Genomic DNA, 229,898 nt, shown 5'->3' with positions numbered 1-229,898 from the left:
ACAAGGACAACAGGGCGAGGGAACGCAACGACATGAAGGGACACTCCTGGGAAATAGACACAGGCGAGTGGCCTGCAGTGACCTTCGACGTGAAAATCCCTCCCTGGTTCCCTGACAACACCGCTTTCGTCGTACACCGTTGGTCGGCTGGCCCTGCGCAAACGATTAATGTTTCAGCTCACCGCGACGACACAGCGAGCACGCTGTGGCGCATTGCCACAGTCCCCTCCTACGCCTTGCCTTGTGCAGACCAGAAAAATGACCAAGAACCTCAAGTTCAGCCACAAGATCCTGCTGGCCGCCGCCCTCGTGGTGGCCGTTGCCTTCACCTGTTTCGTACTGTTCAACGACTACCGACAACGCCAGTCCCTGCGCAGCGACACGCAGACCACGCTGCAGGACCTGGGTAGCCTCACCGCCGGCAACATCCGCAACTGGCTCGACAGCCGGATCCAGTTGCTCGACTCGCTGGCCCAGCAAGTTGCGGTCGATGGGCCGGGCAAAGCCAGCCTGGACCGCAGCCTGGCCTTGCCGGTCTACGGCAAGAATTTCCAGCTCACCTATTTCGGCGGCCAGGACGGCAGCATGCAGTCGGTACCGGTGGGTAACCGCGCCGCCGACTACGACCCGCGGGTGCGGGGCTGGTACAAGGCGGCCACTGCCAGCGGCCAGACCATCGTCACCGAGCCGTACATCTCAGTGTCGGCCGGCAAGCTGGTGATCACCCTGGCCACCCCGGTGCAGCAAGCCGGCAGGCTGATCGGCGTCAGCGGCGCCGACACCGACCTGCAGACCATCAGCAACCTGATCAATGCCCTGAACTTCGACGGCCAGGGCCATGCTTTCATCGTCAATGGCGATGGCAAGATCCTCATCCACCCGAAAGCCGACCTGGCCCTGAAGACCCTGGCCGATGTCTACCCGCAGGACACGCCGCGAATCGGCAGCGGGCTCAAGGAAGTCGAAGTCGACGGCCACAAGCAGTTCATCAGCTTCACCCACGTCGATGGCGTGCCGTCGGCAGACTGGTACGTGGCCCTGGTACTCGATCAGGATGCAGCGTTCGCCATGCTGGGTGAGCTGCGCACCTCCGCCATCATCGCCACCTTGATCGCGGTTGTGGCGATCATCGCCCTGCTCGGCCTGCTGATCCGCGTGCTTATGGCGCCATTGCACCTGATGGGCCGCGCCATGCATGACATCGCCGAAGGAGAAGGCGACCTGACCCGGCGCCTGACCATCCACGCCCAGGACGAATTCGGCAGCCTTGGCCAATCGTTCAACCGCTTCGTCGAGCGTATTCACGAATCGATCCGCGAAGTGGCCTCGGCCACCGGCCAGGTCAACGCCGTGGCTGCCCAGGTGGTGAGCGCTTCGAATGCCTCGATCAACAACGCCGACCAGCAGTCCAGCCGCACCAACAGCGTGGCGGCAGCCATCAATCAGCTAGGCGCCGCCGCCCAGGAAATCGCCCAGAACGCCGCGCTGGCCTCGCAACACTCCAGCGAAGCCCGTGGCCTGGCCGAGGATGGCCAGCAGGTGGTCGGGCGCACCATCGACGTGATGAACCAATTGTCGGCACGGATCAGCGACTCGTGTGGCAACATCGAGACGCTCAACGCCCACACCGCCAACATCGGTCAGATCCTCGATGTGATCAGCGGTATTTCCCAGCAGACCAACCTGCTGGCGCTCAATGCCGCGATCGAAGCGGCCCGTGCCGGCGAGGCCGGGCGTGGCTTTGCCGTGGTTGCCGATGAAGTTCGCAACCTCGCGCACCGTACCCAGGAGTCGGCACAGCAGGTACAGCGCCTGATCGAAGAACTGCAGGCCGGCGCGCAAGTGGCGGTCAGCACCATGAACCAGAGCCGCGCGCACAGCGATCACAGCGTGGGCATTGCCAACCAGGCTGGCGAGCGGCTGGGCAGCGTGACCCAGCGCATTGGCGAAATCGATGGCATGAACCAGTCGGTGGCCACCGCCACCGAAGAGCAGACGGCCGTGGTCGAGTCGATCAATGTCGACATCAACGAGATCAATGCGTTGAACCAGGAAGGGGTGCAGAACCTGCAGAGCACCTTGCGTGCCTGCACCGACCTTGAGCATCAGGTCGAGCGGTTGAAGCATCTGGTAGGCAGCTTCCGGATCTGAAACCGCTGGGGCCGCTGTGCGGCCCCAAGGGCCTAGAACCTGGACCCAGGCTCCAGCAAAAAGTCCATCTCTTCGCTGGTACTCGGCCGCCCCAGCACCAGATTGCGGTGCGGGAAGCGGCCGAAGCGGGCAATCACCCGCTGATGCTGCTCGGCATAATCGAGGAAGCCTTCGAACAAGCGCCGGTGATCCTCGGGCTGCTCTTCCAGCAGCACCTGGTAACGCTCGACGCACAGGTTCTGCCAGTCCAGCACTTCGGCATGCTCCAGCACCAGCAGCACGAACACACGCTGGATCGGCAGCAACTGGTAATCCCAGTTTTTCTGCAGGCCCTGCATGGCCACTACCTGCGCTCGCCGGTCGCCTTCGAAGGCGCGCGGCGTGTCGCGGTAGAGCATGCGTGGCAGCTGATCCAGCAGGATCAGCAGGCCGAGCCAGCCCTGTGGGCTCTGCTGCCACTCGTCGAGCCCACCCGCCAGGGCCTGCTCGACCAGGTGACCAAACAGCGCCTGGGCTTCGGCATCGTGATGCTTGCCGAACCACAGCGTGCTCTTCTCGTCAGCCACGGCCTGGGGACTGGTGCCCCAACCGAACCACCACTCCAGCAACGGCTGCCAAGGTGCGAGCATGACTTACTCCTTGTGGTAGGCGGTGACGCGCTCGACCTCTTCCTTCGAGCCGAGGATCACCGACACGCGCTGGTGCAGGCTCTCCGGCTTGATGTCGAGGATGCGATCGTAACCGTTGGTGGAGGCGCCGCCGGCCTGCTCGATGATGAACGACATCGGGTTGGCTTCGTACATCAGGCGCAGCTTGCCCGGCTTGCTCGGCTCACGGGCATCGCGCGGGTACATGAACAGACCGCCACGGGTCAGGATACGGTGCACGTCGGCCACCATCGAGGCGATCCAGCGCATGTTGTAATTCTTCTTCAGCGGGCCGGTCTCGCCAGCCAGCAGTTCACCTACGTAGCGCTGCACCGGAGCTTCCCAGTGACGCTGGTTGGACATGTTGATGGCGAACTCGGCGGTGCTTTCCGGCACGCGGATGTTCTCGTGGGTCAGGACGAAGCTGCCCAGCTCGCGGTCCAGGGTGAAGCCCTTGACGCCATTGCCCAGGGTCAGGATCAGCATGGTCTGCGGGCCATAGATGGCGTAACCGGCGGCGACCTGCTGGGTGCCTGGCTGCAGGAAGGCGTTCTCGTTCAGGGTTTCGTTCTGGCTCAGGTACTCGTTAGGGCAACGCAGTACCGAGAAGATGGTGCCGACCGACACGTTGACATCGATGTTGGACGAACCGTCCAGCGGGTCGAAGACCAGCAGGTAGGCGCCTTTCGGGTACTTGCCAGGGATCTGGTAGGCGTTGTCCATTTCCTCGGACGCCATGCCGGCCAGGTGGCCGCCCCACTCGTTGGCTTCGAGCAGGATGTCGTTGGAGATCACGTCCAGTTTCTTCTGGACTTCGCCCTGCACGTTTTCCGTGCCCATGCTGCCCAGCACGCCGCCGAGGGCGCCCTTGGACACGTGATGGCTGATTTCCTTGCACGCACGCGCCACCACTTCGATCAGGAAGCGCAGATCGGCAGGGGTATTGTTGCTGCGGGTCTGCTCAATCAGATAGCGACTCAGGGTAACGCGGGACATGTATGGCTCCGAAAGGATAGGGGGTGAAAAACCCCCGCAGTTTACAGGGAGAGTTGCGGCCTAGCGAGCAAAGAGACTCGCCTTCCGGCGTTGAGTTCAGCAAGTGCCTGGCCAATGGTCGGCTGCCCGGCGTATTGCGCGGGCTTTGCAGGAGCGGTCTTGTGTCGCGAAAGGGGTGCGAAGCACCCCCAGGATTTCAGCTTCGCAACGAATATTGCCGGGGCCGCTTCGCGGCCCTTTCGCGACACAAGGCCGCTCCTACACAGACCGCACTCGCCTTCAATCCAGCGCCTTCCAGATCTCGGTGGCGTATTCACGAATGGTCCGGTCCGAGGAGAACCACCCCATCCGCGCCGTGTTCAGCACCGCCATGCGCCACCATTCCTGCGGTGCGTGCCACAACTCCTCGACCCGCCGCTGGGCATCCCAGTAGGCATCGAAGTCGGCGCACACGAGGAAGCGGTCATAGGCCACCAACCCGTCGATCAGCCCGGCATAGCGCGAGGGATCATCCGGCGAGAACACCCCGCTGCGAATCGCCTGCAGCACATCGTTAAGGCGACTGGACGCGGCAATCGCCGCATTCGCACCGAAGTCCCCCGCCTTGCGCCGCGCCTCCACCTGCTGCGCGGTCAGGCCGAAGATGAACATGTTGTCCGCCCCCACCTGCTCGCACATCTCGACGTTGGCACCGTCGAGCGTACCGATGGTCAATGCGCCGTTGAGGCCGAACTTCATGTTGCTGGTGCCGGACGCTTCGTAACCGGCGGTGGATATCTGCTCCGAGAGGTCTGCCGCCGGGATGATGCTTTCAGCCAGGCTGACGTTGTAGTTGGGCAGGAACACCACCTTGAGCAGGCCGCGCACGGTCGGGTCGTTGTTGACCACCCGGGCGATGTCGTTGGCCAGCTTGATGATCAGCTTGGCCTGGTGGTAACTGGCCGCCGCCTTGCCGGCGAAAATCTTCACCCGCGGTACCCAGTGGGTAGCGGGGTCGTTGCGCATGGCCTGGTACAGCGCCACGGTGTGCAGCAGGTTGAGCAACTGGCGCTTGTACTCGTGGATGCGCTTGACCTGAACATCGAACAGCGCCTCTGGGTTGACCGTGACGCCGACCCGGTCCTGGATGATGCTGGCCAGGGCACGCTTGCTGTGCAGTCGCTGGGCGGCGAACTGTTTGCGGAAGCCCGCCTTGTCGGCGAATGGCACCAGCCCGGCCAGGCGGCCCTCGGGGTCGTCCTTGAGCTCCGGCCCGAGCGCCTCGACCAGCATCTCGGTCAATTGCGGGTTGGACTGGTACAGCCAGCGGCGGAAGGTGATGCCGTTGGTCTTGTTGTTGATCCGCTGCGGGTAGAGCTTGTGCAGATCGGCGAACACCGTGCTTTTCATCAGTTTGCTGTGCAACGCCGATACGCCGTTGACGCTGTGCGAACCGAGAAATGCCAGGTTGCCCATGCGCACCCGACGGCCGTTGTCCTCTTCGATCAGCGAGACGGCGCGCAGCACGTCGAAATCGTGCAGGCCTTTGGCGCGCAGGCTATCGATATGGTAGGCATTGATCAGGTAGATGATCTGCATATGCCGGGGCAACATGCGCTCCACCAACGCCACGGGCCAGGTTTCCAAGGCTTCGGGCAACAGCGTGTGGTTAGTGTAGGCAAGGGTGCCGACCGTCAGTTCCCACGCGGTATCCCAGGGAATTTCGTGCTGGTCGACCAGCAGGCGCATCAGCTCGGCCACGGCGATCGACGGGTGAGTGTCATTGAGCTGGATGGCCGCCGCATCGGGCAGGTTGAGCAGGTTGTCATGCATGTTGAGGTGGCGACGCAGCAGGTCCTGCAGCGAGGCCGACACGAAGAAGTACTCCTGGCGCAGGCGCAGTTCCTGGCCGGCCTCGGTGCTATCGGCCGGGTACAACACCCGCGATATGCTCTCGGCCCGCGCGACTTCAGCGACCGCGCCGAGGTGGTCACCGGCATTGAAGCGCTCCAGGTGCAGCTCTTCCAGGGCCCGCGCCCGCCACAGGCGCAGGGTGTTGACACTGGCTCCGCGCCAGCCGACCACGGGCGTATCGTAGGCGACTGCCCGCACCGTCTCGCCCGGCCACCACACCTGGCGTTGCTGGCCGTGGGTGTCGTGCACGGTTTCGACACTACCGCCGAAACTGATCGGGTAAATCACCTCGGCGCGCTCGAACTCCCAGGGGTTACCGAAGTCCAGCCAGTTCTCGGTCTGCTCCTGCTGCCAGCCATCGACCAGCGCCTGGCGGAACAGCCCATGTTCGTAGCGAATGCCGTAACCATGGGCGGCGATGCCCAGGGTCGACATGCTCTCCATGAAGCAGGCCGCAAGGCGGCCGAGGCCGCCATTGCCCAGCGCGGCATCCGGCTCGAGCAGGCGAATGCGCTCCAGGTCAACGTTCAGGCCTTCGAGCGCATCGCGGGCGATGTCCAGCAGGCCGAGGTTGCTCAGGCTGTCGTAGAGCAGGCGGCCGATGAGAAATTCCAGGGAAAGGTAGTAGACCCGCTTCTGGCTGCGTCGGTAGGCGCGGCGGGTGTGGTCCATCCAGTGGTCGACCATGTGATCGCGCGCGGCCAGGGCAATGGCTTCGAACCAGTCATGGTCGAAGGCATGCTCCGGGTCCTTGCCGACCGCGTAGGTCAGCTTATCCAGTACAGCAGCGCGAAATTCCGCGACTTCGGCGTCACGAGCTTCAGGTTCCTGGGACATGGGGCATCCTCGGGCAAGTTGACGAAAGCGGAGGCAGATTGATCAGCCTAGACGCTTCGACCAAGAGCGACAGCCAGTGTTCGTGGTTTTCATGAAGCTTTGCGCTTTCGTTCGAAAGGTTGTTCAAAAATTGAGCAATTCCGGTATGATCGCGCCCCCGAGACCGTGATACACCCCCATAACGATGAAAACGACCCTGATCGCCGCAGCCGAAGTCGACCGCCTGGAGACCTGGCAGCGCTACACCAGCAACATGTGCCATGGCTGCCATTCGACCTGTTGCACCCTGCCCGTGGAGGTGAAGATCAAGGATCTGATCCGCATTGGCGTGGTGGATGAGTTCGAGAAAGACGAACCGCCGAAGAACGTGGCCAAGCGTTTGCAGAAAGAAGGCATTATCGAGCGCTTCAACCAGAAGTCGGGGATCTTCACCCTGACCCGGATGAGCAACGATGACTGCATGTACCTGGATCGCAAGAGCCGGCTGTGCACCATTTATGACAAGCGGCCGGATACTTGCCGTAATCACCCGAAGGTCGGGCCGCGGCCGGGGTATTGTGCTTACAAGCCGAAGGTGGTTGGACGTTGACGGTCTCGCCAGGACTCAATAGACTTTCACCTGTCTCGATGTACACGGAGCTTCCGTCAGGAAGTGTCTAGACGCCGCCACCTGGTTCCGGCCGTGCCGGTTGATGGGTTTGGTCCCTAAGGGCATCCGCGATACGACCCCCTTCATTGGGGGTTTCGTATTTTTACAGACTGCTATCGCCTTACAGGCCGTCGAATCGGTTCATTTCTCAGTTTCTTCAGTATCAGCAACCAGCCTTTGATCTTTTCGTGCCGCTTCAGCGCAGTAGGCCTATTGGAAGGATGGCCAGGGTCACGCACATAAGCACTTTCCACATGGAGCTTCAGGCTACGGGGCGAGTCTCGACGCAAGTTGAAATACACCTCATATCGGCTGCCCTCCGGATACCCGAACTGATTACCCTCGATAGTCAACCAGTTGCTATGTCCAGTAAACAGGCATTGCCGGTCAAGCAAAGAAGCAATAATGGAAGGCAACTGAACTGACAGCTTGTGACGGTTAGGGCAGAAGGCACGGCGAATTCCCCGATGATCGATCAGCAAGTGATCGTGCCCCATATGATCGAAATCCAGTTCGGTACCTTGCTTTGGGCCATAGCTGACGCAATGACTTGAATATTCGACCGCCAGCGCTACTTCCTCCATCCCTTGGCCCGGGATCTTCAATTGATGTGAGAGTGGGCGCAAATGGAGCAGACTCCACGTACTGCCTGCGACCTCAATGTGGCCACGAGCCAAGTGCTCCTTCCACCCCTTGCCCTTCATTTTCTGCCTCAACCAATTGCCAGCAGGCAGCGTACTGAGGCAATCGGCTATTGCCAAAGACAGCTTGGTAAGTAATTGAGTACAAAGAAATATGTTGTAACCGACACTGGAAATATCAGTCTTCTAGACTGCCCAAAATCTAAGCTATACACCGCCCCAGCCAAGGCAACTAAAAACTTTTCCTCTATGCATCAAGAAACTTTCCCGCTCTAGATGCAGATAATTCCTACAGGTAGTAGCTGGCGACTTCAGTCCTAGCGAAATACCCTACTAACCCTGTCGACTCGCGTCTGATTGTTACTGGAAACCTGTCCCCCTAGGCTGTCCAGATCGCTGAATGGTTCAGCGATCGGGTGTGGAAACCCGGCAATTCATGAGAACTGCGACTGTCGTTATGGCGGTTGTACGCGGAAGGCCGCAAGGCCTGCCGGGGTTCTCATGCCTGGTTTTCCACTCCGTGTACAACCGCCACCCTTTCGTGTGGAAACGAGCGGGTGGGTAAATGACATGAGAACCAGCCATGAAAAAAATCTTCCCCGACCCACCCCACCACTTCGACCTCCCGGACGGCACGACCCTCACCCACGCCATCGGCGAAAGCCTCGTCCCCCTCGACCACGTCGTGGTCAACATCACCCACTACCTGATGATCGCCTACAACCACAGCCACCGCGCCCTCGATGGCATTGAGGATGAGCGCACGCGGGAGACGCTGGTGAATGGCTTGCGGGCCATGCAGCTGGCCTGGGGGCAGGCGGATGCCTTGTCGCTCGCCTTGGAGCGTGCCGGCAGCACGCATTGATATCCGCCTTTTCGCGGGCATGCCCGCTCCCACAGGAACTGTGCAATGCCCGAGACCTGCGCCGCACCTGTGGGAGCGGGCGTGCCCGCGAAACCGGCGAAGCCGGTGCCATCCACAACAACACTCCGGGTGAAAAACCAATGACCGAAAACAACCCGAGCCCCCCCGGCAAAACCTGCTTCTACCAGGGCGAAGAGCACAAACAACCCCTGTTCCAGATCTGCCCAGGCATCCCCTGCCAGGACGCCCGCGATCAAGCCTCCGAACTGCTGGGCTGCGTGCGCGACCTGACCCTGACCGCCGTGATGGACAACGACCCGCAACTGATCTGGGCCGCACATTACCTCAGTGCATTAGCCAAGGCCCTGCTGGACGACGCCGAACTGGGCATGCGGCACTGAACCAGCTTCACGCGCCTGCCGCCGGGAAGCTGCGGCAAGCACCACCGTGATCGGTCGGCGGATGCTCCGGATACGTCTGCGGCAGCACACTGATCGGACTGGTGGCGATGAAGCCATCAGCGAACTTCGCTTCGACGAACTGCGCCTGCCACCCCTTGGCTGGCGCAGTACGTTGCAGGGTGAGGTGTCGCTTGGGCGCCAGCGTCTCGGACTGGTAGCGCACCCCGCAGGCATAGCGGAAGTCGCGATCCTGGCTGTTGCTTGCCGTCCAAACCTTCACTTCCAAGGGCGGCTCGGAAAAGTCGACCGCCGTCAACCCGGGCTGTTCGCCCTCTGACACCTGCACCCTCGGCAGCGGTTTGCCATCGCGCAGGCGCGTTACCACCGGCACCAAGGTGCTGACCACCTGCTGACGCACCCCGCCGTGGTCCGAGTTCGGCAACACTCTCAGGCTGGTCTGGCCCGGCAGGCGCTGCTGATAATCGGTAACCGGGTCAGGCGCGAAGAAGTCATCACCGCTGGCAGACACCAGGTACTTGGGAATCGCCAGGCGCTGCCCCTCCTCATCCAGATACTGCATCGGGTCCATCATCGCCATCAGCCGCTCGAATGCAGGGGTACCCTGTTCGTACAGCACCCCAGCCTCCTGGTAAGGCCAAAGCGCGATAGGCAAGTGACCGCCATAGCGCTTGCGCAACCCGACCAGCATGGCCGAGGTGTCGGCCACGTCGATCACGCTGGGCACGATGGCCATCACCCGCTCATCGGCCAAGGCCGTGAGCCAAACACTCCAGCCGCGCTTCGAGGCACCGGTGATGATGAAATGGTCCACCTTGAGCCCTTGCGCACCCAGCTCCCGCTCGGCCAGATCCATCGCCCGGCTTGCCGCCGCAGCCATCGGTACATGCAGTGGCAGTTCCGGCGCAGCCCCACGCAGCGAATGCGCCCAGGTATGGGCCACGGCGTCATCTTCGCGCAGGGGGTTGGCGACATCGCTGAAGGTCACATACTGGTTGGGCACATCGCTGATCATGACCACGGCCATCTGTGCCTTGAGGGCAACCTCACGCAACGCTTCACGGGCATGATCCGGCGATTGCGCCGGCCCGTGCCGCACGCCGTTGTTCACCACCAGCAGGGCTTTACCAGGCACGGCATTGCGCGGCATGTGCAGCTCGACATCGTGCTCCCAGCGACGCGGCTCAACCACCGGTTCTGGCTCCCACACCTGCGAAACCATCTGCAGGCGACGGAATTCGTAACCAGGTTCGGAGGCTTGTTCGAGCAGTCGAGCCTCCAGAGGTGCCTGGCGGACATTTTCGATATGGCAACGGGCAACTTCCTGCGGACGTAGCTCGCTACAGTCCTGCAGAGCGCTGGCATGGATACTCGCCATCAGGCAGGGGATGGCCAGTGCGTATCGGTATTTCATGGGCTTGCTTCCTATTACAGAAAGCATTCCACGCTAGGTAGCCCCGCAACCGTATACAAGGCTTGAAGGTTGCCTAAAGAAGCGCCCTACACCAGCTTGCGACGCAGACTACAACTTGCATCCCCAGACAAACAAAAACGCCCCCGGCCTTTCGACCGGGGGCGTTTTCATTCAGCCTGAGCTAACTCAGTTCTTGGCTTTCTTGGCAGCGCGGGTACGCTCGCCTTCGTCCAGGATCTTCTTGCGCAGACGGATCGACTTAGGCGTGACTTCGCACAGCTCGTCGTCCTGGATGAATTCCAGAGCCTGTTCCAGGGTGTGGCGAACCGGCGGAACCAGGGCGATCACTTCGTCTTTGCCCGAAGCACGCATGTTGTCGAGCTTTTTGCCTTTGGTCGGGTTCACGCCCAGGTCGTTGTCACGGCTGTTCAGGCCGATGATCTGACCGTTGTAAATCTCCTGGCCATGTTCAACGAACAGCTTGCCGCGAGCCTGCAGGGTTTCCAGCGAGTAGGTCAGTGCCTTGCCGGTCTCGACCGAAACCAGAACACCGTTCAGACGGCCGGACATCTGGCCCGACTTCATGGTGTCGTAGCGATCGAAGATCGAGGTCAGGATGCCTGCACCGTTGGTCAGGGTCAGGAACTGGTTACGGAAACCGATCAGACCACGGGCTGGAATGTTGTACTCCAGGCGAACACGGCCCTTGCCATCCGGCACCATGTTGGTCAGGTCGCCCTTACGCAGACCCATCTCTTCCATGACCTTGCCCTGGGATTCTTCAGGGATGTCGATGGTGACGTTCTCGAACGGCTCCTGCTTGACGCCGTCGACTTCGCGGATGATCACTTCAGGACGGCCCACGGCCATCTCGAAGCCTTCACGGCGCATGGTTTCGATCAGCACGGACAGGTGCAGCTCACCACGGCCCGACACCTTGAACTTGTCAGGGGAATCGGTTTCCTGAACGCGCAGAGCAACGTTGTACAGCAGCTCCTTGTCCAGACGGTCCTTGATGTTACGGCTGGTGACGAATTTGCCTTCCTTGCCGCAGAACGGCGAGTCGTTGACCTGGAAGGTCATCGAAACGGTTGGCTCGTCAACGGTCAGCGGCTTCATCGCTTCTACCGCATCCGGGGCGCACAGGGTGTCGGAGATGAACAGCTCGTCGAAACCGCTGATGCAGACGATGTCGCCAGCCTGAGCTTCTTCGACATCGACGCGGTGCAGGCCGTGGTGGCCCATCAGCTTGAGGATACGGCCGTTACGCTTCTTGCCGTTGGTGTCGATGGCGACAACCGGGGTGTTCGGCTTGATGCGGCCACGGGCGATTCGGCCAACACCGATAACGCCGAGGAAGCTGTTGTAGTCCAGTGCCGAGATCTGCATCTGGAAGGGGCCGTCACGGTCAACGGAAGGCGCCGGTACGTTGTCGACGATCGACTGGTACAGGGCGGTCATGTCTTCGCCCATGGCGGTGTGGTCCAGGCCGGCGATACCGTTCAGGGCCGAGGCGTAGACGACTTTGAAGTCCAGCTGTTCGTCGGTGGCACCGAGGTTGTCGAACAGGTCGAAGATCTGGTCCAGAACCCAGTCAGGACGCGCGCCTGGACGGTCGACCTTGTTGATCACGACGATCGGCTTCAGGCCGGCTTCGAAGGCCTTTTTGGTCACGAAGCGGGTTTGCGGCATCGGGCCGTCCTGGGCGTCGACCAGCAGCAGCACGGAGTCGACCATCGACATCACACGCTCGACCTCGCCACCGAAGTCGGCGTGGCCGGGGGTGTCGACGATGTTGATGTGGTAGCCGTTCCAGTTGATGGCGGTGTTTTTCGCCAGAATGGTAATACCGCGCTCTTTCTCCTGGTCGTTGGAGTCCATGACGCGCTCGTCGTTGAGCTCGTTACGCTCCAGAGTGCCGGACTGACGCAGGAGTTTGTCGACCAGGGTGGTTTTACCATGGTCAACGTGGGCGATGATGGCGATGTTACGCAGATTTTCGATCACAACTGTATCTCGATCAGAGGATTCGGTTGCCGCCAGTGTAGGCGGCGAATATGTACGGTTTGAGGCTCAGCGGGCCCGATGGTCGGGAGGGCGATGGCGGATACTGCCGCCATACAGCCCTGGCGTCTTATGTCGGACGATAAACACGCACATTGGCATGTCCCTCACTGAGCAGGTGGTGTGCGTGCAAACGGCTCATCACACCTTTGTCGCAATACAGCAGGTACTGGCGCGTAGGGTCTAGGTGCTTGAACTTGCTGTTGATCGCGTAGAACGGCATGGCCTGGATTTCGATACCTTCCAGTGCCAGAGGTTCGTCTTCCTGGGCATCGGGGTGGCGAATGTCGATGACGATCTGGCCAGGCAGCGCCTCGGCCACTTCCTCGACCTCGATGTCCTTGCCCAGCTCGTCGATCACGTGATCGATGGAGATGAACTTGGCACGCTCCAGGGCACGCTCCAGCACGGCCATGTCGAACTGCTTTTCTTCATGCTCCATGCGGTGACGCTTGGCATGGGTGGTCGGGTTCACCGAGATCACGCCGCAGTATTCCGGCATGTGCTTGGCGAAGTCGGCGGTGCCGATTTCGGTGGCCTGGTCGATGATGTCCTGCTTGTGGCTGGCCAGCAATGGACGCAGCACCAGCTTGTCGGTGGCCGAGTCGATGATCGACAGGTTCGGCAGGGTCTGGCTGGAGACCTGGGAAATCGCCTCGCCGGTGACCAGGGCATCGATCTGCAGACGGTCGGCCATGTGCGCGGCACCACGCAGCATCATGCGCTTGAGCGTCACGCCCATGTAGCTGTTGTCGACCTTGTTGAGGATCTCGCCGACCACTTCTTCGAATGGCACGCTGATGAACAGCACGCGCTGGCTGCTGCCGTACTTCTTCCACAGGTAGTGGGCAACTTCCATCACGCCCAGCTCGTGGGCACGGCCGCCGAGGTTGAAGAAGCAGAAGTGGGTCATCAGGCCACGGCGCATCATCTGGTAGGCCGCCACGGTGGAGTCGAAACCACCGGACATCAGCACCAGGGTCTGCTCCAGCGCGCCCAGCGGATAGCCGCCGATGCCGTTGTGCTGGTTGTGGATCACATACAGGCGCTGATCGCGAATCTCGATGCGCACCACGACTTCAGGCGTCTTCAGGTCGATGCCGGCAGCGCCGCACTGCTGGCGCAGCTGGCTGCCGACGTAGCGGTCGACGTCCATCGAAGTGAAGTCGTGATGACCGCCGCGCTTGCAGCGCACCGAGAAGCGCTTGCCGGCCAGCAGGTGGCCGAAGTGGTGCTTGCACTTGGCGACGATGTCGTCGAAGTCACCCAGCGGGTACTCCTCGACCTGCAGGAAGTGGGTGATGCCTGGCGTGCAGGTGAGGCGCTCGATCATCTCGCGCTGGACCTTCTCGTCCTCGACGCGGGTGACCACTTCGAGATTGTCCCAGACACCATCGACCGCGAGCTCTGGATCAAGATCCTTGAGCACGTTGCGGATGTTCTTGCCGAGCTGGCGGATGAAACGCTTGCGCACCGGCCGGCTCTTGATGGTGATTTCTGGGAAGACTTTGACGATAAGTTTCATTGGGTTAACAGCGCGCGCAAGGCCTGCCGAAAATGAGGGGCGCGAATTATAGCGGAAATTGCTCAGGATTTGACCAACTTTTGATCAGAAGCTTCGAGATAAATGCAGAGGCCGGTTTTTGTGCCGCCTGTTCCGGCCCTTTCGCGGGTCAACCCACTCCCACAGGCACCACAATCCCTGAGGGAGCGGGTTGACCCGCGAAGAGGCCCTCGGAGAAGGCACACCTTTCAAGGCGCGCACCAACTTGGTGCTATACACTGAATTCCTGCCTCCTAAGGGTGCACTTTTATCCGCTGCCAGCCCGGCAAATGCCCGCAGACGCCCCTTTTTATCCAGCCCTCGCCATTTTCGGGCACTGGCATGCAATTTGCTCCCTTGTGAGGCAGGTAAGCTTGGCCGACTATCCGCGCCCGGCAACACCCTTTTTCCAGAGCAGCGGCCCACCGCGCTCTAGACCCTCCGGAGGACAACATGTCGAAGTCGGTTCAACTCATCAAAGATCATGACGTCAAGTGGATTGATCTGCGTTTCACGGACACCAAAGGCACTCAGCATCACGTGACCATGCCGGCGCGTGATGGCCTGGACGAAGACTTCTTCGAAGTCGGCAAGATGTTCGACGGTTCCTCCATTGCTGGCTGGAAAGGCATCGAAGCTTCCGACATGATCCTAATGCCGGTCGACGAGACCGCTGTTCTGGACCCGTTCACCGAAGAGCCGACCCTGATCATCACCTGTGACATCGTCGACCCGTCGAGCATGCAGGGCTACGATCGCGACCCACGTGCGATCGCCAAGCGCGCCGAAGAGTACCTGAAGAGCACCGGCATCGGTGACACCGTATTCGCTGGCCCAGAGCCAGAATTCTTCATCTTCGACGAAGTGAAGTTCCAGTCGGACATCTCCGGCTCGATGTTCAAGATCTTCTCCGAGCAAGGCTCGTGGATGACTGGCGCTGACGTGGAAGGCGGCAACAAAGGCCACCGTCCAGGCGTGAAAGGCGGCTACTTCCCGGTTCCGCCGTTCGACCACGACCACGAAATCCGTACCGCCATGTGCAACGCTCTGGAAGAAATGGGCCAGACCGTTGAAGTTCACCACCACGAAGTGGCGACTGCCGGTCAGAACGAAATCGGCGTCAAGTTCAACACCCTGGTGAAGAAGGCCGACGAAGTTCAGGCCCTGAAATACGTCGTGCACAACGTTGCCGACGCTTACGGCCGTACCGCCACCTTCATGCCGAAGCCACTGTACGGCGACAACGGCTCGGGCATGCACGTGCACATGTCGATCTGGAAAGACGGCAAGAACACCTTCGCCGGCGAAGGCTATGCCGGCCTGTCCGACACCGCCCTGTACTTCATCGGCGGTATCATCAAGCATGGTAAGGCCCTGAACGGCTTCACCAACCCGTCGACCAACTCGTACAAGCGTCTGGTCCCAGGCTTCGAAGCCCCGGTAATGCTGGCCTACTCGGCTCGCAACCGTTCCGCCTCGATCCGTATTCCTTACGTCGGCAGCCCGAAAGCCCGTCGTATCGAAGCCCGCTTCCCGGACCCATCGGCCAACCCGTACCTGGCCTTCGCGGCCCTGCTGATGGCTGGCCTGGACGGTATCCAGAACAAGATCCACCCTGGCGACGCTGCCGACAAGAACCTGTACGACCTGCCGCCAGAAGAAGCCAAGGACATTCCGCAGGTTTGCGGCAGCCTGAAAGAAGCTCTGGAAGAGCTGGATAAAGGCCGTGCGTTCCTGACCAAGGGCGGCGTGTTCTCCGACGACTTCATCGATGCCTTCATCGAGCTGAAGAGCGAAGAAGAGATCAAGGTCCGCACCTTCGTGCACCCGCTGGAATACGAGCTGTACTACAGCTGCTGATCTGATTGGCGCCTGGCGCCGATCTGAATCACCGAAAACGGCCTTCTTCTGAAGGCCGTTTTTTGTTTAATGCCCATCTGTTTCAGATGCTTCCTACAAGCAGGGCACGCCTGACAGCGCACAATCACATCCCCGACAATAAGGAGATTGCCATGCGCGCCCTACCCTTCGTGCTTAGCTTCGCCATCACGCTAGCCGGCTGCAGCGCCCCCCCACAATCTGAATTCAACCCTTTGCTTTCGGCAATCGGGCAGCGCCTGGACTTGGCATACGCCGTGGCCGTGCACAAATGGGACAATGGCGTGCCAGTCGAGGCCCCCATGCGAGAACAAGAGGTTCTGCAGCAGGCTCAAGCTACAGCGCATGACTACGGCTTGCCTCCCGAAAGGGCAGCGGCCTTTTTCAGCGACCAGATCGAAGCCAACAAGATGATCCAGTACGGCCTGATCGACCGCTGGACTGCGCTGGGGAAGCGGCCCCCTCAGCAAGCCAGAGACCTTGCCGATGAACTGCGCCCGCGCCTGGACATGCTCCAGGCGACATTGCTGTTCGAGCTGGGCAACCTGGACCGCAAGCCGATGAACGACTGCCCTCGTCAATTGACCGAAGCATTGAACAGACACGCCGGCGACCCACTCCGGCACATGGCCCTGGTCCGCGCAACCGCACAATTGTGCGTAGGACGTTGACCCCAGCAATGCTCTATATTGGTGCATAAACGTACCGAGCGCTTCTATCTGCAGCCCAAAACAGGTCACTTGAAACGATAAATCAGGGCAATCTGATCCGAATAAGCGCAATTCCAGGTCTTTATCAGGCAATTCCGCTTCTTTTCGGAGCCTTGGTTTGTTTCTTGCATTTTCCTGTGCAGAGACTGGCATCCGCGGATCCGCCGCCTGCCCGGCCATGGCCGTGCCTTGCCTGACAAGCGCCAAAAGAGGTCAACGACGCCTTATGACCATCAGCGATGCACAGCACCGTCTGCTTCTGGACAACCTGACCACCGCCACACTCCTGCTCAACAGCGAGCTGCGGCTGGAGTACATGAACCCGGCAGCAGAAATGCTCCTGGCCGTGAGTGGCCAGCGCAGCCACGGGCAGTTCATCAGCGAACTGTTCACCGAATCGACCGAGGCGCTCAACTCGCTGCGCCAGGCGGTGGAACAGGCGCACCCGTTCACCAAGCGTGAAGCGCAACTGACCTCGCTGACCGGGCAGGCCATCACCGTCGACTATGCGGTGACACCGATCCTGCACCAGGGCAATACCCTGCTGCTGTTGGAAGTCCACCCGCGTGATCGCCTGCTGCGCATCACCAAGGAAGAAGCCCAGCTGAGCAAGCAGGAAACCACCAAGATGCTGGTGCGCGGCCTGGCCCACGAGATCAAGAACCCGCTCGGCGGTATCCGTGGAGCAGCACAGCTGCTGGCCCGCGAGCTGCCTGAAGAGGGACTGCGCGACTACACCAACGTGATCATCGAAGAGGCCGACCGCTTGCGCAACCTGGTCGACCGCATGCTCGGTTCGAACAAGTTGCCGTCGCTGGCCATGACCAACATCCACGAAGTACTGGAGCGGGTCTGCAGCCTGGTCGAGGCCGAAAGCCAGGGCTGCATCACGCTGGTGCGCGACTACGACCCGAGCCTGCCAGACGTGCTGATCGACCGCGAGCAGATGATCCAGGCCGTACTGAACATCGTGCGCAATGCGATGCAGGCGATCAGCTCGCAGAACGAGCTGCGCCTGGGCCGCATCACCCTACGCAGCCGCGCCGTGCGCCAGTTCACCATCGGTCATGTGCGCCATCGCCTGGCGGCACGTATCGAAATCATCGACAACGGCCCGGGCATCCCCACTGAACTGCAAGACACCCTTTTTTATCCCATGGTCAGCGGGCGCCCGGACGGTACCGGGCTCGGCCTGGCCATCACCCAGAACATCATCAGCCAGCACCAGGGCCTGATCGAGTGTGAAAGCCACGCAGGGCACACCGCCTTCTCGATCTTCCTGCCCCTGGAACAAGGAGCCACCGCCTCATGAGCCGAAGTGAAACCGTATGGATCGTCGATGATGATCGCTCCATCCGCTGGGTCCTGGAAAAAGCCCTGCAACAGGAAGGCATGACCACCCAGAGCTTCGACAGCGCCGATGGCGTCATGGGCCGCCTGGCCCGCCAGCAGCCGGATGTGATCATTTCCGATATTCGCATGCCTGGCGCCAGCGGCCTCGACCTGCTGGCGCAGATTCGCGAACAGCATCCGCGCCTGCCGGTCATCATCATGACCGCGCATTCCGACCTGGACAGCGCCGTGGCGTCCTACCAGGGCGGTGCTTTCGAATACCTGCCCAAGCCGTTCGACGTCGATGAGGCGGTGTCGCTGGTCAAGCGCGCCAACCAGCACGCCCAGGAACAACAGGGCCTCGATGTTCCCCAGGCCTTGGCCCGCACTCCGGAAATCATCGGCGAAGCGCCGGCGATGCAGGAAGTGTTCCGCGCCATCGGCCGCCTGAGCCACTCCAACATCACCGTATTGATCAACGGCGAATCCGGCACCGGTAAAGAGCTGGTGGCGCATGCCCTGCACCGTCACAGCCCGCGCGCTGCATCGCCGTTCATCGCCCTGAACATGGCCGCCATTCCCAAGGACCTGATGGAATCGGAGCTGTTCGGCCACGAGAAAGGCGCCTTTACCGGCGCCGCCAACCTGCGCCGCGGTCGCTTCGAACAGGCCGACGGCGGTACGTTGTTCCTCGATGAGATCGGTGACATGCCCGCCGATACCCAGACCCGCCTGCTACGGGTTCTGGCCGATGGCGAGTTCTATCGAGTTGGCGGCCACGTGCCGGTGAAGGTCGATGTGCGCATCATTGCAGCGACCCACCAGAACCTGGAGTCGCTGGTAACGGCCGGCAAGTTCCGTGAGGACTTGTTCCACCGCCTGAACGTGATCCGCATTCATATTCCACGCCTGGCCGACCGCCGCGAGGACATCCCGGCGCTGGCCCGTCACTTCCTCGGCCGTGCCGCCCAGGAGCTGGCCGTCGAGCCGAAGCTGCTCAAGCCGGAAACCGAGGAGTTCATCCGCAACCTGCCGTGGCCAGGCAACGTGCGCCAGCTGGAGAACACCTGCCGCTGGATCACGGTGATGGCCTCCAGCCGCGAGGTGCTGATCGGCGACCTGCCGCCGGAGCTGCTGAACCTGCCACAGGACGCAGCACCGGTGACCAACTGGGAGCAGGCCCTGCGCCAGTGGGCTGACCAGGCCCTGGCGCGCGGGCAGTCGAACCTGCTCGACAGCGCCGTGCCGAGCTTCGAACGGATCATGATCGAGACGGCGCTCAAGCACACCGCCGGGCGCCGGCGTGATGCGGCGGTGCTGCTGGGCTGGGGGCGCAATACCCTGACCCGCAAGATCAAGGAGCTGGGGATGAATGTGGATGGCGGGGATGATGATGAGGGTGAGGACCACTGATCTAGCGGTACACCTGTAACATCCCTGGGGCCGCTTTGCGGCCCCAGCCATTTCAGCCCCGATGCACCGATCCTGTGCCCGATGCACCTCACGAAGGCACAAATCCCCTCAAAACCCGGCCAAATCACCCTGAAAGCCCAGTATTGACGGGCTTTGCAAAACTGGCACGCCCCCTGCAACAGCTAATACATATCCAGTTTCGGGGGCCCTGGTACAGGCAGGCCGGGTGACCCCTCTTTTATTCGCAGTAACGCCGCTTTCGGGGACCTCGGTACAGGCAGGCCGGGCCATCCCCTCTTTAAATCGCTGTAAGCCCTTTTGGGGACCTTGGTACAGGCAGGCCGAGATATCCCCTCTTTTATTCGTGCAGTTTCACCTGCACCCGCCAGCGCCCAGCGTCCTCTGCACCGGCCCATTCGCCGTGCAGGGGACGCGCGGCGATCACCGTCAGCAACAACCCCTTGTCGCTCTTCTGCAACCGCCAGCCGACCGGTTTGCCTTGCAGGTCCAGCTGACCACGCTGTGCCTTGCCCTCGGCCTCGAACAGCAGTGCCACAGTGCCTTCGACGTTTTCACCATGCAGCTTGGGCGCTTCGTTGAACCACAGGTTCAGGCCATCCTGCACCACCTCGACCTGCTCCAGAACCCGTTCTTCAGGGGCAGTCAGACGGCCAATCATCAGCCCCAGCAAAACCCCGAACAGCGCCAGGGAAAGCAGCATGCGCGGCCAGGCCTTCGAACGCAGGTCGGGTTCAGGGGTAGAATGCTCGTCATCTTCACGTTTGGAGCCGTGCATGTTTCACGTCATCCTTTTTCAACCAGAAATTCCGCCGAATACCGGCAACATCATCCGCCTCTGCGCCAACAGCGGTTGCGCCCTGCACCTGATCGAGCCGATCAGCTTCGAACTGGACGACAAGCGCCTGCGCCGCGCCGGGCTGGATTACCACGAGTATGCCACGCTCAAGCGCCACGAAAGCCTGGCCGGATGCCTGGAAAGCCTGGGCAATCCACGGCTGTTCGCCTTTACCACCAAGGGCTCGCACCCGTTCCATGAAGTGGCTTATCAGCCCGGTGATGCGTTCCTGTTCGGGCCAGAGAGCCGCGGCCTGCCGGCCGAAGTGCTGGACAGCCTGCCGGCCGAGCAACGCCTGCGCCTGCCGATGCGGCCAGGGTGCCGCAGCCTGAACCTGTCCAATACCGTGGCAGTGACCGTTTATGAAGCCTGGCGGCAGAACGGCTTTGCCGGGAGCTGATCTTTAGCCTGTACCGGCGCTTTCGCGGGCGCCCGCTCCCACAGGGACCTCACAAAGCTTGATGACTCTGCAATTCCTGTGGGAGCGGGCGTGCCCGCGAAGAGGGCAGCACAGGCAACAAAAAAGCGCCCCGAGAGGCGCTTTTTCGATACCGGCAGAATTACTGCACGGTCGGCGTTTCGCCAGCTTCCTGCATGCGCTGCAGCTCTTGCGCGTACAGGGCGTCGAAGTTGACCGGCGACAGCATCAGGGCCGGGAACGAACCGCGGGTCACCAGGCTGTCCAGGGTCTCACGGGCATACGGGAACAAAATATTCGGGCAGAAAGCGCCGAGCGTGTGGCTCATCGACGAAGCGTCGAGGTTCTTGATCAGGAAGATGCCAGCCTGCTGAACTTCAGCGATGAAGGCCACTTCGTCGCCGTTCTTGACGGTCACCGACAGGGTAAGCACCACTTCGTGGAAGTCGCCTTCCAGGGCTTTCTGCTTGGTATTCAGGTCCAGCGCAACGCTCGGCTCCCACTGCTGACGGAAGATCTGCGGGCTTTTCGGAGCTTCGAACGACAGGTCGCGCACGTAGATGCGCTGCATGGAGAACTGAGGGCTGTTGTCTTCTGCAGCAGCGCCGTTGGTCTGTTGGTCAGTCATGGCAGATCCTTAATCCTAATGTTTTTGAATGCAGTGCAAATCAGACTGCCAGCAGCGCGTCGAGCTTGCCGGCGCGCTCCAGGGCGTAGAGGTCATCGCATCCACCGACGTGGGTGCTGCCGATCCAGATCTGCGGCACCGACGTACGGCCAGCCTTCTGGCTCATCTCGGCGCGCACCTGGGGCTTGCCATCGACCTTGATCTCTTCGAAGGCAACGCCTTTGCTCTGGAGCAGGTGCTTGGCGCGCATGCAGTAGGGGCAGTAGTCGCTGGAATAGACGATGACGGGCTTCATATCACTTCACCAAAGGCAGGTTATCGGCTTTCCAGCTGGAAACGCCACCGCTCAGCTTGGCGGCAGTGTAACCAGCCTTGAGCAGCTCGCCGCAGACCGCGCCGGACTGCTGGCCCATCGCGTCGACGACGATCAGGGTCTTCTCTTTGTGCTTTTCGAGCTCGGTCATGCGGTTGGCGAGCTTGTCCTGCGGGATGTTCAACGCACCGACGATGTGGCCGGCGGAATATTCCTTGGACGGGCGGATGTCGATGACCAGTGCCTTGTCGGCATTGACCAGCGCGGTCAGCTGGCCGTTGCTCAGGCTCTGGCCGCCACGGCGCAGTTCATTGACGAGCAGTGCAACCAGCAGAACCACGAAGATCGCCACCAGGATGTAGTGATCTGTCGCGAATTGAATCAGGTGAGCAACCATCAGCGGTGTTCCAGGCGATTGAAAATGCCGGCCAGTATACACACCCCCCCAGTGCCACCAAAGCCCGATGGGCCGGAGGTAAAGGTACCTTCATGTTACCGGGCTGCCCGCGCCGGTCGGGTGACAGGACGATTATTCGCCGTTGATGGCGCATTTGCCCTAAAATGCGTGTCTTTATCATCTTTGAACAACCGTGAGTTTGATTGATGACGAGCACGCCCAAACCTCTGGTCCTGATCATCCTGGATGGATTCGGCCACAGCGAAAGCCCCGAATACAACGCCATCTATGCCGCCAACACACCGGTCTATGACCGCCTGCGCGCCACCCAGCCGCATGGCCTGATTTCCGGGTCGGGGATGGATGTCGGCCTGCCGGACGGGCAGATGGGCAACTCTGAGGTCGGGCACATGAACCTTGGCGCCGGCCGCGTCGTCTACCAGGACTTCACTCGGGTCACCAAGGCCATCCGCGATGGCGAGTTCTTCGAGAACCCGGTGCTCACCGGGGCGGTGGACAAGGCTGCTGGCGCCGGCAAGGCCGTGCACATCCTCGGCCTGCTGTCCGACGGTGGCGTGCACAGCCACCAGGACCACCTCGTCGCCATGGCCGAACTGGCCGCGCAGCGTGGCGCCGAGAAAATCTACCTGCACGCCTTCCTCGATGGCCGCGACACCCCGCCACGCAGCGCCCAGTCGTCGATCGAACTGCTCGACGCGACCTTCGCCAAGCTCGGCAAGGGCCGTATCGCGAGCCTGATCGGTCGCTACTTCGCGATGGACCGCGACAACCGCTGGGACCGCGTGAGCGCCGCTTACAACCTGATCGTCGACAGCGTTGCCGAATACACCGCCGATACCGCGCTGGCGGGCCTGGAAGCAGCCTATGCCCGCGACGAGAACGACGAGTTCGTCAAGGCCACGCGCATTGGCGAGGCGGTGAAGGTTGAAGACGGCGATGCGGTAATCTTCATGAACTTCCGCGCCGACCGCGCCCGCGAGCTGTCGCGTGCCTTCGTCGAGCCGGACTTCAACGAGTTCCCGCGTGCACGCCTGCCGAAAATGGCGGCCTACATCGGCCTGACCCAGTATTCGGCAAAAATCGCCGCGCCAGCCGCCTATGCGCCGTCCAGCCTGGACAACGTGCTGGGCGAGTACCTGGCAAAGAACGGCAAGACCCAGCTGCGCATCGCTGAAACCGAGAAGTATGCACACGTTACCTTCTTCTTCTCCGGTGGTCGCGAAGAGCCGTTCGAAGGCGAAGAGCGCATCCTGATCCCGTCGCCGAAGGTCGCCACCTACGACCTGCAGCCCGAGATGAACGCACCTGAAGTGACCGACCGCATCGTCGAAGCCATCGAGCAGCAGCGCTTTGACGTGATCGTGGCCAACTACGCCAACGGCGACATGGTCGGCCACACCGGCGTGTTCGAGGCTGCGGTGAAAGCCGTCGAGGCCCTGGATACCTGTGTCGGGCGCATCGTCGAGGCGCTGGACAAGGTCGGAGGCGAGGCCCTGATCACCGCCGACCACGGCAACGTCGAGCAGATGGAGGACGCGTGCACCGGCCAGGCGCACACAGCCCACACCAGCGAGCCGGTGCCGTTCATCTACGTCGGCAAGCGCAAGGTGCGGGTCCGCGAAGGCGGCGTACTGGCCGACGTGGCGCCGACCATGCTGAAACTGCTGGGCCTGGAAAAACCGGCAGAAATGACCGGCACTTCAATCCTGGTCGACGCCTGATTCACTGTCCAGGGGCCGCCTGGCGGCCCCTTTGCACATGAATTCCGGACAAACGCCCCGCTGCCCCGGCAGCGAGGCGTTTTTTTTGCCTGCCCGCACGGGCATACTAGGCCAGTCTCCATCCCCGGTACGCCAAACCCCATGCTACGCGCCCTGATCCTATTAGCCCTGTCCTGCCTGCTCAGCCCGGCATTCGCCGATGAGCGCGCGCAGACCCAGCAGCAACTGGACGCCACCCGCCAGGACATTGCCGAGCTCAAGAAGACGCTGAGCAAGCTCCAGGAAGAAAAAGCCGGTGTGCAAAAAGACCTCAAGGCCACCGAGACCGACATCGGCAACCTGGAGAAGCAGGTGGAGGCCCTGCAACAAGAACTAAAAAAGACCGAGGGCGAGCTGGAGCGCCTTGATACCGAGAAAAAAAAACTCCAGAGCGCCCGCGTTGAGCAACAGCGGCTGATTGCCATTCAGGCCCGTTCGGCCTACCAGAACAACGGCCGCGAGGAATACCTCAAGCTGCTGCTCAATCAGCAGAACCCTGAGAAGTTCGCCCGCACCCTCACCTATTACGACTACCTGAGCAAGGCGCGCCTCGACCAGCTCAAGGCCTTCAATGAAACGTTGCGCCAACTGGCCAACGTCGAGCAGGACATTTCCCGTCAGCAGGAACAACTGCTGGCGCAGCGCGCCGACCTCGACACGCGCCGCCAGGCGCTGGATGCCGAACGCAGCAAACGCCAGCAGGTACTGGCCAAGCTCAACAGCGACGTGAAAGATGGCGACCAGAAGCTGCAGGCGCGCCAACAGGACCAGGCGGACCTGGCCAAGGTGCTCAAGACCATCGAGGAAACCTTGGCACGCCAGGCCCGCGAAGCCGAAGAAGCGCGCAAGAAAGCCCTGCTCGCCCAGCAGGAAGCCGAGAAACGCCGCCAACAGGAGGCCCTGGCCGCCCGTGCGGACAGGGAAGATAGCGAGCCGCCGAAAAAGGCCCGCACCACCCTCGGCCCACTGGTTTCCAGTGACGGCGCCAGCTACGGCGGTGCATTTTCTGCAGCCCGGGGAAAACTTCCCTGGCCGGTCAATGGTCGATTGCTGGCACGCTTCGGTGATGCGCGCGGCAGCGATGCCCGGGCCAAGTGGGACGGCGTGATGATCAGCGCCAGCCCAGGTACCCAGGTACACGCAGTGCACGGCGGGCGCGTGGTGTTTGCCGACTGGTTGCGTGGCGCTGGACTTCTGGTCATTCTCGACCATGGTAATGGTTACCTGAGCCTGTATGGCCACAACCAGAGCCTGCTCAAGAGCGCCGGCGACATCGTCAAGGCCGGCGAAGCCATTTCCACCGTTGGCGACAGCGGTGGCCAGGACAGCGCAGGCTTGTACTTCGCCATTCGCCAGCAGGGCCGGCCAACCGACCCTTCGCAGTGGTGCCGCGGCTGACACATTACATACGGCATGGCGCCATGCGCTGCGCCGATGCTCCGCAGGGAGCGCTTACAGGATCAGGAGTTCGTTCGACATGCTGCACTCGCCTCGCCTCACCCAGCTGGCCCTGACCATCGCCCTGGCGATCGGTGCGCCCCTGGCCAGCGCCGCGGAGCCGGTGAAGGCCTCACCAGCCAAGACTGCCGCAGTGCCCGCCACCGAGGTGACCGCCAAGGCACCGCTGCCGCTGGAAGAGCTGCGCACCTTTGCCGAGGTCATGGACCGTATCAAGGCGGCCTATGTCGAACCTGTGGACGACAAGACCCTGCTGGAGAACGCCATCAAGGGCATGCTCAGCAACCTTGACCCCCACTCGGCCTACCTCGGGCCTGAGGACTTCCAGGAGCTGCAGGAAAGCACCAGTGGCGAATTCGGTGGCCTCGGCATCGAAGTGGGCCAGGAGGACGGCAATATCAAGGTAGTATCGCCTATCGATGACACCCCGGCATCGCGAGCCGGCGTGCAGGCCGGAGACCTGATCGTCAAGATCAACGGCGCCCCGACCCGCGGCCAGACCATGACCGAAGCGGTCGACAAGATGCGTGGCAAGGTTGGCGAGAAGATCACCCTGACCCTGGTGCGCGACGGGGGCAGCCCGTTCGACGTAACCCTTGCCCGCGCGGTAATCCAGGTCAAGAGCGTGAAGAGCCAGCTTCTGGAAAGCGGCTATGGCTACATCCGCATCACCCAGTTCCAGGTCAAGACCGGTGACGAGGTCGGCAAGGCCCTGGCCAAGCTGCGCAAGGACAACGGCAAGAAACTGCGTGGGGTGATCCTTGACCTGCGCAACAACCCCGGCGGCGTGCTGCAATCGGCAGTGGAAGTGGCCGACCACTTCCTGACCAAGGGCCTGATCGTCTACACCAAGGGCCGCATCGCCAATTCCGAACTGCGCTTCTCCGCCGACCCGGCCGACGCCAGCGAAGGGGTGCCACTGGTGGTATTGATCAACGGCGGCAGCGCTTCGGCCTCGGAAATCGTCGCCGGCGCCCTGCAGGACCAGAAACGCGCCGTGCTGATGGGTACCGACAGCTTTGGCAAGGGCTCGGTACAGACCGTGCTGCCGCTGGCCAATGACCGCGCCCTGAAGCTCACCACTGCGTTGTACTACACGCCCAACGGCCGCTCGATCCAGGCCCAGGGCATCGTCCCCGACATTGAAGTGCGCCCAGCCAAGTTGACTGCCGACGCCAACGACAACGACACCTTCAAGGAAGCCGACCTGCAGGGCCACCTGGGCAACGGCAACGGTGGCGCCGACCGACCGACCGGCAGCACCAAGCGCCAGGAACGCCCGCAGGACAGCGACTACCAGCTGAGCCAGGCGCTGAGCCTGCTCAAGGGCCTGAACATCACCAAGGGCGACTGACCCCGCCCATGCGTTATCTGCTGTGTCTGTTGGTCTGCCTGATGGCCGGAGTCGCACAAGCGGCACCGGCCGGCAAGGCCTATATGAGCATCATAATCGACGACCTGGGCCAAAGCGCCGAGCGTGACAGCCGCACACTCGCCCTGCCTGGGCCAGTGACCATGGCGATCATGCCCGACACCCCACACGCCACCGATTTCGCCCGCCAGGCCCACAAGGCCGGCAAGACGGTGATCCTGCACATGCCCATGGACCCGGCCACCGGCCCCTATGCCTGGCACCCCGGCATCCCCCAGGACGAACTGGCCCGACGCCTCGATGCAGCCCTGGCCAAGGTGCCGTATGCCGCCGGTATCAACAACCACATGGGCAGCCGCATGACCGCCCAGCGTGAGCCGATGGCCTGGCTGATGGGCGAATTACAGCGTCGTCACCTGTTCTTCGTCGACAGCCGCACCAGCGCCGCCACCGTGGCGGCTGCCGAAGCCCAGGCACAGGGGCTGGCGCATGTTTCGCGGGATGTATTCCTCGACGATGTGCGCACCACCGAGGCAATTACCGGTCAGCTTCAGCAAGGCATCGCCCTGGCCCGCAAGCAAGGCTCGGCAGTGCTGATCGGCCACCCTTACCCACAAACACTCGAAGTGCTGGCACGCGAACTACCACGGCTCAAAGGCCAAGGTGTCATCCTGATCAAGCTACCGCAGATGATCGCCGAGCGGAGCAACCAGGCCATGCCGGCACATGGCAAGCATGGCCGCTACAGCAACCGCTGAGCAGGCCCTTCATCTATGTACCGCCAAGCACATCGGTAGCACCTTCACCCTTCGTCCTCCATTCCATGGAGGTACGACATGCATATCCCCTCACTCCTGGCTACGCTAGGCCTGACACTCTCCAGCCACCTGGCCAATGCCAACGACATCACGCCTCCTCCCTCGGCACCACTTACCCTGTACAACAGCGCTGGCCAGAACTCGCAGTGGACAGGCGTTGGCCGGCTGATCTGGAAAAACCGACATTGCATCGGCACCTTGCTGGACAGCCGTGATGACACCCACGGTACAAGTGGGCCGGCCTACATACTGACAGCCGGGCACTGCGCTGGCGGGGTCAATGGCAAGGTCATTGTTGACCAGCCGATTACCGGCAGCATTGCCTTCAACTATTTTGTCGATACACAAGACCAGCGCCACACCGTGCCCTTGAAACGCACGGTATGGAGCAGCCTGCAAGGTGCCGACCTGGCGCTTCTGGAGGTGGATGCCACCCTTGAGGAGCTGCTGGCACAAGGCATCAAGCCGCTCAAGCTGGGCCGCTCCGCCGCATCGGGCAGCGCGGTTCAGGTAATCGGCGAACCCAGCTCAATCGGCAAAGGCCTGCGCTTGTCCACCTGCACGGAGCGCTTCCACGGAACATCCAGTGTCGGCAACTGGGTGTGGCGCAATGCCAGGCGTAATGATTGCCAAGGCCTGGATGAGGGAGCGTCCGGGAGCCCGGTCGTGGACACCGGGAGCAACCGCCTGGTCAGCCTCGCCAACAGCATGCATGACAATGAAGTCGGTGCAATCCCGGTCCATCGCCTTGTTGGCTGCTTCAGTGCAGGTCGTGCAGACCTTGATCTGGAAGATTGCCAATTGCTGCCGGGCTTTCAACTCGAGCCGCAGGGCGGCAGCTTCAAAAAGCTGACCAATGCGCGAAGCCTGGCTGACGCTCCTTCTGAACCTGCGCGTTGGGGCTTTCAATTCCTGATCGATACGCCGCGCTACCGCTACAAAACCAGCACCGACGCGCTTGCTTGCGAAGACCCGGCTGGCTACAGCGGCACCATTGCTTCAAGCGAAAATCTGATCAACGACCCGATCGGTCCTGAGCCCGGTACCCACTACCTGTGCCTGATCGGCATACAGTCGCCAGACCAGCTGCCTTCCCGCGCACTCATGGCCAACAGCCTGAGCATCAAAGTTGACCTGCTGCCACCTGGCAAGCCTCAGGCCCGCGTGGCGATAGAACACTTGCCCGACGGCAGCATTCGCATCAATTGGCTGCGAGATCCGGATGTTGTCTTCTACCGGGTAAAGCGTGGTGCACCGGCAACAACAGACTGCGACGATCCATCCGGCTATCGCCTGCTGCGCGCACAAAGTCGCAATATCCCGGTCTCGGCCTTGCCCTTGAAGTTATGCAGCGTTGCCATCGATCTGATTGGGCAGCGTTCTGAATTTCACACTGATCTGCTGCAATCCGCTGCACCGTGACAGGCCGCCCGAGCCTGCTGTACCCGCACGTGACTGCCAGGTACAGCAGGCTAGCGCCCGCCGTGTTGCCGGGTGGATCAATGGAACGGGATGATTCCCCTGGCTTGCTCCAGCGTCAGCTTGCCGCGGTGGAGCCGCTGTCCTGCAACTGCAGCGAGGCGGTTACTCATACGACGCTGACTCCAGGTCTTCAGGTGACCGGCGACAAAGTCTTCGGCGAAATCGTCAGGTGACTGGAAATGGAAATGCGCAGCCCAAAGGTTGCGTTTGCCTGGCAGACGCAGTACCCGGTATTCGTCAAAAGCAGTACCGTCCTGCATGGTCCGCCGCTCGTTGTATTCAACCGTGATCAGGCCCTCTGCATGGAGGAAGCGCAGGGCCTCGGCGGAAGGGTAGTTGGTGTCCGTGTAAAGGGTGGTGAGTTGCAGCTTTTTCTCTGCACGCAAAGCGTCCGCCTCTCGCTCCAAGGCCCTGAGCAGCGTGTCGTTGCCACCCGCCTCACGCACCATGCTCGCCGCCTGAGCCAGTTTGTCCAATTGCTGGTCGAATAACCGGGCCAGCAAGGCACCCTTGATATCGTGCAGCACATAGGACTCGGCTTTTTCCCGCAGCGCGTTGTTCTCGTCCCGCAGGGACTGTATCCACATGGCAAGATCGCTTGGGGGAGCTTCGTCAGACAACGAGGGCCGCTTGCCTTCACGCTGGCGCCATTCGCCATCCACCTGCTCGAAGGTGGCCAGCACTGCTTCGCTGACCGCCTCCCGCACCTCAAGCAAGCGCTGGCCCTGCACTTCGATCTCGGTCCCGATCAATAGCTGGCCCTGAGCATTACGCACCAGCCGCTGCGGTTCGCCGGAAACCGGATACGGCGAACGCTTGGCAGGTACACTGGCATCATCCTGCTCGCGAATTGCCCCGACCAGACGGCTACCCGCATCCAGTTTGAGCTTGCCGACATGTTCCTGGTATCGATCGATCATCGCCGGCTCGATCAATGCCCCGCCTTCCTTGCGAATACGGTCGCTGTTGAGCAGCGCAGCACTGTATTCATCCCAGGCTTCCTGCAGGATGACTATCCTGTCCGCTGCCGACAGATTGGAAAAGTCCAGCTCGCCGTGAGCTTCAGCGGCATTGCGCAGACTCAGCCCGGTCAGCTCCTCCCGGTAGCCGGCAAGTGCGCTCTGCCCGCCGTCATTGTCGAGGTGCAACGCCAGGTCAGCCAGGTTCAATACCTGGTGGAAACGCAGCTGGACCGTGTTGAATCTGCGCAGGGCAATCAGTTGCGCAACAGTACGCACCGGTTCACCCGGCGAACCGGTAATCGCGAATTCGTCTGCAGTGTCAGCCAGCAACTGGTCAAGATTTTCGTACCCTGCGAGGATGCGATCCTGCAGGCCGACAACGTATTCCAGCTTGCTACGCAACTGCTGATACAACCCAGCGACTTCAGCAATGGGGCGCCCATCCAGCGCTTTTTGCATCGCGACCAGTTCGGGATAGTCGGCAAGGCCCCAAAGCTCATTTACGATGAAGTCGCTATTACGGATAAACCCCTCCCGCACAGTTACTTCGTGCTGGGTGAGCACCGCATCCCAACCGCCTTTCAGCCGTTCACTGGTAAATTTCGGTTCTCTGATGGTCGCCAGCAGCGCCAGTATTGCCTTTTCGGCGCTGACTGCGGTTTCCAGCTGCTGTATGGATTGGTCTCTCTGCCTGAAGTCATCCCGCTCCAACTCGGTTATGCGTTGATCGTAGCGCTGAAGCAGGGCTTGCAACTTCGTAGCTTCTTCTCCCTCAGGCAATGCGGACTGTTGTTCCGCTGCCTTGGCCCTGAGGTCCTTGAGGCCTTGCAGCTTCTTCTTCGCCTCCAGTGAACTCATGGCCATCCTGCCAAATTGCGCTCTTGCGAGATTGACCTGTTGGTCCAGTTGGTTGATCTGTTGATGCAATTCGCGAAAACGGGTTGCCAGCCGAACGCGCGCGGAGTTTTGCTTCATACCGCCGCTCAGGCGCAGTGCCGTGTCCACCCGCCAGACGCCATCGACAAAATCCAGCCAAGGCCCTGGGTTACCGTTGGAATCGACCACCCGCACGCCATCTGGCAGTCGTTCCACCCGATAGGCATCCCCGGCCAAGGCGACGTAATAGTCGTCATCGATGCGGTACAATCCCGCCGTGGCAGCATTGCTCGACGGTTTCAAGCCGTTGAGCAGCACACTTGAACGCATGGCCTGGAGTGCTTCCCGCTGCGCGCGCGGTAACCAGTTGAAGCCGCTCTGGCCCCGCCAGGAAAAATCGAGCCAGCGAACAGGCAGCGTTTCACCAGCAACCACCGCCTCCTGCGCAGGAGCGACAGCGATTTCGGCAAAAGCTCCGCGCTGCGCCTCAGGCCCTTCGACTGCTGCCGCACCGGGCAACTCATGCTCGGGAGTGTTCTGGGCAGGTTGCCTGGCATGCAGCAATACCATGCTCAGGTTCAATATCAGGTCGGCCGTTGCAGCTGCACGGTCAAACTCATCGCCACGCTCCAGCGCTTCCAGGTCGTGCTGCAAGGACACCAGCAATTGCACCAGCCAGCCCACTGATGCCACCGGCCCACGGATCACCAACGTCACGACATCGAACAACAGCCATGCGCCCTCGCACAGGGTTTGCCAGCGGTTTTCGGCATTGGATACCGTCTGTTGATCGGCGAGGCTGACCAGCAGATCTCGATTCGCCGCGTAAACTTTCTCGTCAATGCCGCCATGCCAGTAGGTGATGGCCAGCTGTGCGGGCTCTGGTCGAACAGGCTGAACGAAGGGATCTACGCCAATGCTACTGATGTGAGGTTCGCTGAAACCACCATGGTCGTATATGGCCCTGACGCTCGGCTCCATCCAGTCGAGAATACTGTCCTGCAGCAGCTTCGACTCGCGCACATGTTCGAGCAGGTCCGACAAACTCGCATATTCACGAAGCGTGTCGCGTGCGAACAAGGGGCGGTAAAGCAGCGCCAGTGAAGGTTCTGCACAATACAGAATGTACATGCAGCGGACTGGGTCCGTTTTCAAAGACGTTGCGCTGCGCTTGAAGGCCAACGGAATCAACATCATTCGCGGCGTGAGCGGGTCAACATGACCGGCACAGAAATCCACAACACATTGCAGCCCAGGCTCACGAATCTTGCCATCAAGCTTTGCATTCATCGCAGCGGCGAGCAGAGCTGCACGCCATTCACCACCCAACCGTCTGACCCGGTCTGCGCGTTTGGCCGGGTCGTCCAGTTGCGCGGCGACATAGGCGGGATAATGCCTTCCGATATCTACCTTGGTAACGAGTGCTCTGGCCGTATCGGCATCAAACCATGATGGCGTGTCACCCCCGCTGCGCAGGTAGATTCGCTCGATGCTTGCCCCCTTGAGGGAAGCGAGGTTACCGATGGCAAATTCAGTAAGCGTCTTGCTGCCAGCGAAGACCAGTGGTTCGCCGCCACCAGTACCTGTTGCCGATCCTCCCGGCATGCCACGGGCCAGGTAAAGGTCAAGCATCAGGTCATCCGGAGAGCTGTCAGCCCCATGGTCCTGGCAAATTTGCGTGATTAGCCGTTGGCGAGCGTAATCGGTCAACGACTGAATGCCGTCCAGTGCTGCGATGCCGCCCGAGTCGAGCTGATGAAGCGCAATCTGCAGCAATGCGGCGCTACAGGCAAAGCTGTCCTGGGCAGCGCTTGCCAGGCAGCCCGGAGGTGCCTTCACGGCAGGGGTTTCATCCTGATAAACCTCGAACCAGGACGAAGGGTCGCTTAGCTGGGCAAAACGCTGCTCAAGGGCCGGTACATCCTTGATGTCGCCATAGCGGGCGTGCTCAACCCTTTGCAGCAGCGTCTCGAGCAAAAGTGAAACCTGCTGGGAAAATATGTTTCCCTTGACCGGATAGCGTTGCCAGGTCATCTGTTCGAAGGCGTAGCCTTGCGCCAGTTCGTCACGCAATCCGAGGCCAAACGCGCCCAACGAGTCGAAGCTGCGCACTGCGCCCGAAGGGGCGCACCACAGTACGACTTCGCGCTCATCCCATTCGCCACATACCAGCATCTGGCACTGCATCTGATGATGCTGCTGCGACGCACTGATCAGATGTGTCTGGACGAAGTACACCGGAGGTTGATCATCACCGCCATGAAGCAGGCCACGGATACACGCTTGCTCCTGTGGAGCCAGACCTTGCCAGGGCAGGCCGCGTAGCAGAGCGATCCTGAGCAGCAACTGCAACCAACTGTCGCGACTGACTCCGGCGCTGCCCTTGGCCCGCCAATAGGCGACCTGGGCCTCGCAGAAGTGCTGTGGAAGCTGCTCCAGCAACTGATTGAGTGCGGGAGACAAGCCTGACAGCTGGCGAGTATCGAATTCTGTCGTCGAACCGGCGAAACGATAAGTGCCGGTAAGCCCGAGATTGTAATAGCGGCCATCAGCCAGTGGCTCGATGCTCAGCAGCTGCGGATCGAGCAAGGCTTCCAGTACCCGATCCACCAAGGGAGCGGTGGTCCAATAGGTGCTCGAAGGGTCCGGGCTGTCCAGCATCAGCGGGTCAGCCGTTGTCAGAGCGGGGGTGACATCGGCCAACCACGGCAGCTCTGCCAACAACAAGCGCAGCAGTTGTTCACTGGCAACCTGGCGCAGGGTCGGTCTGTCGCCAAACTGGCTGGCAACGGCCTGCCTGAAATCGAAGACTGGAAGCTGGGATCGGATCATGCTGGGTACCTCCGCTCTGAAAAGCGCTAGGCTGCGGCAATCACGCCCGGGTCCCGCACTACATATTGCTTCAAAAAAAAGGCCTTGCTCCGTTGGGCAAGGCCTTCTTTTCAACGTCCTGCCATCAGCTGTAGACACGCCCCAGCAGTTGGCGGTGGCTTTCGAACTGGTCCAGCACATCGCGCACGATCTGCTCCGGCGTAAAGCCCATAAGGTCGTACTCCTGGCTGCCATCGTGCAGGTACACCTCGGCACGGTAGAAGCGCTGGCGCACTTCCGGCTCGCCTTGCACCGGCGCCTCGCTCGGCGCTGCCATGTAGCCGTCCAGGCTCACTTCGTAAACGAACGGGTTGCCCTCGTCCATCATCACCCGCAAGCCCATCGTGTTGCGTGACTGACCAACCCGGGTTTCCACCTCGAAGCCCAAGGTCTGCAACTGCGCGGCGGCATCTTTCAGCGCCGGGCTGACGTGCTTGTCCATGAAGCGCTGGACCACGGCCTGGGTGGGCTGCAGTTCCAGCTGGGTCAGGCGCTCGGAGAAGCCGCGGCGGCCACGGGCGGCCAGCTCGGCACGCTCCTGCTCGACGGCCACGTCCTGCTTCATGGCCTTGTACAGGCCGAACATGAACAGCACCAGCACTACCGAGAACGGCAGGCCGGCCAGCACCACCATGGTCTGCATGGCTTCGAAGTTACCGGCGAACAGCAAGCCGATGGTGACCAGGGTGATGACCACCGACCAGAACACCACCATCCAGTGCGGGGCGTCTTCGTCGACCTTGCCGCCTTTGCACGACAGGTTGGCCATCATCACCGCGCCGGAGTCGGCCGGGGTGAGGAACAGCACGAAGCCAACGAATACCGCCACACCGATCACGATCTTGGCCGCCGGGAAGTATTCCAGCAGCTGGTAGATCGACATAGACGGCTGTTCAAGCGCGGTCTTGCCCAGCTCGACCGCGCCCTGGTTGATTACCAGATCCAGCGCGGTGTTGCCGAAGATCGACAGCCAGGCCAGGGTGAAGCCCAGCGGGATCAACAGCACGCCGCTGACCAGCTGGCGCACGGTACGGCCCTTGGAGATACGGGCAATGAACATGCCGACGAACGGGCCCCAGGAGATCCACCAGGCCCAGTAGAACACGGTCCACAGGCCCAGCCAGCGCTCCGACTTGCCGGCTTCGCCTTCGTACACGTAGAGGTCGAAGGTCTTGAGCACGATACCGTTGAGGTAGTCGCCGATGTTCTGCACGAAGCCATTGAGCAGGTGCAGGGTTTCGCCGCCCAGCAGCACGAAGATCAGCAGACCACTGAACAGCATGATGTTCAGGTTGGACAGGCGACGAATGCCGTTCTCCACACCCGATACAGCCGCCACGGTGGCCACGCCGGCCATCACCAGAATCACCACCAGCAGGTTGGTCTTGCTGTGGTCCATGCCGAACAGGTATTCCAGGCCGGAGGACACCTGCATCGAACCGATGCCTAAGTTGGTCACCAGGCCCAGCAGGGTGACGAACATGCCGAAGATGTCCACGGCATTGCCCGCAGCGCCTTTGACCCAGCGCTCACCCACCAGCGGGTAAAGCGCCGAGCGCAGGGCCAACGGTTGATTGTGGCGGTAGGCGAAGTAACCCACGGCCAGGCCGACCAGGGCGTAGATCGCCCAGCCATGCAGGCCCCAGTGCAGGAAGGTCAGTTGCAGGCCCTGGCGCGCGGCCTCGAGGCTGGCAGAGGTGCCTTCTGGCGGGTTGAAATAGTGGTCCAGCGGCTCGGACGCGCCGAAGTACAGCAGCGAAATGCCGATACCAGAGGAGAACAGCATGCCGGCCCAGGCACCGTAGCTGAAGTCAGGCTGGTCGTCCTTGCCGCCAAGCTTGAGCTTGCCGTAGTCGGAGAAGGCCAGGTAGACGACGAACAGCAGATAACCGCCGATCACCAGCATGTAATACCAGCCGAAGGTGCGCGTCAGCCATTTCTGGGCTACGCCCAGCACCTGGCCGGCAGTTTCAGGTACAGCGATCAACAAGGCAGTCAGAACGAGGATCATCAGCGCGGAGGTGAAGAACACCACGCGGTTGACCCGGACCCTCTCGGCGGGGGGCTTGGTAAGTGAGGCAGAACTCATTGCACGAATGCTCCGGGCAGTACGGCTTTGGAGGCTAATCAGTCTTTCCCGAGCAATTGGTGGAATTCCGCCACTGCATCAGGTGTTATAAAAGCACCCTGGAAACCGCGATCCCGAATCGATACGTTGCAAAAAAACAGACAGGTGGCCTGCTGAAAATGCCACGCCCTGCACTTGGGTGCGCGCATTCGTCACAGATCACCCCGCCCGCTCCAAGGGCCTGTCGCAGGCCAGTGACCGTACGGCAGAATCTGCATTTCGCCTCGCTCATGCCCGTCAACGCCTTGTATTCCGGGGGTTACGCGATTTCCTGGGGTGTCAATCCGTGCCTTCTCGACCGCCTGAAAGACTGTCAATGGCACAAATTGTCGCAGAGCTTATTCTTTATTGATTGAACGTTCAATCAAAACAAAATAGACTGGCCTTCGCCGAGTCAGCCGCCTGTCGTCTGCTCGCAGGCCTGAGGAGATAGCAAGATGCCCAAGGTCGGTATGCAACCCATCCGCCGCCAGCAGTTGATCGAAGCCACATTGCAGGCGGTCGATCAGGTCGGACTGGGTGACGCCAGCATTGCGCTGATTGCCCGTTTGGCCGGTGTGTCGAACGGCATCATCAGTCACTACTTTCGGGACAAGAACGGCCTGATCGCAGCGACGATGGGTTACATCATGAACATGCTCAACGAAGGCGTTAGAGCACGTCGCCAGGCCCTGACGGACGACAGCCCGCGCGCCCACCTGAAAGTGATCATCGAGGGCAACTTCGATGCCAGCCAGGTGAACGGCCCGGCAATGAAAACCTGGTTGGCCTTCTGGGCTTCCAGCATGCACCAGCCCGATTTGCACAGGTTGCAGCGGATCAACGATCACCGCCTGTATTCCAACCTGTGCTGCCAGTTCCGCCGCGCCCTGCCGCTCTACCATGCGCGCAAGGCAGCCCGCGGCCTGGCAGCCCTGATCGACGGCCTGTGGCTGCGTGGTGCCCTGTCGGGAGATGCATTCGACACCCACCAGGCGATACGGATTGCATACGAATACATGGATCTACAACTGGCTAAACAGCACACCCTGGACACAGACGACCAGGCCGCTGATCAAGCGCGCACCCTTGCCCACCCGGCAGGAGCGTGACGCGCAGCCAACCACACACTGCACTTGCGAGGACACTATGGCCCGTTTCGGAACGCAAAAACTCTACATTGATGGTGCTTACGTCGACGCTGGCAGCGATGCCACCTTCGAAGCCATCAACCCGGCTACCGGCGAAGTCCTCGCCCACGTGCAACGTGCCACCGAGGCCGACGTCGAGAAGGCTGTGGAAAGCGCCGAGCGCGGCCAGAAGGTCTGGGCCGCGATGACCGCCATGCAGCGTTCGCGCATCCTGCGCCGTGCCGTCGACATCCTGCGCGAGCGCAACGATGAACTGGCCATGCTGGAAACCCTGGACACCGGCAAGTCGTACTCGGAAACCCGCTACGTCGACATCGTCACCGGCGCCGACGTGCTGGAGTACTACGCGGGCCTGGTACCGGCCATCGAAGGCGAGCAGATCCCCCTGCGCGAATCGTCCTTCGTCTACACCCGCCGCGAGCCGCTGGGCGTAACCGTCGGCATCGGCGCGTGGAACTACCCGATCCAGATCGCCCTGTGGAAATCCGCCCCGGCCCTGGCCGCTGGTAACGCGATGATCTTCAAGCCGTCGGAAGTCACTTCGCTGACCACCCTGAAACTGGCCGAGATCTACACCGAAGCCGGCCTGCCGAATGGCGTGTTCAACGTCCTGACCGGCAGCGGCCGCGAAGTCGGCACCTGGCTGACCGAGCACCCACGCATCGAAAAAGTCTCCTTCACCGGCGGCACCACCACCGGCAAGAAGGTCATGGCCAGCGCCTCGAGCTCGTCGCTCAAGGAAGTCACCATGGAACTGGGCGGCAAGTCGCCACTGATCATCTGCGCCGACGCCGACCTGGACAAGGCCGCCGACATCGCCATGATGGCCAACTTCTACAGCTCCGGTCAGGTCTGCACCAACGGCACCCGCGTGTTCATCCCGGCGGCAATGAAAGCGGCCTTCGAAGCCAAGATCGCCGAGCGCGTTGCCCGCATCCGCGTTGGCAACCCGGAAGACGAGAACACCAACTTCGGCCCGCTGGTCAGCTTCCAGCACATGGAAAGCGTGCTTGGCTACATCGCCAAAGGTAAAGAAGAAGGTGCCCGCGTGCTGTGCGGCGGCGAGCGTCTGACTGCCGGTGATTTCGCCAAAGGCGCCTTCGTGGCCCCGACCGTGTTCACCGATTGCACCGACGACATGACTATCGTCAAGGAAGAGATCTTCGGCCCGGTGATGAGTATCCTCACCTACGAAACCGAAGAAGAAGTCATCCGCCGCGCCAACGACACCGACTACGGCCTGGCCGCCGGTGTCTGCACCAACGACATCTCCCGCGCCCACCGCATCATCCACCAGCTGGAAGCCGGTATCTGCTGGATCAATGCCTGGGGCGAATCGCCAGCCGAAATGCCGGTTGGCGGCTACAAGCAGTCGGGCGTCGGCCGTGAGAACGGCGTCAGCTCGCTGGCTCAATACACGCGCATCAAGTCGGTCCAGGTCGAGCTGGGCGGCTACAACTCGGTCTTCTAAGGCCCTGTCCCGCCACGCCCGTTGCCACCGCACGGGCGTTTCCGCTCCCTGATCACCGCCAACACGAGGGTACTTTCATGTCCCAAGAATTCGATTACATCATCGTCGGAGCAGGCTCCGCCGGTAACACCCTGGCGACTCGCCTGACCGAGGACGCCGGCGTCACCGTACTGCTGCTGGAAGCCGGTGGCCCCGACTACCGCTTCGACTTCCGCACCCAGATGCCCGCCGCCCTGGCCTTCCCGCTGCAGGGCCGCCGCTACAACTGGGCATACGAGACCGACCCGGAGCCGCACATGAACGGCCGCCGCATGGAATGTGGCCGTGGCAAGGGCCTGGGTGGCTCGTCGCTGATCAACGGCATGTGCTACATCCGTGGCAACGCCATGGACTTCGACGGCTGGGCGAAACTGCCAGGCCTGGAAGACTGGACCTACCTCGACTGCCTCCCGTACTTCCGCAAAGCCGAAACCCGCGACATCGGCCCGAACGACTATCACGGCGGCGAAGGCCCGGTCAGCGTGACCACGCCAAAGGCCGGTAACAACCCGCTGTTCCACGCCATGGTCGAAGCCGGCGTGCAAGCCGGCTACCCGCGCACCGAAGACCTCAACGGCTACCAGCAGGAAGGCTTCGGTCCGATGGACCGCACCGTAACCAAGCAGGGCCGCCGTTCGAGCACCGCCCGTGGCTACCTGGACCAGGCCAAGAAGCGCCCGAACCTGACCATCGTCACTCACGCCCTGACTGACCGCGTACTGTTCGACGGCAAGCGCGCCATTGGCGTGACTTACCTGGTCGGCGACAGCGAAGAGCGCGTCGAAGCCCGCGCCCGCAAGGAAGTGATCGTAAGCTCCGGCGCCATTGCTTCGCCGCAGTTGCTGCAGCGTTCCGGCGTTGGCCCGCGCGCCCTGCTGGAAAGCCTCGACATCCCGGTGGTACACGACCTGCCGGGCGTCGGCGAAAACCTGCAGGACCACCTTGAGCTGTACCTGCAGTACGCTTGCACCCAGCCGGTGTCGCTGTACCCGTCGCTGCTGTGGTGGAACCAGCCGGCCATCGGCGCCGAGTGGATGTTCAACGGTACCGGTATCGGCGCCAGCAACCAGTTCGAGGCGGGTGGTTTCATCCGCACCCGTCCGGAGTTCGAATGGCCGAACATCCAGTACCACTTCCTGCCGGTCGCCATTAACTACAACGGCTCCAATGGCGTGAAAGAGCACGGGTTCCAGGCACACATGGGCTCGATGCGCTCGCCAAGCCGTGGCCGCATCCAGGTCAAGTCGAAGGACCCGCGCCAGCACCCGAGCATCCTGTTCAACTATATGGCCACCGAGCAGGACTGGCAGGAGTTCCGTGACGGCATCCGCCTGACCCGCGAAATCATGGCCCAGCCGGCGCTGGACCCGTACCGCGGTCGCGAGATCAGCCCGGGCGAGCACGTGCAGACGGATGAAGAGCTGGACAAGTTCATCCGCGAACACGCCGAAACCGCCTTCCACCCGTCCTGCTCGTGCAAGATGGGCACCGACGAGATGGCCGTGGTCGACGGCGAAGGCCGCGTGCACGGCATGAAGGGCCTGCGTGTGGTCGATGCGTCGATCATGCCGATCATCATCACCGGCAACCTCAATGCCACCACGATCATGATCGCCGAGAAGATCTCGGACAAGATTCGCAACCGCAAGCCGCTGCCGCGCAGCACCGCCAAGTACTACGTGGCCAACGGTGCACCGGTCAAAGGCAAGCCAATGCGTGAAGTGAAGCAGGCGTGAGCCTGCACCGACCCCTTCGCGGCTAAAGCCGCTCCCACACGGATTGTGCAGTACCTGTGGGAGCGGCTTTAGCCGCGAAAGGGCCCGCATAGGCAACTCCACAAAAGGCACCCTTCGAGGTGCCTTTTGCACATCTGCAGAAACGCTTTACAGCCTGCCAATTCATCAGGTTAGAATCAGTTGGCACGCGACTTGCCAAGTCAAGGAGCCAAGCCCCCTTCCCGCGATATCCCGGAGTACCTGCCTTTGGATGCCAGCACCATCAACAGCCTGTTCTTGATCGGCGCATTGCTGGTGGGCGCAAGCATCCTGGTCAGCTCGCTGTCTTCGCGCCTGGGCATCCCCATTCTGGTCATCATTCTCGCCGTCGGCATGGTCGCCGGTGTCGATGGTGGCGGCATCATCTTCAACAACTACCCGACCGCCTACCTGGTGGGCAACCTGGCATTGGCCGTGATCCTCCTTGACGGTGGCCTGCGCACGCGGGTGGTGAGCTTTCGCGTGGCCTTGTGGCCGGCACTGTCCCTGGCCACCGTCGGCGTGATGATCACCACCGCGCTAACCGGCATGGTAGCTGCCTGGCTGTTCAACCTGAGCCTGATCCAGGGCCTGCTGATCGGCGCCATCGTCGGCTCCACCGACGCCGCCGCGGTGTTTTCGCTGCTCGGCGGCAAAGGCCTGAACGAGCGGGTTACCGCCACGCTGGAAATCGAATCGGGCAGCAACGACCCGATGGCGGTGTTCCTCACCGTCACCCTGATCGACATGATCGCCAGCGGCCAGACTGGCTTGCACTGGAGCCTTCTGGGCCACTTGCTGCGTGAGTTTGGTATTGGCGGCCTGCTTGGCCTGGGTGGCGGCTGGGTGATGCTGCAGCTGGTCAACCGCATCAACCTGGCCGGCGGCCTGTATCCGATTCTGGTGGTCGCCGGCGGCCTGGTGGTGTTCTCGCTGACCAATGCCCTGCACGGCAGCGGCTTCCTTGCCGTATACCTGTGCGGCCTGGTGCTGGGCAACAAGCCGATCCGCAGCCGCCACGGCATCCTGCACATGCTCGACGGCATGGCCTGGCTGGCCCAGATCGGCATGTTCCTGGTGCTGGGGCTGCTGGTCACGCCCCACGACCTGCTACCGATCGCCCTGCCCGCGCTGGGCCTGGCGCTGTGGATGATCCTGGTGGCGCGCCCTCTGTCGGTAGTCGCCAGCCTGCTGCCGTTCAAAGCCTTCCATGGTCGTGAGAAAGGCTTCATTTCCTGGGTTGGCCTGCGCGGCGCGGTGCCGATCATTCTGGCGGTGTTCCCGCTGATGGCCGGCCTGCCTGACGCCCAGCTGTTCTTCAACCTGGCGTTCTTCATCGTGCTGGTGTCGCTGCTGGTGCAAGGCACCAGCCTGCCGTGGATGGCCAAGCTGCTGAAGGTCACCGTACCGCCAGACCCGTCGCCGATTTCCCGCTCTGCGCTGGAAGTGCACATCACCAGCGAGTGGGAGCTGTTCGTCTACCGCCTGGGTGCGGAAAAATGGTGCATCGGCGCCGCCCTGCGCGAGCTCAAGATGCCCGAAGGCACGCGTATCGCCGCGCTGTTCCGGGGCGAACAACTGCTGCACCCGTCCGGCAGTACGGTACTGGAGGTAGGCGACATGCTCTGCGTGATCGGCCACGAACATAACCTTCCGGCGCTGGGCAAGCTGTTCAGCCAGGCACCGCAGCGCGGTCTGGACCTGCGTTTCTTTGGCGACTTCGTGCTCGAAGGCGATGCCGAACTGGGCGCGGTGGCCGCACTTTATGGCCTCAAACTGGATGGCCTGGACGCGAAAATGCCGCTGGCGCAGTTCATCCGACAGAAGGTCGGAGGCGCTCCAGTAGTAGGCGACCAGGTCGAATGGCACGGCACGATCTGGACCGTGGCGACCATGGACGGGAACAAGATCCAGAAAGTCGGCGTCAGATTCCCCGAAGGAACGCGACCCGGACCAGGATTGTTCCTCTAAACTCCGTTTCTGCCTGATCCACAAGTAGTCTGCCTATGTCCCTGCGCGTGTACCTTCGCACAGCCCTGCTGGGGTTGTGCCTGTCCATTTCTTTCGCGGTCAACGCGGCAGAAGCCCCGACCACCGCCAGCATCCAGAACAGCCTCGACAAGATCGCCGAGCGCAAGCTGCCCGAGGCCGACCAGAAGGCCCTGCAGCAGGTGCTCGAGCAGACCTTGAACCTGCTCAACAGCAAGGAAGACAGCGAGAAGAAGCTTGCCGCGCTCAAGCAGCAGTTGGCCAGCGCCCCCAAGGAAACCAGCGACAGCCAGAAGGAACTGGCCAAGCTCAAGCAAAGCAAGCCCCAGCCGGTCGCCCAGCGCTATGCCAGCCTGAGCGTGCCACAGCTCGAGCAGATGCTCAGCGAACGCAACACCCAGCAGGGTGATTTGCAGAAGGCGCTGTCCGAAGCCAACAGCCTGATCATCAACTCGCAGACCCGCCCCGAACGGGCCCAGGCCGAGATCAGCAACAACCAGACCCGCACCCAGCAGATCAACAGCAGCCTCAAGAGCGGCAAGGACGGCGGCAAGCCGATCAACGCCGACCAGCGCAACCAGCTCAATGCCGAACTGGCCTCGCTCAACGCGCTGACCCTGCTACGCCGCCAGGAGCTGGCCGGTAACGGCCTGCTGCAAGACCTCGGCAACGCCCGCCATGACCTGCTGATCGAACGCGCCGCGCGTCTGGAGCAGGAAATCCAGGACCTGCAGACGCTGATCAACGAAAAACGCCTGGCCCAGTCCCAGGAAGCCGTTACCCAGCAGTCGATCGAAGCGCAAAAGGCCGGCGGCAGCAGCCTGCTGGCCACCGAGAGCGCGGCCAACCTGAAGCTCTCCGACTATCTGCTGAAAAGCACCGACCGCCTCAACGAGCTGACCCAGCAGAACCTGCGCACCAAGCAGCAGCTCGACAGCCTGACCCAGGCCGACCAGGCACTGGATGAGCAGATCAACGTGCTCAAGGGCAGCCTGCTGCTGTCGAAGATCCTCTACAAGCAGAAGCAAGCACTGCCGCACCTGAAGCTCGACCGCGACCTGGCCGACCAGATCGCCGATATCCGCCTCTACCAGTTCGAGATCAACCAGCAGCGCGAGCAGATGAGCAACCCGGTGGCCTACGTCGACAAGCTGCTGGCCAGCCAGCCGCAGGAAGACGTCACGCCGCAACTGCGCAAGGCCCTGCTGGAAGTGGCGATCACCCGCAGCGACCTGCTCGAACGCCTGAACCGCGAGCTGTCGGCGCTGCTCAACGAATCGATCACCCTGCAGCTCAACCAGAAGCAGCTGCTGGGCACCGCTCAGGGCCTGCGAAACACCCTCGACGAACAGATGTTCTGGATCCCCAGCAACAAGCCGCTGGACTGGGACTGGCTGCGCCTGGTGCCGGAACGCTTCCCCGAACAGGTTGCCAGCCTGCCCTGGGGCTCGGGCATAAAGGAACTGGCCGACGGCCTGAGCCAGCGGCCGCTGCTGTTCCTGCCGCTGCTGCTGGCGATCGGCGCCCTGCTGTGGCGGCGCAAGTACCTCTACCAACGGCTGGGCAAGGTGCACCAGGACATCGGCCACTTCCGCCGTGACAGCCAGTGGCACACCCCCCAGGCCATTCTGATCAACATCCTCCTGGCGATGCCGGTCAGCCTGGGCCTGGCGCTGTGCAGCTATGCCCTGCAGATTGACGCCCGCGGGCAGAACGCCAACCTCGGCGCGGCGCTGTGGCAACTGGCCCAGGCCTGGTTGGTGTTCTACACCGCCTACCGCATCCTCGCGCCTGGCGGCGTGGCGGAAGTCCACTTCCGCTGGCACAAACCGCAGGTCGAATTCCTGCGCGGCTGGGTACGCCGGTTGGGCACCGTGGTGCTGGCGCTGGTTGGCGTGGTGGCAGTCGCCGAGCACCAGCCTTCGGCCCTGGCCGACGACGTGCTCGGCATCGGCGTGGTACTGACCTGCTACGCACTGATGGCCTGGCTGCTCAGCCGTTTGCTGCTGAGCAGCCCGGCGCACCGCGACACGTCGCTGTTCCGCAGGGCCGTCGGGGTGGCCTTCACCGCGCTGCCGATCGCGCTGTTCGTGGCCGTCTGCTTCGGCTACTACTACACCGCACTGAAACTGACCGACCGGCTGATCTATACCCTCTACCTGCTGCTGTTCTGGCTGGTCATCGAGGCCGCCTTTGTCCGCGGCCTGTCGGTCGCTGCACGGCGCCTGGCCTACCAGCGCGCGCTGAGCAAGCGCCAGGCTGCCAAGGAAGGGCTGGATGGCGAAGTCATCACAGAAGAGCCGACCCTGGACATCGAACAGGTCAACCAGCAGTCGCTGCGCCTGATCCGCCTGGCCCTGCTCGGTGGTTTCATCGCGGGCCTGTACTGGGTCTGGTCGGACCTGATCTCGGTCTTTGCCTACCTCAACAATTTCGTCCTGTACGAGTACACCAGCGGTACCGGGGCCGCCGCCAGCATGGTGCCGATCAGCCTCGGCGACCTGCTCGGTGCGCTGGTGATCGTCGGCATCACCTTCGCCCTGGCGGGCAACTTGCCGGGCCTGCTGGAAGTGCTGGTGCTGTCGCGCCTGAACCTGGCCCAGGGCAGCGCCTATGCCACCACCACGCTGCTGTCATACACCATCGTCGGTGTCGGCATCGTCAGCACCCTGTCGACCCTCGGGGTGAGCTGGGACAAGCTGCAGTGGCTGGTAGCGGCGCTGTCGGTGGGCCTGGGCTTCGGCATGCAGGAGATCTTTGCCAACTTCATCTCCGGCATCATGATCCTGTTCGAGCGCCCCGTGCGGATCGGCGACACCATCACCATCGGCAACCTGTCCGGCACCGTGAGCAAGATACGCATCCGCGCCACCACCATCACCGACTTCGACCGCAAGGACATCATCGTCCCCAACAAAACCTTCATCACCGGCCAGCTGATCAACTGGTCGCTGACCGACACGGTCACGCGGGTGACGCTGAAGCTGGGCATCGACTACGGTTCTGACCTCGACCTGGTGCGCGACCTGCTGCTCAAGGGTGCCCACGAGAACCCACGCGTGCTCAAGGACCCGGAACCGATCGTGTACTTCCTGAACTTCGGTGAGAGCTCGCTGGACCACGAACTGCGCATGCACGTACGTGACCTTGGTGACCGCAACCCGACGCTGGACGAGATCAACCGCTACATCAACCGCGAGTTCAAGGCCCACAACATCAAGATCTCGGTACGCCAGGTCGAAGTGTTCCTGATGGACCCCAAAGGCGGCAAGCAGCAGCTGATCCCGACGGAGCAACCTAAACCGGATGGCACTGCACCGGCCTGAGTGGGCTCGAATGCTTTATTCTGTGCTGAATCCTTGCGAGGGCTACGCCCTCGTTCGCGGGTAAACCCGCTCCCACAGGGACCGCGCATTACCTGTGTGAGCGGGCTTGCCCGCGAAGGGCCGCAAAGCGGCCCCTTGGCACCGATCTCCAGGAGCAGCCCGTGAAAGCCCTCGACCAACTCACCTTCGACAACCGCTTCGCCCGCCTGGGCGATGCGTTCTCCACCCAGGTCCTGCCCGAGCCGATCGCCGAGCCGCGCCTGGTGGTGGCGAGCGAGGCGGCCATGAGCCTGCTCGACCTTGCCCCGGACCAGGCCGATCTGCCGTTGTTCGCCGAGCTGTTCAGCGGTCACAAGCTGTGGCAAGAGGCCGACCCGCGGGCGATGGTCTATTCCGGCCACCAGTTCGGTTCCTACAACCCGCGCCTGGGTGACGGCCGCGGCCTGCTGCTGGCCGAAGTGCTGAATGACCAGGGCGAGCACTGGGACCTGCACCTCAAGGGCGCCGGCCAGACGCCTTACTCGCGCATGGGCGACGGCCGCGCCGTGCTGCGCTCGTCAATCCGCGAGTTCCTCGCTTCGGAAGCCTTGCACGCGTTGGGCATCCCCAGCAGCCGGGCCCTGTGCGTGATCGGCTCGAGCACCCCGGTGTGGCGCGAAACCCGCGAAAGCGCGGCAATGCTCACCCGCCTGGCGCAGAGCCATGTGCGTTTCGGGCATTTCGAGTACTTCTACTACACCAAGCAGCCGGAACAGCAACGCGTGCTGATCGACCACGTGCTGGAGCAGCACTACCCCGAATGCCGCGATGCCGAGCAGCCTTACCTGGCTATGTTCCGCACCATCGTCGAGCGCAACGCCGAGCTGATCGCCCGCTGGCAGGCCTATGGCTTCTGCCACGGGGTGATGAACACCGACAACATGTCGATCCTCGGTATCACCTTCGATTTCGGCCCTTACGCCTTCCTCGACGATTTCGACGCCAACTTCATCTGCAACCACTCCGACGACCGTGGCCGCTACAGCTACGCCAACCAGGTGCCGATCGCGCACTGGAACCTCAGCGCCCTGGCCCAGGCCCTGACCACGGTGATCGAGGTGGAACCGCTGAAGGAAGCGCTGGGCCTGTTCCTGCCGCTGTATCAGGCGCACTACCTCGACCTCATGCGTCGGCGCCTGGGCATGACCACTGCAGAAGACGACGACATGGCGCTGGTCGAGCGCCTGCTGCAGCGCATGCAGAGCGGTGGCGTGGACTACAACCTATTCTTCCGCAAGCTGGGCGACCAGCCCGTCGCCGAGGCGCTGAAAGCAGTGCGCGACGACTTCATCGACCTCGCCGGCTTCGATGCCTGGGCCGCGGATTACCTGGCCCGCTGCGAGCGCGAGATGGGCAATGCCGAAGGCCGTCGCGAGCGCATGCATGCGGTGAACCCGCTGTACGTGCTGCGCAACTACCTGGCGCAGAAGGCCATCGAAGCGGCCGAAGCGGGGGATTACAGTGAGGTGCGACGCCTGCACCAGGTGCTGAGCAAGCCGTTCGAGGAGCAAGCTGGCATGCAGGCCTATGCCGAGCGCCCACCGGAGTGGGGCAAACATTTGGAAATCAGCTGTTCTTCATAAATCCTGGGGCCGCTGCGCGCCCCTTTCGCGACACAAGGCCGCTCCTACAGAACGGCGCGAATCCTTGTAGGAGCGGCCTTGTGTCGCGAAAGGGCTGCGCAGCAGACCCAAAAATCTCAAGGAGAAGAAATGTCCGACCCACTGGTAATCCCCTGCCCCCACTGCAACGGCCTCAACCGCCTGCCGGCGGCGCGCCTGGGTGACGCCCCGAAATGCGGCCGCTGCAAACAGGACGTGCTGCTGAGCCAGCCTTTCGAACTCAGCGAAGCCAACTACGCCAGCCAGATCAAGGGCGACCTGCCGCTGCTGATCGACGTCTGGGCTGACTGGTGCGGCCCCTGCAAATCCTTCGCCCCGACCTTCGAACAGGCTGCCCGCCAACTCAGCGGCCGCTGCCGCCTGGCCAAGCTCGACAGCGAAGCCCACCGCAACCTGGCCGGGCAGCTGGGTATCCGCTCGATCCCAAGCCTGATCCTGTTCAAGAACGGCCGCGAAATCAGCCGCCAGGCCGGGGCGTTCCCACTCCAGTCGTTGCTGGAGTGGGTGCGTAGCCAAGGGGTCTAAGCGTTTTCTTCAAGCAGTGAATGCAGTTCTACAAACTGCTGCGTCAGCTTGTGCCGCGGCTCCAGGTGAATCAGCGGCAGGCTGGCATGGTGCGATTCACGCATTTTCACCGAGCTGCCCAGGTACACCGGTAGCACCGGCAGCCCTTCTCCCAGCAGCTCTTCGAGCATCTGCTGAGGCAGGCTGGCGCGGGACTGGTACTGGTTGACCACGATGCCTTCAACCTGAAGGTCTTCATTGTGGTCCTCCTTGAGCTCTTCGATCTCAGCCAGCAGGCCGTACAGTGCCTGGCGCGAGAAACTGTCGCAGTCGAAGGGAATCAGCACGCGATCAGCGGCGATCAATGCGGAAACCGCGTAGAAGTTGAGCGCTGGCGGCGTGTCGATGTAGATCCGGTCGTAGTCCTCGTCCAGCTCGTCGAGCAACTTACGCAGCTTGTTGATCTTGTGCTTGGCTTCCAGCTTGGGTTGCAGGTCGGCCAGCTCCGCCGTGGCGGTGACCACATGCAGGTTGTCGAACGGGGTTTCGTAGATATCGACCTTGTTCTTCTTGCTGAACGGCCCGCTGGACAGGCTCTGCTTGAAGAAGTCGGCAATACCCATGGGGATATCGTCGCCGGTGAGGCCGGTGAGGTACTGGGTCGAGTTGGCCTGGGCATCCAGGTCGATCAGCAAGGTCCGATAACCTTCGCTGGCACTCACAGCCGCCAGGTTGCAAGCGATGCTCGACTTGCCCACGCCACCTTTCTGATTGAACACCACGCGCCGCATGATTGACCTCCGTGTATCAACGAATGCCCGAGTATGTGGCGGCGCAGCGGCAATGGCCAGTGCCATTTGCCCGTTCGCCGGCTCAGGCCGCCATCAGTCCCGTCAGCAACTCGGCAAACGCCCGGGCCATCGCCGAACCGCCACGTTCACGCTGCACCAGCCACACTGCCGACATCGCCCCTTCATCCAGCAGTGTGCGGTACACCACGCCTTCGATGCGCATGCGCTGGAACGATGCCGGCAGCACCGAGACCCCAAGCCCCGCCGACACCAGGCCGATGATGGTCATCGCTTCCCCCGCTTCCTGGGCGAAATGGGGGTTGAACCCGGCCTGGCGCGCCAGGCTCAACAACTGGGCATGCAGCCCGCTGCCATAGCTGCGCGGGAAGAACACGAACGGTTCATGGGCCAGGGCGGCCATGTGCACGCCATGTTCCGTGCCTTGCGCCAATGGATGCGAGGCATTGATCACTGCCACCAGCGGCTCGCGGAACAGCTCCGTGGCCACCAGGCCCTCCGGCAGCGGCATCGGCCGCATCAGACCGACTTCGATGGATTCGTCGAACACCCCTTCTGCAACATCCCGGCTGCTCATTTCCTTGAGGTTCAGGTGCACTGCAGGGAAGCGCTGGCGAAAGGCATGAATGGCCTTGGGAATTTTCGACGTGAACGGCGCCGACGAGGTGAAGCCGATTTTCATCTCACCCAGTTCACCCAGCTGCGCACGGCGCGCCACATCGGCCGCCTTCTCCACCTGCGCCAGCACCTGGCGCGCCTCTTCAAGGAATAGGCGACCCGCCTCGCTCAGCTCGACCCGACGATTGGTCCGCTCGAACAGGCGGGCGCCCAGTTCCTGTTCCAGTGCCTGGATCTGCTGGCTCAACGGCGGCTGGGAGATCCCCAGTTGCTGGGCCGCACGGCCGAAGTGCAGCTCTTCGGCAACGGCGATGAAGTAACGCAAATGGCGCAGTTCCATGATCGGCTCCAATCAGGTCGCTAAACGTCTCAAATAGGTCGAATAATATATTGGATCTAATCATTAGCCAGCTATATGCTTTTTTCATTGCGCCAGAGGTACCGCCCGTGAAAACTGCTGTAGCCCCCCTTCCTGCCGGCCCAGAACCTGCCCCCCTGAACGACATGTGGATCGAAAAAGGCACCCCCGCCTTCATGAAGACTGTGCTGGCCCTGTTCAGCGGCGGCTTCGCCACGTTCGCCCTGCTGTACTGCGTACAGCCGATGATGCCGCTGCTGTCGAAGGAGTTTTCCATCAACGCGGCGCAGAGCAGCCTGGTGCTGTCGGTGTCCACTGCAATGTTGGCGTTCGGCCTGCTGATCACCGGTCCGATCTCCGACCGCATCGGCCGCAAGCCGGTAATGGTCTTTGCCCTGGTCTGTGCCGCCCTGTCGACCCTGGCCAGCGCGGTGATGCCGAGCTGGGAGCTGGTGCTGGCCACCCGCGCCCTGGTGGGCCTTTCGCTGAGTGGCCTGGCGGCGGTGGCGATGACTTACCTGAGTGAAGAAATCCACCCGCAGCACATCGGCTTGGCCATGGGCCTGTACATCGGCGGCAACGCCATCGGTGGGATGAGCGGGCGGCTGATTACCGGGGTACTGATCGATTTCGTCAGCTGGCACACGGCGATGCTGACCATCGGCGGGCTGGCCCTGGTGGCGGCGCTGGTGTTCTGGAGGGTACTGCCGGAGTCGCGCAACTTCCGCCCTCAGCTGATGAGCCCGCGTAGCCTGCTAGACGGTTTCGTCATGCACTTCAGGGATGCCGGGCTGCCTTGGCTGTTCCTCGAAGCCTTCTTGCTGATGGGTGCCTTCGTCACCCTGTTCAACTACATCGGTTACCGCCTGCTGGCCGAGCCGTATCACATGAATCAGGCGCTGGTCGGCTTGCTGTCGGTGGTGTACCTGTCGGGGATCTACAGCTCGGCGCAGGTCGGCGCACTGGCTGACAAGCTGGGCCGGCGCAAGGTGTTCTGGGCCAGTATCGTGGTAATGGCGGGAGGCCTGCTGATGACCCTGGCGACCCCGCTGGCGCTGGTTATCGTTGGCATGCTGGTGTTCACCTTCGGCTTCTTCGGTGCGCACTCGGTGGCCAGCAGCTGGATCGGCCGCCGCGCGCTGAAGGCCAAGGGGCAGGCTTCGTCGCTGTACCTGTTCAGCTATTACGCAGGGTCCAGCGTGGCCGGTACGGCCGGTGGGGTTTTCTGGCACCAGTGGGGCTGGAACGGCATCGGCCTGTTCATTGGCAGCCTGCTGGCGGTGGCGTTGCTGGTGGCACTGCACCTGAGCAAGCTTCAGCCGAAAACGGCTTGAAGCCCATTCGCGGGTGAACCCGCTGCCACAGGGACCGCGCCTAACTGGAGCTCAGCGCTGTACCTGTGGGAGCGGGTTCACCCGAAGTCAGAGTAGAAAAAGCCCGGCACATTGGCCGGGCTTTTCGTTTCAGAGCGCTTACTGGTGATACTGCGCCGACAGCTCGTGCACGGCGTTGATGAACACGCCGGCATGTTCCGGGTCGACTTCCGGGGTGATGCCATGGCCCAGGTTGAACACGTGGCCAGTGCCCTTGCCATAGCTGGCCAGGATACGCGCCACTTCCTGGCGGATGGCTTCGGGCTTGGCGTACAGCACGGTCGGGTCCATGTTGCCTTGCAGCGCAACTTTGTCGCCGACGCGGCGGCGAGCGTCGCCGATCTCACAGGTCCAGTCCAGGCCCAGCGCGTCGGCACCGGCATCGGCGATGCTTTCCAGCCACAGGCCACCATTCTTGGTGAACAGGATCACCGGCACTTTGCGCCCTTCGTGCTCGCGGATCAGGCCGCTGACGATCTTGCGCATATAGGCCAGGGAGAACTCCTGGTAGGCCGCCGCCGACAGGTTGCCGCCCCAAGTGTCGAAGATCTGCACCGCCTGGGCACCCGCGAGGATCTGGCCATTGAGGTAGCTGGTAACCGACTGCGCCAGCTTGTCCAGCAGCAAGTGCAGGGCTTGCGGGTTGTCGTAGGCCATGGCCTTGGTCTTGCGGAAGTCCTTGGACGAGCCGCCTTCGACCATGTAGGTGGCCAAGGTCCACGGGCTACCGGAGAAACCAATCAGCGGCACACGGCCGTTGAGCTCGCGACGGATGGTGCTGACCGCGTCCATCACGTAGCCGAGGTCTTTCTGTGGGTCAGGGATCGGCAGCGCTTCGATGTCGCCCGGGGTGGTGATGGTCTTCTTGAAGCGCGGGCCTTCGCCGGTTTCAAAGTACAGGCCAAGGCCCATGGCGTCGGGGATGGTGAGGATGTCCGAGAACAGGATCGCCGCGTCCAGCGGGTAGCGGTCCAGCGGCTGCAGGGTCACCTCGCAGGCAAACTGCGGGTTCATGCACAGGCTCATGAAATCACCGGCCTTGGCGCGGCTGGCGCGGTACTCCGGCAGGTAGCGGCCGGCCTGGCGCATCATCCAGACAGGGGTGACGTCAACGGGTTGCTTGAGCAGCGCACGCAGGAAACGATCGTTCTTCAGGGCAGTCATGTCGGCATCCGGAAAAATAGTGCGGGCATTTTCTCAGACGCCAGCGCAAAAGGCACGGTCAAGGCCATGCGTTTTGTCTATTGGGTGCCACAGATCAAGCGTTTTTGTATACAAAAGCTTCGCGGGCACGCCCGCTCCCACAGGTTCTGCGCTGAACCCTGTGGGAGCGGGCGTGCCCGCGAAGAGGTCGAAAGTCAGACTTCCAGGTAATCCAGGATCCCTTCGGCGGCGTTGCGGCCTTCGAAGATCGCCGTCACCACCAGGTCCGAACCGCGCACCATGTCGCCACCGGCGAACACTTTCGGGTTGCTGGTCTGGTGTTTGAACTTGGCTTTCTCCGGCGCCACCACGCGACCCTGGCTATCCAGCTGGATGCCATGCTGCTCGAACCACGGTGCCGGGCTCGGGCGGAAGCCGAAGGCGATCACCACGGCGTCGGCCGGCAGGATCTCTTCGGAGCCTGGGATCGGCTCGGGGCTACGACGGCCACGGGCATCCGGCTCACCCAGGCGGGTCTCGACAACCTTCACGCCTTCGACCTTGTCCTCGCCGACGATGGCGATGGGCTGGCGGTTGTAGAGGAACTTCACGCCTTCTTCCTTGGCGTTCTTCACCTCTTTGCGCGAACCCGGCATGTTGGCTTCGTCACGGCGATAGGCGCAGGTCACCGACTTGGCGCCCTGGCGGATCGACGTGCGGTTGCAGTCCATCGCGGTGTCGCCACCGCCGAGCACCACCACCTTCTTGCCTTGCATATCGACGAAGTCTTCCGGCGACTTCTCGAAGCCGAGGTTACGGTTGACGTTGGCGATCAGGAAGTCCAGCGCATCGTGGACGCCTGGCAGATCTTCACCCGGGAAACCACCCTTCATGTAGGTGTAGGTGCCCATGCCCATGAACACGGCGTCGTATTCGGCGAGCAACTGTTCCATGGTGATGTCCTTGCCCACCTCGGTGTTCAGGCGGAACTCGATGCCCATGCCGGTAAAGACTTCGCGGCGATTGCTCAACACGGACTTTTCCAGCTTGAACTCCGGGATGCCGAAGGTCAGCAGGCCACCGATCTCCGGGTTCTTGTCGAACACCACCGGGGTCACGCCACCGCGCACCAGCACGTCGGCGCAGCCCAGACCAGCCGGGCCGGCACCAATGATGGCGACGCGCTTGCCGGTTGGCTTGACCTTGGACATGTCCGGGCGCCAGCCCATGGCAAATGCCGTGTCGGTGATGTATTTCTCCACCGAGCCGATGGTCACAGCGCCGAACCCATCATTCAGGGTGCAGGCCCCCTCGCACAGACGGTCCTGCGGGCACACACGGCCGCACACTTCCGGCAGGGTGTTGGTCTGGTGCGACAGTTCGGCCGCGGCCAGGATGTTGCCTTCGGAGACCAGCTTCAGCCAGTTGGGGATGAAGTTGTGTACCGGACACTTCCACTCGCAATACGGGTTGCCGCAGCCCAGGCAACGGTGCGCCTGCTCCACGGACTGCTGCGGCTTGAACGGTTCGTAGATTTCCACGAACTCCTTCTTGCGCTGGCGCAGCAGCTTCTTCTTGGGGTCCTTGCGGCCCACTTCGATGAACTGGAAGTCGTTGTTCAGACGTTCAGCCATTTTTCAAAACCTCTTTACCGCAGTTGCCAGCCTCAGGCTGCAAGCTGCAAGACGATCACTTGAGCACGACAGGCCCCGCGCACGGGGCCGTCACTTGCAGCTGTTCTTACTGCGGGTTGGCACGGGTGCTGGACAGCAGTTGCTTGAGGTTGGCCGCCTTCGGCTTGACCAGCCAGAAGCGTCGCACGTAGTCGTCCAGGTTCTCGAAGAGCTCACGCCCCCACTCGCTGCCGGTCTCTTCCACGTATTCGCCAAGGACCCGCGCCAGGTGGCTGCGGTAGGCTTCCATCGCCTCACCACTGATCCGCTGGATTTCCACCAGCTCGTGGTTGAGCTTGTCGACGAAGCTGTTGTCCATGTCGAGCACGTAGGCGAAGCCGCCAGTCATGCCAGAACCGAAGTTGTAACCGGTCTTGCCCAGAACGCAGACAAAGCCACCGGTCATGTATTCACAGCAGTGATCGCCGGTACCCTCGACAACAGCGTGGGCGCCGGAGTTACGCACAGCGAAGCGCTCGCCCGCGGTACCTGCGGCAAACAGCTTGCCGCCGGTGGCGCCGTACAGGCAGGTGTTGCCGACGATGGCGCTGTGCTGGGTGGCGAACGGGCTGCCGGCGGGTGGCACGATGGTCACCTTGCCACCGGTCATGCCTTTGCCGACGTAGTCGTTGGCGTCGCCTTCCAGGTGCAGGTTCAGGCCACCGGCGTTCCACACGCCGAAGCTCTGGCCAGCGGTACCCTTGAAGCGGAAGGTCACCGGCTTGTCTGCCATGCCCTGGTTGCCGTACAGCTTGGCGATTTCGCCAGAGATACGGGCACCAATGGAACGGTCGCAGTTGCAGATGTCGAGGCTGAACTCGCCACCGGCCTGGTCGCGGATTGCCGGCAGGGCCATCTCGACCATCTTCTCGGCCAGCTCGCCCTTGTCGAACGGCGGGTTGTTGTCGACTTCGCAGAACTGCGGCTTGTCGGCCGGAATGTGCGAGCTGCCCAGCAGCGGGGTCAGGTCCAGGTACTGCTGGCGCTCGGTGTCGCCTGGCAGCACGTCGAGCAGGTCGGTACGGCCGATCAGCTCGCCGAGGCTGCGTACGCCCAGCTTGGCCAGCCACTCACGGGTTTCTTCGGCGACGAAGGTGAAGAAGTTGATCACCATGTCGACGGTGCCGATGTAGTGGTCCTTGCGCAGCTTCTCGTTCTGGGTGGCAACGCCGGTGGCGCAGTTGTTCAGGTGGCAGATACGCAGGTATTTGCAACCCAGGGCGATCATTGGCGCGGTGCCGAAGCCGAAGCTCTCGGCGCCGAGGATCGCTGCCTTGATCACGTCCAGGCCGGTCTTCAAGCCGCCGTCGGTCTGCACCCGCACCTTGCCGCGCAGGTCGTTGCCGCGCAGGGTCTGGTGGGTTTCGGCCAGGCCCAGCTCCCACGGGGCGCCAGCGTACTTGATCGAGGTCAGCGGCGAAGCACCGGTACCACCGTCGTAACCGGAGATGGTGATCAGGTCGGCATAGGCCTTGGCCACGCCGGCGGCAATGGTGCCAACGCCGGCCTCAGCCACCAGCTTGACCGAAACCAGGGCCTGCGGGTTGACCTGCTTGAGGTCGTAGATCAGCTGGGCCAGGTCTTCGATCGAATAGATGTCGTGGTGCGGCGGCGGCGAGATCAGGGTCACGCCCGGTACCGCATAGCGCAGCTTGGCGATCAGGCCGTTGACCTTGCCGCCTGGCAGCTGGCCGCCCTCACCAGGCTTGGCGCCCTGGGCAACCTTGATCTGCAGCACTTCGGCGTTGACCAGGTATTCCGGGGTCACGCCAAAGCGGCCGGTAGCCACCTGCTTGATCTTCGAGCTCTTGATGGTGCCGTAGCGCGACGGGTCTTCACCGCCCTCACCGGAGTTGGAGCGTGCGCCCAGGCGGTTCATCGCCTCGGCCAGAGCTTCGTGAGCTTCCGGCGACAGAGCCCCCAACGAGATACCGGCGGAGTCGAAGCGCTTGAGGATGGCCTCCAGCGGTTCGATCTGGTCCAGCGGCAGGGCCTCGTCGGCGACCTTGACCTTCAGCAGGTCGCGGATCATCGACACCGGGCGCTGGTCGACCAGCGTGGTGTATTCCTTGAACTTGGCATAGTCGCCCTGCTGCACGGCGGCCTGCAAGGTGTTGACTACATCCGGGTTGTAGGCGTGGTATTCGCCACCATGGACGAACTTAAGCAGGCCACCTTGCTGGATTGGCTTGCGCGCACTCCAGGCTTCGGCTGCCAGCAGTTTCTGGTCGCTTTCGAGGTCTACGAAACGCGCACCCTTGATACGGCTGGATACGCCCTTGAAGCTCAGACCAACCACTTCTTCGGCCAGGCCCACGGCTTCGAACAGCTGGGCGCCACGGTACGAGGCGATGGTGGAGATGCCCATCTTCGACAGGATCTTCAGCAGGCCCTTGGAGATGCCCTTGCGGTAGTACTTGAAGACTTCGTCGAGATCGCCGAGCACTTCGCCGGTACGGATCAGGTCGGCCAGCACTTCGTAGGCCAGGTACGGGTAAACGGCCGAGGCACCGAAGCCCAGCAGCACGGCGAAGTGGTGCGGGTCGCGGGCAGTGGCGGTTTCGACCAGGATGTTGCTGTCGCAACGCAGGCCCTGCTCGGTCAGGCGGTGGTGTACGGCACCCACGGCCAGCGAAGCATGTACCGGCAGCTTGCCCGGGGCGATGTAGCGGTCGCTCAGTACCAGCTGGGTCTTGCCGCTGCGCACGGCTTCTTCAGCCTGGTCGGCGATGTTGCGGATGGCCGCTTCCAGGCCGACGCTCTCGTCATAGTTGAGGTCGATCAGTTGGCGGTCGAAGCCTTCGCGCTCCAGGTTCATCAGCGAACGCCACTTGGCGGGCGAGATGACCGGCGAGCTGAGGATGACCCGCGAAGCGTGCTCCGGGGACTCCTGGAAGATGTTGCGCTCGGCGCCCAGGCAGATTTCCAGGGACATGACGATCGCTTCGCGCAGCGGGTCGATCGGCGGGTTGGTCACCTGGGCGAACTGTTGGCGGAAGAAGTCGTATGGCGAACGCACGCGCTGCGAAAGCACCGCCATCGGCGTGTCGTCCCCCATCGAGCCGACCGCTTCCTGGCCCTGCTCGCCGAGTGGGCGCAGCACCTGGTCACGCTCTTCGAAGGTGACCTGGAACATCTTCATGTACTGCTTGAGCTGGTCAGCGTCGTAGCTGGCCACGCCCTGGTCGTCGGTCAGGGTCGCCTGGATGCGCAGGGCGTGCTGACGCAGCCAGCGCTTGTACGGGTGGCGCGACTTCAGACGGTTGTCGATGGCGTCGGTGTCGAGGATCTGGCCGGTCTCGGTGTCCACGGCAAGGATCTGACCCGGGCCGACACGGCCCTTGGCCAGGACTTCCTCAGGCTGGTAGCCCCACACGCCGATTTCCGAGGCGATGGTGATGTAGCCGTTGGTGGTCGTCACCCAGCGCGCCGGACGCAAGCCGTTACGGTCGAGCAGGCACACCGCGTGGCGGCCTTCGGTCATTACGATACCGGCCGGGCCATCCCACGGCTCCATGTGCATGGAGTTGTATTCGTAGAAGGCGCGCAGGTCGGCGTCCATGGTCTCGACGTTTTGCCAGGCTGGCGGCACCAGCATGCGCACGCCGCGGAACAGGTCGATGCCGCCGGTGACCATCAGCTCCAGCATATTGTCCATGCTCGACGAGTCGGAACCGACGCGGTTGACCAGTGGACCGAGCTCTTCGAGGTCGGGGATCAGGTCGTTGGCGAACTTGGTGCGACGGGCCATGGCCCAGTTGCGGTTGCCGGTAATGGTGTTGATCTCGCCGTTGTGGGCGAGGAAGCGGAACGGCTGCGCCAGCGGCCATTTCGGCAGGGTGTTGGTGGAGAAGCGCTGGTGGAACACGCAGATCGCGGTTTGCAGGCGCTCGTCACCCAGGTCCGGATAGAACGCCGCGAGATCGCGCGGCATCATCAGGCCTTTGTAGATGATGGTCTTGTGCGAGAAGCTGCAGATGTAGTGGTCGGCGTCGTGGGCGTTGGCCACGGACGAGCGGCGACGGGCACTGAACAGCTTGATGGCGAATTCCTGATCGCTCAGGCCTTCACCGCCAATGAATACCTGCTCGATCTGCGGCAGGCGCTCCAGGGCCAGGCGGCCGAGCACGCTGGTGTCGATCGGGACCTTGCGCCAGCCGACCAGCTTGAGGCCGGCCGCGACGATTTCGCGGTCCATGTTGGCGCGGGCGGCTTCGGCTTTGACCGGGTCCTGGTTGAAGAACACCATGCCGACGGCGTACTGCCTGGGCAGCTCGACGGCGAAGTGTTGCTGGGCCACGGCCCGCAGGAATTGATCAGGCTTCTGCATGAGCAGACCGCAGCCGTCACCGGTCTTGCCATCGGCGTTGATACCGCCGCGGTGGGTCATGCAGGTCAGTGCCTGCATGGCGGTTTGCAGAAGGTGGTGACTCGGCTCGCCCGTCATATGGGCGATCAGGCCAAAACCACAGTTGTCCTTGAATTCTTCGGGATGGTACAGACCTGTTTTCATAGACACTTTCTCACCAGGTTCACCTCTCAACCGGAGGTAAATCTCTTTTATGTACAACCACTTACCATCCACGCCGATCAAACGCCAGCTTTTTTGCGATGGCCATGGAAAACCATTGTTGCACAGCGACAGTCATACCCACAAATTTTCATGTCTCACCATTGAAAATTTATGTCGCAATTTTGAATGTTTTTGCGCCATGCGCCGTGATAGCGGCTTGGCTCGAGTCTGAAGAGTTTCAGCCAGGTCTGCAACAGAGGCTTGTGGCCGGCAGTCTGGGACAGAAAAGCCTGCCGCGCGCAGGCGCAGCAGGCTAGTCGGATGTCGTTAATCGCTCAGCAACTGGGCGACGGGGTGATGCCGCCCGGAAGGTATCAGCGGGCCGAGGCCAGCTCTTGTTGGACGCTGGCGACGGTACGTGGCCAAGGTTTACCAGCCTGGACCTTCGCTGGCAAGTTCTTGATTGCCGCAACCGCTGCGTCGCGGCTGGCAAAATTGCCGTAGGTGACCACGTAGAGCGGTTTGCCCTGGAGGTTTTTCTTGAAGTAGCGATACTCGCCACCCTGCTCCTTGACGAAGGCCTGGGCCGATGCTTCGGAGCTGGTGCCGAGGATTTGCACCACGTAGTTGCCGGGTTTCTGGCCCGAATACCAACCGCCGCTGGCGCTGCCACTGGCGACCGGCTTTTCCACCGGTTTGGCGGCTGGCTTGGCAACAGCGACCTGAGTGGGTGCCGGGGCCGGCTTGGCAGGCGCAACCGGCTTCACTGGCTGGGTAGCGACAGGCTTCGGCGCAGGTACAACCGGCTGCACAGGCGTGGCAGCCTGGGCCATGCTCGGCGCCGGGCCGGCAGGCACGCCCTGTGGCGGTGCGATGGTGGTCACAGTCGGCGGATTGCCAGGCTGCAGGGCGGTGTTGCCCGCTGGGCCACCTTCTTCGCCATCACCCATGCCGGCAGCTTGCGCCAGCGGCTCGCGCATCACGGGCTGGGACTGCCCGACCAGCGGCAGCGGCATCGGCTGCGACTGGCCAGAGAATTCGATGGCCGGGCTGCCGTTGTTGGACTGGGCGGCGCCTGGCTGGCCCTCGCCCAGCGGCAGCTGGGCCTGGGCTACAGGCGCTTCGGCTGGCGCCTTGTCGCCTTTCTTCGGCATCAGAACTGCAGCACCTACGGCGACCACGACGACAGCGGACAGCGCGAGTACGTGTTTCTTAGGCATTTTGAACCCCATGGATGGTCGCTTGACCGTGGTACGGCTGGCGATCATGGCTTCGATCAAAGTATCGCGGGCGACCTGGTTGATGTTGCCAGGCCATCCGTCGGAGTTTTCATGAATATCGACCAGCTGTTCACGGGTGAACACCTCGATGCCCCGGCCAGCGCCTTCCAGGCGTTGCTCCAGGTACTCGCGGGTTTCTTCCTCGTTGTAGGGGGCGAGTTCAATGATATGGAAGCGCTCTTCCTCGACCTGAATCTCATCCAGCCCGGCAATCAGCGAAGGCTCGCCGAACAGGAACACGTGCGGGCGCCCTTCCGGTAGCCCGGCCGCCAGTTCCAGCAACGCTTGGAGTGCCGACTCGTCGAGTTGTTCCGCATCGTCCACCAGCAAATAGACTTCCTGACCGGTCAGCGCCAGCTGCACCACCTTGTTCAGGATCGCCTGCACTTCAGGCTGGGCCACTTCAAGTGTTTGCGCCACCTGACCGAGCACGCTGGCAGCGTCGCTGGCACCACGGGCCGACACCACCACGCTCAGCACCGTCTGCTTGTTGGTGCTGGCCACCAGGGCCTGGCGCAGCAGGGTCTTGCCGCTGCCAACCGGGCCGGTAACCACCAACATCAGCTGGCTGTAGCGGGCCAAGTGATGAAGTTGGCCCAGCACCGGCTTGCGCTGGGCGGGGAAGAACTTGAAGCCGGGCACACGCGGTGCGAACGGATCGTGGCTCAACTGGTAATGTTCGAGGAACGCCTCATCGGCATGCAAACTGGTCATTACGCTGTCACAACCTCAAAGCTGGGCCACGATCGCGCGGTAATCCGCCGACAGCGTGGCCTGAAGAATCTCTTTCGGATAGTCGTCGGTAATCACGGCCTCGCCCAGCTGGCGCAGCAGCACCAGCCGCAGGCGGCCATCGAGTACCTTCTTGTCGACTGCCATATGCTCCATGAAATGCGCCGGGGTCATTTCCTGTGGTGGCACCACCGGCAAACCTGCGTCCTGCAGCAGGTGGATTGCACGATCACGCTCGGCCTGGTCGATCCAACCCAGGCGCATGGACATTTCCAGGGCCATGACCGTCCCTGCGGCCACGGCTTCACCATGCAGCCACACGCCGTAGCCCATGTGCGTTTCGATGGCATGGCCAAAGGTATGCCCCAGGTTCAGCGTGGCGCGCACGCCCGACTCGCGCTCGTCGGCGCCGACAACGGCTGCCTTGGCAGCGCAGGAGCGACGGATCGCTTCAGTCAGGGCAGCGGGTTCGAGGGCGCGCAGGGCCTGGATATTGTCTTCGAGCCAGCCCAGGAATGGCTTGTCGCAGATCAGGCCGTACTTGATCACTTCAGCCAGGCCCGCCGACAGCTCGCGCGCAGGCAGGGTCTTGAGGCTGGTGGTATCGATCAGTACCGCGTTGGGCTGATAGAAAGCACCGACCATGTTCTTGCCCAACGGGTGGTTGATGCCGGTCTTGCCCCCCACCGAGGAGTCAACCTGAGACAGCAGGGTGGTCGGCACCTGGATGAAATCGACGCCACGCTGGTAGCAGGCTGCGGCGAAGCCGGCCATGTCACCGATCACGCCGCCGCCGAGGGCGACCACGGTAGTACGGCGGTCATGTCGCGCCGTCAGCAAACCGTCAAAGATCAGTTGCAGGGTCTCCCAGTTTTTATGGGCTTCGCCGTCCGGCAGGATCACCGGCAGCACCGAGTAGGCGCCAAGGGTGTTGCTCAGGCGTTGGAGATACAGAGGCGCGACGGTTTCGTTGGAAACGATGGCGACCTGCCGCCCGCGGATATGCGGCGCCAGCAGTTCGGCCTGGTCCAGAAGGCCTTCGCCAATGTAGATCGGGTAGCTACGCTCGCCCAGGTCGACCTTAAGTGTCTGCATGTATCCCCACAATGTACTTGGGCGCGGCGCCGGCTGTTCGACCCGCGCGGTAACGTTGAACCTCGCCTCGGCGCTGGCCGAGAATAGTCCCGGCTTAGCGGGGCGGCAACTGCTGCAGGCGCTCCAGAATATCGAGCACCACCATGCGCGGTGGCCGTTCGTCGGTTTCCACCACCAGGTCGGCAATTTCGCGATAAAGCGGGTCGCGCGCCTCCAGCAAGGCGCGCAGGGTCGCCTCCGGGTTGGCCGTGCGCAGCAACGGGCGATTGCGATCGCGCGCAGTGCGCCCGACCTGTTGTTCCACCGAGGCGTGCAGATAAATGACCCGGCCGCCCCTGTGCAGGGCTTGGCGGTTCTCCGCACGCATGACTGCGCCGCCACCGGTCGCCACCACCACGCCATCGAGCGCGCAGAGCTCGGCGATCATCGCCTGCTCACGGTCACGGAAGCCCGGTTCGCCTTCTTTGTCGAAGATCCACGGGATATTGGCACCGGTCCGCAGTTCGATTTCCTTGTCGGAATCTTTGAACAGCAGGCGCAGCTCTTTGGCCAACAGGCGCCCTATGGTGCTTTTACCAGCGCCCATGGGTCCTACAAGTATCAAATTTCGCACAGAATCAACGACTCACAGCAATCGCCTGGTCACTCATGATACGCGGAGTCAGGAAGACCAGCAGCTCGGATTTTTTCTCTTGTAATGCATCGCGTCGAAACAGCCGCCCAACATACGGCAGATCGCCGAAAAATGGCACCTTGTCGACCACTTTGTTTTGCGTGGTCGAGTAGACGCCACCGATGACGATGGTTTCACCGTCCGCCACACGGACCTTGGCATTGACCTCGTTCTTGCGAATCGGCGGCACGTCGTTCAGGGCATTGACGAAATCAGGCTCGTCCTTGGTCACCTTGACGGTCATGATGACCTTGCCATCCGGGGTGATTTGCGGAGTGACCTCCAGCGAGAGCGAGGCCTCACGAAAGGCGATCGAGGTAGCGCCACTTTTGCTGGTTTCCTGATAAGGCACCTCGGTGCCCTTGAGAATCCTCGCGGTTTCCTTGTCAGCCGTCACTACCTTGGGCTGGGAGATGATTTCACCGTTGCCGCTCTTTTCCATGGCGCTGAGTTCCAGGTCCAGCAACAGGCCACTGCGCAACAGGCCGACGCCGATGCCGGCACTGCCTCGCTCCATGCCCAGGTCGACGAACAGGTCCTTGCCCAATCGTGGCGCTTCCCCATATAGCTGCCGCCCCCAACGCACGCCCAGGCCTTTCTCATAGTCGACGTTGGCCTCCACGATGCGCGCCTCGATCTCCACCTGCCGCACCGGCACGTCCAGCTGAGCGACCAACTGCCGCAAATCGGCGAGGCGATCCGCAGGCTGGTGGGCGACCAAGGTGTTGGTGCGAGTGTCGACGCTCAGGCTGCCACGACCGGTCAGAATGCCGTCGTCCGTCAGGGTTGCCAGCAACAGCTCCGCGAGCTCGGCAGCCTGTGCGTGATGGATCGGCAGCAGCTCACGCTGCAGGGGTTGCAGCTGCGCATCCAGCTCCTGCCCGATGCGGGCACCGCGGGATTGTTCGGCCAACTCGGCGGCTGGCGCCACCAGCAGCACATTCCCCTCTTCGCGCCGAGCCAGCCCTTTGCTACCAAGGACCAGCTCCAACGCCTGGTCCCATGGGACTTCGTGCAACCGCAGGGTTACATTGCCCTGCACCGTATCGCTGGCCACCAGGTTGATCCCGGCGTAGTCCGCCAGCACCTGAAGTACCGAGCGCACCTCGACATCCTGAAAATTCAGCGAGATGGGCTCACCCCGATAGGGCGCTGCCATGCACAACTGACTGGTGAGTAGCGCCACCGTCATCCATTTCAATAGCCATTTCATCACCGTCGCTGGCCTCCATTGTCACGCTCTTCCTGAGCGTCAGCATTACCGTGCGCTCACGCCACACGCCCCCGAGGAACAGCCGCTCACGCACGTTCAGCTGGCGCTCGCCGACTTCCACCACAACACCTCCATCGCGCCCCAGCCGATCACCGGGGCGCACGCGATACAAGCGACCTGCCGCCGACAGCAACGCTTCGCGCTGCGGCCCCCGCTGCAGGCTGCCGACCATCTGCAGCTGAGCCAGCGGCACGCTGGCAAGCCCCGCCTGGGCAATTCGCGTAGCCCATTCGGAAAACGGATCGAGCACCACCGGCAACATCTCACCGCGAGCAGGTCTATCGGCCAAGGTTGAGGGCTCAGGCACTTCACCATCGGCTTGATAAGCATGCACGCGCATGCCCAGGCGCAACAGCCCGGGCCTGTCCTCGGCAGGTGCCAGCCACAAGGCTTCGGCGCGCAACAGACGAACCTGGCCGAGCCAGTCGTCCAACCACATCCGCAGCCCCGAATAGCGCCCAACGACCTGCACGTCCAGTGATGTCTGGCAATAGCCAGGCTGGTGGTTTACCTCATCAAGTACATCGAGGCGTTCGAAGTGCAGGCCATGCGCATGCCCCGAGGCTGCCAGCTGGTCCAGCAAATCGCTCATGTCGGCCCCGGCGGCAAGGCGCCAGCGAGCATCCTGCAGATGCTGTCGTGCAGCATCGAGGCCCTCGCGCATCCGTGACAACGCCAGCACTTCGGCAGCCCTGGTTTCATGCACCTGGAGCAGGCGAACTTGCCTGGCGTGCTCTTCCTCCTGAAGCTGCAACCAGTACGGTAAACGAAACAGGCAACCGCCCCCCACCACGATAAGGCCTACGGCGAACGGCAGCGCGCGGCGAACGAGCTGCGAACGCTCGATGAGGGCCAGCCATTCGCCTTTCTGCAACAGATTCACGACCAGAGCGCCGACATGCGGGCCAACAATATGAACGCGTCGCCGCCCGGCTCACTCTTCAGGCTTTTGAGCTCCAGTTCACGCAGCGCACCGGAACGTTCCAGTTCACGCATCAGCTGGGCTACGACTGCGCCGGAGGCAGCCACGCCGACCATGCGCACCTGGGAGCCCTGCAGTTCGAGCCTGAGCAGCTGGACGCCCTCCGGCAGCGCCCGCTCCAGATCCGCAAACACGGCTGTCACCCGCCCCTGTCCAGCACGCAAGTCAGCCAAGGCCGCCGTCTGCGCTCGCACTTGCTCGTAGGATTGCCGGATACGATCATGCTCACCCCTGTGCACTTCAAGTACATTGATAGCGGTTTGCTGACTATTGTTGGCAGCGGCTTGCTGACGAGCTCGCTGACGAGCCAACTGGTCTATAAGCAGCACCGCAGACAACGCCACGACAGCCGCCCCCACCACCATCAGGCGCAAACGCCTGAGCGCTGCCAGGCGCTGCCGCTCTCGCCACGGCATCAGATTCAGGCGCAACATCAATGCACGCTCCCCATTGCCAGCGAAAACGCCAAGGCCATCCGGCCGTCGCGGCAATCCACCCCAGCCACGGTCGGCAAAGGCCGGCACGGCAAGCCGAGACGCTCGCTCAGTCGGCCAAGCGGGTATTGCCCAGCCTCCGGCGCGCCGACCACAAGCACTTCTTCCGGCCCTGCCTCTGCAGCGAAAACCTCCCCAGGCAAGTCAGGTAACGCCTCCGGGAGCAACTCCCGCCTCAAAGGCAGCGCGTCGCCAAGCCAGCCATGCAGCGTCGAACCGCCCGGCTCGATGCGCAGCAGCGCTGCCTGGCCTTTGCTTTGGCAGGGCATCAGGCGACGCAAGGCAATGCTGTCTACCTCGGCGACTTCAAGCTCAAGCCCGGCTGCTTCGAATGCAGCTTGCACGGGCTGCAGTGCACTCTGCCGACTGGCTGCGACCAAGACATCCAGGCTACCGGGATGCTGCGACGAGGCACCCAGCACCTGAAAATCCAGTACCAGGTCTTCAAGGGGGAAGGGGAACAGCCGGTCTGCTTCTGCCAGCAGTCGCGCCTCCATTTGACTTGGAGCCTGGCCGCCTGGAAGTTGGCATAGCTTGCAAATCACTTGTGAGGCAGGCAGCGCTACGGCTGCCCGGCGTTCGCGGCTGCCGGATTGTCGATGAGCGCTGCGCAGGGCAGCGACAATACGCTCAGGGTCCTGCCAGCCGTTGCCAGGCGCAAACGGCTCGACCGCCCAGACCAACTGCTGGTAACGCCCCCTGTGGCGCCGCAGCTGTGCAATACGTATGGAGTCGGAAGCGATTTCCACCCCCAACAGTGAACTGGCATCCTTGCCAAAACGTCCAAGCATGGCGACTTCCTTGCTACAACCATGAACCGCCGCATTGCCGGGCCTGACCGGCCAGACGGTGCAGCGGGCCGCCTGGCCGGTCACCCGGCGAGACGAAAAATGCTTATAATGCCCAGCGTTTTTTCGTCCGCCGGCCCCGTGCGCAATTCACCCCTCAATCTGGACACCGAAAAGCCTTGATACGCCTGCTGAAGTTCTTCTGGTGGTCTTTTGTCGCAGTCATCTGCGCGCTCGTACTCGGTGTGAGCGGTGCGTTTCTGTATCTTAGCCCCAACCTGCCGTCGGTCGATTCGCTCAGAAGCGTTCAGTTGCAGATTCCCCTCAGGGTGTACAGCAGCGACGGCAAGCTGATCGCCGAATTCGGCGAAATGCGCCGCTCGCCGATCCGTTTCGCGGAAATTCCGCCACAGTTCATTCAGGCGCTTCTGTCAGCCGAGGACGACAATTTCCTCAATCACTACGGGGTCGACCCGAGCAGCCTGATGCGCGCCGCGACCCAGCTGGTGAAAACCGGTCATATCCAGACGGGTGGCAGCACCATCACCATGCAGGTGGCGAAGAACTTCTTCCTCAGCAGCGAGCGCAGTTTCTCGCGCAAGACCAACGAGATTCTCCTGGCCTTGCAGATCGAACGTGAGCTGACCAAGGACGAGATCCTCGAGCTGTACGTCAACAAGATCTACCTGGGCAACCGCGCCTACGGTATCGATGCGGCTGCGCAGGTGTATTACGGCAAGTCGATCCGTGACGTAAGCCTGGCGCAAATGGCGATGATCGCCGGCCTGCCCAAGGCACCGTCGCGCTTCAACCCGTTGGCCAACCCGGTGCGCGCCAAAGAGCGTCGCGACTGGATCCTCGGTCGCATGTACAAACTCGGCAAGATCGACGAGGCGAGCTATCAGGCCGCCCTGGCCGAGCCGCTGAATGCCAGCTACCACGTGCCCGCCCCCGAAGTTAACGCGCCGTACGTCGCCGAAATGGCCCGTGCCGAAATGGTTGGCCGCTATGGCAGCGACGCCTATACCGAAGGCTTCCGTGTCACCACCACGGTGCCGAGCGACATGCAGGAGATGGCCAACAAGGCCATCCTCAACGGCCTGTCCGAGTATGACGAGCGCCACGGCTACCGCGGCCCTGAAGCTCGCTTCCCGGGCAAGACCCTGGCCGCCTGGCAACAGGAGCTGAGCAAGCAACGCACGTTGGGCGGCCTGGAACCTGCCATCGTCACGCGCGTGGAAAAGAGCGGTGTAAAAGTGCTGACCCGCGCAGGCAGCGAAGAAGAGGTTAGCTGGGACACCATGAAGTGGGCCCGCCCCTTCATCAACAGCAATTCGCAGGGCCGCGCACCGCAATCGCCTGCCGACGTTGCCCAAGTGGGTGATCTGGTACGCCTGCAGCGCCTGAATGACGGCAAGCTAAAGTTCAGCCAGGTACCAGGAGCACAGAGTGCGCTGGTCTCCCTCGACCCGCAGAACGGCGCCATCCGCGCCCTGGTCGGCGGCTTCTCGTTCGAGCAGAGCAACTACAACCGTGCCATGCAGGCCAAGCGCCAGCCAGGCTCGAGCTTCAAGCCGTTCATCTATAGTGCTGCACTGGACAGCGGCTACACTGCCTCCAGCCTGGTCAACGATGCGCCAATCGTGTTCTTCGACCAGTACCAGAACAATGAATGGCGACCCAAGAACGACACCAACACCTTCCTCGGCCCGATCCGCCTGCGTGAAGCGCTGTACAAGTCGCGCAACCTGGTGTCGATCCGCCTGCTGCAGGCCATGGGCGTGGACCGTACCATCGACTACATCGCCAAGTTCGGCTTCAACAAGCAGGACCTGCCGCGCAACCTTTCGCTGGCGCTGGGCACTGCAACCCTGACGCCGATGGAGATCGCCACGGGCTGGAGCACCTTTGCCAACGGCGGCTACAAGATCAATCCATACCTGATCGATCGCATCGAGAGCCGCAGCGGCGAGACCCTGTTCATCGCCAACCCCGCGCGCGTGCCGCAAGGCGCCGAAGACCATGCCGGCCTCGCAGCACCAGAGCAGCCGATCAGCACCGCTGCCCTGCCTGGCGAGGCGCCGTCCGCCCTGGGCCAGATCGCCCCGCCACCGCAGACGCCAGCTGTTGCCGAACAGATCGTCGATGGCCGCACCACTTACATCCTCACCAGCATGCTGCAGGATGTGATCAAGCGCGGCACAGGCCGCCGGGCATTGGCCCTGGGCCGTACCGACCTGGCCGGCAAGACAGGTACCACCAACGAATCCAAGGACGCCTGGTTCTCCGGCTACAACGCCGATTACGTCACCACCGTGTGGGTCGGTTTCGACCAGCCTGAAACCCTCGGTCGCCGTGAGTACGGCGGTACGGCAGCCCTGCCGATCTGGATGAGCTTCATGGGTGCGGCACTGAAGGACAAGCCAAGCCATGCACCGGCGGAACCGGAAGGCATCCTCAGCCTGCGGGTGGACCCGGTCAGCGGCCGTGCCGCTTCGCCAAGCACGCCAGATGCCTACTTCGAGCTGTTCAAGGCCGAGGACTCTCCACCGTCGGTGGATGAACTGGGCAACGGCACTGCGCCGGGCAGCCCACTGCCAGCGGACGAAGCAGCGCCGATGGATCTGTTCTGATTGGCAGACTAACCCCGCCCCTGTAGGAGCGGCCTTGTGTCGCGAAAGGGGTGCGTAGCGCCCCCAGGATTCATGCTCCGAGCAAAGAGTGCCGGGGCCGCTCTTCGACCCTCTCGCGACACAAGGCCGCTCCTACAGCGGGCCACGTCAGCCGGGACACCGGCAAACAAAAAGCCCCGGCTCTTGCGAGCCGGGGCTTTTTTGTGTCGCTACAGCTGCAATCAGCCGTTGAACACTTCATCCACGCTGGTCAGCGGGTAGTGCTTCGGATACGGCAGGGTAGCTACGCCGGACTCGATGGCAGCCTTGGCCACAGCGTCGGAAACGACGGTAATCAGACGAGCGTCCAGTGGCTTCGGAATGATGTACTCACGGCCGAACTCCAGGCCTTCGACACCGTAGGCTTCGCAGACTTCTTTCGGCACTGGCAGCTTGGCCAGGTCTTTCAGCGCGATGGCGGCAGCGATCTTCATTTCTTCGTTGATGCGCTTGGCGCGAACGTCCAGGGCACCACGGAAGATGAACGGGAAGCCCAGTACGTTGTTGACCTGGTTCGGGTAGTCGGAACGACCGGTAGCCATGATCACGTCGCTGCGAGTGGCGTGAGCCAGCTCTGGGGAGATTTCCGGGTCCGGGTTCGAGCAGGCGAACACGATCGGGTTGGCAGCCATCGACTTCAGGCCTTCCGGGCTCAGCAGGTTCGGGCCGGACAGGCCTACGAACACGTCAGCACCGTCCAGGGCATCGGCCAGGGTGCGCTTGTCGGTCGCGTGGGCGAACTGGGCCTTGTACTGGTTCAGGTCGTCGCGGCCAGCGTGGATCACGCCGCTGCGGTCGATCATGAAGATGTTCTCGACCTTGGCACCCATGCTGACCAGCAGCTTCATGCAGGAGATGGCGGCAGCGCCGGCACCGAGGCAGACGATCTTGGCGTCTTCCAGCTTCTTGCCGGCGATTTCCAGGGCGTTGATCATGCCGGCCGCGGTGACGATTGCGGTGCCGTGCTGGTCATCATGGAACACCGGAATGTCGCACTGCTCGATCAGCGTGCGTTCGATTTCGAAACACTCTGGGGCCTTGATGTCTTCGAGGTTGATGCCACCGAAGGTGATGGAGATGCGGCGAACGGTGTCGATGAAAGCTTGCGGGCTTTCCGATTCGACTTCGATGTCGAACACGTCGATACCGGCGAAACGCTTGAACAGAACGCCCTTGCCTTCCATCACTGGCTTGGAGGCCAGTGGGCCGAGGTCACCCAGACCGAGGATGGCGGTGCCATCGGAAATTACAGCGACCAGGTTGCCCTTGCCAGTGTATTTGTAGGCCAGCTCAGGATCACGGCCGATTTCGCGCACGGGTTCTGCAACGCCTGGGCTGTAGGCCAGGGCGAGATCGCGGGCGGTGGCGGTGGGCTTGGAGAGCTCGACGCTCAGTTTCCCCGGACGAGGTTGAGCGTGGTATTCGAGAGCGGCGGTTTTCAGGTCTGACATGGTGGGCATTCCGCTATTTACTGTTCTGACGGACCGCCGAGGATACGCAAAGAGCCGGGGAGCCACAAGACTGGTCAGTCACTTGTGTCAAGGCCTTTGGCCTACGACTTTAAGCTATCACGCACGGGGGCATTCGGCTCACAGTGTGTACAATCTGATAACGAAATGTCTACATCTTTTCAGCCTGAAGTGCGCTCCAGCATCCCGGGATCGGTCAACGGCAATACCCAGCGTCGCTGCCCCGGCTTGAGCCCTCCCTTGCGGGAACGATCCAGCACCCAGCCGCGCGCCTCGACCTGGCGTCCTTTGAGATTAGTGAAGAAGCTGGCGGGGAAGGTGCGTTGCAGACGAGCGGGGATCTGCAGCACAACAGCATCGTCCAGTTCGAGCCAGATCCCGCCACGATTGCGCTCAATGCTACGGATGGTGCCGCTGACAACGGCAAACCCGGATTGCCGCACATCGGCAGCGCTGCGCACTGGCGAGCTGCGCCACAGCCCGACCCGCGCCTGGCGTGCCACCCGCTCGGCTGCTTGCTGGCAACCTGCCAGGCGCACATTTGGCGCAACCGCTACGTGGTAGCCAAGGCCCTCGCTGAGCAGCCGTGCCTCCATATTGTCGCCATTACGGCCATAGATGTGCGCCAGGGTGCGTCCGTACTTGTCCTTGCCCTCGACACCGGGCACCAACCCGACGCGACCGTCACTGGCTTTGACCAACGCTTGCAGTCGCTGCCTGGCAGCCTCGGCATAAGGTTCACTGGTGCGCCCCCTGCGCCCGATTTCCGGGGCATTGATGCCGATCATGCGAACACTGCGACCGTCGGTCAGGCGCAACGTGTCGCCATCCACTACCCGGCGCACCGCCACCTGCTGTGGTTTGTCTGGCACGGGGCAGAACGCCAGGGCCGGTAGCTGCCAGATTGCGCCCACAAAAAAGGCGCCCACGAGGGGCGCCTTTTTCAGCAACAACGCGAAGCCCGAAGGATTCGCCATGCGCATGATTACTTCTTGGTACCGAACATACCGAAGCGATCGGCGAACTTCTGTACGCGACCACCGGTGTCCAGGACTTTCTGCTTACCGGTGTAGAACGGGTGGCACAGGTTGCAAACGTCGATCGCCAGGGTGTCGCCCAGGGTCGAACGAGTTTCGAACTTGTTACCGCAGCTGCAGGTGACTGCAACTACTTCGTAGTTCGGGTGGATACCTTCTTTCATGGTCACTTCCTCGAGCTGCGTGCCGCCACCCAACACCTATTGTTGAATACCGCACGTAATTAGGCGGCGAATAATACCAGAGCATCACGCCAACGCAAGTTGTCGCTTGCACCGACCGTCGTCTGCTAGGCTCGCCAGTCTTTGAAACACCCTCTGAGACCTTCCGCGTGTCCGACGTCATCCTGCGCCTTGCCCTGCCCTCCCCGTTGCGCCGCCTGTTCGATTACCGGGCGCCAGCGAGCATGGCGCGCCAGGTGCTGACCCCGGGCATGCGCATCCGCGTGCCCTTCGGGCGCCGCGAAATGATTGGCGTACTGGTGGAAGTGTGCGAGCACAGCGAGGTGCCCGCCGAGAAGCTCAAGCCTGCCAGTGCCTTGCTCGACCCGGTCTCGCCGATCCCGGCATCGCTGTTCAGGTTGTGCCTGTGGACTGCCCAGTACTACCAGCACAGCCTGGGCGACACCTTGAGCTGGGCCCTGCCCACGCTGCTGCGCCAGGGCGAACCTGCCGAGATGCGCCAGGAGCGCTTCTGGCACGTGGCACCCGGCGCACGCCTGGAGGACCCTCGCATCGCCCGTGCCCCGCGCCAGCGCGACGCCCTCAAGACCCTGGCCCAGCACCCCCACGGCGTAGCGCACAGCCTGCTGGGCAAGCTCAACCTGAACAAGGACAGCCTTGACCTGCTGCTGGCCAAGGAGCTGGTTCAGGTCGAGGTACGCCGCCACCTGCCGGCGCACCGCCACGAGCACTGGCTGGCGCAGCCGGAACTGCCCCTCAATGAAGAACAGCGCCAAGCCTTCGACGCGGTGCGCGAGGGTTTTGGCGGCTTCGGCGCCTTCCTGCTGGCCGGCGTCACCGGCAGCGGCAAGACCGAGGTGTACCTGCAACTGATTCGTGAAACCCTCGAAGCCGGCAAGCAGGCGCTGGTGCTGATCCCCGAAATCAATCTCGGCCCGCAGACCCTGGCGCGCTTCGAGCAGCGTTTCAACGCCCGCATCGCCCTGCTGCATTCGGCCGTGAGCGACCGCGAGCGCCTCGATGCCTGGCTGGCTGCCCGCGACGGCGAGGCCGACATCATCATCGGCACACGTTCGGCGCTGTTCACGCCAATGAAGACCCCCGGCCTGATCATCATCGACGAAGAGCACGATGGGTCCTACAAGCAACAGGAAGGCCTGCGCTACCACGCCCGCGACCTCGCGCTGGTGCGCGCCCATCAGGAAAACATTCCGATCCTGCTCGGCTCCGCCACGCCGTCGCTGGAGACACTGCACAACGCGCTCACCGGCCGCTATCGCCTGCTGCGCATGAACCAGCGCGCGGGCGGCGCACGTCCACCGCGCATGCTGCGCCTGGATGTGAAAAGCCTGCCGCTGGACAGCGGTATCAGTGGCCCATTGCAGCAGGCCATCCGCCAGACTCTGGAAGCCGGCCAGCAAGTCCTGGTGTTCCTCAACCGTCGTGGCTTCGCTCCGACCTTGCTGTGTCATGACTGCGGCTGGCTGTCAGAATGCCCACGCTGCGATGCCCGCATGACCGTGCACCAGCGCTCTGGCGTGCTGCGCTGCCACCACTGCGGCTACGACGAGCGTCTGCCGCAGCAGTGCCCGCAGTGCAACCACGTCGACCTGCGGCCGGTGGGCGCCGGTACCGAACGCGCCGAAGAGCGACTGAAGGTGTTGTTCCCGGATTACCCGATCCTGCGCGTTGATCGCGACAGCACGGCGCGCAAGGACGCCATGCACCATTTGTTCAGCACCATTCAGCGAGGCCAGCCAAGCATCCTGGTCGGCACCCAGATGCTGGCCAAGGGTCACCACTTCCCGCGGGTGACACTGGTCGCCATTCTCGACGCCGATGGCGGGCTGTTCTCGGGGGACTTCCGCGCCAGCGAGCGCATGGCCCAGCTGATCGTCCAGGTTGCTGGGCGAGCAGGGCGCGCTGAAGATCCTGGCAAGGTGATCATCCAGACCCACCTGGCCGACCACCCGCTGCTGGTGCAACTGACCGAGCAAGGCTACTTCGCCTTCGCCGAGCAAGCCCTGGACGAACGCCGCAACGCCGGGCTGCCGCCATTCTCCCACCTTGCCCTGCTGCGGGCCGAAGCGCACAAGCCCGGCCAGGCCGAAGGCTTCCTCGACGAAGCCTGCGCCGCTGCCGAGCGCCTGGTCGCCGAACAGTGCCTGCCCGGTATCGAACTGCTGGGGCCGGTGCCTGCCCCCATGGAGCGGCGCGCCGGGCGCTTCAGGGCGCAATTGTTGATTCAGGCCAACACCCGAGCCCCCTTGCATCGACTGATCAGTGCCTGGTTGCTAGTGTTGGAGCAACTGCCAAGCGGGCGCCAGGTACGCTGGTCTCTGGATGTCGACCCGGTTGACCTTTATTAAGCTTCGGCCCCAAAGGTTGGCAACCCGCCCCTGGCAACGGATAATGCCCAGTTTTTCCACCTGCGCATCCAGGCGCTCCACCGCGCTTGCGGTCGAAAAGAGATCCCCATGAAAGACACCATTCGCCAGCTGATCCAGCAAGCCCTCACCCAACTCGTCACCGACGGTGTGCTGCCTGAAGGGCTGTCGCCGGCGATTCAGGTGGAAAACGCCCGGGACAAGACCCACGGCGATTTCGCCAGCAACATCGCCATGATGCTGGCCAAGCCGGCCGGCATGAAACCGCGCGACCTGGCCGAGAAGCTGATCAGTGCCCTGCCGGCCAGCGCCGACATCAGCAAGGTCGAAATCGCCGGCCCAGGCTTCCTGAACTTCTTCCAGAACACCGATGCCCTGGCCAACCGCCTGGATGCCGCCCTCGCCGACGCCCACCTGGGCGCGCGCAAGGCCGGGCCCAAGCAGAAGGTGGTGATCGACATGTCGGCACCGAACCTGGCCAAGGAGATGCACGTCGGCCACCTGCGTTCGACCATCATCGGTGACAGCGTCGCGCGCGTGCTGGAGTTCCTTGGCGACGAAGTGATCCGCCAGAACCACGTGGGCGACTGGGGCACCCAGTTCGGCATGCTGCTGGCGTATCTGGAAGAAAACCCGATCACCAGCGACGAGCTGTCGGACCTGGAAAACTTCTACCGCGCCGCCAAGAAGCGTTTTGACGAATCCGAAGCGTTCGCCACCCGCGCCCGTGGCCTGGTGGTCAAGCTGCAGGCAGGCGACCCTGAGTGCATGGCCTTGTGGACGCGCTTCAAGGACATCTCGCTGTCGCACTGCCAGAAGACCTACGAGCTGCTCAACGTCAAGCTGACCATGGCCGACGTGATGGGCGAAAGCGCCTACAACGCCGACCTGGCCAATGTGGTTTGCGACCTCAAGGCCAAAGGCTTGCTGGTCGAGGACCAAGGCGCGCAGTGCGTATTCCTCGAGGAATTCAAGAACAGCGAAGGCGAGCCTCTGCCGGTGATCGTGCAGAAGGCTGATGGCGGCTACCTCTACGCCACCACCGACCTGGCTGCCGTGCGCTACCGGAGCAACGTGCTCAAGGCCGACCGCGCCCTGTATTTCGTCGATCAGCGCCAGGCCCTGCACTTCAACCAGGTGTTCGAAGTTGCCCGCCGCGCCGGCTTCGTCGGCCACCCGATGCAGATGGAGCACATGGGCTTCGGCACCATGAACGGCGCCGACGGCCGCCCGTTCAAGACCCGCGACGGCGGCACCGTGAAGCTGATTGATCTGCTCACCGAGGCCAAGGAGCGCGCCTACGCGCTGGTCAAGGAAAAGAACCCGAGCCTGGCCGAAGACGAACTGCGGCACATCGGTGAAGTGGTAGGTATCGGCGCGGTGAAATACGCCGACCTGTCCAAGCACCGCACCAGCGACTACAGCTTCAACTTCGAACTGATGCTCAATTTCGAAGGCAACACTGCGCCATACCTGCTGTATGCCTACACCCGTGTGGCCGGCGTATTCCGCAAGCTGGGCAAGGGCTTCGACGAGGTCGACGGCAACATCGTGCTGCAGGCCGCTCATGAGCAAGACCTGGCTGCGCGCCTGGCCCAGTTCGGCGAGATCCTCAACAGCGTCGCCGAAAAGGGCACCCCGCACGTGCTGTGCAGCTACCTGTACGACCTCGCCGGCCTGTTCTCGAGCTTCTACGAGAACTGCCCGATCCTCGCCGCCGAGACGCCGGAACAGCAGCAAAGCCGCCTGCGCCTGGCTGCGTTGACCGGCCGCACCCTCAAGCAAGGTCTGGAACTGCTCGGCCTGGAAACCCTGGAGCGCATGTAAGTTGGCTGCCAAGAAAAAACCTGCCCCCAAACGCGGCGCCAGCCGTCAGACGGCCCCTGCCAAGCAGCCGATCCCCGGCTGGGTATGGCTGGCGGTCGGCCTGACGGTCGGTGCATTCATCGTTTTCTTGATGAAACTCGAGCCCGGTGGCGGTGACATCAAGCGCACCAAGCCCGAGCAGCAGAAGCCGGAGAAGGTGGCCGAAGCCAGCAAGTCGGCCACCCCTGCAACGCCACAACCGCCGGTGAAGCCGAAATACGACTTCTACACCCTGCTGCCGGAGTCCGAGGTAATCGTGCCGCCTGAGGCCGTGCCGGAAAAGACCCCGCCGGTGCCCGCGCAGCCGGTGACCCCGGTCACGCCGGCTGAAGCGGCAAAAATCGACACCGCCCGTGCCCAGGCCGCGCTGTTGGGCCAGACTCCGCCCCCAGCCCCACCGGTGATCAAGCCTGCGGCGACCACGCAGTACTTCCTGCAGGCCGGTTCGTTCCGCAAGCAGGCCGATGCCGACAAGGTCCGCGCGCAGATCATCCTGCTCGGCCAGGTGGTCAAGGTCGAATCGGGTACCGTCAAGGAAGAAACTTGGTACCGCGTGCTGGTCGGCCCATTCAGCAACCGCGAACAGCTGACCGTGGCGCAGAAGCAGTTGGCGGGGGCGGGGTTCAGCAACCTGCTCCTGCAGCAGCGACAGACCCGCCAGTAACGAAAAAGGCCTTGCCGCACACCGCGACAAGGCCTTTTTTTTGTGGATGTCCGTGGCCTTAGCGACTGCGAGCGTTGGCTTCGGAAATCTGGCTGTTCAAGGTCCAGAAGTCATACAGCACACCCACCAGGAACAGGCCGCCGGTGAAGAAGTAGATGATCGCCGAGATCCACTTGCCCTGGTACAGACGGTGCGCGCCAAAGATGCCCAGGAAGGTCAGCAGGATCCAGGCGATGTTGTAGTCGACGCGCCCGGACTGGAAGCGCATGTCCGCCTCACGGTCCATCGACGGGATCAGGAACAGGTCGATCAGCCAGCCAATGCCGAGCAGCCCCAGCGTGAGGAACCAGATCGTCCCGGTGATCGGCTTGCCGTAGTAGAAGCGGTGCGAGCCGGTGAAGCCGAAGATCCACAGCAGGTAGCCGATGACCTTGCTGTGGGTGTCGTGATACGGCGCCCCCTGTTGATAACTGTTCATTCATAGCCCTCGTGGGTTATCCGAAAATTTTCTAAATGAAAATGTGACTTTTCCGTCGCAGGCCGACGTACGGCAGCATGACAATCGACCAACGGCCCTGAAAGGGAGCAAAAAGCTGTTATAAAGTTGCGCGCCAAACACATAACATTCACAAGAGCTTCATCTATGCCGCCTTTATTCAAGACATGGCTGACCCTCTGCCTATTATTGCCCCTGGCCGCCCACGCCACCAATCGTGAGCAACGTCTTCCCAACGGTTTCACCGGCTATACCAGCAATGCCTCGGTGAGACACACCCCCGCCAAGCAGAGCACGCTGCATGCACGCTCGAACTATTCGGGCAAGGGCCACAACCTGCCTGCCGTTGCGGCGATGTCGCCGAAGCAGAGCAGCGATGTGCTCAGCCGTGCGGTCAACGTGCTCGGCACCCCTTATGTTTGGGGCGGCAGCAACCCGAAAAAAGGCTTCGACTGCAGCGGGCTGGTCAAGTACGCCTTCAACGACGTGGCAGACGTCGACCTGCCGCGTACATCCAATGCCATGGCCCAGGGCCACGGAGTGAAAGTCGCCAAGAGCGAGCTCAAGCCAGGCGACCTGATCTTCTTCAACATCAAGAGCCGTCGGGTCAATCACGTTGCCATCTACCTCGGCAACGACCGCTTCATCCATGCGCCGCGCACGGGCAAGCGGGTGAGCATCGACAGCCTGAGCAAGCCGTACTGGCAACAGCATTATGTGGTTGCCAAGCGGGTACTGCCCAAAGAGCAGCAACAGCTGAGCCTGGCCAAGCGCTGATCCTATCGGCGCCTGCCTGGGCTGGCCGTTTCGCGGGTAAACCCGCTCCCAAAGGGACTGCACAGCTCTCGAAACCTGCGCTGCCCCTGTTAGAGCGGGTTTACCCACGCAGAAGCCTGAACAGGCGCTAAAGATCGCTGATCAGGCCCCTATCCCTGAGCCCTCGCATCGCCCCCTCCATCGTCCGCATTCCTTCTGCCGCTCCGGTCTGCATCACCGAACACAACTGCGCCATTCTCCCCTCTCGCACCAGATTGCGCACCGCAGGTGTCGCCACCAGCACTTCGCGCGCGGCCACTCGGCCGCCGCCCCTACGTTTGACCAGCACCTGCGCCACCACCAATCTCAGCGACTCCGCCAGCATCGCCCGCACCAAGGGCTTCTCTTCTGCCGCGAACACCTCCACCAGCCGGTCGATGCTGCTTGCCGCCGTCCGCGTATGCACCGTTGCCAGCACCAGATGCCCCGTCTGCGCTGCGCGCAACGCCAGGCGGACGGTTTCCAGATCGCGCAGTTCGCCGATCATGATCACATCCGGGTCCTGACGCAGGGCGCTGCGCAGCCCCTGAGCGAAGTCACGACAATGCCGGCCGATCTCGCGCTGATTGACCAGGCTGCGTTGGCTGCTGTGGACAACCTCGACAGGGTCTTCGAGAGTGATGATGTGCAGTGCCTGCTCACGATTAAGCCGGTCGATCAGAGCCGCCAGGGTACTCGACTTGCCACTACCGGTCGGGCCGCCCACCAGCACCAGGCCATCCGTGTGCTGCGCAACGGCTTGAAACACTTCTTCAAGTTCAAGCTCATCGATACTGGCAATACGTTGCGGAATCAGACGAAACGCTGCAGCCAGGCCGTTTATCTGTCGAAACAGGCTGAGACGAAAACGCCCCAGAGATGCCAACTCCAGGGCCAGATCCAGTTCATCGCCCTGCAACCATTGCCGGCACTGGCCCTCGTCGAGCAGCGCTGACAGCGCGTCGTTCATTGCTGCTGAGGTCAGGCTCGGCAGCGCCATGCGCCGCAGCTCGCCATCCACGCGCAGCATCGGTATCTCGCCCGCCGCCAGATGCAGGTCGCTCGCCCCTGCCTCCACGGCCCGGGCCAACAGGTCGGTCGCGTCCATGAGACTCCCCAATAGCCATCAAGCAGGTAGAATGCCGAAGATCTCCAGAGCCGACGGCATCGATCCATGTCCACCATAGCAGACAACCTTACCGCCCTTGCCGCCCGCATCCACAGCGCCGCCCAGGCTGCCGGACGTGACCCGGCGAGCGTCCGGCTGCTGGCCGTAAGCAAGACCAAACCGGCCAGCGCCATACGCGAAATCTACGCTGCCGGTGTGCGTGACGTGGGTGAAAACTATCTGCAGGAAGCCCTGGCCAAGCAGCAAGAACTGCGTGACCTGCCCTTGATCTGGCACTTCATCGGCCCCATTCAGTCGAACAAGACCAAAGCCATTGCCGAACATTTCGACTGGGTACACTCCGTGGACCGCCTGAAGATCGCCCAACGCCTGTCCGAACAGCGCCCTGCGGGCCTGCCACCACTGAACATCTGCCTGCAGGTGAACGTCAGCGGCGAAGACAGCAAATCCGGTTGCGCCCCGGTCGACCTGCCCGCACTGGCCAGGGACGTGGCGGCACTGCCAAACCTGCGCCTGCGGGGGCTGATGGCGATCCCTGAGCCGACCGAAGACCGTACCGCCCAGGAGGCCGCCTTCGCCAGCCTGAACCAGCTACAGGCAAACCTGGGCCTTGGCCTCGACACCCTGTCGATGGGCATGAGCCACGACCTGGAAGCGGCCATTGCCCAAGGAGCGACCTGGGTACGTATCGGCACCGCCCTGTTCGGCGCACGCCATTACGGCCCCGTCTGATTCCATGCTTTACTCACTCTTTCCTTCAAGGACCTGACATGAGCAAGACACGTATTGCCTTTATCGGCGCCGGCAACATGGCCGCCAGCCTGATCGGCGGCCTGCGTGCCCAGGGCATGGACGCGGCGCAGATCCGTGCCAGCGACCCCGGCGCCGAAACCCGCACCCGCATCCAGGCCGAGCACGGCATCGAAGCTTTCGCAGACAACGCCCAGGCGATTGCCGGTGCCGACGTGGTCGTGCTGGCGGTTAAACCGCAAGTCATGAAGGCCGTGTGCGAGTCACTGAAGCCTAACCTGGCTGCTGGCCAGCTGATCGTCTCGATCGCCGCCGGCATCACCTGCGACAGCTTGCAGACCTGGCTCGGCGCCCGTCAGGTGGTGCGCTGCATGCCCAACACGCCAGCGCTGCTGCGCCAGGGTGTCAGCGGCCTGTACGCCACCGCTGAAGTGTCCGCCGAACAACGCCAGCAGGCCGAACAGCTGCTGTCGGCAGTCGGTACCGCCCTGTGGCTTGAGCAAGAGCAACAACTGGACGCCGTCACTGCGGTCTCCGGCAGCGGCCCGGCCTATTTCTTCCTGTTGATCGAAGCGATGACCGCTGCTGGCGAAAAACTCGGCCTGCCACGCGAAACCGCCTCGCAACTGACCCTGCAAACTGCCCTGGGCGCCGCGCGCATGGCGGTGGCCAGCGATGTCGACGCCGCAGAGCTGCGCCGCCGCGTCACCTCGCCAGCCGGCACCACCGAGGCGGCGATCAAGTCGTTCCAGGGCAATGGTTTCGAAGCCATCGTCGAGCAGGCGCTGGAGGCGGCGTCGAAGCGTTCTGCCGAGCTGGCCGAACAACTGGGCAAATAAGGAGCCGTTGATGAATGCATTGTCCGGCGCCGCGATCTTCGTGGTGCAAACCCTGGTCAGCCTGTACCTGGTGATCGTCCTGCTGCGCTTCGTGCTGCAACTGGTCAAAGCCAATTTCTACAACCCACTGAGCCAGTTCGCCGTGCGCGCAACCCAGCCACTGCTCAAGCCGATCCGCCGGGTGATTCCGAGCATCGGCGGCCTCGACACCTCGTCGCTGCTGCTGGCGATCGTCATCCAGGCGCTGCTGATGGGCTTCGTGCTGATGGTCACCTACGGCACCTTCGGCGACGTGCTGCACCTGCTGATGTGGGCCATCATCGGTATCACCTCGCTGTTCCTGAAAATCTTCTGGGTGGCGATGATCGTCATGGTGATCGTGTCCTGGGTCGCACCGAACAGCCACAACCCGGCTGCCGAGCTGGCCTGGCAGATCAGCGAACCGGTGCTGGCACCGTTCCGCCGTATCGTGCCCAACCTGGGCGGCATGGACATCTCGCCGATCTTCGCCTTCCTGGCGATCCAGGTGATCCAGTCATTCGTCATGCCGCCGCTGGCCGCCTATGCCGGCATGCCACAGGAACTGTGGCGGATGATCTGAGCCCAAGGACTGCTGCTTACCTCCAGTGGCAAGCCTTCGCTTGCCGCTGGGGGGAGTGCTCTTTAGACTTACGCCTCCGTCAAGCGTGAGCAGGGTCGATGTCCACTGTCCTTCCCGAAGATTCCGTCGGTCTGGTTACACCGCAAATTGCCAGCTTCGATGAACCGCTGGCCTTGGCCTGCGGCCGTTCGCTGAACAGCTACGAGCTGGTCTACGAGACCTATGGCACCCTGAATGCCAGCGCGAGCAATGCCGTGCTGATCTGCCATGCCCTGTCCGGCCATCACCATGCCGCGGGCTACCATGCCGCCACCGACCGCAAGCCGGGCTGGTGGGACAGCTGCATCGGTCCCGGTAAACCGATCGACACCAACCGCTTCTTCGTGGTCAGCCTGAACAACCTCGGCGGCTGCAATGGCAGCACCGGCCCGAGCAGCGTCAATCCGGCCACCGGCAAGCCTTATGGCGCCGAGTTCCCGGTACTGACCGTTGAAGACTGGGTGCATAGCCAGGCGCGCCTGGCCGATCGCCTGGGCATCCAGCAGTGGGCTGCCATCGTGGGTGGCAGCCTGGGGGGCATGCAGGCCCTGCAATGGACCATCACCTACCCTGATCGCGTGCGCCACTGTGTGGATATCGCCTCGGCCCCCAAACTGTCGGCGCAGAACATCGCCTTCAACGAAGTGGCACGCCAGGCCATCCTTACCGACCCTGAGTTCCACGGCGGTTCGTTCCAGGACCAGGGCGTGATCCCCAAGCGCGGCCTGATGCTGGCACGCATGGTCGGCCACATCACGTACCTGTCCGACGACTCGATGGGTGAGAAATTCGGCCGCGAGCTGAAGAGCGACAAGCTCAACTACGACTTCCACAGTGTCGAGTTCCAGGTCGAAAGCTACCTGCGCTATCAGGGCGAGGAGTTTTCCGGCCGCTTCGACGCCAACACCTACCTGCTGATGACCAAGGCCCTGGACTACTTCGACCCGGCCGCTGCCAATGGCGGCGACCTGGCTGCAACCCTGGCCCACGTCAAGGCGGATTACTGCATCATGTCGTTCACCACCGACTGGCGCTTCTCGCCGGCCCGCTCGCGGGAGATCGTCGACGCCCTGATGGCGGCCCGCAAGAACGTCTGTTATCTGGAGATCGATTCGCCTTACGGCCACGATGCCTTCCTGATACCCACGCCTCGCTACATGCAGGGTTTCGCGAACTACATGAACCGCATCGTCATCTGAGGACAGCATGAGAGCCGATCTGGAAATCATCCACGACTGGATTCCCGCCGGCAGCCGGGTACTCGACCTGGGCTGCGGCAGCGGCGAGCTGCTGGCCTCGCTGCGCGACCGCAAACAGGTCACCGGCTATGGCCTGGAGATCGACCCCGACAACATCGCTGCCTGCGTGGCGAGGGGCGTCAACGTCATCGAGCAGGACCTCGACAAGGGCCTGGGCAACTTTGCCAGCAACAGCTTCGACGTGGTAATCATGACCCAGGCCCTGCAGGCCGTGGAGTACCCAGACCGCATCCTCGATGAGATGCTGCGGGTGGGCCGCCAGTGCATCATCACGTTCCCCAACTTCGGCCACTGGCGCTGCCGCTGGTACCTGGCCACCAAGGGGCGCATGCCGGTCTCGGACTTCATGCCGTACACCTGGTACAACACGCCGAACATCCACTTCTGCACCTTCGCCGACTTCGAAGAGCTGTGCCATGAGCGCCGCGCCAAGGTTCTTGACCGCCTGGCCGTCGACCACTTGCACCGTAACGGGTGGGGCGGGCGGCTTTGGCCTAATCTTCTAGGTGAAATCGGCATCTATCGCGTCAGCAGCCCGGGCCTGCAGGAGCATCAACTGGCGGTCTGACGCCCACCGGAGGACTCGCACCATGCGTCGCCTAGCCCTGTTCCTGATCAGCCTGTGCCTGGCCCTGCCAGCGATGGCAGCCGATGCCGCCCGACCTGAGCGCAAGGAAGTGTTTGGCGACGTGACGGTGCACTACAGCGCCTTCACCTCAAGCCTGTTGCAACCGGACATCGCCGCTGCCACCGGGCTCAACCGGAGCAAGAACCAAGGCGTGCTCAACATCGCTGTGCTCAAGGCCGACAAGCCGGCCATGGCGGTGGTCAGCGGCACGGTGAAGGACCTGACCGGGCGCACAAGCCCGCTGTCGTTCAAGCAGATAACCGACCAGGGCGCGGTGTATTACATCGCCCAGTTCAAGATCGAGCAGGCCGAAACCTTGACCTTCGACCTGAATGTCGAAACCGGCGGGGTCAGCCATCAACTCAGTTTCAACCAGGAAGTGTTCCCAGGCGAATGATGAATTTCCAGCAACTCGTATTGGCCAGCCATAACGCCGGCAAACTCAAGGAACTCCAGGCCATGCTCGGCCAGTCGGTCCAGCTGCGCTCGATCGGTGAGTTCAGCCAGGTTGAACCCGAAGAGACCGGCCTTTCGTTCGTCGAGAATGCCATCCTCAAGGCCCGCAACGCTGCGCGCATCTCCGGCCTCCCGGCCTTGGCCGACGATTCCGGCCTGGCCGTGGACTTCCTCGGCGGTGCGCCGGGCATCTACTCGGCGCGCTATGCCGATGGCAAGGGTGACGCGGCGAACAACGCCAAGCTGCTCGAGGCGCTGAAGGACGTGCCGCCAGAACAGCGTGGCGCCCAGTTCGTCTGCGTGCTGGCCCTGGTGCGCCACGCCGATGACCCGCTGCCAATCCTTTGCGAAGGCCTGTGGCACGGCAGCATCCTGTTCGAGGCCAGCGGCGAGCATGGCTTCGGTTATGACCCGCTGTTCTGGGTGCCGGAGCGCAAGTGCTCCAGCGCCGACCTCGCGCCTGAGGATAAGAACCAGCTCAGCCACCGCGCCCGCGCCATGGCCCTGCTGCGTCAACGTCTGGGCCTGGCATGATCGCAACGCTGTCCGCAGTCGACGCGGTGGCGCTCACCCGCCTGCCGCCGTTGGCCCTTTACATCCACATCCCGTGGTGCGTGCGCAAATGCCCGTACTGTGACTTCAACTCCCACGCCGCCGGGCCCGAGCTGCCGGAAGAGGCTTACGTCGACGCGCTGTTGACTGACCTAGACCTGGAGCAAGCCGCCGTGCAGGGCCGGCCCCTGTCGTCGATTTTCTTCGGCGGCGGGACCCCGAGCCTGTTCAGTGCCAAGGCCCTGGGGCGTCTGCTGCGCGGCGTGGAGCAACGCATCCCGTTCGCGGCAGACATCGAGATCACGCTTGAGGCCAACCCCGGTACCTTCGAGCAAGAGAAGTTCAAGGCCTACCGGCAGACCGGTATCAATCGCCTGTCCATCGGTGTACAGAGCTTCCAGCCGGCCAAACTCCAAGCGCTGGGCCGCATTCATAATGGCGACGAAGCGATCCGCGCCGCTGGCATGGCGCGCGCGGCCGGCTTCGACAACTTCAACATGGACCTGATGCACGGCCTGCCTGACCAGTCGCTGGATGACGCGTTGGGCGATCTGCGTCAGGCCATCGACCTCGGGCCGACGCACTTGTCGTGGTACCAGCTGACGGTCGAGCCGAACACGGTGTTCTGGAACCAGCCGCCAGAGCTGCCTGAAGATGACATCCTCTGGGACATCCAGGAAGCCGGCCAGGCGCTGATGGCGGCCAACGGCTTCAGGCAGTACGAAGTTTCGGCCTATGCCCAGGCCGACCGTGCCGCCCGGCACAACCTCAACTACTGGCGCTTCGGCGACTTCATCGGCATCGGTGCCGGCGCCCACGGCAAGCTGACCTTCGCCGATGGCCGCATCCTGCGCACCTGGAAGACCCGTCTGCCCAAGGACTACCTGAACCTGGCCAAGCCGTTCAAGGCCGGCGAGAAGCTGTTGCCGGTGGATGAGCTGCCGTTCGAGTTCCTGATGAACGCCCTGCGCCTCACCGATGGTGTGGAAGCCGAGCTGTTCACCCAGCGCACCGGGCTGCCCCTGGCACAGCTGGCCGAAGCCCGCCGCGCCGCCGAACAAAAGGGCCTTTTGCAGGTCGAACCGGATCGACTGGTGGCCACGCCACGCGGCCAGCTGTTCCTCAATGACCTGCTGCAGTATTTCTTGACCTAAGGATGATCCATGGATCTGGTACTTGATCTGCTCGCCACGGTTTCGCGCTGGAGCCGCAGCAATCTGTCTGAGATTTCCCTGGCCCTGGTAGGCTGCCTGCTGGTGCTGTTCGGCACCGACATCAAAGGCTGGGTGGACCAGCGCCTGGGTGCCCTGGCGGGCGCGCTGCGGGTACCGGTGATGGCTGCCCTGGTGATGATCGGCAGTGGTGCAGCGTTGATCTATGCCACGCCCTGGGTGGTGAAGGGATTGGGGCAGTTCAACAACTATGCGCTGGCGCCGGTGTTGCTGGTGGTGCTGGTACTTATCGGCGTGGTGGCCGATCGGCGCGGCTGAACCTCGCTGCGAAACACTGCCCAGAGAGGTACACCTAGCATTTTTGCCAGTTTCGAAGATCCCGCGATCAACTTCTAATGCAGGCTCGCGCTGCCGCGATTATCAGCGCCAGACCACATTAATCAGTCTTTCGCGAGGTTTTCGAACATGGCTACTGCACCCTATGTCGATTTTTCGCCGTTCGGCGAAGGCGACTTCAACGGTTGGAACAAACAAAGCAACGGATGGGAGTTGATAACCGACCGAGAGGATGATGGTAATTACTTTGTGCGCTTCCCGGAAGGTTGGGAAGGCAACGTGCTGGGGCCCCTGCTCGACAAGACCGTCACCGGGTTCAAGCCGGGTAGCCGCTACCGGTTTAGTGTAGATTTCCGTACGATCCCCGGCGATGATTTGTTTCGCACCGACGTTACGCTTGATGTCATCGGCGTCGCGCAACTGGCCGATCGGACCTTGACGCGTTTCGATTGGGATACCCTTTCGCTGGACTTCACTGCCACCGCCACCGAGCACCGCTTGATGATCACCGCGCGCGATCGGCTTGCCGAAAACAGCGAAGATGTGAATGAGGCTGGAACATTGGGACGAGCCCGAGACATGTCCCTGGACTTCATCCGCGTCTACGAGCTGAGCGAACACACAGAGCGCTTCGACCAGTACCAGGACATCCACCTCTTGCCGCGCGAAGTGTTCAACGCCGACCACATGTCGATTGGCCTTCCCGACAGAGCCCCCGGCAGCATCGCTATCCACCCGGTGCTACCCGAAGAGGGTAAGGCCAATCTGAAAAAAGTGCTTTGCCTGGCCCATAACGGCGGCAACATTTTCCCCGCTCAAACCACCCACCTGGAACTGGTCGGCACTTATCATGCGGTGGCATTCAATTGGGCAGGTATTGGTCAGCAGGCTTCAGCCAAAGCGTTCAATGAAGCCGGTGAAGAAGTTGCCACGCAGTCTATCAGCCCACAGCCGGGCGAAACGACCAACGCCCATGTCGAACTGGTCGCCCGTCGAGAAACGTTGATCAAGCGGGTTGAACTCACCTGCGGCAACCGCACCTTCATCGACAGTATTCGCTTGCTCACCGAAACGCCTGCTGCCACTGCATCGCACCTGCGTCAGGCAGCTGACCAGTTCGGCTGCGATGACTGGAATGGCTGGAGCAAGACCGCTGCGGCCATCGACCTGCAACTGGAGAGCGCCGATGGCCTGTACCGTATTGCGCCAAGACACGGTGTCGAGCAGACCGACACCGGCATCCTGCTGGAAAAAACAGTATCAGGGCTGACCGCAGGCAACAATTACCGCTTCAGCGTCAAGGCCCGCAGCCAGGCCGGCAGCCAGGCTTCGGTGCAGCTGGGCATCAGCGATGTCTTTTCCGAGGCGCCTACCTTGCTCGGTGAAGAATGGCAGGATGTCGAACGCATTTTCACTGCCAGGCAAGCTAGCCACACCTTCAGCATTGAGGCCCCGGGCGGGGCGAATGCCAAGGCCCAGGCATTCTTGGTCGAAAACGCCTGGCTTTCGACCACCAACAGCATTGTCGAAGACTTCAACGATATCACTCCGACACCGATCATCCGGCCAGGCAACAGCCAACAGACCGCACACGTGACCATCAGCCTGGGCAATGATCAGCAAGGCCAGGTCCACATACATGCGGTAGGGCCTATCGATGGCATGACCGAAGGCAAGAACGTCTGCATCAATGACGGCTCGATTGCCGAGCAGCAAACCGTTCGCTTCGATCTTGCTTATGAATGCGTCGGGGTGAAGTTCTCACTAACCAGTATGCTTGCCAACCAGCCGGGCCAGTTGGTGACATTCTTCACGGCTGACGGCGAAACGATCGGGTCCCACCCGGTAACGGAGCGCAACAGCTGGGTGAATTTCAGCGCTGCGGGCAAGCGAATCAAGGCGTTTGAAGTGACTGTCGTGGCGAAGAGACGGGCCAGCCTGGATTTCCTTACCCTGATACTCAATTAAGGAACCTGAAAAAACCGCCTCTCTAGAGGCGGTTTTCGGTTTGCATACGGGGTACGTTGCAGGTTCAGTCCACTTTCTCGAACTTCAAATCCCAAACCCCATGCCCCAGCCGCTCGCCGCGGCGCTCGAACTTGGTGATCGGGCGCTCTTCGGGGCGCGGCACATAGGTGCCATCTTCAGCACGGTTGCGATAGCCCGGGGCGGCGCTCATCACTTCCAGCATGTACTCGGCATACGGCTCCCAGTCGGTGGCCATGTGGAACACTCCACCAGGCTTGAGCTTGCGCCGCACCAGTTCGGCGAACTCCAGCTGAACGATGCGGCGCTTGTGGTGACGTGCCTTGTGCCATGGGTCAGGGAAGAACAGCATCAGGCGGTCGAGGCTATTGTCGGCCACGCAGCGGTTGAGCACTTCAATCGCATCGCAGTCATACACCCGCAGGTTCTTCAGGCCTTGGGTCAGCACGCCGTTGAGCAGCGCGCCGACACCTGGACGGTGTACCTCGACCCCGATGAAGTCCTGTTCAGGCGCGGCAGCGGCCATTTCCAGCAGGGAATGGCCCATGCCGAAGCCAATCTCCAGGGTACGCGGCGCCGAACGGCCGAATACCTGGTCGTAGTCCACCGGGCTGTCGGCCAGCGGCAGGATGAACTGCGGGCCGCCCTGGTCGAGGCCACGTTGCTGGCCTTCGGTCATGCGCCCGGCGCGCATCACGAAGCTCTTGATGCGGCGGTGTGGGCGCTGGTCGCCGTCGGTGGAGATCGGCGTATCTTGCGAGTCAGTCATCGGGGGCTCTTACTTGATCAGACCATCCAGCGGCGAAGAGGCGCTGGCGTACAGTTTTTTCGGCATGCGGCCGGCCAGGTAGGCCATGCGGCCAGCGAGGATGGCGTGCTTCATGGCCTCGGCCATCAGCACCGGCTGCTGAGCGTGGGCGATGGCGGAGTTCATCAGCACGGCTTCACAGCCCATTTCCATGGCGATGGTGGCGTCGGAAGCCGTACCAACACCCGCGTCAACCAGCACCGGCACCTTCGATTCTTCAAGGATGATCTGCAGGTTGTAGGGGTTGCAGATACCCAGGCCAGTGCCGATCAGACCGGCCAGCGGCATTACCGCGATGCAGCCGGCCTCGGCCAGCTGGCGGGCGATGATCGGATCGTCGCTGGTGTAGACCATCACGTCGAAGCCATCCTTGACCAGAACCTCGGCGGCCTTGAGGGTTTCGATCACGTTGGGGAACAGGGTTTTCTGGTCGGCCAGCACTTCCAGCTTCACCAGGGTGCGCGACTCGTGGGACTTGTGGCCATCGAGCAACTCGCGGGCCAGACGGCAGGTACGCACCGCCTCGACAGCATCGAAGCAACCTGCAGTGTTTGGCAGGATGGTGTACTTGTCGGGCGACAGCACGTCGAGCAGGTTCGGCTCACCCGCATTCTGGCCAAGGTTGGTCCGGCGCACGGCCACGGTGACGATCTCGGCACCCGAAGCCTCGGTGGCCAAGCGGGTTTCTTCCATGTCACGGTACTTGCCGGTGCCGACCAGCAGGCGCGACTGGAAAGTGCGCCCGGCCAGGATGAAGGGCTTGTCGCTACGAACGTTGCTCATCGTTGTTCCTCGGGAAAAGATTGCGGGGCTTGCAGGTAAACGCCGGCCCGGTTTCAGCCGCCACCAATCGCATGGACCACTTCGACCTGGTCGCCTTCGCTCAGCTGCGTGCTGTCGTGCTGGCTACGCGGCACGATATCCAGGTTGAGTTCCACCGCCACCCGGCGCCCGGTCAGTTCCAGGCGGGCCAGCAGGGCCGCGACGCTTTCGCCAGCGGGCAATTCGTAAGGTTCACCGTTCAGTTGAATGCGCATGCGCACGGCCACCATTGTTCTTTGGGGGCCCGCATTCTAGCGCCGATCCACGCGTGAACCCAAGGGCGCTGCACGCCATTAGTCGCGATTATGGACCGCTTGGTCAGCCCAGGCGCCAGGCAGCCATGCCCAGGCACAGCCAACCGGCAAGGAAGCACAGGCCGCCGAAGGGGGTGATGATGCCCAGTTTGCCCAGGCCGCTGAGCGTCAGCAGGTACAAGCTACCGGAGAACAGCACGATCCCCAGGGCGAACAGACCGCCAGCCCAGCCGACCAGGCGCCCCGGCAGGTGCGCCGAAAGCACGGCGACACCAAAGATCGCCAAGGCATGCACCAGCTGATAGGTGACCCCGGTATGGAAAATGGCCAGGTAATCAGCCGTCAGACGGTCCTTCAGGCCATGTGCGGCGAACGCGCCCAGGGCGACGCCGGTAAAGCCGAAGAAGGCAGCGAGCATGAGGAAGCTGCGAAGCATGGGACGACTCCTTGTATCGGGTCTGTATAATGGCCCGTTCCACCGGTCCGGCCAAGCCATCGCCATGCTGTCATCCATTCTCCGCCGCCTCGCCCGCGCCCTGCTCTGGTTCGCTGCCGGCAGCATCGTGCTGGTGCTGGTGTTTCGCTGGGTACCACCGCCTGGCACGGCCTTGATGCTCGAACGCAAGGTGCAATCATGGGTGAGTGGCGAGCCGATTGAACTGCAACGCGACTGGGAGCCATGGGAGAACATCTCCGACGAACTCAAGGTGGCAGTCATCGCCGGTGAGGACCAGAAGTTTGCCAGCCATTGGGGCTTCGACATTCCGGCCATCCAGGCGGCGCTGGCGTACAACGAGCGTGGCGGCAGCATTCGTGGTGCCAGCACCCTGACCCAGCAGGTAGCCAAGAACCTGTTCCTGTGGTCGGGACGCAGCTGGTTCCGCAAGGGGCTGGAGGCCTGGTTCACGGGGCTGATCGAACTGTTCTGGTCGAAGGAGCGGATTCTTGAGGTTTACCTGAACAGCGCCGAGTGGGGCAAAGGCGTGTTCGGCGCCCAGGCCGCGGCGCGTTATCACTTTGGTGTCGATGCCAGCCGGCTGACCCGCCAGCAGGCCGCACAACTGGCCGCCGTGCTGCCGAGCCCGATCAAGTGGAGTGCCAGCCGGCCCAGCGCCTATGTGGCAAGCCGGGCGGGCTGGATTCGCCGGCAGATGAGCCAGCTGGGCGGGCCCAGCTACCTGATGCAACTGGACAGCTCGCGCAGGCCGTAACCCCGACAAAAAAGCCGCTCACCCTTTCGGGTCAGCGGCTTTTCAATGCAGCCAGGTCAGGTCAGACGGTGATCAGCGCCTTGACCTTGTTCATTGCATTCTTCTCCAGCTGGCGAATACGCTCAGCAGAAACGCTGTACTTGTCAGCCAGCTCATGCAGCGTGGCCTTTTCTTCCGCCAGCCAGCGCTGGTAGAGGATATCGCGGCTACGGTCATCCAGGCCTTGCAGTGCTTCGTGCAGGTTGCTGGTGGAGTTGTCGCTCCAGTCGGCATCCTCCAGCTGCACAGCCGGATCGTAGCGGTGGTCTTCCAGATAATGCGCTGGCGACTGGAAGGCGCTGTCGTCATCCGCTTCGGCTGCCGGGTCGAAGGCCATGTCCTGGCCACTCAGGCGGCTTTCCATCTCGCGCACTTCACGCGGCTCGACGCCGAGGCTTTCCGCCACGCGATGCACTTCGTCGTTGTTCAGCCAGGCCAGACGCTTCTTCTGGCTACGCAGGTTGAAGAACAGCTTGCGCTGGGCCTTGGTGGTGGCCACCTTGACGATGCGCCAGTTACGCAGGATGAACTCGTGGATCTCTGCCTTGATCCAGTGCACGGCGAAGGACACCAGGCGCACACCCATTTCCGGGTTGAAACGCTTGACCGCCTTCATCAGGCCGACGTTGCCTTCCTGGATCAGGTCAGCCTGCGCCAGACCGTACCCTGCATAGCTACGTGCGATATGCACAACGAAACGCAGGTGGGCCATCACCATTTGCCGAGCGGCCTCGAGATCCTGCTCATAGTAGAGACGCTCGGCCAGATCACGCTCCTGCTCGACAGACAGCAGCGGGATGCTGTTGACCGTGTGCACGTAGGCTTCCAGGTTTGCACCGGGCACCAGGGCATAGGCAGGTTGCAACGATGTGGTCATTCAAGAACCTCCGACTTACAAAACTCGCGCCTTGTGAGCGCTGCCAACATTGACCCGGAACGACCGTACAAGTTCCATCGTGAAGGAAATGTCAATGCTGGCACGTAAAAACTATCGCGGCGCCAGCTCGTTCAAATGGCGGGCGACTGCGATCCATGCACCGATATACCCCAACAGCACCGCTCCGATCAAGAGCGACAGACCATCGGACGCCGGCACCCCGCCCAGGGCGAAGTCACTGCCATACAGCCCGGAAAGCCCTACCACGGCCTCGTTAAGCCAGTTCAGGCCAAAGGCCAGGATGGCCCAGGCCAGCACCCCCGCACCCAGGCCGTACAAGGCGCCCATGTACAGGAAAGGCCTGCGAACGTAGCTGTCTGTACCGCCCACCAGCTTGATCACTTCGATCTCGATGCGGCGGTTTTCGATATGTAGACGAATTGTGTTACCGATTACTAACAGCAGCGCGGAAATCAGCATTACCGCCAGGCCGAAGACAAAACGGTCGCCCAGCTTGAGGATCGCCGCCAGCCGCTCGACCCATACCAGGTCCAGTTGTGCATTCTCAACCCTCGGCAGCTCCGAAAGACGTTGACGGAGGGCTTCCAGGGCCGGTTTATCGACTTCGGTCGGGGTCACCACCACCACACCGGGCAACGGGTTGTCAGGCAGCTCGCGAAGGGCCTCGCCTAGCCCGGACTGCTGCTGGAACTCTTGCAGGGCCTGCCCGGGGCTGACGTATTGGGCGTCGGCCACCCCCGGCATGCGCTTGATGTCGTCACGCAGGGCTTCACCCTGCTGGCTACCAGCATCGAGCTTCAGGTACAGCGAAATCTGTGCGGCGCGTTGCCATGAGCCACCCAGCACCTCGATATTCTTCAGCAGCAGCGACAGCCCCATGGGCATGCTCAGGGCCACGGCCATCACCAGGCAGGTGAAAAAGCTGCCGATCGGCTGCTTGCCCAGCCGTCGAAGGCTGTCGGCCAAGCTGGCGCGATGGCTTTCCAGCCAGGCCTGCAGCAGGGTGCGGAAGTCCGGGCCGTCGTCATCGTGATCGCCGCCATTCTTCCTGGCCGGCTGCGGGTCGGCAGCCTTGGGCGCAACGCGCTCGGAAACCTTTGGTGTACGTGTAGTGCTCATTGCCCGGCCTCCCCATCGCCGATCAGACGACCGCGCTGCAGGGTCAGCATGCGGTGGCGCATGCGCGCAATCAGTGCCAGGTCGTGACTGGCGATCAGAACCGTGGTGCCCAGGCGGTTGATATCCTCGAACACACCCATGATCTCCGCGGCCAGCCGCGGGTCGAGGTTACCGGTGGGCTCATCCGCCAGCAGCAAGGCCGGCTGGTGAACTATCGCGCGGGCAATACCGACCCGCTGCTGCTGGCCGGTTGACAGGTCGGCCGGGAACAGCTCGCCCTTGTCGGCCAGCGACACCCGCTCCAGCGCCGAATCAACGCGTTTGGCGATCTCGGCCTTGGACAAGCCGAGAATCTGTAGCGGCAGGGCGATGTTGTTGAACACGGTGCGGTCGAACAGCAGCTGGTGGTTCTGGAACACCACGCCAATCTGCCGACGCAGGAACGGGATCTGCGCATTGCTGATCTGGCCCAGGTCCTGCCCTGCCAGCATCAGCTTGCCGCTGGTCGGGCGTTCCATGGCCAGCAACAGGCGCAGCAAGGTGCTCTTGCCAGCACCCGAGTGCCCGGTGACGAACAGGAACTCGCCCCGGCGCGCGCGGAAACTCAGCTCGTGCAAGCCGACATGGCCGTTGGGGTAGCGCTTGGCAACCTGTTCGAATCGGATCATGGTCAGTCTCGCTCGGCGAACAGAGCCTTGACGAACGGCTCGGCTTCGAATGTGCGCAGGTCGTCGATGCCTTCACCGACCCCGATGAAGCGGATCGGCAGCTTGAACTGCTTGGCCAGGGCGAAGATCACCCCACCTTTGGCAGTGCCATCCAGCTTGGTCAGCGCCAGGCCGGTCAGCTCGACGCTCTGGTGGAAGTACTTGGCCTGGCTGATGGCGTTCTGCCCGGTACCGGCGTCGAGCACCAGCAGCACCTCGTGGGGTGCCTCGGCATCGAGCTTGCCGATGACCCGGCGGACCTTCTTGAGCTCCTCCATCAGGTTGTCTTTGGTGTGAAGCCGGCCAGCGGTGTCGGCGATCAGCACGTCGATACCACGGGCTTTGGCAGCCTGTACCGCGTCGAAGATCACCGAGGCGGAATCGGCGCCAGTGTGCTGGGCAATCACCGGGATCTGGTTACGCTCGCCCCAGACCTGCAATTGCTCCACGGCAGCGGCACGGAAGGTATCACCGGCAGCCAGCATGACCTTCTTGCCTTCCAGTTGCAGCTTCTTGGCCAGCTTGCCGATGGTGGTGGTCTTGCCGGCACCGTTCACGCCGACGACCAGAATCACATAGGGCTTGTTCTGCGCCTGGACCTTGAGCGGCTGCTCGACAGGGCGCAGCAGTGCTGCCAGCTCCTCCTGCAGCGACTTGTACAGCGCGTCGGCGTCGGCCAGCTGCTTGCGGGCGACCTTCTGGGTCAGGTTCTGAACGATGGCCGAGGTGGCTTCGACGCCGACGTCGGCCGTCAGCAGACGGGTTTCGATCTCGTCGAGCAGGTCGTCATCAATGACCTTCTTGCCCAGGAACAGGCTGGCCATGCCCTCGCCGATGCTGGCGCTGGTCTTCGACAGGCCCTGCTTGAGGCGGGCGAAGAAACCGGGTTTGGACTGCTCGGTGGCGACCGGGGCAGCGACCTCGGGAGCGGGTTGCGGCTCCACAGGTGCAGGGGCCACGACTGGCGCCACGACCACCGGTTCTGGTGCGGGACGCTCCGGAATCACGGGCGGCGCCTTCGGCTGCAGGTCCGGCACCAGCGCCACAGGCTCTTCGGCTACCGGCAGCACCAGGTTGCTGACAGGGGCTGCGTGCTCGACCACCGGGGCAGTCTCGACCGGCGCTGCTTGTACAGGCATGGAAGCGATTGGCTCGGGCAGCGGAGCGACCAGCGGCTCGGAAGCGACCGGTTCAGGCTCGGGCGCCACTACTGGCGTGGAAGCGACTGGCTCTGGCACAGGCGCTTCGACCACCGGAGGCATAGGCTCGACCGGCGCAGGCGGCTGTACTTCGACACGTGGCTGCTCGGCGGCGGGCTGCGGCGTTACCGGCTCGGCTGGCTGCACCTCGGGCGCTGGTGGCTCAGGCGTTTGAGGCTGTTCGGCGACAGGTTGCTGCGGCTTCTTGCGAAACCAGCTGAACAGGCCTTTTTTCTCGCCAGCCTCGGCCGGCGCTTTTTTGTCGTCGTTGGAACCAAACATGGAAGACGGCTATCTCAGGGTAGCGATGGGCCAGCAACTGGCACATCAGGAATTCTCTAAACGCAGAACAGACTATTTTGAATCCGACTGGTTCATGCGCAATGTTTTGTCTTAATGGGCCTGCGGGCCAGAACGGCGACAGGCATGGTCGCCAGGCAACCGGATCAGTATCCTAGCACCTCCTGGCCCGCCGACGCTAAGCCAGCGGGCCGCCGAACAGGTTAATCTCCGTATGAATGCTCTAGCCCGCCGCGCCGCTGGCCTGTTGCTCGGCACGCTCTGCCTGCCGCTCGCGGCGTTCGCCGCCGACGTGCAACCGACCCACGAATTCATCCTCGACAACGGCCTGAAAGTGGTCGTGCGCGAAGACCACCGTGCCCCTGTGGTCGTCTCGCAGATCTGGTACAAGGTCGGCTCGAGCTACGAGACCCCAGGCCAGACCGGCTTGTCTCATGCCCTGGAGCACATGATGTTCAAGGGCAGCGCCAAGATCGGCCCTGGCGAGGCCTCGCGCATCCTGCGTGACCTCGGCGCGGAAGAAAACGCCTTCACCAGCGACGACTACACCGCCTACTACCAGGTGCTGGCCCGCGACCGCCTGCCAGTGGCCCTTGAGCTCGAAGCCGACCGCCTGGCCAGCCTGCGCCTGCCTGCCGACGAGTTCGCCCGTGAAATCGAGGTGATCAAGGAAGAGCGCCGCCTGCGTACCGATGACCAGCCAAGCTCCAAGGCCTTCGAGCTGTTCCGCGCCATGGCCTTCCCGGCCAGCGGCTACCACACCCCGACCATCGGCTGGATGGCCGACCTCGAACGCATGAAGGTCGAGGAACTGCGTCACTGGTACGAATCCTGGTACGCACCGAACAACGCCACCCTGGTGGTGGTCGGCGATGTCACCGCCGATGAGGTCAAAGGCCTGGCACAAAAATACTTCGGCAGCATCCCCAAGCGCGCCGTGCCACCCGCCAAACTGCCGCTGGAACTGGCCGAACCGGGCCAGCGCCAGCTGACCTTGCACGTACGCACCCAGTTGCCGAGCCTGATCTACGGTTTCAACGTACCGGGCCTGGCCACTGCCAAGGAGCCACGCACCGTGCATGCCCTGCGGCTGATCTCGGCCCTGCTCGACGGCGGCTACAGCGCGCGCATGCCGGCACGCCTGGAGCGTGGCCAGGAACTGGTGGCCGGTGCCTCGTCCAGCTACAACGCCTTTACCCGAGGCGACAGCCTGTTCCTGATCTCGGCCACGCCGAACGTGCAAAAACAGAAAACCTTGGCTGACGTCGAAAAAGGCCTCTGGCAGCTGCTCGACGAACTCAAGACCACTCCGCCAAGCGCCGAAGAGCTGGAGCGCGTGCGCGCGCAGGTCATCGCCGGGCTGGTCTACGACCGCGACTCCATCAGCAGCCAGGCCACCACTATCGGCCAGCTGGAAACCGTCGGCCTGTCCTGGAAGCTGATCGACAGCGAGCTGGACGAACTCAAGCGCGTCACCCCGGAAGACGTGCAAAACGCCGCACGCACCTATTTCACCCGCGAACGCCTGAGCGTTGCCCATGTACTGCCTGAGGAGTCCGCTCATGAGTGATCGCAGCGCACCACGCTACACCCTGATCGGCACGGGCATCATCGCGCTGGTAGTGGCCGTGGCCGCCGTGCTCGCCCGGCCGGCACATTCCGAGGCCGAAAGCAGCCCCGCCCGCCCGGCCAACACCCTGCAATCGCTGGCCGAGCTTGATGACAAGGCACCCAGCAGGCGCCAGCTGAACATCCAGAACTGGACCACCGCCGAAGGCGCCCGGGTCTTGTTCGTCGAGGCCCGCGAGTTGCCGATGTTCGACTTGCGCGTGACTTTTGCCGCCGGCAGCAGCCAGGACGGCCACACCCCTGGCCTGGCCAGCCTGACCAACGCCATGCTCAACGAGGGCGTGGCCGGCAAGGACGTGACCGCCATCGCCGAGGGCTTCGAGGGCCTGGGTGCAGACTTTGGCAACGGTTCCTATCGCGACATGGCCGTGGCCTCGCTGCGCAGCCTGAGCGCCCGGGACAAACGCGAGCCCGCCCTCCAGCTGTTCGCCGAAGTGACCGGCAAGCCAACCTTCCCGGAAGACGCCCTGAAACGCATCAAGAACCAGCTGCTGGCCGGTTTCGAGTATGAGAAACAAAACCCTGGCAAGATCGCCGGCAAGGCGCTGTTCAGTAAGCTCTACGGCGATCACCCGTACGCTCAGCCAAGCGATGGCAGCGCCGAGAGCGTACCAGGCATCACTCTTGAGCAGCTGCGCGCCTTCCACGCCAAGGCCTATGCCGCTGGCAACGCGGTGATCGCCCTGGTCGGTGACCTTAGCCGCGAGGAAGCCGAGGCCGTCGCCGCCCAGGTCTCCGCTGCCCTGCCCAAAGGCCCGGCACTGGCCAAACCGGCCCAGCCGGTCGAGCCCAGGGCTGGCGTCACCCATATCGACTTCCCGAGCAAGCAGACGCACCTGATGCTCGCCGAGCTTGGCATCGACCGCCAGGACCCGGACTGGCCGGCCCTTTCACTGGGCAACCAGATCCTTGGCGGCGGTGCCTTCGGCACCCGCCTGATGAGCGAAGTCCGCGAAAAACGCGGCCTGACCTACGGCGTGTACTCGGTATTCAGCCCGATGCAGGTGCGTGGCCCGTTCATGATCAACCTGCAGACCCGCGCCGAACTCAGTGAAGGCACGCTCAAGCTGGTACAGGACATCCTTGCCGACTACCTCAAGAGCGGCCCGACCCAGCAGGAGCTGGACGACGCCAAACGCGAGCTGGCCGGCAGCTTCCCGTTGTCCAATGCCAGCAATGCCAGCATCGTCGGCCAACTCGGCGCCATCGGTTTCTACAACCTGCCCCTGACCTGGCTGGAGGACTTCATGCAGCAGTCCCAGGCGCTGACCGTCGAACAGGTCAAGGCAGCGATGAACAAGCACCTGGCAGCCGATAAGCTGGTGATTGTCACCGTTGGCCCGAAAGTGCCACAGAAGCCACTGCCTGCCCCCACTGACAAACCGTCCGAGCAGCCGCTCGGCGTACCGGAGCACTAATGCCTAGATCCACCCCACCCGCCCGCCCGCAGCAGGGCCAAAGCAAGGGCCAGGGTTACCTGCGCATCATCGCCGGCGAGTGGCGCAGCCGCCGCCTGGCGGTACCGGAAGGCGAAGGCCTGCGGCCCACACCCGACCGCGTGCGCGAAACCGTGTTCAACTGGCTGGCGCCCTACATCGAAGGCGCCCAGGTGCTGGATGCTTTCACCGGCAGCGGCGCCCTGGTGCTGGAGGCGCTGTCCCGAGGCGCTGCGAATGCCGTGGCGCTGGACAGCAACCCCGCAGCCATCAGCAACCTGAAGAACAACCTGGAAATCCTGCGCTGCCCACGCGGGCAGATCCTGCAGACCGATGCCCTGCGCTACCTGCAGAACCCGGCCAAGCAGCAGTTCGACGTGGTGTTCCTCGACCCGCCGTTCCACCAGGACTTGCTGGCCAATACCTGCAACCTGCTGGAGCAGAACCAGTGGCTGCGCGAACAGGCGTGGGTCTACACCGAGAGCGAGGCTGCACCGTCGACGCTGCCGATGCCCGGCAACTGGCGCCTGCACCGCGAGAAGAAAACCGGCCAGGTGCATTACGCGCTGTGGCAACGGGGCTGATCAGGTAAACCCTTAATAGTTACCACAAGCCCGCTGCCAGCATGATTGAAGCTGCTCCCTCGTTCTTGCAGGAGCACTTCAACCATGATCGAACACCGTTCTGCGCCCTCCCAGGGCAGCACCGTACAATCGTTCACCCTTGCCAATGGCCTGCGTACCTGCCTGCGCGAAGACCATCGCGCACCGTTGGTCAGTGCACAGCTGTGGTATCACGTTGGTTCGAGCTACGAGCCTGCAGGCCACACCGGTCTTTCCCATGCCTTGGAGCATCTACTGTTCGAAGGCAGCAGCAAACTGGCCAATGGCCAATATTCGGCAGTCATGACACGTCTTGGCGGCGATCCGAACGCATTCACTTCAACCGACGCCACGTACTTTCCGCTGACATTGCCGAGCAGCCGGCTTGAGGTCGCCCTGGAAGCCATGGCTGATGTCATGGCCAGCGCCACACTCAGCGATACCGCTTTCGCTCGCGAACTGAAAGTGGTCATGGCAGAGCGCCGGGAGCAAGTCGACAACAACCCCTTGGCACTGGCAATCGAACATCACCAGTCACTGGCTTACGGCACCGGTGGCTATGGCAACCCCGTGATTGGCCACAAAACAGATCTCGAGTACCTGACGCCTGCTGCAGCGCGAACCTGGTACCAGACCTGGTACCTGCCCAACAACGCCACACTGGCAGTATCAGGCGACATTACCCTGGCACAGCTGCACAACCTGGTAAGTCGGCACTTCGCAGCGATCCCAGCCAAGCGCCTGCCAGCGCGAGAAGCCCCCAGCGCGCCACCGTTGCAGGATCGACGCCACCAGACGCTACGACTACCGGGCCAGTACACAGGCACTATCCTCAGTTTCAACCTCCCCAGCCAATGTACTGCGCAGTCCGGCGAGCAGGCTTATGCCTTGCGGCTGCTGCCCGATCTGCTTGCCGACGGACACAGCAGCACCCTGCAGCAACGACTGGTTCTGGACGACCCGATACTGCAGGCCCTACGCCCCGAATACGAACCCTGGCAGCGCGGGGACAGCTTGCTCGCGCTCTACGCCTTCTGCAGTCCACAAATAACGCCGGAGACTGCAGCCGAGAGGCTGATGCTGGAAATCGAAGCCTTTCGCCAGTCGGCTCCTTCCAGGCAGGACCTGCAGCGCGCCAAGGCCCGCCTGCTGGCCAGGCAGTTGTTCGAGAGGGACGACATCGACAATCAGGCACAGGCCATCGGCAAACAGGCCGCCTGCGGCCTGGACCCGATTGCGCTGGAAAATGAGCGTCACGCCATCGAAGCCGTGACAGCCGAACAGGTAGGCCAGGCTGCCCTCGAGTTCCTGACTGAATCCCGTGCCGCCATCACTTTCATGCACCACAAGGAAAGCGCTCATGAATGACTCGACTGCGCCGCAGAAGCCTGCCGAAGCCCCCAGCCTTTACGGTGGGCTGATCTCTGCCCAAGGGCTTGACCTGGATCGGTTCGCGTCCATCCAGACGCAAGTACAAGCCTGGACGACAGAAACGGGCACAACCGTAAAATTCGTCGAAGCCCGCGGGTTGCCTATCGTCGACCTGATACTGAGGTTCCGGGCCGGCTCCGTACAGGACACTGCGCAACCCGGCCTGGCAGCCTTGACGTTGTACATGCTCGACGAAGGCAGCCATCAGTACACGGCCACTCAACAGGCCGAGCATATCGAGCGCCTGGGTGCGATCATCGCAAAGCAGATGCGTCTGGAGCATGCAACGCTGAGCCTGCGCAGCCTCACTACACCGGCCGTGCTAGAGCCCGCCTTGGCGCTTTTCACCGACCTCGTGGCTAATCCTGCGTTCACCTCCTCTGCTCTGGAGAAGATCAAAAAGCAGTTGCTGCATAGCAGCGCTGCACGCGAGCGACGCCCTGAATTGAGAGCGCGTAGCGAAGCCTTCCGCCACCTGTTCCGCGGCCATCCTTATGGCCGCCCTCTGGGCGTCACCGAAGAGGGTGTAGCGGCGGTTACCCCAGACGACCTGCGGGTGTTTCATCAACGCGCCTATTGCGCCAGCAACCTGGAGATGGTCGTGGTCGGCGACCTGTCCCTGGCAGAGGCTCAAGCTCTCTCGCGTCAGGTCAGTCAGGCTCTGCCACAAGGCTGGACGGCGATAGATCTGCCCGCTGTCCCAGCCGCCACTCCCGCGACCATCAGCATTGAACAGCCCGGCACGAGTAGCGCTGTCCTGCTGGCACTTCCCTTGAACCTGCCCGCCAACGATCCGCAGTTCCCGGCCCTGGTGCTGGCCAGCGATGTGCTGGGAGAAGGACTCGAATCGCGCTTGATGGTCGAACTGCGCGAACGCCGCGGCCTCACTTACGGCGTGTACAGCCATTTATCGCCATTACGGGCAGGCGGTTTGTTCACCGTTGAATGGGAGATCGCACCCGCCCATGTCGAAGGCACTGAGGAACTGGTAACGACCGTGCTGCGAGATTTCATCGAACAAGGGCCGACCGAAGCTGAATTGCAATTGGCACGCAAACAGCTGGAAGGGCAATTGCTGCGCGGTGTCGCTCAGAACAGGCGCCTGGCAGCACTGCTCGCGGAGCTGAGCCATCAACGTCAACCTGACAACCATCTCAACACCTACATCGAGCGCATCAACAGCTTGTCTCCGGCAGATGTGCGCGCCGCCATGCAACGGCATCTCGACCTAAGCTACAGGGTAAAGGTCAATGTCGGCCCAAGTGTCGAGCAGCAACCTCTGCCAGCCCCCGACCAATAGGGCAGGTACAGCGGCAAGGTTTCATGGCACTCTACGCAGGCACATCACGAGTCGCCCAGCATGCCCAGTCTCACCGCCACGTTCCGCCCGGCCATCGGCCTGTCCAACCCCCACCTGCAAACCCTGTGGGGGCCGCTGTGGCGCAAGCTGCCGGAGCTGGAGCGAAGCCGCGAACGCCTGTGGCTGGCCGATGGTGATTTTCTCGACCTCGACTGGCATGGCCCGCATAGCCCGGATGTGCCGCTGGTGCTGGTGTTGCATGGGCTGACTGGCTCCTCCCACTCACCGTATGTCAAAGGCTTGCAGCAGTCGCTGCAAGCCCGGGGCTGGGCCAGTGTGGCGGTGAACTGGCGCGGTTGTTCGGGCGAACCCAACCTGTTGCCGCGAAGCTACCACTCCGGGGCCAGCGAAGACCTCGCCGAGGTGATCGCGCACCTGCATGCCCAACGCCCTCTGGCGCCACTGTATGCGGTCGGTTACTCGCTGGGCGGCAATGTACTGCTCAAATACCTGGGGGAAAGCGGCGCTGCCAGCCAGTTGCAAGCGGCGGTGGCGGTTTCGGTGCCGTTTCGTCTGGACCAGTGCGCCGACCGTATCGCCCAGGGCTTTTCCAAGGTGTACCAAGCGCATTTCATGCGCGAGATGATGGCCTACCTGCAGGTAAAGCAACGGCACTTTCGTGATCGCGGCCATCACGAAGGCCTGGCCGCGCTCGACCGGCTGGGGCCGCTGGGCAGGCTGAAGACCTTCTGGGATTTCGATGGCAAGGTCACTGCGCCGCTCAATGGCTTCAGCGATGCCCACGATTACTATCGCCGTTCATCAAGCCGGTTTTATCTGGGGGAAAACCGCACACCAACGCTGATCATCCACGCCGCCGATGACCCGTTCGTGTTCGGCCACAGCCTGCCCACAGCCAGTGAACTGGCAGCACAGACGCAGTTCGAGCTGCATGAACGGGGTGGGCATGTCGGGTTTGTCGACGGCAGCCTGCGGAATCCAGGCTATTACCTCGAGCGGCGGATTCCGCAGTGGCTCATCGACGGTCAGTGATTATTCGCCAGTCGCCACGCCATGCTTGGGATCATTGATCCACTCACTCCACGAGCCAGCGTACAGCTTGCCCAAGGGATACCCCGCCAGGGCCATGGCAAACAGGTTATGGCAGGCCGTCACCCCTGATCCGCAATAGGCCACCAGTTGTTCAGGAGCACGCCCGGCCAGCTTCTCGGCAAAGCGCTGCTTGAGCTGTTGCGGCGCCAGGAAACGGCCATCGGCACCGAGGTTCTCGTTGAAGGTGGCGCACTGGGCGCCCGGAATATGCCCTGCTACGGGATCGATCGGCTCGACTTCGCCCCGGAAGCGCGGCAACGCACGGGCATCGATCAGGGTAAGGTCAGGGCTGCCCAGGCGCTTGGCCAGGTGCTCGGCGTCGATCAGCAGCCTCGCGTCCGCCTCGCCGCTGAACGTCCCCTCGCGCTTGGCCGGCGGATCCAGGCTCAGCGGCAGGTGCGCTGCATGCCAGGCCTTGAGGCCGCCATCGAGGATGGCCACGTCGCTGCGCTTGCCCAGCCAGACCAGCAACCACCAGGCCCGGGCAGCGAAGGCGCCCGGGCCATCGTCGTACAGCACCACGGCGCTGTCATCGTCCAGCCCCCACTCACGCAGGCGCTCGCCCAGCCGATGCGGGTCCGGCAGCGGGTGGCGGCCGGTGCGGCCCTTGATGACCGGCCCGCTCAAGTCACGCTCCAGATCAGCAAAATGTGCCCCGGCGATATGCCCCTCGGCATAGCTGCGTTGGCCGTAATCCACATCCTCCAAGGCAAAACGACAGTCGAGGATCACCAGCTTGGGCGAGTCCAGACGCTCTGCCAGCTGTTGCGGGGTGATCAATTGCGCAAGGGGCATGACAATCTCCTGATCGATGGCACGAAGGCCCTGGCTACTGTTCCAGGGCCTGGTTGAACGGAACGTGGAATTCCTGGCACAAGGCGTCCACCGCGCCGCGGGCATTGCTGGTGACAAAACCCAGCTCCAGCACCAGCACCTGATAGACGCCACGTTTGAAGGCTTCTTCACCCAGATGCGCCGAATGCTCGCGCGTGGTGCTGAGAAAACGTACCCATGAAGTCAGCACGATCCAGGCATTGATGGTCAGCGACTCGATCTGCGCAGGCTCCATGGCCAGGATCCCGGCATCGACGAAGCCACGGTAGATTGCCTGGCCCTGGCGCAGACAACGCTCGGAAAAGCGCCGGTAGCGGGCGGCCAGTTCAGGGTCGCTTTCCAGCAGGTGCTCCAGGTCACGGTGCAGGAAACGGTAGTTCCACATCGCCGCGAGCAAGGCCTTGAGGTAGAAGCGTTTGTCTTCGACCGTGGCTGCCCGCCCCTGCGGCGGGCGCAGGAAGCTGTCCACCAACTCTTCGTACTGACTGAACAGCAGGGCGATGATCGCCTGCTTGTTGGGGAAGTGGTAATACAGGTTGCCAGGCGAGATTTCCATATGCGCGGCAATGTGATTGGTACTGACGCTGCGTTCGCCCTGCTGGTTGAACAGCTCCAGGCTGTTCTGCACGATGCGCTCTCGGGTCTTCATGCGCGGGGCCATGCTCAGCTCCCAGTCTGCGGGCTTTCGAAAGGGTCATCTTACGGTGAATCACAGCGCTGGTGCACGGGTCTGGCCTGTGAAAAAAGTCGCACCATGGTACGAATTAGAGTATAGGCTCTAGGAACTCCAAGCCCTGACGGGAGACCACCGTGACCTCGCCCATCGCCTTGCCTCCTGTGCAATCCGACACCGACCTTGCAGCGACGTTCGCCACTCAGCGCCAGGCCTTTGCCGGCAACCCCATGCCCCCTGCGGCACAGCGACGGCAGTGGCTGAAGAGCCTGCGCGAGGCATTGCTGGCGGACCAGCAAGCGCTGATCGAAGCGATCGATGCCGACTTCACCGGCCGCAGTGCCGACGAAACGCTGTTGGCCGAGCTGCTCCCGTCGGTGCAAGGCATTCGCCATGCCGAGCGCCACCTGCAACGCTGGATGCTTCCGGCCCGGCGCGCGGTGGGCCTGGCTTTCCAGCCGGCCAGCGCACGGGTGCTGTACCAGCCATTGGGCGTGGTTGGCATCATCGTGCCGTGGAACTACCCGCTGTTCCTCGCCATCGGCCCGCTGACCTGCGCCCTGGCTGCCGGCAACAGGGTCATGCTCAAGCTGAGCGAAGCCACACCGGCCAGTGGCGCAGCACTCAAAGCACTCATTGCCAGGGTTTTTCCCGAAGACCTGGTCAGCGTGGTGCTCGGCGAAGTCGAGGTCGGCCAGGCATTCGCCCGCCTGCCGTTCGACCACCTGCTGTTTACCGGTGCCACCAGTATCGGCCGCCAGGTCATGCTGGCTGCCGCGCAAAACCTGACCCCGGTGACCCTGGAACTGGGCGGCAAGTCCCCGGCCATCGTGTCTGCCAGCGTGCCGCTGGACACCGCCGCCGAGCGCATCGCCTTCGGCAAGACCCTCAATGCTGGCCAGACCTGCGTCGCTCCCGACTATGTGCTGGTGCCCCGTGAGCGCCTGAACGACTTTGCCACGGCCTATCGCAACGCGGTGAAGCGCATGTACCCACACATCGCAGACAACTCCGACTACAGCGCCATCATCAACCCCCGCCAGTTGCAGCGCCTGCAGCACCTGCTGGATGACGCCCGCAGCAAGGGCGCCCAGGTGCTCGACCTGTACCCCGACGAGTCGCGCCAGGGCCGACGCCTGCAGCCACACCTGCTGACCCGGGTGAACGACAGCATGCAGGTGATGCAGGACGAGATCTTCGGCCCGCTGCTGCCGCTGGTGCCTTACGACCACCTCGACGAGGCCCTGGCCTATATCAATCAACGCCCGCGTCCCTTGGCGCTGTACTACTTCGGCTACGACCGCAGCGAACAGCAGCACGTGCTGCAGCACAGCCATTCCGGCGGCGTGTGCCTGAACGACACCCTGCTCCACGTGGCTCAGGACGACTTGCCGTTCGGTGGTATCGGCCCCTCCGGCATGGGCCACTACCATGGCCACGAAGGCTTCCTGACCTTCAGCAAGGCCAAGGCAGTGCTCGCCAAGCAGCGTTTGAATGTCGCGCGGCTGATCTACCCGCCCTATGGCAAGGCCTTGCAGCGCTTGGTCTACAAGCTGTTCATCCGCTGATGCAGCGCCGTGACCTGCTGCGTTTCAGCTTGGGCGCCAGCCTGTTCCTGAGCACCGCCAGCCTGGTCGGCTGCAGCGCGCAAACGCCCGCAGCCGGCTATCAGGTGCTGCGCGACGATGACTTGCCAGCGCTGCTTGCGCTGATTCCGGTGGTGCTCGCCGGCACCTCGGCGGACGACGAACTGGTGCTGCACAGCCTCGACCACAAGTTGGCTGCGCTGTCGCCGGAGATGCTCAAACTCACCCGGCAATTGTTCGACGTACTCAACCTGCCGCTGACCCGCGGCCCTTTGACCGGCGTCTGGGGGGCCTGGGAGCAGGCCAGCGGCACGCAGGTAACCGCCTTCCTGCAGCGCTGGCAGGACAGCTCGCTGAACCTGCTGCGCATGGGCCATGCCTCACTGCTGCAACTGCTGCAAATGGCCTGGTACGAGCGCCCGGAAGCCTGGGCCGCGTGCGGCTACCCCGGCCCTCCGAAGATCTGACAATAAGAGCATCCTCAATGCCAGTAACCGACCCGTTTCGCCAAGGCCTCGAACGCGGCTGGATCACCCATGACGGCTCACGCCTGGAACACGACCTGACACTGGAGGCCGATATCGCCGTGATTGGCAGTGGTGCCGGCGGCGCTACCAGTGCGCAGATGCTCAGCGCCGCTGGCTACAAGGTCCTGCTGATCGAGGAAGGCCCGCTGAGGACCAGTTCTGACTTCCATCTATTGGAAGACGAGGCCTACGCCAGCCTCTATCAAGAAGGCCTGGGGCGAATGAGCAAGGATGGCGCCATCACCATCCTGCAAGGCCGCGCGGTGGGCGGGACCACGCTGATAAACTGGACGTCGAGCTTTCGCACGCCACCGCAGACGCTGATGCACTGGGCTGCAGCGCATGGCGTCACGGGCTTGGGCGAACAGGAGATGCGGCCTTGGTTCGAGCGTATCGAGCGCGACCTGGGTATCACGCCCTGGGCAATGCCGGCCAATGCCAACAACGACGTACTGCGGCGCGGCTGTGAACGACTCGGCTACCGGTGGGCAGTGATCCCGCGCAATGTGCGTGGCTGCTGGAATCTTGGCTACTGCGGCATGGGCTGCCCGGTTAATGCCAAGCAGTCGATGCTGGTCACGCGCATCCCGGCAACCCTCGACAAGGGCGGTGAACTGCTCTACCTGGCCCGCGCCGATCGCTTCGAACACAATGGCGGGCGTATCGCCGGGCTGCAGTGCCAGGCGCTGGATGCTCACGGCGTGCACCCTACCGGCCGGCAGGTCAGCGTGCGCGCCCGTCATTACATCGTCGCCGGTGGCGGCATCAACAGCCCGGCCCTGCTGCTGCGTTCCAAGGCCCCCGACCCGCATGGCCGCCTGGGCAAACGGACTTTCCTGCACCTGGTCAACTTCAGCGCTGCACGTTTCGACGCGCGTATCGACCCTTACTACGGCGCTCCGCAATCGATCTACAGCGACCACTTCCAGTGGCAGGGCGGCGTCGACGGGCCGGTGGGCTACAAGCTTGAAGTGCCGCCCCTGCACCCGGCCCTGGCCAGCACCCTGCTCGGCGGATACGGCATCGACAATGCCCGGCGCATGGCCGAGCTGCCGCACACTCACGTCATGCTGGCCTTGCTGCGCGACGGCTTTCACCCCGACAGCACGGGTGGGGCGGTGGAGCTGCGCGGTGACGGCTCACCCGTGCTGGATTACCCGCTCAGCGATTATCTGCGCGACGGCCTGCGCCGCGCCTATCACAGCATGGCGCAAATCCAGTTCGCGGCAGGCGCCACGCAGGTCACGCCGGTGCACAGCGACGCACGCGCCAGTGCCAGCCTGGTCGAGGCCCAGCGTGTGATCGACGCCTTGCGCCTGGAACCGTTCCGCACCCGGCTTGGCAGTGCCCATGTCATGGGCGGCTGTGCAATGGGCGACGATCCGCGCCAGGCGGTCTGCGACAGCCTGGGCCGCCATCATCAGCTGGAAAACCTCTCTGTCCACGATGGTTCGCTGTTCCCGACCAGCATCGGCGCCAACCCGCAGTTGTCGGTGTACGCCATCAGCGCCCGGCTGACCGAGGCCTTGGCTGCCCGCCTGGCACAGAGTGCATGACAACAAATGCACGCCCTGTCTATAGTGCCATCAGCCGGCCGCATGACTTGGCCGGGCGCAAGCGCTGCGCTACCATCCGACTCCCCAACGCACTCCAGCCAGGATGACGCGATGAACCGAGTGTTGTACCCGGGTACTTTCGACCCCATTACCAAAGGCCATGGCGACCTGGTCGAGCGCGCTTCGCGCCTGTTCGACCACGTGATCATCGCAGTGGCGGCCAGCCCGAAGAAAAACCCCCTGTTCCCGCTGGAGCAACGGGTCGAGCTTGCCCGTGAGGTCACCAAGCACCTGCCCAATGTCGAAGTCATCGGCTTCTCGTCGCTGTTGGCGCACTTCGCCAAGGAACAAGGCGCGAACGTGTTCCTGCGCGGCCTGCGCGCAGTATCGGACTTCGAGTACGAGTTCCAGCTGGCGAACATGAACCGGCAATTGGCGCCCGACGTCGAAAGCCTGTTCCTCACGCCTTCGGAGCGCTATTCGTTCATTTCCTCGACGCTGGTGCGGGAAATAGCTGCGCTGGGCGGCGATATCAGCAAATTCGTCCACCCTGTGGTGGCCGAGGCGCTGACCGAACGCTTCAAGAAGTAACCTCGAACGCCTGATCATCGCGCCCGCGTGCACTGCGGGCGCGAATGCGGCACAATTGTGCCCAAAGCGTTGAACATGCCCGGGCGATGCGCCCCGGCCGGAGTCCCCATGTCCCTGATCATCACCGACGATTGCATCAACTGCGACGTCTGCGAACCCGAGTGCCCGAACGAGGCCATCTCCCAAGGCGAAGAGATCTACGTGATCGACCCGAACCTGTGCACCCAGTGCGTGGGTCACTATGACGAGCCGCAGTGCCAGCAGGTCTGCCCGGTCGATTGCATCCCGCTGGATGAAGCGCACCCGGAAACCCAGGAAGAGCTGATGGCCAAGTACCGCCGCATCACCGGCAAGGCCTGATCACAGGCGGCTAGCGCTGGCAGCGCGGGCAGAACACGCTCGCCCGCTGCCCCAGCTTCACCTCGCGCAAGGTCGTGCCGCACAGCTTGCATGGCATTGCGCCCCGCCCGTAGACGAACAATTCCTGCTGGAAGTAGCCCGGCTGCCCGTCGCCACCGATAAAATCGCGCAAAGTCGTACCGCCTTGCTCGATGGCCGCGGCCAACACCCGTTTGATCTCGATCGCCAGCTTCAGGTACCGCGCGCGGGAAATCGCGCCCGCCTCGCGGCGCGGGTCGATTCCCGCGGCAAACAGCGCCTCGGTCGCGTAGATGTTGCCCACCCCGACCACCACCGCGTTATCCATGATGAACGGCTTCACCGCCATCGAACGCCCGCGCGACAGCTGGAACAGCCGCTCGCCGTCAAACAGCTCGGTCAACGGCTCTGGCCCCAGCCGCAGCAAAAGCTCATGCTTGAGCGGGTCGAGGCTCCAGAGCATGGCACCGAACCGGCGTGGGTCGGTGTAGCGCAGCATCATCCCCGATTCCAGTTCGATATCGACATGTTCGTGCTTGGCCGCTGGCAAGCCCAGCTCCACCAGGCGCAGGTTGCCCGACATGCCCAGGTGGCTGATCAAGGTGCCGACCTCGGCGTTGATCAACAGGTACTTGGCCCGCCGCTCGACGCTGACGATGCGCTGCCCGGACAGGCGTACGTCGAGGTCCTCGGGTATCGGCCAGCGCAGGCGAGGGTCTCGCACCACCACGCGGCTGACACGCTGGCCTATCAGATGGGGCGCAATCCCGCGCCGGGTAGTTTCGACTTCTGGTAATTCCGGCATGGATCAGTGCCCGCCCAGCTCACGAATGTTCTGTTTCAGGGTCTCGAAGTCGTACTCCGACAAACCGATATAGTCCAGCACCAGCGGGCCGACCACGTTCCACTCATGATCGACGCTCTGATTGCCCAGCACACGGTACGAAGCGCAGATGTTCTCGGCCATCTTCAGCACGGCCAGCAGGTTCTTCAACTGGCTCTGGGTATTGCGCGACGAGTCTTCGCGGAAGACCGCCAGGGCGTTGTGGTGGTTGGCGATGGCCCCGCTGATGTGCTCCGGCAGGCGCCAGGACTTGGCCGTGAAATAGCCGACCACGGCATGGTTGGTGTTGAAGGCGCGGTTCTCGGTGTCGACCACGCGAGTTTCCTCTCCAGCCTTGGCGTAGGCTTCTTCCAGCACTTGCATGTACTCGGGGAAGCGCTTGAGCATCAGCGGTACGCCGCAGTCATGGAACAGCCCGAGGGTATAGGCCTCGTCGGCGGCCTGGATGCCGGTGCGCTTGGCCAGCGTCAGGCAGGTCATGGCCACATCCTGGGCGGTGTCCCAGAAGCGGTTGAGGGTGACGATGGTCTCGTCGCTCATCTCGCCCTTGATCGACTGTGCATTGATCAGGTTGATGATCGAACGGCTGCCCAGCAGATTCACCGCTCGCTGGATCGAACCGATCTTGTTCGACAGGCCGAAGTGCGGCGAGTTGACCAGCTTGAGCAAGGCACCGGCGAGGCCTGGGTCCTGGGAAATCAGCTTGGCGATGGTTTCCAGGTCCGGGTCAGGCATGTACTGCTCGAACTGCAGGTCTACCAGGATCTGCGGTTGCGGCGGAATGGTGATGCCTTGCAAGGCTTGCTGGATCTGTTCGGCGCTGAGTTCTTGGGACATACGTGCATACTCGTGAAGGACGACGGGATTCTACCCCCCTAGCGCGCATCGAGACCAATCCGTAAATCCCTGTAGGAGCGGCCTTGTGTCGCGAAAGGGGTGCGAAGCGCCCCCAGGTTTTCAGCTGCGCAGCGGAAATTGCCGGGGCCGCTGCGCGGCCCTTTCGCGACACAAGGCCGCTCCTACAAAGGACGCGCAAGCAGCCAACAGGCTATAATCCCGCTCTTTTTTCCCGGAGCGACGTCATGTCCCTGCCCAGCCTTCGCCTCAAAGCCAATGCCGACCGCCGCCTGCGCGCCGGCCACCTGTGGGTCTACAGCAACGAAGTCGACGTCTCCGCGACCCCGCTGCAAGGCTTCCAGGCCGGCCAGCAGGCGGTGCTCGAAGCTGCCAACGGCAAGCCGCTGGGCATTGTCGCGCTGAGCCCGAACAACCTGATCTGCGCTCGCCTGCTATCGCGTGACATCAAGCTGCCACTGGACAAGTCGCTGCTGGTGCATCGCCTGAACGTCGCCCTGTCCCTGCGCGAGCGCCTTTTCGACCAGCCGTGCTACCGCCTGGTGTACGGCGATTCCGACCTGCTGCCGGGCCTGGTGGTTGATCGCTTCTACGACATCCTCGTGGTGCAGTTGGCCTCGGCCACCATGGAAACGCACAAGGACGACGTGATCGCGGCCTTGATCCAGGTGCTCAAGCCTAGCGGCATCCTGTTCAAGAACGACTCCGCCGCCCGCGACGCCGAAGGCCTGCAGCGCTATGTCGAAACCGTCTACGGCGAAGTGCCGGACTGGGTCCCGCTGGAAGAGAACGGCGTCAAGTTCGAAGCTCCGGTACGTGAAGGCCAGAAGACCGGCTGGTTCTACGACCACCGCATGAACCGCGCGCGCCTGGCACCGTATGTCAAAGGCAAGCGGGTGCTCGACCTGTTCAGCTACATCGGTGGCTGGGGCGTGCAGGCTGGCGCGTTCGGCGCCAGCGAAGTGTTCTGCGTCGATGCCTCGGGCTTCGCCCTGGACGGTGTCGAACGCAACGCCGCGCTGAACGGCATCAGCGAGAAACTGACCTGCATCGAAGGCGATGTGTTCGAGGCGCTGCGCGAGCTGAAGGCCGCCGAAGAACGCTTCGACGTGATCATTGCCGACCCACCCGCCTTCATCAAGCGCAAGAAGGACCTGAAAAACGGCGAAGCGGCCTACCGCCGCCTCAACGAACAGGCCATGCGCATGCTGAGCAAGGACGGCATCCTGGTCAGCGCATCGTGCTCGATGCACCTGCCCGAGGACGACCTGCACAACATCCTGCTGACCAGCGCTCGCCACCTGGACCGCAACCTGCAGCTGCTCGAGCGCGGCGGCCAGGGCCCGGACCACCCGGTGCACCCGGCCATCGCCGAAACCCGCTATATCAAGAGCATCACCTGCCGATTGCTGCCCAACAGCTGATCCGCACGGCCCGGGGCGCGATGCGCCCCCGGGCCGGTTTTAGAATTCCAGCACCTGCGACGCGATCCCGAAGTACACCAGCACCCCCGCCGCATCGGCGATCGAGGTCACCAGCGGACCACTGGCGGTAGCCGGGTCGAGCTTCAGGCGAGTGAACAGAAACGGCAAGCTCATGCCGATCAGGCTGCCGACCAACACGATCACCAGCATGCTGCTGGCCACGATCAACGCGATGTCAGCGCCACCTCGCAGTGCCCCCAGCGATGCCACCGCCAAGGCCATGGTGCCGCCGAGCGCCAACGCCACGCCACATTCGCGGCCCAGCATGCGCATCCAGTCGCGCATGACCACCTCCCCCGTCGCCAGCGCCCGTACCATCAAGGTGGCCGACTGCGCCCCGGCGTTCCCCCCGCTGTCCACCAACAGAGGCAGGAAGAACACCAGCACGATATGCGCGGCAATGGTTTCTTCAAAAGCGGCGATACCGGCGCCGGAAAACAGGTTGCCGAACACCAGCAATACCAGCCACAACACTCGCTTGCGGTACAGCAGGCCGACGGTGGCATCGCGCAGGTTACCGACGTGATGGGTGATCGATGCACCTTTGTGGAAGTCTTCGGTTGCCTCCTGGCGAAGCTTTTCCAGCGCTTCGCTGGTCTGGCGATGCGAGAGTGGTTCTTTGCAGCGGATGCAGTTACTGCAGACAGAGTACATGCGAGTCTCCAGGCGCCGACGCAGGCACCCGCGAGCCTCGAACGCAGGGGTTCAAGCCTTCGCAAGCCCTGGCGACAGCGCGCTCAGTGCCAATTTGCAAGTTCGCGGAGAACTGAAACTGGGAAGGTCCATTGAGGTGATTTCTCGTGAAGCCGCACATGCGGCGCGGCGGATGATAGCCAGCCCAGCTGGCGAGGTCTGCCCCGCAGGTGGCATCTCAGAAGCGTCCTACAAGAAGCCGGGAATCCCTCCCAAACCACCGTCCAGACACATCTTCATTCCCTCGCCGCGCCAGCGGTGTAGAATCGGCCTATTCATCGCCAGTCATCCCCGGCGGGTTTATGAGCTCTGGCCAAGCACGCGGCGATCCCGCGCGGTCTTGGGCCCCATCCGTGCCAGTGGCAACCGGCCTGCGGTACAAAGGACAAGAGAAGCTCACTCCCCTTTTTGTGACCTGATTAAGCCGCCAGGAGTGTTTCATGCCTGATTATCGTTCCAAGACTTCCACCCAAGGCCGCAACATGGCCGGCGCCCGCGCCCTGTGGCGCGCCACCGGGATGAAGGACGAAGACTTCAAGAAACCGATCATCGCCATCGCCAACTCGTTCACCCAGTTCGTCCCGGGCCACGTGCACCTGAAGGACCTGGGCCAGCTGGTCGCCCGCGAGATCGAACGCGCCGGTGGCGTGGCCAAGGAATTCAACACCATCGCGGTCGATGACGGCATCGCCATGGGCCACGACGGCATGCTCTACTCGCTGCCGAGCCGCGAGATCATCGCCGACGCCGTCGAGTACATGGTCAACGCCCACTGCGCCGACGCCATCGTCTGCATCTCCAACTGCGACAAGATTACCCCCGGCATGCTGATGGCCGCCCTGCGCCTGAACATCCCGGTGATCTTCGTCTCCGGCGGCCCGATGGAAGCCGGCAAGACCAAGCTGGCCAGCCACGGCCTGGACCTGGTCGATGCCATGGTCATCGCCGCCGACTCCACTGCCAGTGACGAGAAAGTCGCCGAGTACGAGCGCAGCGCCTGCCCGACCTGCGGTTCGTGCTCCGGCATGTTCACCGCCAACTCGATGAACTGCCTGACCGAAGCCCTGGGCCTGGCCCTGCCGGGCAACGGTTCGACCCTGGCCACTCACGCCGACCGCGAGCAGCTGTTCCTTACTGCAGGCCGCACCATCGTCGAGTTGTGCAAGCGCTACTACCAGGAAAACGACGAGTCGGTGCTGCCGCGCAGCATCGCCAACTTCAAGGCGTTCGAGAACGCGATGATGCTGGACATCGCCATGGGCGGTTCGACCAACACCATCCTGCACCTGCTGGCCGCAGCCCAGGAAGGTGAAGTCGAGTTCGACCTGCGCGACATCGATCGCCTGTCGCGCAAGGTACCGCAGCTGTGCAAGGTGGCGCCGAACATCCAGAAGTACCACATGGAAGACGTGCACCGCGCTGGCGGCATCTTCAGCATCCTCGGTTCGCTGGCCCGTGGCGGCCTGCTGCACACCGACCTGCCGACCGTGCACAGCCGCAGCATGGAAGAAGCCATCGCCAAGTGGGACATCACCCAGACCGATGACGAAGCCGTGCACACCTTCTTCAAGGCAGGCCCGGCCGGCATCCCGACCCAGACCGCGTTCAGCCAGTCGACCCGTTGGGAAACCCTCGACGACGACCGTGAAAACGGCTGTATCCGCAGCTTCGAGCACGCCTACTCGCAAGAAGGCGGGCTGGCCGTGCTGTACGGCAATATCGCCCTGGATGGCTGCGTGGTGAAAACCGCCGGCGTCGACGAGTCGATCCACGTCTTCGAAGGCACCGCGAAGATCTTCGAAAGCCAGGACAGCGCCGTGCGTGGCATCCTCGCCGACGAAGTGAAGGCCGGCGACATCGTGATCATCCGTTACGAAGGCCCGAAAGGCGGCCCGGGCATGCAAGAGATGCTCTACCCGACCTCGTACCTGAAGTCCAAGGGACTGGGCAAGGCCTGCGCCCTGCTCACCGACGGCCGCTTCTCCGGCGGCACCTCGGGGCTGTCGATCGGCCACGCCTCGCCGGAAGCCGCTGCTGGCGGCGCCATCGGCCTGGTGCGCGACGGCGACAAGGTGCTGATCGACATCCCCAACCGTTCGATCAACCTGCTGGTCAGCGACGAAGAACTGGCCCACCGGCGCATCGAGCAGGACAAGAAGGGCTGGAAACCGGCTGAAGTGCGCCCACGCAAGGTGACCACCGCGCTGAAGGCCTACGCCCTGCTGGCAACCAGTGCCGACAAGGGTGCTGTACGTAACAAGGCGATGCTCGAAGGGCTGTGAGGCTCTGACAGTGTGAAACAAGAACCGGCGCCTTGAGCGCCGGTTTTTTTTACCTGTACCGGCCTCTTCGCGGGCGCGCCCGCTCCCACAGGTATGGCACAGATTTCAGATACCATGCGGTCCCTGTGGGAGCGGGCGTGCCCGCGAAGAGGCCGGTACAGGCACCACAGAACCTACTGAATCTGCTCCGGCGTCACGATCACCCAGTTCTTGTCCGCCGTCACCGGCAACCCTTCCTTGGCCTGCGCCGCCGCGTTCTTCGCGATCATGCCGTTCAACTGGTCCATGTACTTGGCCTTGCGATTTATCCACAGGTGGATGCCGCCCTTGTTCACATCCACGCCATGGAACTGCATGTAACCATCACTGGTTGGCGTATCGCCTCCCACCAACACTGGCTTTTTCCATTCGTCGATGTAAGTCAGGATCGCCGCCTGCTTGCCTGCCATCCAGGTGGCCGGGGTCCACAGGTAAGGCGTCAGCTCCAGCCCTTCGTTGGCCTTGGCGTCATACTGCCCGGCGCTGATCTGCTTGCGCGCCGTGGTCAGCTGGCCGTTGGCGCGGTCCTTGAGCAACAGGCTGACACCAATCACGTTCTGCGGTTTGACGTTGTAGCCGTACTTGGGGTCGGAAGCGACCATGCGCACCAGCTCTTCGGACGCCGCAGAGATCACGTAGACCTCGATGCCGTTCTCCATCAGCTTGTTGTACAGCTCGGCCTGGCCGGTGAAGACTTTCGGCGGCTGTACTTCAATGGTCTTTACCTGGTCGCCTTCGAAGTAGGTGCTGGGGATTGGCTTGTTCAAGGCCATCATCTCATCGACCTGAGCCTTGAGTTCCTTGAGGGTGAAGCCTGCAAAGACCTGCGCGACCCATGGGTAGCAGACCATGTCGTCGATCTCGCACAGCCGGTAGTAGTAACTGAACAGGCTCTCCTTGTGCTCGGCCGTGTCCTTGAACGGGATCAGCTTGAGTGACGGGTCGAGTTTGTCGCGGGTCAACAGGCCCTTGTTTTCCATGAACGGCAACAGCGCTTCTTCGAGGTCGTAGCGGTAGCTGGTGTTGTCCATGTCGAAGACGGCGTAGTTACCTTTGTTGGCATTGGCGGCAATCATCGCGTCGAGCTGTTTGGCGGCATTAGCAGGCCAATGCTTGAGCTCGGTGGCGAAGCTTTCGACACTGAACAGCAGGGACAAACCCAGGGCGAGGGCTTTCGGAGCGAACTTCATGTGCGAATCTCCTGAAATGACCCGGAAAAACTAGTGCAACACGCGCCGATTCCGGCCTCTCACAACGACCCTGACAGAACCATAAACGTCGTGTTCATTGCCATCCGCGACAGCCTGTTATTCCATATACGACTAAGCAAATTACTTATGGATATAAATTCGTTTCTTTTCAGGCTGTTAGCATTTCCGTTCGCAATCGCTCACCAGAGGCGATGCCTCTTCTGCTTTTTCCTGGAGCTTCAATGAATCTGCCGCTGTCCCTCAACCTGCTGGCGTTCCTGGCCCTGCTGCTAGGCCTGGCGCAAACCGGCCGCACCGATTGGAGCCTGGCCAAGAAAGTCTTGCTGGGCCTGGCGCTGGGCGTCGCGTTCGGCTTGGCCCTGCACAGCATCTACGGCGCCGGCCACCCAGTACTCAAGGCCACTATCAGCTGGCTGGACCTGGTCGGCAACGGCTACGTCGGCCTGCTGCAGATGATCGTCATGCCGCTGATCTTCGCCTCGATCCTCAGCGCCGTGGCCCGTTTGCACAATGCGTCGTCGCTCGGCCGCATCAGCGTGCTGAGCATTGGTACCCTGCTGGTGACCACGGCCATCGCCGCCTTGATCGGTATCGTCCTGACCAACCTGTTCGGCCTGAGTGCCGATGGCCTGGTGGCCGGCGCCCAGGAAAGCGCGCGCATGCAGGTTATCCACAGCGACTATGCAGGCAAGGTTGCCGACCTGAATATCCCGCAGCTGCTGCTGTCGTTCATCCCGAGCAACCCGGTTGGTGACCTGGCACGGGCCAAGCCGACTTCGATCATCAGCGTGGTGATCTTCGCCGTGTTCGTCGGCCTGGCCGCGCTGCAACTGATCAAGGACGACGCCGAGAAAGGCGCGCGCGCCCTGTCGGCCATCGATACCCTGCAGGCTTGGGTAATGCGCCTGGTACGCGTGGTGATGAAGCTCACCCCCTATGGCGTACTGGCGCTGATGACCAAGGTAGTGGCCAGTTCGAACCTGGACGACATCCTCAAGCTGGGCAGCTTCGTGGTGGTGTCCTACCTGGGCCTGGCGCTGATGTTCGTGGTCCACGGCATCATCCTTGCCGCCACCGGCGTGAGCCCGTTGCGCTTCTTCCGCAAGGTCTGGCCAGTGCTGACCTTTGCCTTCACCAGCCGCTCCAGTGCCGCCAGCATCCCGCTGAACATCGAGGCGCAAACCCGCCGCCTGGGCGTGCCGCAGTCGATTGCCAGCTTCAGTGCATCGTTCGGCACCACCATTGGCCAGAACGGCTGCGCGGGCCTCTATCCGGCCATGTTGGCGGTGATGGTAGCGCCAGCGGTGGGCATCGATACCTTCGATCCGCTGTGGATCGCGACCTTGGTGGCGATCGTGACGCTGAGTTCGGCGGGTGTGGCTGGCGTCGGTGGCGGAGCGACGTTTGCCGCGCTGATCGTGCTGCCGGCCATGGGCTTGCCGGTCGAGCTGGTGGCGCTGCTGATTTCGGTGGAACCGCTGATCGACATGGGCCGCACGGCGCTGAACGTGAATGGGTCGATGACGGCGGGCGTGGTGACCAGCCAGCTGCTGAAAGAAACCGACAAGGACGTGCTGGCTGGCGATGAGCATGCCGAGCTGAGCCACTCCTGAGGATAATTGGGGCCGCTGTGCGCCCCTTCGCGGGCACGCCCGCTCCCACATCGGTCCAGTGGAAGCGGGCGTGCCCGCGAAGGGCTGCAAAGCAGCCCCAGCTATCTCAAACCTTGTCCCAGACCTCGAAGTGATAGGCAGGCTTGCCTTCTTCGGCCTGGGCCTCGCTCGACACGCGCTTCCACTGGCTTTGATCAAACTCGGGAAACAAGGCATCCCCCTCCGGCGACAGTTCGACCCGCGTCAGGTACATCCGGCTCACCAGCCCCTTCTCCAGCGCCTGTCCATAGAGCTGCGCCCCGCCAATCAGCATCAGCTCGCCGACGCCCTGCTCACGTGCCCACTGCTCTGCCCGGGCCACCGCCGCCTCCAGCGAGGCGTACACCTCGGCCCCGGCCAGTTCCAGGCCCGCCTGCCGGCTGACCACGATGTTCAACCGCCCCGGCAACGGCCGGCCCAGCGAATCCCAGGTCTTGCGCCCCATGATGATAGGCTTGCCCAGGGTGGTGGCCTTGAAGTACTTGAAGTCCCCCGGCAGGTGCCAGGGCATGGAGTTGTCGATGCCGATCACGCGGTTCTCGGCGTGAGCCGCGATCAGGCTGAGGGGGAGTGATGTATTCATGCCAGCGAGGATAGCACCGGGCGTGTGGGTTATGCTTCTCCCCTGAACCACGCAATGGAAGACCTTGTGACTGCACCGACTCCACTGGACAAGCGCTGGCTCACCGAAGCGGTACGCCTGCGCGAGGAACACGCAGGCCTGCTGGACGACCAGGAGGCCAACCGCCACGCCCGCCAGCAAGGCGGCGACCTGGCCGCGCGCATCGAAACCCGTGCACTGTGGCTGGCCGAGCGCGATGGCATGACCTCGGCCTTGCGCCACTGGAAGCAAGGCGCACGCCTGGCGCTGCTGGCCCTGATGCTGCTGGCGGTTTTCAGCGGCGCGGGCTTGGCCTTCGCCGCCCTCGGTGACGGCCAGCGCCCGGTCAACGTGTTCTGGGCCCTGGGCAGCCTGCTTGGTTTGAACCTGCTGATGCTGCTGGGCTGGGCCGTGGGCTTTGCCTTGAGCGGCGAGCACGGTGCCAGCCTCGGCCGCCTGTGGCTATGGTTGAGTGAACGCTTCGCCCGCGATGCCAAGGCCGCGCACCTGGCGCCGGCGCTGCTGGTGCTGCTACAACGCCAGCGCCTGAACCGCTGGCTGCTTGGCGCCCTTGTGCACGGCCTGTGGCTGCTGGCGATGGTTGCGGCCGTGGTCCTGCTGCTGACCTTGCTGGCCACTCGTCGATACGGCTTTGTCTGGGAAACCACCCTGCTGGCCGCCGACCCGTTCATTCACCTGACTCAAGCCCTCGGCGCATTGCCCTCGCTGCTCGGCTTCGCCGTACCGGACGAGGCCATGATCCGCGCCAGCGGCGATACCCTCCCCGCTTTGGACATCACCCGCCAAGCCTGGGCCAGCTGGCTGCTCGGCGTGGTGCTGGTGTACGGCCTGCTGCCACGCCTGCTGCTGGCCGGGTTGTGCCTGTGGCGCTGGCGGCAGGGCCGTGCCCGGCTGACGCTCGATCTCAGCCTGCCGGGGTATGCGCAGTTGCGCGACGCCCTGATGCCGCGCAGCGAACGCATCGGCGTGCAGGATGCCGCCCCCGAAGCGCTGCCGCAGTTTCAGGCCGGCCAGCTGGAAAGCGGCAGCAGCGGCGCCTTGCTGGTAGGCCTGGAACTCGACGACCAACGCCCTTGGCCGCCCGCCTTGCCCAAGGCGGTAACCGACGCCGGCGTGCTCGACAGCCGCGAGTCGCGCAACAAGCTGCTCGAACAGCTCAGCCGCTTCCCGCCGGCGCGCCTGGCCATCGCTTGCGACCCATGCCGCTCACCCGACCGCGGCAGCCTGGCGCTGCTCGCGGAGCTGGCACGCAATGCCGGCGCCACCCGCATCTGGCTGCTTCAGGCGGCCCCCGGCCAGGCCCTGGACGCCGAACGCCTGGGCGACTGGCACGACGCCCTTGACCGCCTCGGCCTGCCCCATGCCGACACTTCGCCCCTGACCTGGCTGGAGCATGGCCATGACTGAGCCGCTGAAACTGGCCGTGGTCGGCCACACCAATGTCGGCAAGACTTCGCTGCTGCGCACGCTCACCCGCGACGTCGGCTTCGGCGAAGTCTCGCACCGCCCCAGCACCACCCGCCACGTCGAGGGTGCGCGGCTGTCGGTGGACGGTGAACCGCTGCTGGAGCTCTACGACACCCCCGGCCTGGAAGACGCCATCGCCCTGCTCGACTACCTCGAGCGCCTGGAGCGCCCCGGCGAACGCCTGGACGGCCCGGCCCGCCTTGAACGCTTCCTGCAAGGCAGCGAGGCACGCCAGCGCTTCGAGCAGGAAGCCAAGGTGCTGCGCCAGTTGCTGGCGAGCAATGCCGGCCTGTATGTGATCGACGCCCGGGAGCCCGTGCTGGCCAAGTACCGCGACGAACTGGAAGTGCTGGCCAGCTGCGGCAAGCCGCTGTTGCCGGTGCTCAACTTCGTCGCCAGCAGCCGGCACCGCGAGCCGGAATGGCGTGAAGCCCTTGCCCGGCTTGGGCTTCACGCATTGGTGCGGTTCGACAGTGTGGCCCCGCCAGAGGATGGCGAACGCCGTCTGTACGAGAGCCTGGCCCTGCTGCTGGAAGAAGCCCGACCAGCCCTGCAACGGCTGATCGACGACCAGCAAGCCCAGCGCCTGGCACGCCAGCACAGCGGCAAGCGGCTGATCGCCGAACTGCTGCTCGACTGCGCCGCCTGCCGGCGCAGCGTCGAGGCCGAGCCGGCAGCTGAAGCCAGGGCCATCGAGGCCTTGCGCCAGGATGTGCGCCAACGCGAGCAGCGATGCGTAGAGGCGCTGCTCAAGCTGTATGCCTTCCGCCGTGAAGATGCCAACGCCGGTGATTTGCCGTTGCTGGACGGGCGCTGGGGCGATGACCTGTTCAATCCCGAGACCCTGAAACTGCTGGGTGTACGTTTGGGTAGCGGCGTGGCGGCCGGGGCTGCAGCCGGGGCCGGCGTTGACCTGCTGGTTGGCGGCCTGACCCTCGGCGCTGCCGCGCTGGCGGGGGCAATTGCCGGTGGCGCGCTGCAGACGGCACGCAACTATGGGTCGCGGCTCATGGGCAAGCTGAAGGGCCAGCGCGAGCTGACGGTGGATGACACGGTGCTGCGGCTGCTGGCGTTGCGTCAGCAGCAGTTGATGGTGGCACTGGATGGCCGCGGACATGCGGCCCAGGACAGCATCCGGCTGGGCGAACTGGATGAGAAGGCCTGGCGTGAGGGGAAGCTGCCGGAGGCATTGAGCAAGGCGCGTGCGCATCCGCAATGGTCGACGCTCAACCCTGGGGCGAAGCTCAATCAGGCTGAGCGGCAGGAACAGCTGGAGGCATTGGTTTCACAGATCTGATTCAGCAGGTCTGGCCCCTTCGCGGGCACGCCCGCTCCCACAGGTATTGTGTGGTCCCTGTGGGAGCGGGCGTGCCCGCGAAGGGGCCGGTACAGGCAACCTTCAGAGCGAGGCCAGTGCCTTCTCTTTGAGCAGCCCCAGGTCCATCACCGGCACCCCGACCTCCTTGGCCATCTCGTCCCACTCGCGCATCCGCAAACTGACCTCGAACAGCGGATCGCGCTCGAAGGCATCTGCCTCGTCAGCGCTCATGACCCCACCTTGATATTCCAGCGTCCGCCGGCTCGCCTCGCTCAACCGTTGGTAATACCCCGGCTGGCGCAAAGTCAGATAACGCTTGGCCTCCACGTGATACTGCACCAGCCGCGCCATGCGCTCGCCAAAGCCACAACGGCGCAGGTACTCGGCACCGATGCGCTCGTGGCTGACTACGCCATAGCCCCCCATGCTGGCGTCGCCGCCGCACAGGTGGCCAATGTCGTGGAAGAACGCCGCCAGCACCACTTCATCGTCGTAACCCTCGGCCATGGCCAGCTGTGCAGCCTGGGACATGTGTTCGAGCTGATTGATGGCTTCACCGATGTAGTCGTCGCTGCCATGCTGCTCATACAAGTTGAACAGCTTGTCGATGGTCTGGGCTGACGTAAGCATTGGCTTCACTCCTGGGCTTATTGTTGCGCCACTTTCTCCGATTTGCCGTCATAGCGCTTGCGCCATTCACTGAGGATCTCGTCGCGGTTCTTCGAGGCCCAGGCAAAGTCGTTCTTGATCAGGCGCTGTTCATAGTCGGCTGGCAGCTCGGTCTGCGGCTTGGCAATGCCTGGCGCGGCCAGTACGGCAAAGTTGTCCTTGTACAGCTCCATGGCCGCCGGGCTTGCCGAGAAATCGGCCAGGCGCTTGGCTGCGTCAGCCTTCGGTGAGCCCTTGATCACGGCGGTCGCCTCGATCTCCCAGCCCAGGCCTTCCTTCGGCAGCACGATGTCCAGCGGCGCGCCCTGGCGCTTGAGCTGCACGGCCGGGTACTCGAACGAGATGCCGATCGGGAACTCGCCCGCCGCCGCCAGCTTGCACGGCTTGGAACCGGAGTGCACGTACTGGCCGATGTTCTGGTGCAAGGCGTCCATATACGCCCAGCCTTGCGGCTCGCCGAAGGTCTGCAGCCAAGCGCTGACGTCGAGGAAGCCGGTACCGGAGGAAGCCGGGTTAGGCATGACGATCTTGCCTTTGTACTCAGGCTTGGTCAGGTCCTGCCAGCTCACTGGCTTGGTCAGGCCTTGCTTCTCGGCTTCGACGGTGTTGAAGCAGATGGTCGCGGCCCACACGTCCATGCCGACCCAGGCTGGCGGGTTGGCCGCATCGCGGTAGTTCGCGGAGATCTTGCCCAAATCTTTCGGCGCGTAGGCTTCGAGCATGCCGTTCTGGTCGAGGATGGCCAGGCTGGAGGCGGCCAGGCCCCAGACCGCGTCGGCTTGCGGGCGGTCTTTCTCGGCCAGCAGCTTGGCAGTGATGATGCCGGTGGAATCACGCACCCACCTGATCTCGATGTCCGGGTTGGCCTTTTCGAAGGCCTGCTTGTAGCTCTTGAGCTGCTCGGCTTCCAGGGCGGTATAGACGGTCAGCTGGGTGGCTGCGGCCGAAGCCTGCAGGCTGAAAACGGCGGATACGGCAGCGGCAAGGGCGAGGGGCTTGAACATGATGCGTTTCCTGTGGGAGTGGGCAGTCGGTCAATGGCCTGGGGCGCGCTGGCGCCAGGCCTGGGAGCGGCGCAGCAGGCCGCGTGAAGCACCGGCCAACAGCAGAGAAGCAGCGGCGCTGGTCAGCAGGATCAGGGTCGACATGGCGGCCGCGCCGCCAACGTTGCCGGCATCGTCCATGTTCAGCACGGCGACGGCGGCGAGGATGGTGTCGGGGCTGTAGAGGAAGATCGCTGCCGACACGGTGGTCATCGCCGAGACGAACAGGTAGCGGATGATGTCCAGCAGCGCCGGCAGGCAGATCGGCACGGTAACCCGCACGAAGTGCTTGTACAGCGGCGCCTTGAGCGACAGCGCGGCGGCCTCGAACTCGCCGTCGAGCTGGCGCAGCGCGGTGGCGGCAGTCATCTGCGCGGTGGTCAGGTAGTGGGCGATGGTGCACAGCACCAGCAGCGCCATGCCGCCATAGAACACATGCAACGGGTTGCTGCTGAGGTTGAAGAAGAACACGTAGCCCAGGCCCAGCACCAACCCAGGCACCGCCATGGGGATGAAACTGAGCAGGCGCAGGGCCTGGTTGAGCAGGCGCTGCCCTTGGGTTTTCTCCATCAGGTAGGCGCCGGTGAAGATCACGATGCTACCGATCAGCGCGGTGCACAGGGCCATGGTCACGCTGTTGCGGTAGGCCAGCCAGCCGCCACCGGCGGTGTCGTCGAACATGTAGTGCTTGAACGACAGGGTCAGGTTATATGGCCAGAAGGTCACCAGCGACGCGTACACCGCCATGCCGATCACCACCAGCAGGGCCGCGCAAATCAGCAGCACGATGGCCAGGAAGCAGGTATCTCGGCAGCGCGATGGCTTGGGCTCGAAAACCTGGGCGCGGCCGCTCATTGCTTCTGCCTGGCGCCGACGGAGCCAGGCATCGACGCCGAAGCTGAGCAGCGCTGGCAGCAGCAACACCATGCCGATCAACGCACCGCGGCCGAACTGCTGCTGGCCGACCACCGCCTTGTAGGCTTCCAGCGCCAGCACCTGGTAGTCGCCACCGACCACGACCGGCACGCCGAAGTCGGTGATGGTCAGGGTGAACACCAGGCAGAACGCGGCGAACAGCGCCTGACGCGTGGCGGGCCAGGTGATGCTGCAGAACGCCCGCCAAGGCCCAGCGCCCATGCTCGATGCCGCGTCGAACAGTCGTGCGTCGGCCAGCGCCAGGGCCGAGAGCAGGATCATCAGCGCATGGGGGAAGGTGTAGATGGCCTCGCCGAGCACTATGCCCCAGAAACCGTAGATGTTGTCGCTGAGCAGGCTACGCAGCACGCCCTGGTTGCCGAACAGGTAGACCAGCGCAATCGCCGGGAGCATCGACGGCGCCAGCAGCGGCAGCAGCGAGATGCCGCGCCACAGGCCCTTGGCCGGGATCAGCGTACGCTGCAAGGCGTAAGCGAACAGGTACGCCAGCGGCACCACGATGGCCGCCACCGTGCACGCCACCGACAGACTGTTGCCGATCAGCCAGTGGAAGTTTTCGCTGGCGAACAGTTCGCGGGCGGCCAACCAGCCTCCACCTTGGCCGGCTTCGCCGCTGAAGCCTTTCCAGAATATGGCCAGCAGCGGCAGCAACACGGCCAGCAGCAACAGGATCAACAGCAGGCTCTTGCCACCGATGACGAACAGGCGGTCACCCAGGGCGACGTCGCGGCATCGCGCATCCTTGGGCTGGGTCAACGGCAGGGACATTGGCGCGGCCATTTCAGGCAAACACCTGGAGGCTCTGCGGCGGCAAGGCCACCCAGATATCCTGCGAACCCAGGCGTGGCATGGCTTCCGGCGCCAGTTCGGCGAGCAACGCATGACCCGGCAGGGCCTTGAGCTCGAAGCTCATGCGGCAGCGGTTGCCCAGGAACGTGATTTCGCGAACCTTGGCCGGGAACAGGTTTTCCTCGTGCATCACCGGGTTCACTGTGATTGCCTCCGGGCGGCAGAACAGCCGGCCACTGCGGGCGGTACCCGCGTTGGTCGCCAGGCGCATGCTCATGGCGCCGACCTGGGCGTGGCTGTCGCTACTGCGCTGGAACGGCAGCCAGTTGCCCTGGCCGACGAACTCGGCGACGAACGGCGTGGCCGGCTGGTCGTAGATTTCCTGCGGGGTCGCGTATTGCTCGACCTGGCCGTTATTCATCACCGCAATGCGGTCGGCCATGAGCATGGCTTCGTCCTGGTTGTGGGTAACCATCAATGTGGTGATACCCAGTTGGCGCTGCAACTGGCGCAGCTCGGTGCACAGGTGCTCACGTACCCGGGCATCCAGCGCCGACATCGGTTCGTCGAGCAGCAGCAGCGAGGGTGATGGCGCCAGCGCACGGGCCAGGGCCACACGTTGCTGCTGGCCGCCGGACAGTTGACCGGGGTATTTCTTTTCGCTACCGGACAGGCCAATCAGTTCGAGCATTTCTGCCACACGCTGACGGCTTTCGTCGCGGCTGGTGCCGGTCAGGCCGTAGGCGATATTGGCTTCGACGGTCAGGTTGGGGAACAGCGCGTAGGACTGGAACAGGATGCCGTAGTCCCGGGCCTGGGGAGGCAGCTCGGAAATATCGCGTTCACCGATGTACAGCGCGCCGCAGTCCTGGCGTTCAAGGCCGGCAATGCAGCGCAGCAGGGTGGTCTTGCCGCAACCGGACGGGCCGAGCAGGCAGACCAGTTCACCGGCGGCGATGTCCAGGGACACATTGTTCAACGCCGTAAAGGCACCGAAACGCTTGTGGATACCGCGCACTTTCATCTGTGCGCCCGGAGTGGCGTGGTTCATGGCAAGGCCTCATCGAACAAGTGAGGGCCATGCTAGGAAGGCTGTGCGAAGGTTCTGTGGCTTTAGGGCAAAAGCCGGTGATAGTGGTATAGGCAGATTTTGTATGGCTTTCGGACCTCTTCGCGGGCACGCCCGCTCCCACAGGGACTGCGCAGAACTCAAAAGCTGTGCGGTCCTTGTGGGAGCGGGCGTGCCCGCGAAGCAAGCAACACCGATCTAGAACTGTGAACCCACCACTTCCTGCGCCACGCCAAGGAACGCCGCAGGCAGCCGGGCCTGACGCCGCTCCTTCAGGCAATACAGGTACTCATGCATCACCGGCGCATTCTCCAGTGCCAGCACCCGCAGCTCGGTGTTGTGCGGCACCTCATGCCGGGCAATCACGCTGATGCCGATATTGCGCAGTACCGCCTCGCGGATGGACTCGCGGCTGCCAATCTCCAGCAATGCCCCGGCCTTGACCCCGGCCTCCAGCATCATCTGCTCGGTCAGCTTGCGCGTGGTCGAGCCCTTCTCGCGCATCAGCAGGCAATGCCCTGCCAGCACCTCGATGGATACCGCCTGCCGATGCGCCAACGGATGATTGCGATGCACCGCCACCACCAGCGGGTCGGTGCCCAACACCCGTCGCACCAGCCGGGCATCTTCCACCAGTTGCGACGAGGCGGCGATATCCACCCGGTAGTCTTCGAGCATCTCCAGCACTTGCTGCGAGTTGCCGATCTCCACCGTCAATTCGACGTGGGGCAGGCGCTCGCGAAAGATCTTCACCAGGTCGAGGATGTAGTAGGGCGCGGTGGCAGCGATGCGCAAACTGCCCTGGGCCTGGCCGCTGTTACGCAGCTCGAACTCGATATCGGCCTCTTGCTGCAGCAGCGCCTTGACCATTGGCAACAGCCGCACGCCCTCCTCGCTCAACACCAGGCGCCGACCGCCGCGGTAGAACAGCTCCACCGCATAGTGGCTTTCCAGGCTGCGGATCTGTGTTGTCACCGTCGGCTGGCTGAGCCCGAGCTTCTTCGCCGCCAGGGTGATGCTGCCCAGGCGGGCCACCATGTAGAAGGCTTTGAGCTCGGCACTCAGCATTGCAGGACCTCATTTGCGCAGCAGGCGCAAACCGTTGAACACCACCAGCAGGCTCACGCCCATGTCGGCAAACACCGCCATCCACATGGTCGCCATGCCGGCAAAGGTGATCGCCAGGAATATCGCCTTGATGCCCAGCGCCAGAACGATGTTCTGCGTCAGGATCGCCGCACTTTGGCGCGACAGCCTGACGAACGCCGGGATTTTACGCAAGTCGTCATCCATCAGCGCCACGTCGGCAGTCTCGATCGCCGTGTCGGTACCCGCCGCCGCCATGGCGAAGCCGATTTCGGCGCGGGCCAAGGCTGGCGCGTCGTTGATGCCATCGCCAACCATGCCCACCCGGTGCCCTTCGGCGTACAGCTGCTCGATGCTTTGCAGCTTGTCGGCCGGCAACAGGTTGCCCTCGGCACGGTCGATACCCACCTGGGCGGCGATGGCCTGGGCGGTGTGCGGATTATCACCGGTCAGCATGACGGTCTTGATGCCCAGTGCATGCAGTTCGGCGATGGCCTGGCGGCTGCTGTCCTTGACCGTGTCGGCCACGGCAAACAGGGCCAACGGCCCGGAACGGTCGAGCAGCAGGACTACGGTCTTGCCCTGACGCTCCAGTGTATCCAGTTGGGCTTCCAGCTCCGGCGAGCACAGGCCCAACTCCTCGACCAACCGGTGGTTGCCCAGGTGGTAGGTTTCGCCGTCGATATCACCGCGCACGCCACGGCCGGCCAGGGCGGCGAATTCGCTGACCTCGCTCAGCGGCAGGTTCTGCGCCTTGGCGAACTGGGCGATGGCGCCCGACACCGGGTGATCGGAACGGTCGGCCAGGCTCGCCGCCAACGCCTGGGCGCGGCCCTCGAACAGCGGGTCAAGCACCTTGGCATCGGTTTGCACCGGTTTGCCGTGGGTGATGGTGCCGGTCTTGTCCAGGGCGAGGAAATCCAGCTTGCGGCCACCTTCCAGATAAACCCCGCCCTTGATCAGGATGCCTTTGCGCGCCGCAGCGGCCAGGCCACTGACGATGGTCACAGGCGTGGAGATGACCAGCGCACACGGGCAAGCCACCACCAGCAGTACCAACGCGCGGTACACCCAATCGAACCAGGCACCGGCCATGAACAGCGGCGGAATCACTGCCAACGCCAAGGCGACGATGAACACCACCGGGGTGTAGAGGCGCGAGAACTGGTCGACGAAACGCTGGGTGGGCGCACGCGCACCTTGGGCTTCTTCGACGGCCTTGATGATGCGTGCCAGGGTCGATTGCCCTGCAGCGGCCGTTACGCGGTATTCCAGCGCACCCGCCTGGTTGATGGTGCCGGCGAACAGTTTGTCGCCCGCCGCCTTTTCCACAGGCAGGCTCTCGCCGGTGATCGGCGCCTGATCGACACTCGATTGCCCGCTGACCACTTCACCATCCAGGCCGATGCGTTCGCCTGGGCGCACCCGCACCAAGGCACCTATCGCCACCTCACGCACCTCCACCTCATGCCACTGGCCATCGGCCTGCTGTACCGTGGCCATGTCCGGAGTCAGCTGCATCAGCCCGCCGATGGCATTGCGCGCACGGTCCAGCGAACGCGCCTCGATCAGCTCGGCAACGCTAAACAGCACCATGACCATGGCTGCTTCCGGCCACTGGCCAATCAGCACGGCGCCGGTCACGGCAATGCTCATCAGCGCATTGATGTTGAGATTGCGGTTCTTCAGGGCGATCCAGCCCTTCTTGTAGGTGCCCAGGCCGCAGCCGAGGATTGCCGCCAGCGCGAGCGCGGCCACCAGCCATTGCGGCGCTAGGCTGGCGAAGTGCACGATTTCCGCGGCGATCGCGGCAATACCCGACAGGGCCAGCGGCCACCAACGGGCCTTGTGCGGCTGCGCTGCGGCGCCGCTGCCGTCGTCTTCAGCAGTCAACGGCTCGGCCTTCATGCCCAGGCTGTCGATGGCGCGCTCAATCTCGCCGGTGCCGTTCAAGGTATGGCGCACACCGAGCACGCGGTTGATCAGGTTGAATTCGAGCTGCTCGATGCCCGCCAGCTTGCCCAGCTTGTCCTGGATCAGGGTCTGCTCGGTGGGGCAGTCCATGGCGTCGATGCGAAAGCGGCTGAGCTGGGCGTGGCTGCTGGCCTTCTCGCTCAGTTGCACCAACGCGGGCGCAGCGCTTGAGCCACAGCAACTGTGACCGTGAGCGACGTGGCCATGGTCTCGTTCACCATGGGCATGATCGTGTGGATGGTTGTGTTCATGGCTGACAGGCTGGTTCATGGGGTCATCCTTAAATTGAGCCTGTTGCCAAGTGAACACCCTGTAGCCACTATAGGGTCAAGCCACTTGCTGGAGATTTCGTCATGAAAATCGGAGAACTGGCCAAAGCCACCGACTGCGCCGTGGAAACCATCCGCTATTACGAGCGCGAACAATTGCTACCGGAGCCGGCACGCACCGAAGGTAATTACCGGCAGTACACCCAGGCCCATGTCGAGCGGCTGACCTTTATCCGCAACTGCCGAACGCTGGACATGACCCTGGATGAAATCCGCAGCCTTTTACGCCTGCGCGATAGCCCTGACGACTCGTGCGGCAGTGTCAATGCGCTGATCGATGAGCATATCGAGCATGTGCAGGCGCGGATCGATGGCCTGGTGGCGTTGCAGGAGCAGCTGGTGGAGCTGCGGCGGCGCTGCAATGCGCAAGGGGCGGAATGCGCGATCTTGCAGCAACTGGAGACGAACGGCGCGGTATCGGTACCGGACACCGAGCATTCGCATGTGGGGCGAAGCCACGGGCATTGAGATGGCTGGGGCTGCTTTGCAGCCCTTTCGCGACACAAGGCCGCTCCCACAAAAGCACTGCGTACGCCGGTCGATGTAGGAGCGGCCTTGCGTCGCGAAAGGGGCGCAAAGCGCCCCCAGCATTCTGGAGAATTACACCGCCATCGGCGCCGTCATCGGCGCATGGTGCTCATACCCTTCCAGGCTGAAGTCGCTCGGTTCGATCTTCTCCAACCACTCCGGCTCGTACTTGCCGGTCTTGGCGAACTCCGGCACACGGTCGCTGATCACCAACTTCGGCGCTTCCAGCGGCTCGCGCTTGAGCTGCTCGTTAAGCATGTCCAAGTGGTTTTCATACACGTGGGCATCGCCTATGAAGTAGGTGAACCAGCGCGGGGTGTAGCCGGTGAGGCGGCCGAACAGCGAGAGCAGCGCCGCGCCTTCGGTGAGGTTGAATGGCGTGCCCAGGCCCAGGTCATTGGAGCGGATGTAAAGCGTCAGGGATATTTCCCTGGTCTCGACGTTCGGGTGGAACTGGTACAACAGATGGCACGGGGGCAGGGCCATTTCGTCGAGCTGGGCACAGTTCCAGCCGTGGAACAGGATGCGCCGGCTGCCTGGGTCGTTGGCGATGGTATCCAGGCACTGGCGCACCTGGTCGATGGCCTTGTACAGGATGACGAAGGCCACGCCATCCTCTTCGTCCTGGGCGATGCGGCGGAAACCGGCCTGCTCGGCCATTTCGATGGCTGCCGGGTTGCTCAACGGGATGCGCTTGTAGCCCGGCCACTGGCGCCATTGCACGCCGTAGATCTCGCCGAGGTCGTCATGGCCCTGGCGGAACGGGTTGGCCAGCCACTGCGCGTTCTCGTTGGCGTTCTGGTCCCAGACCTTGCAGCCCAGTTCGCGGAACTCACCGGCGTTCTTCACGCCACGCAGGAAGCCGACCATCTCGCCGATCGCCGACTTGAACGCCAGCTTGCGCGTAGTGATGGCCGGGAAGCCTTTTTGCAGGTCGAAACGCAGCATGGCGCCCGGCAGGCTGATGGTGCGGATGCCGGTGCGATTGCCCTGCAGGGTGCCGTTTTCGATAACGTCGCGGACCAGGTCCAGATACTGTTTCATGGCTTACCTGTAACGAAAACGGCAGGGGGATCACCCCTGCCGTGGGAATAATCAGGCGGGTTTCGCCGTGGGCTTGCGATTATAAGCCCACCAGATCAGGCCGAGGCCAGCCAGGATCATCGGCACGCAGAGAATCTGACCCATGGTCAGCCAGCCCCAGGCGATGTAACCGAGCTGGGCGTCTGGCACCCGGACGAATTCGACGATGAAGCGGAAGATGCCGTAGAACAGCGCGAACATCCCGGATACCGCCATGGTTGGCCGCGGCTTGCGCGAGAACAGCCAGAGGATGAGGAACAGCGCCACGCCTTCCAGGGCGAACTGGTACAGCTGGGACGGGTGGCGCGGCAGCTGGGCCGGGTCGCTGAACGGTGGGAAGATCATCGCCCATGGCACGTCGGTAGGCTTGCCCCACAGCTCGGCGTTGATGAAGTTGCCGATGCGCCCGGCGCCCAGGCCGATCGGCACCAGCGGCGCGACGAAGTCCATCAGTTCGAAGAACGACTTGTTGTTGCGCTTGCCGAACCACAGCGCGGCCAGCATCACACCGATGAAGCCACCGTGGAACGACATGCCGCCTTTCCAGACCTCGAAGATCAGCGTCGGGTTGGCCAGGTAGGCATGCAGGTCGTAGAACAGCACGTAACCCAGGCGCCCGCCCACGATCACCCCCATCGACAACCAGAACACCAGGTCGGAAAGTTTCTCGCGGGTCCAGGTCGGGTCGAAGCGGTTGAGCCGGCGCGAGGCGAGCAGCCAGGCGCCGCCGATGCCGACCAGGTACATCAGGCCGTACCAGTGGATTTTCAGTGGCCCGAGGGCTACGGCCACGGGGTCTATCTGCGGGTAAGGCAGCATGGAACTTCCTCTCGATTCAAATCAGAAAGCTGAGGCCGACGCAGAACAGCAAGGCTGCGAACAGGCGTTTCAACAGGCGTGGCGACAGCTTGTGCGCCAGGCGTGCGCCGAAGCGTGCGAAAAACATGCTGGTCACGGCAATGCCGATCAGCGCCGGCAGGTAGACGAAACCCAGGCTGTGGGGCGGCAGGTGTTCCTCGTGCCAGCCCAGCAGCATGAAACTCAGGGCGCTGGCCAAGGCAATCGGCAGGCCGCAGGCTGACGAGGTCGCCACGGCCTTTTGCATCGGCAGGCCGCGCCAGGTCAGGAACGGCACGGTCAGCGAGCCGCCGCCGATGCCGAAGATCGCCGAAGCCCAACCGATCACGCCGCCGGCGCCAATCAAGGCCGGCTTGCCAGGGATGCCATGGCTGGCCTTGGGCTTGAGGTCCAAGGCCATCTGCGCAGCGATGATCAGGGCGAATACACCGATGATCTTCTGCAACTGCGGGCCCTGGATCAACGAAGCGGTCTTGGCGCCGATACCGGCGCCGATGAGGATACCGAGGGTCATCCAGGCGAAGATCGGCCATTGCACCGCGCCCTTGCGATGATGCTCGAGCACGGCGTTGATCGAGGTGAAGACGATGGTCGCCAGCGAGGTACCCACTGCCAGGTGGGTCAGCACCGACGCGTCGAAGCCCTGCAAGGTAAAGCTGAACACCAGCACCGGCACGATGATGATGCCGCCACCCACGCCGAACAGCCCGGCCAGCACGCCGGCGCAGGCACCCAACAGCAGATAGAGCACGAATTCCATTCGTCTTCCCCGAGAAAACAATCCGGCATGGTAACGGAAGCCGGGCTCGGGGCTCTAGTGAACTCTGTGACAGGATGGATCGACACCCGTGCAGTGGGTACAGTGGGCAAAAACACAGAGGCCCAACCTATGTGCCTGATCGTATTCGCCTGGCGGCCCAGGCATGCCCTGCCGCTGATCGTCGCGGCCAACCGTGACGAGTTCTACGCCCGCCCGACCCAGGCCCTGGCTGCCTGGGACGATGCGCCCGGGGTACATGCCGGGCGCGACCTTGAAGCGGGCGGTACCTGGCTGGGCGTTGGCCCGCAGGGGCGCTTTGCGGCGCTGACCAATATCCGCGACCCTGGCCAGGTGCTGGGGCCGCGCTCGCGCGGCGAGCTGGTGGCGGCATATCTTCAGGGTGAACTGGGAGTAGAGGCCTACCTCGACCAGGTCGCCAGCCGCAGCGGGCAGTATTCAGGGTTCAACTTGCTGGTGGGTGATGGTCATCAGCTGGGCTACCTGCATGCCCGGGATGTGGCGCCACGCTTGCTGGAGGCCGGGGTGTACGGGCTGTCCAATGCCGGGCTGGATACGCCGTGGCCGAAGCTGGTGAAAGCGCGCACCGGGTTGCAGGAGATGCTGGACACGGCAGATCCACAGCGGTTGTTGGCGTTGCTGGCAGACAACGAGCCGGCAGCCGACGGTGAGTTACCGGAGACAGGCGTAGGGGTGGCGACCGAGAAGTTGCTGTCGAGTGTGTTTATTGCCAGCCAGAACTATGGCACTCGGGCGAGTACCGTGCTGATTGTCGATGATCAGGGGAGAAGGCGGCTGGTTGAGCGCAGCTTCGGGCCATTTGGCGGGCATCTTGGGGAAGTCAGCCTGGAAGTGTGATGTTGAATTCACCGGCCTCTTCGCGGGCACGCCCGCTCCCACAGGGATCGCGCTGTGCCTGTGGGAGCGGGCGTGCCCGCGAAGAGGCCGGTACAGGCAACCTCAAATTCAGAGGGACTTGTTGGCCCCGGGCCCGATCATCCGCGCCAGGCCTAGGTTCTTCAGGGCCAGCTGCAGCGAGCTGTGGATAACTTGCGGGTTGTCATGGCTCAAGGCTTCAACGAGCAACTCCTTGGCCTTGCTCATGTTCACCTGGCGCAGCATCCACTTCACTTTCGGCAAGTTGGTGGCGTTCATCGACAGGCTGTCGAAGCCCATGGCCATCAACAGGATCGCTGCCGCCGGGTCACCGGCCATCTCGCCGCAGATGCTCACCGGCTTGCCTTCGCCATGGGCATCACGCACCACGGTATTGAGCGCCTGCAGCACCGCCGGGTGCAGGTAGTCGTAAAGGTCGGCGACCCGCGGGTTGTTGCGGTCCACCGCCAACAGGTACTGGGTGAGGTCGTTGGAACCGACCGAGAGGAAGTCCACCTGCCGCGCCAGCTCCCTGGTCTGGTACACCGCCGCAGGGATTTCCACCATCACGCCCACTGGCGGCATCGGCACGTCGGTGCCTTCGTCGCGTACCTCCCCCCAGGCACGGTGGATCAGATGCAGCGCCTCTTCCAGCTCGTGAATGCCGGAAATCATCGGCAGCAGGATGCGCAGGTTGTTCAGGCCCTCGCTGGCCTTGAGCATGGCGCGGGTCTGCACCAGGAAGATTTCCGGGTGATCGAGGGTGACGCGGATGCCGCGCCAGCCGAGGAACGGGTTTTCTTCCTTGATCGGGAAGTACGAAAGCGCCTTGTCGCCACCGATGTCGAGGGTACGCATGGTCACCGGCAGCGGGTGGAAGGCCGCCAGTTGCTCGCGGTAGATCGCCAGCTGCTCCTTCTCGCTGGGAAAGCGCTGGTTGATCATGAACGGCACTTCGGTGCGGTACAGGCCAACCCCTTCGGCCCCGCGCTGCTGGGCGCGGGCCACATCGGCGAGCAGGCCGGTGTTGACCCACAACGGCATGCGGTGGCCGTCGGGGGTGACGCACGGCAGTTCACGCAGGGCGTCGAGGCCTTGGGCCAGCTGGCGCTCTTCCTCGACCACATCGCTGTACTGCTTGCGCAGCACCTCACTGGGGTTGGTGAACACCTCGCCCTTGTAGCCGTCGACGATCATCTCGATGCCGTCGACCTTGGAATACGGTAGGTCGACCAGGCCCATCACCGTCGGGATGCCCATGGCACGGGCGAGGATGGCGACGTGGGAGTTGCCCGAACCCAGTACCGAAACCAGGCCTGCCAGCTTGCCCTCCGGCACTTCGCCGAGCATCGCCGGGGTCAGCTCTTCGCTGACCAGGATGGTGTTGTCGGCATACACCAGCGACTGCGAGCGGGCTTCCTGCAGGTAGGCCAGCAAGCGCCGGCCAAGGTCCTTAACATCCGAGGCGCGCTCGCGCAGGTAGTCGTCGTCCATCAGCTCGAAACGGTTGACGTGCTCGCCAACCACCTGGCGCAAGGCACCTTGAGCCCACTGGCCGGTCTTGATGACTTCGATCACTTCGCCGCCGAGGGCGGCGTCTTCGAGCATCATCAGGTACACATCGAACAGTGCGCGCTCTTCCGGGCGCAGCTGGGTCGCCAGCTTGGCCGACAGCTTGCGCATGTCTTCACGCACGCCTTCAAGGGCGTTCTGGAACAGTTTCAGCTCGGCGTCGATGTCATCGACGGTCTTGTCCGGCACCACTTCCAGGTCGGCCGGTGGCAGCATGACCACGGCACGCCCGACAGCAGCGCCTGGCGAGCCAGGTACACCGACGAAGCGCGCTTCCTGAATGCCCTTGCCCTGGCGACCCAGGCCGCGGATCGAGCCCGTGGCTTCGGCATGGGCGATAACCCCGGCGAGCTGGGCGCTCATGGTGACGAGGAAGGCTTCTTCACCTTCATCGAACTGGCGACGCTCCTTCTGCTGGATGACCAGTACCCCGACCACGCGGCGGTGGTGGATGATCGGCGCACCGAGGAAGGAGGCAAATTTCTCTTCGCCGGTTTCGGCGAAGTAGCGATAACGCGGGTGATCGGCGGCGTTTTCCAGGTTCAGCGGCTCTTCCCGGGTACCGACCAGGCCGACCAGGCCCTCGTTGGGGGCCATGCTGACCTTGCCGATGGAACGCTTGTTCAGGCCTTCGGTGGCCATCAGTACGAAGCGGTTGGTTTCCGGGTCGAGCAGGTACACCGAGCAGACCTGGCTGCCCATGGCCTCCTTGACGCGCAAGACAATGATCCCCAACGCCGTCTTGAGATCTTTGGCGGAGTTCACTTCCTGGACGATCTTGCGCAGCGTATTGAGCATGGCTCGGGGTCGAACTCCGTGGTCAGTCGCGCGTCAGCAGACGCGGTGCAAGCTCTTTCAGGGCGCGGCGGTAGACTTCACGTTTGAATGTCACCACCTGGCCCAGCGGATACCAATAGCTGACCCAGCGCCAGCCGTCGAACTCCGGCTTGCCGGTCAGGTCCATCCGCACCCGTTGTTCATTGCTCACCAGGCGCAGCAGAAACCACTTTTGCTTCTGGCCGATGCACAGCGGTTGGCTGTGGGTGCGGACCAGCCGCTGGGGTAAACGATAACGCAACCAGCCGCGGGTGCAGGCAAGAATTTCCACATCGTCGCGTTCAAGGCCAACTTCTTCGTTCAGCTCGCGGTACAGGGCATCTTCTGGCGTCTCGTCAGGGTTGATACCACCCTGGGGGAATTGCCAGGCATCCTGGTTGATCCGTCGAGCCCATAGCACCTGCCCGGCATCATTCGTAAGAATGATCCCAACATTGGGGCGAAAACCATCGGGGTCGATCACGGCAGCAACCTCGCAAACGCATGTCACCGCATTGTTCCACAAAGCCTGCGAGCGCAGCAACGCGCCCGCCACGCTTATGTGCAGTGCGGTGAAAACTCCTCGTATCGCAATGGCGCGCGAAGCCCTGCCCAAGCTTCAGACCGGCTTGGCGCCCATCAAGCCGGCGATGGACAGCAAACACACCCCGCTGAACACCGCCAGGGCCAGGGTGAAGCGCAACCCCACCACTTCAGCCTTGCGCAGCCGGTTCAGCCGCACCAGCAGCCACCATCCGGCAAACGCGCCCAAGGTATAGAGGACGCTGGAGGCCAGCACCCAGGTCTGCCCCAGCGGCCACCCCACCAGATGCACCAGCCACCAGCCAGTGAACGGCATGCTCAACAGGCACAGCCCCATCCCCCCCCAGACGAACACCAGCGGGCGGCGCAGCAGCTTGGCGTAGGCCTGGGCATCGCCGTGGCGACGGGCGCGCACGGTCCAGGCCGTCAGCCCGAGGGCGCCCAGCAGCAACAGCACGGTGGCGGTGATGTGCAGGGCCTTGAGGGTGGTGAGGTGTTCCATGTCTTCACATCCTTGAGCAATAAGCCAAGCTTAGCCGCTCAACCCAGGAACAGCTTGTACGCCGGGTTGTCTGTCTCGTCCCAGTACGGGTAACCGATCTTGGCCAGCGCCGCCGGTACCAGGTGGCGTTCGTCCTCCGGCACCTGCAAGCCTGCCACCACGCGCCCGTCAGCCGCACCGTGGTTGCGGTAGTGGAACATCGAGATGTTCCAGCGCCCACCCAGCTTGGTGAGGAAGTTGAACAACGCCCCCGGCCGCTCGGGGAACTCGAAGCGCAGCACGATCTCGTCGCTGGCACCGGCCGAATGCCCACCGACCATGTGCCGGATGTGCAGCTTGGCCAGTTCGTTGTCGGTCAGGTCGGTCACCGGGAAGCCCTGCTCGATCAGGTGCTGCACCAGCGCGGCGCGGGGGTCGTTTTCCGGGTGGGTCTGCACGCCGACGAAGATGTGCGCCTCATCGGAGGTGTGCTTGCGGTAGTTGAATTCGGTGATCTGACGCTTGCCGACGGCCTCACAGAATGCCTTGAAACTGCCCGGGCGCTCGGGGATGGTCACGGCGATGATGGCTTCGCGCCTCTCGCCCAGCTCGGCACGTTCAGCCACATGGCGCAGGCGGTCGAAGTTGACGTTGGCGCCCGAGTCGATGGCAACCAAGGTCTGCCCGGTCACGCCACTGAGCTCGACATACTTCTTGATACCCGCCACGCCCAACGCGCCGGCAGGTTCGGTGATCGATCGGGTATCGTCGTAGATATCCTTGATTGCCGCGCAGATTTCATCGGTACTGACAGTCACCACCTCATCCACATGGTGGCGGCAGATGTCGAAGGTGTGCTGGCCAATCTGCGCCACCGCCACGCCATCGGCGAACAGCCCGACCTGTGGCAGCACCACGCGCTCGCCAGCCGCCATCGCTGCCTGCAGGCAGTTGGAATCGTCCGGCTCGACGCCGATCACCTTGATTTCCGGGCGCAGGTACTTCACATAGGCGGCAATGCCGGCAATCAGGCCCCCGCCGCCCACCGGGACGAAGATCGCGTCCAGTTGCCCCGGATGTTGACGAAGGATTTCCATCGCCACGGTGCCTTGGCCGGCAATGGTGTGCGGGTCGTCATAGGGGTGGATATAGACGAAGCCTTTCTCGTCGACCAGCTTCAGCGAGTAGGCCAGCGCTTCCGGGAACGAATCGCCATGCAGCACTACCTTGCCGCCGCGCGAGCGCACACCTTCAACCTTGATCTCCGGCGTGGTCTTGGGCATCACGATGGTGGCCTTGATGCCCAGCTCCCGGGCCGCCAGGGCCACGCCCTGGGCGTGGTTGCCAGCCGAAGCAGTCACCACGCCGCGGGCCAGCTCTTCCTGGGTCAGCTGCGCCAGCTTGTTGTACGCCCCGCGGATCTTGAACGAGAACACCGGCTGCAGGTCTTCGCGCTTGAGCAGAATCTGGTTGCCCAGGCGCTTGCTCAGCTGCCCGGCGCTCTGCAACGGGGTTTCGACAGCGACGTCGTAGACGCGCGAGGTGAGGATCTTCTTGACGTACTGTTCGAGCATCGGGAAAGCATCACTGGCCGCGGGACAAGGGCTGCGAGTCTACCCCAGCGCTACGTCGGGCGACCACAGCAAAGCCGCCCGAGCCGTTATACTAGGCTCCTTTGACTACCGCCCTGCCCCTTTCCGGAGCCCGCATGACCCAGGACCAACTCAAACAGGCCGTCGCCCAGGCCGCTGTCGACTTCATTCTGCCAAAGCTGGATGAAAAGAGCGTCGTCGGCGTCGGCACCGGTTCGACCGCCAATTTCTTCATCGACGCCCTGGCCCAGCACAAGGCCGCCTTCGATGGCGCGGTCGCCAGCTCCGAGGCCACCGCCCAGCGTCTGAAGGGCCATGGCATCCCGGTCTATGAGCTGAACAGCGTCAGCGAGCTGGAGTTCTATGTCGATGGCGCCGACGAAAGCGACGCGCACCTGAACCTGATCAAGGGCGGCGGCGCGGCCCTGACTCGCGAGAAGATCGTCGCGGCCGTGGCCAAGACCTTCATCTGCATCGCCGACGGCAGCAAGCTGGTGCCGGTGCTGGGCGCCTTCCCGCTGCCGGTCGAGGTCATCCCGATGGCCCGCAGCCACGTTGCGCGTCAGCTGGTCAAGCTGGGCGGTGACCCGGTGTACCGCGAGGGCGTGGTAACCGACAACGGTAACGTGATCCTCGATGTGTACAACTTGCACATCACCAATCCGGTTGAGCTGGAAGCACAGATCAACGCCATTGTCGGCGTGGTGACCAACGGCCTGTTCGCGGCGCGCCCGGCGGACCTGCTGTTGCTGGGTACCGCCGAAGGCGTGAAGACCCTCAAGGCCGAGTAACGGCGAGCCCGAGCGAGCCGAGGTACCCGGTCAGTCGTTCTTCTTGAAGCGATAGAACAGGTTCGGCTCGCTGACCATGTACAGGTTGCCCTGATCGTCCATGGCAACGCCTTCGGCACGCGGGATGGTGTGCTGCAGGCCGTTGAAACCTCCCAACAAGGTCATGAAGCTGACCTGCTGACCCTGCTCATCAAGCTCCAGCAGCATGTTGGAGTCGGCCGACAACACCAACAGATGCCCCGTGCGCGGGTCGACACCCAGGGCCGACAGGTTACGCAAGTCGAGTTCGTCGTTGGCCAAGACCTGTTTGTCACCCTTGAGCGGGCTGCGCCCGTCGCTGCTCCAGGTGTACAGCTTCGGCGGCCGCTCCTCACCGATCACCAGGCGCTGGCGCATCGGGTCCCAGGCGACGCCTTCGAAGCCCTTGTTGCGCTTCATCGACTCGCCCAGGTCGTAACTCTGGAAATCCGCGTGGTTCAGCGAAACGGTCTGGGCATCCACCTTGACCACGGTCAGGTCGTGCAGGCGTTCATCGGTGATCGCCAAATGGCCATCTTCCATCACGGCGACGCCTTCCGGGTTGTTCCAGCCCACCAGCGGTATCTTGCGCAGCACGTCGCCGTCGAGACTGAGCTCGACCAGGTACGGGTTCTTGCCCATCACCGCGAACAACGTGCGAGTGTGCGGGCTGTAGGCGATGTCCGAAGCTTCGTCATCCTCCATGCCCGGCAACACTTTGCCGTCGATGTCGACCTGATAGTCCGGCAGCCACACGCTTTCGCTACGCTCGGCGCTGGTTTCGAAGCCTTCCTTGACCCACAGCATGCCGCGGTCATCCCAGTGCATGGCCACGGCCACGCCGTAACCGATCACCGCCGCAACGGCCAGGCCGAAGGTCCAGCGCAGGTAGAAGCGGCGCTTGGGGGATGCGGATGCGCTGGAGGATGCTGGCATGCGAAATTCCTGGGGACATGGGCGAAGATCCGCGCATTATCCGGATGGGGTGTGAAAAAATCGGTAAACCGCGCCAGCCTCTTCGCGGGCACGCCCGCACACAGGGATCGCATAGAGCCTGAGGCTTGTGCATCACCTGTGGGAGCGGGCGAGCCCGCGAAGAAGGCCGCCGCGGTATGGGCTCAGAGCACCCGGCTCTCGAAGCGGCAGACGCCCGGCAGCTCCAGCACCAGCTCGTCACCGACATTGAACGGCCCGACACCGGCCGGCGTGCCGGTCAGGATCACATCCCCTGCCTGCAGCGAGAAATGCGCCGCCATGTACTGGATGATCGGCACGATAGGGTTGAGCATCATCGCGCTGTTGCCGTCCTGGCGCACTTCACCATTGATGGTCAGGCGCACCGGAATATCGGTCACATCTTCAAAGGACGCTGCGGAAACGAACGGTGGCAGCACGCAAGCACCATCAAAGCTCTTGCACAGCTCCCACGGCAGGCCCTTTTCCTTGAGCTTGGCCTGCACGTCGCGCAGGGTCAGGTCCAGCGCCGGGGCGTAGCCGGAAATGGCATCCAGCACTTCTTCCTCGGACGCACTGGACGACAGCGGCTTGCCCAGCAACACGGCAATTTCCGCCTCGTAGTGCACCGAGCCACGGTCGGTCGGGATCTTGAACCCGCCTTCCAATGGCACCACGCAGCTGCCCGGCTTGATGAACAGCAGCGGTTCGGCAGGAATGGGGTTGTCCAGTTCCTTGGCGTGTTCGGCGTAGTTGCGGCCGATGCACACTACCTTGCCCAGCGGGAAATGAATGCGCGTGCCGTCTACGTACTGGTGCTGGTAACTCATTGCCGACTCCTTTGCTTACTGCTTTTGTTCAGGAGCGAAGATCTTACCCGGATTCATGATGCCGTTAGGGTCGAAGACGGCCTTTATTGCCTTCATGCAGGCAATTTCTTCGGGCGAGCGGCTGTAGCCCAGGTAGTCGCGCTTGGTCATGCCCACGCCGTGCTCGGCAGAGATCGAGCCGTTGTAGCGCTGGACGATCTCGAACACCCACTTGTTGACCTTGGTGCATGAGGCGAAGAAGTCATCCTTGCTCATGTGCTCGGGCTTGAGGATGTTCAGGTGCAGGTTGCCGTCACCGATGTGGCCGTACCAGACCACCTCATAGTCCGGATAATGCTCGCTGACGATGGCATCGATATCGCGCAGGAACGCCGGTACCTTGGAAACGGTGACGGAAATGTCGTTCTTGTAGGGCGTCCAGTGGGAAATGGTCTCGGAAAGGTACTCGCGCAGTTTCCACAGGTTCTTCAGCTGGGTTTCGCTCTGGCTCATCACCCCATCCAGCACCCAGCCCTGCTCGACACAATGCTCGAAGGTGGCCAGCGCTTCGTTGGCAACTTCATCGGTGCTGGCTTCGAACTCCAGCAAGGCGTAGAACGGGCAGTCGGTGGCGAACGGGGCAGGCACATCGCCACGGGCCATGATCCTGGCCAGGCCCTTGTCGGAAAAAAACTCGAAGGCGGTCAGGTCGAGCTTGCCCTGGAAGGCATGCAGCACCGGCATGATCGAGTCGAAATCCGGCGTGCCCAGCACCATCGCCGTGAGGTTGCGCGGGGCACGATCCAGGCGCATGGTCGCTTCCACCACGAAGCCCAGGGTGCCTTCGGCGCCGATGAACAGCTGACGCAGATCGTAGCCCGTGGCGTTCTTGATCAGGTCTTTGTTCAGTTCCAGCAGTTCGCCCTTGCCGGTGACCACTTTCAGACCAGCCACCCAGTTGCGGGTCATGCCGTAACGGATGACCTTGATGCCGCCGGCATTGGTGCCGATATTGCCGCCAATCTGGCTGGAGCCGCTGGAGGCGAAGTCCACCGGGTAATAAAGGCCGTGTTCTTCGGCAAAGGCCTGCAACTGCCGGGTGATCACCCCGGGCTGGCACACTACGGTGCGGTCGAAGGCATTGAAACCGACAATCTGGTTCATGTAGTCGAAGGCGACCACGACTTCGCCATTGGCCGCCACAGCCCCGGCGGAAAGCCCGGTACGCCCGCCGGACGGTACCAGTGCAACGTGGTGCTGGTTGGCCCAGCGGACGATGGCCTGCACCTGTTCTACGGTCTTGGGGAACACGATGGCCGTGGGCGCGGGTGGGTAGTGCTTGGTCCAGTCCTTGCCGTAGGCGTCCAGGGAAACGGGGTCGGTCAGGACCTTGCCAGGGTCGACAAGGGTCATCAGTTCATCAATTACAGCGGGGTGGGTCATCGCTGGAACTCTCGACTTATTCATAGTCACCCTGAGCACACTTCACCTGTCGGGATAAGCTCAGATTGTGTCGCGTATGCTAGCATAGCCCCCCCGCTGTTCATGCTAAGGCTGCCGTAGCGCCTGGCATCAGTCCTCGCCATTTTTTCTCCGGGATACAGGTTTACGCAGATGAGCAAGACTTCTCTCGACAAGAGCAAGATCCGGTTCCTTCTTCTTGAAGGTGTGCACCAGAACGCAGTCGATACCCTCAAGGCTGCCGGCTACACCAACATCGAATACCTCACCGGTTCATTGCCGGATGCCGAGCTGAAGGAAAAGATCGCCGATGCCCACTTCATCGGCATCCGCTCGCGCACCCAACTGACCGAGGAAATCTTCGACTGCGCCAAGAAACTGGTCGCCGTCGGCTGCTTCTGCATCGGCACCAACCAGGTCGACCTGGCAGCAGCCCGCGAGCGTGGCATCGCCGTCTTCAACGCACCTTACTCCAACACCCGTTCGGTGGCCGAACTGGTGCTGGCCGAGGCCATCCTGCTGCTGCGCGGCATCCCTGAGAAGAACGCTTCCTGCCACCGTGGCGGCTGGATCAAGAGCGCAGCCAACTCGTTCGAGATCCGCGGCAAGAAGCTGGGCATCGTCGGCTACGGCTCGATCGGTACCCAACTGTCGGTCCTGGCAGAAAACCTGGGCATGCAAGTGTACTTCTACGACCCGCTGACCAAGCTGCCGCTGGGCAACGCTGTACAGGTCACCAGCCTCAACGAGCTGCTGGGCCTGGCCGACATCGTTTCGCTGCACGTGCCTGAACTGCCGTCCACCCAGTGGATGATCGGCGAGAAAGAAATCCGTGCGATGAAGAAGGGCTCGATCCTGATCAACGCCGCCCGTGGCACCGTGGTCGAACTGGACCACCTGGCTGCCGCAATCAAGGACAAGCACCTGATCGGCGCTGCCATCGACGTGTTCCCGGTCGAGCCGCGCTCCAACGACGAAGAGTTCGAAAGCCCGCTGCGTGGCCTGGACAACGTGATCCTGACCCCGCACATCGGTGGTTCCACCGCCGAAGCCCAGGCCAACATCGGCCTGGAAGTCGCCGAGAAGCTGGTCAAGTACAGCGACAACGGTACTTCCGTTTCCTCGGTCAACTTCCCGGAAGTTGCCTTGCCAGCACACCCAGGCAAGCACCGCCTGCTGCACATCCACGAAAACATCCCGGGCGTGCTCAGCGAGATCAACAAGGTCTTCGCCGAGAACGGCATCAACATCTCCGGTCAGTTCCTGCAGACCAACGAGAAAGTGGGTTACGTGGTGATCGACGTTGACGCCGAGTACTCCGACCTGGCGCAAGAAAAACTGCAACAGGTCAAGGGCACCATCCGTTCGCGCGTCCTGTTCTAAGGTCGCTGGCGGCAAGAAAAAGGGAGGCCCTGGCGGCCTCCCTTTTTTATTTCACTTCAACAGTGATCTTCTTCGATTCGACACTTGGCTTGAATGGCACGTGATATTGGTCACCCAGCACCAGTTGCAGGGTGTGCTTGCCCGGCGTCAAGGTGATGGTCGTTTCGGTTTGCGCCTTGCCGAAGTGCAGCACTTGCGGGCCGGCCGGCAACGCGGTACCAGCTGCCGGCATCAGGCTGGTCGGCAGCGGCATGTCGGCTACAGGTTCCTTGTCCACATCCACCAGCAGGTGATGGTGGCCGGTATGCGGGGTCTGGTCTCCCGCAGGCTTGAGTTGCATGCCCTCGATGCCGAACTTGACGGTGAATGTCGCGGCGACCTGCTCGCCATCTTTGGGGGAAAGGATGGAAACCTTGGCACCCGCGGGCGGCTCCTGGCTCTTCAGGGCATCAGCGGCGCTGGCGAACACCGAGACGCCCACCAGCAAACCCGCTACGGCAGCACGCGAAAATAGGCTGTTCATTCACTTCTCCTTGATTCACTTATTGACCGCTGCCAGTTAAACGAATGGCGGCGGTAGTTCACGATAGCCCACAAAGACAAATATTTCAGTTAGGGTTAAACCTCGCCAAGGCTTCAAGGTCATAGGCTGCGCTCGACTGCGACGGGGAAGAAAGTCGCGGCGAAAGTTACTCATCTGCTGAAGAAAAAGGGGCATTACATGCGTTCGACCATAGGCGTACTGCTGGCAGTACTGATCACTCCATTGGCTCAGGCCGAGCTGATAGACGACATCAACGACCGGGGCGAACTGCGCATTGCCGTGCAGCCCGACAACGCACCCTATTCATTCAAGGATCAGCAGAGCGAACGCCTGACCGGCTTTGAAATCGAGTTTGGCCAGGATCTGGCCAGTGAACTGGGCCTGCGTGCCGATTTTGTCGAGGCGACGGCAGCGGAAGTCCTGCCAGGTGTGGAAAAGGGCACGTACGACATCGCCCTGACCCCGGCGAGCGAATCGCTGAAGTCGGATGGCTCGTTCGATGTGAGCCAAGCATTTGGCGACAAGAAGCTGGTGATCCCTTTCCAGAAGGACAACCCGGCGTTCGAGACCGCGTTGAACAAAGCGCTCGACCGCCTTAAGGAAAAAGGCCGCACGGAGGAGCTGGAGAATAAGTGGTTCAAGGCCATGCAGGCAGGCGAGCCAACGCCTGCTGCGCTTGTTCCAGCTCCAGCTCACTGAAGACCTGCACGCCCTCACGCCGCAGCAATGCCGTGGTCACCCCCTCGCCCGGCACCTTCACCCCGCTGAAGGTGCCATCGTAGGTCAAGCGGTTGCCACACGAAGGGCTGCCCGCCTTCAGCACCGCCACCCCAATGCCATGCCGCCGCACCAGCGCCAGCGCCTGCTGTGCCCCGGCGAGAAATTCGCCAGTGACATCCTCGCCGGTCACCGTCAGCACCTGCACTTCACCCGCGAGCACCTGCGAGCCCTGACCTCCGGGGATCTCCGCCGGTGGCCGCGGTGTCGGCAAACCGCCCGCCACCTCCGGGCACAAGGGCACCACACGCCCTTCAGCCTGCCACTGCCGCAACACATCGGGATGCCCACTGGCCCGACCGTCATAGCGCACCGGCTGGCCCAGCAGGCAGGCGCTCACCAGCACCTTGGGCAGATCAGAACGGGTCATTGCCACGGCGCCGGAACCAGCCGGTCAACGACAGGCGCTCGCGCCTGGCCGGCAGCACTTCGTGCGGCACCTCACCGGAAAGGAATATCGCCAGGCAACCTGCCACCGGCTGCACATCGTGCTCGACATCGTCCGCCAGGAACATGCGCAGCTGCCCGCCGTCCTCCGGCAGCCAGTCTTCGTTCAGATAGAGCACCGCCGACACCATGCGCCGGTCATCGTCGCGGAAGCGGTCCAGATGCCGGCGATAGAACGCCCCCGGTGGATACAGGGCGAAGTGGCATTCGAAATCTTCCAGGCCCAGGAACAGGCCCTGGTTGATGGCCTGACGCAACTGGTCCATCGCCGCCAGGTACTGGTCGCAGGCCTCGGCCTGGCCGGGGTCGATCCACTGGATCTGGTCACCGCGAATGCTCTCGCGCACCTCCTGGGCATCACCGCGCCCGACGCCGGCCGGGTTGAGTTCGCCTTCGGCATCACGGCGCCGGCATTCAGCCGCCAGCGCGCGCACCAGGTCGGCAGGCAGGAAGAGCGCCTGCTGCGACCAGCCACGGGTGGCCAGATCGTCGACGACGGCCGCAAGCATCGGGTTTTCAGGGGAGATGTGCATGGCGCGCATCATATCCATTCGCCCTGTCGGCGCACAGCGCCACTTGGCTGAGAAGCGCTCGGATTGCTCGACAAAACGGCGCCGGGCCTAGGACAATAGCCGCCTGCCGACAGGAGTCCTGAATGCGCCGTCTGTTTTCCCTGCTTCTGCTGATGATCTGCACCATGCCTGTCTGGGCAGACACCCTTGATCAACTGTACAAGGCCGCCGGCTGGCCCGACCAGCGCGCCCACTTTTCCGATGCCGTGAGCGCGGCCCAGCAGCGCTACCGCAACAGCCTGCCACCTGCGGTTTACCAGGCGCTGGTCAACAACAGCAACCAGCGCTTCCAGGCCCAGGCAATGGACAATCGTGCCTTGGCCATGCTGCGCAGCACGTTGCCCAACCCGGCGCCGGCGCTGGCCTTCTTCCAGTCGCCGCTGGGGCGCAAGATTGTCGCCGCCGAGCTGCTGGCCACGCGCAAGGACCAGCTGGCCAAGAACGCCAAGGGCCTGCCGAAGATGCAGGCCAGCGACAATCGCTTGCTGGTCATAGGCCACCTGGCCCGGGCCCTTCCAGCCCGCGAGGCCGGCGCCGAAGTCAGCCTGGCGATCGCCGGCGTAGCCGCCGACAGCCTGAGCTCGATGATCCCCGGCCTGTTCGGCGCCACCCAGGCCCAAAGCCTGCTCGACGGCCAGCGCCAGCGTCTGATGGGGCAGATCGGCGAAGACCTGAACAATACCTTGCTGTACGTCTACCGCGACCTGTCCGACGACGAGCTGGAAGAATTCGCCACCTTCGCCGAGTCGCCAGACGGCAAGGCTTATTACCAGGCCGCCGTGGCTGCGGTGCGTGCCGGCCTGGCGGTGGGCCAGAACAGCGCCGACCTCAAATGATCAGCCCAGGCGCTGCTCGATGAAATCGAAGTAACGCCGGCGAATGTCCGGCAGCTCATTGGCCAGGTGATGGCGAGCTTCGGGCAACATCAGGATCTGTGGCTCGCTGAACTTGGCCTTGAGCACTTCGAGGTTGTAGGGCCAATCCACCGTACCGTCCGCTTCGCCCTGCACGATCAATGGCCGTCGCGCGCAGTGCGGCGCCGCCTCGATACGCTTGACCCAGGCAATCAAAGCGCCGACCCAGGCCGTGGGCAGCCGCCGCGGTTGCAGCGGGTCGGCTTCGAGGAAGGGCAGGAAGGTCGGGTCGTTGGTGTTCTCGCTGAAGCGCCGCTCGATGCCGTTGACGAAGTGGCGCAATACCCGATAACTGAATTTCGACCAGCGCCAGGACCGGGGCCGCACCAGCGGCGCCAGCAGGATCACCTCGCCATCGATGGGGCTGCGCTCGCCTTCGTTCAGCAAGTGATCGACAGCGATGGCGCCACCGGTGCTCTGCCCGCACAGGTGCCAGGGCCGTGGCAGCTCCAGGCCACGCGCCTGTTCGAACAAGGCCTCCAGCACCTGCTGGTACAACGCGAAATCGCTGATGCTGGCGCGCTCGCCACTGGACAGGCCGTGACCTGGCAGGTCACAGCTGATCACCGCGTAACCGCGCTTCAGCGCCCAGTTGATCACATGGCGATAGAGGCCCATGTGGTCGTAGTAGCCGTGCAGCAAGAATAACGTCGCGACCGGCTGTTCAGGCAACCAGACCTGCCCGACCAGTTCGAACCCCGCGGCCTGGAAACCGCCAAGCCAGCTCTGCGCCGGCAGGTTCAGGCCATAGAAGCGCTGGTAGTCCTGCGCCTGCGCGGCCAACGGCTGGCGTCTGGCCAACGGCGCGAGGCTGGCACGCAGGAGATCGGGATGAAAGGCAGCGGGCATCAAGTACATCCAAGGCGGAACGAGTATTGATCTGGGATATTCAGCTCTGGCCGGCGTCGTGGCAAGCTTGCTCACCTCGAACAGGCCGCTCCCACAGGAAGGCCGCGGACACTTCATGAAGATTCGAACCATCAGACAGATATCGGCGGGCCTCGCACTGGTGCTCTGCGCACTTGTGCTCTGGCAGGCCTACGCCACTTTCCAGTCCCGCTACCTGCGCCCGTTCGACAACCAGACCACCTTTTTCGACGGCAGCCAGCTGCAACTGCCCGCCGACCTCGCCGGCCCCGGCCCGGTCCGCGTGGTGCACTTCTGGGACCCGGCCTGTCCGTGCAACGTTGGCAACCAGCAGCACCTTGGCGAGCTGATCACCCAGTTCGCAGGCCAGGGCGTGACCTTCCACGTCCTGCAGAAAGCTGGCAGCCACGGCCAGCTACCCGCCAACCTGAGCAGCCTGCAACCCATCGCCCACTTGCCCGGCAGCGAACATTTGCCCGCCTCTCCCGCCGTGGCCATCTGGGACCGCCAAGGTAACCTGGCCTACTTCGGCCCCTACAGCGAAGGCGCCGTGTGCAACGCCAGCAACAGCTTCATCGAACCGATCATAAAGACGCTGCTGGCCGGCCGCAAAGTCAGCGCCGCCAATACCGTGGGCCTGGGCTGCTACTGCCCATGGGCCGGCTGACGCACTCGCGCCGGGTTGCCCACCGCCGTCGCCCCGGCGGGTATATCACGGGTCACCACGCTGCCAGCTCCAATCACGGCATTGTCACCAATGGTCACCCCCGGCAGGATGATCGCCGCCCCGCCGATCCACACGTTGTCGCCAATGGTCACCGGTCTCCCGCTTTCCAGCCCGCTCCGGCGGACCTCGGGGTCGAGCGGGTGGTCAGCCGTGTAGATCTGCACGTTGGGGCCGATCTGGCAGTCGTCGCCGATGCGCACCGGCACCACATCGAGGATCACGCAGTTGAAGTTCATGAACGTGTTGCGCCCGACGCTGATGTTGTAGCCGTAGTCGCAGTAGAACGGCGGGCGGATCACCGTACCTTCGCCGACATGGCCGAAGTGCTCGGCCAGCAGACCGTTGCGCGCGTCATTGAGCAGCTCGACGCTGTTGTTGTAGCGGTGCATCCAGTGCTTGTTGGCAATCTGCTCGGCCTGCAGCTCGGGGCAGCCGGCGTGGTAGAGCTGGCCACTGAGCATTTTCTGTTTTTCGCTGAGGGACATGGAAACTCCTTTGAGAGGGCTATGCTCTGTTCGCGAATCCGTTGATGATCGGACCACAGTTTCCCTTCGAATGCACAAGGAGTTTCGATGAAGCGCAGCCTGACCCTGTTGGCCGTGGTCGTTGCCTTAGCCGCTGGTGCCGGTTACTGGTACGTGCACGGCAAGCTGCCGCAGCGTGAGGGCGAAGTGGCCATGGCCGGGCTGCAAGGCCCGGTCAGCGTGCGCTACGACGCCCGCGGCGTGCCTCATCTGCAAGCACAGAGCGAAGCGGACCTGTACCGCGCCCTGGGCTACGTGCATGCCCAGGACCGTTTGTTCCAGATGGAGATCATGCGCCGCCTGGCCCGTGGCGAGCTGGCCGAAGTGTTGGGCGACAAGCTGCTGCCCACCGACACCCTGTTTCGCAGCCTGCGCATCCGCGAGCAGGCTGCGCTGATGGCTCAGCGCCAGGACCACCAATCGCCCGCCTGGCAAGCCTTGCAGGCCTACCTCGAGGGCGTCAACGCCTGGCAGGCCAGCCACCCCAAACCGATGGAGTTCGACCTGATCGGCATCACGCCACGGCCGTTCACTGCCGAAGACACGCTAAGCATCGCCGGTTACCTGGCCTACAGTTTCGCCGCAGCGTTTCGCACCGAACCCGCACTGACCTACATCCGCGACCAGCTCGGCCCGCAATACTTGAAGATTTTTGACCTCGATTGGCAACCGCAGGGCGCCCTGGGCACGCCACTGGCGGCGGCGGACTGGCAAAGCCTCGAAGCCGTGGCCCGCGCCAGCCACGAGGCGCTGGTAGAAGCCGGCATCCCGCAGTTCGAGGGCAGCAATGCCTGGGCCGTTTCCGGCAGCCGCACCCGCAGCGGCAAACCCTTGCTGGCGGGCGATCCGCACATCAGTTTTGCCGTGCCCGCCGTCTGGTGGGAGGCAGAGCTTTCGGCGCCCGGCTTCAACCTGTACGGCTACTTCCAGGCGCTGAACCCGTTCGCGATGCTGGGGCACAACCGTGATTTCGGCTGGAGCCTGACCATGTTCCAGAACGATGACGTCGACCTGATCGCGGAAAAGACCAACCCTGCCAATGCTGACCAGGTGATGATCGACGGCCAGTGGCAAACGCTGGAAAAGACCGCGCAGCAGATTGCAGTCAAAGGCGAGCAACCCGTCACCATCAACCTGCGCCGCTCACCCCACGGGCCGATCGTCAACGAGGTCCTCGGCGCGACGGCCGGGACCACGCCGATTGCCATGTGGTGGGCGTTCCTCGAAACCGAGAACCCGATCCTCGAGGGCTTCTACCAGCTCAATCGCGCTGACACCCTGGGCAAGATGCGCGAAGCGGCGGCCAAGGTGCAGGCGCCGGGGCTGAACTTCGTCTGGGCCAATGCCCGTGGCGATATCGGCTGGTGGGCGGCGGCGAAGTTGCCGATCCGCCCCGACGGGGTGAACCCGGCGTTCATCCTCGACGGCGCCAGCAGGCAGGCAGACAAACCCGGTTTCTACCCGTTCAGCGTCAACCCGCAACAGGAAAACCCGGCAAGCGGTTATATCGTCTCGGCCAACTACCAGCCACCGGCCGTGGTACCGATACCCGGCTACTACAACCTCCCCGACCGCGGCCGCCAGCTCGACCGCCAGCTGGCCAACCCGCAGGTGAAATGGGACATGCAGAACAGCCAGGCGCTGCAGCTCGATACGGCCAGCGACTACGGCCCACGTACCTTGGCGCCCTTGTTGGCGACCCTGCGCCAGATCGCCCAGGGTGACGAGGAAAAGGAACTGGTCGAACAGCTGGCTGCCTGGCGCGGCGACTATCCACTGGACTCCACCAGCGCCACGTTGTTCAACCAGTTCCTCTACGAGCTGGCCCAGGCCGCGCTGCATGACGAACTGGGTGACACCTGGTTCCCGGTGCTGATCAGCACCCGCGCCATCGATGCCGCACTGCCGCGCTTGGCTGCAGACGCCGATTCGCCCTGGTGGAACACCCGCGGCGCCAGCCAGCGCACTGACCGCACTGCCATCGTGCGCGTGGCCTGGCAGAACAGCCTTGGCCACTTGCGCGACACGCTTGGCAAGGACCCGGCCAGCTGGCAATGGGGCAAGGCCCATACCCTGACCCACAACCATCCACTGGGCGCGAAAAAGCCGCTGAACCTGCTGTTCAATGTCGGCCCATTTGCCGCCCCCGGCACCCATGAGGTACCAAACAACCTGTCGGCGAAGATCGGCCCGGCGCCGTGGCCAGTGACCTATGGCCCGTCGACGCGGCGCCTGATCGACTTCGCCGATGCCGGGCAGGCGCTGACCAGCAACCCGGTCGGGCAGAGTGGCGTGCCATTCGACCGGCATTTCGCGGACCAGGCCGAAGGGTATGTCGAAGGGAAATACCAGCGGGCGCAGATGGGCGTGATTCCAGCGCAGAGCACCCTCAGGCTTGTCCCCGGCACCCGTGAGTAATCTTGAAAACCCTTGAAAACTGCTGAAGAGACTGTTCCATGCAAAAACACTTCATCGAAATCGATGGCGCTCGCATGAGCTATGTCGACCAAGGCCAGGGCTTCCCGGTGCTGCTCGGCCACAGTTACCTGTGGTCGGCCGAAATGTGGCAGCCACAGGTCGAGGCCCTGTCACAGCACTTCCGGGTCATCGTCCCCGAACTCTGGGTCACGGTGACTCCGATGCTCCGCCCGCCACCACCACCGACATGAGCGCACTGGCCCGTCAGCATCTGGCATTGCTGGACGCGCTGGACATACCCCAGTGCCACCTGGTCGGCTTGTCGGTTGGCGGCATGTGGGGCGCGCAACTGGCCATCGAACACCCCGAGCGGGTCGACCGCCTGGTGCTGATGGACACCTACCTCGGCGCCGAGCCGGAGGCGACCCGACTGAAGTACTTCGGTTTGCTGGATGCGGCGAGTGCGGCGGGGTTGTTCCCTGAACCACTGCTGGACATCGTCGTGCCGATCTTCTTCCATGCCGGTGGGCAGACGGTGCCCGAGGTGCGCGATGGCTTCCGGTCGGCGTTGAAGGCGAGCAGTGCCGAGGTGATTCGCAACAGCCTGGACCCAATGGGGCGGGTGATCTTCGGGCGGCCGGACCTGCTGGGGCGGCTGGGTGAGCTGAAGGGTGACAGGACCATCGTGATCTGTGGAGACCAGGACATTCCGCGGCCGCCTGAAGAGTCCAACGAGATGGCGCGGATCATTGGCTGCCTGGCGGCGCAGATACCGTTTGCGGGGCATATCTCCAGCCTGGAGAACCCGCAGGTGGTCAACGCGTTTCTGCTGAACTGGCTACCGCGAAAACCCTGAGATAGACGAGGCAACTGAAACTTTCCTGCAACAAACGCCTCAAAACGCTTCAGACTGCTACATGCAAGGCCATCACCGACAAGGACGATAATGATGAACAGCCCCTGCTCGCCTGATTCCAACGATCAACTGCTGTGGCTGCTGGCACTGCGCCGGGCTTTGGGTGGACTACCTTCGGCATAAGCCTGTCCTGGCCTCTTCGCGGGCAAGCCCGCACAGGCTTCGCACAGCTTCTTGTGGGAGCGGGCTTGCCCGCGAAGAGGCCAGTGAGGCCAGCCACACACACAAAAACGCCGACGCAAATGCGTCGGCGTTTTCATACAGCCATCAAACCATCAGAACGCAGGCAGTACCGCACCCTGGTATTTCTTGGCGATGAATTCCTTAACCTCAGGGCTGGTCAGCGCCTTGGCCAGCTTCTGGATAGCCTCACTGTTCTTGTTGTCCGGGCGGGCTACCAGGAAGTTCACGTACGGCGAGTCGCTGCCTTCGATCACCAGCGCGTCCTTGGCCGGGTTCAGGCCGGCTTCCAGGGCGTAGTTGGTGTTGATCATGTCCAGGTCGACCTGGTCCAGCACGCGCGGCAGCATGGCCGATTCAAGCTCGCGGAACTTCAGCTTCTTCGGGTTCTCGGCGATGTCTTTCGGAGTTGCCAGGGCATTCTTCGGGTCTTTCAGGGTGATCAGCCCGGCCTTCTGCAGCAGCAGCAGGGCGCGGCCGCTGTTGCTGCCCTCGTTCGGGATGGCAACGCTGGCGCCTTCTTTCAGCTCGCTCAGGCTCTTGACCTTTTTCGAGTAGCCACCGAACGGCTCGACGTGCACGCCGATCACGGTTTCCAGGTGGGTGCCCTTGCCTTCGTTGAAGTTCTGCAGGTACGGCAGGGTCTGGAAGTAGTTGGCGTCCAGGCGCTTCTGGTCAACCTGTACGTTCGGCTGCACGTAGTCGGTGAAGACCTTGATCTGCAGGTCCACACCTTCCTTGGCCAGGGTCGGCTTGATCAGCTCGAGGATCTCGGCGTGCGGTACCGGGGTCGCGGCCACGACCAGTTTCTCGGCGGCAGATGCCAGGCCAGCGAACGACAGAGCGGCGGCCAGGGCAGTGGTCAGCAGGGTCTTTTTCATGGTGTTCCTTGTTCTGGATCTGGGCCATCGCGGATGGCGAAGTCGGATGCCCAACCGTTTCACTGGAGGGCGTGAGGCGGACGATACCGAGATTTTTTATTCCCTAACAATATCTTTTAATTAGCTGCTTATTCCAAAAACAAAATGCCACCATCCAGTTTGCTTATAGCTCGTCTAGCTCACGGGGTTGGGCAAATCGAGATCCTGCGGCAGCAGCTCGTCGTCCTCGCTCACCAACAGCGCGAAGTGGATCACATTCTCCAGCTCGCGGGTGTTGCCTGGCCAGGCATGGGCTTCAAGCAGCTGTTGCGCGGCCTCGCTGATCAGCGCCAGTGGGCGCTGCAGGCGCACGCTGTAGATACCCACGAAATACTCGGCCAATGGCAGGATATCGCCCGGGCGCTCACGCAGTGGCGGCAGCTCCAGCGCGCCCTCGCGCAGGTACTGGTACAGGCGCTCATTGAAGCGCCCGGCCTTCACCACCCGCGCCAGGTCTATGCTGGTCGCGGCTACCAGGCGGACGTCCACCGGCTGTGGTTGCTGCGCGCCGACACGGGTGACCTCGCGGTTCTCCAACGCCGCCAGCAGCTTGCCCTGGATCGCCAGCGGCAAGTCGGCAATCTCGTCCAGGTACAAGGTGCCACCATTGGCCGAACCGAACCAACCGGCGCGGCTGCTGGCCGTACCGCCCTGGCTGCCGGCGCTGTAGCCGAACAGTTCGGCGTCGGCATAGGTCGGGCTGATGGCCGCGCAGTTGACCGAGACGAAAAGTCCGGGGCGGTCACTGGCCCGGTGGATCTGCCTTGCCAGCAATTCCTTGCCGGTACCCGTCTCGCCGCGTATCAGCACCGGTACTGGCTGCGGCGCCAGCTGTTCCAGGGCCTGACGCAGCTGCTGCGAGCGCGGGTCGATGAACACCAGCGCCTTGGCACGGATGCTCAGGGGGCTCTTGTCCAGTTCAGGGAAGGTCAGCAATGGCTGGCCGAACGGGTTTTGAAAAGTCATGACGAACTCCCGCCCCAGACCTTCGTGGCCGGGCGTCAGGCAAACGTTGAACGGTCGGGGCCGATCAGGCGCGACGCAATGCGCGCTGCTCGACCCGGCTCTGCAGGCGATACAGGTAGGCGAAGCCTTGTTCCCAGCGCTCATGGCCGGACTTCACGTTGATATGCCCGGCATTGCTCAGCAGGCCCGTCTCGGCGCCCCACGCCTGGGCCAGGTACAACGCACGTGGCACGCTGACCGCCGGATCGTTGTCCGAGCTGACCACCTGGCTTGGGAACGGTAGCGCCTGCAGGGGGATCGGCGCGAAGTTGCGCAAGGCCGGCGCACAGGCGGGTCGCTCGACATCCGCCGGCGCCACCAGCAACGCGCCGCGCACCCGGCGCAGCAGGGTTGGGCTTGCGTGTGCGGCCCAGTGGGCGACGGTGATGCAGCCGAGGCTATGAGCGATGAGAATCACCGGTGAGCGTTCGGCGGCAATCGCCTGCTCCAGCGCCTGCACCCAATCGCGGCGCTGTGGGGTGAGCCAGTCCTGCTGCTCGACCCGGGCGCTGTTGGGCAACGTGCGCTGCCAGTGACTCTGCCAATGGTTGTCTGGCGATCCTTGCCAGCCCGGCACAATCAGATAACGGATTGACTCATTGCGCATGGGGACGCCTCCAGTAAGTTTGCGTGCTTGGGAATCAGTATAGGGAGGCATTTATATTCGTAAAGGAATAAGAAGCTATTTATTAATAACTAAAATTGCACTTAGATAACAGGCAAAAAAAAGGGCCAACCCCTGCCAAGAGATGTGGCCCCTAAGCACTTGCCTGAAGAAGGTGAAGATTACCGTGCAGTTATTACCGCCAGCTTGCTGATCCCGGCGCGCTCGATCGCAGCCATGGCCCGCGCCACTTCGCCATAGTTCACGCCATCATCGGCCTGCAGCTGCACACGCACGTCGGCGTCCTTGTCTTTGGCCGCCTTGAGGTTGCTTTCCAGCAGGTCTGGCTGGATCTCGTCCTTGTTGATGAACAGCTTGCCACCCCCATCGATGCTCACCACCAACGGGTCCTTCTGCTCCACTGGCGCCACGGCCTCGGTCTTGGGCAGGTTGATCGGAATGGCGTTGGTCAGCAGCGGCGCGGTGACGATGAACACCACCAGCAGTACCAGCATGACGTCCACCAGCGGCGTGACGTTGATTTCACTGAGGACTTCGTCGCTATCCTGGGTCGAAAAGGCCATGTCAGGACGCCTCCTTCACCGGCTGGGTGAAACCACCCTGGGCCTTGTGCACAGCCGGGTGCACCAGCACGCGGAAGGCACTCTTCTGCGCCAGGCTGTAGAAGTCGTGAGCGAAGTCATCGAGGTCGGCCGCCGTCAGCTTGAGGCGGCGCAGGAAGTAGTTGTAGACCAGCACCGCCGGCACCGCGACGGCGATACCCACACCGGTGGCGACCAGCGCCGCGCCGATCGGCCCGGCCACGGTTTCGAGGCTGGCGGAGCCTGCCGCGCTGATACCTTTGAGCGCTTCCATGATGCCCCACACGGTGCCAAACAGGCCGATGAAGGGCGAGGTGCTGCCGATACTGGCAACCACCGCCAGGCCGGTTTCCAGCGAGCGACGCTCACGCACGATCTGCTGGCGCAAGGCGCGTTCGAGGCGGTCCTGGTGGTTGATGGCGTGGCTCAGGTCATTGGCGTGCGCTTCACCGACCGCAATCGCCGCATAACCGGACTGGGCGACACGGGCGGCCGGGCCTGGCAGTTCGTGGCTTATTTCCGCCGCCGAGTCGAGGCTCGATGCGGCCCAGAATTGCTGGTGGAAGCGCTTGTCCTGATTCTTCAGCCGTACGAACTGAACGATCTTGACCAGGGCCAGGCCCCAGGTGACGACGGAAAAACCGACCAGCAGCCAGATGACTGCACTTTCAACGGATTCGAGGGGAGATGCCAGCAGGCTCATGATGATGTCTTCCTGTGTTCTGCGAAAAAGTTAGCGAAGCTTGAAATCGATCGGCACGCTGACCCAGCCGGCCTGGGCCACGTCACCCTGCTTGGCGGGGACGAAGCTCCAGCGCTTGACCGCAGCCAGCGCGGCGGCGTCGAGGGCATCGCGGCCGCTGCTCTGCTGGATCTGGATTTGCCCCGGCTTGCCGCTGGGCAGCACCTCGACGCGCAACAGCACGGTGCCTTCCCAGCCACGGCGCAGGGCCATTTGCGGGTACTCCGGTGCCGGGTTCTTCAGGTACGCGGCGTTGGCCGAAGGCGGCGTGACCGGTGCCGGCGCGGGTGGCGCAGGCGGCGCCGGGGCCGCGACCGGAGCAGGCGGCGGCGCCTCGACCGGTTTGGGTTGGGGCTTGGGTGGTTGCTTGGCGACCGGCTTGGCCACGGGTTTAGGCTTTGGCTTGGGCTTGGCGGCCAGCTCGTCGATCACCGGGGGCGGTGGCTCGACCACCGGCGGTGCCGGGGCTGGCGGTGGCGGTTGCACCACCGGCGGCGCGGGCGCGGCAAACTCGATGGTCATGGGCGGAATCTGTGGCGGCACCACGGGCAGCGCGGGCGTGGGGGCCTGGCTGACCCAATAGGCAGCGGCACCGTGCAGGGCCAGCACCAGCAGGCCCAGCGCCAGCTTGTCACGGCGCTTGAGGCCGCTGACCGGGGTGCGTTGCAGGCGCAGCTGGCCCAACGGCAGGCGAAGCGTCCGTCCAAGGTCGACCAGGTCACCCGGGCTCGGGCGCCATGGCTGGTCGTAGGCCCTGACGGCCGACTGGACATTACCCATTGATCAAACTCCTGGGGGTTCTTGATTCAGGTGTGTGGCTGAATCATCGCGGGCAGGGGCTTATCTCTTAAAGTAATGTTTGAAATTAAAGTTAGATTCTTTGGGAATATCAATTTTATGGGGATGGCTCTAGGCCGCGGGATTCGCGGGGTGTGGCGATAGGTTGTGTTGCTGATGCTTCGTGGGCATATGAAATATTCTCGTAAGGCATCAGATTGCCGCGAGGGCTGCGCCCTCGTTTCGCGACACAAGGCCGCTCCCACAAGAGACCGCGCAAGGCCCGAACTCATGCGGTCCAATGTGGGAGCGGCCTTGTGTCGCGAAAGGGCTGCAAAGCAGCCCCGGCAATCAGTCAGGCATAAAAAAGCCCAGAACCAAGCCTGGGCTTCTCAATATCAAAGGCGAATCAGATATCCGCCACCTTCTGCCAGACCTTCGGCCGGAAGAACAGTGTCTCTCCGCGCGCCAGCCCGGTCAGGCTGTCGTGGTCCTTGACCACCTCGGCCTCGATCAGCTCGCTCTGCCCTTCCACCTTCAAGGTCACCCGCGTCGTGGCGCCCAGCGGCCGGATATCACGCACCTCGGCCGCATGGTGACCCTCGGTCTCATGCCGCGACAGCGACACTTCGTGCGGGCGGAACAACACATGCTGGCCCTCGCTCAAGGCCAGGCGGTTGGAGTCGCCGAGGAAGTGGTAGACGAAATCGTTGGCTGGCTGCTCGTACACCTCGCCCGGCGAGCCGATCTGCTCGATCACGCCCTTGTTCATCACCACGATGCGGTCAGCCACTTCCATGGCCTCTTCCTGGTCGTGGGTGACGAACACCGAGGTCAGGTTGATGTCCTCGTGCAGCCGCGCCAGCCAGCGGCGCAGCTCCTTGCGCACCTTGGCGTCGAGCGCACCGAACGGCTCGTCGAGCAGCAGCACCTTGGGCTCCACCGCCAGGGCGCGGGCCAGGGCGATACGCTGGCGCTGGCCACCGGATAGCTGCTCGGGGTAGCGGTCGGACAGCCAGTCCAGTTGCACCATGTTCAGCAATTCGTGGACCTTCTCGGCAATCTTGCTTTCGCTCGGGCGCTCGCCCTTGGGCTTCATGCGCAGGCCGAAGGCGACGTTGTCGAACACACTCATGTGGCGGAACAGCGCGTAGTGCTGGAACACGAAGCCGACGTTGCGATCACGCACGTCGTGGCCAGACACGTCCTCGCCATGGAACACGATGTTGCCCTGGTCCGGGGTTTCCAGGCCGGCGATGATGCGCAGCAGGGTGGTCTTGCCGCAGCCGGAGGGGCCAAGCAGGGCCACCAGCTCGCCGCTGTTGATGTCCAGGTTGATAGCGTTCAGTGCCTGGAAGCTGTTGAAGCGCTTGCTGACGTTACGAACTTCGATCGACATGAATCATTCCTCCGCGGCGCTGTGGCGCAGGCGGTTAATACGGTTCTCGCTCCACTGCTTGAGCAGCAGGATGAAGAGCGCCAGGATCAGCAACAGGCTGGCCACGCTGAAGGCCGCGACGTGGTTGTACTCGTTGTAGAGGATCTCCACGTGCAGCGGCAAGGTGTTGGTCACGCCACGGATATGGCCCGAAACCACCGACACTGCACCAAACTCACCCATGGCCCGCGCGGTGCACAGCACCACGGCGTAGATCAGGCCCCATTTGATGTTCGGCAAGGTCACATGCCAGAACATCTGCCAGCCGTTGGCGCCGAGCAGGCGCGCGGCCTCCTCCTCCTGCGTGCCCTGTTCCTGCATCAGCGGGATGAGCTCGCGGGCCACGAACGGCACGGTGACGAAAATGGTCGCCAGGACGATGCCCGGCAGGGCGAACACGATCTGGATGTCGTGGTCCTGCAGCCAGGGGCCGAACAGGCCTTGCGCGCCGAACATCAGCACGTAGACCAGGCCTGCGATCACCGGTGACACCGAGAACGGCAGGTCGATCAACGTCACCAGGATGCTCTTGCCGCGGAAGCTGTACTTGCTCACGCACCAGGCGGCGCTGACACCGAACACCAGGTTCAGCGGCACCGAAATGACCACGGCGAGCAAGGTGAGCTTGAGCGCCGACAGGGCATCCGGCTCGAAGATCGCTTCGAAGAAGGTGCCGAAGCCGTTCTTCAGCGCCTGCGACACCACGATCACCAGTGGCAGCAGCAGGAACAGCGCGAACACCAGCCAGCCAAGGCCGATCAGGACGCGCCGCGAGGTGGCGCTGCCACGCCGGGCGGCGTTGGCGGCGGCGCTTGCACTCAGGGTTGAACTGGACATGCGGCCTCCTTCAAGGGGTTTCGATGCGGCGCTGCAGCAGGTTGATCAGCAGCAGCAGGATGAAGGAAACCACCAGCATCAACACGCCGATGGCAGTGGCACCGGTGTAGTCGTACTGGTCGAGCTTGACCATGATCAGCAACGGCAGGATCTCGGTCTTCATCGGCATGTTGCCGGCGATGAAGATCACCGAACCATACTCGCCAACGCCACGGGCGAAGGCCAGGGCGAAACCGGTGAGCCAGGCAGGCAGCAGTGCTGGCGCGAGAATATGGCGGAACACCTGCAACGGTTTCGCGCCCAGGCATGCCGCGGCCTCTTCGACTTCACGCGGAATGTCTGCAAGCACTGGCTGCACCGTGCGCACCACGAACGGCAGGGTGACGAAGGTCAGCGCCAGGGTGATGCCCAACGGCGTGTAGGCGATCTTGAAACCGAGGTCGGTGGCGAACTGGCCAACCCAGCCTGCAGGCGCGTACAGGGCAGTCAGGGCAATACCGGCAACCGCGGTGGGCAAGGCGAATGGCAGGTCGATCATCGCATCGATGACCTTGCGCCCGGGGAAGGTGTAGCGCACCAGCACCCAGGCCAGCAGAGTGCCGATCACACCGTTGATGATGGCGGCGAACAGGGCAGTGCCGAAACTCAGCTTGAGCGCGGCGATCACCCGCGGCGCACTGACGACATTCCAGAACTGCTCGAAGGTCAGCTGCGCGGCATGGACGAACATGGCAGCCAACGGTATCAGCACGATCAGACTGAGGTACACCAAGGTGTAGCCCAGCGTCAGCCCGAAGCCGGGTATGACGGGGGAAATGCGACGTGACATATATATCCCTGGGTAGAAGCACTTGGCCCAGTATCGATCCGGGGCCGGTGCAGGCTTTTGAATCCTGGGGCTGCTCTGCAGCCCTTTCGCGACGCAAGGCCGCTCCTACAGAGATCGCGTATCCCCTGTAGGAGCGGCCTTGTGTCGCGAAAGGGCCGCAACGCGGCCCCCGCTTTTCCTTGGCCCTTACTGTGCCTGATAGATCTGGTCGAACACACCGCCATCATTGAAGAACTTCGGTTGTGCAGTCTTCCAGCCACCGAAGTCCTTGTCGATGGTCACCAGGTCCAGTTTCGGGAACTGCTTGCCAAATTCGGCAGCCACTTTCTCGTCACGCGGGCGATAGAAGTTCTCGGCGGCGATCTTCTGCCCGGCCGGGCTGTACAGGTGCTTGAGGTATTCGCTAGCGATCTCGGTATTACCTTTCTTCTCGGCGTTCTTGTCGACCACTGCCACGGGCGGTTCGGCAAGGATCGACAGCGACGGCACGACGATGTCGAACTTGTCGGCGCCACCGTCTTCCTTCAGCGCCAGGAAGGCTTCGTTTTCCCAGGCCAGCAACACGTCGCCCTGGCCGTTGTTGACGAAGGTGATGGTCGAGCCGCGAGCGCCGGTATCCAGCACTGGCACATGCTTGAACAGCTCCTGCACATAGGCCTTGGCCTTGTCTTCACTGCCGCCGGTCTTCAGGCCGTAGGCCCAGGCGGCGAGGAAGTTCCAGCGGGCGCCACCGGAAGTTTTCGGGTTGGGGGTGATGACCGAGACGTCCTTCTTGATCAGGTCGCCCCAGTCCTTGATGCCTTTCGGGTTGCCCTTGCGCACCAGGAACACAATGGTCGAGGTGTACGGGGTGCTGGCGTTCGGCAGGCGGGTCTGCCAGTCGTCCGGCAGAGTCTTGCCGAGCTTGGCGATTTCGTCGATGTCACCGGCCAGGGCCAGGGTCACCACGTCGGCGCGCAGGCCGTCGATCACCGCACGGCCCTGCTTGCCCGAGCCACCGTGGGATTGCTGGATCTTAACCTTGTCGCCCGGATGGGCCTGTTGCCAGTGCTTGATGAACTCGGCGTTGTACTGCTGGTACAGCTCACGGGTCGGGTCGTAGGACACGTTCAGCAGTTCGTAATCCTTGGCGATGGCGGAACCGGCAAAAACAGCACTGGCCAGGGCGGCAAGCGCATAACGGCGGATGGACATGGTGAAGCTCCCGATTGGCATTTTTCTAGTTCTGGATGTTGTGGTGCGAATCAGCCGGCCTTGTTGCCTGGCTGTTGCAGGCGGAACTTCTCCTTGCGTTCGATCTGCACGACCTGAGCGTTGTGCACGGTGATTTCCACAGCACCGAAACGCAGGTCGCGCAAGGCGCTCTGGATCTCACGCAGAATGGTGGCTTCGTCCTGACCGTCGATGCTACGCAGCGATGCACTCATGCTCGTTCTCCTTGGAATGAGGGTGCCGGGCATGGATGTGAAGGGGTTCATTGCCTGGCTTGAAGGCAATAGTAGTGAGGCACAGTTATTCTTAAAAATACTGTTTAAGAATTTTTATATAACCAAATTCATACGCCCATTCTGAACAAACAAAATAACCCTGTGGGAGCGGGCGTGCCCGCGAATACGGTAGTGAATCCACCATCGCATTCGCGGGCACGCCCGCTCCCACAGGGTTCAGTGTTGGGGCTTGGTTGTGTGCTCAGGCTCGCGGATCTTGTACCAGGCCACATAGAGCGCCGGCAGGAACAGCAGCGTCAACAGCGTTGCGCTGATGATGCCGCCAATCATGGCATAGGCCATCGGCCCCCAGAACACTTCGCGGGCTATCGGGATCATGCCGAGGCTAGCCGCCGCCGCCGTCAGCAAGATGGGACGGCGCCGATGGTTGGTGGCCTCCATGACCGCATCCCAGGGGGAGTAGCCCTGCGCTTCGAACTCGTCGATCTGGGTCACCAGGATCACCGAGTTACGGATGATGATGCCCGCCAGCGCGAGGATACCGAGAATCGCCACAAAGCCCATCGGCGTGCCCGTCGGCACCAGCGCCAGCACTACGCCAATCAGCCCCAGCGGTGCCACGCTGACCACCAGGAACAGCTTCTGCACGCTGTGCAGCTGGATCATCAGGAAGGTAGCCATGAGGAACAGCATCAACGGAATGACCTTGCGGATCGGCCCCTGGGCCTTGCCGCTCTCCTCCACCGTACCGCCAGTGGCAACTTCGTAACCGACCGGCAGCTTGCTGGCGAACTCGTCGATGTTCGGTTTCAGCTGGGCCACCAGGTCGGTGGGTTGGATATCGCCGTTGACCGAGGCCTTGATGGTGATGGTCGGCTTGCGGTCACGACGCCACACCAGCGGCTGCTCCAGCTCGTAACGCACGGTGGCGAACGACAGCAGCGGTATCGAGGTACCGCTGGGGGTGAGGATCTGCAGGTTCTGCAGGGTATCGGGCGAACCGCGCTCGCTGTCCTGGGCGCGGGCGACAACGTTGACCAGGTAGATGTTGTCGTTGACCTGGGTGATATTCACGCCACTGACAATGCTGTTCATCACATTGGCCACGTCTTCCGACGACAGCCCCAGCTGGCGCGCCTTGTCCTGGGCGATTTCCACGCGCAGCACCTTACCGGGCTCGTTCCAGTCGTAGATCATCTCGCCGATATGCTCGTTCTGGTTGAGCAAGGTAGCCAGGTCGATGGCATGCTTGCGCACCTCGTCGATACTGGCACCGCTGACCCGATACTGGATCGGCCGGCCCACCGGCGGGCCCATTTCCAACGATTGCACGTTGGTGCCGATGCCAACGAACTCTTCATGCAAAATCTTCTGCAAGCGCTCCATCATGCCCTGGCGCTCTTCGAAGCCCTTGCTGACGATCACCAGCTGCGCGTAATACGGGTTCTGCAGCTGCTGGTCGAGCGGCAGGTAGAAACGGATGGCGCCCTGGCCAATGTAGGTGCTCCAGTGCACCAGGTCGGGGTCGTCCTTGATGCGCGCCTCGAAGCGGTCGACCACCTTGCGCGTCTCTTCGATCGAGGCGTTTTGCGGCAGGTTGAGGTCGACCAGAATCTCCGGGCGGTCCGACGAGGGGAAAAACTGGTTCTGCACGAAGCGCATGCTGAACAGCGACAAGGCAAACAGCAGGATGGTGCCGATGATCGTCAGCCAGCGATGGCGCATGCACCACACCAGCCCCCCTTCGAACGCCCTGCCGACCCGCCCGGGCTCGGCCTCGTGGGCCTTGAGCTTGCTGCTGCTGAGAATGTGCACACCCAGCACCGGGGCGAAGAACACGGCCACGATCCACGACACCAACAAGGCCACGGCGATGACCGCGAACAAGGTGTAAGTGTACTCGCCGGCAGAACTGGCGTTGAGGCCGATCGGCACGAAGCCGGCCACCGTTACCAGGGTGCCGGTCAGCATGGGGAATGCCGTCGAGGTATAGGCGAACGTGGCCGCCTGCTCCTTGCTCTCGCCCATTTCCAGGCGGGTGACCATCACCTCGACCGTGATCATCGCGTCATCCACCAGCAGGCCGAGGGCGATGATCAGCGCACCCAGCGAAATCCGCTGCATGGTGATGCCGCTGTATTCCATAAAAACGAACACCATCGCCAGCACCAGCGGAATCGAGCAGGCCACCACCAGGCCGGCGCGCATGCCGAGGCTGACAAAGCTCACCGCCAGCACGATCACCACCGCTTCAAACAGCGCGCTGGTGAAGCCGCCGACTGCCTGCTTGACCACCACGGCCTGGTCCGACACGGTGTGGACGCCAACGCCGACCGGCAGGTCCTCAACCACCCGGTCCATGCGTTTTTTCAGCGCCGCGCCAAATACCTGCATGTTGCCGCCGGCCTTCATGCCGATGGCCAGGCCGATGGCGGTCTGGCCGTTGTAGCGGAACATCGGTGACGGTGGGTCGACGTAGCCGCGCTGGATGTCGGCGATGTCGGCCAGGCGGAAGAAGCGGTCGTTGATCTTCAGGTTGACGGTCTGCAGATCCTTTTCCGAGGCGAACTGCCCGGTGGTGCGAACCGAAATGCGCTCGGGGCCAGCTTCGATCACCCCGGCCGGGGTCACCGCGTTCTGCTGTTGCAGTGCCTGCATGACCTGGCGCTGGTCGATGCCCAGGGCCGCCAGCTTGCGGGTCGAGAAATTCAGGTACAGCACTTCGTCCTGGGTACCCACAAACTCGATCTTGCCGATGTTGGGCACATCGCGCACTTCGGCCCGCGCCTGTTCCACGTAGTCCCGGAGCTGACGCAGGGTCAGGCCGTCGGCGGTGAAGGCGTAGATCGTACCGAACACGTCGCCGAATTCGTCGTTGAACCCGGGCCCCTGGATACCCTGCGGGAACTGGCCGCGGATGTCCTGGATCTTCTTGCGCACCTGGTACCAGATTTCCGGGATGTCCTTGGCCTTGGTGGTGTCGCGCAGGTACACGTACACCGTGGATTCGCCCGGGCGGGTGTAGCTCTTGGTGTAGTCGAGGGAGTCCAGCTCTTCGAGCTTCTTCTCGATACGGTCGGTGATCTGGTAGAGGGTTTCGTCCTGGGTCGCGCCCGGCCAGCGGGTCTGGATCACCATGGTCTTGATGGTGAACGACGGGTCCTCCTCACGGCCGAGGTTGAAGTACGAGAAAATGCCCATCAGCAGGGCAACGAACATCAGGTACCAGACGAACGATTGATGCTTGAGCGCCCATTCGGACAGGTTGAAGCTTCCTTTCATTGCGCATCCTCGTCGAAGGTGACCTTCTGGCCAGGCTTGAGGCTGTTCACACCCGCCGTTACCACACGCTCGCCCGGCTGCACGCCCGAAGCCAGGACGATGCTGTCGGCGGTACGGTCGATCAGGGTGACGTCCCGGGTACCCACGGTTTTCTGCTCGGTGTCGATCACCCAGACCTGAGTCTTGCCATCACGCTCGAGCAAGGCACTGAGCGGCAGCTCGCTGCGCGGGCTCACTTCAGAGCTCAGGGTCACGCTGATCGCGGTACCCAGGTGGAAGGCCGGCGGGGTGCTGGCCAAGGTCAGGCGCGCGCGGCGGGTCCGTGTCGTCGCGTCCGCCTGCGGCTCCAGCTCGCGCAGGGTGGCGGTGGTGTTGATGGTTGGGTCGAGCTGCGACGCAACGGTGAAGGTCAGGCCTTTGTTCAGTTGCTCGGCCAGGCCGATTGGCAGGTCGATCACCGCTTCCTTCACATCCGGCCGCGCCAGGGTCACCACGGCCTGGCCGGCAGTGACGGTCTGCCCGGCTTCGGCCTGCCAGGCGGTGATGACTGCCGCGTGGTCGCTGCGCAGGGTGCTGTAGTCGAGCTGGTCGCGGGCCTGGCTGAGCGCCGAGCGCGCCTGCTCAAGCGCGGCGCTGGTGGTTTTCAGGTTGGTCTGGGCAATATCCAGCTGGGCCTGGGCCCCGACGCCGCGGTCAAACAGCTGCTGCTGGCGGCGGGCATCGGCCTGGGCGTTGATCCACTGCGCCTGCACTTTGGCCAGGTCGCCTTCGGCGGCACGCAGCTGGTTCTGCTGGTCGGTGGGGTCGAGCGTGGCCAGGGTATCGCCCGGTTTGACCTGGGCGCCCACATCCAGCCAACGCCGGGCGATGCGCCCGCCAACCCGGAAGCCCAAGGTGCTTTCGAAGCGCGCCTCGATAAGGCCAGCGAAGCGGCCCAGCTGCGATTGCATCTGTGGTTCCACCTTGACCGACAGCACCGGCCGGATCGGCTCGGGCGCTTCCTCCTCGCTACCGCAGGCGGCCAGCAGCATGCCGGCCGACATTATCAGCAGCAGGCGCTTCATAGCTCACCTCCCTGGGCCTTGGCATCGACCTTCTGCACCTGCATGCCGGGGTGCAGCAGCTGGCCACCGACCACCACCACGGTTTCACCGGCCTTCAGGCCGCTGGCAACCACGATCTTGCCGGTCAGATAACGGCTGACCTCGACCTTGCGCAGTTCGACCTTGTCGCCCTCGCCCACCACCCAGACTGCTGGCTCATGCAGCGCCTTGGTCAATGCCGACCATGGCAGCTCGACGCTGGGCCGCCCCACCGCATTGGTGCTGGCAGTGACCGGCGCGCCCAACTGCATGTCTGGCGGCACATCCTTCAGTGCCACCTTGACCTGCACGGTGCCGCTTTGCGCCGACACGGTGGGGGTGATTTCACGGACAAAGCCGTGAGCCTGGACCTTGGGGTCATCCAGCAGGCTGACGATGACCCCAGCGTCGCTGGGCGGCGCCACCAGCAGCGATTCGTAGACGTTGAACACCGCATCGCGGTCGCCGTCACGGGCCAGGCTGAAGATCGGCATGGTCGCCTGCACCACCTGGCCCACCTCGGCCTGGCGCTCGGTGATCACGCCATCGGCATCGGACACCAACGCGGTGTAGCTCAGCTGCTCATTGGCATCGGCCAGCTCTGCCTGGGCAGCCTTGAGCGCGCTCTGGTTGCTGCGCAGCGCAGCTTCGGCGGAATCGTATTCGCTCTGGCTGGTGTAGCCCTTGGGCAGCAATTTTTGCTGGCGGACAAAGGCCGCGCTGGCCTGGGTGACCCGCGCTTGCGCCGCGAACACCTCGGCCTTGGCCGAGTCGACATTGTTCTGCAGGTCTTTCGGGTCGAGCCGCGCCAGCACCTGGTTGGCCTTGACGTGGTCACCGACATCGACGCTACGGGAAATGATCTTGCCGCCGACGCGGAACGACAGGTCGGTCTGCACCCGCGCCTGCACGTCGCCGGTCAGGGTGACCCTGGCTGCGAAATCGGTGGGCTGAACCTGTTGCACACCCACCCGAGGCAGGGTCTCGGGGACCTCTTCCTTGCTGCAGCCGGTGAGCAAATACAGCAGCCCCAGGCAAACGACCGACAGTGGGCGCATCAACGTCATGCAGGCTCCTTGCTTTGCGCGCAAATGATTCTTGGGATGCGACTGTCAGCGTAGTTCAGGGTTCGATAAACGGCACTGATCGGGATCAGTTCGGCATTTTCAGCGGCTGTGCGGGCCTCTTCGCGGGCACGCCCGCTCCCACAGGGAGAGCGCAGGCTCCAAAACTCGCGCGGTACTGGTGGGAGCGGGCAAGCCCGCGAAAGGGCCGCCACAGCCGAATCACGCGCTTCAGCCATATCCAGAAACCATCAGCCACTCGGCTACCCCGCTTCAGCCGCTACCTTTCAACGGGAGGTTCAATTTCAAGGAAGATCACAATGCCGCTAGCCGAATCCCACCTGTTACGCCGTGGGCGCTTTTCCGAGCCTGGCAGGCTCTACATGCTGACCACCAAAACACACCTGCGGCTGCCACTGTTCCATGACTTCGACCATGCTCGCCTGGTGGTCAAACATCTGCGGGTGTCAGATGACATTCAGGACTGCCGGTCGTTGGCCTGGGTAGTGATGCCAGACCACCTGCACTGGCTGGTCGAGCTGAAAGAAGTGACATTGGGCACGCTGATGCGCAAGTTCAAATCACGCACAGCCATTGCGTTGCACAAGGCAGGTGTCAGGCACAAGCCGATATGGCAACCGGGCTACCATGATCATGCGTTGCGGCGGGAGGAAAATGTGGTGCATGTAGCCCGGTACATTGTGGCCAATCCTTTAAGGGCTGGATTGGTCAGGAGTATCAGGGACTTTCCACATTGGGATGCTGTATGGCTTTAAACCGGTGCTGGGGCTTTCGCGGGCTTGCCCGCTCCCACAGGTAGGGCGCAGGCCTTGAAACCTGTGCTGTACCTGTGGGAGCGGGCGTGCCCGCGAAAGGGCCGGGTCAGGCCGACGCAGCCACCTGCGTCGGGCGCTTGACCTGTGGCTGCGAGGCGTTGGCCGCCGCACCCTCTTCGATCGCCTGCTGGATCGCCTTGCGCCGACGCTCTTCGGCCTGGCGGCTGAAGAACCAGACAAAGAAGGTCACCAGCGACACCGACAGCAAGATCAGGCTGGCCACGGCGTTGATCTCAGGCTTCACGCCCAGGCGCACTGCCGAGAACACTTCCATGGGCAAGGTGGTCGAACCTGGGCCGGACACGAAGCTCGCCAGTACCAGGTCGTCCAGCGACAGGGCGAACGACATCATGCCGCCCGCCGCCAGCGATGGCGCGATCATCGGGATGGTGATCAGGAAAAATACCTTCCACGGCTTGGCACCCAGGTCCATCGCCGCTTCCTCGATCGACAGGTCCAGCTCGCGCAGGCGTGCCGACACCACTACCGCCACATACGCCGCACAGAACGTAGTATGAGCGATCCAGATGGTGACGATGCCACGCTCCTGTGGCCAGCCGATCATCTGTGCCATGGCCACGAACAGCAGCAACAGCGACAGGCCGGTGATCACTTCGGGCATCACCAGCGGTGCGGTGACCAGGCCGCCGAACAGCGTGCGGCCCTTGAAGCGGGTGACCCGGGTCAGCACGAAAGCGGCCAGGGTACCCAGCGCCACCGCAGCCACTGCCGTGTAGCAGGCGATTTCCAGCGAGCGCATCACCGAACCCATCAGCTGGGTGTTGTCGAGCAGGCCGACGTACCACTTCACCGACCAGCCACCCCACACCGTCACCAGTTTGGAGGCGTTGAACGAGTAGATCACCAGGATCAGCATCGGCAGGTAGATGAACAGCAAGCCGAGCACCAGCATCAGCTTGGAAAAACTGAAACGCTTCATGCCCTGCCCTCCATTTCTTTGGCCTGGCTGCGGTTGAACAGCAGGATCGGCACGATCAGGATCGCCAGCATCACCACCGCCAGGGCGGATGCCACCGGCCAGTCACGGTTGTTGAAGAATTCCTGCCACAGCACTTTACCGATCATCAAGGTTTCCGGACCGCCAAGCAGCTCAGGAATGACGAACTCGCCCACCACCGGGATGAACACCAGCATGCAGCCGGCGATGATGCCGTTCTTCGACAGCGGCACGGTGATTTTCCAGAAGCTGTTGAAGGTACTTGACCCCAGGTCCGAAGCCGCTTCGAGCAGGCTCGGGTCGTGCTTCACCAGGTTGGCGAACAGCGGCAGGATCATGAACGGCAGGTACGAATAGACCACGCCGATGTACACCGCCAGGTTGGTGTTGAGGATCTGCAACGGCTGATCGATCAAACCGGTCCACAGCAGGAAGCCGTTGAGCAGCCCGTTGTTGCTGAGGATGCCCATCCAGGCATAGACGCGGATCAGGATCGCAGTCCAGGTCGGCATCATGATCAGCAGCAGCAGGACTGTCTGGGTCTCCTTCTTGGCGTTGGCGATGGCGTAGGCCATCGGGTAGCCGATCAGCAGGCACAGCAGAGTGCTGAAGAAGGCCATCTTCAACGAGCCCAGATAGGCCGAGATGTACAGCTCATCCTCGGTCAACAGGCCGTAGTTGGCCAGGTTGAGCACCAACTGGATCTTGTCTTCGACGTAGGTGTAGATCTCGGTATACGGCGGGATCGCCACGTCGGCTTCGGCGAAGCTGATCTTCAACACGATGAAGAACGGCAGCATGAAGAACAGGAACAGCCAGATGAACGGCACGCCGATCACCAGGTGCCGCCCCTCCGGGATAAGGCGCTGGAAGGCTCGCTTGAGCTTGCGAGGTTTCATGACCGCAGTACCACGCCGCTGTCGTCTTCCCACCACACGTACACTTCATCGCCCCAGGTCGGGCGAGCGCCCTGGCGTTCGGTGTTGGCGACGAACGACTGAACGATCTTGCCGCTTGGCAGCTCGACGTAGAACACCGAGTGGCCGCCCAGGTAGGCGATGTCGTGGACCTTGCCACGTGACCAGTTGTGTTCGAAGTCTGGCTGAGTCGTGGTCACCAGCAGCTTTTCCGGGCGCAGGGCGTAGGTGATGTGCTTGTCTTCCACCGAAGTGGTGATGCCGTGGCCGACGTAGATCTTGCGCTCCAGCTCCGGGCTGGCGATGATCGCGTGGCCTTCGGCGTCGTCGACTACTTCACCTTCGAACAGGTTGACGTTACCGATGAATTCGCACACCAGGCGGCTGGTCGGGGTCTCGTAGATATCCACCGGCGAGCCGATCTGGGCGATCCAGCCCAAATGCATGATGGCGATGCGCTGGGCCATGGTCATGGCTTCTTCCTGGTCGTGGGTCACCATCACGCAGGTCACCCCTACGCGCTCGATGATTTCCACCAGTTCCAGCTGCATCTGCGAACGCAGTTTCTTGTCCAGTGCGCCCATCGGCTCGTCGAGCAGCAGCAGCTTGGGGCGCTTGGCCAGGGAGCGGGCCAGGGCCACCCGCTGGCGCTGGCCACCGGAGAGCTGGTGTGGCTTGCGCTTGGCGTACTGGGTCATGTGTACCAGCTTGAGCATCTCGGCCACGCGGGCGTCGATCTCGGCCTTGGGCATCTTGTCCTGCTGCAGGCCGAAGGCGATGTTCTGCGCCACGGTCATGTGCGGGAACAGCGCGTAGGACTGGAACATCATGTTGATCGGCCGCTCGTACGGCGGCATATCGGTGATGTCGACGCCGTCGAGGAAGATCCGCCCTTCAGTCGGGCGCTCGAAGCCGGCCAGCATGCGCAGCAAGGTCGATTTGCCGGAACCGGAGCCACCCAGCAGGGCGAAGATCTCGCCTTTGCGGATTTCCAGGGACACATCGTCCACGGCGACCGTTTCGTCGAATTTTTTTGTAACCCGGTCGATCTTGACCAGCACCTGCTTGGGTTGCTGGCCACCCTCGAGGGCTTTTTTATAGGCACCGGAGGCAACTGCCATGAGTGAAACTCCCAACAAGATTTTTGTGCCCGCGCGGCCTGTGTTCCAGGTACCGCAGCGGGTCTGGATGATTACTTGCCCGACTTGACCTTGGTCCAGCTACGGGTCATGAGGCGCTGCACCTTGGGCGGCAACTCTGAGTTCACGAACATCTTGTCCAGCACTTCCTGCGGTGGGTAAACCGCAGCGTCAGTCCTCACGGCCTGGTCCATCAGGTCGCCAGCCTTGGGGTTCGGGTTGGCGTAACCGACGTAATCACTGACCTGGGCGATAACCTCAGGTTTCAGCAAATAGTTGATGAAGGCGTGGGCCTCCTTGACGTTCTTGGCGTCCTTGGGGATCGCCAGCACGTCGAACCAGAGGTTGCCGCCTTCCTTGGGAATGGCGTAGGCCAGGTTCACGCCCTTTTTCGCTTCTTCAGCGCGGGCCTTGGCCTGGAACACATCACCCGAAAAGCCTGCCGCGACGCAGATGTCGCCGTTGGCCAGGTCGGTGATGTACTTGGACGAGTGGAAGTAGGTCACGTACGGGCGTACGGCCAGGAGTTTCTGCTCGGCCTTGGCGTAATCCTTGGGGTCGGTGCTGTTGGGGTTGAGCCCCATGTAGTTGAGCACCGCCGGGAGCATTTCATCCGCCGAGTCGAGGAAGGCCACGCCGCACTTGGATAGCTTCTTCATGTTCTCGGGTTCGAACAGGACGGCCCAGGAGTCGATGGTGTTCACGCCCAGCGTGGCCTTGACCTTGTCGACGTTGTAACCGATGCCGTTGGTGCCCCACAGATAAGGCACGGCGTACTGGTTGCCCGGGTCGTTCTTTTCCAGGCGCTTCATCAGCGCCGGGTCGAGATTGGAATAGTTGGGCAGCAGGTGCTTGTCGAGCTTCTGGAAAGCGCCCGCCTTGATCTGCTTGCCGAGGAAATGGTTGGACGGCACAACCACGTCATAGCCGGTGTTGCCGGCCAGCAGTTTGCCTTCCAGGGTTTCGTTGGAATCGAAAACGTCCTGCACGGGCTTGATACCCGTTGCCTTTTCGAAGTCCGCGAGGGTGTTCGGGCCGATATAGTCCGACCAGTTGTAGAAGTGCACCGTAGGCGCCGCTTGGACGCTGCATGCCAGCGTCAGGCCCGCTCCAGCCATCAAGGCCTTGCGTAGTACAGAAATAGACAAGTGGGTGGTCCTCACAATCAGTGCCTCGGTGACGGCGTGCTTATCGGTACAAGCGCTGCCGCGCACACAAAACCGGCGCGCAACTTACCTGCGCAGCTTCGTTGCCGCAATCATCAATTGCCATTCACAGGCTCCGGGCCGGGAAACCCCGACCCAGAGGTCACGCATCGGGGGTTATTTGCCCGATTTGATCTTGGTCCAGCTGCGGGTGATGTCACGCTGGACCTTGGCATCCGGCGCAGCGATGGCGTACAGCTTTTTCTTCACGTCAGCTGGCGGATAGATGCTCGGGTCGCTGGTGATTTCCTTGTCCACGAACTGGGTGGCAGCGGCGTTGCCATTCGGGAAGCGCACAGCGTTGGTGATTTCGGCCATGACTTCCGGCTGCAGCAGGAAGTTCATGAACTGGTAGGCGGCATCTTTATGTTCGGCATCTTTCGGGATGGCGACCATGTCATAGAAGGTGCCGGCACCTTCTTTCGGAATCACGTAGTCCACCTTGACCTTGTCGCCGGCCTCGTGGGCACGGGCCTTGGACTGCTCCAGGTCACCCGAATAGCCAACGGCCACGCAGATGTTGCCGTTGGCCATGTCGCCGATGTACTTGGACGAGTGGAAGTAGGTGATCGAAGGACGAATCTTCAGGAATAGCTCTTCGGCGGCCTTCAGGTCATCCTTGCTGGTGCTGTTGGTCGGCTTGCCCAGGTAGTGCAGCGCCGCCGGGATCATCTCGGTCGGGGCATCCAGGAAGCTCACGCCGCAGCTCTTGAGCTTGGCGATGTTCTCAGGCTTGAACACCACGTCCCACGAGTCGATCTTGTCCACGCCCAGCGCGGCCTTGACCTTCTCCGGGTTGTAGCCGATACCGATCGAGCCCCACATGTACGGGAAGGCGTGCTTGTTGCCCTGGTCGCTGGCATCGCCAACGGCTTTGAGCAGGTCCTGGTCGAGGTTCTTCCAGTTGGTCAGCTTGGAGCGGTCCAGTTCCTCGTAGACGCCAGCCTTGATCTGCTTGGCCAGGAAGTTGTTGGACGGCACGACGATGTCGTAGCCCGACTTGCCGGCCAGCAGCTTGGCTTCAAGGGTCTCGTTGCTGTCGAAGACGTCGTACTTGACCTTGATTCCGGTCTGCTTCTCGAACTTGGCGATGGTGTCCGGAGCGATGTAGTCCGACCAGTTGTAGACGTTCAACACTTTGTCTTCTGCCTGAACAGCGGAGGCCATGGCACCCATCAGGGCTGCGGCCAGCAACGTCTTGCCCATTTTATTCATGCGTAATGCTCCAGATTTTTTTGATTAGCCATCCGTTCAGCAGCCAGGCCCCGCGCTACACGCGTCGCAGCGACTGAAACAGCCGCTAGTCTGGCAAGTTACAAGGCGCTGTTTCAAGGAAAGCAGCCCCTTGTAACCACTTAATGTCACATCGCTAGCCTAGCAAACGCTCAACGGATCGCTTCGAGGGTCAGGTCGAGGCACTTGCGCGCCTTTTCCACGAGCTCGTCGACTTCCTCGCGGCTGATCACCAACGGTGGCGCGATGATCATGGTGTCGCCCACCGCGCGCATGATCAGGCCGTTTTCAAAGCAGAAGTTGCGGCACACCATGCCCACGCCCTTGCCTTCGTAACGGCTGCGGGTGGCCTTGTCCTTGACCAGCTCGATCGCACCGAGCAGGCCCAGGCCACGCACCTCGCCTACCAGCGGATGGTCCTGCAGCTCGCGCAGACGCTTTTGCAAGTAGGGTGCCACTTCCGTGCGCGCCTTCTCGATGATCTGCTCATCGCGCAGGATGCGCAGGTTTTCCAGGCCCACTGCGGCCGCCACCGGGTGGCCGGAATAGGTGAAGCCGTGGTTGAAGTCGCCACCTTCGCTGATCACCTTGGCCACCTTGTCACGCACGATCACACCGCCCATGGGGATGTAACCGGACGTGAGCCCCTTGGCGATGGTCATCAGATCGGGCTTGAGGCCGTAGTAGTCGGAGCCGAACCACTCGCCGGTGCGGCCAAAGCCACAGATCACTTCGTCGGCGACGAACAGGATGTCGTACTTGGCGAGGATCTCCTTGACCTTCGGCCAGTAGGTTTCCGGCGGAATGATCACCCCACCAGCGCCCTGGATCGGCTCGGCGATGAAGGCGGCGACGTTGTCTTCGCCCACCTCCAGAATCTTTTTCTCAAGCTGCTCGGCCGCCCACACGCCGAATTCGTCGGGGCTCATGTCGCCGCCCTCACCGAACCAGTACGGCTGCGGAATGTGCACGATGCCCGGGATCGGCAGGCCACCCTGCTCGTGCATGCCGCTCATGCCACCCAGGCACGCACCCGCGAAGGTGGAACCGTGGTAACCGTTGATGCGGCCAATGATGGTCTGCTTATGCGGCTTACCCTTCAGCGCCCAGTAATGGCGAACCATGCGCAGCACGGTGTCGTTGCCTTCGGAGCCGGAGCCGGTGAAGAACACATGGGTCATGCCTTCGGGCGCCACGTCGGTGATCGCCTTGGCCAGCTCCAGCGCTGGCGGGTGAGCGGTCTGGAAGAACAGGTTGTAGTACGGCAGCTCGCGCATCTGTCGTTCCGCCGCCTGCACCAGCTCTTCACGGCCATAGCCGACCGCCACACACCACAGGCCGGCCATGCCATCGAGGATCTTGTGCCCCTCGCTGTCCCACAAATGCACACCCTGCGCCTTGGTGATGATGCGCGGCCCCTTCGCCTTCAGCTGTTTGTAGTCAGAGAAGGGTGCAAGGTGGTGCTCGCCGCTCAGGGTCTGCCATTCACGGGTTTGCGGGTTGTTGACGCTCATGTGCCTCTCCATTTTCCGGCGGCCGCACCCGCGGCCTCAGGGTTGATCAGACAGCGAACAGCAGGAACTCACGCTCCCAGGAGCTGATGACGCGCTTGAAGTTCTCATGCTCGGCGCGTTTGGTGGCGACGTAGCCGGTGATGAACTTCTTGCCCAGGTACTGCACCAGCGCACGGCTGTTTTCCATGCGCTCGAGGGCGTCCTCGATGGTCAGCGGCAGGCGCAGGTTGCGGCGCTCGTAGCCACGGCCCTGGACTGGCGCGCTGGCCTCGATGCCCTCGACCATGCCGATATAGCCGCACAGCAGGCTGGCGGCGATGGCCAGGTAAGGGTTGGCATCGGCGCCTGGCAGGCGGTTTTCGACGCGACGGTTCTGCGGGCCGGCATCCGGTACGCGCAGGCCGACGGTGCGGTTTTCCTCACCCCACTCGACGTTCACTGGCGCCGAGGTGTCAGGCAGGAAGCGGCGGAACGAGTTGACGTTAGGGGCAAACAGCGGCAGCGCCTCGGGGATGAACTTCTGCAGGCCACCGATGTGGTGCAGGAACAGTTCGCTCATGCTGCCGTCTTCATTGCTGAAGATGTTCTTGCCAGTGGTCACGTCGACCACGCTCTGGTGCAAGTGCATGGCGCTGCCCGGCTCGCCGGTCATCGGCTTGGCCATGAAGGTGGCGGCCACGTTGTGCTTGAGCGCGGCCTCGCGCATGGTGCGCTTGAACACCAGGATCTGGTCGGCCAGGTGCAGGGCATCGCCGTGACGGAAGTTGATTTCCATCTGTGCCGTGCCGTCCTCGTGGATCAGCGTGTCGAGGTCCAGGCGCTGCAGTTCGCACCAGTCGTAGACGTCTTCGAAAAGCGGGTCGAATTCGTTGGCGGCTTCGATCGAGAACGACTGGCGACCGGTTTCCGGGCGGCCCGAGCGGCCAACCGGCGGCTGCAGCGGGAAGTCCGGGTCTTCGCTGCGCTTGGTCAGGTAGAACTCCATCTCCGGCGCGACGATAGGCTGCCAGCCCTTGTCAGCGTAGAGCTGCAGAACTTTCTTCAGGACATTGCGCGGTGACAGTTCGACCGGGTTGCCTTTCTTGTCGTAGGTATCGTGGATCACCTGGGCGGTCGGCTCGATGGCCCACGGCACGAGAAACACGGCGTCCTGGTCAGGGCGGCAGATCATGTCGATGTCGGCCGGGTCGAGCAGGTCGTAATAGATGTCATCGTCGACATAATCGCCGGTCACGGTCTGCAGCAGCACGCTTTCGGGCAGGCGCATGCCTTTTTCAGCGATGAATTTGTTGGTCGGCGAGATCTTGCCGCGGGTGATGCCGGTCAGGTCGCTGATCAGGCATTCGACTTCGGTGATCTTGTGCTCTTTCAACCAATCGGTGAGCTGGTCGAGGTTGTTACTCATAAATACCTCAGGAGGTAAGGTGGTCCGCGCCCTGATTCTGGATGGAGTAGATGGCTAAAGCAAAAACCCACGCGCAGGCGCACTGTGGATACACTGAAAACAAGCGTGTCCGTAGTGGTGTCAAAGGGCAGGGATACGAGAAGAGCAACGAAAAAGCGTTACGAGGTTTGGTCCGGGTACGCAAAGCGTCAATTATTGCGGCCATGCGGGCCACAGCTCGACTGATGCGTGCGGGAACGGCAGGGATACCCGACTGCACTGCGCAGGCAGCGCATTCAGGTCGCGACAAGCGGACCATGTGACCCTCGTATTATTGTGTTCTGGGTTGAGTCCGAGCTTAGCCTTGTTAATTTTTTTACACAACACCTCCGTAAAAAATAAAACACGGCCGGTCGGAGATAGCCCTTTGCGTGGGAAATAGCGGATAATGGCATGCCCCGATATGCAGCAAATCTGCCGTCGATGTGCCATTTCGAGGCATCATGGGGTTGGCTTGACATCAGTTTGTCTTTTCGATTGACTGGTCCAGCAAGCCCCCCTTGATTGATATTTTTAACAACAAAGGTGTTGCATCATGTCGGTACCCCCGCGTGCCGTTCAGCTTAACGAAGCGAACGCGTTCCTTAAGGAACATCCTGAGGTTCTCTACGTTGACCTTCTGATTGCAGATATGAATGGTGTGGTGCGTGGCAAGCGCATTGAGCGCACCAGCCTCCACAAGGTTTACGAGAAAGGCATCAACCTGCCGGCCTCCCTCTTCGCCCTGGACATCAACGGTTCCACCGTCGAAAGCACCGGGCTGGGCCTGGACATCGGCGATGCTGACCGCATCTGCTATCCAATCCCCGACACGCTCTGTAATGAGCCATGGCAAAAGCGCCCGACCGCGCAGCTGCTGATGACCATGCACGAACTGGAAGGCGAGCCGTTCTTCGCCGACCCGCGCGAAGTGCTGCGTCAGGTGGTGAGCAAGTTCACCGATATGGGCCTGACCATCTGCGCCGCGTTCGAGCTGGAGTTCTACCTGATCGACCAGGAGAACGTGAACGGCCGCCCGCAGCCGCCACGCTCGCCAATTTCGGGCAAGCGCCCACAGTCGACCCAGGTGTACCTGATCGACGACCTCGACGAATATGCCGACTGCCTGCAGGACATCCTGGAAGGCGCGAAAGAGCAAGGCATTCCGGCTGACGCCATCGTCAAGGAAAGCGCCCCGGCGCAGTTCGAAGTCAACCTGCACCACGTTGCCGACCCGCTCAAGGCCTGTGACTACGCGGTACTGCTCAAGCGGTTGATCAAGAACATTGCCTACGACCATGAAATGGACACCACTTTCATGGCCAAGCCCTACCCGGGCCAGGCTGGCAACGGCCTGCATGTGCACATTTCCGTGCTGGACAAAGATGGCAACAACATCTTCACCAGCGAGGATCCCGAGCAGAACGCCGCGCTACGTCACGCTGTCGGCGGTGTGCTCGAGACCCTGCCCGCATCCATGGCTTTCCTCTGCCCGAACGTCAACTCGTACCGCCGCTTTGGTGCGCAGTTCTACGTGCCGAACGCACCGAGCTGGGGCCTGGACAACCGCACCGTGGCCCTGCGCGTGCCGACCGGCTCTGCCGATGCCGTGCGTATCGAGCACCGCGTGGCCGGCGCCGACGCCAACCCGTACCTGATGATGGCTGCGGTGCTGGCGGGCGTGCACCATGGGTTGACCAACAAGATCGAGCCAGGCGCGCCCATCGAAGGCAATTCCTACGAACAGCTGGAGCAAAGCCTGCCGAACAACCTGCGCGATGCCCTGCGCGAGCTGGACGACAGCGAGATCCTGAACAAGTACATCGATCCGAAGTACATCGACATCTTCGTCGCGTGCAAGGAGAGCGAGCTGGAGGAGTTCGAGCACTCGATCTCCGACCTCGAGTACAACTGGTATCTGCATACCGTGTAAACAAAAACGCCGCCCCCATTGTGGGAGCGGCCTTGCGTCGCGATTGGGTGCGAAGCGCCCCCAAGATTTGTGCATCAAGCTGAAATCGCCGGGGCCGCTTTGCGGCCCTTTCGCGACGCAAGGCCGCTCCCACAGAGGCTGCGGCACAGGCTTATAGGGATTTCTCGAAAATCTTCGAATTGCGCTGGTAGTTGTACAGCGAAGCCCGCGCCGCCGGCAGGCGCTCCACGCCGCTAGGCGCAAACCCGCGTTCACGGAACCAGTGTGCCGTGCGCGTGGTAAGCACGAACAGGGTATTCAACCCCATCTGCCGCGCCCGCCCCTCGATGCGCTCAAGCAACTCATCCCCGCGCCCGCCATGGCGGTACTCCGGGTTCACCGCCAGGCACGCCAGTTCACCCGCCTGCGACTCGGCAATCGGATACAGCGCCGCACAGGCGATGATCATGCCCTCACGCTCGACCACGCTGAATTGTTCGATCTCACGCTCCAGCACCTCACGCGAACGACGCACCAGAATGCCCTGCTCTTCCAGCGGGCTGATCAACTCCAGCAAGCCACCGACATCGTCGATGGTCGCCTCGCGCACCACTTCGAACTGCTCCTGCGACACCAGCGTACCGCCACCCTCACGGGTGAACAGCTCGGTCAGCAGCGCACCATCCTCGGCATAACTGACAATGTGGCTACGCGCCACGCCACCTTTGCACGCCTCGGCGGCTGCATCCAGCAGTTCGCCCTGGTAATCGCTGCCCAGGCGCGCCAGGTGAGGAGCGATCTGCTGCGGGCGCAGCTCACGCACCAACTTGCCGTTTTCGTCCAGCAGCCCGGGCTCGGCGCCGAACAGCAGCAGCTTGTCGGCGCCCAGTTCGATGGCTGCGCGAGTGGCAACGTCTTCACAGGCCAGGTTGAAGATTTCTCCGGTCGGCGAATAGCCCAGTGGCGACAGCAGCACGATGGAGCGCTCGTCGAGCAGGCGGCTGATGCCCTTGCGGTCGACCCGGCGCACTTCGCCGGTGTGGTGGTAGTCCACCCCCTCGAGCACACCGATCGGCCGCGCCGTGACCAGGTTGCCGGAGGCCACGCGCAGGCGTGAACCCTGCATCGGTGAGGCAGCGATGTCCATCGACAGGCGCGCCTCGATGGCCAGGCGCAGGGCGCCGACAGCGTCGATCACGCAGTCCAGGGTGGCGGCATCGGTAATGCGCATGCCCCGGTGGTAATGTGGGGTCAGGCCCCGATCCGCGAGGCGGCTTTCGATCTGCGGGCGCGAACCATGCACCAGCACCAGGCGCACACCCAGGCTGTGCAGCAGCACCAGGTCGTGGACGATATTGCCGAAATTCGGGTGTTCAACCCCATCGCCGGGAAGCATGACCACGAACGTGCAATCGCGATGGGCATTGATGTAGGGGGAGGCATGACGCAGCCAGTTGACGTATTCGGGCATGACAGGGCCTGTGGATAAAGTGGACGGAGAACGGTGAATGACACGGCGTTCAGGATCATCGTCGGAACAGGCTTGCGGTCACGCGCGGTCTCCTCTAGGCAAGAACGAATCAACAGGGTGGACGTTTAGCTCAGGCAATAATGCCGGATCAGGTCACGCAATAGACGCACGGTAGGCTCGATTCGTGACATTTCAAGGTATTCGCCAGGCTGGTGGGCGCAGGCAATGTCGCCAGGGCCCAGTACGATGGTCTGGCAACCAAGCTGCTGAAGATAAGGCGCTTCGGTACCGAATGCTACCGCTTCGGCGCGGTGGCCGGTGAGGCGCTCGGCCACTTGTACCAGTTCGGCATCGGCGGCCTGCTCGAACGGTGGCACCTCAGGGAACAGCGGAGCGTAGTCGATACGCACCTCATGACGCTCGGCCACCGGCTGCAACTTGCCACGGATGGCGGCGCGCAGCTGTTCGACATCCATGCCTGGCAGGGGGCGCAGGTCGAACTCCAGGGCGCACTGGCCGCAAATGCGGTTGGGGTTGTCACCGCCATGGATGCAGCCGAAGTTCATGGTTGGCGTGGGTACGGTGAACTGCGGGTTGCTGAAGGTCGCCTGCCACTGCCGGCGCAGCCCCATCAACTCACCCATCACCTCATGCATGGCCTCCATCGCGCTATGGCCCAGGCTCGGGTCGGACGAATGGCCGCTGCGCCCGAGGATGTCAATGCGGTCCATGAGGATGCCCTTGTGCATGCGGATCGGCCGCAAGCCCGTGGGCTCGCCGATCACCGCCGCGCGGCCGAGTGGCTGGCCAGCGGTAGCCAGAGCGCGAGCGCCAGACATGGAGCTTTCTTCATCACAGGTGGCGAGGATCAGCAGCGGCTGCTTGAAGTCGTGCTCCAGCAGCGGGATCACCGCCTCGATGACCAAGGCGAAAAAGCCTTTCATGTCGCAGCTGCCCAGGCCCACCCAGCGGCCATCAACCTCAGTGAGCTTGAGCGGGTCGCTGGACCACAGCTGTTCATCGTAGGGCACCGTGTCACTGTGACCGGCCAGCACCAGGCCACCAGGGCCGCTACCGCGGCTAGCCAACAGGTTGAACTTGCCAGGGCTGACCTGCTGGATGTCACAACGGAAGCCCAGATCACCCAGCCAACCGGCCAGCAGGTCGATGACCTGGCGGTTGGACTGGTCCAGGGCAGCTTGGGTGCAACTGACCGAGGGCGCGGCGATCAAGGCGGCAAACTGGTCTTTCAGCGTCGGCAACGGCATGCGCATACTCCTCGGAAGCGTTGCCCATCATAGGACTATCCGCCGTCTGGAATAAACCGTTGGCGGCCGACTCCTGTAGACTGCCCTGCAACGACGCCCCTCCTTCGAGCCTGTGATGCACAAAGAAACCGAACTCAAGCTCCGCGCCAGCCGCGATACCCTGGCCGCACTGCGTGAACACCCTCTGCTGAAAAAGCGCAACAAGTCCGGCTGGCAGACTCGCGAGCTGCTCAACCAGTACTTCGACACCCCCGAGCGCGACCTCTCCGCCGCCCGTGTCGCCCTGCGTCTGCGCCGTGACGGCGAAGAAGTCATCCAGACCCTGAAATGCCGCGGCCAGAGCGTCGCCGGTCTGTCCGAGCGCAACGAATACGAATGGCACCTGGACAAGGTCAAGCTCGACCTGAAAAAGCTCGACGCCACCTGCTGGCCCGAGCAACTGGCCGAGCTGGACAAGAAAACCATAAAGCCGCTGTTCACAACCGATTTCACCCGCGAATACGCCGAGATCAGCTGGGGCCGCGGCAAGAGCAAGGTCGTGATCGAGGCCGCGCTGGACCAGGGCTTCGTGATTGCCGGCAAGCGCAAGGAAGAGATCAGCGAGCTGGAACTGGAACTGCGCGAAGGCGCCCCTGAAGCGCTGCTGGAGCTGGCCGCAGAGCTGGCCGCGAGCCTGCCACTGATGCCGTGCGATATCAGCAAGGCCGAGCGCGGCTACCGCCTGCTGGAGCCGGACAGCTACGAGCTGGGCCTGCCGGCGACCGAGCTGGACCCCGAAATGGCCGTGGACGATGCCTTCACCGCGCTCGCCTGGCAATTGCTGGGCAGCAGCCAGCGCCTGGCCGAGCAGTACCGCCACAATGGCCATTGGCGCCTGCTGCAAGACTGGGTTCAGTGCCTGGCCGAACTGCGCGCACTGGTTGCCAGCCTGGGCCAGGCCGCGCCACGCGCCACCACCCGCGAACTGCGCGCCAGCCTCGATGCGCTGCTGGAAGACTGGCGTCCGCTGGTGCAGGCCGGCAATGACGACGAAGACATCCGCCGTGCGGCGCCAGAGCAGTTCATCGAAGAACTCGAAGATGTGCGCTGGGGCCAGTTCTCCCTGGAAACTTCGCGTTGGCTGCTGGCCCGTGCCTGGACCGTGGAGCGCAAGGGCCGTGGCGAGCGCCAGGGCAAGGCGCAGCTGGCCAGCTGGCTGGCGCACTTGCTGGGCGAAGAAGGCCGCTCGCTGAAGCTGCCGCTGTACACCCAGCGCCCGGAAGACCTCGCCGAACAGCTGCCGCGTATCGAACAGCTGCTGGCCTGGCTGCACCATGCCCGCCAAGTGCTCGAAGCGCCGCAAATGGACCGCCTGTATGGCGACATGAAAAAACTGCATGAACTGGCGGAACTGCCGATCAGCGACGAAGTGCTGGAAGCACGGATCGAGCAGGCTCGGGCCGTGGATCAGAGCCGGGGCTGGAAGCACTTGCTCAAGGCCTGATACCGCATCTGCTTCTTCGCGGGCTTGCCCGCTCCCACGGGTACTGCGCCGCCCTCGCGGCAGTAGATATCCTGTGGGAGCGGGCGAGCCCGCGAAGGCCTCACCGCGATAGTGGCAAGCTGGTAGTGGACTTGATCTCCGACAGCGCCACGATCGAGTTCACTTCCTGAATACCCGGCACGTTCGATAGCTTTTCGAAGAAGAAGCGTTCATAGGCCTCGATATCCGAAGTAACGATACGCAGCAAAAAGTCCACGGCCCCCATCAGCACATAGCACTCCAGCACTTCCGGAAAGCCGCGGATCGCCTCGGTGAACTCGGCGAAGTTGGAACGGCCGTGGGCGTTCAGTTTCACCTCGGCGAAGATCTGCGTATTAAGGCCGACCTTCTTGCGATCCAGCAGGGTCACCTGCCCTCGGATCACACCCTCCTCTTTCAAGCGTTGAATCCTGCGCCAGCAGGGGGACTGTGACAGCCCTACCCGATCGGCGATCTGCGCACTGGACAGCGATGCGTCCTCTTGCAGGAGTTCGAGAATGCGTCGATCATAGGCATCCAGTTCGTCTTGCATGAATAATTCTCCAAACCACACTTATTCGAATTGAACGATCGGTAGCTCCCGCACTTTGATGGAATCATAGCGAAAACATACCGGCCCGGACGTGCAAAAATTTCTCCCATATTTTGCGGAGACCAGCATGAACGCACTCGAACGCCCACTGCCCCGCAGCGATGCCTGGGCCGCCAGCGCCAGCCACAGCAACGTAAGCTATCGCCTGCAGGCCGAAGCCGAGCCGGATACCCTGTGCCGGGTGCTCAACTTGTTTGCCTTGCAGTTCCTCACGCCGCACAGGGTGCATGTCCGCCAGCAGGATGACTGGCTCGATATCGAAGTCGCTATCGGCGGGCTGAGCTGGCATCGGGCGGAGGTGATTGCACAAAAACTGCGCAACCTGGTGTGCGTCGCGGACGTGAGCCTGGAAAACCTGGCGCGCCTGGAGCTGGCGGTGGTCTGACCTGCGCTGGCGCAAAATCCTGACAACCTTTGCCGCGCCTCGCCCAGCCTGGCGCGGCTAGCCTTGCATCAGGATCCCCCGAAGGCACGGACGCCGTTATGTTCCTCCCCAACGAACAACCCCTCGACCTCAAAAGCCTGCTGGATGCCTTGCAAGCCGACCAGCACCTGAACGCCAACGATTGCTGCCATGTCCGCGAACAGGCGTCTCGCTACAGTGCTCACCACCCGCTTGAAACCATCGCGGCCGCGGGCCTGGAAGACCGCAGTCAGCCCGGTCAATGGCTGAATCTGGACACCCTCTGCCAGTGGTTGGCGGGAAAGGTCGGCCAGCCTTACCTGCGTATCGACCCCATGCAACTCGACCTGGCCCAGGTCAATGGCCTGATCTCACCCGCCTTCGCGCAACGCCACGGCATCCTGATCGTGGCCAACGACGCCAACGCCATCACCGTGGCCAGCGCCGAGCCCTGTCAACAGCTGTGGCAGGCCGACCTGGCTCGCAGCCTGGGCAAGCCAATCCGCCGCGTACTGGCCAGCCCGCTGCAAATCCGCCAACTGGGCCAGTCGCTGTTTCGCCTGGCCCACTCGGTACAAGGTGCGCAGCACCAGCAAGCCGCCAGCCTGGGCGAGCTGGAACACTTGCTTGAACTCGGCAAGCGTCAGGCGGAGGCCACGGCAGACGACGCGCACATCGTGCATATCGTCGACTGGCTGCTGCAGTACGCCATCGAGCAACGCGCCAGCGATATCCATCTGGAGCCGCGACGCGAACAAGGCCACCTGCGCTATCGCATCGACGGGCTGCTGCACAGGGTCTACACCTTTCCGGCCAACGTCATGCTCGCCGTGGTCAGCCGCCTGAAACACCTGGGCCGCATGGATGTTGCGGAAAAGCGCCGGCCGCAGGATGGCCGGGTAAAGAGCAGCCTGCCAGGCGGCAGCGAGGTGGAGCTGCGCCTTTCGACACTGCCTACACCCTTTGGTGAAAAGCTGGTGCTGCGCTTGTTCGACCCCCGGCAATTGCAGGAAAACTTCGACCAGTTGGGCCTGGAGGGCGAACAATTGGTCCAGTGGCAAACACTGCTGCAGCGCCGCCAGGGCATCCTGCTGGTCACCGGGCCTACCGGCTCCGGCAAAACCAGCACGCTCTACGCCAGCCTCAAGCAACTGGCTACGCCACAGGTCAATCTATGCACCATCGAAGACCCGATCGAACGACTGGAGCCGGCGTTCAACCAGTTGCAGGTGCAGCCTGCCCTGGGCCTGGGTTTTGCCGATGGCGTGCGCGCCCTGCTGCGCCAGGACCCGGACATCATCATGATCGGCGAAATTCGCGACCGCGAGACTGCACTGGTGGCAGTTCAGGCTGCGCTCACCGGTCATCTGGTGCTTTCGACCCTGCACACCACTGACACCTGTAGCGCCATTACCCGCCTGCTGGAGCTGGGCGTGGCCGACTACCTGATCCGCGCGACCCTGGGCGGGGTCATGGCCCAACGCCTGGTGCGCTTGTTGTGCGACACGTGCCAGGGCCTCCCATCGAGCGATACTTGCCAGGTCTGTCGGGGTACCGGCTACCGTGGTCGCACAGGCTTGTTCGAATTGCTGATCCCGAGCGAGAGCCTGCGTGCACGAATAAGCGCCAGCACCGACCTGGCAGAACTGCAGCGCCAGGCTCTAGCCGACGGGTTACAGGATTTACGCAGCTGCGGGGAGGCAAAAGCGGCCCGTGGGCTGACCCGCCCCGAGGAGGTATTGCGGGTCTGCTCTTGAGCAAAAAACCCATGTATTCAAGGAACTTGCGCCCGTTTTACTGGATCAAAGCGGCCATCTCCAACCCTCACCCTTCGAGGTGTTTCATCATGCGTCTCAAAACCGCCATTGCAGCGGCTGCCCTGCTTTCGCTGCCTGTTGGCTCTGCCATGGCCGATACCTTCTGGCGTAACGTAATGACCTCCGGCGCGACCACCGCGTCGAGCTATATCACTTCGCACGATCACAAGCTGGTACTCGCGGCGCAGGATGACGCCGGTAGCTTCGTCGCCAGCGAGGGCGCAATTCGTGGGCCGTTCCTGGAACAGGCGCTGCAGCAGGTGCGCGCTGAAAACCCAGGCCTTGAAGCCTCTGACATGGATCTGGCCAACGCCATCCTGGCCAAGAACGCGGTAGCCAATTAACCGCGCCGCCTGCTTCGCGGGCAAGCCTGCTCCCACAGGTATTGCGCATCACTTGAGAGCGGTGCGGTTCCTGTGGGAGCGTCTTTACCCGCGAAGAGGCCTACGCCGATCCTACCTTACCGGTAAGCCTCCACCGGCACGCAAGCACAGAACAGATTCCTGTCCCCATACACATTGTCGACCCGATTCACCGCTGGCCAGTACTTGTGCAAGCGCACGTGGGCACTGGGCGCAATCGCCTGCTCCAGGCTGTAGGGCCGGTTCCAGGGTGCCAATACATCGGCCAGGGTGTGTGGCGCATGCTTGAGCGGATTGTCCTCTGCCGGCCAGTTACCCTCCTGCACCTCGGCGATCTCTGCCCGAATCGCCAACATCGCGTCGACAAACCGGTCCAGCTCGGCCTTCGACTCGCTTTCCGTGGGCTCAACCATCAAGGTTCCCGGCACCGGGAACGACATGGTCGGGGCATGGAAGCCATAGTCCATCAGGCGTTTGGCGACGTCCTCCTCGGTGATGCCGGTCTGCGCCTTGAGCGGCCGCAGGTCGAGGATGCACTCATGGGCCACGCGCTGATTGCGCCCGCGATACAGCACCGGAAACGCACCACCGAGCTGGCTGGCCAGGTAGTTGGCCGAGAGGATCGCCACCTCGCTGGCATCGGCAAGCTGTGGGCCCATCATGGCGATATACATCCAACTGATCGGCAGGATGCTCGCACTGCCCCAGGGCGCGGCGCTGACTGCAGTGTTGTTCGGGTCCAGCCCCGGCACCGGGACGACCGGATGGCTGGCGACGAACGGCTTCAGATGAGCACGAATGCCAATCGGCCCCATGCCTGGGCCACCACCGCCATGAGGGATGCAGAACGTCTTGTGCAGGTTCATGTGCGAAACATCGGCGCCAATGTCTGCCGGCCGCGCCAGACCGACCTGAGCGTTGAGGTTGGCGCCATCCATGTACACCTGGCCACCATGCTGGTGAACCACTTCGCAGATCTCGCGGATGCCCTCTTCATACACACCATGGGTCGAGGGATAGGTGATCATCAGGCACGACAGCCTGGCCCCGGCGGCATGAGCCTTGGCCTTGAGGTCTTCCAGGTCGACGTTGCCAGCATCGTCACAATCGACGATCACCACCTCCATGCCAGCCATCTGCGCCGAGGCCGGATTGGTGCCGTGGGCTGACGACGGAATCAGGCAAAGCGTGCGTTGAGGCTCATGGCGGCTGCGGTGATAACGGGTGATGGCCATGAGCCCGGCGTATTCACCTTGGGCACCGGAGTTGGGTTGCATGCAGATGGCGTCGAAGCCGGTAATCGCGCACAACCAGCTTTCCAGCTCATCGATCATCGCCTTGTAGCCCATGGCCTGCGCGGCGGGGGCAAAGGGGTGCAGCTGGGCGAAGGCTGGCCAGGTGATGGGAATCATCTCGCTGGTGGCATTGAGCTTCATGGTGCAGGAGCCTAGCGGGATCATCGACTGGTTCAGCGCCAGGTCCTTGCTTTCCAACTGCTTGAGGTAGCGCAGCATCTCGGTTTCGCTGTGATGCAGGTTGAACACCGGGTGGCTGAGGAACGGCGTGCGTCGCACCAGCGCAGCGGGGATGCCTTCGGGCAGCGCCTGCTGGTCGAGCGCGGCGATGTCCAGGCCGTGATCGACGCCCAGGAAGATGTCGAGCAGCCGCTGCACTGTGGCTTCGTTGCAGGTTTCGTCCAGGCTCACACCCAGATGGCCGCGGCCCAGGATGCGCAGGTTGATGCGCGCAGCCTCGGCGCTTTCAATGATCGCTGCCTGGGCGCCACCGACATCGAGGGTCAGGGTGTCGAAAAAGTGCTGGTTGAGGCGCTTGATGCCTTTGGCCTCAAGGCCTGCGGCCAGCACAAAGGTCAACCGGTGTACCCGCTGGGCAATGCGCTGCAGGCCTTCCGGGCCGTGATACACCGCGTAGAAACTGGCGATGTTAGCCAGCAGCACCTGAGCGGTGCAGATGTTGGAGTTGGCCTTTTCGCGACGGATATGCTGCTCACGCGTCTGCAGGGCCATGCGCAGTGCAGTGTTGTCACGGGCATCGCGGGATACGCCGATGATGCGCCCGGGCATCGCCCGCTTGTACTCGTCCCGGCAGGCGAAATAGGCCGCGTGCGGGCCACCGTAGCCCATCGGTACGCCAAAGCGCTGGGTCGACCCCAGCACCACATCGGCACCGAGCTCGCCGGGCGGTGTCAGCACCACCAGGCTGAGCAGGTCTGCAGCTACGCAGGCCAAGGCCTGCTGGCTGTGCAACTGGTCGATCAACGGGCGCAGGTCGCGCACCTCGCCGTGGGTATCCGGGTATTGCAGCAAGGCACCGAATACCTGGTGCCTGGCCAGGTTATCCACAGCGTCGATGATCAATTGGAAACCAAACCCTTCGGCGCGGGTTTTCAGCACCGACAAGGTCTGTGGATGGCAATGCTCATCGGCAAAGAACGCGTTGCTCTTGTTGCGCGCCACTCGCTTGGCCAGGGCCATGGCTTCGGCAGCTGCCGTGGCCTCGTCGAGCAATGACGCGTTGGCCAGCGCCAGGCCAGTGAGGTCGATGACCATCTGCTGGAAGTTGAGCAGCGCCTCCAGGCGGCCTTGGGCGATTTCGGGCTGATAGGGCGTGTACGCTGTGTACCAGCCGGGGTTTTCCAGCACATTGCGCAGGATTACCGTAGGCGTGACGGTGCCGTGGTAGCCCATGCCGATGAGGCTGGTCCACACTTGGTTCTGCCCGGCGAAGCCGGCGAGCCTGGCCAACGCAGCCTGTTCATCGAGGGCCGGTGGCAGGTCAAGGGCGCGGTTGAAGCGGATGCCAGGCGGCACGGTCTGCTCGATCAGCTCACTGCGGCTGTTGAGGCCAAGGGTGCTGAGCATTGCTTGCTGCTCCGAGGCGTCGGGCCCCAGATGGCGGCGCAGGAAAGGGTTGAGCTCTTGCAGTTGATGCAGGGATGGCGACTGGGACATGTCGACGCTCTCTTCCTAGACCAGGTCTCATGGAGACTTATAAGTCTAGGAAGGATTGCCGATTCTGCGGGGAATCTTGCTCTGGCTGTACCGCTCTCTTCGCGGGCATGCCCGCTCCCACAGGTTAACGAGAAGCCCTGAGGCATACGCTATCCCTGTGGGAGCGGGCGCGCCCGCGAAGCAGGCGACGCGGTCTTACTCGCCGATAGCGGCTTTGTAGCCAGCGGCATCCAGCAGCTTGTCCAGATCAGCCGGGTTGCTTGGCTTGAGCTTGAAGATCCACGACGCGTAAGGTTCTTCGTTGAGCAGTTCCGGGCTGTCGGCCAGCTCCTCGTTGACCGCGATCACTTCGCCGGCAACCGGGGCATAGATATCGGAAGCGGCCTTGACCGATTCGACCACGCCAGCAGCGTCGCCAGCAGCGAACACCTTGCCGACTTCGGCCAGCTCGACGAACACCACGTCACCCAGCGCCTGCTGGGCGTGGTCGCTGATGCCGACGGTGACAGTGCCATCGGCTTCCAGGCGCGCCCACTCGTGGCTTTCGGCGAAACGCAGATCGGCGGGGATATTGCTCATGTCTTGAATTCCTCGTTTGGGTCAGCGGTTCGGCCCGCCGTTGAATGTTCAGATCAAAATCTTGCCGTGGCGCACGAAGGTCGGCTTGACCACCCGCACCGGGTACCATTTGCCGCGGATCTCGACCTCGGCGCGGTCACCGGTGGCCATGGGCACGCGCGCCAGGGCGATGGACTTGCTCAGCGTAGGAGAGAAACTACCACTGGTGATCTCTCCTTCGCCAATCCCGGCTACACGAACCACCTGGTGAGCCCGCAGAACGCCGCGCTCTTCCAGCACCAGGCCAACCAGTTTTTCCTGCACGCCACGCTCGATTTCCGCCAGCAGGCTGGTACGGCCGACAAAGTTGCGCTCTGCCGGCTCCCAGGCAATGGACCAGCCGAGGTTCGAGGTCAACGGGGTGTGGCTTTCGTCGATGTCCTGGCCGTACAGGTTCATGCCGGCTTCCAGGCGCAGGGTATCGCGCGCGCCCAAGCCGCTCGGCGCAATGCCGGCGCCGACCAGGTCGTTGAAGAAGGCGACGGCCTGATCGCCCGGCAGGATGATCTCCAGGCCGTCTTCACCGGTGTAGCCGGTACGGGCGATGAACCAGTCGCCTTCGGCAACACCTTCGAACGGGCGCAGTTCACGGATCAGCGCGGCACGGGCCGGGCTCAGCAGCGCGGCGACTTTCTCTCGGGCATTCGGCCCCTGGATGGCGAGGATGGCCAGGTCGGGGCGAACGTCGAACGATACGCTGAAACCGGCGCTCTGCCGCTGCAACCACTCGATGACCTTGGCCCGGGTGGCCGCGTTGGTGACCAGGCGGTAACCGCTCTGGGTACGGTAAACGATCAGATCGTCGATGACCCGGCCGTCTTCGTTGAGCAATGGGCTGTACAGGGCCTTGCCAGTGCTGTCGAGACGGGCCACGTCGTTGGCCAGCAAACGCTGCAGCCAGGGAGTGGCATCTTCACCGGCGATGTCGATGACCGTCATGTGGGATACATCGAAGACACCGCAGTCGCTGCGCACCTGATGGTGCTCCTCGACCTGCGAGCCATAGTGCAGCGGCATGTCCCAGCCGCCGAAATCGACCGTCTTGGCGCCGAGCGCCAGGTGCAAGTCGTACAAAAGCGTGCGCTGTCCCATGGGTTTCTCCTTCCGGGCGTGGCGAAGCGGCGGCGGTCGATGACGTTTGATCGTCAGCTCTTCTTGTAGGACCCGCCGCGCGAATGCCGCGCATTGTAGCCGCAAGGGCGCAAGCTGGCATCCTTAGTGACTGTGACCCGGACGACGCGCTGAACGGCGGATCAACCCGATGACCGGCAACAGCCCTACCAGCACCAAGGTCAACGCCGGCAGCGAGGCACGCGCCCATTCGCCTTCGCTGGTCATCTCGAATACTCTGACTGCCAGGGTGTCCCAGCCGAACGGGCGCATCAGCAAGGTGGCGGGCATTTCCTTGAGCACATCGACGAACACCAGCAACGCGGCGCTCAAGACCCCTGGCACCAGCAGCGGCAGATACACCTTGAAAAACAACCGCACGCCACCGACGCCAAGGCTACGCGAGGCTTCCGGCAAGGAGGGGCGGATACGTTCCAGGCTGCTCTCCAACGGGCCATGGGCCACGGCGATGAAGCGCACCAGGTAAGCCAGCAGCAAGGCCGCCAGACTGCCCAACAGCAGCGGCTTGCCTGCACCTCGCAACCAGGTGGACAGCGGAATGACCAGCTGATTGTCCAGGTAACTGAACGCCAGCATGATAGAGACCGCCAGTACCGAGCCAGGCAAGGCATAGCCCAGGTTGGCCAGGCCAACGCCAGCGCGAATGCCGGCCGTCGGCGCCTGACGGCGGGCGAAAGCCAGCAGCAATGCCACGCAAACGGTAATCAGAGCGGCCATGCCGCCCAGGTACAGCGTGTGCAGCACCAGGCCGACATATCGCTCGTCCAGGTCATGCCGACCGCGCTGCCAGCACCACACCAGCAACTGCAGCAGTGGAATGACGAATGCGCAGGCGAACACCAGCAGGCACCAGCCGCTGGCGAGCAGCGCCTTGGCCCCGCGCAAGTGATAGAGCGCATGCCCGCGCGGGCGTTCGTTGCCGCTGCGGGTTGCGCCACGGGCGCGGCGCTCGCCGTACAGCACCAGCATTACCGCGAGCAAAAGCAGACTGGCCAGCTGGGCCGCGCTGGACAGGCTGAAGAAGCCGTACCAGGTCTTGTAGATGGCCGTGGTGAAGGTATCGAAGTTGAACACCGCCACTGCACCGAAATCGGCCAGGGTTTCCATCAGCGCCAGGGCGATGCCCGCGCCAATGGCAGGCCGCGCCATTGGCAAAGCCACCCGCCAGAAGGCCTGCACGGGCGACAGGCCAAGTACCCGGGCGGCCTCCATCAAACCCTTGCCCTGGGCCAGGAACGCCGAGCGCGCCAACAGGTAGACGTAGGGGTAGAACACCAGCACCAGGACGACGATCACCCCACCGGTGGAGCGGACCCGTGGCAGGCGTATGGGCCCGAACACCTCGCGCAAGGCGCTCTGCACGGGGCCGGCAAAGTCCAGCAGGCCGACGAAGACAAAGGCCAACACATAGGCCGGGATGGCGAACGGCAGCATCAGCGCCCAGTCGAGCCAGCGCCGGCCGGGGAACTCGCAGAGGCTGGTCAGCCAGGCCAGGCTGACGCCGAGCAGGGTCACCCCGATACCAACGCCGACCACCAAGGTCACGGTATTGCCCAGCAGGCGTCCCATCTGGGTGTCGAGCAGGTGCGACCAGATCTGCATGTCGACCGACTGCCAGGACAGCAGCAGCACGCTCAGGGGCAGGAGCACCAGGGCGGCGGTCAGGGTGACCGGGAGGTACCAGCGGCGTTGGGCGGTATGGGGCAAGTGAATGTCTCTGTGGCTGATTGCGACCGCTTTGCGGTCGTTCGCGGGCATGCCCGCTCCCACAGGGATCGAGTATTCCTGTGGGAGCGGGCATGCCCGCGAAGAGGCCCGTGAAGGCCCCGGAAGCTTAAGGCCGGGTGCTTAGTTCCAGCCAGCCCGATCCATCAGGCGAATGGCCTCGGCCTGACGCTTGCCGGCCACTTCCACTGGAATGCTGTCAGCTTTGAAGCTGCCCCAAGCCGCCACCTCATCCGACGGCTTGACCTTCGGGTTGGCCGGGAACTCCTGGTTGATGTCGGCGAACAGCTTCTGCGCTTCCTCGCCGGTCATCCACTCGACCAGCTTCCTGGCGGCTTCCGGGTGCGGTGCATGTTTGGTCAGGCCGATGCCCGACAGGTTGACGTGCACGCCACGGTCACCCTGGTTGGGCCAGAAGATCTTGACCGGCAGTTTCGGGTTCTGGGCATGCAGGCGGCCGTAGTAGTAAGTGTTGACCACGCCCACATCGCACTGGCCGGCTTCGATGGCCTGGATCACCGAGTTATCGTCGGAGAACACATCGGTGGCCAGGTTGCCGACCCAGCCTTTGACGATCTGCTCGGTCTTGGCCTCGCCGTGGTTTTCGATCAGCGTGGCAGTCAGCGACTGGTTGTACACCTTCTTCGCGGTGCGCAGGCACAGGCGGCCATCCCAGTGCTTGTCGGCAAGGGCTTCATAGGTGGTCAGCTCGGCCGGTTTGACCCGCTCGGTGGAGTAGACGATGGTCCGTGCACGCAGGCTCAGGCCGGTCCAGTCATGGGACGAAGCGCGGTACTGCGGGGGAATGTTCTGGTCGATGATGTCGGACTTGATCGGCTGCAGGATGCCCATTTGCTCGGCCTGCCACAGGTTGCCGGCATCGACGGTGAGCAGCAAGTCGGCCACACCGTTCTCGCCCTCGGCCTTGATGCGCTGCATCAGCGGGGCTTCCTTGTCGGTGATGAACTTGACCTTGACCCCCGTCTCGGCGGTGTAGGCGTCGAATACCGGCTTGATCAGCTCGTCGATGCGCGAGGAGTACACCACCACTTCGTCCGCCGCCTGAGCGGTGCCGCCGAACAGGGTCAGGGCCAGGGCGGCCAGTAGGGGCTTGCGTGGCAACATGGAAAGCACTCCTCGGATCGTATGAGAGCCGCAAATGGTAGTGAATCCCATTTTCCAGCTCATCATCAGAGCAGTTACCGGATGTTGCAAAACGAGCGCAAGCGCACCCTGTGGGAGCGGCCTTGTGTCGCGAAAGGGCCGCAGAGCGGCCCCGGCGATATCTGCTGGGAAGCTGAAATCTGGGGCCGCTACGCGACCCTTTCGCGACACAAGGCCGCTCCCACAAAAAAGCGGTGACTTCAGGCCTTGGCCAGTTCCGGCAGGTCCCCGGTCAGCCCCAACGCCTGGCGCACGAACAGCGCCTTGGCCTCCGGCATCTGCTCCACCAGCTTCAACCCGCTGTTACGCAACCAGCGCAACGGCAACGGATTGGCCTGGAACAACCGCTCGAAACCTTCCATTGCCGCCATCAACGCAAGGTTGTGCGGCATCCGCCGGCGCTCATAACGGCTGAGCACTTTCACATCCGCCAACCGCTCGCCGCGCTCGCTGGCATGCTCCAGCACCTCGGCCAGCACCGCAGCATCGAGAAAGCCCAGGTTGACGCCTTGCCCGGCCAACGGGTGAATGGTGTGTGCGGCATCGCCAATCAACACCAGCCCTTCGTCCACGTAGCGCTTGGCGTGACGCTGGCGCAACGGCACGCAGACGCGCGGGTCGGCCTCCAGCACCTCACCCAGTCGCCCCTCGAAGGCCCGCTCCAACGCCTTGAGGAAGGCCGGTTCATCCAGAGCCATGATCTGCTCGGCCTGCTCTGGAGTCGTCGACCAGACAATCGAGCACCAATCCTGCTTGCCGTCACGCGACAGCGGCAAGAAGGCCAGCGGCCCCTCGTCGGTGAAGCGCTGCCAGGCGGTAGCCTGGTGCGCGGCGCTGCAGCGCACGCTGGTGACGATCGCGTGGTGCAGGTAATCCCACTCTCGCGTCTCGCAGCCAGCCAGGCGGCGCACCGCCGAGTTGGCGCCGTCGGCGGCCACCACCAGCGGCGTACGCAACTGACGGCCATCGGCCAGGGTCAGCAGCCATTCGTCACCGGAGCGGCGCAGCTGCTCCAGGCGGGCATTGGGCAACAGGCCGATATCGCTATCGTGCAGGCGCTCCAGCAGACCGTCCTGCACCACCCGGTTCTCGACGATATGGCCGAGGACCTGGGCGTGCACACTGGCTGCCGAGAAATGTATCTGACCGGTACCGCTGCCGTCCCACACATGCATGTCGGAATACGGCGACACGCGCCGCCCGGCGATGCCGTCCCAGGCCCCCAGGCGTTCGAGGATGCGCTGGCTGGCCGCCGACAGTGCACTGACCCGCGGCTCGAACGGTGCATCGGCGTCGAACGGTTTGACCGACAGCGAGCCGCCGTCGAGCAGGAGAATTTCCAGGCCGCTGTGGCGAAGCGCCAGGGCCAGGGCGCTGCCGACCATACCGGCACCGACAATCAACAGATCTGCGCGCATTTCCATGCCTTACGCCTGCCTCGCTTGCGGCTTGAGCCGCACGTATAGGGTTTTATCGACCCGTGCCACCAGCTCGCCGGCTTCGTCACGGATATCGACCTGCACACGCGGCAGGTACTTCTTGCCGGTGGCAGTCTGCTGGCGAATGTCGTCCAGCAGCGCGTCATCGACGTGGAATTCGGCATACACCGTGCCCTTGCCCGGCGCAACGAAATCGATGCTGGCAGCCTTGTCCCAGACAATGTATTCGCGGCCCAACTGCTCGATCAGCAGCAACATGTAGAACGGGTCGACCATCGAATACAGGCTGCCGCCGAACTGGGTGCCGACGTAGTTGCGATTCCAGCGGGTCAGCTTCATGCGTACCTTGACGCTGCGCATGTCCGGGCTGATGTGCTGGATGTGGATGCCTGCGCCGAGGTACGGCGGGTAGAAATTCAGCAGCCAGCGCAACATGCGCGCCCGGCGCGCCAGCCTGCGCGGGTTGCTCATGCCTGGCCCCGCGGATCGGGGCGGGTACCGAGGCCCATGGCCTGGCGAGCGAACCAGCTTTTTGCCGGTGGCAACAGGTCAAGCCCGAGCAGGCCGATATTGCGCCCGGCCGCCAGCAGTGGCTGGTTGCTGCCGAACAGGCGGGTGACCTGGTCGGAGAAGCCGATGGTCAGGGCCTGGTCGAGACGCTGGCGCTGGTGATAGGCCTGCAGAGTGGCAAGGTCGCCCGGATGCTGTGGGCCGAGCAGCAGCGCGTCGGCCAGCGCCTGCACATCACGCAGCGACAGGTTGAAACCCTGGCCGGCAATCGGGTGCAGGCTGTGCGCGGCGTTGCCCAGCACCACCAGGTGTGGACGGACCTGCTCCTGGGCTTCGATCAGCGCCAGCGGGTAGAGATGCCTGGCACCGACCTGGCGCAAGCCGCCGAGCCGATAACCGAAGGCACCCTGCAACTCGCGCAGGAAACTGCGCTCGTCGATCTCGGCCAGACGCTTGGCATCCATCCCCTGGCGCGTCCAGACCAGCGCGCAGCGGTTTTCCGGCAGTGGCAGCAAGGCCATAGGACCTTGCTCGGTGAAACGCTCAAAGGCTTGGCCGCAGTGGGCCTCGCCGGGTGTGATGTTGGCGATCAGGGCGCTTTGCTCATAGGGCGTACGGCGCACGTGGATTCCCAACTGCTCACGCAGGCCGGAGCGGCCACCGTCAGCCAGCACCGCCAGGTCACATTCCAGGCTGGTGTCGTCGTCCAGCAGCAGGCGGTAGCCACCCTCGATGGCTTGCATCGCCTTCACTTCGGCCGGGCAGCGCCAGCTCACCACCTCGCTGTCCAGCCCTTGCCACAGGCACTGCCCGAGCCAGGCGTTCTCCACCACGTATCCCAGGGCCGGCACGCCTTCTTCCATGGCGTCCAGGCGGGTGGCGCCGAAACGGCCACGGTCGGAAACCTGGATCTGCCGGATCGGCTCGGCGCGCGGGCTGATGGTTTGCCAGAGGCCGAGGTGCTGGTAGATCTGCCGAGTTCCGAAAGACAATGCCGAAGAGCGCGCATCGTAGCTGGGCTGGAAGCTGTCGCCGGGGGCGAACGGCTCGATCAGCAGGATCTTCCAGCCGCGCGCCTTGGCGCCTGCCTGCAGGGCCAAAGCCAGGCTTGCGCCCACCAGCCCGCCACCAATGATCGCCAGGTTGACCCGACTCATGCCGCGTCCTTGCGCGCAGCCTGCATCAGCGCCTCGATCTCGGCAACCGTGCGGGGCACACCCGAGGTCAGAATTTCACAACCTTGCTTGGTCACTACCACGTCGTCCTCGATCCTGATACCGATGCCGCGCCATTTCTTCGCGACCTCCTGGTTGTCGGCGGCGATGTAAATGCCTGGCTCGACAGTCAGGGCCATGCCGGGCTCCAGCACGCGCCATTCGCCACCGACCTTGTATTCGCCGACATCGTGCACGTCCATGCCCAGCCAGTGCCCGGCGCGGTGCATGTAGAAAGCCCGGTAAGCCTCGCTGTCGATCAGCGCCTGCACCTCACCCTTGAGCAAACCGAGCTCCACCAGGCCCTCCGTGATCACCCGCACGGTCGCCTCATGGGCGTGGTTCCAGTGCTTGCCCGGGGCGATCTCGGCAAAGGCGGCAGCCTGTGCCTTGAGCACCAGCTCATAGATCGCCTTCTGCTCCGGCGAAAAACGCCCGCTGACCGGAAAGGTCCGGGTGATGTCGCTGGCATAGCAATCGATCTCGCAACCAGCATCGATCAGCACCAGGTCGCCATCCTTGAGCGGCGCATCATTTTGCTGGTAGTGCAGGATGCAGCCATTGCGCCCGGCGGCGACGATCGAGCCGTACGCCGGCATTTTCGCGCCACCCTTGCGGAATTCGTAGTCCAGCTCGGCTTCCAGGCTGTACTCGTGCAACCCGGCCCGGCAGGCCTGCATGGCGCGCACATGGGCGCGCGCAGAGATCTCCGCGGCGGCACGCATCACCTTCACTTCCGCAGCCGATTTATACAGGCGCATATCGTGCAGCAGATGATCCAGCGCAACGAATTCGTTTGGCGGCTGGGCGCCGAGGCGTGCCTTGGAACGGATCACGTTGATCCAGTCCATCAACCGGCGGTCGAACTCAGCGTTGCTGCCCATGGCGCTATAGACCCGCTCGCGGCCTTCGATCAGGCCCGGCAGGATCTCGTCGATATCGGTGATCGGGAAGGCATCGTCCGCGCCAAAGTCACGGATTGCGCCTTCCTGGCCGGCACGCAGCCCGTCCCACTGCTCACGCTCCGGGTTGCGCTCGCGGCAGAACAGCACGTACTCGCCATGCTCGCGGCCAGGGATCAGTGCAATCACCGCCTCAGGCTCGGCGAAGCCGCTGAGGTACTGGAAATCGCTGTCCTGGCGGTACACGTGCTCGACGTCGCGGTTGCGGATGGCGACTGCGGCGGCGGGCAGAATGGCGATGCTGTTGGGGACCATCTGCGCCATCAGCGCCTTGCGCCGACGGGCATACTCGGCCTTGGGTATGTGGCTCATGGGCAGAACTACCCCCGGTTGATCAGTGCAGCGAAGGTTTTGGTGCGGGTGCGGCAGGCGCGGCCAGCTCCGTGTACAGCAGCAGCGGTGCGACGCGCAGGTATTCCATGACTTCCATGTAGTCGCTTTCGCCGTCTTCGGATTCCTCGAGGGCTTCCTGGACCTGCGAAATGGCCACCAGGTCCTGCAGCACTTCCTTGGCTTCGGTAGACAGGTCCTGCCCCCCGGCGTTCAGGCCGAAGCCGGTGATGAAACCCTGGCACCACAGGCCCAGCGCTTCGGCGCGGTCGGCAAGTGCCGCATCGTCGCTCGGCAGCAGCAGGACAATGGCCATGTCTTCGCTGCTCAGCTCGCCCTTGACCATCTCCTGCAGGCCGATCAGGGCATTGCGCACGGCGTCACCGGGTTCGGTTTCCAGCAGTTGGGCGGCATCAGCCAGCCAGGCCTCGGCATCGAAGCCTGCGCCGGCACAACTGCGGCCGATCAACAGGCCGTGCAGTTCGGCAGGGGTTACAGGGTGGCCATTGCTGGAAAGGAGCATGGCGAAGGCAACGTAAGGCGATTGAGTATTAGGCATGGTCGGCTAGGCGCCAGACGGCGCATTTGACTAGAATGAAGACCTTGTATCCTAGCACCGGCAGGCGCGCCAAGACCATCGGCACTGGCCGCCGCTGCGCCGGGAGAGGCATCCTCGCAGGGTGATTCAACGACGGAGCGAATCGAGTGCAACCCACGCAAGAGAACGACCTGCAAGCGCTGATGAGCCGATTCGAGTTGCTGATTGAACGCATCGAGCAACTAAAACGGCAAAATGCACTCCTAGTAGCTCAGGAAAAATCCTGGCGCGAAGAGCGCGCCCACCTCATCGAAAAGAACGAGATCGCCAAGCGCAAGGTCGAGTCGATGATTTTACGCCTGAAGGCCCTGGAGCAAGACTCATGAGTTCAAGCAATAGCGTCACCGTGCAGATCCTCGACAAGGAGTATTCGATCATCTGCCCGCCGGAAGAGCGCAACAACCTGGTCAGCGCCGCGCGCTACCTGGACGGCAAGATGCGCGAGATCCGCAGCAGCGGCAAGGTGATCGGTGCAGACCGCATTGCGGTCATGGCGGCGTTGAATATCACTCACGAGATGCTGCACCGCCAGGAGGATCGCGCCGATGCCCCAGTGAGTGGCACCAGCCGTGAACAGGTGCGGGACCTGCTGGAAAGGGTCGATCAGGCGTTGTCCGACGATGCGGGTACCAAAAACGGCTGAGATTGGTATACTGGCGCCACTCCCTGGGGGATGCGCCAGTCGGTTATGTCCCTGAGCCGATACGCACAACCACGGGGGTTGCACGCTGGGGCAGGTGTGCATGTCCGCCCGACGGAAAGCCTTAACGCCCCCTGCAATCTCCACCTTGAACTTTCGGGTTCAAGGGCTACACCGATAGCGGTCTTATCGGGGAGCCTGATTCCTCCTGCCGAGCGCTCAGCTGGGCAATCCGACACCTGGGATAACCAGTGCCATGACCGAAACTGCGTCGCTTTCCCGCCCCCAGCTTCGTCGCCTGCTTCGCAATGCCCGCCGCGCCCTGACACCCGCACAGCAGCACCAGGCCTCACGCGGCCTGTACCGCCAATTGGCGCAGCACCCCTTGTTTCGCCGCGCCCGGCATATCGCCCTGTACCTGCCCAACGACGGTGAAATCGACCCGCGCCTGCTGCTGCGCGAGGCTCAGCGCCGCGGCAAGCGCACTTACCTGCCGGTACTGCATGCCTGGCCGCGAACACGCATGGTGTTCCAGCGTTTCGAGCAGGGCGAAAAACTCAAGCGCAACCGCTTCCGTATTCCTGAGCCATTGACCGACCGTCGGCGCCAGCGCCCGATCTGGTCGCTGGATCTGATCCTGTTGCCACTGGTCGGCTTCGATGAGGTCGGCGGGAGGCTGGGCATGGGCGGGGGGTTCTATGACCGCAGCCTGGCCTACCAGGCACGTCGCAAGACCTGGAAGAAACCATTGCTGCTGGGGCTGGCGCATGAGTGCCAGAAGGTCGAGCGACTGGCGCAAGCCAGTTGGGACGTACCGCTGCAAGGGACGGTCAGCGACCGCAGCTGGTACCTGGCGCCGACCTGAGCGACGTTAGCGGGTAGTTCAGCGTTTCTGCAGGGTGGCGTCGACCGGTGTCTGATAGGCGGTATCCAGCTTGCGCTCCCAGATGCCCTGGGCATAACCGGTGGTGACCACACCCAGGCCAAAGATGAAGACCAGGATCCACAGTAGATCCGGTTTGCGTTGGTTCATCGAAGAATGCCCCCCTAGGCATACGTTCAGGCTCGGCGACCTTCTAGGTGCCGCCGGAGCGTCTAGCTTTAAAATCGGCGCATTTTCCGACAACCTGAGTCGTCAACGCAAACGTTGACCCCAACCGGCTGTCGGTTTCGTGCAACAGGTTATTTCAAACCTTTTCAGGAGCAGTATCCATGGCCTATTGGCTGATGAAATCCGAGCCCGAGGAGCTCTCGATCGAAGACCTTGGCCGGCTGGGCGAGGCGCGCTGGGATGGCGTACGCAACTACCAGGCGCGCAATTTCATACGGGCCATGAGCGTAGGCGACGAGTTTTTCTTCTACCACTCCAGCTGCCCGCAGCCGGGCATTGCCGGTATCGCCCGTATCACCACGGCGGCCTACCCGGACCCGACGGCACTGGACCCGCAAAGCCACTACTTCGACGCCAGGGCCAATGCCGAGAAGAACCCGTGGAGCGCGGTAGATGTGGCCCACGTGAAAACTTTCCGTCAGGTGCTGGGGCTGGGTTTGCTGAAGCAGCAGAGTGCGCTGGCAGAGTTGCCGCTAGTGCAGAAAGGCACTCGGTTGTCGGTGATGCCGGTAACTGAAGAGCAGTGGGCGGCGATCATTGCGCTGGCGCGCTGAGCACGAGCAATCGCGACCAACTGCAGGAGCGGCCTTGTGTCGCGAAAGGGCTGCGCAGCAGCCCCAGGATTTCAGCTTCGCCGCTTAGAATGCCGGGGCTGCTACGCAGCCCATTCGCGACACAAGGCCGCTCCTGCAGGCTTCAACTTGAGCATGTTGCGTTATTGAACAATCAGGTTGTTGAACAGCAGATCCTCGACAATCGGCTTGCCCTCTTCCGACTCCATCACCTGCTGCACCTGCTTCAACGCTTCCTGGCGCAGCTTCTCCTTGGCGTCGACGTTGCTCATGCTGTCCACCGTCTGCTGGGTGAACAGTGCCACCAGCTGGTTGCGGATCAGCGGCTCCTGGTGCTTGACCGCAGCCGCTGCGGCGTCGCCCGTTACGCGCAGGGCCACATCGGCCTTGTACACACGCAGCTTGGGGCTGCCATCGAGGGCGTAGTTGCCGACGAAGGGCGGGCTCAGGGTGATATAGGAAACCTTCGGCTCCCCTTCCTTGGCTTCCTCGGCCATGGCCGCCGCTGGCAGCATCAGCGCCAGTACCATCAAGATCCACGCTTTCACGAATTCGCTCCTCAAAACAATTGGCGCCAGCTTACCCAGCATGCCGTTCAAACCCAAGCCCAGGCTTATGCCAGCACATCAGGGCGGGCCATGCTCGTTGACCCGGCAGACGACCCTCCTACACTTATCGGCCACTACACGCAAAGGAATAGCCCGATGAAAGCTGTGTTGTGCAAAACCCTGGGCCCAGCTCGTGACCTGGTGCTGGAGGACGTGGCCAGTCCGGTACCGAAGAAGAACGAGATCCTGCTCGATGTGCAGGCCGCCGGGGTCAATTTCCCCGACACGCTGATCATCGAAGGCAAATACCAGTTCCAGCCACCCCTGCCTTTTTCACCGGGTGGCGAAGCCGCTGGGGTGATCGCAGCGGTCGGCGAACGGGCTGGGGCCTTCAAAGTCGGCGACCGGGTGATGGCCCTGACCGGCTGGGGAGCATTTGCCGAGCAGGTGGCAGTGCGGTTCTACAACGTGATGCCAATTCCCGAGCACATGGATTTTGCCACCGCCGCCGCGTTCGGCATGACCTATGGCACCTCGATGCATGCATTGAAGCAGCGCGGCCAGCTGCAGCCCGGCGAAACCCTGCTGGTGCTCGGTGCCTCCGGTGGTGTTGGCTTGGCAGCGGTAGAAATTGGCAAAGCCATGGGCGCAAGAGTGATCGCCGCAGCCAGCAGCGCCGAGAAACTTGCCGTTGCCAAGGCCGCAGGGGCTGACGAAACGATCGACTACAGCCAGGCCAGCCTCAAGGAGGAGATCAAACGCCTGACCGGCGGCCAGGGCGTGGATGTGATCTACGATCCGGTAGGCGGTGAGCTGTTCGACCAGGCCGTGCGCGGACTGGCGTGGCAGGGCCGACTGCTGGTGGTGGGGTTTGCCAGCGGGACGATTCCGCAGATGGCGGCAAACCTGGTGCTGCTCAAGGGGGCCGCGGTGCTTGGGGTGTTCTGGGGGGCCTTTGCCCAGCGCCAGCCCGAGGACAATGCGGCGAACTTCCGGCAGCTGTTTGCCTGGCATGCCGAGGGCAAGTTGAAACCGTTGGTGTCGAAGACTTATCCACTGGCTGAAGCCGGGGCGGCCATTGAAGAACTTGGGCAACGGCGGGCTGTGGGTAAGTTGGTGGTATTGGCCCAGTAAGGGTAGGTCTGGCCTCTTCGCGGGTGAACCCGCTGCCACAGAGACCGCGCAATATAGAAAGATTGCGCAGTGCCTGTGGGAACGGGTTTATCGAGGCGTCGAACCGCCGCGAAGAGGGCCGTGCAGGTTATGGCAGCGCCGGAACCGTGCCTCGAGGTTGCGATCCGGCATCTGATGGCTGCGCAGCGCATTCAGTGTCTGCTCGACATAATCCCGCGTGGTGCCGTAGCGCCCCTTGGCACTGGCCAGAATCTGGCTAAGCAACGTATCGGGCAAGTTGCCTGCATAACACGGCAAGTGCCGCTCCAGTACGAAGCCCAAGGCCTGTACCTTGCTGCCATCATCCAGTCGGCAGCTAAGCCAGTGCGGCCGATACGCCGGATAAGGCATTTCCCGCTGCCACAGGGCCATCAGCGAATCATCGAGGTTGCTGTCTTCAAGTCGGTAGGCAAAACCGCTGCAGGAGCCGCCGCGATCAAGGCCGAACACCAGGCCTGGCGTTTCCGGCGTACCGCGGTGCTCATGCGACCACAGGTACAACCCACGGTGATAACCATGCACTCGCGCCCGTTGGCGCTCCACCGAATTGCATTCCGGGCGCCAGATCAACGAGCCATAGGCAAACAACCAGACAGGGCCACCTTCGTGGCGAGACATGGTCATTTGCATGGAAGTGAGCAATTGCTCACGGGTGAGTTGCTGACCGAAGTCGAGCGCCGGAGGATAGGCAACTTCCCAGGACAAACTTTCAAGTGCCGACATAAGCTGCCGCCAATATTCCCTGTTTACTACGCATAAAGCGGGAGGCGCTGATGACGTGGCCTGTGCGGCCGCGCCAGCGGCGCTTGCAGTAACCATAGGATAGAAATACGCCAATACTCAAGTCCCATGAACAGAGTTTCATGCGCAGTTCCGACGACTGGGAAGTATTGTTTCGATGGCCGCGAAAGTTAATGGCCAAGGCGGTAACAATGACCGCCTTATACCCACTTCTTCAAACTTCGGTTATTAAGCGCGTGGTGCGTAGGCAAACACATCGGCGCGCATGCGATGCGCATCCATGCCAGCCTCGACCAGGGCGTCGAGGGTGGCGTAGACCATGTTCGGCGAACCACTGGCATACACATGCACGGTATTGAGGTCTTTCACATCTTCACGCACCGCGTCGTGCAGCATGCCGCAACGCCCTTCCCAGCCACAGAGGTCACTGACCACTTTGTGCAAGAACAGGTTGGGCAAGCGCTCCCATTCAGCCCAATGCTCGATGCTGTAGAAGTCTTCCGGGCGGCGCACGCCCCAGTACAGGTGCACCGGGTGCTTGAAGCCCTGGGCGCGGCAATGTTCGACCAAGCTGTGCATCTGGCCCATGCCGGTGCCAGCGGCAATCAGCACCAGCGGCCCGTCAGGCAGCTCGGCGAGGTGGGTATCGCCGAATGGCATTTCGATACGCGCCATGCGGTCACGCTGCAACTGCGCCAGCAACTGCAGCGCGCTAGCCTCGCGGCCCAGCACATGCAGCTCGAGCTCGCGCCCGGAATGTGGCGCAGAAGCCAGCGAAAATGCTGCCGGCTTGCCGCCCTCGCGCTCGATCATCAGGTACTGCCCAGCATGGTAACGCGGCGGCTTGCCGGCTGGCGCCAGCAAGCGCACGCGCCAGACGTCGCCACCGACCTCGACGCATTCGCTCAGGCTGCACGCCAGTTTGCGCACGGGCAGCTCGCCCGGGGCCAGCACACCATCCCAGAGCAACACACAGTCCTCCAGCGGTTCGGCAATACAGGTAAACAACTCGCCATGGTCACGGACTTCACCGTCCTGACGCACGCTTCCTTCGACCAACAACGCGGCGCAGACATGGCAATTGCCATTGCGGCAGCTATTCGGGCAGTCATAGCCCAGCCGCCGCGCTCCATCCAGGATCCGTTCCCCGGGTTCAAGCGCCAGCACCGCCCCGGACGGCTGCAACGTTACCTGCATCAATCTATTCCCAACTGATCCCACAGCTCATCGATACGGCGGGTGACGGCCTCGTCCTTGACGATAACCCGGCCCCATTCGCGTGTAGTCTCGCCCGGCCACTTGTGCGTTGCGTCCAGGCCCATCTTCGACCCCAGCCCGGATACCGGCGACGCGAAGTCGAGGTAATCGATCGGGGTGTTGTCGATCATCACCGTATCACGCTTGGGGTCCATGCGCGTGGTAATGGCCCAGATCACGTCGTTCCAGTCGCGAGCGTTGATGTCGTCGTCGGTGACGATAACGAACTTGGTGTACATGAACTGTCGCAGGAACGACCACACACCCAGCATCACGCGCTTGGCGTGGCCTGGGTATTGCTTTTTCATGGTCACCACAGCCATGCGGTACGAGCAGCCTTCAGGCGGCAGGTAGAAATCGACGATTTCCGGGAACTGCTTCTGCAGGATCGGCACGAACACTTCGTTCAGTGCCACGCCCAGAATCGCCGGCTCATCCGGCGGCCGGCCCGTGTAGGTGCTGTGGTAGATCGGGTTTTGCCGGTGGGTGATGCGCTCGACGGTGAACACCGGGAAGCTGTCCACCTCGTTGTAATAGCCGGTGTGATCGCCATAAGGGCCTTCCGGGGCCATTTCGCCCGGGTGTATCACGCCTTCGAGGATGATCTCAGCGGTGGCGGGTACCTGCAGGTTGCTGCCACGGCACTTGACCAGCTCAGTACGATTGCCACGCAGCAGGCCGGCAAAGGCGTATTCGGAGAGGGTGTCCGGTACTGGCGTCACGGCGCCAAGGATGGTAGCCGGGTCAGCGCCCAGGGCCACGGCGACCGGGAACGGCTGGCCCGGGTTCTTTTCGCACCACTCACGGTAGTCCAGCGCGCCGCCTCGGTGGCTCAGCCAGCGCATGATCACCTTGTTGCGGCCGATCACCTGCTGGCGGTAGATGCCCAGGTTCTGGCGGTCCTTGTTCGGACCACGCGTCACAGTCAGGCCCCAGGTGATGAGCGGCGCCACGTCGCCCGGCCAGCAGTGCTGGATCGGCAACTGGCCGAGGTCGACATCGTCACCCTCGACGACCACTTCCTGGCACACCGCATCCTTGACCACCTTGGGTGCCATCGACACGACCTTTTTGAAGATCGGCAGCTTGGACCAGGCATCTTTCAGGCCTTTCGGCGGCTCGGGCTCCTTGAGGAAAGCCAGCAGTTTGCCGATCTCGCGCAGTTCGTCGACCGACTCGGCCCCCATGCCCATGGCCACGCGCTCTGGCGTGCCGAACAGGTTGCCAAGCACCGGCATATCGAAGCCGGTGGGCTTTTCGAACAACAAAGCCGGGCCCTTGGCGCGCAGGGTGCGGTCGCAGACCTCGGTCATTTCCAGGACTGGGGAAATCGGAACCTGGATGCGCTTGAGTTCACCGCGCTGCTCCAGGCCACGGATGAAGTCGCGCAAATCGCGATACTGCATGCATGAGCCTCGTGTTGGCCGTATCGGTCGGGGTGCTGAGTGTAGCGCCGATAGGGCAGCAATAGCCAAAGTACAGATAGCAAAAAGCCGGGTTTCCCCGGCTTTTTGCGTGGTATGACGATCTTACTTGCGCTTCATCGACAAGAAGAACTCGTCGTTGGTCTTGGTCTGCTTGAGCTTGTCGACCAGGAACTCGATGGCGGCGATCTCGTCCATCGGGTGCAGCAGCTTGCGCAGGATCCACATGCGCTGCAGTTCGTCGTCGGCGGTCAGCAACTCTTCGCGGCGGGTACCGGAACGGTTGATGTTGATGGCCGGGAACACACGCTTCTCGGCGATACGACGGTCCAGGGGCAGTTCCATGTTGCCGGTACCCTTGAACTCTTCGTAGATCACTTCGTCCATCTTCGAGCCGGTTTCGACCAGCGCGGTGGCGATGATGGTCAGCGAGCCGCCTTCCTCGATGTTACGCGCGGCGCCGAAGAAACGCTTCGGCTTCTCCAGTGCATGGGCGTCGACACCACCGGTCAGTACCTTGCCGGAGCTCGGGATCACGGTGTTGTAGGCACGGGCCAGACGGGTAATGGAGTCCAGCAGGATGACCACGTCCTTCTTGTGCTCGACCAGGCGCTTGGCCTTCTCGATCACCATCTCGGCAACTTGCACGTGGCGGGTTGGCGGCTCGTCGAAGGTCGAAGCGACTACTTCGCCGCGCACGGTGCGCTGCATTTCGGTCACTTCTTCAGGGCGCTCGTCGATCAGCAGGACGATCAGGTGGCACTCTGGGTTGTTACGAGTGATGTTCGCCGCGATGTTCTGCAGCATGATGGTCTTACCGGCTTTCGGCGGAGCGACGATCAGGCCACGCTGGCCTTTGCCGATCGGGGCGCACAGGTCGATGACGCGACCGGTCAAGTCTTCGGTGGAGCCGTTGCCGGCTTCCATCTTCAGGCGCTTGTTCGGGAACAGCGGCGTCAGGTTTTCGAAGAGGATCTTGTTCTTCGCGTTTTCCGGGCGGTCGAAATTGATGGTGTCGACCTTCAGCAGGGCGAAGTAACGCTCCCCTTCCTTCGGTGGGCGGATCTTGCCGACGATGGTGTCGCCGGTACGCAGGTTGAAACGGCGGATCTGGCTTGGCGAGACGTAGATGTCGTCAGGGCCGGCCAGGTAGGACGCATCAGCCGAACGCAGGAAACCGAAACCATCCTGGAGAATCTCCAGCACGCCGTCACCCGAGATCTCTTCGCCGCTTTTCGCGTGCTTTTTCAGCAGGGCGAAAATCACGTCCTGTTTGCGCGAACGGGCCATGTTTTCGATGCCCATCTGTTCGGCCATTTCCAAAAGATCGGTAATCGGCTTTTGCTTGAGTTCAGTCAGGTTCATAAGGGGAATGACGTAATCATGTAAGAAGGGAGAATTAAGCTTTGGCTTAATGAGGCCGCGCCGCTTGATGGCGACAGGATCGCGTACTGATTCGAATTAGGGATGCTTCGGCGACGGCGTGCAGAGGGCACTGAAGAAGCAGTGCGAGGCCGAATGTAACACTTGCTTTTTTCTGCGTCCAGTGCTCTGAAAAAGAAAAAACCCCGCATTTGCGGGGTTTTTTCTTCACATCACAGGTGGGCGTCGAGGAACGCGGCCAGCTGCGATTTGGACAAAGCGCCGACCTTGGTGGCTTCGACGTTGCCGTTCTTGAACAGCATCAGGGTCGGGATGCCACGCACGCCGTGCTTGGCCGGGGTTTCCTGGTTTTCGTCGATGTTCAGCTTGGCGACGGTCAGTTTGCCCTCATAGGAGGAGGCGATGTCGTCCAGAACCGGAGCGATCATCTTGCATGGACCGCACCATTCAGCCCAGTAGTCGACCAGCACCGGGCCTTGAGCCTGCAGGACTTCGGCATCGAAGGTGGCGTCGGTGACGTGTTTGATCAGATCGCTGCTCATGGATATCTCCAGGGTCGTAAGCAAAAAAACGTGGCCCATGATAGCGGCACCCAGGCCCTACAGGAAGTCACGGACGATTGAGTGTAACTATAGTTGTGCAAGACACCACGAATCCAAACTGTCACACAAGTGTCATAGCATGGAATGGCACATTGCCTTGCATCAAGGCCCGGTGCGGTGCGCGTTGGCGTCAGCCAAGGATCGTGGCACGATTGCCGGGTTACCGACCGAGAACACACAGAATGCCGCATACCTCCGCGAAGAACCTGTCCCTGATCGCCGCCATCGACCTGGGCTCCAACAGCTTCCACATGGTCGTGGCCAAGGCTCACCATACCGAAATCCGCATTCTCGAGCGGCTCGGCGAGAAGGTTCAGCTGGCCGCCGGCATCGACGATGAGCGCAAGCTCAGCGAAGAAGCCATGGAGCGAGGCCTGGAATGCCTCAAGCGTTTTGCCCAACTGATCAACGGCATGCCGGCAGGCTCCGTGCGCATCGTCGGCACCAATGCCTTGCGCGAAGCGCGCAACCGCAACGAATTCATCCAGCGCGCCGAAGCCATTCTCGGCCACCCGGTCGAAGTCATCTCCGGCCGTGAAGAGGCACGCCTGATCTACCTCGGCGTGTCGCACACCCTGGCCGACACGCCCGGCAAGCGCCTGGTCGCCGACATTGGCGGCGGCAGTACCGAGTTCATCATCGGCCAGCGCTTCGAACCGCTGCTGCGCGAAAGCCTGCAAATGGGCTGCGTGAGCTTCACCCAGCGCTACTTCCGCGACGGCAAGATCACCCCGGCGCGCTACGCCCAGGCCTACACCGCCGCACGCCTGGAACTGATGAGCATCGAAAACGCCCTGCATCGCCTGACCTGGGACGAGGCCATCGGCTCGTCCGGCACCATCCGCGCCATCGGCGCCGCAATCAAGGCCGGCGGCCTGGGCAACGGCGAGGTGAATGCCGAGGGCCTGGCCTGGGTCAAGCGCAAGCTGTTCAAGCTCGGCGAGGCCGACAAGATCGATTTCGAAGGCATCAAACCCGACCGGCGGGCCATCTTCCCGGCCGGCCTGGCGATTCTCGAAGCCATTTTCGACGCCCTGGAGCTGCAGCGCATGGACCACTGCGACGGCGCCTTGCGTGAAGGCGTGCTGTTCGACCTGCTCGGCCGCCACCACCACGAGGATGTACGCGAGCGCACCCTCAATTCGCTGATGGAGCGTTATCACGTCGATCAGGGCCAGGCGGCACGCGTCGAACGCAAGGCACTGCACGCCTTCGACCAGGTGGCCAAGGCCTGGAAGCTTGAAGAAGGCAACTGGCGCGACCTGCTGGGCTGGGCGGCGAAAATCCATGAAATCGGCCTGGATATCGCCCATTACCATTATCACAAGCATGGCGCCTACCTGATCGAGCACTCCGACCTGGCGGGGTTTTCTCGCGACGAGCAGCAGATGATGGCGCTGCTGGTGCGCGGCCATCGGCGCAACATCCCCAAGGACAAGTTTTCGGAATTCGGCGACGAAGCCGTGCAGCTGATCCGCCTGTGCGTGCTGCTGCGCTTCGCCATCTTGTTCCACCATATCCGTGGCAACCAGCAGATGCCCAAGGTAGAGCTGCAGGCCGGCGAAGACAGCCTTGAAGTGGTGTTCCCTGAAGGCTGGCTGGAACAGAACCAGCTGACCCAGGCCGACTTCGCCAATGAGGCGGAGTGGCTGGCCCGGGTCGGCTTCGTCCTCAGCGTACGTTGAGGACCGGGTTGCTCAGGCGCTCCAGCAGGGTCGCCTGGGCACTGCGTGGGTTCTGGTTGCCGGTCGGGGTGCTGCGCACGTAGCGCCCGTCAGGCTGCAAGGTCCAGGCGTGGGTGTTGTCGGTCAGGTAGCCTTCCAGCTCCTTTTTCACCCGCAGCAACAACTTCTTGCCCTCGACCGGGAAGCACGTCTCGACGCGCTTGTCGAGGTTGCGTTCCATCCAGTCGGCACTGGACAGGTAGATCTGCTCTTCGCCGCCATTGAGGAAGTAGAACACCCGCGTGTGCTCGAGGAAGCGGCCGATGATCGAGCGCACCTGAATGTTGTGCGAAACCCCCGGAATGCCTGGACGCAGGCAGCACATGCCGCGCACCACCAGGTCGATCTTCACGCCCGACTGGCTGGCCTTGTACAGCGCCTTGATGACCTTGGCGTCGGTCAGCGAGTTGAACTTGGCGATGATGTGCGCGGGCTTGCCTTCCAGGGCGAACTGAGTCTCCCGGGCGATCATGTCGAGCATGCCCTTCTTCAGGGTGAATGGCGCGTGCAGCAGCTTCTTCATGCGCAGGGTCTTGCCCATGCCGATCAGCTGGCTGAACAGCTTGCCGACGTCCTCGGTGAGGGCGTCGTCGGAGGTCAGCAGGCTGTAGTCGGTGTACAGGCGGGCGTTACCGGCGTGGTAGTTGCCGGTACCGAGGTGCGCATAGCGCACGATCTCGCCCTGCTCGCGGCGCAGGATCAGCATCATCTTGGCGTGGGTCTTGAACCCGACCACACCGTAGATCACCACCGCACCGGCAGCCTGCAGGCGGCTGGCCATCTGCAGGTTGGACTCTTCGTCGAAGCGCGCGCGCAATTCGATCACCGCAGTGACCTCCTTGCCGTTACGCGCCGCATCCACCAAGGCGTCGACGATTTCCGAGTTGGCCCCTGAACGGTACAGGGTCTGGCGCACGGCGAGCACGTGCGGGTCCTTGGCGGCCTGGCGCAGCAGGTCGATCACCGGAGTGAAGGACTCGAACGGGTGCATCAGCAGGATGTCCTGCTTGCCGATCACGCTGAAGATGTTGTCTGCGTTCTGCAGCAGCTTGGGGATCGCCGGGGTGAACGGCGTGTACTGCAGCTCCGGGTGGCTGTCGAGGCCGGTGATGCTGAACAGGCGGGTCAGGTTGACCGGGCCGTTGACCTGGTAGAGCTCGCTCTCGCTCAGGCTGAATTGCTTGAGCAGGTAGTCCGACAGGTGTTTCGGGCAAGTGTCGGCAACTTCCAGTCGCACGGCATCGCCGTAGCGGCGCGAGAACAGCTCACCGCGCAGCGCACGGGCAAGGTCGTCGACCTCTTCGGAGTCCAGCGCCAGGTCGGCGTTGCGGGTCAGGCGGAACTGGTAGCAACCCTTCACCTTCATGCCCTGGAACAGGTCATCGGCGTGGGCATGGATCATCGACGACAGGAAGACATAGTTATCGCCTGGGCCGCCAACCTCCTCCGGCACACGAATCACGCGCGGCAGCAGGCGTGGCGCCGGGATGATCGCCAGGCCGGAATCGCGGCCGAAGGCGTCGACCCCTTCGAGCTCGACGATGAAGTTCAGGCTCTTGTTCACCAGCAGCGGGAACGGGTGGGTCGGGTCAAGGCCGATCGGGGTGATGATCGGCGCGATCTCGTCGCGGAAGTAACGGCGCACCCAGGACTTGAGCTTGGGTGTCCAGTAGCGGCGACGAATGAAGCGGATGGCGTGCTTTTCCAGCTCCGGCAGCAGCACATCGTTGAGGATCGCGTACTGGCGCTCCACCTCGATGTGCACCAGCTCACTGATACGTGCCAGCGCCTGATGCGGCTGCAGCCCATCGGCGCCGGCCAGTTCGCGGGCGAAGTTGATCTGTTTCTTCAGGCCGGCGACGCGAATCTCGAAGAACTCGTCGAGGTTGCTGGAAAAGATCAGCAGGAATTTGAGGCGCTCGAGCAGCGGGTACGATTCGTCCAGCGCCTGCTCCAGCACACGGATGTTGAATTGCAGCTGGGAAAGTTCGCGATGAATGTACAGGCTGCTGTCGTCCAGGCTCGGGACGGCAATGGCCGGCGTCGGCGCAGGGGCCGGAGCGGCGACTTCGACCACCGGCTCGACGACCTCGGGCAGGTCTGGCGGGGTCTGTACCATCTGTTCGGGGACTGCCTGGGCGTCCTTGATCGCGACAGGGGTTAGCACTTCATTATTCATCTGACGTTCCTGAGGACGTTAACGCCCTATGATCAATTGAGCGGCAAGATAAGCGCCCATTATGACGGCTGTGTTACCGCTTCGCGCAAGCCGCGACTTCAGGCTGCCGGTATTGTCCGTGTAGGAATTGTTCACGTCGAGACACATTTGGACACTTTCACGAATGCGCGCGAAGGGGTAGGCTGCGCGTTCATTTCGCCAGCACCTCAGAAAATGCTCCAACAATTCCTGCAGGATTTCGGCTACTTTGCCCTTTTTCTAGGCACCTTCTTCGAAGGCGAGACCATTCTGGTACTTGCGGGATTCCTTGCGTTCCGCGAATACATGGACATCAAGCTGGTGGTTCTGGTGGCCTTCTGTGGCAGCTACGCTGGCGACCAACTGTGGTACTTCATGGGCCGACGCCACGGGCGCAAGATCCTTGCGCGCAAGCCGCGCTGGCAGGCCATGGGTGACCGCGCGCTGGAGCATATCCGCCGCCACCCCGACATCTGGGTGCTGAGCTTCCGCTTCGTCTACGGCTTGCGCACGGTGATGCCGATCGCCATCGGCCTGTCTGGCTACTCGCCGCGTCGCTACCTGCTGCTCAACGGCATCGGCGCCGCCGTCTGGGCCCTGGTATTGGGCCTGGCGGCCTATCACTTCGGCGCTATCCTCGAAGGCATGCTGGGCAGCATCAAGAAGTACGAGCTATGGGTGCTCGGCGGCCTGTTGTTGCTGGGTGGCCTGCTCTGGCTGCGCCGGCGTTTTCGTACCCTGCGTGCCGAACGCCGCGCGGCGGCAGAAGAACAGCCCGCCAACGCTGAACAGCAGGTAAACACCGAGAAGCAGCCAGAACACGGGCACGACCACCGCTAAGCCGAGCGTGCCGGCCAGGTACAGCGACGGCACCAGCGTCAGCAGGCGCGCCAGTTCCAGGCGCACCGCCCACGGCCGGTTTTCCAGGGCCGCACCCAGCACGAACAAGCCAAACGCCATCAGCGACCAACCCAGCACCAGCGCGGCGCTTGGCACACGTTCGGCCACGTCCATCAGATAACTGCCCAACGCGATGTAGACCGCGAACTGCACCGCCACGTACACCTGCCACGCCCGGCCCAGGGCAATCTCGAATTTGCGGAACAACGCCAGGTTCTGCTTCGCCTGTGGATAAGCTGCCGCGACATCGGCCGGGCGCCAGCCAGTGGGCATGAACCAGATGCGCAGCTTGTCCTTCCAGCTGCGCGTGCGGCGGGCATCGCTGTAAAGCTGGGCGTAGAACTGCAGGTTGGCCCACAGCGGATTCCAGCTGGCCAAGGGCGTGGTCACACCGAACACCACCGGCTCGGCCGGGTTTTCCTCCCTGAAAGTGCCGAACAGACGGTCCCAGACAATGAACACGCCGCCGTAGTTGCGATCCAAGTAAACAGGATTCTGCGCATGGTGGACGCGATGGTTGGAGGGCGTGATCAACACCCACTCGAGCCAGCCAAGCTTGGGGATATGCCGGGTATGTACCCAGAACTGATACAGCAGGTTCAGCGACGCCACGGTGATGAACACCACGGGCGGCACGCCGATCAGCGCCAGCGGCAAGTAGAAGATCCACGAGAAGATGAAGCCGCTGCTGGTCTGGCGCAGGGCGGTGGTGAGGTTGTATTCCTCACTCTGGTGATGAACCGAGTGCGCCGCCCACAGGACGTTGCGCTCGTGCCCCAGACGGTGCAGCCAGTAGTAGCACAGGTCGTACAGCACGAAAGCAAGCAGCCAGACCCACATGGCATTCGACGGCAGACGCAGCAGCGCAAGGTGCTCCCAGGCCAGCGCATAGCTCAGCAGCCCGACCCCTTTGGTCAACAGGCCGGTGCTGGTGGACAGCGCGCCGGTGCTCAGGCTGTTGATCGAATCGGCAAGGGTGAAGTTGCGTTGGCCGCGCACGCGGTCGGCAATCAGCTCCACAGCGATCAGCACGAAGAAAAACGGCACGGCCAGCAGAATCAGGTCCATGGGCAACGCTCGATAGGGTTATCCACAGAGATTAGGATGCGCCCGGCGTAATCCCTATGGCCACATCTGCCAAACTAGACGACATTTAGCGCCTCGAAAATGGAGTAATGAGCATGACCAAGAAAGTAGCGGTGATTCTTTCCGGCTGTGGTGTGTACGACGGCGCGGAAATCCACGAAAGCGTGATCACCCTGCTGCGCCTGGACCAGCGCGGCGCACAGGTGCAGTGCTTTGCGCCGAACATTGCGCAGATGCACGTGATCGACCACCTGACCGGTCAGGAAATGCCCGAGTCACGCAATGTGCTGACCGAGTCGGCGCGAATCGCCCGTGGCGAAGTGAAGGACATCCGTGAGGCAAAGGCCGAGGATTTCGATGCGTTGATCGTGCCCGGTGGTTTCGGCGCGGCGAAGAACCTGTCCAACTTTGCCGTGGAAGGCACCGAATGCACGGTAAACCCGGACGTGCTGAGCCTGGCCGAAGCCTTCGCCGAAGCCTGCAAGCCGATCGGCCTGATCTGCATCTCGCCGGCGCTGGCGGCGAAGATCTATGGCCCGGGCGTGGTCTGCACCATCGGCAATGACGCAGGTACCGCGGCGGCGGTGGAAAAGATGGGCGGCAAGCACGAAGTGTGTGATGTGCATGACATCGTCGAAGACACCCAGCGCAAGCTGGTGACCACCCCGGCCTACATGGTGGCCAAGTCGATCAGTGAAGCCGCCAGTGGCATCTACAAACTGGTCGACCGGGTGCTGGAGCTGACACACGAAGGGGAGTGATCAGCCCTTGCCCAGGCGGGTGAGGATACGGTCCAGAGCATTGGCGAACGCCTGCTTCTCGCGGTCGCCATAGGGCGCCTGCCCGCCTCCGACCTGGCCCTGCTCACGCAGCTCGGTGAACAGGTTGCGCACCGCCAGGCGCTCGCCCATGTTGCGTTCGTCGAACTCACGGCCACGCGGATCCAGCGCGGCCACGCCCTTCTTGATCAGGCGGTCGGCCAGCGGTACGTCGCTGCAGATCACCAGCTCGCCAGGCACAGCGTGCTCGACCAGGTAATCATCGGCCGCGTCCATGCCGCTGGGCACCACGATCAGGCGGACGATCGAGAAGGCCGGCTTGGCAACGGCCTGGCCGGCAACCATGATGACCTCGAGCTGGCGCTTGAGGGCGAATTTGACGATCAGGTCCTTGGCTGCCTTGGGGCAGGCATCGGCGTCGATCCAGATGCGCATTGCATTTTTCCTCGAGAAAGCTGGGAGGGCTTTGCCCTCCTTTCGCGACACAAGGCCGCTCCTACAGGGAACGCGATCGTCTGTAGGAGCGGCCTTGCGTCGCGATGGGCCGCGCAGCGGCCCCCAATCAGTTAGCTGTTGCCCGACGCTTCTCGCTCAGGCGACTACGCCCATACAACACCAGAATCGCCAGCAACGCCACCGCCTGCGCACTCAGCGAGTAAACATCGGGGTGAATCCCCAGCCAGTCGAATTCGAAGAACGCCATCGGCCGCGTGCCCAGCACGCCCGCCTCCTGCAGCGCCTTCACGCCATGCCCGGCGAACACCACCGACAGGGCGCACAGCAACCCGGCGTTGATGCTGAAGAACAGCGACAGCGGCAGCTTCGCCGACCCGCGCAGGATCACCCACGCCAGGCCCACCAGCAGCACCAGCGCCGTGGCACCACCGGCCAGCACCGCCTGGTGGCCCGCTGGGCCGGCCTGCAGCCACAGGGTTTCGTAGAACAGGATCACTTCGAACAGCTCGCGGTACACCGAGAAGAACGCCAGCACGGCAAAGCCGAAGCGCCCGCCACCACTGACCAGGCTGCTCTTGATGTAGTCCTGCCAGGCAGCAGCATGGCGGCGATCGTGCATCCACACACCCAGCCACAGCACCATCACGCTGGCGAACAAGGCCGTGCTGCCTTCCAGAAGCTCACGCTGGGCACCGCCGACGTCGATCACATAGGCGGCCACGGCCCAGGTGGCAAAGCCTGCAACCAGCGCCAGGCCCCAGCCGATGTTGACGCTGCGTATGGCCGACTGCTGGCCCGTGTTGCGCAAGAAGGCCAGCACAGCGGCCAGCACCAGGATCGCTTCGAGGCCCTCACGCAGCAGAATCAGCAGGCCGGAAATAAAGCTCAGCGACCAGCTCAAGCCATCACTGCCCAGCAGCTTGGCGGCCTGGTCGAGCTTGGCCTTCGCTTCGCTCAGACGTTGCTCAGCCTGGGCCACCGGGAGGCCGTCCTGCAGTGACTGACGGTAGGCCATCAGGGCCTTTTCGGTGCTCTTGCGCGCTACGGTATCGATGTTGTCCAACGAACTTTCGACCAGTTCGAAGCCTTCCAGATAAGCCGCTACCGACAGGTCGTAGGCCTGATCACGATCACCTGCACGGTAAGCCGCCAGGCTCTTGTCCAGAGTGCTGGCGGTGTAAGCGAGCAACTGCGACGGACCGCGCTTGACCTGCGGCGGCTGGGCACGCTGGGCGCGGAACGCCTCGACCGACGCGGCGCCTTCGTTTGCCGCGACTTCGGCCGGGGTCTGGCGGGCCAGGTCGGCGATGTTCCAGGCCTTGTCGCCCTTGGCGGCTTCAGGTTTGGCCGTGAAGCTGGCGATGTAAGCTGCCACGTCCCAGCGCTGGCGTTCATCCAGCTGGTCGGCGAAGGACGGCATTTCGGTGCCATCGATGCCCAGGGCCAGGGTGTTGTAGAGGTCGAACAGGCTCAGCTGATCGAGACGTGCGGTGTCACGCAAATTGGCCGGGGCTGGCTCCAGGCCCACACCTGCCGGGCCGTCGCCCGCGCCGGTATCACCGTGGCAAATCGAACAGTTTTGCGCATACAGCGAGGCGCCACGGGCCGCGTCCGGGGTAATCACCGGGGCCTGGCTGACCTCGTAGGCCACCGCCAGGCGTGCGCCCAGCAGGCGGGCCTGCTTGGCTACCGCTGGGCCGTCCTGGCGCTGGTCGATGGCCTGGCGCAGCGCTTGCACGCCTTGCTGCAGGCCAGCTTGCTCGGCATTGGCAGGCAGGCCTTTGACCAAGTCGGCCAGCACCGCGCTGAATTCTTGCTGCTCGCGGTATTCACCGTCGTCGATAACCTTGCCGTTTGCCACGGTCGGCGGGTAGTCGGCGCCAATGTAATCCAGTAAATGCAGGGCTTTGGCAGCCTCGGCGGGCGCTTCGGCCTGCGCCAGGGTGCTGCACAGCGCCAGCACCGGGCCGAGCACAACGGCCGGCAACCAGGCGAGCAGACGGGAACGGGTTTTCATGGCCAGTCTCGGAGGGAATGCGAAAGAGAACATTGTTCACTTCGACTTGGCTTCGCTCAAGAGCTGCCGGTGGATTTCATGAAAAATCCTGCTGCACATTCCGAATGGCGCGAGTTGGCAATTCACCCTCATCATCGATGCCTGAAAGTGAGAAAAAATTGAGCTGAACCCGAAAAATCAGAAACTGAAGCATTTGGTTTCAGGTTCGGAAATGTCTGACAGCAAGGGACTTCAGTGGATTCAGGAGGTGCCTGCCGGGGGATAGGGTGAGGGCTGACAGGTGCCCGCCGACAGGTTTGCAGCGCCTATGATATCGAGCGCCGCCCGCGCGGCGCATCGCGGGCAAGCCCGCTCCCACATTTGTTTCGGGCCAGTTATTCCTGTGCCGCCAACAGGATCCGCCTTGGTGCATGACTGGAGACCGACGATAGGCCTTCGTGCATGACTGGAGACAGGTGAAGCGGCATCTGCGCCCACCGAGATGCATTGTCATGCCAACAGGGCGGTCCCTGTTGGCTTTACAGGAGAGATTGGCCCGAAACAGATGTGGGAGCGGGCTTGCCCGCGATGCGCCGCGCGGGCGGCGCTCGATCTCATAGGCGCTGAAAATGCCAAGGCAGGCACCTGTCAGCCCCCACACAATCTCCAGTCAAACCCCTCGCAACCTCACCGCTTCCCAGCCTCCTTCCACCCCCCACCCAACGCCAGGAACACCCCTATCTGCCCCACCGCCACCTGGCTGTTAGCCGCGGCCAACTGCGCCCGTACATCGGTATACGTCCGCGTCGCCTGCAAATCCGCCAAGAACGACTCACGCCCGGCCTGGTAATACCGGTGCGTCTGGTCCGCCGCTTCCTTCGCCGACTTCTCCGCCTCAGCCAGCGCATCACGCCGGTCCAGCAGGGCGCTGTACTGGGCCAGTCGGGTCTGGGTCTCACGGATGGCGTTCAGCACCACGCCATCGAAATGCGCCAAGGCAGCCTGGGTCGAGGCTTCAGCCATGCGAATCCGCGCGCGGGTGCCGTTGGTCGGGATGCTCCAGCTGATCTGCGGGCCAAAGCCCCAGCGGTTGGTCGACGGATCGCCGAGGTCTTCGAGGATACCGATGGTGCCGACCTGGGCACCGATGCTGATGTCCGGATACAGCGCACCGGTCGCCACACCGATCTCAGCGGTGGCCGCCGCCAGTTGGCGTTCGGCCTGGCGCACGTCCGGGCGGCGCTTGAGCAGGGCCGCACCGTCACCCACCGGCACCAACTGGTTGAGGTGCGGCAGCTCGGCGCAATCAGCGGTGCCGGCAGGTAATTTATCCACAGGCTTGGCCAGCAGCGCTGCCAGGTTATACAGGCCGGTCTCGCGCTCGGCCTTGAAGCGCGGCAGTTCGGCACGCAAGGATTTGAACTGGGTCTGCGAGCGGGTGACTTGAGTTTCGTCGCCACGGCCGGCGTCACGCAGGCGCTGGTTGAGCTTCACGCTCTGCTCCTGCAGGTCGAGCGACTCGCGGGCGATGTGGTATTCCTCGTTGGCCGAGCACACCTGGGTGTAGGCCTTGACCACGTCGGCCACCAAGGTAATGCGCGCGGTGTCGGCGGCGGCCTGCACCGCGTCGGCGTTGGCCTTGGCGGCCTCGGTGCCGCGCTTGAAGGTGCCCCACAGGTCGAACTGGTACGAGGCACTGATGATCGCCTCGCCGATGTTGGCCACCGGTACCTTCTCCGGCAGCAGGAAGGCCTGGCCGGACTCCTGCAGGCGCTGGGCGCCGGCCTTGATGCCGCCATTGAAGCCACCCTGGGACTCAGCCACTTCGACCTGTGCACGGGCCTTGGCGATGTTCGCCGCAGCGACGCGCAGCTCTGTGTTGGCGCTCAGCGCCTGGCGCACCAGTTCGTTGAGGCGCTGATCCTGATACAGCTGCCACCAGTCCTCGGGCACCGGCGCCGACACCACGCTGTCGGCATCCTGGCGCAGCGGGCCGTTGAGGTCGCTGCGTTGCACCGCCGCGTCCTTCGGTACTTGGTAATCGGGGCCGACCATCATGCAGGCCCCCAGGGACAGGCAGAGCCCCGCGAGGATCAGCTGTTTCATGGCCGCTGGCCCTCGAGGATCGACACCGTGGCAGTGCGCCCGGCGATCATGCGGAAGTCTTCCGGCACTTCGTCGAAGGCGATGCGCACCGGAATACGCTGGGCCAGGCGCACCCAGCTGAACGCCGGGTTGACGTTGGGCAGCAGGTTGGCACCGCTGCTGCGGTCACGGTCTTCGATGCCGGCAGCGAAGCTCTGCACGTGGCCGCGCAGACGGGTGTTGTCGCCCATCACGCGGATGTCCACTGCGTCGCCGATGTGGATGCCACCCAGCTTGGTTTCCTCGAAGTAGCCATCGACGTGGTACGAGGCGCTGTCGACCACCGACAGCACAGGGCGACCCGCGCTGACGAACTCGTGGTCACGCGGTGCGCGGTCGTTGAGATAACCATCCACCGGGCTGCGCACCACCGAGCGATCCAGGTTGAGCTGGGCAGTGTCGACCGCCACCTGGGCCTCGCTGACCGCCGAGCGGGCGCGGGCCTCGCGGGACTGGCTCTCTTCCAGCTGCTCGGCCGCCACCAGGTTGCCGAGCTTGCGGTTACGCTGCGCTTCGCGGGACGCCTGGGCCAGGGTTTCCTGGCGCTCGCCGAGAGTCGCCTTGGCCTGGCGCAGGGCCAGGGTGAAGCGGTCCTGGTCGATGGTGAACAGCACATCGCCGCGCTTGACGGTCTGGTTGTCGCGCACCTCGACCTTCTGGATCAGGCCGGACACGTCCGGGGCGATCTGGATCACGTCGGCGCGGATGTGCCCGTCGCGGGTCCAGGGGGCGAACATGTAGTACACCACCATCTGCCACACGAGCACGGCGGCGAAGGTCACTACCAGCAAGGTCAGGACCACACGGCCCAGGGTCAGCAAAGGTTTTTTCATGGCAGCATCAGGCTTCGGCAAAAGTGGTCGACCGCGCCCAGCAGCACGGCGTACAGGGCAACGTTGAACAGCGCCCGGTGCCAGACCAGGCGGTAGAAATGCAGGCGCACCAGCACCGCGTGCACCCCCAGGAACAGCAGGTAGGTGCCAAACATCATCACCAGCAGCGTGGGCAGGAATACCCCGCTGATATCCAGTTCACCGATCACAGGGGCGCTCCGTCCAGGCCGGGGGGCAGTTGCGGTTGTTCGGCAGGCTCGAGCATTACCTCGACACCCGGCAGCAGCGCCAGGCGCAGGCCTGCCAGGGCATGCAGCAAGTGGGTGCGGGCATCGCCGCGTTCGTACAGTTCATCCAAGTTCAGCGACAGGCGTGCCCGCTCCATGTTGCGCAGCAGTGCGGCTGGCGCGTGCAGACGTTCACCGGCACGCAGGCAGGCAGCGTAGTGCGCGCCGACCTCCTCGATCACCGTGCCCAGGCGTTCGCGGGCCTGCTGACCGGCCCGCGGCAGGTAGGCCAGCAGGTCGAGAAGGTTAAGCCCGACGCGTAGGTCGCGCAGTGCCACCCCGCTGTCCTGGCCGGTCTGCGACAGGCGGGGCAGGTGCTGCATCAAGCGGTCGAGCATCTGCACGCCGAGTTGGCGGTGCTCGGCCAGGGTCGCCGGCTCGGTCATTTCGACGATGTCGCGCCAGGCAAAGCGGGTCATGCGCTTGGCCGCCAGCTCCACGCCGAACGGGCGCATCACCAGGGTCCAGATGAAAGCGAACAGCAGGCCGGCCGGGCCCGCCAGGTTGGAGTTGAGGAAGGTCAGGAAATCGGCGTCATAAGCACCCTGGATGCTGATGAAGGTCGAGGTGTTGACGATGGTCAGCAAGGTGCCGAGGTAGAAGCGCGGCTGCACGGTGAGGGTGCCGACACAGATGAACGGGATCGCGAAGGCCAGCACCAGCATCGGGAAGTCGTGCAGGTTGGGCAGCACCAGGAACAGGTACAAGCTGGAGAAGATCACCGACATCAAGGTCCAGAAGAAGAACCGGTAGATCTGCGGCGCCGGGTCGTCCATGGCGGCGAAGAAGCTGCACGACACCGCGGCGAGGATCACCGCACTGGCGCCGTCGTTCCAGCCCAGGCCGATCCACAGCCCGCAGGCGACGACAATCGCCAGCACCGTGGAGACCACCGAGTAGAGCATCAGGCCGCGGTCGAAGAATGCGGTCAGGCGGCCCAGCCGCCAGTGGCGGTAGACCGCGCGCCAGGGTTTGGGGTCGTCGCTGCGCAGGGCATGCTGCAGGGAGCAACAGTCCTGCCACAGGTCGGCCCATTCCGTCAGGCGGTAAAGTGCGTTGGACAGCAACAGCTCGGCACGCTGATCGAGCGCGGCGGCGCCGGGCTGCAAGCGGTCGATCTGCTCGTGCAAAGCCGTCCAGCGCGAGACAGACGCGCTGTCGGCGGTGCCCTTGAGCCATTCGCGGGCGGCATCCAGCACTGGCTGGAGCTGCGCGTAATGGAGCGGGGCGCGGCCTTCGAGGGCGATCAGAGCGTCGTCAAGGGCATCAATCACCGGCAGCAGATGGATCATCCGCCCGCGCAGCTCGCGGGCATTCTTCAGGGTGTGCGGGCCGGCACCTTCGTGGCCGAGCTGGCCGATCATCAGCTCCAGCGAGTTGAACGTGGTGACCATTGCTGCACGCATGCCTGCGACCTTGTCGGCGCTGGCTTCACGGGCGAGGTAAATGTCGCTGTAGCGGATCGCTTCGGTGAACCAGTTGCCGGTGGCACCCACCACCACCGGGGCCAGCCGGCGCGGCCAGAAAATCGCACCGACCACCGCCGCGCAGACGATTCCCAGGCAGATCTCCTGGGCCCGGGAGGACGCCACGTCGAACACCGCCAGCGGGTTGTCGACCACCGCCAGGGCAATCATCGGCAAGGTGTAGCCGGCCAGCATCAGCACGTAATTGTTGGCCGTGCGCACGTTCAGCGAGAGGAACAGCAGGGTGCCGGTCCACAGGGCGATGGCGATGCTCAGCAACAGCGGTGACTGCACCAGCGGCGGCACGAAGAAGATCGCCCCGGCAGCACCGAGCAGCGTCCCCACGGCACGATACAGCGCCTTGGAGCTGGTTGGGCCGACGAACGGGCTGGAGACAATGTAGACGGTGGCCATCGCCCAATATGGACGCGGCAACTGCAGCAGCAGGGCAATGTACAGGGCGATCATCGACGCGGCGAAGGTACGTACGCCGTAGAACCAGTCGCGGGCCGGTGGCACCGAGCTGAAGAAACCGTTCATGCCGCCCCGCCCGCAATGCCCAGGCCAGCAGCCTCGAAGGCACGCAGCACGCGCAATGCGGCCAGCAGGTCCGCCTCGTCGATCCCCTGCAGCACGTCATGGCGCACGCGCACCAGTTCGGCTTCGATCGCTTCGGCCAGGCGACGGCCTTCGGCAGTCAGGCTCAGGCCCTTGGCGCGGCGGTCCAGCGGGTCCTCGCTGCGGCAGACCAGGCCAGCCTTGCACAGTTGGTCGAGCAGGCGCACCAGCGACGGGCTTTCCAGGCCGGCAGCCTGGGCCACGGCCACCTGATGCACGCCATCGCCCAAGCGCACGATCATCAGCAACGGTGCGGCGCAGGCCTCGGAGATACCGTAGCCGATCAACGCGTTGTGGCAGATGCGCCGCCAATGGCGAGCGGCAACCACCATGCCGCTGCTGACCTGCAGGCGCAAGGAGTCAATGGACATGTGGGGAACCAAGGATATTCATAGTTTGCTAACTATCAATATACGCCTGTGCCTCCCCCTGTCGTCAACCGTGTGCGACGGAGGACCTCATGAATTCATGTTCATTCAGGGCTGAACCTGGTCTTCCAGCTTCATGGTCAGTGCCAATGTGCTGCCCATCTGCACCGCGCGATCACGCCAATCCAGATAGCGCGCTTCATCGCGGCTGCTGAAATGTACCGCCAACTCTTCGGCAGCCTGCATGACTCCGGCTGCAGCCGCCAGCTCCAGCCAATACAACGCGGCCTTGACGTCAGCGTCCACATGCAGACCATGCAGCAAGCGGTAGCCCACCTCGAATCGGCAGCGCGCCTCGCCGCGTTCGGCGCCGCGCTGAAACCATTGATAGGCCTGGACCAGGTTCACCTGCCAGCCCAGCGCGGCATCGCAGACCTCTTCTTCATACAGGTCGCCCAGCGCGGCAGCGGCATGCAGCATGCCGCGCTCAAACGCTTGGCGATAACATTCCTCGGCCTGGACATAGGAAGTTGCGACGCCCTTGCCGAAGTAATGCTGCTGCCCGAGGTTGAACCAGGCCGCCGCATTGCCCTGCAGCGCCGCCATGCGCAGCAGGTGCCCGGCCAGCGCGGTGTCGGCGCGCCAGTACTTGCCGTTCAGCCAGATCCAGCCCAGGTCGTTGAGTGCTGCGACATTGCCGGCCAGCGCCTGCTGGCGCAGGTCCAGGTATACCGCCTGCAGGTCGTGCGCTTCGTCCAGTCGGTTGACCAGCAACGCACGCTGGCTGGGCTGCCCTACCCCGGCAAACAGCCGCTGTCGCCTGCCGGCGGGTGTCGGTGGGCAAATGACCTGCTCAGGCATAAGACGGGCGAGCAGCGAATGGATATTGCTGACAGCAGACATGTTCATCCTCATTGAACGACCCACAGGCCCGACCGCGGCTGTGATGAGGCGTGATTCTGCGCGACGTCACGTCAAAACCTGTCGCGGACGATTCGAGGCAAGGCAACCAATTGCGCATTCCTTGATCTGAACGAGTTATGGCTAATTGCCATGACCCGTTCGAGCCGCCATCCTGTTGCGGCAAGCCTAGACAAGGACGTTACCTTTTGCCGTTCGCCACCACCCGCGCCACCCTCAGCCGTCAATGGGCGCTGCTGCGCCAGTTACCCAGCCGTTCTCCAGGTATCACCAGTGCCGAACTGGTGTGGCGCCTGCGCGATGTGGGCTTCAATGTCAGCAAACGTACGGTGGAACGGGACCTCAACGAACTGTCGCTGATCTTTCCGCTGGACCGCAATGACAAGAGCATTCCGTTTGGCTGGCACTGGTCGGCGAACTCTGCTGGCGAGCTGCGGGGTAATTTCGATTTGCAGGGATTTTTGCGTGGTGATTCGCTTCAGCCTGGGCAAGGTGCAGGAATCGAGATGCAAGCTTGGGTCAGCGATCCATTGGCCAAGCAGTTGCGTGAAGCGCCGTTGAGCATGGACATGCAATTGACGGCGCTGGACCACGGGCATCGGCTGCGGGCCACGGTGGAAGATGGCGGGCCATTGCGCTGGTGGGTGCTGAGCCAGGGCGACGGCGTGGTGGTCGAAGAGCCGCAGGCACTGCGCGAAGAGATCGCCAGGACCTTGAGCAATGCGGCTGCACAGTACATGAATTAGTCGCCTGTGCTGGCCTCTTCGCGGGCAAGCCCGTTCCCACAGGGATCGCGCAGGTCCTGAACACTGTGAAGTACCTGTGGGAGCGGGCGTGCCCGCGAAGAGGCCGGCACAGGAAAACTACCGCTGCATGCCCCACCGCCGAACAGTCAACCGCTCCAGGGTATTGAACACCAGCCCCTCGACCAGCAAGCCGATCAGGATCACCACCGCCAACCCGGCAAACACCTTGTCGGTATACAGCTCGTTGCGGTTCTGGAAGATGTACCAGCCCAGCCCGCCCTTGCCACTGCTGGCACCGAACACCAGTTCGGCGGCAATCAGGGTGCGCCAGGCGAACGCCCAGCCGATCTTCAGCCCCGAGAGGATCGACGGCAACGCTGCCGGCACCAGGATGTACAGGACCAGCCGCAGCCCTTTCAGGCCGTAATTGCGCCCGGCCATGCGCAAGGTTTCCGATACCCCGAGAAAGCCCGCATAGGTATTCAGCGCCAGCGCCCACAGCACCGAATGCACCAACACGAAAATCAGGCTGTTGTCACCCAGCCCGAACCACAACAGCGCCAACGGCAGCAGGGCAATCGCCGGCAACGGGTTGAACATCGAGGTCAGCGTCCCCAGCAGGTCGCGACCGAGCTGGGTCGACACTGCCAGGCTGGTCAGGCCGAAGGCCAGCACGATGCCCAGCAGGTAACCCTTGAGCAGGATCACCAGCGACACGCCGACCTTGGCCGGCAGTTCACCACTGAGCAGTCCGTCCCACAGTGCCGCAGCCGTCTGCAGGAAGGTCGGCAGCAGCAGGTCGTTGCCCTGGTAGCGGGCGATCGCTTCCCACAAGGCGGCGATCACCACCAGGATCACCGCCTTGCGCAGCCAGCTGTGCTGCCACAGGCGTTGGGCCAAGGGTAGATTGCGTTCCACAGGCACACTGAGCAAGGGCTCCAGCTGCACCTCGTATTCCTGGCGTACAGGTGTAGGGGTCATGGCTGAAGCTCCTCAGTAGGCGATGCGAATGTCGTTGAAGCCCAGGTCATCGGCCGGCTCAGGGGCTTCGGCCTCGTCGAACAGCAAGCGATGGATGCGCCGCGCACTGGCCTGGAAGTCGGCAGCGCCGAGGCTGCCGAGGTCGTACTGGTGGCTGTGCACCTCGGCACGTACCCGGCCTGGGTGGGGCGACAACAACAGGATACGGTTGCCGACCACCAGCGCCTCCTCGATGGAATGGGTGACGAACAGCAAGGTGAAGCGCACTTCCTCCCACAACAGCAGCAGTTCTTCCTGCATCTTGCGCCGGGTCAGCGCATCGAGCGCGGCGAACGGCTCGTCCATCAGCAGGATCTTCGGCTGGGTCGCCAGCGCCCGGGCGATCGCCACGCGTGCCTTCATCCCGCCCGACAGCATGTGTGGGTAGACATCGGCAAAGGCGGCCAGGCCGACCTTGTCCAGGTAATGCAAGGCCCGCTCCTCGGCCTCGGCGCGCTTGAGCTGGCCGGAAACCAGCAGTGGGAACATGACGTTCTCTTTCACCGTCTTCCAGGGCGGTAACTGGTCGAACTCCTGGAACACCACGATGCGGTCAGGGCCGGGGCCGTTGACCGGCTGGCCCTGCAGCAGGATCTGCCCTTCCTGGGGGGCGATGAAACCGGCCACGGCCTTGAGCAAGGTCGACTTGCCGCAGCCTGATGGGCCCAGCAGGACAAAGCGGTCAGCGCGATCGACTTCGAAGCTGACCTGGTGGGTGGCCCGCACCACGCGTTGCGCGGTGCGGTATTCGAGGCTCAGGCTGTCCACCTTGAGCAACGGCGGTGTAGCGATACGGCTCAGGTTGCTGGCCGTGTGGCCTGGCAAAGGGGCGGTCATGGTCGGTCAGCTCCCCTGCAGCGGGCGTTCATCCTGGAAGAAGTAGTCCTTCCACGATGCCGGCTTGTGCTTGATGGCGCCAACCCGATACAGGAACTCGGCCAGCTTGTAGGTGTTCTTCGGCGTGACGGTGAACTCGTACTGCGGGTTGTCGATCAGCTTGATCAGCGCGTCGCGGTCGATCTTGGCCTTGGTCACGCGGATGTAGGTATCCGCTGCGGCGGCCTTGTCGTTCTGGGCGAAGTCCGCCGCCTCGGCCAGTGCGTCGACAAAGGCCTTGTAGGTCTTGGGGTTGTCGTTGCGGAATTTCTCGGTGGCGAACAGCAGGGTCGGCGAGTTGGGGCCGAGCAGGTCATAGCTGTTGAGCACCACATGCACGTTCTTGTTGGCCAGCGCCTGGTCCTGGAACGGCGGGTTGGAGAAGTGCCCGTTCAGTTCGGTACCGCCGGCCAGCAGCGCGGCGGTGGCATCCGGGTGCGGCACGGCCAGGGTGTACTTGTCGAGGCGGTTGTATTCCTTGTCGCCCCACTGCTGGGCGGCGGCGTATTGCAGGAAGCGAGACTGCACCGAAACACCTACCGCAGGCACCGCAATGCGGTCCTTGTCAGAAAGGTCGGCGATGGTCTTCACGTTCGGGTTGCTGCTGACCAGGTAGTACGGGAAGTTGCCCAATGAGGCCACGGCCTTGACGTTCTGCCGGTCCTTGGTACGGTCCCACACGGTCAGCAGCGGGCCGACCCCGGCACCGGCGATGTCCACCGAACCGGACAGCAGCGCGTCATTGATCGCCGAGCCGCCAGACAGCTGGGCCCAGTCGACCTCGATGTCGATGCCCTGCTGCTTGCCGTGCTTCTCGATCAGGTGCTGGTCACGCACCACGTTGAGCAGCAGGTAGACGATGCCGAACTGCTCGGCGATGCGGATCTTGCCTTCGGCTTGTGCCACGGCGGGGGCCGCCAGGCTGCCGACGACCAGGCTGGCGCCCAGGCCGATGCTTGCCGCCAGGCGGCTGATGGATTTGCGCATGATGAATTCCTCAGTCGTCAGAACGGGGCATCGCCCTGGATGGTGGTGCGCAACAGTTTGCGGTGCAGGTGCGCCGGGCAACCGGTGGCCAGGTGAATCAGTGAACGGTTGTCCCAGAACACCAGGTCATGGGGTTGCCACTGGTGGCGGTAGATGTTCTGTTCGAGCACGCTCAGCGCGTACAGCTGTTGCAGCACGTCGCGGCTTTCGTCATCCGGCAGGCCGACGATGCGGGTAGTGAAGCCTTCGCTGACGAACAGCGCCTTGCGGCCGTTTTCCGGGTGGGTACGCACCACCGGGTGGATGACTTCCTTCACCTGCGCGAGCTGCTCGGCGGTCAAGGTCGGGCGCCAGTTGCCTTCGAATTTGGTTTCGGCGTAACGGGCGGTATAGGAGTGAGCGGCACTGCGGCCCTCGACCACTTTGCGCAGGGCTTCGGGTACCGCATCCCAGGCTTTGTGCATGTCGGCGAACAGGGTGTCGCCGCCTTCGCTGGGAAGCTCCTGGGCATGCAGCATGGAGCCGAGGCTCGGCAGCTCCTTGTACGACAGGTCCGAGTGCCAGAACTTGCCGGCATCGCCAAGGCCGATATTCTGACCGTTCTCGATGATGTTGGAGACGATCAGGATTTCCGGGTGGCCGGCAAGCAGAAACTGCTTGAGCACATGGATCTGCAACTCGCCAAAGCGGCGGCTGAAGGCGATCTGTTGTTCCGGGCTGATGCGCTGGTCACGGAACACCAGCACATGGTGGTCGAGGTGGGCGCGATGAATACGGGCGAAATCCTCGGCGCTGACCGGCCTGGCCAGGTCCAGGCCAATGAGCTCGGCGCCGACGGCACCGGAGAAAGGGCGGATTTCGAAGGTTTGCGGCTGGGCGCTGTCGATGGTCGACAAGGCGTTCGAGGCGGCTGGCATGTGTCACTCCCACGCAGTGCGCGACTTCAATGGCGCGCAACGATCAGAAACGCACGGGGATTACCCGTGTGGGTTCAAGTCGTGCGGCGCATCGATTGGTCGACGGGTACGCAGTGGGAGCGACTATAGGGGTATAAGAAAAATAATTTAAATATCTTTAAAGAATAAAGATATGAAGGGTTGTGGTGCCTGATTTTGGTGCTCGAACCATGCACTGCCCTTGTAGGAGCGGCCTTGTGTCGCGAAAGGGCCGCAACGCGGCCCCAGCAATCTCTGCCTCTGTGCTGATACCCCTGGGGCCACGTTGCGGCCCTTTCGCGACACAAGGCCGCTCCTACAGGGGCGCGCGCCTGCGTCGGGCTTACCGCTCGCGCAGAGCCTCGTCGCGGGCCTTCATGATCGGCTTGAGCAGGTAGCTCATGATGGTCTTCTTGCCGGTCATGATGTCTACCGTGGCGACCATCCCGGGGATGATCAGCAGCGGCTTCTGGTCGGTGCCCAGGTGGCTCTTGTCGGTGCGCAGGCGGATCAGGTAGTAGGTGGTCTTCTTGTCTTCGTCGGTGATGGTGTCGGCGCCGATCTGTTCAAGCTTGGCCTTCAACCCACCGTAGATGGTGTAGTCATAGGCGCTGAACTTGATGGTCGCTTCCTGCCCCGGGTGAAGGAAGGCGATGTCCTTGGGCAGGATCTTGGCCTCGATCACCAGCGTATCGTCCAACGGCACGATCTCGATGATGTCGCTGCCCGGCTGGATCACGCCACCAATGGTGTTGACCAACAGCTGCTTGACGATGCCGCGTACCGGCGAAGTGACCAGGGTACGGTTGACGCGGTCGTCCAGTGCCTTGCTGGTAGCGGTGGCCTTGTTCAGCTCGGTGCGGGCTTCGTTAAGCTTGGTCAGGGCCTCGCTGCGGAACTTGCCGCGGGTCTCTTCGATCTTGCTCTCGACTTCCTTGATGGCCGCTTCCGCACGCGGGATAGCCAGCGCCGTGGACTCCATCTGGCCACGGGTTTCCACCTCGGAGCGGCGCAGGCGCAGCACCTCTACCTGGGAGACCGCGCCCTGGGCCACCAGCGGCTCGGACATGCCGATCTCCTGGCGCAGCAACTGCAAACTGTTGGCGTACTGGGCGCGCTTGGAAGTGAACTCCCGCAGCTCCTGTTGCTTCTGCACCAGCTGCTGTTGCAGGCCAGCGAGTTCGTCCTGCAACTGCTGGCGGCGGCTCTGGTACAGCGACTGCTCGTCCGCCGCCTGGCTGGGCGCGGCCTTGCGCAGTTCTTCGTCTATTTTCAGCGGGCGGTCCTCAACCTCGGCACTCAGACGCTCGACACGCAGGGCCATGGCCAGGCGGTCGGCTTCTGTTTCACCGACATTGGAGGCAAAACGGGTCTCGTCCAGGCGCAGCAGCGGCTGGCCGACCTCGACCACCTGCCCTTCCTTGGCGAAGATCTCGGCGACGATGCCGCCTTCGAGGTTCTGCACCTTCTGCACCTTGGACGAGGGAATGGCCTTGCCCTCGCCACGGGTGACTTCGTCGATGGGCGCGAAGCTGGCCCAGACGATCAGGAACAGGAAGAACGCGATCACGCCCCAGATGGTCAGGCGCACGACGCGCGGGGCGTCTTCGATGAGCGCTTTGTTGACCTCGGGCAGCGGCTGCCCGTGCAGCGAGTCGGAGCCCTTGAAGTAGCGGCGCAGGTTGTCTTTGAACTGTCCGATATCGAGCTTATGCAACACTGATCTGCCCCTTCTTCAGCGCATCCATGACGGAAGCTTTGGGGCCATCGGCAACCACCTGGCCGCGGTCGATGACGATCAGCCGGTCGACCAGGGTCAGCAGCGAGGCCCGGTGGGTCACCAGCAGCACAGTCTTGTTCTCGATTACCGCCTGCAGGCGCTGCTTGAGGCGCTCTTCGCCAGTGTTGTCCATGGCCGCAGTGGGCTCGTCGAGCAGCAGGATCTGCGGGTTGAGCAACAGCGCACGGCCCAGGGCGACGTTCTGCCGCTGGCCACCGGAGAGGTTTTGCCCGCGCTCGCCAACCTGCAACTCGTAACCGTCCGGGTGCAGCCGGGCGAACTCGTGCACGCCAGCCAGCTCGGCGGCTTGCAGGATCAGCTCGTCCTCGATGTAGCGGGCACCGCTGACCAGATTGTCGCGCAAGGTACCGGCCAGCAACTGGATATCCTGCGGCACGTAGCCGACGTTGTGACGCAGCTCGCTGACGTCGATCTGGCGAATGTCCACGCCGTCTACCAGCAACGAGCCGTTGTCCGCCTCATACAGCCCGACGATCAGCTTGGCCAGCGAACTCTTGCCCGAGCCACTGCGGCCGATGATGCCGACTTTCTCGCCGGGGCGGATTAGCAGGTTGATGCCCTTTAGCGCCTGGTTCTGCTGGTTCGGGTAGGTGAAGTCGACGCCGCGGAACTCGATGCCACCCTGCAGCACCTTACGGCTCAGCGGGCGTTCCTCGAAGTTGCGCTCTTGCGGCAGTTCCATCATCTGGTTGGTCGAGACCATGGTCACCTTGGCCTGCTGGTAGCGGGCAAGCAGGCCGTTGAGCGAACTCAACGGGCCCAGGGCACGGCCACTGAGCATGTAGCAAGCCACCAGGCCGCCCATGCTCAGGTTGCCGTCGATGATCAGGTA

200 protein-coding genes, 1 other RNA gene and 3 pseudogenes (2 of these 204 running past the window's edge) are annotated in these 229,898 nt (G+C 63.0%); 80 read left to right on the top strand and 124 right to left on the bottom strand.

Translation table 11 applies throughout. The features are described 5' to 3' along the window. Positions 1-34, bottom strand: the start of a protein-coding gene (gene bamE, locus ACTORR_RS16150) for an outer membrane protein assembly factor BamE domain-containing protein (protein WP_027921036.1). The gene continues 221 nt to the left of window position 1, outside the view; 34 of the gene's 255 nt are visible here — the first part of the coding sequence; the start codon lies at positions 32-34; the stop codon falls past the left edge of the window. 134 nt (positions 35-168) lie between these two features. Between bamE and ACTORR_RS16145 the strand changes: the two are divergent. Beyond that, a pseudogene (locus tag ACTORR_RS16145) lies at positions 169-1,296 on the top strand (HAMP domain-containing protein); the annotation flags it as partial. A 24-nt stretch (positions 1,297-1,320) separates the two neighbouring features. Then, positions 1,321-2,151, top strand: coding sequence for a methyl-accepting chemotaxis protein (locus ACTORR_RS16140; protein ID WP_371263235.1), 831 nt, complete (start codon positions 1,321-1,323; stop codon positions 2,149-2,151). A 32-nt stretch (positions 2,152-2,183) separates the two neighbouring features. Here ACTORR_RS16140 and ACTORR_RS16135 read toward each other — a convergent pair whose 3' ends face one another. From ACTORR_RS16135 to ACTORR_RS16125, 3 genes are all read right to left on the bottom strand, one after another. Beyond that, a complete protein-coding gene (locus ACTORR_RS16135; protein WP_313364438.1) occupies positions 2,184-2,780 on the bottom strand; it encodes a DUF924 family protein in 597 nt (198 codons plus the stop codon). Positions 2,781-2,783: 3 nt separating this feature from the next. After that, positions 2,784-3,794: a class 1 fructose-bisphosphatase gene (locus tag ACTORR_RS16130; RefSeq protein ID WP_016712457.1), complete on the bottom strand. Its 1,011-nt coding sequence runs from the start codon at positions 3,792-3,794 to the stop codon at positions 2,784-2,786. 279 nt (positions 3,795-4,073) lie between these two features. Further along, on the bottom strand, positions 4,074-6,524 hold the full coding sequence (locus tag ACTORR_RS16125) for a glycogen/starch/alpha-glucan phosphorylase (protein ID WP_441343714.1): 2,451 nt from the start codon (positions 6,522-6,524) through the stop codon (positions 4,074-4,076). 184 nt (positions 6,525-6,708) lie between these two features. Between ACTORR_RS16125 and ACTORR_RS16120 the strand changes: the two genes are divergently transcribed. Beyond that, the gene (locus ACTORR_RS16120; protein WP_003249225.1) at positions 6,709-7,113 is read left to right on the top strand and encodes a YkgJ family cysteine cluster protein; all 405 of its coding nucleotides are present in this window, start codon (positions 6,709-6,711) and stop codon (positions 7,111-7,113) included. 173 nt (positions 7,114-7,286) lie between these two features. On the opposite strand, the gene ACTORR_RS16115 is transcribed toward ACTORR_RS16120, so the two are convergent. After that, the gene (locus ACTORR_RS16115; protein ID WP_441343713.1) at positions 7,287-7,757 is read right to left on the bottom strand and encodes a hypothetical protein; all 471 of its coding nucleotides are present in this window, start codon (positions 7,755-7,757) and stop codon (positions 7,287-7,289) included. A gap of 640 nt (positions 7,758-8,397) precedes the next feature. Between ACTORR_RS16115 and ACTORR_RS16110 the strand changes: the two genes are divergently transcribed. After that, positions 8,398-8,679, top strand: a complete 282-nt coding sequence (locus tag ACTORR_RS16110) for a hypothetical protein (RefSeq protein WP_313364436.1) — start codon at positions 8,398-8,400, stop codon at positions 8,677-8,679. A gap of 140 nt (positions 8,680-8,819) precedes the next feature. Continuing rightward, a complete protein-coding gene (locus ACTORR_RS16105) occupies positions 8,820-9,080 on the top strand; it encodes a DUF3077 domain-containing protein (RefSeq protein ID WP_054884263.1) in 261 nt (86 codons plus the stop codon). A 7-nt stretch (positions 9,081-9,087) separates the two neighbouring features. Here ACTORR_RS16105 and ACTORR_RS16100 read toward each other — a convergent pair whose 3' ends face one another. The 3 genes from ACTORR_RS16100 to thiI all read right to left on the bottom strand — a co-directional run bounded on the left by ACTORR_RS16100 (position 9,088) and on the right by thiI (position 14,101). Further along, positions 9,088-10,512, bottom strand: a complete 1,425-nt coding sequence (locus ACTORR_RS16100) for a PhoPQ-activated pathogenicity-related family protein (protein ID WP_313364435.1) — start codon at positions 10,510-10,512, stop codon at positions 9,088-9,090. Between the two features lie 186 nt (positions 10,513-10,698). Continuing rightward, entirely contained in the window at positions 10,699-12,519 is a 1,821-nt protein-coding gene (typA, locus tag ACTORR_RS16095) for a translational GTPase TypA (RefSeq protein WP_054884261.1), read from the bottom strand. Between the two features lie 127 nt (positions 12,520-12,646). Next, the gene (thiI, locus tag ACTORR_RS16090) at positions 12,647-14,101 is read right to left on the bottom strand and encodes a tRNA uracil 4-sulfurtransferase ThiI (protein WP_054884260.1); all 1,455 of its coding nucleotides are present in this window, start codon (positions 14,099-14,101) and stop codon (positions 12,647-12,649) included. Positions 14,102-14,572: 471 nt separating this feature from the next. Here thiI and glnA point away from each other — a divergent pair, with 471 nt between their 5' ends. The 4 genes from glnA to ntrC all read left to right on the top strand — a co-directional run bounded on the left by glnA (position 14,573) and on the right by ntrC (position 19,452). Then, the gene (gene glnA / locus ACTORR_RS16085; protein ID WP_054884259.1) at positions 14,573-15,979 is read left to right on the top strand and encodes a type I glutamate--ammonia ligase; all 1,407 of its coding nucleotides are present in this window, start codon (positions 14,573-14,575) and stop codon (positions 15,977-15,979) included. Between the two features lie 152 nt (positions 15,980-16,131). Beyond that, positions 16,132-16,668, top strand: coding sequence for a chorismate mutase (locus ACTORR_RS16080; protein WP_313364434.1), 537 nt, complete (start codon positions 16,132-16,134; stop codon positions 16,666-16,668). 265 nt (positions 16,669-16,933) lie between these two features. Then, positions 16,934-18,019, top strand: a complete 1,086-nt coding sequence (gene glnL / locus ACTORR_RS16075; protein ID WP_054884257.1) for a nitrogen regulation protein NR(II) — start codon at positions 16,934-16,936, stop codon at positions 18,017-18,019. Next, positions 18,016-19,452 (top strand): nitrogen regulation protein NR(I), encoded by a 1,437-nt coding sequence (gene ntrC / locus ACTORR_RS16070; protein ID WP_054884256.1) that lies wholly within the window; start codon positions 18,016-18,018, stop codon positions 19,450-19,452. Before glnL ends, ntrC begins: the two co-directional genes overlap by 4 nt. A gap of 358 nt (positions 19,453-19,810) precedes the next feature. Here ntrC and ACTORR_RS16065 read toward each other — a convergent pair whose 3' ends face one another. After that, positions 19,811-20,248 (bottom strand): hypothetical protein, encoded by a 438-nt coding sequence (locus tag ACTORR_RS16065; RefSeq protein ID WP_099814486.1) that lies wholly within the window; start codon positions 20,246-20,248, stop codon positions 19,811-19,813. Here ACTORR_RS16065 and trmL point away from each other — a divergent pair. After that, a complete protein-coding gene (gene trmL / locus ACTORR_RS16060) occupies positions 20,247-20,708 on the top strand; it encodes a tRNA (uridine(34)/cytosine(34)/5-carboxymethylaminomethyluridine(34)-2'-O)-methyltransferase TrmL (protein ID WP_054884254.1) in 462 nt (153 codons plus the stop codon). The genes ACTORR_RS16065 and trmL overlap by 2 nt on opposite strands. 160 nt (positions 20,709-20,868) lie before the next feature. Here trmL and secB read toward each other — a convergent pair whose 3' ends face one another. The 3 genes from secB to ACTORR_RS16045 are packed head-to-tail and all read right to left on the bottom strand — an operon-like array spanning position 20,869 to position 22,064. After that, a complete protein-coding gene (gene secB, locus ACTORR_RS16055) occupies positions 20,869-21,354 on the bottom strand; it encodes a protein-export chaperone SecB (protein ID WP_054884253.1) in 486 nt (161 codons plus the stop codon). 40 nt (positions 21,355-21,394) lie between these two features. Continuing rightward, on the bottom strand, positions 21,395-21,649 hold the full coding sequence (grxC, locus tag ACTORR_RS16050) for a glutaredoxin 3 (RefSeq protein WP_054884252.1): 255 nt from the start codon (positions 21,647-21,649) through the stop codon (positions 21,395-21,397). Between the two features lies 1 nt (position 21,650). Further along, on the bottom strand, positions 21,651-22,064 hold the full coding sequence (locus ACTORR_RS16045) for a rhodanese-like domain-containing protein (RefSeq protein ID WP_054884251.1): 414 nt from the start codon (positions 22,062-22,064) through the stop codon (positions 21,651-21,653). Between the two features lie 206 nt (positions 22,065-22,270). On the opposite strand from ACTORR_RS16045, the gene gpmI reads away from it, so the two are divergent. From gpmI to ACTORR_RS16020, 5 genes are all read left to right on the top strand, one after another. Beyond that, positions 22,271-23,806, top strand: a complete 1,536-nt coding sequence (gene gpmI / locus ACTORR_RS16040; RefSeq protein WP_054884250.1) for a 2,3-bisphosphoglycerate-independent phosphoglycerate mutase — start codon at positions 22,271-22,273, stop codon at positions 23,804-23,806. Between the two features lie 141 nt (positions 23,807-23,947). Continuing rightward, positions 23,948-25,243: a murein hydrolase activator EnvC family protein gene (locus ACTORR_RS16035; protein ID WP_054884249.1), complete on the top strand. Its 1,296-nt coding sequence runs from the start codon at positions 23,948-23,950 to the stop codon at positions 25,241-25,243. A 79-nt stretch (positions 25,244-25,322) separates the two neighbouring features. After that, positions 25,323-26,657: a S41 family peptidase gene (locus ACTORR_RS16030; RefSeq protein WP_054884248.1), complete on the top strand. Its 1,335-nt coding sequence runs from the start codon at positions 25,323-25,325 to the stop codon at positions 26,655-26,657. Positions 26,658-26,665: 8 nt separating this feature from the next. After that, entirely contained in the window at positions 26,666-27,433 is a 768-nt protein-coding gene (locus tag ACTORR_RS16025) for a divergent polysaccharide deacetylase family protein (RefSeq protein WP_054884247.1), read from the top strand. A 78-nt stretch (positions 27,434-27,511) separates the two neighbouring features. Next, a complete protein-coding gene (locus tag ACTORR_RS16020; protein ID WP_313364432.1) occupies positions 27,512-28,915 on the top strand; it encodes a S1 family peptidase in 1,404 nt (467 codons plus the stop codon). A gap of 77 nt (positions 28,916-28,992) precedes the next feature. Here the strand turns inward: ACTORR_RS16020 and ACTORR_RS16015 are convergent, their stop codons facing one another. Together ACTORR_RS16015 and ACTORR_RS16010 are read right to left on the bottom strand one after the other, a co-directional pair. After that, positions 28,993-33,645, bottom strand: coding sequence for a dermonecrotic toxin domain-containing protein (locus tag ACTORR_RS16015; protein WP_313364431.1), 4,653 nt, complete (start codon positions 33,643-33,645; stop codon positions 28,993-28,995). Positions 33,646-33,769: 124 nt separating this feature from the next. Further along, positions 33,770-35,716, bottom strand: coding sequence for a BCCT family transporter (locus tag ACTORR_RS16010; protein WP_256587393.1), 1,947 nt, complete (start codon positions 35,714-35,716; stop codon positions 33,770-33,772). A 533-nt stretch (positions 35,717-36,249) separates the two neighbouring features. Here ACTORR_RS16010 and betI point away from each other — a divergent pair. From betI to trxC, 7 genes are all read left to right on the top strand, one after another. Continuing rightward, positions 36,250-36,903 carry a transcriptional regulator BetI gene (gene betI, locus ACTORR_RS16005; protein ID WP_054884243.1) on the top strand — a complete coding sequence of 218 codons (654 nt, stop codon included), beginning with the start codon at positions 36,250-36,252 and terminating at the stop codon, positions 36,901-36,903. 37 nt (positions 36,904-36,940) lie between these two features. Beyond that, positions 36,941-38,413 carry a betaine-aldehyde dehydrogenase gene (gene betB / locus ACTORR_RS16000; protein WP_054884242.1) on the top strand — a complete coding sequence of 491 codons (1,473 nt, stop codon included), beginning with the start codon at positions 36,941-36,943 and terminating at the stop codon, positions 38,411-38,413. A 77-nt stretch (positions 38,414-38,490) separates the two neighbouring features. After that, positions 38,491-40,188 (top strand): choline dehydrogenase, encoded by a 1,698-nt coding sequence (gene betA, locus ACTORR_RS15995; RefSeq protein ID WP_054884241.1) that lies wholly within the window; start codon positions 38,491-38,493, stop codon positions 40,186-40,188. A gap of 246 nt (positions 40,189-40,434) precedes the next feature. Beyond that, positions 40,435-42,177 carry a potassium/proton antiporter gene (locus tag ACTORR_RS15990; protein ID WP_313365574.1) on the top strand — a complete coding sequence of 581 codons (1,743 nt, stop codon included), beginning with the start codon at positions 40,435-40,437 and terminating at the stop codon, positions 42,175-42,177. Positions 42,178-42,212: 35 nt separating this feature from the next. Next, a complete protein-coding gene (mscK, locus tag ACTORR_RS15985; protein ID WP_054884239.1) occupies positions 42,213-45,521 on the top strand; it encodes a mechanosensitive channel MscK in 3,309 nt (1,102 codons plus the stop codon). 161 nt (positions 45,522-45,682) lie between these two features. After that, complete coding sequence (gene selO, locus ACTORR_RS15980; RefSeq protein ID WP_262108164.1) at positions 45,683-47,143, top strand: protein adenylyltransferase SelO; 1,461 nt, start codon at positions 45,683-45,685, stop codon at positions 47,141-47,143. A 129-nt stretch (positions 47,144-47,272) separates the two neighbouring features. Then, positions 47,273-47,707, top strand: a complete 435-nt coding sequence (gene trxC, locus ACTORR_RS15975) for a thioredoxin TrxC (RefSeq protein WP_054884237.1) — start codon at positions 47,273-47,275, stop codon at positions 47,705-47,707. On the opposite strand, the gene ACTORR_RS15970 is transcribed toward trxC, so the two are convergent. After that, entirely contained in the window at positions 47,704-48,477 is a 774-nt protein-coding gene (locus ACTORR_RS15970; RefSeq protein WP_054884236.1) for a ParA family protein, read from the bottom strand. The two genes, trxC and ACTORR_RS15970, sit on opposite strands and share 4 nt — an antisense overlap. An 82-nt stretch (positions 48,478-48,559) precedes the next feature. Further along, positions 48,560-49,453 carry a LysR family transcriptional regulator gene (locus ACTORR_RS15965; RefSeq protein ID WP_054884235.1) on the bottom strand — a complete coding sequence of 298 codons (894 nt, stop codon included), beginning with the start codon at positions 49,451-49,453 and terminating at the stop codon, positions 48,560-48,562. Positions 49,454-49,617: 164 nt separating this feature from the next. On the opposite strand from ACTORR_RS15965, the gene ACTORR_RS15960 reads away from it, so the two are divergent. Further along, positions 49,618-50,805, top strand: a complete 1,188-nt coding sequence (locus ACTORR_RS15960) for an MFS transporter (RefSeq protein WP_256218594.1) — start codon at positions 49,618-49,620, stop codon at positions 50,803-50,805. A 138-nt stretch (positions 50,806-50,943) separates the two neighbouring features. Here ACTORR_RS15960 and hemE read toward each other — a convergent pair whose 3' ends face one another. The 10 genes from hemE to pilM form a co-directional block, all read right to left on the bottom strand. Beyond that, positions 50,944-52,008 carry a uroporphyrinogen decarboxylase gene (gene hemE, locus ACTORR_RS15955; RefSeq protein ID WP_054884233.1) on the bottom strand — a complete coding sequence of 355 codons (1,065 nt, stop codon included), beginning with the start codon at positions 52,006-52,008 and terminating at the stop codon, positions 50,944-50,946. Positions 52,009-52,202: 194 nt separating this feature from the next. Beyond that, positions 52,203-53,621 carry an FAD-dependent oxidoreductase gene (locus tag ACTORR_RS15950; RefSeq protein WP_054884232.1) on the bottom strand — a complete coding sequence of 473 codons (1,419 nt, stop codon included), beginning with the start codon at positions 53,619-53,621 and terminating at the stop codon, positions 52,203-52,205. 106 nt (positions 53,622-53,727) lie between these two features. Then, positions 53,728-58,173, bottom strand: coding sequence for a glutamate synthase large subunit (gene gltB / locus ACTORR_RS15945; RefSeq protein WP_262108162.1), 4,446 nt, complete (start codon positions 58,171-58,173; stop codon positions 53,728-53,730). A 374-nt stretch (positions 58,174-58,547) separates the two neighbouring features. After that, positions 58,548-60,167, bottom strand: a complete 1,620-nt coding sequence (locus ACTORR_RS15940) for an AAA family ATPase (protein WP_054884230.1) — start codon at positions 60,165-60,167, stop codon at positions 58,548-58,550. A gap of 15 nt (positions 60,168-60,182) precedes the next feature. Beyond that, positions 60,183-61,280, bottom strand: a complete 1,098-nt coding sequence (gene aroB / locus ACTORR_RS15935) for a 3-dehydroquinate synthase (protein ID WP_099814477.1) — start codon at positions 61,278-61,280, stop codon at positions 60,183-60,185. A gap of 94 nt (positions 61,281-61,374) precedes the next feature. Then, positions 61,375-61,893 carry a shikimate kinase AroK gene (gene aroK, locus ACTORR_RS15930; RefSeq protein ID WP_054884228.1) on the bottom strand — a complete coding sequence of 173 codons (519 nt, stop codon included), beginning with the start codon at positions 61,891-61,893 and terminating at the stop codon, positions 61,375-61,377. Between the two features lie 4 nt (positions 61,894-61,897). After that, the gene (locus tag ACTORR_RS15925; protein ID WP_082433459.1) at positions 61,898-63,166 is read right to left on the bottom strand and encodes a type IV pilus secretin PilQ; all 1,269 of its coding nucleotides are present in this window, start codon (positions 63,164-63,166) and stop codon (positions 61,898-61,900) included. After that, complete coding sequence (locus ACTORR_RS15920; RefSeq protein WP_313365097.1) at positions 63,090-64,109, bottom strand: pilus assembly protein PilP; 1,020 nt, start codon at positions 64,107-64,109, stop codon at positions 63,090-63,092. Before ACTORR_RS15920 ends, ACTORR_RS15925 begins: the two co-directional genes overlap by 77 nt. After that, positions 64,106-64,642 carry a PilN domain-containing protein gene (locus ACTORR_RS15915; protein ID WP_313365100.1) on the bottom strand — a complete coding sequence of 179 codons (537 nt, stop codon included), beginning with the start codon at positions 64,640-64,642 and terminating at the stop codon, positions 64,106-64,108. The genes ACTORR_RS15920 and ACTORR_RS15915 overlap by 4 nt, the downstream gene beginning before the upstream one ends. Further along, positions 64,642-65,493: a type IV pilus biogenesis protein PilM gene (gene pilM, locus ACTORR_RS15910; protein ID WP_054884225.1), complete on the bottom strand. Its 852-nt coding sequence runs from the start codon at positions 65,491-65,493 to the stop codon at positions 64,642-64,644. Before pilM ends, ACTORR_RS15915 begins: the two co-directional genes overlap by 1 nt. A gap of 176 nt (positions 65,494-65,669) precedes the next feature. Here pilM and ACTORR_RS15905 point away from each other — a divergent pair, with 176 nt between their 5' ends. Further along, the gene (locus ACTORR_RS15905) at positions 65,670-68,123 is read left to right on the top strand and encodes a penicillin-binding protein 1A (protein WP_054884224.1); all 2,454 of its coding nucleotides are present in this window, start codon (positions 65,670-65,672) and stop codon (positions 68,121-68,123) included. A 221-nt stretch (positions 68,124-68,344) separates the two neighbouring features. On the opposite strand, the gene ACTORR_RS15900 is transcribed toward ACTORR_RS15905, so the two are convergent. The 3 genes from ACTORR_RS15900 to rpmE form a co-directional block, all read right to left on the bottom strand. Then, entirely contained in the window at positions 68,345-69,613 is a 1,269-nt protein-coding gene (locus ACTORR_RS15900) for a malic enzyme-like NAD(P)-binding protein (RefSeq protein ID WP_054884223.1), read from the bottom strand. 179 nt (positions 69,614-69,792) lie between these two features. Further along, a complete protein-coding gene (locus ACTORR_RS15895; RefSeq protein WP_313365098.1) occupies positions 69,793-70,614 on the bottom strand; it encodes a thermonuclease family protein in 822 nt (273 codons plus the stop codon). A 2-nt stretch (positions 70,615-70,616) separates the two neighbouring features. After that, entirely contained in the window at positions 70,617-70,832 is a 216-nt protein-coding gene (rpmE, locus tag ACTORR_RS15890) for a 50S ribosomal protein L31 (RefSeq protein ID WP_054884221.1), read from the bottom strand. Positions 70,833-70,999: 167 nt separating this feature from the next. Here rpmE and ACTORR_RS15885 point away from each other — a divergent pair, with 167 nt between their 5' ends. The 3 genes from ACTORR_RS15885 (at position 71,000) to ACTORR_RS15875 (ending at position 75,767) form a co-directional block, all read left to right on the top strand. After that, a complete protein-coding gene (locus tag ACTORR_RS15885) occupies positions 71,000-73,219 on the top strand; it encodes a primosomal protein N' (protein ID WP_441343712.1) in 2,220 nt (739 codons plus the stop codon). 108 nt (positions 73,220-73,327) lie between these two features. Beyond that, positions 73,328-75,064: an arginine--tRNA ligase gene (argS, locus tag ACTORR_RS15880; protein WP_313364907.1), complete on the top strand. Its 1,737-nt coding sequence runs from the start codon at positions 73,328-73,330 to the stop codon at positions 75,062-75,064. Between the two features lies 1 nt (position 75,065). Then, positions 75,066-75,767, top strand: coding sequence for an SPOR domain-containing protein (locus ACTORR_RS15875; RefSeq protein ID WP_054884218.1), 702 nt, complete (start codon positions 75,066-75,068; stop codon positions 75,765-75,767). 58 nt (positions 75,768-75,825) lie between these two features. On the opposite strand, the gene ACTORR_RS15870 is transcribed toward ACTORR_RS15875, so the two are convergent. Next, positions 75,826-76,245: an NINE protein gene (locus ACTORR_RS15870; protein ID WP_054884217.1), complete on the bottom strand. Its 420-nt coding sequence runs from the start codon at positions 76,243-76,245 to the stop codon at positions 75,826-75,828. Between the two features lie 165 nt (positions 76,246-76,410). Here ACTORR_RS15870 and ACTORR_RS15865 point away from each other — a divergent pair, with 165 nt between their 5' ends. Beyond that, complete coding sequence (locus tag ACTORR_RS15865) at positions 76,411-77,040, top strand: C40 family peptidase (protein WP_054884216.1); 630 nt, start codon at positions 76,411-76,413, stop codon at positions 77,038-77,040. Between the two features lie 127 nt (positions 77,041-77,167). On the opposite strand, the gene ACTORR_RS15860 is transcribed toward ACTORR_RS15865, so the two are convergent. After that, positions 77,168-78,166 (bottom strand): type IV pilus twitching motility protein PilT, encoded by a 999-nt coding sequence (locus ACTORR_RS15860; RefSeq protein ID WP_099814472.1) that lies wholly within the window; start codon positions 78,164-78,166, stop codon positions 77,168-77,170. A 66-nt stretch (positions 78,167-78,232) separates the two neighbouring features. Here ACTORR_RS15860 and ACTORR_RS15855 point away from each other — a divergent pair, with 66 nt between their 5' ends. From ACTORR_RS15855 to ACTORR_RS15810, 10 genes are all read left to right on the top strand, one after another. Next, entirely contained in the window at positions 78,233-78,919 is a 687-nt protein-coding gene (locus ACTORR_RS15855; RefSeq protein ID WP_054884214.1) for a YggS family pyridoxal phosphate-dependent enzyme, read from the top strand. Positions 78,920-78,957: 38 nt separating this feature from the next. Next, positions 78,958-79,776, top strand: coding sequence for a pyrroline-5-carboxylate reductase (proC, locus tag ACTORR_RS15850; RefSeq protein ID WP_054884213.1), 819 nt, complete (start codon positions 78,958-78,960; stop codon positions 79,774-79,776). A gap of 10 nt (positions 79,777-79,786) precedes the next feature. Beyond that, positions 79,787-80,377, top strand: coding sequence for a YggT family protein (locus tag ACTORR_RS15845; protein WP_027920981.1), 591 nt, complete (start codon positions 79,787-79,789; stop codon positions 80,375-80,377). A 98-nt stretch (positions 80,378-80,475) separates the two neighbouring features. Then, on the top strand, positions 80,476-81,615 hold the full coding sequence (metX, locus tag ACTORR_RS15840; RefSeq protein ID WP_054884212.1) for a homoserine O-succinyltransferase MetX: 1,140 nt from the start codon (positions 80,476-80,478) through the stop codon (positions 81,613-81,615). A gap of 7 nt (positions 81,616-81,622) precedes the next feature. Beyond that, positions 81,623-82,243 (top strand): methionine biosynthesis protein MetW, encoded by a 621-nt coding sequence (metW, locus tag ACTORR_RS15835; protein WP_054884211.1) that lies wholly within the window; start codon positions 81,623-81,625, stop codon positions 82,241-82,243. 22 nt (positions 82,244-82,265) lie between these two features. Continuing rightward, on the top strand, positions 82,266-82,700 hold the full coding sequence (locus ACTORR_RS15830) for a DUF4426 domain-containing protein (RefSeq protein ID WP_054884210.1): 435 nt from the start codon (positions 82,266-82,268) through the stop codon (positions 82,698-82,700). Then, the gene (gene rdgB / locus ACTORR_RS15825) at positions 82,697-83,293 is read left to right on the top strand and encodes an RdgB/HAM1 family non-canonical purine NTP pyrophosphatase (protein ID WP_054884209.1); all 597 of its coding nucleotides are present in this window, start codon (positions 82,697-82,699) and stop codon (positions 83,291-83,293) included. Before ACTORR_RS15830 ends, rdgB begins: the two co-directional genes overlap by 4 nt. Beyond that, positions 83,290-84,465: a radical SAM family heme chaperone HemW gene (gene hemW, locus ACTORR_RS15820; protein WP_099814469.1), complete on the top strand. Its 1,176-nt coding sequence runs from the start codon at positions 83,290-83,292 to the stop codon at positions 84,463-84,465. Before rdgB ends, hemW begins: the two co-directional genes overlap by 4 nt. A gap of 9 nt (positions 84,466-84,474) precedes the next feature. Further along, positions 84,475-84,801, top strand: coding sequence for a DUF3392 family protein (locus tag ACTORR_RS15815; protein ID WP_027920975.1), 327 nt, complete (start codon positions 84,475-84,477; stop codon positions 84,799-84,801). Between the two features lie 147 nt (positions 84,802-84,948). Next, positions 84,949-86,787, top strand: coding sequence for a carbohydrate binding domain-containing protein (locus tag ACTORR_RS15810; RefSeq protein WP_313364908.1), 1,839 nt, complete (start codon positions 84,949-84,951; stop codon positions 86,785-86,787). A 64-nt stretch (positions 86,788-86,851) separates the two neighbouring features. Here ACTORR_RS15810 and trmB read toward each other — a convergent pair whose 3' ends face one another. The 4 genes from trmB to ACTORR_RS15790 all read right to left on the bottom strand — a co-directional run bounded on the left by trmB (position 86,852) and on the right by ACTORR_RS15790 (position 89,125). After that, positions 86,852-87,574, bottom strand: coding sequence for a tRNA (guanosine(46)-N7)-methyltransferase TrmB (trmB, locus tag ACTORR_RS15805; RefSeq protein WP_099814467.1), 723 nt, complete (start codon positions 87,572-87,574; stop codon positions 86,852-86,854). 9 nt (positions 87,575-87,583) lie between these two features. After that, entirely contained in the window at positions 87,584-88,396 is an 813-nt protein-coding gene (locus tag ACTORR_RS15800) for a thiazole synthase (RefSeq protein ID WP_027920973.1), read from the bottom strand. A 53-nt stretch (positions 88,397-88,449) separates the two neighbouring features. Beyond that, a complete protein-coding gene (gene thiS / locus ACTORR_RS15795; RefSeq protein WP_099814494.1) occupies positions 88,450-88,650 on the bottom strand; it encodes a sulfur carrier protein ThiS in 201 nt (66 codons plus the stop codon). Positions 88,651-88,753: 103 nt separating this feature from the next. Next, the gene (locus tag ACTORR_RS15790) at positions 88,754-89,125 is read right to left on the bottom strand and encodes a DUF423 domain-containing protein (protein ID WP_054884205.1); all 372 of its coding nucleotides are present in this window, start codon (positions 89,123-89,125) and stop codon (positions 88,754-88,756) included. A gap of 64 nt (positions 89,126-89,189) precedes the next feature. Here ACTORR_RS15790 and mtgA point away from each other — a divergent pair, with 64 nt between their 5' ends. Next, on the top strand, positions 89,190-89,900 hold the full coding sequence (gene mtgA / locus ACTORR_RS15785) for a monofunctional biosynthetic peptidoglycan transglycosylase (RefSeq protein WP_054884204.1): 711 nt from the start codon (positions 89,190-89,192) through the stop codon (positions 89,898-89,900). A gap of 61 nt (positions 89,901-89,961) precedes the next feature. Here mtgA and rpoH read toward each other — a convergent pair whose 3' ends face one another. The 4 genes from rpoH to ftsY form a co-directional block, all read right to left on the bottom strand. After that, positions 89,962-90,816, bottom strand: coding sequence for an RNA polymerase sigma factor RpoH (gene rpoH / locus ACTORR_RS15780; RefSeq protein ID WP_054884203.1), 855 nt, complete (start codon positions 90,814-90,816; stop codon positions 89,962-89,964). A gap of 111 nt (positions 90,817-90,927) precedes the next feature. Then, complete coding sequence (gene ftsX / locus ACTORR_RS15775) at positions 90,928-91,956, bottom strand: permease-like cell division protein FtsX (protein WP_313364909.1); 1,029 nt, start codon at positions 91,954-91,956, stop codon at positions 90,928-90,930. Further along, on the bottom strand, positions 91,953-92,624 hold the full coding sequence (gene ftsE, locus ACTORR_RS15770; RefSeq protein ID WP_009684915.1) for a cell division ATP-binding protein FtsE: 672 nt from the start codon (positions 92,622-92,624) through the stop codon (positions 91,953-91,955). The genes ftsX and ftsE overlap by 4 nt, the downstream gene beginning before the upstream one ends. A gap of 2 nt (positions 92,625-92,626) precedes the next feature. After that, complete coding sequence (gene ftsY, locus ACTORR_RS15765) at positions 92,627-94,144, bottom strand: signal recognition particle-docking protein FtsY (RefSeq protein ID WP_313364910.1); 1,518 nt, start codon at positions 94,142-94,144, stop codon at positions 92,627-92,629. A gap of 232 nt (positions 94,145-94,376) precedes the next feature. On the opposite strand from ftsY, the gene ACTORR_RS15760 reads away from it, so the two are divergent. The 6 genes from ACTORR_RS15760 to ACTORR_RS15735 all read left to right on the top strand — a co-directional run bounded on the left by ACTORR_RS15760 (position 94,377) and on the right by ACTORR_RS15735 (position 101,613). Then, positions 94,377-95,732 (top strand): M16 family metallopeptidase, encoded by a 1,356-nt coding sequence (locus ACTORR_RS15760; protein ID WP_054884200.1) that lies wholly within the window; start codon positions 94,377-94,379, stop codon positions 95,730-95,732. After that, a complete protein-coding gene (locus tag ACTORR_RS15755) occupies positions 95,725-97,209 on the top strand; it encodes a M16 family metallopeptidase (RefSeq protein ID WP_313364790.1) in 1,485 nt (494 codons plus the stop codon). Before ACTORR_RS15760 ends, ACTORR_RS15755 begins: the two co-directional genes overlap by 8 nt. Next, complete coding sequence (gene rsmD / locus ACTORR_RS15750) at positions 97,209-97,811, top strand: 16S rRNA (guanine(966)-N(2))-methyltransferase RsmD (protein WP_313364791.1); 603 nt, start codon at positions 97,209-97,211, stop codon at positions 97,809-97,811. The genes ACTORR_RS15755 and rsmD overlap by 1 nt, the downstream gene beginning before the upstream one ends. Before the next feature lie 84 nt (positions 97,812-97,895). Continuing rightward, positions 97,896-99,197, top strand: coding sequence for a M16 family metallopeptidase (locus ACTORR_RS15745; protein WP_054885529.1), 1,302 nt, complete (start codon positions 97,896-97,898; stop codon positions 99,195-99,197). Continuing rightward, on the top strand, positions 99,190-100,560 hold the full coding sequence (locus ACTORR_RS15740; protein WP_313364792.1) for a M16 family metallopeptidase: 1,371 nt from the start codon (positions 99,190-99,192) through the stop codon (positions 100,558-100,560). The genes ACTORR_RS15745 and ACTORR_RS15740 overlap by 8 nt, the downstream gene beginning before the upstream one ends. 60 nt (positions 100,561-100,620) lie before the next feature. Beyond that, on the top strand, positions 100,621-101,613 hold the full coding sequence (locus tag ACTORR_RS15735; RefSeq protein WP_054885527.1) for a hydrolase: 993 nt from the start codon (positions 100,621-100,623) through the stop codon (positions 101,611-101,613). Here ACTORR_RS15735 and ACTORR_RS15730 read toward each other — a convergent pair whose 3' ends face one another. Beyond that, positions 101,614-102,468, bottom strand: coding sequence for a sulfurtransferase (locus ACTORR_RS15730; RefSeq protein ID WP_313364793.1), 855 nt, complete (start codon positions 102,466-102,468; stop codon positions 101,614-101,616). Positions 102,469-102,502: 34 nt separating this feature from the next. Continuing rightward, a complete protein-coding gene (locus ACTORR_RS15725; protein ID WP_054885525.1) occupies positions 102,503-103,168 on the bottom strand; it encodes a TetR/AcrR family transcriptional regulator in 666 nt (221 codons plus the stop codon). Between the two features lie 149 nt (positions 103,169-103,317). Here ACTORR_RS15725 and ACTORR_RS15720 point away from each other — a divergent pair, with 149 nt between their 5' ends. The 5 genes from ACTORR_RS15720 (at position 103,318) to ACTORR_RS15700 (ending at position 107,800) form a co-directional block, all read left to right on the top strand. After that, complete coding sequence (locus ACTORR_RS15720) at positions 103,318-104,748, top strand: coniferyl aldehyde dehydrogenase (RefSeq protein ID WP_441343711.1); 1,431 nt, start codon at positions 103,318-103,320, stop codon at positions 104,746-104,748. Next, positions 104,748-105,233, top strand: coding sequence for a hypothetical protein (locus ACTORR_RS15715; RefSeq protein WP_054885523.1), 486 nt, complete (start codon positions 104,748-104,750; stop codon positions 105,231-105,233). The genes ACTORR_RS15720 and ACTORR_RS15715 overlap by 1 nt, the downstream gene beginning before the upstream one ends. Positions 105,234-105,250: 17 nt before the next feature. Next, a complete protein-coding gene (locus tag ACTORR_RS15710; protein ID WP_054885522.1) occupies positions 105,251-106,849 on the top strand; it encodes a GMC family oxidoreductase in 1,599 nt (532 codons plus the stop codon). 111 nt (positions 106,850-106,960) lie between these two features. Further along, positions 106,961-107,440, top strand: a complete 480-nt coding sequence (coaD, locus tag ACTORR_RS15705; protein ID WP_014861498.1) for a pantetheine-phosphate adenylyltransferase — start codon at positions 106,961-106,963, stop codon at positions 107,438-107,440. A 108-nt stretch (positions 107,441-107,548) separates the two neighbouring features. Then, complete coding sequence (locus ACTORR_RS15700) at positions 107,549-107,800, top strand: YfhL family 4Fe-4S dicluster ferredoxin (protein ID WP_054885521.1); 252 nt, start codon at positions 107,549-107,551, stop codon at positions 107,798-107,800. A 10-nt stretch (positions 107,801-107,810) separates the two neighbouring features. Here ACTORR_RS15700 and mutM read toward each other — a convergent pair whose 3' ends face one another. Both mutM and ACTORR_RS15690 read right to left on the bottom strand, forming a co-directional pair. Then, a complete protein-coding gene (mutM, locus tag ACTORR_RS15695) occupies positions 107,811-108,623 on the bottom strand; it encodes a bifunctional DNA-formamidopyrimidine glycosylase/DNA-(apurinic or apyrimidinic site) lyase (RefSeq protein WP_054885520.1) in 813 nt (270 codons plus the stop codon). Between the two features lie 3 nt (positions 108,624-108,626). Then, positions 108,627-109,445 carry an HDOD domain-containing protein gene (locus ACTORR_RS15690; protein WP_178075562.1) on the bottom strand — a complete coding sequence of 273 codons (819 nt, stop codon included), beginning with the start codon at positions 109,443-109,445 and terminating at the stop codon, positions 108,627-108,629. Between the two features lie 299 nt (positions 109,446-109,744). Between ACTORR_RS15690 and ACTORR_RS15685 the strand changes: the two genes are divergently transcribed. Further along, positions 109,745-110,941 (top strand): class I SAM-dependent rRNA methyltransferase, encoded by a 1,197-nt coding sequence (locus ACTORR_RS15685; RefSeq protein WP_054885518.1) that lies wholly within the window; start codon positions 109,745-109,747, stop codon positions 110,939-110,941. A gap of 39 nt (positions 110,942-110,980) precedes the next feature. Here the strand turns inward: ACTORR_RS15685 and ACTORR_RS15680 are convergent, their stop codons facing one another. Next, positions 110,981-111,655, bottom strand: coding sequence for a magnesium transporter (locus ACTORR_RS15680; RefSeq protein WP_249342229.1), 675 nt, complete (start codon positions 111,653-111,655; stop codon positions 110,981-110,983). Between the two features lie 479 nt (positions 111,656-112,134). On the opposite strand from ACTORR_RS15680, the gene ilvD reads away from it, so the two are divergent. Beyond that, on the top strand, positions 112,135-113,976 hold the full coding sequence (gene ilvD / locus ACTORR_RS15675) for a dihydroxy-acid dehydratase (RefSeq protein ID WP_054885517.1): 1,842 nt from the start codon (positions 112,135-112,137) through the stop codon (positions 113,974-113,976). 173 nt (positions 113,977-114,149) lie between these two features. On the opposite strand, the gene ACTORR_RS15670 is transcribed toward ilvD, so the two are convergent. Then, positions 114,150-115,205: a haloacid dehalogenase-like hydrolase gene (locus ACTORR_RS15670; protein ID WP_313364796.1), complete on the bottom strand. Its 1,056-nt coding sequence runs from the start codon at positions 115,203-115,205 to the stop codon at positions 114,150-114,152. Between the two features lie 242 nt (positions 115,206-115,447). Here ACTORR_RS15670 and ACTORR_RS15665 point away from each other — a divergent pair, with 242 nt between their 5' ends. After that, positions 115,448-116,839 carry an L-cystine transporter gene (locus ACTORR_RS15665; RefSeq protein WP_441343710.1) on the top strand — a complete coding sequence of 464 codons (1,392 nt, stop codon included), beginning with the start codon at positions 115,448-115,450 and terminating at the stop codon, positions 116,837-116,839. Between the two features lie 106 nt (positions 116,840-116,945). Here ACTORR_RS15665 and ACTORR_RS15660 read toward each other — a convergent pair whose 3' ends face one another. Next, positions 116,946-117,461 carry a dihydrofolate reductase gene (locus ACTORR_RS15660; RefSeq protein WP_313364797.1) on the bottom strand — a complete coding sequence of 172 codons (516 nt, stop codon included), beginning with the start codon at positions 117,459-117,461 and terminating at the stop codon, positions 116,946-116,948. A 54-nt stretch (positions 117,462-117,515) separates the two neighbouring features. Between ACTORR_RS15660 and ACTORR_RS15655 the strand changes: the two genes are divergently transcribed. Beyond that, positions 117,516-118,907 carry a DUF2868 domain-containing protein gene (locus tag ACTORR_RS15655; RefSeq protein WP_313364798.1) on the top strand — a complete coding sequence of 464 codons (1,392 nt, stop codon included), beginning with the start codon at positions 117,516-117,518 and terminating at the stop codon, positions 118,905-118,907. Continuing rightward, positions 118,900-120,264 (top strand): GTPase/DUF3482 domain-containing protein, encoded by a 1,365-nt coding sequence (locus ACTORR_RS15650; protein WP_313364799.1) that lies wholly within the window; start codon positions 118,900-118,902, stop codon positions 120,262-120,264. Before ACTORR_RS15655 ends, ACTORR_RS15650 begins: the two co-directional genes overlap by 8 nt. A 102-nt stretch (positions 120,265-120,366) precedes the next feature. Here ACTORR_RS15650 and ACTORR_RS15645 read toward each other — a convergent pair whose 3' ends face one another. The 6 genes from ACTORR_RS15645 to ACTORR_RS15620 all read right to left on the bottom strand — a co-directional run bounded on the left by ACTORR_RS15645 (position 120,367) and on the right by ACTORR_RS15620 (position 128,121). After that, positions 120,367-120,915 (bottom strand): phosphonate degradation HD-domain oxygenase, encoded by a 549-nt coding sequence (locus ACTORR_RS15645; RefSeq protein WP_313365431.1) that lies wholly within the window; start codon positions 120,913-120,915, stop codon positions 120,367-120,369. Positions 120,916-120,932: 17 nt separating this feature from the next. After that, positions 120,933-121,958 (bottom strand): putative 2-aminoethylphosphonate ABC transporter substrate-binding protein, encoded by a 1,026-nt coding sequence (locus ACTORR_RS15640; RefSeq protein ID WP_313365432.1) that lies wholly within the window; start codon positions 121,956-121,958, stop codon positions 120,933-120,935. A gap of 30 nt (positions 121,959-121,988) precedes the next feature. Next, positions 121,989-123,713, bottom strand: coding sequence for a putative 2-aminoethylphosphonate ABC transporter permease subunit (locus ACTORR_RS15635; protein ID WP_313365433.1), 1,725 nt, complete (start codon positions 123,711-123,713; stop codon positions 121,989-121,991). A gap of 1 nt (position 123,714) precedes the next feature. Then, positions 123,715-124,773, bottom strand: a complete 1,059-nt coding sequence (locus ACTORR_RS15630; protein WP_313365434.1) for a putative 2-aminoethylphosphonate ABC transporter ATP-binding protein — start codon at positions 124,771-124,773, stop codon at positions 123,715-123,717. A gap of 216 nt (positions 124,774-124,989) precedes the next feature. Then, positions 124,990-125,859, bottom strand: a complete 870-nt coding sequence (locus ACTORR_RS15625; protein WP_313365435.1) for a LysR family transcriptional regulator — start codon at positions 125,857-125,859, stop codon at positions 124,990-124,992. A 9-nt stretch (positions 125,860-125,868) separates the two neighbouring features. Continuing rightward, positions 125,869-128,121, bottom strand: a complete 2,253-nt coding sequence (locus tag ACTORR_RS15620; RefSeq protein ID WP_054885507.1) for a heavy metal translocating P-type ATPase — start codon at positions 128,119-128,121, stop codon at positions 125,869-125,871. Positions 128,122-128,204: 83 nt separating this feature from the next. On the opposite strand from ACTORR_RS15620, the gene cadR reads away from it, so the two are divergent. Further along, complete coding sequence (gene cadR, locus ACTORR_RS15615) at positions 128,205-128,648, top strand: cadmium resistance transcriptional regulator CadR (protein ID WP_027920939.1); 444 nt, start codon at positions 128,205-128,207, stop codon at positions 128,646-128,648. Between the two features lie 132 nt (positions 128,649-128,780). On the opposite strand, the gene ACTORR_RS15610 is transcribed toward cadR, so the two are convergent. Genes ACTORR_RS15610 through ACTORR_RS15600 form a run of 3 tightly spaced genes read right to left on the bottom strand, consistent with a single transcriptional unit; the run spans position 128,781 to position 131,409 of the window. Continuing rightward, positions 128,781-129,752: a thymidylate synthase gene (locus tag ACTORR_RS15610; protein ID WP_054885506.1), complete on the bottom strand. Its 972-nt coding sequence runs from the start codon at positions 129,750-129,752 to the stop codon at positions 128,781-128,783. A 51-nt stretch (positions 129,753-129,803) separates the two neighbouring features. After that, entirely contained in the window at positions 129,804-130,610 is an 807-nt protein-coding gene (gene lgt / locus ACTORR_RS15605) for a prolipoprotein diacylglyceryl transferase (RefSeq protein ID WP_054885505.1), read from the bottom strand. 16 nt (positions 130,611-130,626) lie between these two features. Beyond that, on the bottom strand, positions 130,627-131,409 hold the full coding sequence (locus tag ACTORR_RS15600) for a sulfite exporter TauE/SafE family protein (protein ID WP_313365436.1): 783 nt from the start codon (positions 131,407-131,409) through the stop codon (positions 130,627-130,629). Positions 131,410-131,538: 129 nt separating this feature from the next. On the opposite strand from ACTORR_RS15600, the gene ACTORR_RS15595 reads away from it, so the two are divergent. Beyond that, positions 131,539-132,285: an NRDE family protein gene (locus ACTORR_RS15595; protein ID WP_313365437.1), complete on the top strand. Its 747-nt coding sequence runs from the start codon at positions 131,539-131,541 to the stop codon at positions 132,283-132,285. Positions 132,286-132,393: 108 nt separating this feature from the next. On the opposite strand, the gene ptsP is transcribed toward ACTORR_RS15595, so the two are convergent. From ptsP to ilvA, 4 genes are all read right to left on the bottom strand, one after another. Further along, positions 132,394-134,673, bottom strand: a complete 2,280-nt coding sequence (gene ptsP, locus ACTORR_RS15590; protein ID WP_054885502.1) for a phosphoenolpyruvate--protein phosphotransferase — start codon at positions 134,671-134,673, stop codon at positions 132,394-132,396. 22 nt (positions 134,674-134,695) lie between these two features. Continuing rightward, positions 134,696-135,175 carry an RNA pyrophosphohydrolase gene (locus ACTORR_RS15585; RefSeq protein WP_003249017.1) on the bottom strand — a complete coding sequence of 160 codons (480 nt, stop codon included), beginning with the start codon at positions 135,173-135,175 and terminating at the stop codon, positions 134,696-134,698. 135 nt (positions 135,176-135,310) lie between these two features. Beyond that, positions 135,311-135,736: a DUF2269 domain-containing protein gene (locus ACTORR_RS15580; protein ID WP_262108144.1), complete on the bottom strand. Its 426-nt coding sequence runs from the start codon at positions 135,734-135,736 to the stop codon at positions 135,311-135,313. 38 nt (positions 135,737-135,774) lie between these two features. Next, on the bottom strand, positions 135,775-137,289 hold the full coding sequence (gene ilvA / locus ACTORR_RS15575; protein WP_054885500.1) for a threonine ammonia-lyase, biosynthetic: 1,515 nt from the start codon (positions 137,287-137,289) through the stop codon (positions 135,775-135,777). A 134-nt stretch (positions 137,290-137,423) separates the two neighbouring features. On the opposite strand from ilvA, the gene rpiA reads away from it, so the two are divergent. Next, on the top strand, positions 137,424-138,098 hold the full coding sequence (rpiA, locus tag ACTORR_RS15570; protein ID WP_262108143.1) for a ribose-5-phosphate isomerase RpiA: 675 nt from the start codon (positions 137,424-137,426) through the stop codon (positions 138,096-138,098). Positions 138,099-138,128: 30 nt separating this feature from the next. Here rpiA and ACTORR_RS15565 read toward each other — a convergent pair whose 3' ends face one another. The 3 genes from ACTORR_RS15565 to ACTORR_RS15555 form a co-directional block, all read right to left on the bottom strand. Next, on the bottom strand, positions 138,129-139,052 hold the full coding sequence (locus tag ACTORR_RS15565) for an SdiA-regulated domain-containing protein (protein ID WP_054885498.1): 924 nt from the start codon (positions 139,050-139,052) through the stop codon (positions 138,129-138,131). 182 nt (positions 139,053-139,234) lie between these two features. Beyond that, positions 139,235-139,900, bottom strand: a complete 666-nt coding sequence (locus ACTORR_RS15560; RefSeq protein ID WP_054885497.1) for a fumarylacetoacetate hydrolase family protein — start codon at positions 139,898-139,900, stop codon at positions 139,235-139,237. A 15-nt stretch (positions 139,901-139,915) separates the two neighbouring features. Next, entirely contained in the window at positions 139,916-141,322 is a 1,407-nt protein-coding gene (locus tag ACTORR_RS15555; protein ID WP_441343709.1) for an FAD-binding oxidoreductase, read from the bottom strand. A gap of 171 nt (positions 141,323-141,493) precedes the next feature. Between ACTORR_RS15555 and serA the strand changes: the two genes are divergently transcribed. Continuing rightward, positions 141,494-142,723, top strand: coding sequence for a phosphoglycerate dehydrogenase (serA, locus tag ACTORR_RS15550; RefSeq protein WP_054885495.1), 1,230 nt, complete (start codon positions 141,494-141,496; stop codon positions 142,721-142,723). Between the two features lie 46 nt (positions 142,724-142,769). Here serA and ACTORR_RS15545 read toward each other — a convergent pair whose 3' ends face one another. Then, entirely contained in the window at positions 142,770-143,246 is a 477-nt protein-coding gene (locus tag ACTORR_RS15545; protein WP_054885494.1) for a DUF4399 domain-containing protein, read from the bottom strand. Positions 143,247-143,444: 198 nt separating this feature from the next. Here ACTORR_RS15545 and ACTORR_RS15540 point away from each other — a divergent pair, with 198 nt between their 5' ends. Beyond that, a complete protein-coding gene (locus ACTORR_RS15540; RefSeq protein WP_054885493.1) occupies positions 143,445-143,966 on the top strand; it encodes a substrate-binding periplasmic protein in 522 nt (173 codons plus the stop codon). Here the strand turns inward: ACTORR_RS15540 and ACTORR_RS15535 are convergent. Then, on the bottom strand, positions 143,905-144,414 hold the full coding sequence (locus tag ACTORR_RS15535; protein WP_099814448.1) for a DUF523 domain-containing protein: 510 nt from the start codon (positions 144,412-144,414) through the stop codon (positions 143,905-143,907). The genes ACTORR_RS15540 and ACTORR_RS15535 overlap by 62 nt on opposite strands. After that, the gene (locus ACTORR_RS15530) at positions 144,401-145,033 is read right to left on the bottom strand and encodes a 2OG-Fe(II) oxygenase (protein WP_054885531.1); all 633 of its coding nucleotides are present in this window, start codon (positions 145,031-145,033) and stop codon (positions 144,401-144,403) included. Before ACTORR_RS15530 ends, ACTORR_RS15535 begins: the two co-directional genes overlap by 14 nt. 113 nt (positions 145,034-145,146) lie before the next feature. On the opposite strand from ACTORR_RS15530, the gene ACTORR_RS15525 reads away from it, so the two are divergent. Then, positions 145,147-145,899, top strand: coding sequence for a DUF2059 domain-containing protein (locus tag ACTORR_RS15525; RefSeq protein WP_099814447.1), 753 nt, complete (start codon positions 145,147-145,149; stop codon positions 145,897-145,899). Here ACTORR_RS15525 and ACTORR_RS15520 read toward each other — a convergent pair whose 3' ends face one another. Beyond that, positions 145,900-146,826, bottom strand: coding sequence for an alpha/beta hydrolase (locus ACTORR_RS15520; RefSeq protein WP_054885490.1), 927 nt, complete (start codon positions 146,824-146,826; stop codon positions 145,900-145,902). A 115-nt stretch (positions 146,827-146,941) separates the two neighbouring features. Between ACTORR_RS15520 and ACTORR_RS15515 the strand changes: the two genes are divergently transcribed. After that, positions 146,942-147,511 (top strand): DUF6436 domain-containing protein, encoded by a 570-nt coding sequence (locus ACTORR_RS15515; protein ID WP_313364762.1) that lies wholly within the window; start codon positions 146,942-146,944, stop codon positions 147,509-147,511. Here the strand turns inward: ACTORR_RS15515 and ACTORR_RS15510 are convergent. Further along, complete coding sequence (locus tag ACTORR_RS15510; protein WP_313364761.1) at positions 147,490-148,056, bottom strand: sugar O-acetyltransferase; 567 nt, start codon at positions 148,054-148,056, stop codon at positions 147,490-147,492. The two genes, ACTORR_RS15515 and ACTORR_RS15510, sit on opposite strands and share 22 nt — an antisense overlap. An 87-nt stretch (positions 148,057-148,143) precedes the next feature. Here ACTORR_RS15510 and ACTORR_RS15505 point away from each other — a divergent pair, with 87 nt between their 5' ends. After that, complete coding sequence (locus ACTORR_RS15505) at positions 148,144-150,513, top strand: penicillin acylase family protein (protein ID WP_313364760.1); 2,370 nt, start codon at positions 148,144-148,146, stop codon at positions 150,511-150,513. A gap of 38 nt (positions 150,514-150,551) precedes the next feature. Beyond that, positions 150,552-151,369, top strand: a pseudogene (locus tag ACTORR_RS15500) (alpha/beta fold hydrolase). Positions 151,370-151,704: 335 nt separating this feature from the next. Here the strand turns inward: ACTORR_RS15500 and ACTORR_RS15495 are convergent. The 14 genes from ACTORR_RS15495 to ACTORR_RS15430 form a co-directional block, all read right to left on the bottom strand. After that, the gene (locus ACTORR_RS15495) at positions 151,705-152,490 is read right to left on the bottom strand and encodes a MetQ/NlpA family ABC transporter substrate-binding protein (protein WP_054885481.1); all 786 of its coding nucleotides are present in this window, start codon (positions 152,488-152,490) and stop codon (positions 151,705-151,707) included. Between the two features lie 174 nt (positions 152,491-152,664). Continuing rightward, complete coding sequence (locus ACTORR_RS15490) at positions 152,665-153,495, bottom strand: sigma 54-interacting transcriptional regulator (protein ID WP_313364759.1); 831 nt, start codon at positions 153,493-153,495, stop codon at positions 152,665-152,667. Between the two features lie 64 nt (positions 153,496-153,559). Next, positions 153,560-154,141, bottom strand: coding sequence for an alpha/beta hydrolase (locus ACTORR_RS15485; RefSeq protein WP_313364758.1), 582 nt, complete (start codon positions 154,139-154,141; stop codon positions 153,560-153,562). A gap of 179 nt (positions 154,142-154,320) precedes the next feature. Next, positions 154,321-154,722, bottom strand: a complete 402-nt coding sequence (locus tag ACTORR_RS15480; protein ID WP_054885478.1) for an ExbD/TolR family protein — start codon at positions 154,720-154,722, stop codon at positions 154,321-154,323. A gap of 1 nt (position 154,723) precedes the next feature. Further along, positions 154,724-155,443 carry a MotA/TolQ/ExbB proton channel family protein gene (locus tag ACTORR_RS15475; protein ID WP_054885477.1) on the bottom strand — a complete coding sequence of 240 codons (720 nt, stop codon included), beginning with the start codon at positions 155,441-155,443 and terminating at the stop codon, positions 154,724-154,726. A gap of 30 nt (positions 155,444-155,473) precedes the next feature. Beyond that, positions 155,474-156,262, bottom strand: a complete 789-nt coding sequence (locus ACTORR_RS15470) for an energy transducer TonB (protein WP_099814440.1) — start codon at positions 156,260-156,262, stop codon at positions 155,474-155,476. 406 nt (positions 156,263-156,668) lie between these two features. Further along, positions 156,669-157,658 (bottom strand): sulfate/molybdate ABC transporter ATP-binding protein, encoded by a 990-nt coding sequence (locus ACTORR_RS15465; protein WP_027920905.1) that lies wholly within the window; start codon positions 157,656-157,658, stop codon positions 156,669-156,671. A gap of 3 nt (positions 157,659-157,661) precedes the next feature. Continuing rightward, positions 157,662-158,534, bottom strand: a complete 873-nt coding sequence (gene cysW / locus ACTORR_RS15460) for a sulfate ABC transporter permease subunit CysW (RefSeq protein ID WP_313364757.1) — start codon at positions 158,532-158,534, stop codon at positions 157,662-157,664. A gap of 10 nt (positions 158,535-158,544) precedes the next feature. Next, positions 158,545-159,363 (bottom strand): sulfate ABC transporter permease subunit CysT, encoded by an 819-nt coding sequence (gene cysT, locus ACTORR_RS15455; protein WP_313364756.1) that lies wholly within the window; start codon positions 159,361-159,363, stop codon positions 158,545-158,547. 186 nt (positions 159,364-159,549) lie between these two features. Continuing rightward, on the bottom strand, positions 159,550-160,557 hold the full coding sequence (locus ACTORR_RS15450; RefSeq protein ID WP_313364755.1) for a sulfate ABC transporter substrate-binding protein: 1,008 nt from the start codon (positions 160,555-160,557) through the stop codon (positions 159,550-159,552). A 50-nt stretch (positions 160,558-160,607) separates the two neighbouring features. Further along, positions 160,608-160,790 (bottom strand): sulfur starvation response protein OscA, encoded by a 183-nt coding sequence (gene oscA, locus ACTORR_RS15445; RefSeq protein ID WP_016712582.1) that lies wholly within the window; start codon positions 160,788-160,790, stop codon positions 160,608-160,610. Between the two features lie 237 nt (positions 160,791-161,027). Beyond that, positions 161,028-164,093 (bottom strand): efflux RND transporter permease subunit, encoded by a 3,066-nt coding sequence (locus ACTORR_RS15440; protein WP_441343708.1) that lies wholly within the window; start codon positions 164,091-164,093, stop codon positions 161,028-161,030. After that, positions 164,090-165,157: an efflux RND transporter periplasmic adaptor subunit gene (locus ACTORR_RS15435; protein ID WP_313365871.1), complete on the bottom strand. Its 1,068-nt coding sequence runs from the start codon at positions 165,155-165,157 to the stop codon at positions 164,090-164,092. Before ACTORR_RS15435 ends, ACTORR_RS15440 begins: the two co-directional genes overlap by 4 nt. Next, entirely contained in the window at positions 165,154-166,242 is a 1,089-nt protein-coding gene (locus ACTORR_RS15430) for an efflux RND transporter periplasmic adaptor subunit (protein ID WP_054885469.1), read from the bottom strand. The genes ACTORR_RS15435 and ACTORR_RS15430 overlap by 4 nt, the downstream gene beginning before the upstream one ends. A gap of 317 nt (positions 166,243-166,559) precedes the next feature. Here ACTORR_RS15430 and ACTORR_RS15425 point away from each other — a divergent pair, with 317 nt between their 5' ends. Next, complete coding sequence (locus ACTORR_RS15425) at positions 166,560-167,015, top strand: REP-associated tyrosine transposase (RefSeq protein WP_313365870.1); 456 nt, start codon at positions 166,560-166,562, stop codon at positions 167,013-167,015. Positions 167,016-167,121: 106 nt separating this feature from the next. On the opposite strand, the gene ACTORR_RS15420 is transcribed toward ACTORR_RS15425, so the two are convergent. From ACTORR_RS15420 to ACTORR_RS15390, 7 genes are all read right to left on the bottom strand, one after another. After that, entirely contained in the window at positions 167,122-168,015 is an 894-nt protein-coding gene (locus ACTORR_RS15420; RefSeq protein WP_054885467.1) for an ABC transporter permease subunit, read from the bottom strand. After that, a complete protein-coding gene (locus ACTORR_RS15415; RefSeq protein ID WP_176507617.1) occupies positions 168,012-168,893 on the bottom strand; it encodes an ABC transporter permease subunit in 882 nt (293 codons plus the stop codon). The genes ACTORR_RS15420 and ACTORR_RS15415 overlap by 4 nt, the downstream gene beginning before the upstream one ends. 35 nt (positions 168,894-168,928) lie before the next feature. Next, the gene (locus tag ACTORR_RS15410; protein WP_054885465.1) at positions 168,929-170,071 is read right to left on the bottom strand and encodes an ABC transporter ATP-binding protein; all 1,143 of its coding nucleotides are present in this window, start codon (positions 170,069-170,071) and stop codon (positions 168,929-168,931) included. Positions 170,072-170,142: 71 nt separating this feature from the next. After that, positions 170,143-171,237, bottom strand: coding sequence for a polyamine ABC transporter substrate-binding protein (locus ACTORR_RS15405; RefSeq protein WP_313364886.1), 1,095 nt, complete (start codon positions 171,235-171,237; stop codon positions 170,143-170,145). A gap of 174 nt (positions 171,238-171,411) precedes the next feature. Next, entirely contained in the window at positions 171,412-172,509 is a 1,098-nt protein-coding gene (locus ACTORR_RS15400) for a polyamine ABC transporter substrate-binding protein (protein WP_262108128.1), read from the bottom strand. Positions 172,510-172,679: 170 nt separating this feature from the next. Next, positions 172,680-174,041, bottom strand: coding sequence for an aspartate aminotransferase family protein (locus ACTORR_RS15395; protein WP_313364885.1), 1,362 nt, complete (start codon positions 174,039-174,041; stop codon positions 172,680-172,682). A gap of 46 nt (positions 174,042-174,087) precedes the next feature. Beyond that, positions 174,088-175,446 (bottom strand): glutamine synthetase family protein, encoded by a 1,359-nt coding sequence (locus tag ACTORR_RS15390; RefSeq protein WP_262108127.1) that lies wholly within the window; start codon positions 175,444-175,446, stop codon positions 174,088-174,090. 574 nt (positions 175,447-176,020) lie between these two features. Between ACTORR_RS15390 and ACTORR_RS15385 the strand changes: the two genes are divergently transcribed. Then, the gene (locus tag ACTORR_RS15385; protein ID WP_014592784.1) at positions 176,021-177,397 is read left to right on the top strand and encodes a glutamine synthetase family protein; all 1,377 of its coding nucleotides are present in this window, start codon (positions 176,021-176,023) and stop codon (positions 177,395-177,397) included. Between the two features lie 151 nt (positions 177,398-177,548). Here ACTORR_RS15385 and argA read toward each other — a convergent pair whose 3' ends face one another. Both argA and argE read right to left on the bottom strand, forming a co-directional pair. Next, positions 177,549-178,847 (bottom strand): amino-acid N-acetyltransferase, encoded by a 1,299-nt coding sequence (gene argA / locus ACTORR_RS15380; RefSeq protein WP_054883881.1) that lies wholly within the window; start codon positions 178,845-178,847, stop codon positions 177,549-177,551. A 125-nt stretch (positions 178,848-178,972) separates the two neighbouring features. Next, the gene (gene argE, locus ACTORR_RS15375) at positions 178,973-180,115 is read right to left on the bottom strand and encodes an acetylornithine deacetylase (RefSeq protein WP_262108126.1); all 1,143 of its coding nucleotides are present in this window, start codon (positions 180,113-180,115) and stop codon (positions 178,973-178,975) included. A 115-nt stretch (positions 180,116-180,230) separates the two neighbouring features. Between argE and ACTORR_RS15370 the strand changes: the two genes are divergently transcribed. Continuing rightward, positions 180,231-181,598, top strand: coding sequence for a CYTH domain-containing protein (locus tag ACTORR_RS15370; protein WP_262108125.1), 1,368 nt, complete (start codon positions 180,231-180,233; stop codon positions 181,596-181,598). A gap of 100 nt (positions 181,599-181,698) precedes the next feature. On the opposite strand, the gene ACTORR_RS15365 is transcribed toward ACTORR_RS15370, so the two are convergent. Next, positions 181,699-182,169 (bottom strand): Lrp/AsnC family transcriptional regulator, encoded by a 471-nt coding sequence (locus tag ACTORR_RS15365; RefSeq protein ID WP_054883884.1) that lies wholly within the window; start codon positions 182,167-182,169, stop codon positions 181,699-181,701. 127 nt (positions 182,170-182,296) lie between these two features. Between ACTORR_RS15365 and ACTORR_RS15360 the strand changes: the two genes are divergently transcribed. From ACTORR_RS15360 to ACTORR_RS15350, 3 genes are all read left to right on the top strand, one after another. Then, positions 182,297-182,614 carry a hypothetical protein gene (locus ACTORR_RS15360; protein WP_054883885.1) on the top strand — a complete coding sequence of 106 codons (318 nt, stop codon included), beginning with the start codon at positions 182,297-182,299 and terminating at the stop codon, positions 182,612-182,614. Positions 182,615-182,712: 98 nt separating this feature from the next. Further along, complete coding sequence (locus tag ACTORR_RS15355) at positions 182,713-184,389, top strand: GspE/PulE family protein (protein ID WP_313364884.1); 1,677 nt, start codon at positions 182,713-182,715, stop codon at positions 184,387-184,389. A gap of 89 nt (positions 184,390-184,478) precedes the next feature. Then, positions 184,479-184,793, top strand: a complete 315-nt coding sequence (locus tag ACTORR_RS15350; RefSeq protein WP_262108122.1) for a DUF2388 domain-containing protein — start codon at positions 184,479-184,481, stop codon at positions 184,791-184,793. A 116-nt stretch (positions 184,794-184,909) separates the two neighbouring features. Here ACTORR_RS15350 and gcvP read toward each other — a convergent pair whose 3' ends face one another. From gcvP to ACTORR_RS15300, 10 genes are all read right to left on the bottom strand, one after another. Beyond that, positions 184,910-187,783 (bottom strand): aminomethyl-transferring glycine dehydrogenase, encoded by a 2,874-nt coding sequence (gcvP, locus tag ACTORR_RS15345; protein WP_441343707.1) that lies wholly within the window; start codon positions 187,781-187,783, stop codon positions 184,910-184,912. 195 nt (positions 187,784-187,978) lie between these two features. After that, entirely contained in the window at positions 187,979-188,362 is a 384-nt protein-coding gene (gene gcvH / locus ACTORR_RS15340; protein ID WP_054883889.1) for a glycine cleavage system protein GcvH, read from the bottom strand. A gap of 48 nt (positions 188,363-188,410) precedes the next feature. Beyond that, positions 188,411-189,493, bottom strand: coding sequence for a glycine cleavage system aminomethyltransferase GcvT (gcvT, locus tag ACTORR_RS15335; protein WP_054883890.1), 1,083 nt, complete (start codon positions 189,491-189,493; stop codon positions 188,411-188,413). Positions 189,494-189,616: 123 nt separating this feature from the next. Next, positions 189,617-191,239 carry an ABC transporter permease gene (locus tag ACTORR_RS15330; RefSeq protein ID WP_313364888.1) on the bottom strand — a complete coding sequence of 541 codons (1,623 nt, stop codon included), beginning with the start codon at positions 191,237-191,239 and terminating at the stop codon, positions 189,617-189,619. 141 nt (positions 191,240-191,380) lie between these two features. Beyond that, positions 191,381-192,382 carry an extracellular solute-binding protein gene (locus tag ACTORR_RS15325; RefSeq protein WP_054883891.1) on the bottom strand — a complete coding sequence of 334 codons (1,002 nt, stop codon included), beginning with the start codon at positions 192,380-192,382 and terminating at the stop codon, positions 191,381-191,383. 239 nt (positions 192,383-192,621) lie between these two features. Then, on the bottom strand, positions 192,622-193,839 hold the full coding sequence (locus ACTORR_RS15320; protein ID WP_262108213.1) for a 2-octaprenyl-3-methyl-6-methoxy-1,4-benzoquinol hydroxylase: 1,218 nt from the start codon (positions 193,837-193,839) through the stop codon (positions 192,622-192,624). 9 nt (positions 193,840-193,848) lie between these two features. Next, positions 193,849-194,331, bottom strand: coding sequence for a DUF4442 domain-containing protein (locus ACTORR_RS15315; protein WP_054883893.1), 483 nt, complete (start codon positions 194,329-194,331; stop codon positions 193,849-193,851). Further along, positions 194,328-195,527, bottom strand: coding sequence for a 2-octaprenyl-6-methoxyphenyl hydroxylase (gene ubiH / locus ACTORR_RS15310; RefSeq protein ID WP_054883894.1), 1,200 nt, complete (start codon positions 195,525-195,527; stop codon positions 194,328-194,330). Before ubiH ends, ACTORR_RS15315 begins: the two co-directional genes overlap by 4 nt. Beyond that, a complete protein-coding gene (gene pepP, locus ACTORR_RS15305; RefSeq protein WP_313365494.1) occupies positions 195,524-196,858 on the bottom strand; it encodes a Xaa-Pro aminopeptidase in 1,335 nt (444 codons plus the stop codon). Before pepP ends, ubiH begins: the two co-directional genes overlap by 4 nt. Before the next feature lie 22 nt (positions 196,859-196,880). Further along, the gene (locus tag ACTORR_RS15300) at positions 196,881-197,435 is read right to left on the bottom strand and encodes a YecA/YgfB family protein (RefSeq protein WP_054883896.1); all 555 of its coding nucleotides are present in this window, start codon (positions 197,433-197,435) and stop codon (positions 196,881-196,883) included. 182 nt (positions 197,436-197,617) lie between these two features. Between ACTORR_RS15300 and ACTORR_RS15295 the strand changes: the two genes are divergently transcribed. The 4 genes from ACTORR_RS15295 to ACTORR_RS15280 all read left to right on the top strand — a co-directional run bounded on the left by ACTORR_RS15295 (position 197,618) and on the right by ACTORR_RS15280 (position 198,979). Next, the gene (locus tag ACTORR_RS15295) at positions 197,618-197,800 is read left to right on the top strand and encodes a TIGR02449 family protein (protein WP_031322377.1); all 183 of its coding nucleotides are present in this window, start codon (positions 197,618-197,620) and stop codon (positions 197,798-197,800) included. Beyond that, a complete protein-coding gene (locus ACTORR_RS15290; RefSeq protein ID WP_054883897.1) occupies positions 197,797-198,117 on the top strand; it encodes a cell division protein ZapA in 321 nt (106 codons plus the stop codon). The genes ACTORR_RS15295 and ACTORR_RS15290 overlap by 4 nt, the downstream gene beginning before the upstream one ends. A gap of 17 nt (positions 198,118-198,134) precedes the next feature. Further along, a non-coding RNA gene (gene ssrS, locus ACTORR_RS15285) (6S RNA) lies at positions 198,135-198,314 on the top strand. A 56-nt stretch (positions 198,315-198,370) separates the two neighbouring features. Next, the gene (locus ACTORR_RS15280; RefSeq protein ID WP_054883898.1) at positions 198,371-198,979 is read left to right on the top strand and encodes a 5-formyltetrahydrofolate cyclo-ligase; all 609 of its coding nucleotides are present in this window, start codon (positions 198,371-198,373) and stop codon (positions 198,977-198,979) included. Between the two features lie 18 nt (positions 198,980-198,997). Here ACTORR_RS15280 and ACTORR_RS15275 read toward each other — a convergent pair whose 3' ends face one another. Further along, a complete protein-coding gene (locus ACTORR_RS15275; RefSeq protein ID WP_176507540.1) occupies positions 198,998-199,147 on the bottom strand; it encodes a hypothetical protein in 150 nt (49 codons plus the stop codon). A 179-nt stretch (positions 199,148-199,326) separates the two neighbouring features. Between ACTORR_RS15275 and ACTORR_RS15270 the strand changes: the two genes are divergently transcribed. After that, entirely contained in the window at positions 199,327-199,779 is a 453-nt protein-coding gene (locus ACTORR_RS15270) for an EVE domain-containing protein (RefSeq protein WP_054883899.1), read from the top strand. Between the two features lie 161 nt (positions 199,780-199,940). Here ACTORR_RS15270 and ACTORR_RS15265 read toward each other — a convergent pair whose 3' ends face one another. After that, positions 199,941-200,345, bottom strand: a complete 405-nt coding sequence (locus ACTORR_RS15265) for a flagellar basal body-associated protein FliL (RefSeq protein ID WP_027920870.1) — start codon at positions 200,343-200,345, stop codon at positions 199,941-199,943. 156 nt (positions 200,346-200,501) lie between these two features. On the opposite strand from ACTORR_RS15265, the gene ACTORR_RS15260 reads away from it, so the two are divergent. After that, positions 200,502-201,479, top strand: coding sequence for an NADPH:quinone oxidoreductase family protein (locus ACTORR_RS15260; protein WP_313365493.1), 978 nt, complete (start codon positions 200,502-200,504; stop codon positions 201,477-201,479). 87 nt (positions 201,480-201,566) lie between these two features. On the opposite strand, the gene ACTORR_RS15255 is transcribed toward ACTORR_RS15260, so the two are convergent. From ACTORR_RS15255 to trxA, 5 genes are all read right to left on the bottom strand, one after another. After that, entirely contained in the window at positions 201,567-202,241 is a 675-nt protein-coding gene (locus ACTORR_RS15255; RefSeq protein ID WP_054883901.1) for a gamma-glutamylcyclotransferase, read from the bottom strand. 246 nt (positions 202,242-202,487) lie between these two features. After that, on the bottom strand, positions 202,488-203,456 hold the full coding sequence (locus ACTORR_RS15250; RefSeq protein ID WP_054883902.1) for a CDP-6-deoxy-delta-3,4-glucoseen reductase: 969 nt from the start codon (positions 203,454-203,456) through the stop codon (positions 202,488-202,490). Next, on the bottom strand, positions 203,456-204,922 hold the full coding sequence (gene ubiD / locus ACTORR_RS15245) for a 4-hydroxy-3-polyprenylbenzoate decarboxylase (RefSeq protein ID WP_099814417.1): 1,467 nt from the start codon (positions 204,920-204,922) through the stop codon (positions 203,456-203,458). The genes ACTORR_RS15250 and ubiD overlap by 1 nt, the downstream gene beginning before the upstream one ends. A gap of 123 nt (positions 204,923-205,045) precedes the next feature. After that, positions 205,046-206,305, bottom strand: coding sequence for a transcription termination factor Rho (rho, locus tag ACTORR_RS15240; protein WP_003253661.1), 1,260 nt, complete (start codon positions 206,303-206,305; stop codon positions 205,046-205,048). A 230-nt stretch (positions 206,306-206,535) separates the two neighbouring features. Further along, entirely contained in the window at positions 206,536-206,865 is a 330-nt protein-coding gene (gene trxA / locus ACTORR_RS15235; RefSeq protein ID WP_054883904.1) for a thioredoxin TrxA, read from the bottom strand. A 242-nt stretch (positions 206,866-207,107) separates the two neighbouring features. Between trxA and ppx the strand changes: the two genes are divergently transcribed. Continuing rightward, on the top strand, positions 207,108-208,610 hold the full coding sequence (gene ppx, locus ACTORR_RS15230) for an exopolyphosphatase (RefSeq protein ID WP_054883905.1): 1,503 nt from the start codon (positions 207,108-207,110) through the stop codon (positions 208,608-208,610). Here the strand turns inward: ppx and ppk1 are convergent. Beyond that, the gene (gene ppk1 / locus ACTORR_RS15225; RefSeq protein ID WP_054883906.1) at positions 208,597-210,828 is read right to left on the bottom strand and encodes a polyphosphate kinase 1; all 2,232 of its coding nucleotides are present in this window, start codon (positions 210,826-210,828) and stop codon (positions 208,597-208,599) included. The two genes, ppx and ppk1, sit on opposite strands and share 14 nt — an antisense overlap. A gap of 213 nt (positions 210,829-211,041) precedes the next feature. On the opposite strand from ppk1, the gene ACTORR_RS15220 reads away from it, so the two are divergent. Further along, complete coding sequence (locus ACTORR_RS15220; RefSeq protein ID WP_177332348.1) at positions 211,042-211,686, top strand: DedA family protein; 645 nt, start codon at positions 211,042-211,044, stop codon at positions 211,684-211,686. A 501-nt stretch (positions 211,687-212,187) separates the two neighbouring features. On the opposite strand, the pseudogene ACTORR_RS15215 reads toward ACTORR_RS15220, so the two are convergent. Then, a pseudogene (locus tag ACTORR_RS15215) lies at positions 212,188-212,586 on the bottom strand (sterol desaturase family protein); the annotation flags it as partial. Between the two features lie 341 nt (positions 212,587-212,927). Between ACTORR_RS15215 and elbB the strand changes: the two are divergent. After that, positions 212,928-213,593 carry an isoprenoid biosynthesis glyoxalase ElbB gene (elbB, locus tag ACTORR_RS15210; RefSeq protein WP_099814415.1) on the top strand — a complete coding sequence of 222 codons (666 nt, stop codon included), beginning with the start codon at positions 212,928-212,930 and terminating at the stop codon, positions 213,591-213,593. On the opposite strand, the gene ACTORR_RS15205 is transcribed toward elbB, so the two are convergent. From ACTORR_RS15205 to ACTORR_RS15170, 8 genes are all read right to left on the bottom strand, one after another. Beyond that, on the bottom strand, positions 213,594-214,046 hold the full coding sequence (locus tag ACTORR_RS15205; RefSeq protein ID WP_099814414.1) for a YaiI/YqxD family protein: 453 nt from the start codon (positions 214,044-214,046) through the stop codon (positions 213,594-213,596). It lies immediately after the preceding gene. Between the two features lie 127 nt (positions 214,047-214,173). Next, positions 214,174-216,117, bottom strand: a complete 1,944-nt coding sequence (locus ACTORR_RS15200; RefSeq protein ID WP_441343706.1) for an FTR1 family protein — start codon at positions 216,115-216,117, stop codon at positions 214,174-214,176. A gap of 633 nt (positions 216,118-216,750) precedes the next feature. Next, positions 216,751-218,169, bottom strand: a complete 1,419-nt coding sequence (locus ACTORR_RS15195) for a TolC family protein (RefSeq protein WP_313365500.1) — start codon at positions 218,167-218,169, stop codon at positions 216,751-216,753. Further along, positions 218,166-219,041: an efflux RND transporter periplasmic adaptor subunit gene (locus ACTORR_RS15190; protein ID WP_054883917.1), complete on the bottom strand. Its 876-nt coding sequence runs from the start codon at positions 219,039-219,041 to the stop codon at positions 218,166-218,168. Before ACTORR_RS15190 ends, ACTORR_RS15195 begins: the two co-directional genes overlap by 4 nt. Continuing rightward, the gene (locus ACTORR_RS15185) at positions 219,038-219,250 is read right to left on the bottom strand and encodes a DUF1656 domain-containing protein (protein ID WP_016392395.1); all 213 of its coding nucleotides are present in this window, start codon (positions 219,248-219,250) and stop codon (positions 219,038-219,040) included. Before ACTORR_RS15185 ends, ACTORR_RS15190 begins: the two co-directional genes overlap by 4 nt. Further along, on the bottom strand, positions 219,247-221,334 hold the full coding sequence (locus tag ACTORR_RS15180) for an FUSC family protein (RefSeq protein WP_054883918.1): 2,088 nt from the start codon (positions 221,332-221,334) through the stop codon (positions 219,247-219,249). Before ACTORR_RS15180 ends, ACTORR_RS15185 begins: the two co-directional genes overlap by 4 nt. Then, on the bottom strand, positions 221,331-221,783 hold the full coding sequence (locus ACTORR_RS15175) for a MarR family winged helix-turn-helix transcriptional regulator (protein ID WP_054883919.1): 453 nt from the start codon (positions 221,781-221,783) through the stop codon (positions 221,331-221,333). Before ACTORR_RS15175 ends, ACTORR_RS15180 begins: the two co-directional genes overlap by 4 nt. A 105-nt stretch (positions 221,784-221,888) precedes the next feature. Continuing rightward, positions 221,889-222,683 (bottom strand): tetratricopeptide repeat protein, encoded by a 795-nt coding sequence (locus ACTORR_RS15170; RefSeq protein WP_313365501.1) that lies wholly within the window; start codon positions 222,681-222,683, stop codon positions 221,889-221,891. 206 nt (positions 222,684-222,889) lie between these two features. Here ACTORR_RS15170 and ACTORR_RS15165 point away from each other — a divergent pair, with 206 nt between their 5' ends. Further along, entirely contained in the window at positions 222,890-223,447 is a 558-nt protein-coding gene (locus tag ACTORR_RS15165; protein WP_054883921.1) for a WYL domain-containing protein, read from the top strand. Between the two features lie 117 nt (positions 223,448-223,564). Here the strand turns inward: ACTORR_RS15165 and ACTORR_RS15160 are convergent, their stop codons facing one another. The 6 genes from ACTORR_RS15160 to ACTORR_RS15135 all read right to left on the bottom strand — a co-directional run. Beyond that, positions 223,565-224,428 carry an ABC transporter permease gene (locus ACTORR_RS15160; RefSeq protein WP_262108111.1) on the bottom strand — a complete coding sequence of 288 codons (864 nt, stop codon included), beginning with the start codon at positions 224,426-224,428 and terminating at the stop codon, positions 223,565-223,567. A 12-nt stretch (positions 224,429-224,440) separates the two neighbouring features. Further along, the gene (locus tag ACTORR_RS15155; RefSeq protein ID WP_054883922.1) at positions 224,441-225,304 is read right to left on the bottom strand and encodes an ABC transporter ATP-binding protein; all 864 of its coding nucleotides are present in this window, start codon (positions 225,302-225,304) and stop codon (positions 224,441-224,443) included. 6 nt (positions 225,305-225,310) lie between these two features. Next, positions 225,311-226,330: an ABC transporter substrate-binding protein gene (locus tag ACTORR_RS15150; RefSeq protein ID WP_099814410.1), complete on the bottom strand. Its 1,020-nt coding sequence runs from the start codon at positions 226,328-226,330 to the stop codon at positions 225,311-225,313. Between the two features lie 17 nt (positions 226,331-226,347). Next, a complete protein-coding gene (locus tag ACTORR_RS15145) occupies positions 226,348-227,247 on the bottom strand; it encodes a TauD/TfdA dioxygenase family protein (RefSeq protein ID WP_313365502.1) in 900 nt (299 codons plus the stop codon). 361 nt (positions 227,248-227,608) lie between these two features. Continuing rightward, positions 227,609-228,985: an HlyD family type I secretion periplasmic adaptor subunit gene (locus ACTORR_RS15140; RefSeq protein ID WP_441343705.1), complete on the bottom strand. Its 1,377-nt coding sequence runs from the start codon at positions 228,983-228,985 to the stop codon at positions 227,609-227,611. Continuing rightward, positions 228,975-229,898: the 3' end of a type I secretion system permease/ATPase gene (locus tag ACTORR_RS15135; RefSeq protein ID WP_441343704.1), read on the bottom strand. The gene runs 1,233 nt beyond the window's last position; the window shows 924 of its 2,157 coding nt (coding positions 1,234-2,157); the start codon falls outside the window, past its right edge; it ends in the stop codon at positions 228,975-228,977. Before ACTORR_RS15135 ends, ACTORR_RS15140 begins: the two co-directional genes overlap by 11 nt.

It is taken from the genome of Pseudomonas sp. SAR267, assembly GCF_052077595.1.
Taxonomy (GTDB): Bacteria; Pseudomonadota; Gammaproteobacteria; order Pseudomonadales; family Pseudomonadaceae; genus Aquipseudomonas; species Aquipseudomonas vlassakiae.
Note: the sequence above shows the minus strand (reverse complement) of the source record. Positions and strands in the feature narration are given on the sequence as shown.

Bases quoted from the DNA above. Each gene is read 5' to 3' on its own strand.
- ACTORR_RS15745 (WP_054885529.1), top strand. From the start codon at position 97,896: ATGATCGAACACCGTTCTGCGCCCTCCCAGGGCAGCACCGTACAATCG.
- ACTORR_RS16020 (WP_313364432.1), top strand. From the start codon at position 27,512: ATGCATATCCCCTCACTCCTGGCTACGCTAGGCCTGACACTCTCCAGC.
- gpmI (WP_054884250.1), top strand. From the start codon at position 22,271: ATGACGAGCACGCCCAAACCTCTGGTCCTGATCATCCTGGATGGATTC.
- ACTORR_RS15860 (WP_099814472.1), bottom strand. From the start codon at position 78,166: ATGGACGCGACCGACCTGTTGGCCCGGGCCGTGGAGGCAGGGGCGAGC.
- ACTORR_RS15895 (WP_313365098.1), bottom strand. From the start codon at position 70,614: ATGCGCATGGCGAATCCTTCGGGCTTCGCGTTGTTGCTGAAAAAGGCG.
- ilvA (WP_054885500.1), bottom strand. From the start codon at position 137,289: ATGCTCGAACAGTACGTCAAGAAGATCCTCACCTCGCGCGTCTACGAC.
- ACTORR_RS15900 (WP_054884223.1), bottom strand. From the start codon at position 69,613: ATGTCAGACCTGAAAACCGCCGCTCTCGAATACCACGCTCAACCTCGT.
- ACTORR_RS15425 (WP_313365870.1), top strand. From the start codon at position 166,560: ATGCCGCTAGCCGAATCCCACCTGTTACGCCGTGGGCGCTTTTCCGAG.
- thiS (WP_099814494.1), bottom strand. From the start codon at position 88,650: ATGCGCATTCAACTGAACGGTGAACCTTACGAATTGCCCGCTGGCGAA.
- ACTORR_RS15965 (WP_054884235.1), bottom strand. From the start codon at position 49,453: ATGGAACTGCGCCATTTGCGTTACTTCATCGCCGTTGCCGAAGAGCTG.
- ACTORR_RS16100 (WP_313364435.1), bottom strand. From the start codon at position 10,512: ATGAAATACCGATACGCACTGGCCATCCCCTGCCTGATGGCGAGTATC.
- ACTORR_RS15915 (WP_313365100.1), bottom strand. From the start codon at position 64,642: ATGTTGCGCCTGAATCTGATGCCGTGGCGAGAGCGGCAGCGCCTGGCA.
- ACTORR_RS15470 (WP_099814440.1), bottom strand. From the start codon at position 156,262: ATGGGTAATGTCCAGTCGGCCGTCAGGGCCTACGACCAGCCATGGCGC.
- ACTORR_RS15600 (WP_313365436.1), bottom strand. From the start codon at position 131,409: ATGGAATTCGTGCTCTATCTGCTGTTGGGTGCCTGCGCCGGCGTGCTG.
- argE (WP_262108126.1), bottom strand. From the start codon at position 180,115: ATGCCGTTGCCGACGCTGAAAGACCAGTTTGCCGCCTTGATCGCCGCG.
- ACTORR_RS15940 (WP_054884230.1), bottom strand. From the start codon at position 60,167: ATGACCAGTTTGCATGCCGATGAGGCGTTCCTCGAACATTACCAGTTG.
- ACTORR_RS16025 (WP_054884247.1), top strand. From the start codon at position 26,666: ATGCGTTATCTGCTGTGTCTGTTGGTCTGCCTGATGGCCGGAGTCGCA.
- ACTORR_RS15430 (WP_054885469.1), bottom strand. From the start codon at position 166,242: ATGACGTTGATGCGCCCACTGTCGGTCGTTTGCCTGGGGCTGCTGTAT.
- ACTORR_RS15300 (WP_054883896.1), bottom strand. From the start codon at position 197,435: ATGCCTAATACTCAATCGCCTTACGTTGCCTTCGCCATGCTCCTTTCC.
- ACTORR_RS15280 (WP_054883898.1), top strand. From the start codon at position 198,371: ATGACCGAAACTGCGTCGCTTTCCCGCCCCCAGCTTCGTCGCCTGCTT.
- ACTORR_RS15790 (WP_054884205.1), bottom strand. From the start codon at position 89,125: ATGCTTCGCAGCTTCCTCATGCTCGCTGCCTTCTTCGGCTTTACCGGC.
- ACTORR_RS15315 (WP_054883893.1), bottom strand. From the start codon at position 194,331: ATGAGCAACCCGCGCAGGCTGGCGCGCCGGGCGCGCATGTTGCGCTGG.
- ACTORR_RS16120 (WP_003249225.1), top strand. From the start codon at position 6,709: ATGAAAACGACCCTGATCGCCGCAGCCGAAGTCGACCGCCTGGAGACC.
- ACTORR_RS15740 (WP_313364792.1), top strand. From the start codon at position 99,190: ATGAATGACTCGACTGCGCCGCAGAAGCCTGCCGAAGCCCCCAGCCTT.
- ptsP (WP_054885502.1), bottom strand. From the start codon at position 134,673: ATGCTCAATACGCTGCGCAAGATCGTCCAGGAAGTGAACTCCGCCAAA.
- ACTORR_RS15560 (WP_054885497.1), bottom strand. From the start codon at position 139,900: ATGAGTTACCAGCACCAGTACGTAGACGGCACGCGCATTCATTTCCCG.
- ACTORR_RS15655 (WP_313364798.1), top strand. From the start codon at position 117,516: ATGGAAGACCTTGTGACTGCACCGACTCCACTGGACAAGCGCTGGCTC.
- ACTORR_RS15960 (WP_256218594.1), top strand. From the start codon at position 49,618: ATGTGGATCGAAAAAGGCACCCCCGCCTTCATGAAGACTGTGCTGGCC.
- ACTORR_RS15325 (WP_054883891.1), bottom strand. From the start codon at position 192,382: ATGTTGCCACGCAAGCCCCTACTGGCCGCCCTGGCCCTGACCCTGTTC.
- ilvD (WP_054885517.1), top strand. From the start codon at position 112,135: ATGCCTGATTATCGTTCCAAGACTTCCACCCAAGGCCGCAACATGGCC.
- ACTORR_RS15480 (WP_054885478.1), bottom strand. From the start codon at position 154,722: ATGGCCTTTTCGACCCAGGATAGCGACGAAGTCCTCAGTGAAATCAAC.
- pepP (WP_313365494.1), bottom strand. From the start codon at position 196,858: ATGAGCCACATACCCAAGGCCGAGTATGCCCGTCGGCGCAAGGCGCTG.
- ACTORR_RS15465 (WP_027920905.1), bottom strand. From the start codon at position 157,658: ATGTCGATCGAAGTTCGTAACGTCAGCAAGCGCTTCAACAGCTTCCAG.
- betA (WP_054884241.1), top strand. From the start codon at position 38,491: ATGTCCCAAGAATTCGATTACATCATCGTCGGAGCAGGCTCCGCCGGT.
- trxC (WP_054884237.1), top strand. From the start codon at position 47,273: ATGTCCGACCCACTGGTAATCCCCTGCCCCCACTGCAACGGCCTCAAC.
- ACTORR_RS15475 (WP_054885477.1), bottom strand. From the start codon at position 155,443: ATGAGCCTGCTGGCATCTCCCCTCGAATCCGTTGAAAGTGCAGTCATC.
- ACTORR_RS15810 (WP_313364908.1), top strand. From the start codon at position 84,949: ATGGCTACTGCACCCTATGTCGATTTTTCGCCGTTCGGCGAAGGCGAC.
- ACTORR_RS15645 (WP_313365431.1), bottom strand. From the start codon at position 120,915: ATGCTTACGTCAGCCCAGACCATCGACAAGCTGTTCAACTTGTATGAG.
- ACTORR_RS15735 (WP_054885527.1), top strand. From the start codon at position 100,621: ATGCCCAGTCTCACCGCCACGTTCCGCCCGGCCATCGGCCTGTCCAAC.
- ACTORR_RS15290 (WP_054883897.1), top strand. From the start codon at position 197,797: ATGAGTTCAAGCAATAGCGTCACCGTGCAGATCCTCGACAAGGAGTAT.
- ACTORR_RS15505 (WP_313364760.1), top strand. From the start codon at position 148,144: ATGAAGCGCAGCCTGACCCTGTTGGCCGTGGTCGTTGCCTTAGCCGCT.
- ACTORR_RS15970 (WP_054884236.1), bottom strand. From the start codon at position 48,477: ATGCGGCGCGTGGTGTTCAATCAGAAAGGTGGCGTGGGCAAGTCGAGC.
- ACTORR_RS16105 (WP_054884263.1), top strand. From the start codon at position 8,820: ATGACCGAAAACAACCCGAGCCCCCCCGGCAAAACCTGCTTCTACCAG.
- ACTORR_RS15685 (WP_054885518.1), top strand. From the start codon at position 109,745: ATGTCCCTGCCCAGCCTTCGCCTCAAAGCCAATGCCGACCGCCGCCTG.
- trmB (WP_099814467.1), bottom strand. From the start codon at position 87,574: ATGACTGACTCGCAAGATACGCCGATCTCCACCGACGGCGACCAGCGC.
- ACTORR_RS15260 (WP_313365493.1), top strand. From the start codon at position 200,502: ATGAAAGCTGTGTTGTGCAAAACCCTGGGCCCAGCTCGTGACCTGGTG.
- ACTORR_RS15485 (WP_313364758.1), bottom strand. From the start codon at position 154,141: ATGCGCAATGAGTCAATCCGTTATCTGATTGTGCCGGGCTGGCAAGGA.
- cysT (WP_313364756.1), bottom strand. From the start codon at position 159,363: ATGTCACGTCGCATTTCCCCCGTCATACCCGGCTTCGGGCTGACGCTG.
- serA (WP_054885495.1), top strand. From the start codon at position 141,494: ATGAGCAAGACTTCTCTCGACAAGAGCAAGATCCGGTTCCTTCTTCTT.
- ftsY (WP_313364910.1), bottom strand. From the start codon at position 94,144: ATGTTTGGTTCCAACGACGACAAAAAAGCGCCGGCCGAGGCTGGCGAG.
- hemW (WP_099814469.1), top strand. From the start codon at position 83,290: ATGATCGCAACGCTGTCCGCAGTCGACGCGGTGGCGCTCACCCGCCTG.
- ACTORR_RS15715 (WP_054885523.1), top strand. From the start codon at position 104,748: ATGCAGCGCCGTGACCTGCTGCGTTTCAGCTTGGGCGCCAGCCTGTTC.
- thiI (WP_054884260.1), bottom strand. From the start codon at position 14,101: ATGAAACTTATCGTCAAAGTCTTCCCAGAAATCACCATCAAGAGCCGG.
- grxC (WP_054884252.1), bottom strand. From the start codon at position 21,649: ATGAAGCCCGTCATCGTCTATTCCAGCGACTACTGCCCCTACTGCATG.
- trmL (WP_054884254.1), top strand. From the start codon at position 20,247: ATGTTTCACGTCATCCTTTTTCAACCAGAAATTCCGCCGAATACCGGC.
- ACTORR_RS16035 (WP_054884249.1), top strand. From the start codon at position 23,948: ATGCTACGCGCCCTGATCCTATTAGCCCTGTCCTGCCTGCTCAGCCCG.
- ACTORR_RS15640 (WP_313365432.1), bottom strand. From the start codon at position 121,958: ATGTTCAAGCCCCTCGCCCTTGCCGCTGCCGTATCCGCCGTTTTCAGC.
- ACTORR_RS15525 (WP_099814447.1), top strand. From the start codon at position 145,147: ATGCGCCGTCTGTTTTCCCTGCTTCTGCTGATGATCTGCACCATGCCT.
- ACTORR_RS15925 (WP_082433459.1), bottom strand. From the start codon at position 63,166: ATGAAATGGCTATTGAAATGGATGACGGTGGCGCTACTCACCAGTCAG.
- ACTORR_RS15555 (WP_441343709.1), bottom strand. From the start codon at position 141,322: ATGACCCACCCCGCTGTAATTGATGAACTGATGACCCTTGTCGACCCT.
- ppx (WP_054883905.1), top strand. From the start codon at position 207,108: ATGCCGCATACCTCCGCGAAGAACCTGTCCCTGATCGCCGCCATCGAC.
- ACTORR_RS15630 (WP_313365434.1), bottom strand. From the start codon at position 124,773: ATGAACCACGCCACTCCGGGCGCACAGATGAAAGTGCGCGGTATCCAC.
- ACTORR_RS15665 (WP_441343710.1), top strand. From the start codon at position 115,448: ATGAATCTGCCGCTGTCCCTCAACCTGCTGGCGTTCCTGGCCCTGCTG.
- ACTORR_RS15865 (WP_054884216.1), top strand. From the start codon at position 76,411: ATGCCGCCTTTATTCAAGACATGGCTGACCCTCTGCCTATTATTGCCC.
- ACTORR_RS15515 (WP_313364762.1), top strand. From the start codon at position 146,942: ATGAAGATTCGAACCATCAGACAGATATCGGCGGGCCTCGCACTGGTG.
- ACTORR_RS15670 (WP_313364796.1), bottom strand. From the start codon at position 115,205: ATGAAGTTCGCTCCGAAAGCCCTCGCCCTGGGTTTGTCCCTGCTGTTC.
- ACTORR_RS15520 (WP_054885490.1), bottom strand. From the start codon at position 146,826: ATGCCCGCTGCCTTTCATCCCGATCTCCTGCGTGCCAGCCTCGCGCCG.
- gcvH (WP_054883889.1), bottom strand. From the start codon at position 188,362: ATGAGCAATATCCCCGCCGATCTGCGTTTCGCCGAAAGCCACGAGTGG.
- ACTORR_RS16130 (WP_016712457.1), bottom strand. From the start codon at position 3,794: ATGTCCCGCGTTACCCTGAGTCGCTATCTGATTGAGCAGACCCGCAGC.
- mutM (WP_054885520.1), bottom strand. From the start codon at position 108,623: ATGCCGGAATTACCAGAAGTCGAAACTACCCGGCGCGGGATTGCGCCC.
- ACTORR_RS15170 (WP_313365501.1), bottom strand. From the start codon at position 222,683: ATGTCTGCTGTCAGCAATATCCATTCGCTGCTCGCCCGTCTTATGCCT.
- ACTORR_RS15250 (WP_054883902.1), bottom strand. From the start codon at position 203,456: ATGCAGGTAACGTTGCAGCCGTCCGGGGCGGTGCTGGCGCTTGAACCC.
- ACTORR_RS16045 (WP_054884251.1), bottom strand. From the start codon at position 22,064: ATGGTTGCTCACCTGATTCAATTCGCGACAGATCACTACATCCTGGTG.
- ACTORR_RS15540 (WP_054885493.1), top strand. From the start codon at position 143,445: ATGCGTTCGACCATAGGCGTACTGCTGGCAGTACTGATCACTCCATTG.
- metW (WP_054884211.1), top strand. From the start codon at position 81,623: ATGAGAGCCGATCTGGAAATCATCCACGACTGGATTCCCGCCGGCAGC.
- ACTORR_RS15490 (WP_313364759.1), bottom strand. From the start codon at position 153,495: ATGACTTTTCAAAACCCGTTCGGCCAGCCATTGCTGACCTTCCCTGAA.
- rpiA (WP_262108143.1), top strand. From the start codon at position 137,424: ATGACCCAGGACCAACTCAAACAGGCCGTCGCCCAGGCCGCTGTCGAC.
- ACTORR_RS15270 (WP_054883899.1), top strand. From the start codon at position 199,327: ATGGCCTATTGGCTGATGAAATCCGAGCCCGAGGAGCTCTCGATCGAA.
- ACTORR_RS15730 (WP_313364793.1), bottom strand. From the start codon at position 102,468: ATGCCCCTTGCGCAATTGATCACCCCGCAACAGCTGGCAGAGCGTCTG.
- mtgA (WP_054884204.1), top strand. From the start codon at position 89,190: ATGCTGTCATCCATTCTCCGCCGCCTCGCCCGCGCCCTGCTCTGGTTC.
- ACTORR_RS15175 (WP_054883919.1), bottom strand. From the start codon at position 221,783: ATGTCCATTGACTCCTTGCGCCTGCAGGTCAGCAGCGGCATGGTGGTT.
- ACTORR_RS15195 (WP_313365500.1), bottom strand. From the start codon at position 218,169: ATGAAACAGCTGATCCTCGCGGGGCTCTGCCTGTCCCTGGGGGCCTGC.
- elbB (WP_099814415.1), top strand. From the start codon at position 212,928: ATGACCAAGAAAGTAGCGGTGATTCTTTCCGGCTGTGGTGTGTACGAC.
- ACTORR_RS15390 (WP_262108127.1), bottom strand. From the start codon at position 175,446: ATGAGTAACAACCTCGACCAGCTCACCGATTGGTTGAAAGAGCACAAG.
- ACTORR_RS15295 (WP_031322377.1), top strand. From the start codon at position 197,618: ATGAGCCGATTCGAGTTGCTGATTGAACGCATCGAGCAACTAAAACGG.
- ACTORR_RS15950 (WP_054884232.1), bottom strand. From the start codon at position 53,621: ATGGCTGAACGTCTGAACAACGACTTCCAGTTCATCGAAGTGGGCCGC.
- ACTORR_RS15150 (WP_099814410.1), bottom strand. From the start codon at position 226,330: ATGCGCAAATCCATCAGCCGCCTGGCGGCAAGCATCGGCCTGGGCGCC.
- argA (WP_054883881.1), bottom strand. From the start codon at position 178,847: ATGCCCGAATACGTCAACTGGCTGCGTCATGCCTCCCCCTACATCAAT.
- trxA (WP_054883904.1), bottom strand. From the start codon at position 206,865: ATGAGCAGCGATCTGATCAAACACGTCACCGACGCCACCTTCGATGCC.
- ACTORR_RS15535 (WP_099814448.1), bottom strand. From the start codon at position 144,414: ATGACCCGTTCTGATCTGCCCAAGGTGCTGGTGAGCGCCTGCCTGCTG.
- metX (WP_054884212.1), top strand. From the start codon at position 80,476: ATGTCCACTGTCCTTCCCGAAGATTCCGTCGGTCTGGTTACACCGCAA.
- ACTORR_RS15360 (WP_054883885.1), top strand. From the start codon at position 182,297: ATGAACGCACTCGAACGCCCACTGCCCCGCAGCGATGCCTGGGCCGCC.
- ACTORR_RS15855 (WP_054884214.1), top strand. From the start codon at position 78,233: ATGTCCACCATAGCAGACAACCTTACCGCCCTTGCCGCCCGCATCCAC.
- ACTORR_RS15395 (WP_313364885.1), bottom strand. From the start codon at position 174,041: ATGAGCGTCAACAACCCGCAAACCCGTGAATGGCAGACCCTGAGCGGC.
- ACTORR_RS15410 (WP_054885465.1), bottom strand. From the start codon at position 170,071: ATGGCAGTTGCCTCCGGTGCCTATAAAAAAGCCCTCGAGGGTGGCCAG.
- ACTORR_RS15625 (WP_313365435.1), bottom strand. From the start codon at position 125,859: ATGCTGAGTGCCGAGCTCAAAGCCTTCTACATGGTGGCCCGCCTGGGC.
- ACTORR_RS15145 (WP_313365502.1), bottom strand. From the start codon at position 227,247: ATGCCAGCCGCCTCGAACGCCTTGTCGACCATCGACAGCGCCCAGCCG.
- ftsE (WP_009684915.1), bottom strand. From the start codon at position 92,624: ATGATCCGATTCGAACAGGTTGCCAAGCGCTACCCCAACGGCCATGTC.
- ACTORR_RS15565 (WP_054885498.1), bottom strand. From the start codon at position 139,052: ATGCCAGCATCCTCCAGCGCATCCGCATCCCCCAAGCGCCGCTTCTAC.
- ACTORR_RS16110 (WP_313364436.1), top strand. From the start codon at position 8,398: ATGAAAAAAATCTTCCCCGACCCACCCCACCACTTCGACCTCCCGGAC.
- ACTORR_RS16065 (WP_099814486.1), bottom strand. From the start codon at position 20,248: ATGCACGGCTCCAAACGTGAAGATGACGAGCATTCTACCCCTGAACCC.
- glnL (WP_054884257.1), top strand. From the start codon at position 16,934: ATGACCATCAGCGATGCACAGCACCGTCTGCTTCTGGACAACCTGACC.
- proC (WP_054884213.1), top strand. From the start codon at position 78,958: ATGAGCAAGACACGTATTGCCTTTATCGGCGCCGGCAACATGGCCGCC.
- ACTORR_RS15495 (WP_054885481.1), bottom strand. From the start codon at position 152,490: ATGAAAAAGACCCTGCTGACCACTGCCCTGGCCGCCGCTCTGTCGTTC.
- ACTORR_RS15350 (WP_262108122.1), top strand. From the start codon at position 184,479: ATGCGTCTCAAAACCGCCATTGCAGCGGCTGCCCTGCTTTCGCTGCCT.
- ubiH (WP_054883894.1), bottom strand. From the start codon at position 195,527: ATGAGTCGGGTCAACCTGGCGATCATTGGTGGCGGGCTGGTGGGCGCA.
- rsmD (WP_313364791.1), top strand. From the start codon at position 97,209: ATGCCTAGATCCACCCCACCCGCCCGCCCGCAGCAGGGCCAAAGCAAG.
- ubiD (WP_099814417.1), bottom strand. From the start codon at position 204,922: ATGCAGTATCGCGATTTGCGCGACTTCATCCGTGGCCTGGAGCAGCGC.
- gltB (WP_262108162.1), bottom strand. From the start codon at position 58,173: ATGAAAACAGGTCTGTACCATCCCGAAGAATTCAAGGACAACTGTGGT.
- mscK (WP_054884239.1), top strand. From the start codon at position 42,213: ATGTCCCTGCGCGTGTACCTTCGCACAGCCCTGCTGGGGTTGTGCCTG.
- ACTORR_RS15400 (WP_262108128.1), bottom strand. From the start codon at position 172,509: ATGAATAAAATGGGCAAGACGTTGCTGGCCGCAGCCCTGATGGGTGCC.
- ACTORR_RS15370 (WP_262108125.1), top strand. From the start codon at position 180,231: ATGCACAAAGAAACCGAACTCAAGCTCCGCGCCAGCCGCGATACCCTG.
- rho (WP_003253661.1), bottom strand. From the start codon at position 206,305: ATGAACCTGACTGAACTCAAGCAAAAGCCGATTACCGATCTTTTGGAA.
- ACTORR_RS15530 (WP_054885531.1), bottom strand. From the start codon at position 145,033: ATGCGCGCCATGCACATCTCCCCTGAAAACCCGATGCTTGCGGCCGTC.
- ACTORR_RS15355 (WP_313364884.1), top strand. From the start codon at position 182,713: ATGTTCCTCCCCAACGAACAACCCCTCGACCTCAAAAGCCTGCTGGAT.
- ACTORR_RS15220 (WP_177332348.1), top strand. From the start codon at position 211,042: ATGCTCCAACAATTCCTGCAGGATTTCGGCTACTTTGCCCTTTTTCTA.
- ACTORR_RS15680 (WP_249342229.1), bottom strand. From the start codon at position 111,655: ATGTACTCTGTCTGCAGTAACTGCATCCGCTGCAAAGAACCACTCTCG.
- ACTORR_RS15385 (WP_014592784.1), top strand. From the start codon at position 176,021: ATGTCGGTACCCCCGCGTGCCGTTCAGCTTAACGAAGCGAACGCGTTC.
- ACTORR_RS15510 (WP_313364761.1), bottom strand. From the start codon at position 148,056: ATGTCCCTCAGCGAAAAACAGAAAATGCTCAGTGGCCAGCTCTACCAC.
- aroB (WP_099814477.1), bottom strand. From the start codon at position 61,280: ATGCAGACACTTAAGGTCGACCTGGGCGAGCGTAGCTACCCGATCTAC.
- betB (WP_054884242.1), top strand. From the start codon at position 36,941: ATGGCCCGTTTCGGAACGCAAAAACTCTACATTGATGGTGCTTACGTC.
- oscA (WP_016712582.1), bottom strand. From the start codon at position 160,790: ATGAGTGCATCGCTGCGTAGCATCGACGGTCAGGACGAAGCCACCATT.
- ACTORR_RS15205 (WP_099814414.1), bottom strand. From the start codon at position 214,046: ATGCGCATCTGGATCGACGCCGATGCCTGCCCCAAGGCAGCCAAGGAC.
- ACTORR_RS15660 (WP_313364797.1), bottom strand. From the start codon at position 117,461: ATGAATACATCACTCCCCCTCAGCCTGATCGCGGCTCACGCCGAGAAC.
- ACTORR_RS15440 (WP_441343708.1), bottom strand. From the start codon at position 164,093: ATGAAAGGAAGCTTCAACCTGTCCGAATGGGCGCTCAAGCATCAATCG.
- ACTORR_RS15200 (WP_441343706.1), bottom strand. From the start codon at position 216,117: ATGTTCTCTTTCGCATTCCCTCCGAGACTGGCCATGAAAACCCGTTCC.
- secB (WP_054884253.1), bottom strand. From the start codon at position 21,354: ATGACTGACCAACAGACCAACGGCGCTGCTGCAGAAGACAACAGCCCT.
- rpmE (WP_054884221.1), bottom strand. From the start codon at position 70,832: ATGAAAGAAGGTATCCACCCGAACTACGAAGTAGTTGCAGTCACCTGC.
- argS (WP_313364907.1), top strand. From the start codon at position 73,328: ATGAAAGACACCATTCGCCAGCTGATCCAGCAAGCCCTCACCCAACTC.
- glnA (WP_054884259.1), top strand. From the start codon at position 14,573: ATGTCGAAGTCGGTTCAACTCATCAAAGATCATGACGTCAAGTGGATT.
- ACTORR_RS15155 (WP_054883922.1), bottom strand. From the start codon at position 225,304: ATGACCGCCCCTTTGCCAGGCCACACGGCCAGCAACCTGAGCCGTATC.
- ACTORR_RS15190 (WP_054883917.1), bottom strand. From the start codon at position 219,041: ATGAAAAAACCTTTGCTGACCCTGGGCCGTGTGGTCCTGACCTTGCTG.
- ACTORR_RS16115 (WP_441343713.1), bottom strand. From the start codon at position 7,757: ATGGAGGAAGTAGCGCTGGCGGTCGAATATTCAAGTCATTGCGTCAGC.
- ACTORR_RS16135 (WP_313364438.1), bottom strand. From the start codon at position 2,780: ATGCTCGCACCTTGGCAGCCGTTGCTGGAGTGGTGGTTCGGTTGGGGC.
- ACTORR_RS15160 (WP_262108111.1), bottom strand. From the start codon at position 224,428: ATGACCCCTACACCTGTACGCCAGGAATACGAGGTGCAGCTGGAGCCC.
- ACTORR_RS15450 (WP_313364755.1), bottom strand. From the start codon at position 160,557: ATGTCCATCCGCCGTTATGCGCTTGCCGCCCTGGCCAGTGCTGTTTTT.
- ACTORR_RS15180 (WP_054883918.1), bottom strand. From the start codon at position 221,334: ATGAACGGTTTCTTCAGCTCGGTGCCACCGGCCCGCGACTGGTTCTAC.
- lgt (WP_054885505.1), bottom strand. From the start codon at position 130,610: ATGCTGCCTTACCCGCAGATAGACCCCGTGGCCGTAGCCCTCGGGCCA.
- ACTORR_RS15435 (WP_313365871.1), bottom strand. From the start codon at position 165,157: ATGAAGCGCCTGCTGCTGATAATGTCGGCCGGCATGCTGCTGGCCGCC.
- ACTORR_RS15610 (WP_054885506.1), bottom strand. From the start codon at position 129,752: ATGAAACAGTATCTGGACCTGGTCCGCGACGTTATCGAAAACGGCACC.
- ftsX (WP_313364909.1), bottom strand. From the start codon at position 91,956: ATGAGCACTACACGTACACCAAAGGTTTCCGAGCGCGTTGCGCCCAAG.
- ACTORR_RS16030 (WP_054884248.1), top strand. From the start codon at position 25,323: ATGCTGCACTCGCCTCGCCTCACCCAGCTGGCCCTGACCATCGCCCTG.
- ACTORR_RS15320 (WP_262108213.1), bottom strand. From the start codon at position 193,839: ATGCGCGCAGATCTGTTGATTGTCGGTGCCGGTATGGTCGGCAGCGCC.
- ACTORR_RS15755 (WP_313364790.1), top strand. From the start codon at position 95,725: ATGAGTGATCGCAGCGCACCACGCTACACCCTGATCGGCACGGGCATC.
- hemE (WP_054884233.1), bottom strand. From the start codon at position 52,008: ATGACTGCCCTGAAGAACGATCGTTTCCTGCGTGCGCTGCTCAAGCAA.
- rpoH (WP_054884203.1), bottom strand. From the start codon at position 90,816: ATGACCACATCGTTGCAACCTGCCTATGCCCTGGTGCCCGGTGCAAAC.
- pilM (WP_054884225.1), bottom strand. From the start codon at position 65,493: ATGCTTGGACGTTTTGGCAAGGATGCCAGTTCACTGTTGGGGGTGGAA.
- ACTORR_RS15275 (WP_176507540.1), bottom strand. From the start codon at position 199,147: ATGAACCAACGCAAACCGGATCTACTGTGGATCCTGGTCTTCATCTTT.
- ACTORR_RS15760 (WP_054884200.1), top strand. From the start codon at position 94,377: ATGAATGCTCTAGCCCGCCGCGCCGCTGGCCTGTTGCTCGGCACGCTC.
- ACTORR_RS15815 (WP_027920975.1), top strand. From the start codon at position 84,475: ATGGATCTGGTACTTGATCTGCTCGCCACGGTTTCGCGCTGGAGCCGC.
- ACTORR_RS15870 (WP_054884217.1), bottom strand. From the start codon at position 76,245: ATGAACAGTTATCAACAGGGGGCGCCGTATCACGACACCCACAGCAAG.
- ACTORR_RS15545 (WP_054885494.1), bottom strand. From the start codon at position 143,246: ATGAACAGCCTATTTTCGCGTGCTGCCGTAGCGGGTTTGCTGGTGGGC.
- ACTORR_RS15365 (WP_054883884.1), bottom strand. From the start codon at position 182,169: ATGCAAGACGAACTGGATGCCTATGATCGACGCATTCTCGAACTCCTG.
- ACTORR_RS15650 (WP_313364799.1), top strand. From the start codon at position 118,900: ATGACTGAGCCGCTGAAACTGGCCGTGGTCGGCCACACCAATGTCGGC.
- ACTORR_RS15845 (WP_027920981.1), top strand. From the start codon at position 79,787: ATGAATGCATTGTCCGGCGCCGCGATCTTCGTGGTGCAAACCCTGGTC.
- ntrC (WP_054884256.1), top strand. From the start codon at position 18,016: ATGAGCCGAAGTGAAACCGTATGGATCGTCGATGATGATCGCTCCATC.
- betI (WP_054884243.1), top strand. From the start codon at position 36,250: ATGCCCAAGGTCGGTATGCAACCCATCCGCCGCCAGCAGTTGATCGAA.
- ACTORR_RS15800 (WP_027920973.1), bottom strand. From the start codon at position 88,396: ATGAGCAACGTTCGTAGCGACAAGCCCTTCATCCTGGCCGGGCGCACT.
- cadR (WP_027920939.1), top strand. From the start codon at position 128,205: ATGAAAATCGGAGAACTGGCCAAAGCCACCGACTGCGCCGTGGAAACC.
- ppk1 (WP_054883906.1), bottom strand. From the start codon at position 210,828: ATGAATAATGAAGTGCTAACCCCTGTCGCGATCAAGGACGCCCAGGCA.
- ACTORR_RS16125 (WP_441343714.1), bottom strand. From the start codon at position 6,524: ATGTCCCAGGAACCTGAAGCTCGTGACGCCGAAGTCGCGGAATTTCGC.
- gcvP (WP_441343707.1), bottom strand. From the start codon at position 187,783: ATGTCCCAGTCGCCATCCCTGCATCAACTGCAAGAGCTCAACCCTTTC.
- ACTORR_RS15830 (WP_054884210.1), top strand. From the start codon at position 82,266: ATGCGTCGCCTAGCCCTGTTCCTGATCAGCCTGTGCCTGGCCCTGCCA.
- ACTORR_RS15620 (WP_054885507.1), bottom strand. From the start codon at position 128,121: ATGAACCAGCCTGTCAGCCATGAACACAACCATCCACACGATCATGCC.
- ACTORR_RS15725 (WP_054885525.1), bottom strand. From the start codon at position 103,168: ATGGCCCCGCGCATGAAGACCCGAGAGCGCATCGTGCAGAACAGCCTG.
- gcvT (WP_054883890.1), bottom strand. From the start codon at position 189,493: ATGGGACAGCGCACGCTTTTGTACGACTTGCACCTGGCGCTCGGCGCC.
- ACTORR_RS16015 (WP_313364431.1), bottom strand. From the start codon at position 33,645: ATGATCCGATCCCAGCTTCCAGTCTTCGATTTCAGGCAGGCCGTTGCC.
- cysW (WP_313364757.1), bottom strand. From the start codon at position 158,534: ATGTCCAGTTCAACCCTGAGTGCAAGCGCCGCCGCCAACGCCGCCCGG.
- ACTORR_RS15700 (WP_054885521.1), top strand. From the start codon at position 107,549: ATGTCCCTGATCATCACCGACGATTGCATCAACTGCGACGTCTGCGAA.
- ACTORR_RS15420 (WP_054885467.1), bottom strand. From the start codon at position 168,015: ATGAAGCGTTTCAGTTTTTCCAAGCTGATGCTGGTGCTCGGCTTGCTG.
- ACTORR_RS16080 (WP_313364434.1), top strand. From the start codon at position 16,132: ATGCGCGCCCTACCCTTCGTGCTTAGCTTCGCCATCACGCTAGCCGGC.
- ACTORR_RS15595 (WP_313365437.1), top strand. From the start codon at position 131,539: ATGTGCCTGATCGTATTCGCCTGGCGGCCCAGGCATGCCCTGCCGCTG.
- ACTORR_RS15710 (WP_054885522.1), top strand. From the start codon at position 105,251: ATGCCAGTAACCGACCCGTTTCGCCAAGGCCTCGAACGCGGCTGGATC.
- rdgB (WP_054884209.1), top strand. From the start codon at position 82,697: ATGATGAATTTCCAGCAACTCGTATTGGCCAGCCATAACGCCGGCAAA.
- coaD (WP_014861498.1), top strand. From the start codon at position 106,961: ATGAACCGAGTGTTGTACCCGGGTACTTTCGACCCCATTACCAAAGGC.
- ACTORR_RS15255 (WP_054883901.1), bottom strand. From the start codon at position 202,241: ATGTCGGCACTTGAAAGTTTGTCCTGGGAAGTTGCCTATCCTCCGGCG.
- ACTORR_RS15580 (WP_262108144.1), bottom strand. From the start codon at position 135,736: ATGGAACACCTCACCACCCTCAAGGCCCTGCACATCACCGCCACCGTG.
- ACTORR_RS15635 (WP_313365433.1), bottom strand. From the start codon at position 123,713: ATGGCCGCGCCAATGTCCCTGCCGTTGACCCAGCCCAAGGATGCGCGA.